The organism is Halocola ammonii, assembly GCF_049334165.1.
Classification (GTDB): domain Bacteria; phylum Bacteroidota; class Bacteroidia; order Flavobacteriales_D; family Sanyastnellaceae; genus JBEGHD01.
In genome coordinates, this window is the sequence record NZ_JBEGHD010000003.1 from 1 (window position 1) to 230,686 (window position 230,686).

The 230,686-nt window shown below is 44.3% G+C and carries 185 protein-coding genes and 1 CRISPR repeat array; of the genes, 85 read left to right on the forward strand and 100 right to left on the reverse strand.

The genetic code is table 11. From position 1 onward, the window contains the following. From ABHV44_RS03815 to rpe, 3 genes are all read right to left on the reverse strand, one after another. A partial coding sequence (locus ABHV44_RS03815) for an HYR-like domain-containing protein (RefSeq protein WP_459073330.1) occupies window positions 1-3,596 on the reverse strand: 3,596 nt, incomplete at its 3' end. 260 nt (window positions 3,597-3,856) lie between these two features. Then, the gene (locus ABHV44_RS03820) at window positions 3,857-11,251 is read right to left on the reverse strand and encodes an HYR-like domain-containing protein (protein ID WP_459073331.1); all 7,395 of its coding nucleotides are present in this window, start codon (window positions 11,249-11,251) and stop codon (window positions 3,857-3,859) included. A gap of 138 nt (window positions 11,252-11,389) precedes the next feature. Then, the gene (rpe, locus tag ABHV44_RS03825; protein ID WP_459073332.1) at window positions 11,390-12,040 is read right to left on the reverse strand and encodes a ribulose-phosphate 3-epimerase; all 651 of its coding nucleotides are present in this window, start codon (window positions 12,038-12,040) and stop codon (window positions 11,390-11,392) included. Window positions 12,041-12,155: 115 nt separating this feature from the next. Between rpe and coaE the strand changes: the two genes are divergently transcribed. Then, on the forward strand, window positions 12,156-12,734 hold the full coding sequence (gene coaE, locus ABHV44_RS03830; RefSeq protein ID WP_459073333.1) for a dephospho-CoA kinase: 579 nt from the start codon (window positions 12,156-12,158) through the stop codon (window positions 12,732-12,734). On the opposite strand, the gene ABHV44_RS03835 is transcribed toward coaE, so the two are convergent. The 7 genes from ABHV44_RS03835 to ABHV44_RS03865 all read right to left on the reverse strand — a co-directional run bounded on the left by ABHV44_RS03835 (window position 12,724) and on the right by ABHV44_RS03865 (window position 20,514). Then, on the reverse strand, window positions 12,724-14,730 hold the full coding sequence (locus tag ABHV44_RS03835; RefSeq protein ID WP_459073334.1) for an ATP-binding protein: 2,007 nt from the start codon (window positions 14,728-14,730) through the stop codon (window positions 12,724-12,726). The genes coaE and ABHV44_RS03835 overlap by 11 nt on opposite strands. Before the next feature lie 92 nt (window positions 14,731-14,822). Continuing rightward, window positions 14,823-16,160, reverse strand: coding sequence for a CsgG/HfaB family protein (locus ABHV44_RS03840; RefSeq protein WP_459073335.1), 1,338 nt, complete (start codon window positions 16,158-16,160; stop codon window positions 14,823-14,825). Window positions 16,161-16,243: 83 nt separating this feature from the next. Continuing rightward, window positions 16,244-17,098, reverse strand: coding sequence for a metal ABC transporter permease (locus ABHV44_RS03845; RefSeq protein ID WP_459073336.1), 855 nt, complete (start codon window positions 17,096-17,098; stop codon window positions 16,244-16,246). Further along, window positions 17,098-18,411: a metal ABC transporter permease gene (locus ABHV44_RS03850; protein ID WP_459073337.1), complete on the reverse strand. Its 1,314-nt coding sequence runs from the start codon at window positions 18,409-18,411 to the stop codon at window positions 17,098-17,100. Before ABHV44_RS03850 ends, ABHV44_RS03845 begins: the two co-directional genes overlap by 1 nt. Further along, window positions 18,408-19,211: a metal ABC transporter ATP-binding protein gene (locus ABHV44_RS03855; RefSeq protein ID WP_459073338.1), complete on the reverse strand. Its 804-nt coding sequence runs from the start codon at window positions 19,209-19,211 to the stop codon at window positions 18,408-18,410. The genes ABHV44_RS03850 and ABHV44_RS03855 overlap by 4 nt, the downstream gene beginning before the upstream one ends. Then, window positions 19,208-20,128, reverse strand: a complete 921-nt coding sequence (locus ABHV44_RS03860) for a metal ABC transporter solute-binding protein, Zn/Mn family (RefSeq protein WP_459073339.1) — start codon at window positions 20,126-20,128, stop codon at window positions 19,208-19,210. The genes ABHV44_RS03855 and ABHV44_RS03860 overlap by 4 nt, the downstream gene beginning before the upstream one ends. Window positions 20,129-20,232: 104 nt before the next feature. Next, the gene (locus ABHV44_RS03865) at window positions 20,233-20,514 is read right to left on the reverse strand and encodes a DUF427 domain-containing protein (protein WP_459073340.1); all 282 of its coding nucleotides are present in this window, start codon (window positions 20,512-20,514) and stop codon (window positions 20,233-20,235) included. Between the two features lie 145 nt (window positions 20,515-20,659). Here ABHV44_RS03865 and ABHV44_RS03870 point away from each other — a divergent pair, with 145 nt between their 5' ends. Then, a complete protein-coding gene (locus tag ABHV44_RS03870) occupies window positions 20,660-21,127 on the forward strand; it encodes a DUF4199 domain-containing protein (RefSeq protein WP_459073341.1) in 468 nt (155 codons plus the stop codon). Between the two features lie 85 nt (window positions 21,128-21,212). On the opposite strand, the gene ABHV44_RS03875 is transcribed toward ABHV44_RS03870, so the two are convergent. The 6 genes from ABHV44_RS03875 to ABHV44_RS03900 form a co-directional block, all read right to left on the reverse strand. Continuing rightward, window positions 21,213-24,545, reverse strand: coding sequence for a CotH kinase family protein (locus ABHV44_RS03875; RefSeq protein WP_459073342.1), 3,333 nt, complete (start codon window positions 24,543-24,545; stop codon window positions 21,213-21,215). Window positions 24,546-25,243: 698 nt separating this feature from the next. Next, window positions 25,244-27,436: a S46 family peptidase gene (locus ABHV44_RS03880; RefSeq protein WP_459073343.1), complete on the reverse strand. Its 2,193-nt coding sequence runs from the start codon at window positions 27,434-27,436 to the stop codon at window positions 25,244-25,246. Window positions 27,437-27,517: 81 nt separating this feature from the next. After that, entirely contained in the window at window positions 27,518-28,117 is a 600-nt protein-coding gene (locus ABHV44_RS03885) for a J domain-containing protein (RefSeq protein ID WP_459073344.1), read from the reverse strand. Window positions 28,118-28,120: 3 nt separating this feature from the next. Then, window positions 28,121-28,660: a hypothetical protein gene (locus ABHV44_RS03890; protein WP_459073345.1), complete on the reverse strand. Its 540-nt coding sequence runs from the start codon at window positions 28,658-28,660 to the stop codon at window positions 28,121-28,123. A gap of 1 nt (window position 28,661) precedes the next feature. Continuing rightward, on the reverse strand, window positions 28,662-29,084 hold the full coding sequence (locus ABHV44_RS03895; RefSeq protein ID WP_459073346.1) for a hypothetical protein: 423 nt from the start codon (window positions 29,082-29,084) through the stop codon (window positions 28,662-28,664). Between the two features lie 311 nt (window positions 29,085-29,395). Continuing rightward, a complete protein-coding gene (locus tag ABHV44_RS03900) occupies window positions 29,396-31,009 on the reverse strand; it encodes a S8 family serine peptidase (RefSeq protein WP_459073347.1) in 1,614 nt (537 codons plus the stop codon). A gap of 52 nt (window positions 31,010-31,061) precedes the next feature. Here ABHV44_RS03900 and ABHV44_RS03905 point away from each other — a divergent pair, with 52 nt between their 5' ends. Next, window positions 31,062-32,072, forward strand: coding sequence for a threonine aldolase family protein (locus ABHV44_RS03905; RefSeq protein WP_459073348.1), 1,011 nt, complete (start codon window positions 31,062-31,064; stop codon window positions 32,070-32,072). Between the two features lie 38 nt (window positions 32,073-32,110). Here ABHV44_RS03905 and ABHV44_RS03910 read toward each other — a convergent pair whose 3' ends face one another. Then, window positions 32,111-33,988 carry a T9SS type A sorting domain-containing protein gene (locus tag ABHV44_RS03910; protein WP_459073349.1) on the reverse strand — a complete coding sequence of 626 codons (1,878 nt, stop codon included), beginning with the start codon at window positions 33,986-33,988 and terminating at the stop codon, window positions 32,111-32,113. Window positions 33,989-34,111: 123 nt separating this feature from the next. Here ABHV44_RS03910 and ABHV44_RS03915 point away from each other — a divergent pair, with 123 nt between their 5' ends. The 5 genes from ABHV44_RS03915 to ABHV44_RS03935 all read left to right on the forward strand — a co-directional run bounded on the left by ABHV44_RS03915 (window position 34,112) and on the right by ABHV44_RS03935 (window position 40,864). Continuing rightward, the gene (locus ABHV44_RS03915; RefSeq protein WP_459073350.1) at window positions 34,112-34,945 is read left to right on the forward strand and encodes a S1-like domain-containing RNA-binding protein; all 834 of its coding nucleotides are present in this window, start codon (window positions 34,112-34,114) and stop codon (window positions 34,943-34,945) included. 6 nt (window positions 34,946-34,951) lie between these two features. Continuing rightward, window positions 34,952-35,653 carry an SDR family oxidoreductase gene (locus ABHV44_RS03920; protein ID WP_459073351.1) on the forward strand — a complete coding sequence of 234 codons (702 nt, stop codon included), beginning with the start codon at window positions 34,952-34,954 and terminating at the stop codon, window positions 35,651-35,653. Window positions 35,654-35,662: 9 nt separating this feature from the next. Beyond that, complete coding sequence (gene yaaA / locus ABHV44_RS03925; protein ID WP_459073352.1) at window positions 35,663-36,424, forward strand: peroxide stress protein YaaA; 762 nt, start codon at window positions 35,663-35,665, stop codon at window positions 36,422-36,424. Window positions 36,425-36,493: 69 nt separating this feature from the next. Further along, on the forward strand, window positions 36,494-37,231 hold the full coding sequence (locus tag ABHV44_RS03930) for an FKBP-type peptidyl-prolyl cis-trans isomerase (protein ID WP_459073353.1): 738 nt from the start codon (window positions 36,494-36,496) through the stop codon (window positions 37,229-37,231). Between the two features lie 186 nt (window positions 37,232-37,417). After that, on the forward strand, window positions 37,418-40,864 hold the full coding sequence (locus ABHV44_RS03935) for a M43 family zinc metalloprotease (protein WP_459073354.1): 3,447 nt from the start codon (window positions 37,418-37,420) through the stop codon (window positions 40,862-40,864). Window positions 40,865-40,961: 97 nt separating this feature from the next. Here the strand turns inward: ABHV44_RS03935 and ABHV44_RS03940 are convergent, their stop codons facing one another. After that, window positions 40,962-41,972 (reverse strand): SRPBCC family protein, encoded by a 1,011-nt coding sequence (locus ABHV44_RS03940; RefSeq protein ID WP_459073355.1) that lies wholly within the window; start codon window positions 41,970-41,972, stop codon window positions 40,962-40,964. Between the two features lie 116 nt (window positions 41,973-42,088). Here ABHV44_RS03940 and ABHV44_RS03945 point away from each other — a divergent pair, with 116 nt between their 5' ends. After that, window positions 42,089-43,537 (forward strand): DUF819 family protein, encoded by a 1,449-nt coding sequence (locus tag ABHV44_RS03945; RefSeq protein WP_459073356.1) that lies wholly within the window; start codon window positions 42,089-42,091, stop codon window positions 43,535-43,537. Window positions 43,538-43,601: 64 nt separating this feature from the next. After that, on the forward strand, window positions 43,602-44,504 hold the full coding sequence (locus ABHV44_RS03950) for a histone deacetylase family protein (protein WP_459073357.1): 903 nt from the start codon (window positions 43,602-43,604) through the stop codon (window positions 44,502-44,504). 3 nt (window positions 44,505-44,507) lie between these two features. Here ABHV44_RS03950 and ABHV44_RS03955 read toward each other — a convergent pair whose 3' ends face one another. The 3 genes from ABHV44_RS03955 to ABHV44_RS03965 all read right to left on the reverse strand — a co-directional run bounded on the left by ABHV44_RS03955 (window position 44,508) and on the right by ABHV44_RS03965 (window position 47,936). Continuing rightward, the gene (locus tag ABHV44_RS03955) at window positions 44,508-45,920 is read right to left on the reverse strand and encodes a sugar transferase (protein WP_459073358.1); all 1,413 of its coding nucleotides are present in this window, start codon (window positions 45,918-45,920) and stop codon (window positions 44,508-44,510) included. 3 nt (window positions 45,921-45,923) lie between these two features. Continuing rightward, window positions 45,924-46,790, reverse strand: coding sequence for a hypothetical protein (locus ABHV44_RS03960; RefSeq protein WP_459073359.1), 867 nt, complete (start codon window positions 46,788-46,790; stop codon window positions 45,924-45,926). A 150-nt stretch (window positions 46,791-46,940) separates the two neighbouring features. After that, window positions 46,941-47,936, reverse strand: coding sequence for a Gfo/Idh/MocA family protein (locus ABHV44_RS03965; protein WP_459073360.1), 996 nt, complete (start codon window positions 47,934-47,936; stop codon window positions 46,941-46,943). A 143-nt stretch (window positions 47,937-48,079) separates the two neighbouring features. Between ABHV44_RS03965 and ABHV44_RS03970 the strand changes: the two genes are divergently transcribed. Both ABHV44_RS03970 and ABHV44_RS03975 read left to right on the forward strand, forming a co-directional pair. Beyond that, the gene (locus ABHV44_RS03970; RefSeq protein WP_459073576.1) at window positions 48,080-48,742 is read left to right on the forward strand and encodes a protein-L-isoaspartate(D-aspartate) O-methyltransferase; all 663 of its coding nucleotides are present in this window, start codon (window positions 48,080-48,082) and stop codon (window positions 48,740-48,742) included. 46 nt (window positions 48,743-48,788) lie between these two features. Further along, window positions 48,789-50,291: an NAD(P)H-hydrate dehydratase gene (locus ABHV44_RS03975; RefSeq protein WP_459073361.1), complete on the forward strand. Its 1,503-nt coding sequence runs from the start codon at window positions 48,789-48,791 to the stop codon at window positions 50,289-50,291. Here ABHV44_RS03975 and ABHV44_RS03980 read toward each other — a convergent pair. Both ABHV44_RS03980 and fsa read right to left on the reverse strand, forming a co-directional pair. Next, entirely contained in the window at window positions 50,288-50,908 is a 621-nt protein-coding gene (locus ABHV44_RS03980; RefSeq protein WP_459073362.1) for an L-threonylcarbamoyladenylate synthase, read from the reverse strand. The two genes, ABHV44_RS03975 and ABHV44_RS03980, sit on opposite strands and share 4 nt — an antisense overlap. A gap of 101 nt (window positions 50,909-51,009) precedes the next feature. Continuing rightward, a complete protein-coding gene (gene fsa / locus ABHV44_RS03985) occupies window positions 51,010-51,678 on the reverse strand; it encodes a fructose-6-phosphate aldolase (protein WP_459073363.1) in 669 nt (222 codons plus the stop codon). Window positions 51,679-51,827: 149 nt separating this feature from the next. On the opposite strand from fsa, the gene ABHV44_RS03990 reads away from it, so the two are divergent. Together ABHV44_RS03990 and ABHV44_RS03995 are read left to right on the forward strand one after the other, a co-directional pair. Continuing rightward, on the forward strand, window positions 51,828-52,163 hold the full coding sequence (locus ABHV44_RS03990; RefSeq protein WP_459073364.1) for a TraR/DksA family transcriptional regulator: 336 nt from the start codon (window positions 51,828-51,830) through the stop codon (window positions 52,161-52,163). Between the two features lie 27 nt (window positions 52,164-52,190). Further along, the gene (locus tag ABHV44_RS03995) at window positions 52,191-52,550 is read left to right on the forward strand and encodes a phage holin family protein (RefSeq protein WP_459073365.1); all 360 of its coding nucleotides are present in this window, start codon (window positions 52,191-52,193) and stop codon (window positions 52,548-52,550) included. An 8-nt stretch (window positions 52,551-52,558) separates the two neighbouring features. Here ABHV44_RS03995 and ABHV44_RS04000 read toward each other — a convergent pair whose 3' ends face one another. Further along, window positions 52,559-52,783 (reverse strand): DUF3820 family protein, encoded by a 225-nt coding sequence (locus tag ABHV44_RS04000; RefSeq protein WP_459073366.1) that lies wholly within the window; start codon window positions 52,781-52,783, stop codon window positions 52,559-52,561. Window positions 52,784-52,923: 140 nt separating this feature from the next. Here ABHV44_RS04000 and ABHV44_RS04005 point away from each other — a divergent pair, with 140 nt between their 5' ends. The 3 genes from ABHV44_RS04005 (at window position 52,924) to ABHV44_RS04015 (ending at window position 55,937) form a co-directional block, all read left to right on the forward strand. After that, window positions 52,924-53,574, forward strand: coding sequence for a DUF4494 domain-containing protein (locus ABHV44_RS04005; RefSeq protein WP_459073367.1), 651 nt, complete (start codon window positions 52,924-52,926; stop codon window positions 53,572-53,574). Between the two features lie 417 nt (window positions 53,575-53,991). After that, window positions 53,992-55,302 carry an OmpA family protein gene (locus ABHV44_RS04010; protein ID WP_459073368.1) on the forward strand — a complete coding sequence of 437 codons (1,311 nt, stop codon included), beginning with the start codon at window positions 53,992-53,994 and terminating at the stop codon, window positions 55,300-55,302. A gap of 20 nt (window positions 55,303-55,322) precedes the next feature. Continuing rightward, entirely contained in the window at window positions 55,323-55,937 is a 615-nt protein-coding gene (locus ABHV44_RS04015) for a fumarylacetoacetate hydrolase family protein (RefSeq protein WP_459073369.1), read from the forward strand. Here ABHV44_RS04015 and ABHV44_RS04020 read toward each other — a convergent pair. From ABHV44_RS04020 to ABHV44_RS04040, 5 genes are all read right to left on the reverse strand, one after another. Further along, the gene (locus ABHV44_RS04020; protein ID WP_459073370.1) at window positions 55,934-56,575 is read right to left on the reverse strand and encodes a chromophore lyase CpcT/CpeT; all 642 of its coding nucleotides are present in this window, start codon (window positions 56,573-56,575) and stop codon (window positions 55,934-55,936) included. The genes ABHV44_RS04015 and ABHV44_RS04020 overlap by 4 nt on opposite strands. Beyond that, window positions 56,565-57,977 carry a sugar MFS transporter gene (locus ABHV44_RS04025; RefSeq protein WP_459073371.1) on the reverse strand — a complete coding sequence of 471 codons (1,413 nt, stop codon included), beginning with the start codon at window positions 57,975-57,977 and terminating at the stop codon, window positions 56,565-56,567. The genes ABHV44_RS04020 and ABHV44_RS04025 overlap by 11 nt, the downstream gene beginning before the upstream one ends. A gap of 68 nt (window positions 57,978-58,045) precedes the next feature. Then, window positions 58,046-60,697, reverse strand: a complete 2,652-nt coding sequence (locus ABHV44_RS04030) for a choice-of-anchor L domain-containing protein (protein WP_459073372.1) — start codon at window positions 60,695-60,697, stop codon at window positions 58,046-58,048. 265 nt (window positions 60,698-60,962) lie between these two features. Beyond that, window positions 60,963-61,469, reverse strand: coding sequence for an RNA polymerase sigma factor (locus tag ABHV44_RS04035; RefSeq protein WP_459073373.1), 507 nt, complete (start codon window positions 61,467-61,469; stop codon window positions 60,963-60,965). 194 nt (window positions 61,470-61,663) lie between these two features. Then, complete coding sequence (locus ABHV44_RS04040) at window positions 61,664-62,545, reverse strand: MerR family transcriptional regulator (protein WP_459073374.1); 882 nt, start codon at window positions 62,543-62,545, stop codon at window positions 61,664-61,666. A 157-nt stretch (window positions 62,546-62,702) separates the two neighbouring features. Between ABHV44_RS04040 and ABHV44_RS04045 the strand changes: the two genes are divergently transcribed. The 7 genes from ABHV44_RS04045 (at window position 62,703) to ABHV44_RS04075 (ending at window position 73,346) form a co-directional block, all read left to right on the forward strand. After that, on the forward strand, window positions 62,703-63,908 hold the full coding sequence (locus ABHV44_RS04045) for a GlmU family protein (RefSeq protein ID WP_459073375.1): 1,206 nt from the start codon (window positions 62,703-62,705) through the stop codon (window positions 63,906-63,908). A gap of 133 nt (window positions 63,909-64,041) precedes the next feature. Next, window positions 64,042-66,477, forward strand: coding sequence for an endopeptidase La (lon, locus tag ABHV44_RS04050; RefSeq protein ID WP_459073376.1), 2,436 nt, complete (start codon window positions 64,042-64,044; stop codon window positions 66,475-66,477). A gap of 148 nt (window positions 66,478-66,625) precedes the next feature. Then, a complete protein-coding gene (gene porQ / locus ABHV44_RS04055) occupies window positions 66,626-67,657 on the forward strand; it encodes a type IX secretion system protein PorQ (protein WP_459073377.1) in 1,032 nt (343 codons plus the stop codon). A gap of 95 nt (window positions 67,658-67,752) precedes the next feature. Then, window positions 67,753-68,481 (forward strand): (d)CMP kinase, encoded by a 729-nt coding sequence (gene cmk / locus ABHV44_RS04060; RefSeq protein WP_459073378.1) that lies wholly within the window; start codon window positions 67,753-67,755, stop codon window positions 68,479-68,481. A 152-nt stretch (window positions 68,482-68,633) separates the two neighbouring features. After that, window positions 68,634-71,603, forward strand: coding sequence for a glycoside hydrolase family 3 N-terminal domain-containing protein (locus ABHV44_RS04065; RefSeq protein ID WP_459073379.1), 2,970 nt, complete (start codon window positions 68,634-68,636; stop codon window positions 71,601-71,603). Beyond that, entirely contained in the window at window positions 71,600-72,742 is a 1,143-nt protein-coding gene (gene bshA, locus ABHV44_RS04070; RefSeq protein WP_459073380.1) for an N-acetyl-alpha-D-glucosaminyl L-malate synthase BshA, read from the forward strand. The genes ABHV44_RS04065 and bshA overlap by 4 nt, the downstream gene beginning before the upstream one ends. A 13-nt stretch (window positions 72,743-72,755) precedes the next feature. Further along, window positions 72,756-73,346: a hypothetical protein gene (locus ABHV44_RS04075; RefSeq protein ID WP_459073381.1), complete on the forward strand. Its 591-nt coding sequence runs from the start codon at window positions 72,756-72,758 to the stop codon at window positions 73,344-73,346. Here ABHV44_RS04075 and ABHV44_RS04080 read toward each other — a convergent pair. Continuing rightward, window positions 73,343-73,771: a type II 3-dehydroquinate dehydratase gene (locus ABHV44_RS04080; RefSeq protein WP_459073382.1), complete on the reverse strand. Its 429-nt coding sequence runs from the start codon at window positions 73,769-73,771 to the stop codon at window positions 73,343-73,345. The two genes, ABHV44_RS04075 and ABHV44_RS04080, sit on opposite strands and share 4 nt — an antisense overlap. Window positions 73,772-73,805: 34 nt before the next feature. Next, entirely contained in the window at window positions 73,806-76,766 is a 2,961-nt protein-coding gene (locus ABHV44_RS04085) for a hypothetical protein (RefSeq protein WP_459073383.1), read from the reverse strand. Between the two features lie 80 nt (window positions 76,767-76,846). Between ABHV44_RS04085 and ABHV44_RS04090 the strand changes: the two genes are divergently transcribed. Together ABHV44_RS04090 and ABHV44_RS04095 are read left to right on the forward strand one after the other, a co-directional pair. Then, window positions 76,847-77,968, forward strand: coding sequence for an NAD(P)/FAD-dependent oxidoreductase (locus ABHV44_RS04090; RefSeq protein WP_459073384.1), 1,122 nt, complete (start codon window positions 76,847-76,849; stop codon window positions 77,966-77,968). A 65-nt stretch (window positions 77,969-78,033) separates the two neighbouring features. Then, on the forward strand, window positions 78,034-80,364 hold the full coding sequence (locus ABHV44_RS04095; protein WP_459073385.1) for a hypothetical protein: 2,331 nt from the start codon (window positions 78,034-78,036) through the stop codon (window positions 80,362-80,364). A 33-nt stretch (window positions 80,365-80,397) separates the two neighbouring features. Here ABHV44_RS04095 and ABHV44_RS04100 read toward each other — a convergent pair whose 3' ends face one another. Further along, entirely contained in the window at window positions 80,398-81,957 is a 1,560-nt protein-coding gene (locus ABHV44_RS04100) for an NAD(P)/FAD-dependent oxidoreductase (protein ID WP_459073386.1), read from the reverse strand. Window positions 81,958-82,073: 116 nt separating this feature from the next. Here ABHV44_RS04100 and ABHV44_RS04105 point away from each other — a divergent pair, with 116 nt between their 5' ends. Beyond that, on the forward strand, window positions 82,074-84,083 hold the full coding sequence (locus ABHV44_RS04105) for an alpha-ketoacid dehydrogenase subunit alpha/beta (protein ID WP_459073387.1): 2,010 nt from the start codon (window positions 82,074-82,076) through the stop codon (window positions 84,081-84,083). A gap of 79 nt (window positions 84,084-84,162) precedes the next feature. On the opposite strand, the gene ABHV44_RS04110 is transcribed toward ABHV44_RS04105, so the two are convergent. Next, entirely contained in the window at window positions 84,163-84,570 is a 408-nt protein-coding gene (locus ABHV44_RS04110) for a CCC motif membrane protein (protein ID WP_459073388.1), read from the reverse strand. Window positions 84,571-84,640: 70 nt separating this feature from the next. Further along, window positions 84,641-84,946, reverse strand: a complete 306-nt coding sequence (locus ABHV44_RS04115; protein ID WP_459073389.1) for a DUF2752 domain-containing protein — start codon at window positions 84,944-84,946, stop codon at window positions 84,641-84,643. Window positions 84,947-85,092: 146 nt separating this feature from the next. Between ABHV44_RS04115 and ABHV44_RS04120 the strand changes: the two genes are divergently transcribed. After that, window positions 85,093-85,437, forward strand: coding sequence for a hypothetical protein (locus ABHV44_RS04120; protein ID WP_459073390.1), 345 nt, complete (start codon window positions 85,093-85,095; stop codon window positions 85,435-85,437). Here ABHV44_RS04120 and ABHV44_RS04125 read toward each other — a convergent pair whose 3' ends face one another. Next, a complete protein-coding gene (locus ABHV44_RS04125; RefSeq protein ID WP_459073391.1) occupies window positions 85,438-85,947 on the reverse strand; it encodes a DUF2892 domain-containing protein in 510 nt (169 codons plus the stop codon). Between the two features lie 131 nt (window positions 85,948-86,078). Here ABHV44_RS04125 and ytxJ point away from each other — a divergent pair, with 131 nt between their 5' ends. From ytxJ to ABHV44_RS04160, 7 genes are all read left to right on the forward strand, one after another. After that, complete coding sequence (ytxJ, locus tag ABHV44_RS04130; protein ID WP_459073392.1) at window positions 86,079-86,420, forward strand: bacillithiol system redox-active protein YtxJ; 342 nt, start codon at window positions 86,079-86,081, stop codon at window positions 86,418-86,420. A gap of 320 nt (window positions 86,421-86,740) precedes the next feature. After that, complete coding sequence (locus ABHV44_RS04135) at window positions 86,741-87,313, forward strand: IS1096 element passenger TnpR family protein (protein WP_459073393.1); 573 nt, start codon at window positions 86,741-86,743, stop codon at window positions 87,311-87,313. 24 nt (window positions 87,314-87,337) lie between these two features. Next, window positions 87,338-88,258, forward strand: a complete 921-nt coding sequence (miaA, locus tag ABHV44_RS04140) for a tRNA (adenosine(37)-N6)-dimethylallyltransferase MiaA (RefSeq protein WP_459073394.1) — start codon at window positions 87,338-87,340, stop codon at window positions 88,256-88,258. Continuing rightward, entirely contained in the window at window positions 88,255-90,348 is a 2,094-nt protein-coding gene (locus tag ABHV44_RS04145) for an endonuclease MutS2 (RefSeq protein WP_459073395.1), read from the forward strand. The genes miaA and ABHV44_RS04145 overlap by 4 nt, the downstream gene beginning before the upstream one ends. A gap of 321 nt (window positions 90,349-90,669) precedes the next feature. After that, the gene (proC, locus tag ABHV44_RS04150; RefSeq protein ID WP_459073396.1) at window positions 90,670-91,479 is read left to right on the forward strand and encodes a pyrroline-5-carboxylate reductase; all 810 of its coding nucleotides are present in this window, start codon (window positions 90,670-90,672) and stop codon (window positions 91,477-91,479) included. 5 nt (window positions 91,480-91,484) lie between these two features. Further along, window positions 91,485-92,297: a glutamate 5-kinase gene (gene proB, locus ABHV44_RS04155; RefSeq protein WP_459073397.1), complete on the forward strand. Its 813-nt coding sequence runs from the start codon at window positions 91,485-91,487 to the stop codon at window positions 92,295-92,297. A 69-nt stretch (window positions 92,298-92,366) separates the two neighbouring features. Next, complete coding sequence (locus ABHV44_RS04160) at window positions 92,367-93,566, forward strand: glutamate-5-semialdehyde dehydrogenase (RefSeq protein ID WP_459073398.1); 1,200 nt, start codon at window positions 92,367-92,369, stop codon at window positions 93,564-93,566. Window positions 93,567-93,648: 82 nt separating this feature from the next. Here the strand turns inward: ABHV44_RS04160 and ABHV44_RS04165 are convergent, their stop codons facing one another. From ABHV44_RS04165 to ABHV44_RS04175, 3 genes are all read right to left on the reverse strand, one after another. Further along, on the reverse strand, window positions 93,649-94,356 hold the full coding sequence (locus ABHV44_RS04165; RefSeq protein WP_459073399.1) for a DUF2490 domain-containing protein: 708 nt from the start codon (window positions 94,354-94,356) through the stop codon (window positions 93,649-93,651). A gap of 86 nt (window positions 94,357-94,442) precedes the next feature. After that, window positions 94,443-96,068 (reverse strand): SulP family inorganic anion transporter, encoded by a 1,626-nt coding sequence (locus ABHV44_RS04170; protein WP_459073400.1) that lies wholly within the window; start codon window positions 96,066-96,068, stop codon window positions 94,443-94,445. Between the two features lie 153 nt (window positions 96,069-96,221). Continuing rightward, window positions 96,222-96,539, reverse strand: a complete 318-nt coding sequence (locus tag ABHV44_RS04175) for a hypothetical protein (protein ID WP_459073401.1) — start codon at window positions 96,537-96,539, stop codon at window positions 96,222-96,224. A gap of 312 nt (window positions 96,540-96,851) precedes the next feature. On the opposite strand from ABHV44_RS04175, the gene ABHV44_RS04180 reads away from it, so the two are divergent. Continuing rightward, on the forward strand, window positions 96,852-98,672 hold the full coding sequence (locus tag ABHV44_RS04180) for a sodium:proton antiporter (RefSeq protein ID WP_459073402.1): 1,821 nt from the start codon (window positions 96,852-96,854) through the stop codon (window positions 98,670-98,672). Here ABHV44_RS04180 and ABHV44_RS04185 read toward each other — a convergent pair. Then, window positions 98,631-99,017: a DUF202 domain-containing protein gene (locus ABHV44_RS04185; protein ID WP_459073403.1), complete on the reverse strand. Its 387-nt coding sequence runs from the start codon at window positions 99,015-99,017 to the stop codon at window positions 98,631-98,633. The genes ABHV44_RS04180 and ABHV44_RS04185 overlap by 42 nt on opposite strands. 184 nt (window positions 99,018-99,201) lie before the next feature. Between ABHV44_RS04185 and ABHV44_RS04190 the strand changes: the two genes are divergently transcribed. From ABHV44_RS04190 to cas2, 4 genes are all read left to right on the forward strand, one after another. Continuing rightward, on the forward strand, window positions 99,202-100,149 hold the full coding sequence (locus tag ABHV44_RS04190; RefSeq protein WP_459073404.1) for a CHAD domain-containing protein: 948 nt from the start codon (window positions 99,202-99,204) through the stop codon (window positions 100,147-100,149). 439 nt (window positions 100,150-100,588) lie between these two features. Beyond that, complete coding sequence (cas9, locus tag ABHV44_RS04195) at window positions 100,589-104,200, forward strand: type II CRISPR RNA-guided endonuclease Cas9 (protein ID WP_459073405.1); 3,612 nt, start codon at window positions 100,589-100,591, stop codon at window positions 104,198-104,200. Further along, complete coding sequence (cas1, locus tag ABHV44_RS04200) at window positions 104,194-105,081, forward strand: type II CRISPR-associated endonuclease Cas1 (RefSeq protein WP_459073406.1); 888 nt, start codon at window positions 104,194-104,196, stop codon at window positions 105,079-105,081. The genes cas9 and cas1 overlap by 7 nt, the downstream gene beginning before the upstream one ends. A gap of 42 nt (window positions 105,082-105,123) precedes the next feature. Then, window positions 105,124-105,429: a CRISPR-associated endonuclease Cas2 gene (gene cas2 / locus ABHV44_RS04205; RefSeq protein WP_459073407.1), complete on the forward strand. Its 306-nt coding sequence runs from the start codon at window positions 105,124-105,126 to the stop codon at window positions 105,427-105,429. A gap of 100 nt (window positions 105,430-105,529) precedes the next feature. Continuing rightward, window positions 105,530-107,605: direct repeats of the CRISPR family, unit length 36 nt; unit sequence ACTGTCAAAGATCAGAGTTTGTAATCAACACACAAC. 104 nt (window positions 107,606-107,709) lie between these two features. On the opposite strand, the gene ABHV44_RS04210 is transcribed toward cas2, so the two are convergent. The 5 genes from ABHV44_RS04210 to ABHV44_RS04230 all read right to left on the reverse strand — a co-directional run bounded on the left by ABHV44_RS04210 (window position 107,710) and on the right by ABHV44_RS04230 (window position 110,258). Further along, on the reverse strand, window positions 107,710-108,621 hold the full coding sequence (locus ABHV44_RS04210) for a tryptophan 2,3-dioxygenase family protein (protein ID WP_459073408.1): 912 nt from the start codon (window positions 108,619-108,621) through the stop codon (window positions 107,710-107,712). Then, entirely contained in the window at window positions 108,602-109,051 is a 450-nt protein-coding gene (locus tag ABHV44_RS04215; protein WP_459073409.1) for a hypothetical protein, read from the reverse strand. Before ABHV44_RS04215 ends, ABHV44_RS04210 begins: the two co-directional genes overlap by 20 nt. Beyond that, window positions 109,048-109,434 carry a group III truncated hemoglobin gene (locus ABHV44_RS04220; RefSeq protein ID WP_459073410.1) on the reverse strand — a complete coding sequence of 129 codons (387 nt, stop codon included), beginning with the start codon at window positions 109,432-109,434 and terminating at the stop codon, window positions 109,048-109,050. The genes ABHV44_RS04215 and ABHV44_RS04220 overlap by 4 nt, the downstream gene beginning before the upstream one ends. Window positions 109,435-109,491: 57 nt before the next feature. Further along, window positions 109,492-109,926, reverse strand: coding sequence for an RrF2 family transcriptional regulator (locus tag ABHV44_RS04225; RefSeq protein WP_459073411.1), 435 nt, complete (start codon window positions 109,924-109,926; stop codon window positions 109,492-109,494). A gap of 140 nt (window positions 109,927-110,066) precedes the next feature. After that, window positions 110,067-110,258: a CsbD family protein gene (locus ABHV44_RS04230; protein ID WP_459073412.1), complete on the reverse strand. Its 192-nt coding sequence runs from the start codon at window positions 110,256-110,258 to the stop codon at window positions 110,067-110,069. 270 nt (window positions 110,259-110,528) lie between these two features. On the opposite strand from ABHV44_RS04230, the gene ABHV44_RS04235 reads away from it, so the two are divergent. The 6 genes from ABHV44_RS04235 (at window position 110,529) to ABHV44_RS04260 (ending at window position 118,657) form a co-directional block, all read left to right on the forward strand. Beyond that, window positions 110,529-111,368 carry a 1,4-dihydroxy-2-naphthoyl-CoA synthase gene (locus ABHV44_RS04235; protein ID WP_459073413.1) on the forward strand — a complete coding sequence of 280 codons (840 nt, stop codon included), beginning with the start codon at window positions 110,529-110,531 and terminating at the stop codon, window positions 111,366-111,368. 174 nt (window positions 111,369-111,542) lie between these two features. After that, window positions 111,543-112,028: a MarR family winged helix-turn-helix transcriptional regulator gene (locus ABHV44_RS04240; RefSeq protein WP_459073414.1), complete on the forward strand. Its 486-nt coding sequence runs from the start codon at window positions 111,543-111,545 to the stop codon at window positions 112,026-112,028. A 1-nt stretch (window position 112,029) separates the two neighbouring features. Beyond that, window positions 112,030-113,100: an efflux RND transporter periplasmic adaptor subunit gene (locus tag ABHV44_RS04245; RefSeq protein WP_459073415.1), complete on the forward strand. Its 1,071-nt coding sequence runs from the start codon at window positions 112,030-112,032 to the stop codon at window positions 113,098-113,100. Between the two features lie 3 nt (window positions 113,101-113,103). Then, window positions 113,104-116,205, forward strand: coding sequence for an efflux RND transporter permease subunit (locus ABHV44_RS04250; protein WP_459073416.1), 3,102 nt, complete (start codon window positions 113,104-113,106; stop codon window positions 116,203-116,205). Further along, the gene (locus ABHV44_RS04255; protein WP_459073417.1) at window positions 116,195-117,550 is read left to right on the forward strand and encodes a TolC family protein; all 1,356 of its coding nucleotides are present in this window, start codon (window positions 116,195-116,197) and stop codon (window positions 117,548-117,550) included. Before ABHV44_RS04250 ends, ABHV44_RS04255 begins: the two co-directional genes overlap by 11 nt. Window positions 117,551-117,835: 285 nt before the next feature. Further along, complete coding sequence (locus ABHV44_RS04260) at window positions 117,836-118,657, forward strand: hypothetical protein (RefSeq protein ID WP_459073418.1); 822 nt, start codon at window positions 117,836-117,838, stop codon at window positions 118,655-118,657. A gap of 69 nt (window positions 118,658-118,726) precedes the next feature. On the opposite strand, the gene ABHV44_RS04265 is transcribed toward ABHV44_RS04260, so the two are convergent. Beyond that, window positions 118,727-120,790 carry a M13 family metallopeptidase gene (locus ABHV44_RS04265; RefSeq protein WP_459073419.1) on the reverse strand — a complete coding sequence of 688 codons (2,064 nt, stop codon included), beginning with the start codon at window positions 120,788-120,790 and terminating at the stop codon, window positions 118,727-118,729. Between the two features lie 139 nt (window positions 120,791-120,929). Beyond that, the gene (locus ABHV44_RS04270) at window positions 120,930-121,679 is read right to left on the reverse strand and encodes a T9SS type A sorting domain-containing protein (protein ID WP_459073420.1); all 750 of its coding nucleotides are present in this window, start codon (window positions 121,677-121,679) and stop codon (window positions 120,930-120,932) included. A gap of 416 nt (window positions 121,680-122,095) precedes the next feature. Here ABHV44_RS04270 and ABHV44_RS04275 point away from each other — a divergent pair, with 416 nt between their 5' ends. Next, entirely contained in the window at window positions 122,096-124,252 is a 2,157-nt protein-coding gene (locus ABHV44_RS04275) for a DUF7619 domain-containing protein (RefSeq protein ID WP_459073421.1), read from the forward strand. Between the two features lie 36 nt (window positions 124,253-124,288). On the opposite strand, the gene ABHV44_RS04280 is transcribed toward ABHV44_RS04275, so the two are convergent. The 24 genes from ABHV44_RS04280 to dinB form a co-directional block, all read right to left on the reverse strand. Beyond that, window positions 124,289-125,353: a hypothetical protein gene (locus ABHV44_RS04280; RefSeq protein WP_459073422.1), complete on the reverse strand. Its 1,065-nt coding sequence runs from the start codon at window positions 125,351-125,353 to the stop codon at window positions 124,289-124,291. A 4-nt stretch (window positions 125,354-125,357) separates the two neighbouring features. Next, entirely contained in the window at window positions 125,358-126,125 is a 768-nt protein-coding gene (locus tag ABHV44_RS04285) for an ABC transporter permease subunit (protein ID WP_459073423.1), read from the reverse strand. Next, on the reverse strand, window positions 126,118-126,840 hold the full coding sequence (locus tag ABHV44_RS04290; protein ID WP_459073424.1) for an ABC transporter ATP-binding protein: 723 nt from the start codon (window positions 126,838-126,840) through the stop codon (window positions 126,118-126,120). Before ABHV44_RS04290 ends, ABHV44_RS04285 begins: the two co-directional genes overlap by 8 nt. Next, window positions 126,833-128,086, reverse strand: a complete 1,254-nt coding sequence (gene nosD, locus ABHV44_RS04295; RefSeq protein ID WP_459073425.1) for a nitrous oxide reductase family maturation protein NosD — start codon at window positions 128,084-128,086, stop codon at window positions 126,833-126,835. Before nosD ends, ABHV44_RS04290 begins: the two co-directional genes overlap by 8 nt. Continuing rightward, window positions 128,083-128,514, reverse strand: a complete 432-nt coding sequence (locus ABHV44_RS04300; protein WP_459073426.1) for a nitrous oxide reductase accessory protein NosL — start codon at window positions 128,512-128,514, stop codon at window positions 128,083-128,085. Before ABHV44_RS04300 ends, nosD begins: the two co-directional genes overlap by 4 nt. After that, window positions 128,511-129,101: a hypothetical protein gene (locus ABHV44_RS04305; RefSeq protein WP_459073427.1), complete on the reverse strand. Its 591-nt coding sequence runs from the start codon at window positions 129,099-129,101 to the stop codon at window positions 128,511-128,513. Before ABHV44_RS04305 ends, ABHV44_RS04300 begins: the two co-directional genes overlap by 4 nt. A gap of 102 nt (window positions 129,102-129,203) precedes the next feature. Then, a complete protein-coding gene (nosZ, locus tag ABHV44_RS04310; protein ID WP_459073428.1) occupies window positions 129,204-131,225 on the reverse strand; it encodes a Sec-dependent nitrous-oxide reductase in 2,022 nt (673 codons plus the stop codon). 27 nt (window positions 131,226-131,252) lie between these two features. Next, window positions 131,253-131,777, reverse strand: a complete 525-nt coding sequence (locus ABHV44_RS04315) for a c-type cytochrome (RefSeq protein WP_459073429.1) — start codon at window positions 131,775-131,777, stop codon at window positions 131,253-131,255. Between the two features lie 50 nt (window positions 131,778-131,827). Next, window positions 131,828-133,093, reverse strand: coding sequence for a hypothetical protein (locus tag ABHV44_RS04320; RefSeq protein ID WP_459073430.1), 1,266 nt, complete (start codon window positions 133,091-133,093; stop codon window positions 131,828-131,830). A gap of 41 nt (window positions 133,094-133,134) precedes the next feature. Then, a complete protein-coding gene (gene ric / locus ABHV44_RS04325) occupies window positions 133,135-133,854 on the reverse strand; it encodes an iron-sulfur cluster repair di-iron protein (protein ID WP_459073431.1) in 720 nt (239 codons plus the stop codon). Between the two features lie 24 nt (window positions 133,855-133,878). Continuing rightward, a complete protein-coding gene (locus tag ABHV44_RS04330; RefSeq protein ID WP_459073432.1) occupies window positions 133,879-134,322 on the reverse strand; it encodes an RrF2 family transcriptional regulator in 444 nt (147 codons plus the stop codon). A 127-nt stretch (window positions 134,323-134,449) separates the two neighbouring features. Next, window positions 134,450-134,866, reverse strand: coding sequence for a response regulator (locus tag ABHV44_RS04335; RefSeq protein WP_459073433.1), 417 nt, complete (start codon window positions 134,864-134,866; stop codon window positions 134,450-134,452). Further along, complete coding sequence (locus tag ABHV44_RS04340; RefSeq protein WP_459073434.1) at window positions 134,863-135,876, reverse strand: PAS domain S-box protein; 1,014 nt, start codon at window positions 135,874-135,876, stop codon at window positions 134,863-134,865. Before ABHV44_RS04340 ends, ABHV44_RS04335 begins: the two co-directional genes overlap by 4 nt. Window positions 135,877-136,047: 171 nt before the next feature. Next, window positions 136,048-141,525 carry a PAS domain S-box protein gene (locus ABHV44_RS04345; RefSeq protein WP_459073435.1) on the reverse strand — a complete coding sequence of 1,826 codons (5,478 nt, stop codon included), beginning with the start codon at window positions 141,523-141,525 and terminating at the stop codon, window positions 136,048-136,050. A gap of 223 nt (window positions 141,526-141,748) precedes the next feature. Then, complete coding sequence (locus ABHV44_RS04350; RefSeq protein WP_459073436.1) at window positions 141,749-142,093, reverse strand: DUF1801 domain-containing protein; 345 nt, start codon at window positions 142,091-142,093, stop codon at window positions 141,749-141,751. Further along, window positions 142,090-143,244: an alpha/beta hydrolase-fold protein gene (locus ABHV44_RS04355; RefSeq protein ID WP_459073437.1), complete on the reverse strand. Its 1,155-nt coding sequence runs from the start codon at window positions 143,242-143,244 to the stop codon at window positions 142,090-142,092. Before ABHV44_RS04355 ends, ABHV44_RS04350 begins: the two co-directional genes overlap by 4 nt. A 72-nt stretch (window positions 143,245-143,316) precedes the next feature. Then, window positions 143,317-143,613, reverse strand: coding sequence for a hypothetical protein (locus tag ABHV44_RS04360; protein ID WP_459073438.1), 297 nt, complete (start codon window positions 143,611-143,613; stop codon window positions 143,317-143,319). A 4-nt stretch (window positions 143,614-143,617) separates the two neighbouring features. Next, a complete protein-coding gene (locus ABHV44_RS04365; RefSeq protein WP_459073439.1) occupies window positions 143,618-143,935 on the reverse strand; it encodes a DUF2752 domain-containing protein in 318 nt (105 codons plus the stop codon). Continuing rightward, window positions 143,925-144,752 (reverse strand): TM2 domain-containing protein, encoded by an 828-nt coding sequence (locus ABHV44_RS04370; RefSeq protein WP_459073440.1) that lies wholly within the window; start codon window positions 144,750-144,752, stop codon window positions 143,925-143,927. Before ABHV44_RS04370 ends, ABHV44_RS04365 begins: the two co-directional genes overlap by 11 nt. Window positions 144,753-144,800: 48 nt before the next feature. After that, a complete protein-coding gene (locus tag ABHV44_RS04375) occupies window positions 144,801-145,094 on the reverse strand; it encodes a hypothetical protein (RefSeq protein ID WP_459073441.1) in 294 nt (97 codons plus the stop codon). Between the two features lie 9 nt (window positions 145,095-145,103). After that, a complete protein-coding gene (locus ABHV44_RS04380) occupies window positions 145,104-145,238 on the reverse strand; it encodes a hypothetical protein (protein ID WP_459073442.1) in 135 nt (44 codons plus the stop codon). 11 nt (window positions 145,239-145,249) lie between these two features. Continuing rightward, window positions 145,250-147,010: a hypothetical protein gene (locus tag ABHV44_RS04385; protein ID WP_459073443.1), complete on the reverse strand. Its 1,761-nt coding sequence runs from the start codon at window positions 147,008-147,010 to the stop codon at window positions 145,250-145,252. A 49-nt stretch (window positions 147,011-147,059) separates the two neighbouring features. Continuing rightward, window positions 147,060-150,158, reverse strand: coding sequence for a DNA polymerase III subunit alpha (locus ABHV44_RS04390; protein WP_459073444.1), 3,099 nt, complete (start codon window positions 150,156-150,158; stop codon window positions 147,060-147,062). 238 nt (window positions 150,159-150,396) lie between these two features. Beyond that, window positions 150,397-151,611 carry a DNA polymerase IV gene (gene dinB / locus ABHV44_RS04395; protein ID WP_459073445.1) on the reverse strand — a complete coding sequence of 405 codons (1,215 nt, stop codon included), beginning with the start codon at window positions 151,609-151,611 and terminating at the stop codon, window positions 150,397-150,399. A 233-nt stretch (window positions 151,612-151,844) separates the two neighbouring features. On the opposite strand from dinB, the gene ABHV44_RS04400 reads away from it, so the two are divergent. Together ABHV44_RS04400 and ABHV44_RS04405 are read left to right on the forward strand one after the other, a co-directional pair. Continuing rightward, on the forward strand, window positions 151,845-153,947 hold the full coding sequence (locus tag ABHV44_RS04400; RefSeq protein WP_459073446.1) for a ComEC/Rec2 family competence protein: 2,103 nt from the start codon (window positions 151,845-151,847) through the stop codon (window positions 153,945-153,947). A gap of 66 nt (window positions 153,948-154,013) precedes the next feature. Continuing rightward, complete coding sequence (locus ABHV44_RS04405) at window positions 154,014-154,838, forward strand: ion transporter (RefSeq protein ID WP_459073447.1); 825 nt, start codon at window positions 154,014-154,016, stop codon at window positions 154,836-154,838. Window positions 154,839-154,914: 76 nt separating this feature from the next. Here ABHV44_RS04405 and ABHV44_RS04410 read toward each other — a convergent pair whose 3' ends face one another. Further along, window positions 154,915-155,169 carry a hypothetical protein gene (locus tag ABHV44_RS04410; protein WP_459073448.1) on the reverse strand — a complete coding sequence of 85 codons (255 nt, stop codon included), beginning with the start codon at window positions 155,167-155,169 and terminating at the stop codon, window positions 154,915-154,917. Window positions 155,170-155,250: 81 nt separating this feature from the next. Next, window positions 155,251-155,628, reverse strand: a complete 378-nt coding sequence (locus ABHV44_RS04415) for a response regulator (RefSeq protein ID WP_459073449.1) — start codon at window positions 155,626-155,628, stop codon at window positions 155,251-155,253. Window positions 155,629-155,757: 129 nt separating this feature from the next. On the opposite strand from ABHV44_RS04415, the gene ABHV44_RS04420 reads away from it, so the two are divergent. Beyond that, window positions 155,758-156,609, forward strand: a complete 852-nt coding sequence (locus ABHV44_RS04420; protein ID WP_459073450.1) for a hydroxymethylglutaryl-CoA lyase — start codon at window positions 155,758-155,760, stop codon at window positions 156,607-156,609. A 417-nt stretch (window positions 156,610-157,026) separates the two neighbouring features. Here ABHV44_RS04420 and ABHV44_RS04425 read toward each other — a convergent pair whose 3' ends face one another. The 4 genes from ABHV44_RS04425 to ABHV44_RS04440 form a co-directional block, all read right to left on the reverse strand. Further along, window positions 157,027-157,344, reverse strand: coding sequence for a PH domain-containing protein (locus ABHV44_RS04425; protein WP_459073451.1), 318 nt, complete (start codon window positions 157,342-157,344; stop codon window positions 157,027-157,029). Between the two features lie 186 nt (window positions 157,345-157,530). Next, window positions 157,531-158,163: a redoxin domain-containing protein gene (locus ABHV44_RS04430; RefSeq protein ID WP_459073452.1), complete on the reverse strand. Its 633-nt coding sequence runs from the start codon at window positions 158,161-158,163 to the stop codon at window positions 157,531-157,533. A 91-nt stretch (window positions 158,164-158,254) separates the two neighbouring features. After that, window positions 158,255-158,878, reverse strand: coding sequence for a ZIP family metal transporter (locus ABHV44_RS04435; protein WP_459073453.1), 624 nt, complete (start codon window positions 158,876-158,878; stop codon window positions 158,255-158,257). A gap of 107 nt (window positions 158,879-158,985) precedes the next feature. Next, entirely contained in the window at window positions 158,986-159,723 is a 738-nt protein-coding gene (locus ABHV44_RS04440) for a class I SAM-dependent methyltransferase (RefSeq protein WP_459073454.1), read from the reverse strand. Between the two features lie 150 nt (window positions 159,724-159,873). On the opposite strand from ABHV44_RS04440, the gene ABHV44_RS04445 reads away from it, so the two are divergent. Together ABHV44_RS04445 and ABHV44_RS04450 are read left to right on the forward strand one after the other, a co-directional pair. Continuing rightward, window positions 159,874-160,431 carry a SiaB family protein kinase gene (locus ABHV44_RS04445; RefSeq protein WP_459073455.1) on the forward strand — a complete coding sequence of 186 codons (558 nt, stop codon included), beginning with the start codon at window positions 159,874-159,876 and terminating at the stop codon, window positions 160,429-160,431. Between the two features lies 1 nt (window position 160,432). Further along, entirely contained in the window at window positions 160,433-160,807 is a 375-nt protein-coding gene (locus ABHV44_RS04450; protein WP_459073456.1) for a DUF1987 domain-containing protein, read from the forward strand. A gap of 288 nt (window positions 160,808-161,095) precedes the next feature. Here ABHV44_RS04450 and ABHV44_RS04455 read toward each other — a convergent pair whose 3' ends face one another. The 8 genes from ABHV44_RS04455 to accD all read right to left on the reverse strand — a co-directional run bounded on the left by ABHV44_RS04455 (window position 161,096) and on the right by accD (window position 171,985). Beyond that, window positions 161,096-164,200 (reverse strand): ATP-binding cassette domain-containing protein, encoded by a 3,105-nt coding sequence (locus ABHV44_RS04455; protein WP_459073457.1) that lies wholly within the window; start codon window positions 164,198-164,200, stop codon window positions 161,096-161,098. Between the two features lie 97 nt (window positions 164,201-164,297). Then, window positions 164,298-164,717, reverse strand: coding sequence for a hypothetical protein (locus tag ABHV44_RS04460; protein ID WP_459073458.1), 420 nt, complete (start codon window positions 164,715-164,717; stop codon window positions 164,298-164,300). A 4-nt stretch (window positions 164,718-164,721) separates the two neighbouring features. Further along, the gene (locus tag ABHV44_RS04465) at window positions 164,722-165,633 is read right to left on the reverse strand and encodes a hypothetical protein (RefSeq protein WP_459073459.1); all 912 of its coding nucleotides are present in this window, start codon (window positions 165,631-165,633) and stop codon (window positions 164,722-164,724) included. Between the two features lie 173 nt (window positions 165,634-165,806). Beyond that, a complete protein-coding gene (locus tag ABHV44_RS04470; protein ID WP_459073460.1) occupies window positions 165,807-167,255 on the reverse strand; it encodes a hypothetical protein in 1,449 nt (482 codons plus the stop codon). A 150-nt stretch (window positions 167,256-167,405) separates the two neighbouring features. Next, window positions 167,406-168,275 carry a sigma-70 family RNA polymerase sigma factor gene (locus ABHV44_RS04475; protein ID WP_459073461.1) on the reverse strand — a complete coding sequence of 290 codons (870 nt, stop codon included), beginning with the start codon at window positions 168,273-168,275 and terminating at the stop codon, window positions 167,406-167,408. 160 nt (window positions 168,276-168,435) lie between these two features. Further along, entirely contained in the window at window positions 168,436-170,592 is a 2,157-nt protein-coding gene (locus ABHV44_RS04480) for a polyribonucleotide nucleotidyltransferase (protein ID WP_459073462.1), read from the reverse strand. 115 nt (window positions 170,593-170,707) lie between these two features. Further along, window positions 170,708-170,977 carry a 30S ribosomal protein S15 gene (rpsO, locus tag ABHV44_RS04485; protein ID WP_459073463.1) on the reverse strand — a complete coding sequence of 90 codons (270 nt, stop codon included), beginning with the start codon at window positions 170,975-170,977 and terminating at the stop codon, window positions 170,708-170,710. A 150-nt stretch (window positions 170,978-171,127) separates the two neighbouring features. Next, window positions 171,128-171,985, reverse strand: a complete 858-nt coding sequence (gene accD, locus ABHV44_RS04490) for an acetyl-CoA carboxylase, carboxyltransferase subunit beta (protein WP_459073464.1) — start codon at window positions 171,983-171,985, stop codon at window positions 171,128-171,130. Window positions 171,986-172,106: 121 nt separating this feature from the next. Here accD and ABHV44_RS04495 point away from each other — a divergent pair, with 121 nt between their 5' ends. Genes ABHV44_RS04495 through ABHV44_RS04505 form a run of 3 tightly spaced genes read left to right on the forward strand, consistent with a single transcriptional unit; the run spans window position 172,107 to window position 173,939 of the window. Beyond that, complete coding sequence (locus tag ABHV44_RS04495) at window positions 172,107-172,871, forward strand: hypothetical protein (protein WP_459073465.1); 765 nt, start codon at window positions 172,107-172,109, stop codon at window positions 172,869-172,871. Beyond that, a complete protein-coding gene (locus tag ABHV44_RS04500) occupies window positions 172,864-173,373 on the forward strand; it encodes a hypothetical protein (protein ID WP_459073466.1) in 510 nt (169 codons plus the stop codon). The genes ABHV44_RS04495 and ABHV44_RS04500 overlap by 8 nt, the downstream gene beginning before the upstream one ends. After that, complete coding sequence (locus ABHV44_RS04505) at window positions 173,370-173,939, forward strand: hypothetical protein (RefSeq protein WP_459073467.1); 570 nt, start codon at window positions 173,370-173,372, stop codon at window positions 173,937-173,939. Before ABHV44_RS04500 ends, ABHV44_RS04505 begins: the two co-directional genes overlap by 4 nt. Before the next feature lie 11 nt (window positions 173,940-173,950). On the opposite strand, the gene ABHV44_RS04510 is transcribed toward ABHV44_RS04505, so the two are convergent. Further along, window positions 173,951-175,489, reverse strand: coding sequence for a GH3 family acyl-acid amido synthetase (locus ABHV44_RS04510; RefSeq protein WP_459073468.1), 1,539 nt, complete (start codon window positions 175,487-175,489; stop codon window positions 173,951-173,953). 226 nt (window positions 175,490-175,715) lie between these two features. Between ABHV44_RS04510 and ABHV44_RS04515 the strand changes: the two genes are divergently transcribed. Continuing rightward, on the forward strand, window positions 175,716-176,072 hold the full coding sequence (locus ABHV44_RS04515; RefSeq protein WP_459073469.1) for a hypothetical protein: 357 nt from the start codon (window positions 175,716-175,718) through the stop codon (window positions 176,070-176,072). A gap of 7 nt (window positions 176,073-176,079) precedes the next feature. On the opposite strand, the gene ettA is transcribed toward ABHV44_RS04515, so the two are convergent. The 3 genes from ettA to ABHV44_RS04530 form a co-directional block, all read right to left on the reverse strand. Then, window positions 176,080-177,765 carry an energy-dependent translational throttle protein EttA gene (gene ettA / locus ABHV44_RS04520; RefSeq protein ID WP_459073470.1) on the reverse strand — a complete coding sequence of 562 codons (1,686 nt, stop codon included), beginning with the start codon at window positions 177,763-177,765 and terminating at the stop codon, window positions 176,080-176,082. A gap of 100 nt (window positions 177,766-177,865) precedes the next feature. Beyond that, window positions 177,866-179,545 carry a T9SS type A sorting domain-containing protein gene (locus ABHV44_RS04525; RefSeq protein WP_459073471.1) on the reverse strand — a complete coding sequence of 560 codons (1,680 nt, stop codon included), beginning with the start codon at window positions 179,543-179,545 and terminating at the stop codon, window positions 177,866-177,868. Window positions 179,546-179,687: 142 nt separating this feature from the next. Beyond that, complete coding sequence (locus ABHV44_RS04530; RefSeq protein WP_459073472.1) at window positions 179,688-180,941, reverse strand: metallophosphoesterase; 1,254 nt, start codon at window positions 180,939-180,941, stop codon at window positions 179,688-179,690. A 253-nt stretch (window positions 180,942-181,194) separates the two neighbouring features. Here ABHV44_RS04530 and ABHV44_RS04535 point away from each other — a divergent pair, with 253 nt between their 5' ends. Then, the gene (locus ABHV44_RS04535; RefSeq protein WP_459073473.1) at window positions 181,195-181,659 is read left to right on the forward strand and encodes a hypothetical protein; all 465 of its coding nucleotides are present in this window, start codon (window positions 181,195-181,197) and stop codon (window positions 181,657-181,659) included. Window positions 181,660-181,812: 153 nt separating this feature from the next. On the opposite strand, the gene ABHV44_RS04540 is transcribed toward ABHV44_RS04535, so the two are convergent. From ABHV44_RS04540 to ABHV44_RS04550, 3 genes are read right to left on the reverse strand one after another with little or no spacing between them, the layout of a single operon-like run. Beyond that, on the reverse strand, window positions 181,813-182,595 hold the full coding sequence (locus ABHV44_RS04540; protein WP_459073474.1) for an ABC transporter ATP-binding protein: 783 nt from the start codon (window positions 182,593-182,595) through the stop codon (window positions 181,813-181,815). After that, entirely contained in the window at window positions 182,592-183,617 is a 1,026-nt protein-coding gene (locus ABHV44_RS04545) for an iron chelate uptake ABC transporter family permease subunit (RefSeq protein WP_459073475.1), read from the reverse strand. The genes ABHV44_RS04540 and ABHV44_RS04545 overlap by 4 nt, the downstream gene beginning before the upstream one ends. Continuing rightward, window positions 183,614-184,756, reverse strand: coding sequence for an ABC transporter substrate-binding protein (locus tag ABHV44_RS04550; RefSeq protein ID WP_459073476.1), 1,143 nt, complete (start codon window positions 184,754-184,756; stop codon window positions 183,614-183,616). The genes ABHV44_RS04545 and ABHV44_RS04550 overlap by 4 nt, the downstream gene beginning before the upstream one ends. Before the next feature lie 162 nt (window positions 184,757-184,918). Here ABHV44_RS04550 and ABHV44_RS04555 point away from each other — a divergent pair, with 162 nt between their 5' ends. After that, a complete protein-coding gene (locus tag ABHV44_RS04555) occupies window positions 184,919-186,568 on the forward strand; it encodes an acyl-CoA carboxylase subunit beta (protein WP_459073477.1) in 1,650 nt (549 codons plus the stop codon). A gap of 60 nt (window positions 186,569-186,628) precedes the next feature. Here the strand turns inward: ABHV44_RS04555 and ABHV44_RS04560 are convergent, their stop codons facing one another. After that, entirely contained in the window at window positions 186,629-187,165 is a 537-nt protein-coding gene (locus ABHV44_RS04560) for a hypothetical protein (protein ID WP_459073478.1), read from the reverse strand. Window positions 187,166-187,816: 651 nt separating this feature from the next. After that, window positions 187,817-188,446 carry an NUDIX hydrolase gene (locus ABHV44_RS04565; RefSeq protein WP_459073479.1) on the reverse strand — a complete coding sequence of 210 codons (630 nt, stop codon included), beginning with the start codon at window positions 188,444-188,446 and terminating at the stop codon, window positions 187,817-187,819. A gap of 74 nt (window positions 188,447-188,520) precedes the next feature. Between ABHV44_RS04565 and aat the strand changes: the two genes are divergently transcribed. The 14 genes from aat to ABHV44_RS04635 all read left to right on the forward strand — a co-directional run bounded on the left by aat (window position 188,521) and on the right by ABHV44_RS04635 (window position 203,447). After that, entirely contained in the window at window positions 188,521-189,216 is a 696-nt protein-coding gene (gene aat, locus ABHV44_RS04570) for a leucyl/phenylalanyl-tRNA--protein transferase (RefSeq protein WP_459073480.1), read from the forward strand. Further along, window positions 189,209-189,784 (forward strand): lysophospholipid acyltransferase family protein, encoded by a 576-nt coding sequence (locus tag ABHV44_RS04575; protein ID WP_459073481.1) that lies wholly within the window; start codon window positions 189,209-189,211, stop codon window positions 189,782-189,784. The genes aat and ABHV44_RS04575 overlap by 8 nt, the downstream gene beginning before the upstream one ends. A gap of 191 nt (window positions 189,785-189,975) precedes the next feature. Next, window positions 189,976-190,233 (forward strand): hypothetical protein, encoded by a 258-nt coding sequence (locus tag ABHV44_RS04580; protein ID WP_459073482.1) that lies wholly within the window; start codon window positions 189,976-189,978, stop codon window positions 190,231-190,233. Between the two features lie 81 nt (window positions 190,234-190,314). Beyond that, window positions 190,315-191,010: a peptidylprolyl isomerase gene (locus tag ABHV44_RS04585; protein ID WP_459073483.1), complete on the forward strand. Its 696-nt coding sequence runs from the start codon at window positions 190,315-190,317 to the stop codon at window positions 191,008-191,010. Next, complete coding sequence (locus ABHV44_RS04590) at window positions 190,997-192,661, forward strand: dipeptidyl-peptidase 3 family protein (RefSeq protein ID WP_459073484.1); 1,665 nt, start codon at window positions 190,997-190,999, stop codon at window positions 192,659-192,661. Before ABHV44_RS04585 ends, ABHV44_RS04590 begins: the two co-directional genes overlap by 14 nt. Before the next feature lie 69 nt (window positions 192,662-192,730). Further along, window positions 192,731-193,396, forward strand: a complete 666-nt coding sequence (locus tag ABHV44_RS04595; RefSeq protein WP_459073485.1) for a hypothetical protein — start codon at window positions 192,731-192,733, stop codon at window positions 193,394-193,396. 55 nt (window positions 193,397-193,451) lie between these two features. Beyond that, window positions 193,452-193,991, forward strand: a complete 540-nt coding sequence (locus ABHV44_RS04600; RefSeq protein WP_459073486.1) for a hypothetical protein — start codon at window positions 193,452-193,454, stop codon at window positions 193,989-193,991. Between the two features lie 133 nt (window positions 193,992-194,124). Beyond that, complete coding sequence (locus tag ABHV44_RS04605; RefSeq protein ID WP_459073487.1) at window positions 194,125-197,292, forward strand: tetratricopeptide repeat protein; 3,168 nt, start codon at window positions 194,125-194,127, stop codon at window positions 197,290-197,292. Beyond that, a complete protein-coding gene (locus ABHV44_RS04610; protein WP_459073488.1) occupies window positions 197,285-199,030 on the forward strand; it encodes a TonB-dependent receptor in 1,746 nt (581 codons plus the stop codon). The genes ABHV44_RS04605 and ABHV44_RS04610 overlap by 8 nt, the downstream gene beginning before the upstream one ends. 530 nt (window positions 199,031-199,560) lie before the next feature. Then, on the forward strand, window positions 199,561-200,103 hold the full coding sequence (locus tag ABHV44_RS04615; RefSeq protein WP_459073489.1) for a hypothetical protein: 543 nt from the start codon (window positions 199,561-199,563) through the stop codon (window positions 200,101-200,103). A gap of 59 nt (window positions 200,104-200,162) precedes the next feature. After that, window positions 200,163-200,297 carry a hypothetical protein gene (locus tag ABHV44_RS04620; RefSeq protein ID WP_459073490.1) on the forward strand — a complete coding sequence of 45 codons (135 nt, stop codon included), beginning with the start codon at window positions 200,163-200,165 and terminating at the stop codon, window positions 200,295-200,297. Window positions 200,298-200,333: 36 nt separating this feature from the next. Beyond that, entirely contained in the window at window positions 200,334-201,662 is a 1,329-nt protein-coding gene (locus ABHV44_RS04625) for a serine hydrolase (RefSeq protein WP_459073491.1), read from the forward strand. A 462-nt stretch (window positions 201,663-202,124) separates the two neighbouring features. Next, window positions 202,125-202,517 (forward strand): hypothetical protein, encoded by a 393-nt coding sequence (locus ABHV44_RS04630; protein WP_459073492.1) that lies wholly within the window; start codon window positions 202,125-202,127, stop codon window positions 202,515-202,517. Window positions 202,518-202,583: 66 nt separating this feature from the next. Continuing rightward, window positions 202,584-203,447, forward strand: coding sequence for an HAEPLYID family protein (locus ABHV44_RS04635; protein WP_459073493.1), 864 nt, complete (start codon window positions 202,584-202,586; stop codon window positions 203,445-203,447). A gap of 111 nt (window positions 203,448-203,558) precedes the next feature. Here the strand turns inward: ABHV44_RS04635 and ABHV44_RS04640 are convergent, their stop codons facing one another. Next, window positions 203,559-204,866 carry a T9SS type A sorting domain-containing protein gene (locus ABHV44_RS04640; protein ID WP_459073494.1) on the reverse strand — a complete coding sequence of 436 codons (1,308 nt, stop codon included), beginning with the start codon at window positions 204,864-204,866 and terminating at the stop codon, window positions 203,559-203,561. 153 nt (window positions 204,867-205,019) lie between these two features. Further along, window positions 205,020-206,279 carry an imidazolonepropionase gene (gene hutI / locus ABHV44_RS04645; protein ID WP_459073495.1) on the reverse strand — a complete coding sequence of 420 codons (1,260 nt, stop codon included), beginning with the start codon at window positions 206,277-206,279 and terminating at the stop codon, window positions 205,020-205,022. Here hutI and ABHV44_RS04650 point away from each other — a divergent pair. The 6 genes from ABHV44_RS04650 (at window position 206,278) to ABHV44_RS04675 (ending at window position 214,755) form a co-directional block, all read left to right on the forward strand. After that, window positions 206,278-206,418, forward strand: a complete 141-nt coding sequence (locus tag ABHV44_RS04650) for a hypothetical protein (RefSeq protein WP_459073496.1) — start codon at window positions 206,278-206,280, stop codon at window positions 206,416-206,418. The two genes, hutI and ABHV44_RS04650, sit on opposite strands and share 2 nt — an antisense overlap. Before the next feature lie 32 nt (window positions 206,419-206,450). Further along, window positions 206,451-207,530: a chorismate synthase gene (aroC, locus tag ABHV44_RS04655; protein ID WP_459073497.1), complete on the forward strand. Its 1,080-nt coding sequence runs from the start codon at window positions 206,451-206,453 to the stop codon at window positions 207,528-207,530. 56 nt (window positions 207,531-207,586) lie between these two features. Continuing rightward, window positions 207,587-209,014 carry a dicarboxylate/amino acid:cation symporter gene (locus tag ABHV44_RS04660; RefSeq protein WP_459073498.1) on the forward strand — a complete coding sequence of 476 codons (1,428 nt, stop codon included), beginning with the start codon at window positions 207,587-207,589 and terminating at the stop codon, window positions 209,012-209,014. A gap of 39 nt (window positions 209,015-209,053) precedes the next feature. After that, the gene (locus tag ABHV44_RS04665; protein WP_459073499.1) at window positions 209,054-211,888 is read left to right on the forward strand and encodes an AsmA family protein; all 2,835 of its coding nucleotides are present in this window, start codon (window positions 209,054-209,056) and stop codon (window positions 211,886-211,888) included. Between the two features lie 90 nt (window positions 211,889-211,978). After that, window positions 211,979-214,003 carry an OmpA family protein gene (locus ABHV44_RS04670; protein ID WP_459073500.1) on the forward strand — a complete coding sequence of 675 codons (2,025 nt, stop codon included), beginning with the start codon at window positions 211,979-211,981 and terminating at the stop codon, window positions 214,001-214,003. Window positions 214,004-214,119: 116 nt separating this feature from the next. Then, a complete protein-coding gene (locus tag ABHV44_RS04675; protein ID WP_459073501.1) occupies window positions 214,120-214,755 on the forward strand; it encodes a DUF4920 domain-containing protein in 636 nt (211 codons plus the stop codon). A gap of 94 nt (window positions 214,756-214,849) precedes the next feature. Here the strand turns inward: ABHV44_RS04675 and ABHV44_RS04680 are convergent, their stop codons facing one another. Next, on the reverse strand, window positions 214,850-215,644 hold the full coding sequence (locus ABHV44_RS04680; protein WP_459073502.1) for a pirin family protein: 795 nt from the start codon (window positions 215,642-215,644) through the stop codon (window positions 214,850-214,852). Between the two features lie 297 nt (window positions 215,645-215,941). Between ABHV44_RS04680 and ABHV44_RS04685 the strand changes: the two genes are divergently transcribed. The 4 genes from ABHV44_RS04685 (at window position 215,942) to ABHV44_RS04700 (ending at window position 220,477) form a co-directional block, all read left to right on the forward strand. Then, window positions 215,942-216,175 (forward strand): hypothetical protein, encoded by a 234-nt coding sequence (locus tag ABHV44_RS04685; protein ID WP_459073503.1) that lies wholly within the window; start codon window positions 215,942-215,944, stop codon window positions 216,173-216,175. A 257-nt stretch (window positions 216,176-216,432) separates the two neighbouring features. Beyond that, window positions 216,433-218,670 carry an ATP-binding protein gene (locus tag ABHV44_RS04690; RefSeq protein WP_459073504.1) on the forward strand — a complete coding sequence of 746 codons (2,238 nt, stop codon included), beginning with the start codon at window positions 216,433-216,435 and terminating at the stop codon, window positions 218,668-218,670. A gap of 57 nt (window positions 218,671-218,727) precedes the next feature. Next, a complete protein-coding gene (locus tag ABHV44_RS04695; RefSeq protein WP_459073505.1) occupies window positions 218,728-219,378 on the forward strand; it encodes a hypothetical protein in 651 nt (216 codons plus the stop codon). Between the two features lie 49 nt (window positions 219,379-219,427). Then, window positions 219,428-220,477 (forward strand): J domain-containing protein, encoded by a 1,050-nt coding sequence (locus tag ABHV44_RS04700; protein WP_459073506.1) that lies wholly within the window; start codon window positions 219,428-219,430, stop codon window positions 220,475-220,477. Window positions 220,478-220,529: 52 nt separating this feature from the next. Here the strand turns inward: ABHV44_RS04700 and ABHV44_RS04705 are convergent, their stop codons facing one another. Next, complete coding sequence (locus ABHV44_RS04705; protein WP_459073507.1) at window positions 220,530-223,802, reverse strand: WD40/YVTN/BNR-like repeat-containing protein; 3,273 nt, start codon at window positions 223,800-223,802, stop codon at window positions 220,530-220,532. 183 nt (window positions 223,803-223,985) lie between these two features. Here ABHV44_RS04705 and ABHV44_RS04710 point away from each other — a divergent pair, with 183 nt between their 5' ends. From ABHV44_RS04710 to ABHV44_RS04720, 3 genes are read left to right on the forward strand one after another with little or no spacing between them, the layout of a single operon-like run. Then, entirely contained in the window at window positions 223,986-225,332 is a 1,347-nt protein-coding gene (locus tag ABHV44_RS04710) for a porin family protein (protein ID WP_459073508.1), read from the forward strand. A gap of 15 nt (window positions 225,333-225,347) precedes the next feature. After that, entirely contained in the window at window positions 225,348-226,937 is a 1,590-nt protein-coding gene (locus ABHV44_RS04715) for a BCCT family transporter (protein WP_459073509.1), read from the forward strand. Next, window positions 226,934-227,797: a universal stress protein gene (locus ABHV44_RS04720; protein ID WP_459073510.1), complete on the forward strand. Its 864-nt coding sequence runs from the start codon at window positions 226,934-226,936 to the stop codon at window positions 227,795-227,797. The genes ABHV44_RS04715 and ABHV44_RS04720 overlap by 4 nt, the downstream gene beginning before the upstream one ends. On the opposite strand, the gene ABHV44_RS04725 is transcribed toward ABHV44_RS04720, so the two are convergent. The 3 genes from ABHV44_RS04725 to ABHV44_RS04735 all read right to left on the reverse strand — a co-directional run bounded on the left by ABHV44_RS04725 (window position 227,794) and on the right by ABHV44_RS04735 (window position 230,558). Continuing rightward, complete coding sequence (locus ABHV44_RS04725) at window positions 227,794-228,462, reverse strand: DUF6962 family protein (protein WP_459073511.1); 669 nt, start codon at window positions 228,460-228,462, stop codon at window positions 227,794-227,796. The genes ABHV44_RS04720 and ABHV44_RS04725 overlap by 4 nt on opposite strands. 115 nt (window positions 228,463-228,577) lie before the next feature. Continuing rightward, the gene (locus tag ABHV44_RS04730; RefSeq protein ID WP_459073512.1) at window positions 228,578-228,952 is read right to left on the reverse strand and encodes a DUF779 domain-containing protein; all 375 of its coding nucleotides are present in this window, start codon (window positions 228,950-228,952) and stop codon (window positions 228,578-228,580) included. Between the two features lie 79 nt (window positions 228,953-229,031). Further along, a complete protein-coding gene (locus ABHV44_RS04735; protein ID WP_459073513.1) occupies window positions 229,032-230,558 on the reverse strand; it encodes an aldehyde dehydrogenase family protein in 1,527 nt (508 codons plus the stop codon). Window positions 230,559-230,686 lie beyond the last annotated feature (128 nt).

Consider the following 230,686-nt stretch of genomic DNA (forward strand, 5'->3'; position numbering starts at 1 on the left):
ACCACTGAGCTGTCGCAGTTGTCTACTGCTTCTGCTGTTGTGGCTGGGATCTCTGCGTCACACTCCAGTGTCAGCGCTGCTGGTACTGATGTGAAGACAGGGGCTTCATCATCGCTAACCGAGATGCTGTAAGAATCCGTTGCCATGTTTCCGCAATCGTCTATTGCAGTATACGTATAAGTAATGGTGTACTCACAGCCTTCACCTTCCTGAGAAGTCTCAACTGAAACCGCAACATCATCGTCACAATTGTCAGTCGCTGTAACTACAGCTGGTTCGTAAATCTCATCGCAAACTCCTGCCTGATCTTCTGGAATTCCAATAAGAACTGGCGCTTCATTGTCCTGAACAGTAATTGTGTAAGAGGCGGTTGAAATATTTTCACAATCATCCATAGCCGTATAGACATAAGTGATTGTCTGATTACATTCTTCACCTTCAATAATTTCCTCGACAGTAACTTCTGCTTCGCCACTGCAAAGGTCTGTTGCAGTTACTACAGCTGGCGTAATATCGTCATAGCATTCTACAGTTTGGTCTTCAGGAACTCCTGTAAAGACAGGTCCTTCTTCGTCCACTACGTAGAAATTGCAAACGTGATCGAGTACGTTTCCACAATCGTCTTCAGCAATAATGTGCACCTCTGTGAGGTAAGCACAAATGCTTTCATCACAGATAAAATATCCGTTGTCCATGATTCCATCAACAAAGTTTTCGTTGATTGCGGTGATCGTTTCGTGAAGGTCACCAAGACTGTAAGGAGATGCACATCCACCAATTACTGCATTTGCTTCGGCTAGTACTTCACCAGCTGTCATTCCTGCCAATGGCCCACTACCAATAACGAGGTCTGAAAGGTTTCCTCCAGACGCTCCGAAGCTCGGAACTGCACTGTCAAACCCAACACTGATAGAAAGTGCGAGAACATGTCCCGCAAAACTGTTTCCGTAATTCGTTGGGTTCACCTGGTTTCCAACTGGAAGAGGAGACGGTGAACCACCACTTGGCAAAAAGTCGGTGATAGACTGAGCCGTTGTAAATGTGAAACTGTTGTCACATCCAATTGTGATTCCGTTAGGGAAGGTAGAATTAAAATTGGCGTGAAGATATGCTCCAGGATTGTTTCCACTTGGAGAAGCTCCCCAGCCTCCAGGGGTTTGAGTTCTGTACTGACAAACGTCACCAGCAATTCCTTCTGAGTTGATTACAACTGTAACAGTTGGAGACTCGTCACAATTATCTGTGATTGCACCTTCAATTGATGATGGATCAACTCCACAGGCTTCTATCTCCAGAAGTTCGCAGTCAACCATTGGTGCTTCATCATCTCCGTTTACTTCAATATTTTGAGTGATACTAGTGCTGTTGCCACACTCGTCAGTTGCTGTCCATGTGCGAACAATTGTGTAATCATCAGCGCAATCGAATTCCTGTTCCTGGTTTTGGCAATTTGCCATTCCCATGTTAAAGTCTCCGTGGTAGCTCGAGCCATCTACATCAAACCAAAACGAAATTCCGTGTCCCACACTTTGGAGACTAGCGCGATCACCAACCTGAACACCCCAGCGAAGGTTAGAAGGTCGGTGGCTTATTGTACCTGAATATCCGGCCAGGTCACCCTCACCAATAAATTCGTTGTTTTTAGACTCGTCAATTTCATAGTAGGTCCAATCGAGGTACTCATCGGTAATGTTTACAGTGGTGCCAGCATCTAACTTTGGCTCACGGAATCCAGTAGGACTGGACGCATTCGGAATACTGGTCCATTCTGAATAAGTACTCTCATTTGTCAACCATACAGTGAATGAGAAACGTGCATTTGGATTGTTTCGATTCTCCACTGTTCCGGTCAACTTGGCCGTTCCATTAGCAAATTGCTCGAAAGTTCCGTCCTGAACGAAATCAAAATTTTGATTCAGGTTTGCTCCAACAACGTCATCGTCATTAAACCAGATAGCATGCTGATCTCCATTTTGGAGATCACAAATTTCTTCTACTCCATCTGGGCCAATGGTTACTTCCTCAAATACCACATTTAATTCTTCGTAACACTCTGAAGTAAAGGTTGGCTCATTGAAAGGAATTTCTTCACCACACGATACTTCAAGATCTTCGAGTGGCGTGCCTACTGGTGGTGTTGCACATCCAGTGTTTTCAATAGTCACATCTGGCAAATCGATAGGACAATCGTCATTTCCCCATCTCACGTAAAGATCATAAGCTCCAATAGAAAGACCCGTAACAGAGAAGGACCCGCTGTTATCTTCCACCTTATATTCGGATGGCCATGAATTTCCTCCATCGAGTGAAAACTCAATGTGAGTTCTGTTTGGATGATCAGGGAATGAGAATGTGATTGAACCACCGTCTTCGAGGCAGTCAGAGTTTGTCGAGTTAACCGTAACTTCTGGAATTTCTGTGAATGCGACATCGATGTCTGCAGAAGCTTCGCAACTATTGCAGTTTGTCACAGTCACAGAATAGTTTCCTGGCTGTGTAACTACAATAGACTCCGTAGTCTCTCCTGTCGACCAAAGCAAACCGTAAGGTTCTTCCGGATTGTCCTGGGCAACGCATTCTGGTGAAAGCATAATGTTGACATCACCTTCAGAGTAATATCCATCACCACCAGCGATATTGAACCATCCCGAACCACCAAAACCAACACCTGTGGCATTGGCATTTAGACCTACCTGCATTGCAGGGCCTCTTCTTGAAAGGTAAAGTGTACCGTGATTATCTGTAACAATTGTACCACTCATCTCAGTGTAGTAGTACCAGTCGCTATCGTCAATAGATACACAATCATTATTCTTTGGACTTCCTGAAGGGGTAGTCGAAGTTCCTCCTGAAAAAGTTATATCAACCTCAATATTATCGTGACCATTACTCGCTGTAGCAGTGAAATGAGCAGTTCCATTAGGACACTCGGTCCAGCTCAACTCTGACGCTTCGAAATGTGTTGGAGTTCCCCCGTTATTTAGCCAAATACTGTAAAAGTTATTGCTGTTGCAATGATCAGTATTGAACACTTCCCGAGTACAACATTCCGCACAATCCTCATTTCCAGAAACACTTGCAGTGAGAGTAACCTCTTCACCTTCGCACACTTCCGGCCCGGCATCAATGCTCACAGAAAGGTTTGAGTTAATACAAGGATCCTCATTGCAACCGGCTGGTACACCAATTAAAACGTCCGTATCCCAGATATCATCACAGCCAGTGTAAACACCTTCTATGGTAATGTCTTCGTAGAGACCTGGACACAAACCGGTAATCTCAATGTCACCAGACTCATCGAAGGGTCCAACTGTGTAAACATCTCCTTCGAAAGTATAATGAACTACGAAAGTTCCTGTCGCATTGTAGTTTGGATCAACAATGAGAACGCCATCACAAGCACCGCAAGTAGCATCGCTACCTAGGTTGACGTGATCGAAATGCGCATTGCAAGTTTCATCAGTAGATACCGTTGAAAGGGCATTAATATTGGTGAAACTTGTGATGAAAAATGCAAAAAGCACTAAAGGCAAGAGAGTGATTTTGCTAAGGATGCGATTAGACGCACCTAGATCATAGAGGTAATTGTCCTTCATAACTCTAAGAGGTTGATTAGTAATTCGGTTACGGTTAATAAAAAAGTATAAAGCTATGTTAGACGTGCAGAGATGCAAATATAAATAATATCTAAACTATCACCACATTCATCGAGTTTTTTTTGTTGTTCATCGAATTATTTCAAAGATTAAACGAAACTTCGGGAACCAATAAAACCGCGGTTTTGCAGAATAAAAAAGCGCCTTTCCAGAGGTCTGGAGAGGCGCTTTTAAGTTAAACATCACCCTAAAAACTACACCTACTGATTATTGACAATCAGCTTGTGATGGTGAACTTCTCCGTCCACAACCAGGTGCAAAATGTAAGTTCCGCTGTCCCAATTAGAAGTTTTATTGAATTCATAAAGCGTCCACGCATTCGCCTTTCCATCATAAAGGTCCATCATTTTCTTCCCTGTCATGTCGTGGATCGAAGCTTTCACTTGCGCATCACGTGGTATGCTGAAAGTAACTGTAAACTTGTTGTTAAACGGATTCGGATAAGCCAGGATGTCGACTTGTTGCTCCGGAACATCAACATCTACAGTGATCACCTGCTCTGTCTGAGTCATGTTTCCGCAATCATCAATCGCTGTCCAGGTTCTTGTGATGGTATAAGGACAGAACTCACCACTTACTTCCTCGTCAAAAATGACTTCTACATCGTTGCAATTGTCTTCTGCAAAAACGTCTTGTGCGACAGCCGGGATTTCATCTCCGCAATCAATTGTTACATCTTCTGGAGCGTTGAAGATTTCAGGCGCTGTGGTGTCTTCGATGTGGATCAACTGCAAATAGGTTGTGCTGTTTCCACACTGATCAGTCGCAATCCATACTCGCTCGATCGTGCCCAGGCATCCACCAGAGAACACCAATTCCGATTGAATTCCGATTTCAACTTCACCACAATTATCTATTGCTTCAACCGTAAAATCTCCTATTTCATCGCACTCGACATTCACGAGTGGTTCAATGTTCACGAAAGTAGGCGCTTCGTTGTCTTCCACGGTTATCACTTGAGTGGCAACAGAAGAATTACCGCAATCGTCAATCGCTGTCCAGGTTCTAGTGATGGTATAAGGACACCCGTCACTCACCTCTTCGCTGTACTGAATCTCTACCTCGTCATCACACACATCAGTTGCAGTAACTGTTGGAATTGGTCCATCAATTCCGCACTGTACTGTGGTGTCAGCTGGAATTTCACCAAAGACAGGTGCCGTCTGATCAGTCACAGTGATCACCCAGGTTTGGATATTTTCATTAGCGCACTCATCGACAGCGCGGAAAATTCGAATTACCTGATAACCGCAATCGAGCAGCTCTACTTCTTCAGTAATCCAGTAAATCGGATTCGGATCGCAGTTGTCGATAAACTCAACTTCAGGTGTTTCAGGAAGCTCCTCTCCACATTCAATCGTCACGTCTTCAGGAATGCCAATGATTTCAGGCTCTGTAGTATCAGCTACAAGTATCGTTTGTGTCGCCACTGCAGTGTTTCCACAGTCATCCGTCACAGTCCAGGTTCTCGTCAATTCGTATCCACATTCGACAGAAACCTGAGATTCTGAAGTTTCGATGGTCAGGTTTTCATCGCAGTTGTCTTCCACTTCGATTTGACCAAATCCTGGAACTGCAGAACACTCTACATTTAGATCTTCAGGTGAAGAAGTGATTACCGGAGCTGTCGTATCCTCAACAGTAATTACCTGAGTTGCAGAATTCGAATTTCCACAATCATCATGAACGGCCCATGTACGAATCAAAAGGTATCCACACTCCTGCTCTTCGATGGATTCTGTCACATTCACAGTCAGGTTTTCATCACAGTTGTCCTGAGCCGCAACTAAGGCCACTTCGGGAATTGCGTCACACTCAACAGTTACGTTTTCAGGAACTCCCACCAATTCAGGATTAGTGTTGTCTTCAACGGTGATTATCTGAGTTGCTTCGACAATGTTTCCGCAATCATCAGACGCAGACCATGTTCTGTTAATTATGTATCCGCATTCTAACTCTTCAATAGACTCAGTAAAGGTCACTTCTATCTGATCATCACAATTGTCATTCGCGGTTACTTCTGCAGCAGCAGGAACCTGTTCGCACTCCACAGTTGCATTTTCTGGAACTCCAATCAAGGTTGGAGCAGTCTCGTCAATCACTGTGATCAACTGAGAAACTGTAGTTTCGTTTCCGCAGTTGTCTGTCGCGGTCCACGTTTTTTCAATTTGGTAACCGCACTCTAGTTCTGAAATTGAACTCGCAGCTACGACTTCCAATTCCTCATCGCAATTATCGGTAAAGACTGGCTCATCTGTTGGTTCAGCTTCATCGCATTCAATTGTTATATCAGCTGGTGCAGAAATCACTTCTGGAGCTGTCGTGTCAATCACAGTGATCTGTTGTTCAACAGTAGTTGTGTTTCCACATTCATCTGTCGCAGTCCATACCTTATTGATAAGATAACCACAATCGAGCTGTTCGATTGATGAAGTGGTTTCGATTGAAAGATCTTCAGTGCAATTGTCTGTGAATTCCGGTGTGCTGTTTGGAACTTCCTCATCGCACTCTACCGTTGCATCTTCTGGAACTGAAAGAACTACAGGTGCTGTTTCATCAATGGCAGTCACAGTTTGAGAAACTGACGTTTGGTTTCCACAGTCATCCATAGCTGTCCAAACTCTGGTGATAATAAATCCACAATCCAGCTCTTCAACAGACTCTTCAAAGGTCACCTCAACTTCATGATCGCAATTGTCTTCAACCTCCAGCTCTGGAGCATTTGGAACTTGCGTGCATTCGAAAGAGGCATCTTCTGGTACGTTCACGAAAACCGGAGCCGTGGTGTCGATGAAAGTCACCGCTCTCGAAACAGATGTTTCGTTTCCACAGTTGTCGATGGCTGTCCAGGTTTGAATGACTTCCTGGCCACAATCTAGCTCAGCCACAATTTCGCTGTACGCCACTTCCAGCTCTTCGTCACAGTTGTCAGTAAACACGGGCGTGTCAGCTGGAAGTCCCTCAGCACATTCAAGAGTTAGATCTTCCGGTTGCGACACGATTGTAGGATTCGTTGAGTCAACAACTGTGATCGTTTGAGTTTCTATCACTTCATTTCCGCAAAGATCTTCAGCTGACCATGTTCTGACGATTACGTAGCCGCAATCCGCAGGATCGAATGATTCTGAGAAAGAGACTTCAACAGTTTCGGTACAATTATCTAAAGCAGTAACATCAGCTACCGCAGGGATCTGATCGCACTCAACTGTTGTGTCTGTGGGCACTCCATTCAACACCGGAGCTTCTTCATCAATCACAGTGATCACTTGAGACTGAGAAACGCTGTTGTCACAATCGTCAGTGGCAGTCCACGTACGTGTGATGGTGTAAGGACATCCCTCGCTGATTTCTTCTGAAAAAACCACTTCTACATTCGCAGAGCAATTGTCTTCTGCAGATACTTCCGCTGCAGCAGGCACCTGATCACAAGCTACTGTTGCATCTTGAGGAACTCCGGCTAAAACTGGAGCTTCTTCATCTATTACCGTTGTGACTTGAGTCGCTGAAGATGAATTTCCGCAATTGTCTGTAGCGGTCCATGTTCTGATCAAAATGTAACCACAAGCAAGGTACTCAGTTTCAGAATCCATCGAAACAGCAACGTCTTCATCACAATTGTCAGTTGCAGCAACTTGCGCTTCGGCAATCTCTTCATCACATTCAATTGTTTCGTTTTGAGGCACCCCAACCAGTATTGGTGCAGTATTATCTTCAACTGTGATCACCTGCGATTGTGATGCATAATTCCAGCAGTTGTCTTCCACTGTCCAGGTGCGAACGATCTGGTATCCGCATTCCGCACCAATCACTTCTTCGGTGAAAAGTACCTCCATTTCACCTTCGTAGCAGTTGTCAACTGCCATTACTTCCACAGGCTCGGGAATTTCACCACACTCTACTGTTGTGTTTTCCGGCACACCAACTAACTCAGGAGCAACAGTGTCTTCTACTTCAATTTCTTGCTGAACAGTTGTCGTGTTGCCACAAACATCGGTTGCCAACCAGGTGCGAACGATTGTGTAACCGCAAGGCTCAGCGCCTTCCATCATCGGCTCGTGAGGAATAATTTCTTCCGTGTATTCTAGTGCCGGATTAGCATCGCAGTTATCTGAAACAGTAACCTGCGGAACAGCCGGCACTGCATCACACTGTACCGTTTCGTTTTGAGGAACACCCTCGATTTGCGGTGCAGTTTCGTCATCAATTTCAATTGTTTGACTTGCAGAAACCGAATTACCACAGTTGTCGGTGGCAGTCCAGGTTCTAACAATCGTTAACGGGCAAACTTCACCGATCACTTCTTCACTAAAGACTACCTGTACGTTGTCATCGCAGTTGTCCGTAGCAGAAACATCGGCAACTTCAGGGGCCCCACCGCAATCACCTGAAATATCTTCGGGAACACCTACGAGTACTGGAGCTTCTTCATCGATCACCGTGATCACTTGCGATTGAGAAACGCTGTTGCCACAATTGTCTGCAGCGGTCCAAGTGCGGGTGATTGTGTAAGGGCAACCTTCTGAAATCACTTCGTTGAAAGTGATTGAAACATCTGCATCGCAGTTGTCAGTTGCACTCACCTCGTGAGCTGGTATTTCCTCGTCACAGTTTATCGAAAGGTCCTGTGGAACTCCAACAAAAACTGGATTTTCGTTGTCTTCGATTGTGATAGTTTGTGTGTGCTCAACTGAGTTCCCACAGTCGTCTGTAGCAGTCCACGTGCGGGTGATCATTGATCCGCAGTCGAGAGCTTGAGTTGATTCTTCAAACGTCACTTCTACTGATTCATTGCAGTTGTCCGTGGCCGTGATTTCGTAAGATGGGATTTCTTCATCGCACTCAATCGTTAGGTCCGCTGGCGTTTCGCTCAACACTGGTGCTTCGTTGTCTTCCACAGAAATGCTGTAAGAATCGGTAGCTGTGTTTCCACAGTCGTCCGTTGCAGTGTAGGTGAACGTGATGATGTAGTCACATCCTTCACCATTTGTTGTTTCTTCTACAGAAACCTCAACGTTTTCATCGCAGTAGTCGGTTGCTGTTACCTCAGCCGCTTCAAAAGTCGCATCGCAAAGTCCAGTTTGATTTTCTGGAACGCCAACCAATACCGGAGCTTCGTTGTCTTCGATCGTGATCGTTTGCGTGTGAGTTGTTGAGTTCCCACAATCGTCTGTTACAGTCCAGGTGCGGGTGATTGTTGATCCGCAGTCCAATTCTTCGATTGCTTCTTCAAACCCTACCTCCACTGATTCATCGCAGTTGTCCGAAGCTGTGATCTCATAAGTTGGAATTTCCTCACCACACTCAAGTGTGAGATCTGCTGGCGTCTCGCTCAGCTCAGGCGTAGTGTTGTCTTCTACCTCGAAAGTGAAAATTTCATTCAATTCGTTTCCACAGTCGTCAACGGCAACCACTTCAATTTCGTAAACAAAAACACACTCGTTTCCTCCGTATTCACAAGAAACATAACCGTTGTCCTGATCTCCATCAACGTAGTTTTCATTGATTGATGTAACAGTTTCGTGAAGGTCTGAAAGACTAAAGTCAGAGTCGCATCCGCCAATTACTGCATTTGCTTCAGCAAGTACTTCGCCCACGGTCATTCCAGAAAGAGGACCTCCAGAAACAATCGCATCGGAGAGATTCCCCTGGGCATCGCCAAAATTAGCAATGGCATTGTCAAACCCTACACTAATTGAAAGGGAGAGCACGTGACCGGCAAAGCTATTTCCGTAGTTTGCTGGGTTCACCTGGTTTCCAGCAGGAAGTGGTGACGGCTGCCCTCCACTGGGTAGAAAGCTGGTAATCGACTGAGCTGTGGTAAAAGTAAAACTGTTGTCGCAACCAATAGTCACTCCATTTGGAAAAGTCTCTTCGAAGTTGGCGTGAAGATAAGCTCCGGGATTGTTGCCGTTTGGCGGTGCCCCCCAACCTCCTGGAGTTTGAGTTCTAAACTGGCAGTCATCTGAAGATCCGCCAGAACCGTTCGAAACAGAAATAATCTCAACTGAAACCTCCGGGTTTTCATCACAATTATCAGATACAGCTGCTTCAACCTGACTTAGATCAATGTCACAATCGGCAAAATCAATTTGACTTTGATCCAAAGTAGGAGCTTCGTTATCACCGTTTATTTCTATCGTTTGAGCAACAGAGCTCATGTTTCCGCAGTTGTCAGTTGCTGTCCAGGTGCGCACAATAGTGTAATCATCAGTGCAATCAAACTCTTCGTCTTGCTCTTCACAGTCGGTGATGCTCATGTTGAAGTCACCGTGATAGTTGGTACCTTCAACATCGAACCAGAAAGAAATTCCATGACCGAGACTCTGAAGACTGGCGCGATCTCCCACCTGAACTCCCCAGCGGAGGTTCGAAGGGCGGTGAGTGATGGTCCCGTTGTATCCAGCAAGGTCTCCTTCTCCAACAAATTCGTTGTTCTTGGATTCGTCAATTTCGTAGTAGGTCCAGTCGAGATACTGATCATCGATGTCCACTGAAGTACCGGCATCGAGCTTTGGCTGACGAAAACCTGTTGGGCTAGCTGCATTCGGAATGCTCGTCCACTCTTCATAAGTGCTGGCATCTTTTAGCCAAACTGTGAATGAAAAACGAGCGTCATAGTCATTTCTGTTTTCAACAGTTCCTGTGAGTCTGGCTGTCCCATCCGGGAATTGCTCAAAAGTTCCGTTTTCTACAAAATCGAATCGTTGATTGAGATTATTTCCAACCACGTCATCATCACTAAACCAAATGGCGTGTTGATCACCATTTTCCAAATCGCAAACTTCTTCGGCTCCAGTTTCTGAAGCAAATTCTGAAAACTCAATTTCCAACGACTCTCCTGCATCATTTACTGCTGTTACTGCAGAAGGTACTGGAAGTTCATCTCCACAATTGAGTACAAGGTCTTGTGGAACCCCGTTAAAATTGATTCCATTTTCAGGGCATTCGCAAGTGATGTCGGCATTAATGTCTCCGTGCCCTTGAGAGTTTGGGTAATTGAACCACCAAGAGAAACCAAAATCACTGTCTTTGTCGTTAGCTCCCTGCCCAATCTGCAAACCGTAGTTTGGATCTGCATTGTAGACATTTAGTATCTCACCACTAAGACCACCCTGTCCAACCAGCTGATTGTCCTGGTTCTCGTCAAGCTCATAAAAAATCCAGCTCGTTTCATCACCAAGGTTAGCTCCCTTAGCTTGATAGCCCAGGTCAATCCACTCAGAGTAATTGAAAGCACCAGCAAAGTGCAATTCAACTTCGAATTTTTTCCACTGCTGGTTCACTTTCTCCATTGTACCGGAGATGATCGCAGTGTTGTCGTCAAAGCGGGTCAAAGTTAAACCAGGACCACTGGCCTTAAACTGGCCAAACTCCGGAATCACAAAAGACCGAGAGTTTTCGGTTTGGTAACCGAGAATTTCACAGACCTCAATTACCTGAGGATCATCGCCATTTTCTGCTGCATTAGGAGATGCAGAAACAAAAAAGGGAGTAAAGAATAAAAGTGCGAGAAAAAAGGTGAAAGCGATTGAATCAGGACGTATGTGTCCTACAGGAAGTGCCCACCCTGTTGGCAAAGAGTACTTATCTAGCATGTCAAAAAATTAGGTTATCGGATGTTTAACAGTATAGGGTGGACACCATTAAAACGGTGCAAATATACGAATTATCTTTGAACTGGTTACATTCATCGATAATATTCTGTTTTTAATCGAAACCCAATTGAGATTTAGTTACGCCTTTTTGAGGTCGGAAATGGTTTTGAGCGGATCGTCAGATTTGAACACGAAACTTCCGGCAACCAGCACGTCCGCACCGGCAGCAACAAGCTTTGGTGCGTTGTCCGCGTTTACTCCACCATCCACTTCAATCTGAGCCGAAGACTTTTCTTCGCGAATGAGTTCCTTAAGCTCGCTCACCTTTTGGTAAGTTCTTCCGATAAACTTTTGCCCACCAAAACCTGGGTTCACCGACATGATCAAAACAAGATCGAGATCAGCAATAACATCGCGAAGCAGAGATACGGGAGTATGCGGATTGAGCGAAACACCTGCTTGCATTCCAGCAGCTTTTATCGCTTGAATGGAGCGGTGAAGGTGATTGCAAGCTTCGTAGTGGACAGTTAGAATATCGGCTCCTGCGTCCTTAAAATCCTGAATGTAGCGATCTGGATCAGAAATCATCAAATGCACATCCATTGGTTTTTTGGTGTGCTCTTTCATGGACTTCATCACTGGCATTCCAAAAGAAATATTCGGCACAAAATGCCCATCCATTACATCGATGTGAAACCAGTCAGCTTTACTTTCATTGATCATTTCAATTTCGGATTGAAGGTTGGCGAAGTCGCATGCCAACATGGAAGGCGCAATCAGGTGACTCATGATTTCTAAATTGTTTGCTGCAAAGAAAACAAATGCTAAAGGTGCTTTGAAGTGATTGCAGTAAAAATGTTATCCACAGATGACTCACATCGAATATATTTTACAATTTTAGGTCATGAGAATAATTGGAGTTACAGGTGGAATTGGAAGTGGAAAGACTGTTGTGTGTAAAGTCTTTCAATCACTTGGTATTCCTGTCTACAATGCCGATGATCGGGCCAAAGCACTTTACACCGAAAGCGAGGAACTCAAGTCTAAAGTCATCAAACACTTTGGAGGGGATGTTTACAAAGATGGTGAACTCCAGCCACAGGTTCTCTCAAAGATTGTTTTTGACAACCAGGAGAAACTGGAGCTGCTCAATTCACTGGTGCATCCAGCTGTTGCGCAAGATTTCAAAAAATGGATAGAAAAACAGAATGCCTCGTTTGTGATTAGAGAAGCGGCCATACTCATTGAAAGTGGAAGCTACCGCGATTGCGATAAAATCATCACTGTAGAAGCTCCGGAAGATGTGCGAATTTCCAGAGTGATAAAGCGAAATGGAGTTACTGAAGAAGACGTGAGAAAACGAATTTCCCGACAGATGACCGACAAGGAACGAAGAGAGTTTGCCGACTTTGTAATAGACAACTCCGGTGAGAAAATGCTCATTCCTCAGGTGATGGAAATCTATAAGAAACTTAAGACTTAGCTTCGCTCGCTGCTGGGAGAACAATCCTAAACACAGTGCCGCTACCTTCGGAAGACTCTACTTCCAGATTACCATCATTTTGCTCCATGAACAAAAAGCTCATCTTTAACCCCAATCCAGATCCAATTTCTTTCTGAGTCCCTCGTGAACTCAGCAGATCCACTCCTGACTGCAAAGCTTCGAGATTCCTTTTGGGTATCCCTACTCCGGTATCGCGAACCTCTACCACAGTGTCGCTGCCTTTCTCACTTTTTGAGCAAGTGACTTCTACAGAGCCACCATGAGGTGTGAACTTGAAAGCGTTGTGAACCAAATTTCGTAGAACAAACCTCAGTTGATCGCGATCGGCAAAAACAGGCAATGACTCTTCGCAAGAATGGTTGAAATGAATTCCTTTTTGCTTCATCATGTAGTCGTATAGAGGTAAAGTGTCCTCTATAACGTCACTGAGGTCGAATACTTTTTTCTTCATCGAAGCTCCGTTCATCTCTTCCCTCGCCCAGTGAAATAAATTATCGATAGTTACACGCGTGTGGGTCACTGCTTCACTCAGGGAAGTGAGCATCATGCTCTTCTCCTCTTCAGTCATTTTTCCTGCGTTGATCAACTGAAGTGAACCGTGAAGCGATGCCAGTGGACTCCTCAGATCGTGCCCGATAATGGAGAACATTCTGTTCTTGACCTCATTCAGCTCCTCAAGCTCCTCGTTTTGATGAGCAATCTTTTCATTCAGAGATTTTAAAGTACTTAGGTACTTCTGCTTTTGCCTAAGGCTATTAAAAAGCCACACTCCAAGAATTAAAGAAACTGCAAGCAGTATCGAAATAATTGTAAGCCAGTTTGTTCTACTCTCAGCTTTTTCCTCTAAAACTCTGTTAGCGACCTGTGTTTCGAAAAGTTCTTCTCGCTGTCGAATAGAATTTTGGGTAATTTGAAGGCGGTCCTTCATTTGCTCAAAGTTCTGCTCACTAAGTGTATCATCCCATTGATTGGCCAGCTCATAGCTTTGAAGTGCATCATCTTTCAATCCCAGAGCAATTTGAATTTCGCCCTGTACATTGAACGCATGTTGCAACCTCTTAATATCATTAGTCTCTTTAAACTTTTCGATACCCGCCTGCACATATTTGAGTGCTCTTTGGTTTTCTCCTCTTTCGGAAAGAATACTTCCAATTTCAATGTTGGTCTCTCCAATTTCTCTCAGCATTCCCATTTCCTCAAAATGGTCTAATGCCATTTCGAAGTTTTCTATAGCCTTTGATGTATCACCTATTGCGAGTTGTGCTCGTCCGTAATTGAAGTAATTGAGAGACAGGTCATAGCTGGAGCTATCCTTTAGATTCACAGACATAATCGAATCAAGCAGAGGGATGGCTTTTTCAGGCTGATCGGTGAAAGTGAAAACACGTGCTCTCGCTTCCATTATTCGAGTGAGATCCACATCCTTGCCGAGGTTTTTGAAGAGAACTTCTGCTGAGTCCAGGTAGGTAAGTGCCTTGTCGTATTCCTTATACTCTTCATACAAAATAGCCAGGTTGTTGAGTACCGCGGCAGTGTACCTGTCGTTTCCACTCAACCGAAACAGGTGATTGGCATCTAAAAAGTAACGGATGGAAAAATCGAAGTTCTTCAACCTAAAGTGAATGTTACCCAGATTGATCAGTGCCAGACCTTCCCTATCATTTAAGTTGTTCTCCCGGGCAATCTCTCTGGCCCGATTCAGGTACTCAAATCCTGCGTCATAATCCGCCTGGATTTCAGAAATAACTCCGAGATATATGAGCCCCAGTGTTTCCGTTGAAGCAGAATCTGTTGCTCTGGCCTTTTTGACAGCTAACTTCGCATATTCTGCTGCCAAATCTGGATCGTTGTAAATCTTGCCCTTGGATAACTGCAGAAGGCTATCAGCAGAAAGTTCAGCAGGTTCTTGAGCGTAAGTCGGAAGAAATGCCAGAAAGGCAATGAATGATACAATTAGTTTGGTTATAGTCCTCATGTGTTATCTCATGGTAGGTTGGAAAAGTGCTCAACTTCTTCAACTAAATTACATGTTAAATGTAAAACAAATAATGCTTTTACTATCCTTACCTAAGGCCTAAAACCCTTCAATCTCTCTTTCAACCCGTTGGCAATTTTAAATAGCGCTCGCTGCTCCATTTCCGAACTTGATGGCAACTGCCTTCTCGCCTCAAAAAGTTTTTCGAGTTCGTGTTTTTCTTGAGGAGAATTGTAAATCTCGTCCATTGGAGTTATTAACACAGGGAGCTTCCACTCACCTGCATATACCTCAAGGTAATTGCCATCGTATTCCGCATAGCGAACCTCGTCTTTAAAAGTGTAACTGATGTTATCTGCGAGATAAACCTGACCGGTTTCTACGTTCATCACTTCGAATCGAAATTGAATATTTACCTCAAGCTGCTGACGAACTTCTTCATAGGTAATCTTATTACTCAATCGATTGCTACCGGCATAGCCTTTTTTAGTTTGAACTCTTTTAGGTGAAATTTCATTTTTGAAATTCACTATTTCACCAGTGATAATATACTGTGCCCCAATCAGGTTACCCGCTTCTATCGCCTGGTCTTCGCTAAATGTGGCATTCATGCTTTTCTGCTGCTCCTCAAGTAGTTGCTGCATGTTGTCTCTGTTGAGCAAAACGAGAAACGGATCATCAAGGTCCAAAATCGCTTGTTTCAAACTGGCAGCCAGCGACAATTCAAAGGCTGTTTGCACACCCTCATGATGTACGGGGATGTAAGCTAAAGTAAACTGCTCCTTCTCGAGGCAATCATTTCTCATCACAAGGGCATCCTTGAAGTCGGCATCGAGGTTTACAACCTCATCAAAAAACTCGTAAGCATCGCGAAAAAGCCCCAATTCGTAAGCTTTAACTCCCTGACGATATTTTGGATAGATTTCAGAGAGCAGGCCTAAATATTCTGCCTGCTTGTTGGTGGGGTCCAGCTTTTTGAGTTCTGCGATTTTCTTCTCAGCCAATTCATAATTTTCATCCAGCAAAAGCTGATAAGCTTCTTCTTCCAGTCGAGTTATCCAGTTAGATTTAACCTCTGATTCAAAATTTTGGTAAGCAAGTGGAATTGTTAGATTGACCTTGTAGCGCTCTGCTATTTCTATGAGGTAAACAGCCCTTTCCCAATATTCCTGGGCCTGTTCAAAATCACCACTGGTGGCAGCTGCTCTTGCCTTGCCAAGCCTGTCTAGCAAAATTTTCTCTGCGGACTGCTTGAGGCCAACGTGGGCATTTACATTGCCCGGATCCGCCACGTAGGCTTCTCTGTACTTTTGAAATGCCTGCTCTTCCATTCCCGCTTTTTCATATTCGCGGGCATCTCCAACAAGCTGTTTTGAAGCATTGCAGGCTGTCAGAACCAGGGCTAATATGTAAACGGGTAAAAGTCTCATCTCATAGATTGGTCAATCGAATTGATCGACAAAATTACAAGATTCGGACCATTGCGAAACAGCTTTTCTAAACTATTGATTTTCTATTCAATAGCCGCAACTTTCGGCTTCATCAAACTTCTTAAAAAAGCCAGTGTGAAGAGAACTCCGCTGACAATGGTCATTCCACCAGAGACTGAACCATCCCACCACAGTGCAATGTAATAACCACCTATCGCGCTGATTATTCCAATGACCACTGTTAGAATGAGCATTGACTTCAGTTTATTGGTTATAAGAAATGCAGTAGCCGGGGGAACTACAAGAAGTGCAACAACCAAAATAGCTCCTACAGATTCGAAAGAGATGACAGTAGTTATGGAAACCAGGGACATTAGTGCATAGTGCCAAAACATTGTTGAAATCCCCAAAGAACCGGCAAAGTCAGGATTGAAGGTTGTAATGTAAAGGCCTTTATAGCCTTTCCACAAAAAAATGAGAATCGCCAGCAATAAACCTGAGGCGATCCATAGGGCGCGAGGTCCCAAATTCGTTTCTCCCAATTGCAAGAGGTCTAGAGGAACGTAGGCAATTTCACCGTAGAGAACGCAATCCTGATCGAGATCTACCTGATCTGCAAAATAGCTCACCAGAATAACTCCTATAGCAAAGAGAAAGGTAAACGAAACACCAATTGAGGCATCTTCATTCAGGCCGGCTTTTTTATGGAGTAGGCCAATAAGCACAGTTACCAAAACTCCTACAGTTGAAGCTCCAATCAACATTGGAATATTATCACGACTACCCGAAACTAAAAAAGCGATGACGATTCCCGGTAGGACTGCGTGCGATATGGCATCGCCCATCATGGCCATTTTTCGCAACACTAAAAATGAACCCAACAAGCCACAAGAAGCGGCAATTACAGCACCGGTAGCGATTATGAAAATTGCTTCCATCAGTTTCTGAGTTTTATTTTTTCGTAAGGTATTTCGCTTTCGTGTGGGTCGACTTCCGGATAACCGAGTTCTTCGAGAAGCTGCTCTTCGATATCAGGAGTGATAATATGCTCGATGGTTTCGGCATTGGGGTGTATGTGATCTTCTTTGAGTCGCATTCTTTCGGTGAGATACATTTCCCAGATTCGGTGAAGTCTAACTACTCGCTTGCCTTGTCTCAACCCCTCTTCGCTCAGCTTCCACCTATCGCCATCGGGAATGATTAAATAACGCTTCTCGAGTTGTCGCAATCCGCTAGACAATTCCTGCGATATGAAATCACGTGTATCCTGAAGGTCACTCAATGCCACCAGTTTTGAGAACTCGCCTGCTCGCTCACCAATGTGATAAAAAGCCTTGAGGAGGTTCTCGCGAAGTACCTTTTTACGGTTTTTGCGCTGACGATGCCACCGTGCTACTATGCCGGTCTCTGGTGCAAACACCAAACTCAGCAGGGCCAAAACTGAAAGCACCACAACAATCCACGGACCTGTGGGCATAGATGGTGAAGCATAAGAAACGAAGGATCCAAAGAGTCCGGAAACAGCTCCCACAAAAGCCGCCAGAAGTATCATGGTCGATAACCGGTTGGTCCAACTTCTGGCCACAGCCGAAGGTGTAATCAACAAGGCAGCCATGAGCACCACTCCAACAGATTGTATCCCAACAGCAATGGCAAGCACCGTGAGCGTGTTTAACATGAACCTCAAAAACCGAACTGGCAAACCACTGGTGGCAGCAAAATCTGGATTGAAACTCAGCAGCTTGAAAGACTTGAAAAACATGATGGTCACAACCAGTAGCACGGCCCCAACAATCACGTAGGCCCACACATCTCTGGCTCGCATAGAAGCAGCCTGGCCAAATAGAAACTGGTCGAGCCCCGATTGATTGCCAGCTCCGGAATGCTGGATAATTGTCAATAGAAATATGCCAACGCCAAAAAAGACACTTAGCACGATTGCAATGGCGGTGTCTGCCTTGATCTTGGATCGATCTACAATGAGCTCAATCAAATAAATTGAAACCCATCCAGAAAGCAAAGCTCCCAGCAACAGGTAGTATGGATTCTTAGAACCAGTAAAAACAAAAGCCAGCGCTACACCGGGCAAAATAGAGTGAGCAATGGCATCACCCACCAGAGCTCGCTTTCGCAGAAAAGCGAATGAGCCTACCACAGCACTGGCCATCCCAAGAAAAATAGTTCCAAAGGTGACAAGTCTGACGTTTGGGTCAGAAAAACTCAAAAACTCGAAGAACATTTCCCAAATCATTCTTTCTCCTTAAACTCTTTTTCTCTCGCGGGAAACTGCTGCTTTTTCATTAAGTCACCAATTTTCGAAAGCACCGTCAGTCGACCTCCATAGGCTTCTTGCAGCAGCTCTGAGGTAAAAACAGTGTGTTTCTCACCTGATGCTACCAACCGAGTGTTCAGCAATATTATCCAGTCGAAATATTCGTAGGCTGTTTGTAGATCGTGGTGGACAATAACTACTGTTTTGCCTTTGTCCTTCATGCCTCTCAAGAGATTTAAAATTGACTCTTCCGTTGAAGCATCAACACCAACAAAGGGTTCATCCATCAGGTAAAGGTCGGCCTGTTGTGCCAGAGACCTGGCTATGAAAAGTCGCTGCTGCTGACCACCGCTTAGTTGGCTAATCTGCCGGTCAGCAAACTTGAGCATATTCACTTGCTCGAGTGCTTCTTTGGCAATCTGCCGGTCCTTTTTGGAAACGCGCTTAAGAAGATTGGACTTGCGGTAGCGTCCCATGAGCGCAATGTCCATGGCACTTGCTGGAAAATCCCAATCGACCGATTCGCGCTGGGGAACGTAACTGACCCGCTCCCGGACATCGTCCAGTGGCTGGTCAAAAATCTTAACGTACCCGCTGTCAGGTTGCATAAGACCCATCAGGTTTTTGAGAAGTGTGGTCTTTCCAGAGCCATTTGGCCCTACAATACCAATTAACTTTCCCTGAGGCAAGGTAAAATCAATATCCCACAAAACCGGCTTGCGGTCGTAGCTAGCAGTGAGGTTATGAACCTCTATGGCCGGTACTTTCTCGTCCTTCATTGCGCTGTTCCTTTAAGTGAGCCGACAATCGTTTCTACATTATGCCGCACCATTCCCTGATAATCTCCAGCCGAAGAATCTTCCTCACCGAGTGCATCGGAAAAGAGCTCGCCACCAATTTTGAGCTCATGGCCACGTTCAGCGCATCCTTCAACTACTGCCTGAACAGCGCGTTTTGGCACCGAGGTTTCTATGAAAATTGCATTTATTTTTTGGTTTGTGATGAAGGTGACCATTTCTGAAATATCTCGCAGACCGTACTCTGCCGCAGTAGAAATTCCCTGCAAACCTCGAACTTCGATCTGGTAGCGATGGCCAAAGTATTTAAAAGCATCGTGAGCAGTCACCAAAACTCGTTGTGAGTCTGGAATTGAAGATATTTCACGGGTACACCACTCGTCTAATTTATTTAGGTCTTCGTGCCATTGAGCGCTGTTTGCCTCTATCATTTCTTTCCATTCTGGAAATTCCTGTGCGAGCTTTTCTGCAACAAAATCTGAAGCTTCATTCCAGATTGAAATATCGAACCAAATGTGTGGGTCATATGTGCCGGGGTAATCAGACGAACTCAAGAGTTTGTCTTCAGGAACTCCGTCACTTATCTTAATAACTGATCTAGACTGAGCCATTTTTCCCAGGATGTCAGTCATTTTTCCTTCCAAGTGCAATCCGTTGTAAATGATCACATCGGCATTGCTCAACTTGCTAACATCTCCCTGGGAAGCCTTGTAGAGATGAGGATCTACTCCCGGCCCCATCAAAGCAATGACGTCCGCTGAATCGCCTATGAGGTTGTCCACTACATCTGCAATAATGCCGGTCGTACACACAATCGATTTCCTGGAGTTCTCCTCGTTCACATTCGGAGAGCTACAGGCCAAAGCCAAAAACAAGGGCAAAAACCACAATTTTTTCATGTCCAATAAACAGATTTTGGACAAAGATAAAACAGTTAGTTAGGCTTACCTAATTTTATTACTTCTGAATAACGAACTTTTTAAGTCACAATTACCGTTGATGATCACTCAGTTATTTCAACGCCCTTCCAAAAAGCCACATGATTTTTGATGTGAGTGGCTTTCTCATAAGGTTCAGGATAGTACCAGGCCGCGTCTTCGTTTTTCTTACCATCTACTTTTACTGAATAGTATGACGCATCTCCCTTCCAGGGGCAATGGGTGGTTTTATTTGACTTCTCGAAGTAGTCATCTTTAACAGAATCCATTGGAAAGTAGTGATTGCCTTCTACTACCTTAGTATTGTTGCTTTCGGCCAATACCTGACCGTTCCAAATTGCCTTCATAATTTCAAGTTTTGGTTGAGTACATTTAATAGGTCTAACTTATAAATTGTTGACATAAAATTTGAAAGCTACTCTATCAGCTCTTCAATTGAACATTTCATGGTAGCTAACAATTATCTATTTGAACACAAATAATCAATTTGCTATGAACCTCACCCAAAAACATTCTTTCAAATACGGTTTTTTAATTCTAGTGGGTTTAATTGCCTACTTTTTAATTATGAAAGCCATAGGATTGGAGGATAATCTTTACCTGCGCATTTTCAACTTTATAATTATGGCAGGTGGAGTCTGGATGGCTCAATCCACATATTTTAAAAATAAGGCAGACAGTTTCAGCTATTTTTCAGGTCTGGGCGTTGGATTTATCGCATCCGTAGTGGCTGTTATTGGTTTCGTCATTTTCATGTCGATTTACATTTATCTGATCGATCCATCATTTATCGAAGTCATGAAAAATTCAGAAATGTGGACTCAGGATGTAACTCCCGGCACAGCAGCCTTTGCTGTTGCCATTGAGGGAATAGTTAGTGGTGCAATTATTAGTTTTATCGGAATGCAGTATTTTAAGTCGACTACATTTCGGAAAAAAATGAACGACTCAGACCTCTAAGAAAATAAAGTCAAACTAAAAAGCCGGATAGATTCTGAAACAAGTTCAGCATGACATCCGGCTTTTTGTTTTCCTTAACTGTAATCTAACGGACCACCAAAATATGTCCGGTAATTTCTTTTTCTTCCGTATCGTGTACGGACTTAAGTTCAATTCTATAAAAATAGATCATGTCCTTCACGTAATAATTCCCTCTTTCATCTGATCCGTCCCAGCCTTCTGTTATATCATTCGTTTCAAAAACTTTATCACCCCATCGATTGAACACCTGCATTCTATAGCTTCCTGGTTCCACTGCAAGCCCTTCAGGCCTGAAGTAGTCATTGAGACCATCTCCATTTGGTGTGAAGGAATTGGGCACATAAAACGCGTACGGCACTTGTTCAAAGACTGCAACAACTGTGTCCGCCTGATTAAATTCAATATGGATATCTGTTGCCTCAGCGTTTGGTTCCACCTGATGATTTCCAACTCGCCATCCCTTGAAGGTGTAATAATCGTTTGCGAACGCTCGGAAGGTGTGAGTAGATCCTAACTCAATTTCTTCTGTGTACTCCGACTCTACGGTTTCTTCATTATCGTAGAATACTTTACCTCCAACTATCATAGGCTCTACCTGCACGGTTAGTGGAAAGTGCTCTATCTCATTGAAATGAGCAACGAGTGTGTCTGTAGCATTCAGCGAAAAGTTCACACTCGGAGAAATATCGCTTGGTGCCAAAGGATTGTTATTCAAGGTCCAGTGGCTAAACTCTACCCACTCTCCACCCTCGATGGCTGTGGCACTGAAAGCTTCTCCTCCAGCGTACTCATCTGTAAATGGATAACCTGCGAGCTCCGTTCCATTCAACTCAATGGTTCCAACCCCTGCCGGTTCTACGTCAACAGTGAGTGAGTAGTGCTCCAATTCGTTGAAAACCGCTACGATCGTGTCGGTAGTTGTTAGGAAAAATGAGGCTGTATCATTTGTCGCATCGGGATTCATGTTGTGATTGAGCGTTTGCCACTCCACAAACTCAAACCATTCATTTGGTGTCGCTATCAGTTCGTGATTGACAATTGCTTCAAGTGCTTCTTCGTGGGGAAGTGGATCTAGCAAGTTTCCGTTTAGCTGAACCGAACCACCTTCTGGAGGCATCGCTTCAAATCTTACCATTTGAGGATCCACATCAGTTGCAAAATTGGCGATGATCGTCACATCTCCAGTAATTTCAATCGTTTGATCTGGATTAGTTGGGTCAGCAAAAGTGAGATCACCTTCTTGCACCTCCCAGTTTAGAAACAATCCGACATCGGAAAATGCGCTCAAATCAATGGGAATTCCACCAAAGTAGAATCCTCCCCATGGCGATTCTTCCTGATTGAAAGACGTTGTATTGACCTCTACTTGTCCAATTCCCTGAATAATCACTGTTACAGTGTGTGCTTCCACATCGTAACAGTCTTCCAACCCAGAAACGATAGCATCATCTCCTGGCTCTTCACCTGGTTCTACATTGTCTTCGCATCGTGCAAGAATGAAGTCTCTAATGAGCTGCACGTTGGCTTGCCATCCTGCATAACTTCCTCCCCATCTTTCGCAATGTCGAGTCATCTCAGGATCAATACCGTCAACAAGGCTATCCAGATGCTGGATCATGAACTCACAATTAAAATAAGTATTCGAGAGATCTGCATAACGGTTGATGTACTGGGCGAAAAAATCTTCGTTTTCCATTAAGGCATTGAAAATTGGCACATGCCCCTGGCCTCCTGGGTTTCCTAGAGACTCCGGATCGCAAGGATCCGCATCGGGTCCTTCATTCGGAATACTTGTGAAGTTGACATAGTGATCAAAACAGGCGTCCATATCCCATAGGATATATCTCCATTTTTGAGCCTGACCATCCGGGTGATTTCCTTTCCACCATCCGGTATTCCAGTTTAACCAGTCAGACGAAACGATATATCCATTGAGAATAAAGTAATCGATTAGGGAAAGCGTCTCAAATTGAGAAACCACATAGTCATAATTGGCATCAACTGTCATGTCATTGGACAGAATGAAATTCTCAAGATCATCCCAATCGTCAATCGATCCATATTCCTCCCAGGTTCCTCCCCAGGTCTTTAGGAAGTCTACAAAGCCTTCAGGTTGATCGTAATAATAGTCCGTGAAATCGATATCATCTACCTTCTCGCGAATTTCATAAACACCCCAATACTCACCGTTTACGTATGTAATACACGGTTCATAAGAACGCTCGTCCAATTCGAGTCCTGCCACCTGAGACAAACTCTGTACGTAGGCATCGCGAATATGCGCTGAGTTATAAGCACCGTCAGCTTCAAAAGGATAGTTATCACTAGCTGCTGCTTTTACGATGAGTCGCTGAAAAGAACTTCTATCCGAAGTATTGAATAGTTGATTATCGATATCATCATCTATACCCACCTGATCGCGCGCGATGTAGTCGAATCCTCTTTGGGGATAAGCATTTGAATCGTTTCCGTGCTCGTTTGTTTCTCCGTCTACCTCGTCTATCAGCTCACCATTTTCATCAAACACTTCCAGGGTGGCCCTACCTTCAAACCATCCATTCACAATGTCATCACCGGCAATGGACAATACTTTCATAGTATGAGAATCATCACCGATAAAAAACGTGGTGGTCTCTACAAAACTTGGGTGAATGTTGGCGTCAGGGTGGTAGGCAATTGCTCTGATAACCGTGGTCTCGTCAATGTTAATAGGACCCGTGTATTCGATCGATGCATCAGTTGGTGTAGATCCATCAGTGGTGTAATAAATTGTCGACTCTGTTTGTTCTGCAGTCATCTCAACTACAATTGGTGCCGGATGATATCCCGGAGACATATCGAAATCGGGGTCTTCTGCATAAGAGTCAAAGCTTGCGCCAACGTTTGGACCTCCGGGAGTTGTATTAGAGAAAATCTTCCACTCGCTTCCAGCATCTGTTACTCTTCCCATCGAGTGATTGCCCTGGTTTGTGAAATCAAATGTGTAAGATTCGAGAATTGCCCCGGCAGGATCCGAGAAAACCACTGACTCGCCAGCGGTTTGATTCATTTTATAATTAGTGTGGTAATAGCCGTAGTCAAATCCATCGAGATTGGAGCAGAATACGAGTAGGTGTCCCCCGGCCGGGATGCTCGCTCCAGCGGGAAAGGCCCACTTATCTGGCTCATCAGGATCGTCACTTAGGTGATATCCAGAGATGTCGATGGCTGCAGCTGTGGGATTATGAAGTTCAACCCAGTCATCATATTCTTCTTCGAAACCGATCGTGAAGAAGACATCGTCAAAGTTTGCTGCGGAATACTCATTAACAACTACCTGAGTGGTACCCACAAAGGCCGTCAATAAAAATACGCACAGTAAAAGCAAAGATCTAGAAAGCAGGTTTAATCGTATCATTTGGTTCTCAAAATTGGTCATTATTCAGACAATTTAAGAAGGCCATTTGTTGCATCCAACAAGGGACCTTTGGAAAGCAACGAATTTGATTCTCAAATTTTTCCAGTTGTTGCATACCAACAATAAGATGAAAAAAAGATCGAAAAGGTTGTTTGGCGGGGTAGGAACAAAAAAAAGACCTCTTAATCTCTTAAGAGGCCCATTAACACTTAAAACTAAAACTAATTTATTAACGAGTGAAACCATTTGAGCAATACATCTATTGCTGTTCAAAGGTCGTAGCGAATATAGATTAAAGCTATCTTACAAAAATTAAAAAGTGTCTTAAGGATAGCTTTTGGGGTATCAGTTGCAAAATGATAGTTATGAACAGAAATTGCACACATTGTTGAAAACTTGGAATTTCGCACTTCCTTTGATTTAAGCGCTCGATCCTTATTTTTGCCTTAAAACCTAAGTAATCATGTCTGATCACCACAAAGAACCAGAGGAAAACGAAATTGCAGGACCAGTAATTTTTGCATTGATCATACTTGCACTCATCGTGCTAACGATCTACTTCTTGTAAAAACCATCGCCTGACAAGAGGCTACAGTCCTGCTTTAAGACTTTAAGAAGCCCCCATGTTTGATTGAACATGGAGGCTTTTTTTGTGTCTTAATGCACCATAAAAAAATCGCTGGTCTGTATTTTAATCCCTAATTCTTCTCGGCTTCTTCTCCGGTGTCGAGCACGAGGGTCATTTCGTCAATGAGGTGTTTTGCACCTGCATACTTGTCAATAATAAAAAGAACGTACTTGATATCGACCATGATGTTGCGGCAACGGTCGGGATCGAACATGATGTCACTCATGGTGCTTTCCCAGGAGCGGTCGAAGTTGAGCCCAATGAGCTGGCCGCGGCCGTTGAGTGCGGGACTCCCCGAGTTACCGCCAGTTGTGTGGTTGGATCCAGTAAAGCAAACTCGCAATTCGCCATCTGTAGCGTAGGCTCCAAAATCGCCTTCTTCAATCAGGTCGATCAGCTTCTGTGGCAAGTCGAAATCAGGGTGTCCTGGCTCGTACTTTTCAAGAATTCCCTCTGAAGTCGTGTAGAACTTGTAGAGCATTCCATCTCGCGGTTCGCTGCCTTCAGCTTTTCCGTATGAAAGACGCATGGTGCTATTGGCATCCGGCCAGTAGGTGTCGTCCGGGAAGAGCTCCATTATGGCCTTCACGTAGGATTTCATCTTCTCCTCAATGGCTGTGTTCAACCTGTTGTAGTCTGGGCGAATGTGCGCGTAATAGCTGTCGTAGCTCTGAGTCATCAATTCATACCCAGGGTCTTTCTTCAGCTTCTGAACGGCCTTTTTCGATGGATCTTCGAGCAGGGCCATGAGTGCCTCTTTATCGGCAAAGATTGAGTTGTTGTAAAGTTCTTTTCTAAACTTCTTCACATCACCATTGTACTTGGTCTCAATCTCCTTGAGCATCTCAGGCTGAAATTGTTCAGGTGCATTATCTGTGTAAAGTTCAGTGAGCTTGTCAAAAACGAGGCGGTCAGTCGGTTCGTGGTAATCTTTGAAGTGAGACTGCACTTTCGACTTCAAGCCATCGATCGTTTCTTCTAACTTCCCTTCCTTCTCAAGGTTTTCGAAGTCGTTAACCAGATTTCTAAAGTTGCTGGCGAAGTACATCAACTCCGGTCCGTAAAAGAAGTACTCGATGAAGTAGTCGCGACCGAGTTCGTACGGTTCAATCTCTGCATAAAGCTCTTCGAATTCGGCTATGAGCGTTGCATAATCCTTTTTGCCGGCTTTCGATGCGCGCTTCACAAATTCCTCTTCAAAGTCCTTTTTCTTTTGCAGTGCATCGAGCTTTTTAAGGCCATTGTTTTGTCCAATCCACTTTTTGTAGGAGTTGCTGATTCGCGACTGCTTGGCTGCGTACTGAATTCGCACTTTGTCACTTTCGAGCATGGCCGCATCGATAATCGAAAGGCTGGTTGAGCGCATTTCAATTCGAGCTGGGTTGGCCTCGTTCATGATGTAGTCTACAGCGTGGGAAGTGAGAAATTGCTCGGTACGTCCGGGAAATCCAAAAACCATGGTGAAGTCGCCTTCGTCCACCCCATCGAGAGAAACTGGCAAGTGATAAGCCGGCTCGAAAGGAACGTTGTTTTCGCTATACTCTGCCGGTTCGTTGTCTTCGTTTGCATAAATGCGAAAGATGGAGAAGTCGCCCGTGTGTCGTGGCCACATCCAGTTGTCGGTGTCGCCACCAAACTTACCGATTGACGAAGGTGGAGCTCCTACCAGGCGAACGTCCTTGTAAGTTTTTGTAACGATCATGAAGTATTTGTTACCGTAGAAAAAAGGCTTGATCTGCGCTTCATAAAATTTGCTTTCACCAGCCGCGCTTTGCTCTATCTTTTCTCTGTTTGCCGCTCTAATCACAGCTTTCTCTTCATCGGTCATTCCCGGCTCAATACCTTCGTTCACCATTTTTGTCACCTGCTCGATACGAACGATAAAAGTCGCTGTCAACCCAGGGTTTGCCAGTTCCTCAGATCTGTTCATCGCCCAAAACCCATCGGTGAGATAGTCGTTTTCAACTGAGCTGTGATATTGGATTTGTCCGTAACCGCAGTGGTGGTTGGTAAGGATCAATCCCTGATCCGAAATCACCTCGGCTGTGCATCCACCGCCAAAGTGAACGATGGCATCTTTGATACTCGCCTGATTGATGGAGTAAATATCTTCGGCTGTAAGCTCGAGCCCCATGGTTTGCATGTCGCTCTGATTTAAAGCTTTTAGCAAAGTCGGGATCCACATCCCCTCTTTTGCCGAAACCTGGATAACCAGTAGCAAAGAGCATGTGGCTAGAATTAGATGTTTAAGAACACTTTTCATATTTAAAAATTTTGGATTTTCTGTCGACTAACGGCAAATATAACGCAGGCATTTAATTGGCCGCATAGATTTTAGACCACACTACTTACGGGTTTTTGCAGAAGTCTCTGCAACAGGCTTGTCGGGGTTGTTCTTAAAAAGAAAATGGTAAATGCCGTAAGTGAAAAACCCTCCGATGAATACCGGAATCAGAACATCGCCAAAAGTGAGAGGATCTTTCCGGAGCTCCTCAGGCGAGGATCCAAAATATTTGAAAAGCGGTGCGCAAATAATCAGCAGACCGATCCCAAAAAAGACGTAGTTGTAGACGTTACTCAAAACCATGGCTGTCTTGTAAATCGGAGATTTGGTGAATTTATCGAAAGAGGTTTCTGCATTCCTGGCTGCTCTCTTCCTCGCTTCTTGCCGCTGTTGCTCGGCCCACTGGCGATAAAGTTGCTCTCTTCTTCGAAGCAGGTCTTCGCGATTTACCCGATTTGATAGCTGTTTTCTGTGCTGAATCCTTAGCTGTGGGTCTGACAAAAACTCGTAAGCTTCGTTCACTTGAATAAAACGCTCTTTAGCTCCACTGGATTTATTGCGATCGGGGTGGTAGCGCATGGCCAGCTTCCGATAGGCAAGCTTAATATCCCTCTCCGTTGCCGAAGTGTTCAGTCCGAGTATGAGGAAATAATTTACCATGAGCTATTTTAAACCCGAAACGAATTCAGGTACATCGTCAAACTTTAAATTTTCGGGTAGAGAGTCAATTTTAACTTCTAAATGGCGGGTGATTGGCTTTTTCTGCTGGTCCCAATTTATTAAACCCTTAGCAAAATGACGCTTTTTGAAAACAAAAAGTTCATTGTCGCTTTTCCAAATCCACACTTTTCTGCTTTGGTAAGAATTGTCACAGGTGCATTTTACCTCAGTAATTTTCGCCTCGTAAAGCGCTTCTGAAATTTCGACTCTTGCAAAAACCAACTGCCCTTCAAGGTCTGTGAGTTCAATCCTTATCCATCTTTCCTCTCCTATTGTAAACGCCTTTACCTCATCTACAGATAATTGCTTTTTCTCTCCACCAATCCGACAAACTAACTTTTCAGAGAAATATTTTTGATGGCGAATTTCCGCACGAAGTGTTTCACCGGATTCGAGTTCGATTTCTCCGTTAAGCCAACCGCCTGCCCGAGCCTGTCCCAAACAGCAAACTATAAACCCAATTAAAATCAAAACAACTCTCATATCACTCGAGCGAATAAAGTATAAAATCAACCCCAACAGTCAATGGAGCCGCATTGTAGTATTGGTTGCCGCCTTCTTCCGAGACCTTGTCTGTCTTAAAGTATGGAGTAAAACGATACTCAGAGAAAATAGAAAACCACTCGAAGCCCAGCCGAAGATGTGCACCAGCAGCGACAAGGTTCACTTCTCCGTTTACATCGCTCAATGAATTTACGGGATATCGCTTTTTCTTGTCACCACTTCCAGCTGGTGTCCAGGCATATTTTGACCAAATCAGAATATCTCCCCAAAGTCCGAATTCAAGATAGTTGCCGTGGGCATTACCTACAGAATGCAAATTGTAACGCCCTGAAAATGCCAAACCAAAGAAATGCTGGGCGATCTGCTGACTTTCAAGCTCCTCATCATCAGCGAGCTGCTTCATAAAAAAACCCGGTTTGGGACGCACCGAAACTCGTCTTAGGTGTTGTTCATTTACAAAAGACCACCGGTCATCGAATCGATGTTTTACTCGTCTTCCAAGCGTAAAAGAATTAGAACTCGCTTTGAGTCGACTTACGCTTGTTCCAATGACATCGGGCTTCAACCCAAAATTGAAAAACACATATTTGTGGATTGTATAGCCAGGACCTGAGAAGTATGCGTTTCTAAGAGGACTCACCTCACGATAAAGCAAGCGGGTTTGAGCTTTAACCGACACAGCGACACCAATAATCAAGACTATCAAAAATGCTTTCACTGTCCGCATGGCAATTCTTTTTCGATGAAATTTCCGGCCCACCAGGCTCTCACCACACATGTGTAGGCCCGAGTGCTAAATGTTACTGATTGACTTCGGTTCAGTGAATAAACTGCAAAATCAATTAACTCTCCGTCTTTGTCGGCCTGATGAAAAAACAGTTTGTCAGAAAGTAAGTCTTCTGTCAGCTTCGGAGTTATGGCGCCAACATCAATTATTACCTCCCCTTCGTTGATCTCAAGCCAATTGTGATCACTGGGGTCTTGTTGTGCATTTTCAATGAAAAAATAACTTGCGTGTGGCATGCCAAATCCGTGGGCGTAGTCGAAATAGGGATACAGTCGACCCGATTTTTCAATTTCTGAAAACAGCTTTTTGACATCCCAATCCGGAAAAGCCTGCAATACGCAAGCCGCGTATCCAGAAATTAGAGGGGCGCTAAAGGAGGTGCCGTAAACCTTCTTTTGTTTGTCTCTTTCTTCTTTGATTTCAGTGATTGCAACTCCAAAAGCACAAACATTTGGTTTGATTCTCACATCACCTGTTGGGCCAAAACTGCTGAAGTCGATGTGTACTCCATTCTCACCTAAAACTCCACCTACGGCCAGCACCCCTTCTGCATCTGCCGGGGTTACCAGATATTGCCAGTCACCTCCGGCTTCATTTCCCATGGAATTGACAACCAGAATTCCTTTTTCGAAAGCTGCATTGGCAGCCCTGGCCACGAGCGATGTTTTTCCGTCCATTTCGTCCTGAAAATACCACTTTCCAGTATAGCCTAAAGAAGAGCTGATAATATCCGCTCCGTGCTTGTCTGCCCACTCTGCAGCGGCCAGCCAGTTTTCTTCTTCACTTAACGGTTCACGGAGGTTGTACTCCGTTCGAGCCAAAAGAAAAGTAGCATCGGTGGCCAGGCCAAAAAGCGCTGAGTCGGTTTTTCCGGCCAAACAGGTGAGCACGTTGGTGCCGTGCTTAGAATGATGATACACAGAGCTATCGTTTCCACAGAAATCAATGGTGCGCTCAATCTGATTGTTCTCGAACAAATGCCTCAAGTTTTCTCTCTTTTCCGCTTTGCGAAAGCCAGCATCGAACACGGCTACCCTAATGCCTTTGCCAGAGAATCCCTTTTCCGAAAACACCTCTGCTCCAAGCGATTTTGTTTGTGGTAGAAAGAAATCCGAATCAGTTTCAAGTGCCACCTCATCAAGCGATTCGTAGCTGCAAAACACTGTCTCTATCTCGCTGCTGGGCATCCTTCGTACTGATTTCACAAAAGGAAGACCTTGAACTTTAGCAATTCCTTCATCACCAGAAAAGCAACAAGCTGCATTGAGCCACCGTGAAGTCATTTTTATTTCCACGCCAGCCTCTTCCAATTGATCAACGTATTTTTCTGAGACTGGAAAATCACTGCTATCGCAAATGGCAATTCCATTCTTTACTCTCCTCTCGATAGCCTTCGGATGAAAATACTCGAGCGGGTTGAACTGAACTCCTGCCTTGTCGGTGAAAGTCACCCAATACTTTTCCTCTTCTTGTGCAAGAAGGTTTGTAGACAGCAGCGCAACGGCTGTGAGAAGAAGAACTCGGGAAAAGCAGCTTTTCATTGGAAGACAAAAATTAAATTGCGGTCGCAAATAACCGACTAATTTAGTTTTTATGATCGATTTGAGAAGTGATACTGTCACGAGACCTACACCAGAAATGCTCGAAGCCATGATGAGCGCAAAGGTTGGCGATGACGTCTTCGGGGAGGATCCCACAGTTAATGCCCTTCAGGAAAAGGGGGCTAAAATGTTTGGCCACGAGGCGGCACTTTTTTGTCCTTCAGGAACGATGACCAATCAGATTGCCATCAACGCCCACACCAATCCCGGTGATGAAGTGATTTGTAGCGAACTGGCGCACATTTATCTCTACGAGGGTGGCGGGATTGCCAAGAACTCGGGTGCTTCTGTTCGATTGCTTCCCGGTGATCGGGGAAGATTCAAAGCTGATCAAATCGAACCGAACATCAACGCAGACGACCCTCATCACCCAGTAACCACGCTCGTTGCTGTAGAAGACACCTGCAACAAGGGTGGAGGTTCGTGCTACGACCTGGAGGAGCTCAAAAAAATTAAAGCGGTTTGCAAAAAGAACAATCTTCAGCTGCACCTCGATGGCGCCAGGGTGTTCAATTCTCTGGTGAAGACCGGTTACGACAAAATGGAGTACGGTCAGCTGTTCGACTCCATTTCGATCTGTCTTTCGAAAGGGCTGGGTAGTCCTGTCGGCTCCTTGTTGATCGGTTCTAAAGACTTTATCCGAAAAGCACACCGAATCAGAAAATCGATGGGTGGCGGCATGCGGCAGGCCGGCTACATTGCTGCCGCTGGGCTGTTTGCGTTGGAAAACAACATTGAGAGACTAGCTGAAGATCATCGAAAAGCTGTGCAACTTGCCGAGGTGCTTGAGAAGTGCCAGTACGTTTCAGGAGTTGCACCAGTAGACACCAACATTGTGGTAGCTGAGCTAGAAGGCATCGAAGCCGGATCCTTTCTCAAGAAACTCGAAGAGCAAAACATCAAAGCAGTTCCGTTTGGGCACGGCAAGGTTCGTTTTGTAGCCCACCTCGATGTTTCGCAAGAGCAGGTTGGAGAGTTTGCAAAAAAAGTGGGAAGCCTTTAAACAGACTTCCCACCTGAAAAACCTTTAGTTCGAACAAGTTACCTGACCATCAACTTCTTAACAACCTGATTGGATTCGCTAAAAAGCTTCACAAAGTAAAGTCCGGCTTCAAAATCGCTCACGTCAATCGTGAGATGATCATTTGCTGTGCCCTCTTCCTGAGAATAAACTATTCGCCCGTGGCTGTCGGTGATTTCAAGTCTTTGCAGAGCACCGTTCACTTCGAGTTCAACTTGTTCTAATGCCGGGTTTGGATACATCGAAACCTGATTTTCGTTGAGTTCCCCAACGCTGCTGATGCAATCTTCGACTGTTACCACAATCTCATCGGAATCTTCACATTCTAGATTGTCGACTCCATTCACGCTAAAAGTGTATTCACCCGGCCCCAGCTCAGATGCGTCAACCACAAAAAACTGGTTCTCGCTGCCGTCTTGCCATTCGTAAATGGCTCCTGGAGGTGCAAAGAGAAGTAACTCCTGATTAAGACAGAGGGTAGTGTCTTCTCCAAGTTCGATGTCAATTGCATCTCCTGTTTCCACCGTGACTACACCCGAAGTTTCGCATCCGTTGTCATCTTCCAGCTGGTAAGTGTATTCACCTGCCTCGAGATCCGTTAGGTTCTGTTCTTCAGAAATAATTACCTGATCGAAAAACCAGGTGAACTCATAAGGTGGTGTTGCTCCATCTATCGAAAGCACAATCTCTCCGGACATATTACAACCGGCATCCTCAGTTTGTGAAGCAATGAGAAACGGCTCGGGCTCTGAAATTTCTACTGTTTCCGTAATGTTTAACCCACAACCAGAAGAGACTGTTACCGTGTATTCCCCAGACTCAAGCCCATCCACAAAATAGCTGTCGGCTTCAAAACCATTCGGGCCAGAAATGGTAACATCGTAGTTCACACCGTAGTCAAAAACTTCTGTGATCAGGCTGCCGTTAGCCTCTCCAAAACATTGCACCTCATTACTAATCACATTGAGTGAAGGCGCAGTAGGACTTTCGCCAAGGTCGGTGACTGTCACTCTCGTTTCTCCAGAGGAACCTCCCCAGCCGTCTAGCTGAATCCAATATTCTTCACCTGGGGTAAGACAGCTTACATTCATTACTGAAGCGTAGCCTGTAGAACCGAGATCGCAACCTCCGGGTACATCGTCATTGGACGAAATCACCTGGTAAGTTTCGAAATTGGCACAGTCGCCCACTTCGTAGAGCGCCAATTCGGTATCGAAAGAATTGTCTTCGTTGCAGGTCGAAACCTCCACTCTTCCCGATTCAGGCGCTACAAACTTGAGCCAAATAGACGCATTCACACCGTTGTCTGAAGCACACCAAAACCCAGGTAAACCGCAAGATTCCAGTGGCGGGTGAATTTCACCCAGCTGAGTGAGTGCACCAGTGTTGTCAACCAGGGCACCTTCGCCATCCACTGTGATTTCTTCAGCCCCACAAGGCAACTGATTACCAGCACCTTCAGGCGCTTCACCTGCAGTAAAAGTCAGACTGACGTAATCGCCTTCTCCTTCGAGAACTGAAAAAGCTACCAGGTTGTTGAAGAGCGTGAGATCACAGCCCCCATCTCCAAATCCGTCTTTGCTGTGGAGGGTGTACTGCTCGCCATCAGTCAGGCAATAAGGACCTTCTAAAATCACATCGTTGTCGGCATAAGCACCGGCATCTCCCGCTTCGCCAGCATCTTCTGCGGTGCAAGCTACACTTTCAATATTTCCGCCATAAAAGAGAGTTCCATCGCCACATTCGTTGCCAGCCGGTGTCACTTCCCAATAGAGCTCATAGCCCCAGTTGTCTGTGTCAACCTCCACGTGAACAGGTACTTCACCGGACTCGCATTGTGCATTGGTAAAAAGAAAAGAACTGGCAAAAACCAGTGTTAGTAGAAGTTTGAATCGCATTTGCTTAAGGTTTGGTTATCTATCCCTCAAATGTAGCCTATTTCCATAAAATCGAAAGTCGACAAAATGCCTCCTTAAAAAAAAGCTGAGCTGAATGCCTATTTTTGCCCAAAATCAAAAAGTATGGCCAAACCTGGTAAATACGTCAATCTGGAAATCAAACAAATTGACCGGGACGGTTTTCACCTCGACAATGACGGTGAAACAATTTTACTCCCTTCTATCGAAACTCCTGCCGGGAAAAAAGAGGGCGAACAGATCGAAGTATTTCTTTTTGTAAACGCCAAAGGTGAAACACAAGCCACTACCGAAAAGCCTCTCATTCTCCTGAACGAAGTGCAGCCCTTGATTGCCGTGAAAAACACCGAGAAGGGCGCGTTTTTCGACATGGGTATTCAGCGCGATTTGTTCGTTCCTCCTACTGAACAAAAAATCCCGATTGAAGCCGGAAAACGCTACCTGGTTGTAATGAAGTACGACAGACAAGAGCACAAACTCTATGGCGCCACAAGACTCAAGCCCTACTTTCGCGATGAGCGCCTAAAGTTTGAGAAAAACGAAAAAGTCAACATTCTCATCGTCAAGAAAATCGAAGAAGGTTTTGAGGTTATCATCAACATGAAAGTTTTTGGCTTTCTGCACGATCAGGATGCCACCATCCCAAATATGCTTGTCGGTCAACGCTACAATGCATACATCAAAGAAAAAGACCGCGACAGATACAACGTCTCGTTGCAAAAAGACGACCCGGAGCAGCTAGAAAAAGCCGCTGAAAAGATCTACGAATTTGTGGTGAACAACAAAGGCTACGTGCGGTTGAATGATAATACCGAACCGGAAGAGATAAAGCTGCGGCTGCACATGAGCAAAAAGCTCTTCAAAAAAGCCATCGGCAAGCTCTACAAAGAAAACCGGATAGTAATTACAAAAAGAGGAATCAAACTAAGCAAAGAGTAAATTTTTATGGAATTGAAAGACAGCGTTTTTATAGTAACCGGAGGGAGCTCTGGTATCGGAAAAGCAACAGCCCAACTCTTGATTGAGAAAGGTGCGAACGTTTCAATCACAGGTCGCGATAAGTCGAAATTGAAAAAAGTCGCAGACGAAATTGGAGCCTTTGCAATTCAGGCTGATGTAGCCAAAGAAGCTGATGTAAAAAAGACTTACACAGAAACGCTTTCTAAATTCGGCAAGCTTGACGGACTGATAAATAATGCTGGAATTGGCGGCTGGTGCCCAATTGATGAATTCGATCTCGAGGAAATGAAGAAGGTTTACAGCGTAAATGTTTTTGGCGCAGCCATGATGGCCGGTGAAGCTGCCAAAATTTTCAAAGAGCAAAAGAGCGGAAACATCGTAAACATCGCTTCCACGGCTTCATTGAAAGGCTACCCAAAAGGAACGATTTACTCCTCGTCAAAATTTGCTCTTCGTAGCATGTCTCAATGCTGGCAAGGCGAATTGCGTCCTTACAACGTTCGGGTAATTCATGTAAACCCTAGCGAAGTGACAACGGCTTTCGGCCAGGAAGATCGTCAGGAACGTCCGGAAGAGTCCAATAAATTGCGTAGCGAAGAAATCGCTCATTCCATTGTTTCCGCCCTGGAAATGGATCAGAGAGGGTTTATTCCCGAAGTCACAGTTTTTGCCACTAACCCATTTTAAACAATAAATATGCTTACCGTTTTGTCTCCGGCAAAAACGCTGGATTTCGAATCAAAAGTGAAGACGAAAAAATTCACCCAGCCAGAGTTTTTGGATGAAGCTGAATACCTGGTCGGAAAACTTCGAAAAAAGTCATCCAAACAGCTACAGAATCTGATGGATATCAGTCCTGATTTGGCCGACCTGAATCACGACCGTTTTGCAAGCTGGAGTCAGCCATTCGATCTGGACAACGCACGACAGGCAATTTTTGCATTTAACGGTGATGTTTACGATGGGTTCGATGTAAGCCAATTGAAAAGTGATGATTTATCATACGCTCAGAATCACATTCGCATTTTGAGCGGCCTTTACGGAGTTTTGAGACCGCTGGACCTGATGCAGCCCTACCGATTGGAAATGGGAACATCGCTGAAGGTAACACCCAAAAAAGACAGTCTTTACAAGTTCTGGTCGGACTCAATTGCCAAACAACTCAATGAAGAAAATGATGATGAGGTTTTAGTCAACCTTGCTTCACAAGAATATTTTAAGGCGGTCGATCAAAAAGCACTCAAGGCAAAAATTGTTACTCCGGTTTTCAAGGATTACAAGAATGGCAAGTACAAGGTAATTGCCTTTTTTGCAAAGAAAGCTCGGGGTGCAATGGCTCGTTTCATTGTTCAAAACAGGATTAACGATCCTGAGCAGCTGCAGGCTTTCGATGAAATGGATTATGCTTTCAATCCTAATCAATCAACGGCTGACGAGCCTGTTTTCACAAGAAGATAAGCTGCCAATAGTTGTAAGACGGCCGCATCTTTTTATTTTCGCCTTTCAAATCAAAACGATAATCATAAGATGAACATTCGAATTAGTATTGCAATACTTTCTATTGGAGCTCTTGCACTCGCTAGCTGCACTCAGCCAAAGGGAGGAATGAAAGACGCCAATCTGGAAACCACACAAGACTCATTGGCCTACGCCTGGGGTGTAGCAATGTCAGACAACATGGCTAAAAACGACATCAAGGATCTTGATGTTGATATCATGATTGCGGGACTGCAAGACCACTGGGACGATGACTCAGCAAAAATAAGTGTAGAAGACGCGCAAAACATCATGAGAAGAGAAATGATGGCCAGACAAAAAGCAGCTGAAGAAGAAGCAAAAGCTGAAGGCAAGAGATTTCTAGACGAAAACCGTCAGAAAGAAGGGATTCAAGAGACCGAGAGCGGATTGCAGTACAAGGTTTTACAAGAGGGTGATGGTAAAAGTCCAGACGCCAGCGATCAGGTAACTGTTCACTACCACGGTACCTTGATTGACGGAACTGTATTTGACAGCTCTGTTGATCGTGGTCAGCCAGCGACTTTCCGTCTCAATCAGGTGATTCCAGGCTGGACAGAAGGTGTACAGCTCATGAAAGAAGGAGCAAAATACCGCTTCTTCATTCCTCAAAACCTCGCTTACGGACCAAGAGGTCAGGGCGACATCGAACCATTTAGCACATTGATTTTTGATGTGGAGCTCATCGAAGTAAAAGAAATGGAACAGCAAAAACAACCTCAGGGTCGACCACAAATTCGACAGAGATAAGATTTTTCTTCCACCAGAATATTGAGAAAGCCCCGGCAATTGTCGGGGCTTTTTTTGTGCCTAGGTGAAATACGCATCGGCCCGTGTAAGAATCTGCCGACTTTTAGCTCTTGAAACACTTTTCAGTAACCTAATTGATTCTCATAAAGTACACGTGAGGGATAATCAACTGATTTATTCCCTACGATGAAAACGATTTCAACAACAATTGTGACTCTACTCCTGATTCTCACAGGGCAATTCTCATTTGCTCAAAGTGAAACTGTTCCGCACGTTTGCGGCAGCCACGAAGTGCAGGAAGAGAGAAAAGCAAATGACCCTCAATACGCCCGGGCTATCGAAAATTTGAATAGCAGGGCTCTTCAAAATTTTGAACATGTTGCCGAAAGAAGTGACGAGATCTACACCATTCCGGTTGTGGTTCACGTGATACACGAAGGTGAAGAATACGGAGTAGGAAGTAATATTACCGATGAGCAAGTGCTTAGTGCAATTGTCGCTCTCAACGAGGATTTCAGAAAAATGTCCGGAACAAATGGCGATGGTGATGGTGTTGATTGCAACATTGAGTTTTGTCTTGCAACAAGAGACCCTCAGGCTAATTCAACTAACGGCATTGTGCGAGTAGACGGAAGTGTAGTTCCAAACTATGCGGAACAGGGAATTGAGGCCAGCGGTGGAGTTGGCGCTTCTGAAGAAGAAGTGAAAGCACTTTCAACCTGGCCGCGAGAAGACTACATGAACGTTTGGGTAGTTAATGAAATTGAAGACAACAACGCTCAGGGAGGCATCCAGGGATATGCCTACTTTCCTTTTAACAATCCTGTGGATGGAATCGCTATCCTACACAACGCCTTTGGAACTGTGGGTAACCTCAAGTCGAACACCGATATGAACAGGACACTCACTCACGAAGTGGGCCACTACCTCAGTTTGTACCACACTTTTCACCTCACCAACGACTGCGATCCGGAAATCAACTGCGAAACGCAAGGCGACAAGGTTTGTGACACTCCCAAAACCGTGTTGAACGGAAGCTGTAACCAACCGGCTTGTGGTGGAACTCAGCAAGTAGAAAACTACATGGATTACACTCAGGAAACATGCAGAGACATGTTTACTGAAGGACAAAAAATTAGAATGCGAAGCGCTCTTGAAACCAGTCGTGCTTCGATTCTCGAGTCGATGGGGTGCGTGCCAGCCACAGATCTTGATGCAGGAATTACAAACATCTCTTCACCATCCGGATCGCTTTGCGATAACACAGTTTCTCCGATTATCTCAATTACCAACTTTGGCTCTCAAACTCTAACTTCAGCAACGATTAACTATCGTGTAGACGCTGGTACGATTCATACTTTCGACTGGACAGGAAACGTGTCTCAGGGAGCATCAACTACAGTCGAACTTCCAGAGATCAGCTCCAACATGGGCGAGCACACTTTCATTGCCTACACAAGTTCTCCTAATGGACAAACAGATGAAAACCCTGCCAATGATCAGGGTTCTAAACCATTTGAGATTGCCAATGGAGCTTCGATGAACCTCGAAGTAAACATCGATTATTTCGGGACAGAAACATCATGGTCGATTACCGAAAATGGAAATACTCTGGCTAGTGGCGGGCCTTACATTGATTACAATCAGGGTACTATTTACAACCACGAAGTTTGCCTCACTGAAGGTTGCTACGAACTGGTGATGGAAGATGCACACGGTGACGGACAGGGATTCCAAACCGGGTATTTTGAACTCACAGACTCCGAAGGTACTGTTTACGCTTTTGGGGAAGATGATTGGGGAAGCGAAAGTGTGAATCCGTTTTGCGTAGAAGTAGAAGTTTCAGAAGATGCACCAGACGCAAATTTCAGCATTAGCGATAACAACGTTTGCTCTGGAGAATCTATTAACCTCAACGATCTTTCTTCAAACAATCCGACCTCCTGGAGCTGGAACGTTGAAAGTGTTGGAACTTTCACTACTCAGAATGTGCAAAACGTGATTTTTGACGAGGCTGGAGAATACACTATTACACTAACAGCATCTAACGAATTTGGTAGCAGCCAGTCGTCTCAAACAGTTGTGGTGAGTGACGGACCTTCTATCACTCTTTCAACACAAGATATTCTCTGTGCAGGAAATGACGATGGCTCTATTTCTGCGAGTGTGAGCGGTGGAGTTTCTCCATACGACTATAGCTGGAGTAACAGCGCTACCAGCTCATCGATTCAAAACCTAAGTGCCGGTCAGTACACACTCACCGTGACCGATAACGCAGGTTGCGAAAGCAGTGCCACAGCAGTAATTGCTGAACCAACAGCACTCAATGTGTCAGTCTTTAAAAGCGATATCTCCTGCTTTGGTTTGCAAGATGGAACAGCTACAGCATCAGCCTCTGGCGGTACTTCTCCCTACTCTTTTGAGTGGAGCAATAACGCTAGCTCAAATGCAATTGAAGACCTCGCAGAAGGATCTGTGAGCGTAACAGTAACCGATGCCAACGGATGCTCCGCAAGTGGAAGTGTAGAAATTGTTGAACCTTCAGCCCTGTCTGTAAACCCTAGCTTGACAGCGCCAGAATCGTGTGCCGGAAATGACGGTAGCGGACTGGTGAACGTAATGGGAGGAACTCCAAACTACTCTTACAACTGGTCGAATGGTAGTTCTGACCAATCTGTGAGTAACCTGGCTTCTGGTGATTATACAATTACAGTGACAGATGCCAATGGTTGCTCAAACAGTGGAATTCTCGAAGTTCCATTTGATTGCGATCAAATTATTGACGGAACACAACTCAATGCGGAACATTGCGGAGCCAGTGGGCTCACACTCGATGATGAGGTCGTGTGCGATCCCGTAGACGGAGCTGAAATGTACCAGTGGAAATTCTCCAACCTCGCTACCGGGTTCTTTGCCGAAGAATACACGATTGGAGCCAACAACACTTTCCAGCTTTCGAACCTGATGGACATGCGCTACGGACAGACTTACGAAGTGAGCGTGCGAGTTATGATTGAAGAAGTTTGGAGCGCTTATGGACAGGTTTGCACAATCGAACTTACCGACCAGATCCCACAATCCAACCTCTTGGCTGATGCTTGTGAGCAGGGAATATTCCAGCTAGAGCAAACAATCCAGTGTGAAGCTGTAACAGGAGCATCAAAATACACCTTCAGATTCGCTGAAGGCGAGAACGAAATTATTGCTGAAACAGCTCAGCCACAACTCGTAGTGACGGAAGATCTCGGAGTTGAATTTGGATTGACCTACGATGTTTCAGTGAAGGTAACTGTGGGGCAGGATGACTCTGAATACGGTAACTCTTGCCCGCTGCAGATCAATAACACGATTAGTGTTGAAAACATCGGAGATAGCAATTTGGTGATTTACCCGAATCCATCTACCGGGGAACAAATGAATTTAGAATTTTCGAATCTTTTTACAGACCAGTCCGTAATAGAATTTGGAATGTATGACATGACTGGAAAAGTTGTAGAGAGCTTTGCAGTAAAAGTAACAAAGCCAACTTCCAAAGAAGCTTATACTTTCCAATCGGAACTGGCTCCGGGAATGTATTTCCTCAAGTATGAACTGAATGGAAATGCCTACAAAAAGAAACTGATAGTTCAATGATATAGGGTGGAGACCAATTTATTTTGGTCAAATTAGAAAAGCCTGCTTCACTTAATTGTGAGCAGGCTTTTCGCTTTTATAAAAACTCTTGAAAAAATTAGTTGACCGGATAAACTATTTGCGTTACCCATTTGCTCGAGTCCGGCTGCTCTCCAGGGTCAGTAACGTAGACTTCGAAAGGATACCAACGAGGTTGGATGTTGTTCTCTGCATTGTGCTTTTCGAAAGCCGCCCAGGCATCCGACAGTCCCATGTAGTCGCCCACATGTTCGGTTCTAATGGCAGGTCCACCGGGAACCTTTCCAACGGTGAGCGAATCAGGCACAGTCAAGGAGTCGGCTGTTGGAATGGCCATTTCCATTACTACTCTATCGGCTTCTTCATCGTATTCGTGGAAAATTGCCATTGGCGCAGCTCCCATCGAAACTTCTTTCATTGACAAAAATCCGCCAACTGCAGTAAACCCACGAGAGTAGTGGTCTTTGTTGGAAACGCCAGAGATGCTGGTTTCAACTTTATAGCCCACGTACCAGGTATCCTCCAGCTGAAACTCTTCAAAAGTGTATTCAGCTTTTTCTGGCATTGAGGTGGCCACGCTGTCGAGTAGGCGAAGCCCTTCTTTGTACTGAGGCCCGAGAAACGAATCCATAAATAGTCCAAACCACTTACCTATTCCAGACATGTCTCCATCAAAAGTCCAGGTTACTTTAGTGCCACCTTCAACTGGTTCGAAAATCCAATCTGAGTGGGCTGGTTCTCCGGCATTCATAAATTCCATTTCTGTTTTAATGAGATTGTTCGGATTTGACTCAAGTATTGTAAGCTTTCCACTTCCCACCTGATCGTTTCCGTCCCACTTGTACCAGGCTCCCTTTCCAACAGGGTTATCACTTGAATATTCGAGCGACATATTTGGATCTAGCTGATGCCATGGTGACCAGGCTTCCCAGTTTTCCAAATCATTCACTTGCTCAAAAAGTAATTCGGGGGATGCATCGATAACTTGCGATCGTTGCATTTCGGATTTTGACGGTAAAAGAAAAGTGACTACGACCAGTATGAGAGCGACAATCACTATAAAAATAAGTAGACCTTTTAGAAATTTCATGACGATGTTGGTTTTGGTTATTGGGTCAAAATTAGATAAAAATCAACTTGAACGGAGCGGTCGGGGCTATTCGTCATTTCTTTGTTTATTTGCCCCTACCTCAACTTGGATAGATTATGACAGATTTTTCAGCTCCTCCAGTATTCGAAAGTGACGCCATTGTTCTGGGAATTTTAATTGTAACGCTGGCAGTTATTTTTAAAACCTCAAGCAGCAAACAACCCTTTTTCCAAAAGTTTTATAAGTACGTTCCAGCGTTGTTGCTCTGCTACTTTGTGCCTGCAATTTTCAATACTCTGGGCATTATTTCTCCAAGTTGGATCGAACTGGAAAATGTTATTCAGCACCTCACTTCGATAGGCTACGACATGAGCAATGTTTCCACTGTAGTTGAGCTCAAGAAATTTATCGATGTACAAAATGTGCCAATCGCAGAGATTGAGCCTTACATCCACAGTTCGGAACTGTACTACGTAGCCTCACGCTTCTTACTCCCTGCCAGTTTGGTTTTGCTCTGCCTCAGTATCGACCTCAAAGGAGTTGTAAACCTGGGGCCGAAAGCTTTGATCATGTTTTTTACAGCCACCATCGGAATTGTAATTGGTGGACCACTTGCACTCTGGACCGTGAGCCGATTTGCACCGGAACTTTTGCAGGGAGATCACCCCGATTCAATCTGGCGTGGACTGTCTACAGTTGCAGGTAGCTGGATTGGAGGTGGTGCCAACCAAACGGCCATGAAAGAAATTGCCGAAACCACAGACACACAGTTCTCAGCAATGATTGTAGTGGACGTTGTCGTGGCAAATCTCTGGATGGCATTTCTTCTGATTGGTGCGGGCGTGTCAGACAAACTCGACCGCATTTTGAAAGCCGACAACTCAGCCATTACTGCTTTGAAAAAGAAGGTTGAAGATTACCAGGCGAACATAAGCCGCATTGCCAGTCTGCCGGATTTGGCGATGATTGCAGCTGTGGCCTTTGGCGCTGTTGCTTTAGCTCATTGGGGTGCTGATCTCATCAGCCCGGCTGTCGGTAGTTTTATCGAAGGTAAAATTGCAGCTGCAAAAGCCGCTGGAGAATCCACCATTTGGATGTACGTGACTTCCATTTCATCAGGTTTTTTCTGGCTGGTTGTGCTTGCAACTACCATCGGAGTAGTTTTCTCTTTCACGCGTTTTAGAAAGCTCGAAGGTGCCGGGGCGTCCAAGGTTGGCTCGCTTTTCCTTTACATCCTGGTGGCCTCAATTGGTATGAAAATGGACATCCTGCAACTGGTTCGGGAGTGGGAAATTTTCAAATTCATCATCACCATCGGACTGCTTTGGATGCTCTTCCACGTGCTGCTTTTGCTGATCATGGCTTTTCTCATCCGCGCTCCATTCTTTTTCGTTGCTGTAGGAAGTCAGGCCAATGTGGGCGGAGCTGCCTCTGCTCCCATCGTTGCTTCAGCTTTTAGCCCTGCACTGGCACCTGTAGGTGTTTTGCTCGCTGTTTTTGGCTATGCCGTAGGAACTTTCGCAGCCATCATCTGCATGGAACTCATGCGCTACATTTCATTGTAAACCGGTGTGGTCAACTTTCGGCAAACACAGCTGTTGACTTCCCTCAAGGAATAAAACTCTGCTCATGATCCGCGTTGCGTGGAACGAAAAGTACGCCCATTCCCTTCCCGAAGGTCATCGCTTTCCGATGGAGAAGTACGATCTCCTTCCGCGGCAGCTTGTACACGAAGGCACACTGGAATGGGAAAACTTCTTCTCCCCCGGTGAAATTAGTGAAGAGATGATTTTGCGAGTGCACGATCAGGAATACTGGAATCGCCTAAAAAACCTGGAACTCACCAGGCGGGAACAGCGTACCTCCGGATTTCCACACAACGAAGATTTAATCACGCGAGAGCGATCTATCGCGCAAGGTACTATCGACTGCACTCATTTTGCTATGGATTGTGGAGTGGCTCTAAACATAGCTGGTGGCACTCATCACGCATTTACCAATCGAGCTGAAGGTTTTTGCCTGCTCAATGATCAGGCCCTGGCTTCGAGATATTTACTTGACAACAAGCTGGCGAAGCAAATTCTTATTGTTGACCTCGATGTACATCAGGGGAACGGCACGGCTGAGATTTTCGAGAACGAACCCAGAGTGTTCACCTTCAGCATGCACGGTGAAAAGAACTACCCACTAAAAAAGATGATCAGTGATCGCGACATCGAACTACCCGACAACACAAGCGATGAGCACTACCTGAGTTTGCTGAGGGAAAACCTGAATGAGCTTGTGGAAAAGGTAAATCCAGACTTTGTTTTCTATCAATGTGGAGTCGACATTCTGGAAGGTGACAAACTAGGAAGAATGCAAGTGAGCCTCGATGGGTGTAAGAAGCGTGATGAAATGGTGCTGGGTAAGTTTGCCGATTTGGGAATTCCGGTGGTTTGCTCGATGGGAGGAGGCTACTCAAAAGAAATCAGAAAAATCGTTGAAGCTCATGCAAACACCTTTCGAACAGCTCGCTTCCTTTTCGATTGAGAACTACTTCCCGTCTCCTTTTACCACAGTGAGAATCGTGTAAAGCAGGATTTTTAGATCCACTGCCAGACTCATATTTTCAATGTAAAGCACATCGTATTTCAGGCGATGAATCATCTGTTCTACGTTTTCAGCATAGCCATACTTCACCTGACCCCAGCTGGTAATTCCCGGTCGCACCTTCTGCAAGTGACGATAGTGTGGAGCTTCCACCATGATCTTTTGAATGAAAAACTCCCTTTCCGGGCGCGGACCCACAAGCGACATATCACCTTTGAGCACGTTGAAAAACTGAGGGATTTCGTCAAGCCTGGTTTTTCTCAAGAACTTACCTACCGAAGTAATTCTACAGTCGTTTTCTCTAGCCAGTTGCGGCCCATCGGCTTCGGCATTTTGCACCATCGTCCGAAACTTATAGATATCGAACGGTTTTCCATTTTTTCCAATTCGCTCTTGCACAAAAAACACAGGTCCCCTGGAGTTTAGCTTGACCGCAAGAGCAATGGCCAAAAATACAGGTGACAAAATCAGAATTGCCACTAGCGAAACGAAGATGTCCATAATCCGCTTGATCGAAAATTGCCAGGCCGGCATGATTTCGCGGTTAATCTGAACCAGAGGAGTACCAAAAATGCTGTTCATTTTTACCGAGCCCGAAAGTATATCGTACATGTCTGGAATGATCTTGACATTCACTCCTGTGCCTTCCAGTTCGTTCAAAATATTACCAATTTCTTTGTGGTCAGAAGATTCAATGGCAATGATCACCTCCTCTACGTTTTTCTTGCTGATTAGATCTGGCAACTGACCAAACTGCCCGAGGTATGGAATGTGCTCTTCCAATAGATTGTCTCGGCCATTCACACGCACAAAACCCAGAAACTTAAACCCAGGTGATTTTTTCATTCCGCGAATTTCATCGAACATATTGAACGCACGCTCGTTACCACCGACAATAATTGTGTTGAACCCAATTTTGCCTGCATGAATTCTTTTCACGGTGCGCGTTGTGAGCCACAGTCGAAAAAGCAAGGTCAGTCCGAAATGAGTTGCAAAGAGCACCAATAGCGACTGGTAGTAGTCCTGATAGGTGTCGATCATGTCATCCAGGATGAACACGAAGAAGATGCAGATCGTTCCAATCAGGCTTTGCAGGAAAGTATCCGCCAGCTCCTTAATTCGGTAACGTCTGTAGATTTTGTTGTACTGGCCACTCAGTACGTAGAGCGCGATCCAAAAAATCGGGATAAAAAGCAGACCGAAGTAGTAGTTCTCATCGAGCTCAATTTCCTGGAGAGTTCTGGGCACTTTTGTTTCCAGGTAGACTTTCCTAAAGACATACAAAACTGTCCAGGCAACAGAGGCACTGAAAAAGTCAGCTATAAGATATTTTAATGCTTGTAGCTTTTTATTCATGCGTTATCTGTGAAGGATCTTGATGTTATCGAAATAAACCTGTCCTGTTTCATTGTCCCCATCCAGCCCGGATTCGATGTAAAGCTCAAAACTCTGCGCGTTGGGATAAAGCGTAACAACGTATCCCAGGTCAATGTAGAGCTTTGTCCATTCCGAAGGTCCGTCATCACGGGGATTCACCTGTAGAGCAAACTGCTTGTCGATCCCGCCAGGACCCTCGGCAATCAGACCAACTACAAATGAGTTGTTCGATCGGTAATTGAGCTCTGCCATAACAACCTGATTGAACGGGAGGGCGAGGTTTTCATCAGTTTTTCCGTAGTAATATTGCTTGTCCTCAGTAAGGGTGATTTTACCCGTGCCATTGCCTTCAAAGACCAGTTCTTCATCGTTGACGATAGTCATAGAAGTGTCTGAAAACTCATCAGGATCGAACTTAATTCCCGGATCTTCAAAATCTTCATGGAAGAAATCCAATCCTTCGATGTAAGAAAACTGAGGTATGAGCGTGTCGGTTTCGAACGGTTGAAGGTTCACTATTTCTTCGTGGACCGTGTAAAAAGGATAAATAATCCGGGTTTCAGAGCTACCGTTGTTTTTAATTCCCGCTCCAATTTGGATTTCTGTATCGCCTTGTTCCAATATAGGAATGTCTGCCGGAAGATCGTAAACGCCAACATTTTTGCCATTAGCATAAACCCATAGCTCGGTGATGTTTTGGCTGTCGGAGCCTTCACCTGCAGAAGTTTCGAACTCGAAAGTTTCGATGTGAATGTAAGCTGGCTCCTCTTCGGTGGGATTAATCACTTCGCAGGAAAACAACGTTCCACAAAAAATAGCAGCTAAAAGTGTGTATAGTTTTCTATTCATTTCCCCAAAGTTCCCCCTGATTATCGGCTGGCGAAATTAAAAATTTAGATCTTATCTGTCTTAATTAAAGGTGTATCACCTCACGGCAACAACCCTAACCTAACGAAGGCATTCAGAAAATTATTTCCGCGGAGAGTTCAAAAGTGACCTTTAACTTTCTTCAATAGTTGGAGTTCCAAACTTCATTTTCTGTAAAATTTGGTGAGCAACATCCAGAGCTTTAGCGCCATCTTCCGCTGTCACTATTGGCTCCGTATTGTCTTTGATTGCATCTGCCAGTGCTTCAAGTTCATCCCTTATGGGATTGGTTTCGGCAATTTCCGGGCGATCAAAAATTATTTCTTTTTGACCTTTACCTTCCGGCAAATCGATGACCATGGCAAAAGGGTCTGCTTCGCCATCTACGGATTTCATTCTCACGATCTCTGTTTTCTTCTCGAGAAAATCTACCGAGATGTAAGCGTCACGTTGGAAGAATCGCGACTTGCGCATGTTTTTCAACGAGATTCTGCTGGCGGTTAGGTTTGCCACGCAGCCATTGTCAAATTCGATTCGGGCGTTGGCGATGTCGGGAGTATCTGAAACTACCGCTACTCCACTCGCGCTAATTCGTTTTACACCTGCTTTCACAACGCTCAATATGATATCCAAATCGTGGATCATCAAATCTAAAATCACCGAAACATCAGTACCGCGAGGGTTAAACTGGGCCAGTCGGTGAGTTTCAATGAATCGCGGCTGATCGAAATATTCGATGGCCGAACGAAACGCGGGATTGAAACGCTCTACGTGACCGACCTGCATTTTCACATCAGCCTCCTGAGCGAGGTTGATCAATGCCCTTGCCTCTTCAATGGTGTTGGTCACCGGCTTTTCGATAAAAACATGACGAGAATTCTTAAGCGCTTTGGCTGCACAATCGTAGTGCGACAAAGTGGGCGTAACAATGTCTACTACATCCACAGCTTCGATCAGATCGTCAATAGAATCGAAAGCTTTCAGTTTAAATTTCTCGGCTGCTGCCGCTGCTGCCTCTTTGCTTGGGTCGTAAAAACCAATCAATTCGTATTTTTCAGGTAACTGCAAAATGCAGTTCAAATGAATTTTACCGAGGTGTCCGGCACCTAAAACGCCAATTTTCAACATGCTTTATTCCTTTTAATCCCGGCCAAAACTACAGGTTAAAAGTTTTGGACATTGCAGATTTGATATAAATTATCAACATCAAAAGTGTAGCTTTCAATACATGCGTAACTTTGGAATTCAAGAATGGAGCTATGGTAGAAAAGATTGAGGACAATTATCGACACAAGGGAATGAGAAGGCGCCTGATGGATAACATCAAGGAGAAAGGAATCACCGATCAGAAGGTGCTCGATGCAATGATGAATGTGCCACGCCATGTCTTTCTCTCTTCCGCTTTTTTGGAATATGCCTACGATGACAAACCATTTCAAATTGGCGCTGGGCAAACCATCAGCCAACCTTTCACTGTAGGTTTTCAAACTCAGCTTCTCGATATTTCTCCCAGAGAAAAAGTACTGGAAATCGGAACTGGCTCTGGCTATCAGGCTGCCGTGCTTTGCGAGCTTGGCGCTAAAGTTTACACGATAGAACGCCAAAAAGTACTCTTTGACAAAGCGAAAAAAATGCTCGCCAGGTTGAACTACACTGCCAAAGTTTTCTTCGGAGATGGCTACAAGGGAAAGCCTCAGTTTGGACCTTACGACAAAATCCTGGTGACTTGTGGTGCCCCGCGCATCCCCGAAAAGCTACTGGAGCAGTTAAAAGTTGGTGGGAAAATGGTGATCCCGTTGGGCTCTGGAAGAGTTCAGGAAATGACGGAAATTATCAAGGTAGACGAAAATGAATACAAGCGCAAAAAACACGGATCGTTTTCATTTGTTCCTATGCTTGAAAAGAAACAAATGACCGATCCCGACAAGCAATAAGATCTGTGAGGGATTTTCGGTCTTAGAAACAAAATCTGAAATCAACATGAAAATTCTCACTGCCGGGCAAATTGGCCAACTCGATGCTCACACGATAGAACACGAACCCATCCCTTCCATCCACCTCATGGAGCGCGCTGCCGAGAGCTGTGTGGAATGGCTCTGGAAAGAATTTGGAGAGCAGCAGTATTCCTTTTTTTGCGGAACCGGCAACAACGGAGGCGATGGTCTGGCCATGGCCCGACATTTCAGCCTGAGAAAATATGACTGTGAAGTCTACATTCTTGGCGATGCTCAAAAAGGCAGTGACGATTTCAAAACCAACCTTGACAGACTCGAGGAAACGGACTGCCGGATTTACTACCTCAACTCCGAAAATCACCTCTTTACCCTTCCGAAAAAAAGCTTCATTGTCGATTGCATTTTTGGCTCGGGACTCAACAGGCCCGTTGAAGGCTGGCGTGCCGAGATTATAGAAAGACTAAACAAAAGTGGTCACAAAAAAGTCGCCATCGACATACCGTCAGGGCTTTTTGCAGATCCTCTCGAACAGCAAGACGACTGCTGTTTGGAAGCGGATATTACGCTCACTTTTCAGGTTCCAAAGCGCGCTTTTCTCTTTAGGGAAAACGAGAAGAAAGTTGGGCGCGTGGTCGTTCGCGACATCGGTCTCGACCGGAAATTTCACGATAGCCTCGACTCCAACCTCGAGTTTACAGATCTCGAATGGGCCAAGTCCGTTCATCGCGACCGGAGTCACTTTTCGCACAAAGGAACTTTTGGTCACCTGGTAATCTGCGGGGGAAGCAAAGGAAAGATTGGTGCTGTTACGCTTGCCGCAAGATCGGCATTGCGAAGTGGTGTGGGGTTGGTCACGGCTCTCATTCCCGAAATTGGCTACACGGCATTTCAACAATCTGTGCCGTCTGCCATGTGCCTCACCTCTGGCGGCAAATACATAGTCGATTTCAACACCGAGATTGACGCAGATGTAATTGCTGTAGGACCGGGACTCGGAACTGACCAGGACACGGCTAAGGCATTTGGTGAATTCCTGGAAAAAAACAGAGTACCGCTGGTTGTAGACGCAGATGGGCTCAACCTCCTGGCAGAAAATTCTGAGCTACTTCGAAAGCTTCCGGAAAATTCAATTCTCACTCCTCACCCAAAAGAATTTGACCGCTTGTTTGGCGAACATCAAAACGGTTTTGACAGGTTCAAGACACTGCAGGAAAAAGCGAAGGAGCTCAAGTTGGTGATCATTTTGAAAGGAGCTTTTACCCGAATAGCGCTCCCAAATGGAAAAGTCTTCTTCAACTCCACCGGAAACCCGGGAATGGCCACTGGCGGAATGGGCGATGCGCTCACTGGAATAGCGGCTTCTCTCATGGCTCAGGGCTATCCTGCTGATGAGGCCGCTGTATTTGGTGTTTTTGTCCACGGTAAAGCTGCCGACCTGGCGTTGGAAAAAGAATCTCAGGAAAGCTTGCTGGCAGAAGACCTGCCTCAGTTTTTAGGACAGGTATTCAAGTTGATTGCAAAAGTTTAGAGCACGCTGTCTACCGGCCCAATTCCTTCGCGCACGAGTACAGGCTCACCAGAAGTGCAGTCGAAAATGGTCGAAGCTTCGTTGTTTCCAAATCCTCCGTTGATCACAATGTCCACATCGTTCTGGTACTTCTCGTGAATCAGCTCAGGATCGGTTGTGTACTCGAGAACTTCATCGTCATCATGCACAGAAGTAGCAATAATCGGATGGCCCAACCTCCGCACAATTTCCAGAGCGATGTTGTTGTCGGGAATTCGAATCCCGATTGTTTTCTTCTTCGCTTTGAAGATCTTAGGCACGTTGGTGTTGGCGTTCAACAAAAACGTGTATGGCCCAGGCAAAGCGCGTTTCATCAACTTGTAGATGTGATTTTCTACTGGCTTGCAAAAGTTTGAAAGCTGGCTGAGGTCGTGGCAAATGATGGAGAAATTGGCTTTCTCTGGTTTCACCTCTTTCAGTCGGGCTACTCGCTCGTAAGCTTTTTGATTTCCCATGTCGCAACCGATGCTATAAACCGTATCGGTTGGATAAATAATCAATCCGCCATCTTTCAGGCAGTCGACTACCTGCTGCATTCTGCGGTCATCAGGATTCTCTGGGTGGATGTTGAGTAGCATAACTTCAGCTTTTGATGTTGTTGATTGATTGAAGAAAAGATAACGAAAGGTAGCCTCCAAAGTTCAAAGAAGCTACCTCTCGTTGAAAAATCTTTATTTGACTAGCCGGCTACCTTCTCGCTGGCTTTTTTGTGATCCGCCAAAAACTTCTCGAGTCCAATGTCAGTCAGTGGGTGGTTGAGTAGTCCTGTGATTGAGCTTAGAGGCCCGGTCATCACATCGGCACCAATTTCAGCACATTCGATTACGTGCATTGTGTGGCGAACGCTGGCAGCCAAAATTTGAGTCTGGAAACCGTAGTTGTCGTAGATGTGGCGAATCTGCCCAATGAGCTGCACACCACTTGTAGAAATGTCATCGAGTCGACCCATAAAAGGTGAAACGTAAGTCGCACCTGCTTTGGCAGCCAACAGGGCCTGACCTGCTGAAAAGACCAATGTGCAGTTCGTCTTGATCCCTTTGTCTGAAAAGTATTTCAAGGCTTTCACACCTTCTTTGATCATCGGTACTTTCACCACGATGTTGTCGTGAAGTTTTGCCAGCTCCTCGCCTTCTCGCACTATCCCTTCAAAATCGGTTGAGATCACTTCGGCACTCACGTCACCGTCTACAATCTCGCAGATTTTTTTGTAGTGATTAATTACGTTCTCCTGGCCGGTAATTCCCTCTTTTGCCATTAGCGATGGATTGGTGGTCACACCGTCCAAAATCCCCATGTCCTGGGCTTCTTTAATTTGGTCGAGATTTGCTGTGTCGATGAAAAACTTCATGAGTTGGTGATTTATTTGATTCTTAGACTGAGTACTCAGGCAAAAGTACGCAGCCCGCAGCCATTAATCAAAAGAAATGGTTCGAACGAAGCGCTTCGTTGAAAAGTTTTGTGGAAATGGTATTTTCGTTTGGACAAAGAATTTTGCATATGCTGAGTAAAGATGAAAAGAAAGAAATCGCTGAGGCCATTGAAAAAAGCATTGGCGAAATGCAAAAGAAGATAGAGGAGTACAAAGAACTCACTAAGCCAATTTCGCCCGAAAATGCAATTGGCCGCGTGAGTAGAATGGATGCAATTAATAACAAAAGCGTAAACGAAGCTGCACTGAGACAAGCTGAAATGAAGCTTCGGAAAATGCAGCAGTCGCTCGAAAAAATTGACCAGTCACACTTTGGCACCTGCACGGGCTGTGGCGAACAAATTCCCCTTGGGAGAATTATGCTCATGCCCGAAAGCACAAAATGTGTACGTTGTGCTCAGTAATTTTTTTGAAACACAAATCGGAAACCAATGATAACAGTTATCGGACGAATTTTAATGGTAAGTATCGCTGTCATCCTCAGCGCATTCTTACTACCCGGAGTTACGGTTGATAATTTTCTCTATGCCATTTTAGTAGCCGTAGTTTTATCCATTTTGAACACCATTGTAAAACCCATTCTGGTTATTTTCACCATTCCGATCACGGTGCTGACACTTGGTCTGTTTCTGCTAGTGATCAACGCCATCATTATCATTTTGACAGATTCGCTGATAGCGGGTTTTCACGTGGAAAATTTTTGGTGGGCTCTTCTTTTCAGTCTGGTTTTATCGGTCATCGTTTCCATTTTCGAGAGCTTCGACAGAAAGAAAAAAGACACCGACCGCTAGTCAGAAAATTACTCTTTCAGTTTTCTAAAAATGTGCTCGAGACCATTTAGCTTGATCTCGTACATGAGCTGTAAGCGTTTGCCCAGCTTGCCAGCCGGAAACCCTTGCTGCTTAAACCAAACCAGATAAGGCTCGGGTAAATCGACCAGGCAGCGCCCTTTGAATTTTCCAAAAGGCATTTTCATGTTCACTGTTTCCACCATTTCGCGGTGCTGCTCGGGAGAGTTTTTCATCGGCTGCATTAGGCAAAAGTAACACAAGTGGTCACCTCTCATTGGAGAAAATGTTCATAATAATCTCCTCAAAGATTTAGCTCTCCAAAAAGCAAAATTATCTTTGCGCTCCTTTTTAAAAAGAAAAACTCCGAGAAGCGATGACGAATAAAAATTGGTTTACCTGCCGAATCCGATACCAAAAACTCGATGAAAGCGGAAAAGAAGTGAAGGCTACGGAGTCTTACCTTCTCGATGCCTACTCATTCACAGAAGCCGAAACGCGGATCATCGACATCATGACAGAAATGATTCGCGGCAATTTTCAGGTGGTCAACATCACCAAATCTAACCTCTCGGAAATAATCCCGGATGAAGAAGCCGAAAAATGGTTTAAGGTGAAAGTGGCTCTCATCATTTACGATGAGGAGAGCGGTAAGGAGAAGCAAAGCACACAGTACGTTTTGACCGCAGCCAATGACGTAAAAGAAGCCTACGACAAAACTCAGGAAGCCATGAAGGGGTCAGTAAGCAGCTACGTGATTCCATCGATTACTTACACCAAAATTGTTGAAGTTTTCGCTTACACCGAAGATGAGGAGCTTCGTCACAAGATGGAGGAAAAAGGAATGAAGCCGCTCAACGATGTTTTGGAAACAGCAGAAAACATGAATGCGGCAATGAATGAAGCAGCCTCAACTATGTCTGCTCATGATAGTTTTGAAAATGAGAGCAACTCGCAATCTGATGCGCAAAGCAAAAATGAAGAGTACAGCGAGAGCGAAGAGGAAGAAGAAAACTCAAACCACTAAAAACCCGAAGAGGCCGATTTCCAGTGATTGGGGAAATGCGACCTCTGCGTGGCTTCACTCGTAATATTGTTAGGCCAGTTGTTGAATTCTAGTTCAGCAAAATTGCTGCGAGTTCTACACTGTCTTCCGACAGCTTAAAACTACGAACGGCCATTAGTAAGAGTCCTCTTCGAACTGCTTCTAAGGCCGTTTTCAAAAATTAGTTTCTGGAAGTGATAAGTGTTACGAATTAAAGTATTTGACTGGCAAAAGTTGTAATCCTAAAATCTATTCCTTTGTCGGTCGATTCCTACATAAATTTAATTCACGACCTTTTAGTTCTCCCCAGATTCTTAATTTCTTGTTGAAAAATCGCTGAATTCATCAGGGCTTTCAACCCTCCAAAGCGCCCTATTCTCAATACCTTTGAGAGAACCGATGCGCAGCGCAACTCTCATATTTTTTATTTCGCTCCTCCTCTGCTCTACAGCTACAGCTCAGGATATTACCATCATTAATCAATACCCAGACAGCACCGGACCGGGTAATCCCGAAAACTTTGTTTTAGAGAAATCTACTCGCCACGTTCTGGTAATCAATTATTATCAGCCTGCCGACACGGACCAAAGCGCCCGACTTCAGAAACTGATTGGTGACGCTCTCAACTTTTACCTCGATCAGTGTGTGGCTTACGAAGATGACGAAATTGTCCTACGGAAAAACAGAAAAACGATTTTGCGAGAACTGGATCAAATTGTGGCTGACGCTGTAAAATACTACCAGTTTAAAATCAACGGCAGTTTTGAAGGCTTCTCTAAAGAGGTTGAAGAAAAGGTGAAATCACTCGATGGGAAAGAGTTTGAGAAGTCGGCCTTTTACAATAAAAACCTGAGTGATAAAAAACTGGCTTACAAATCGAGTCAGTTTTTTAATGAGGAGATAAACTCGCTTAAAAGGCTAGTAAACAAAGAAGTTGGCAACCTGCAGAACGAGCAGTTGATGGTTTTGTCGGGGTCAAAATCCGAGCCGGTAGATCAGGAAGAGCTCATTGCTGAGATCGACAGCTTTCGAAAAAACGATCCGCTCACACCATTGGAAATGGAGTTTAGCGATGCTACTGTAACGCTGCTGGCCGCGGAAGACGAGTGGACACTGCCCGGAAGTGAGCCGGATTCTGGAGATCAACCTGCTGATGAAGACTTTGCCGAGCGCGTGTTTAGGCTGCTTGAAAAAAATGAAAAACAACTCGATCAATTGCAAAGGGAAATCGATCAACTCAAGCTTCAACAAGAACTCGAAAAGCCCGAGCCAACAGCTGCGAGGCCAGACCTGCAACAGCAAGTTGACGAATTGAGAAACCTGGTTGTGAAAGTTCTCAACAACGAACAACCTCCGGCAGATGAAATCAAAAAAGTGGCTACTTACAATCTGCCTGACGCTGTCAATATTTACTTCGGCATGGGGAGTACCAACCTCGATATTGCCTCGCAGTACAAGCTCAATGAAATCGTAGAGTTGCTGGGACACAACCCAACCTTCAAACTAGTGATTACGGGATATGCGGATAAAACTGGCAACGTTTCTTCGAATCTCAAGCTGTCGCAGGCACGGTCAAAAGCTGTGAAAAAGTACATCGCAGCCAGTGGAATCGACTCCTCCAGGCTCATCGTCAATTTCTTTGGTGACCAAAACTCAACCTCAACCAATCCGCAAGACAGAAAAGTTGTAGTGGAATTCGTACCCTTGTAATCCAAAAAGTTTCAATTGAGATGAAGATCATTTGCATTGGCAGAAATTACAGCGAACACGCCAAGGAGTTGGGCAACGAGCTTCCTTCGGAACCGGTTTATTTCCTCAAACCAGACTCTTCGATTTTGCCCAATAAAAACGCTTTTTACATCCCGCACTTCTCAGAAGATGTACACTACGAAGTGGAATTGATTGTGAAAATCAACCGACTGGGGAAAAACATCGACAAAAAATTTGCACATCGCTACTACAACGAGATCGGTCTCGGAATCGACTTCACAGCGCGTGATGTGCAGCAGAAATGCAAAGAAAAAGGACTTCCCTGGGAGAAGGCAAAGGCTTTTGACGGTTCGGCTGTGGTCAGCAAAAAGTTTATTCCACTTTCGGAGTTTGATGATTTCGAAAACATAAAATTTTCGCTCACCAAAAACGATGAGCTGGTGCAAGACGGCCAGTCTAAGCATATGATCTTCGGCATCGATGAAATCATCAGCTATGTCAGCCAGTTTATGACGCTAAAAATTGGCGACCTGATTTTCACTGGGACTCCCAAAGGCGTAGGCCCGGTAAGCATCGGTGACGAGCTGGTTGGCAAGCTCGAGGGAAAGGAAATGTTTAAAGTAAAAGTGCGCTAGTTCTTAATCCTTTTAAAAACGTATCCGCCTTTCTCGGCTCCCCACACCTGGCTTCCATCAGAATCAAAACCACGATCCCAGGAATAGATTTCATTTTTCTTAATCACAACTTCAGAAGTTGCGTAAGAAGCACCTTGCAGCTCACTCGGGCAGCTTTTTTCGTCAGTGGACCCACGAAAAGCTTTATCGGAAAAACTCAGTAAAACGGCACAGCCATCCTTTTTTTCGAGTTCTTGGGGCTTTAATCCCTCCAGAGGATCCGAACTTCTAAAAGCTCCAATGTAATTTTCATTGTTGGGTATGAGGAAAATCTCGCTTTTAAATTGGTTTTCATCTGTTTTGAAGACCTTGTAAACGCGTTGTCTGTAAGGCTCATCTTGCTTAAAAGTCACGGCCTGCTCCACGTAGAGATAAAAAATGCTGTCGTTGCTAAACCTCGGCCAAATCGGATACATGTGAAGCGTGATGTCAAAAAATGATTCGTCTTGCTCGTGTTGTTCCGAGCTCGCAAAAGATCCTGTCATCCACTGCTTCAGTTTCTCGAAATCACCACCAGTGCTGACCGATGTACTGGTACGATTGGAGCACGATGCCAGAAGAATGACTGCTAAAAGGGCACAAAATGATCTAAACTTCATCGATGCTTGATTTATGTTTCCTGGACTTCGACAGATCGGTAATTTTACTACCGCGCCAACCGTAATAGAATAAATAAATGTACAGCAAAATTAAGAGTCCGAATGATTGCTGAAGTCCGAAGTGATCGGCAAGCCCTCCCTGAATCATAGGGATTATGGCTCCGCCAACGACCATCATCACCAGCAGCGAGGAGCCCTGGGCTGTGTATTTTCCCAATCCGCGAATTGCTAAAGTGAAAATATTTGACCACATGATAGAATTGAACAAACCGATTGCTGTAACTGCCCACAATGCCCAATAACTTTCTGTAACAAGAGCGACCAGCAGCAAGGCTGCGGAAATCACAGAAAAGATCGAAAGTGTTTTATCGGCTTTAAACTTTCCTAGAAAAAATGCTCCAAAGTTCAGTAGCAAGAAAATCACGAAATAGAAAATCTGCTCGAACGCCAATCCACTTACTTCGAAAACCAGATAGGTTGCCCCAAACCCGGCAGCCAACACAGCGCCCAGTTTTTTGACCAGTGACAATCTGCTTAGAAAAATTGCTCCCGCAAATCGCCCAATCATTGCACCTCCCCAATAAAAAGCCAGATAGCGAGTACCGATTTTCTCGGGAATCCCCAGAAGTTCATCGTAGTAGCTTATGAGCGAGCTGCCGATGGCCACTTCAGCACCTACATAAACGAATATTGCGAGCATGCCCAGTCTCAGGTGGCGAAACTTAAAGGCCCCGAGTGATGAAGGAATTGAATCTTCTTCGCTCATCTTTGGAAGTGTAATGAACCAAAGAATTATGGCCATGAGTACGAAAACACCACCAAGTACGATGTAGGGTATTTTCACCGAAGCACCAGCCGATTGAGTGCTGTCGAAAAAATATTGGAAAATGAAATAACCGCCAATCAACGGAGCCAGGGTGGTTCCCAGTGAGTTGAACGCCTGTGCCGTGTTCAGCCTGCTCGCTGCCGACTCTTCAGGACCTAAAATGGACACGTATGGATTGCAGCAGATTTGAAGAAGTGTCAGCCCCAGCCCAAGGACGAAAAGCGCACCTAGAAAGAGTTCATAGCTCGAGTTAGCCGCTGCTGGGATAAACAAAAAGCAACCTGCTCCAGAAATCAACAGCCCAGTCAGCATGCCGTTCTTGTAACCGATTCTAGCAATGGGATCACCCGTCCTTATCGAAATCAGAAAGTAAATCACAGAGCCCACAAAATAGGCCCCGAAAAAAGCAGTCTGAACAAGGAAGGACTGAAAGTAAGTCAGGTTAAAATCACCCTTAAACTCAGGGATCAGGATATCGTTCATGCTGGTGATAAAGCCCCACATGAAGAATAGTGTGGTGACAGCAATGAGTGCAATGGTCCGCTGAATGCGGGAGGTTGAGTTAGGTGTTGTCATTTGGCGATCGGTTTCGCCTCAAAAATAACCGAATTCTTTAATGATTAAGTTGCGAGAAAAAAGCTGACTTATCTAATTATGGTAATCGTACCCGTGCGTGTTTCTTCAACCTCATTTACTCCTTCATAGGTAATTACGTAGGTGTAAATGTTATTAAGCGCATAGTGATCTCCGTCATTCACCTCACCTAGCCATCTGTCTTTAGGATTTCCTGTCTGGAATACTACATCACCCCAACGGTTGAAAATGTACATTTCAAATTTTTTGACCCCCTGGGATTCAACCTGAAAGTACTCGTTTATACCGTCTCCATTAGGAGAGAATGCATTCGGAATGTAAATCGAAACCGGTGGATCGATATTTATAGTAGTAGAGCTGACACATCCGATTTCGGTTGTCACCGTTAATTCTGTAACGTATTCCTGCAACCCGTCAAACTCGTGAATCGGATCTTGTGACAAACTCGATCCACCATCGCCAAAATTCCACTCGTAAGTGCAGTTCTCGCATTCTGGAACGGTTCCACCTGCAAACTGAATTTCTGTATCCGTGAGAAGTTGACGGTCGATCGTAGCTTGCACGTAGTCGATGTCTACTTCCACTTCAGCAGAAATAGAATCTTCGCAGATGTCCACTGCGGTAACCTCATAGATAGTTGGTCCGTCAGGCCACACTTCCACTTGTTGTCCCACAAGACCTGAAGGCGACCAGAAATACTCAAACCCACCTTCACCGCCTTCGGCAATTGCACTTAGAGTTGCTGGTGTTCCTTCGCAAATTAGCGTGTCCTCAACTGGAGTGATATCCATCGGATTGTCAGGAATATTAATAATCATACTGTCCTGAGCCGTGTACCCGCAGGCCTCTTCCATAAATAGAGTGACCTGAACGGTTTCATAAGACTGAACGGTAATCTGAGCCGTTGAATCATAAACCAGAGTATCAACATGCCACAGATATGAATAAGGTACTTCTCCTCCTTCAATGTCTGGGAAAAGCACAGTTTGATCAACGCAGGATGCATCCACATCTTCTCCAATATCAATATTGATGGGCGTTGGCTGGTATTCGAGCACAGTTGTAACCGTATCCGCAGCATTACACTCATCAGTTACAATCAAAGTAATGTTAGTAGTATCACTTACATTAATGGTAAAAGTGGTATCTGAACTTTGCTCAGCGCCATCCACTAGCCATGAATAAGTGTATTCGCCAAGTCCTCCACTCACCTCAGGAAAGAATGAGGTTGTATCGACACATGTGACGTCTACTGTATTTGGCATATTATCTATAACTGGAAGATCTCCGGGAGTAACCGTTACTTCATCAACAACTTCCGTGTCGCACTGATCCGATAAGGTGAGTGTATAGGTTGTTTCCTGATCCAATTGTGTCGTTAGAGTTGGATCCGTGCTCAGGACATTTCCATTATCATCTACCCATTCGTAAAGGATTTCCGGTCTGCCGGCATAAACATCGCTGGTAAGAGTAAAAGTTTCACTGCACGATCCCAGAATAAAGTCATCCTCCACAATTTCACCTTCAAGTTCATCCTGAATAAAAATTGTAAAGTTCGTCTCAATGAAGTCGTCTGTACATTCGACATAATTTAAAACAGACATGGTTAGTGAGTCTAGTCCTTCCACTACATCGTCTTCAAAAATCTCAAGGTCAAGAATAATTTCGTTGGTGCCTTCAGCAAAAAACAAGCTGTCAGGCAATTCTGCATAATCCACGCCCGCTTCAGCATTTCCGCCATAAACTATTTCTACCCAGTCATCTCCTCCGCCTTCAGCACGTGAAAAAATTAATTCACTTGGTGGACAGGTTTCGTACACAGTGTTATCTCCATCTACACCTGTTCCAAGAACTACATTGATAATCTCGGGACTGGTAAAGCTGTTGTTTTCAAGGAATATTGCAGAGTCAAACCCGGTGTCTATCGCATCGGCAATTGCAAGCTTAATGTGATAAGTTTCTCCGCACTGCACCTCGGCAGAGGCTTGCAAAGGAACCGTGAAGCCGTCAAACTGAATATTATATGGAGTTGGGCCTCCACCAAAGTCATAGTTATTATCGACATAATACTCACAATTCACACACGGGCCGGAAACACCATCGTTTCCATTGTTGATGTTGTTAATCGAAACAGGAAGATTTGTACCGGGTACAATTGCAATATTCTCAGCATTATTAGAATAAGGGCCATTTATACCAGGTCCACTTAGAAAAAATCCAAAAATGTCGTTGTAGCTATTTACAAATTCGGGATACTCCTCTGATGCCCACACGTAGTTGAACTTAATCGAGTCACCTTGCGGAACAAAATCAAATTCAACAACTGCCTCATCATTCAGGTTTGTAGAATTTGCAGCTTGCTCCAAATCGCTATCGTTGTAGTTAGTTGTTCCCGGACCACTAGATGACCCAGACTCGTTTGGTCCTAAAGCCACAGTAACCCCTCCAGAGGCCATGATCATTCCTTCCTCAAGTGTTATTTCATCGCTGGCATTTTGGAAAGAACCGACATAGACTGAGACCTGATCTCCAGGCATTCCATTAAATGTAATATTGGAAACCTCCACTCCTTCACCAATCAAAAACTGAGTAACGTACTCTTCGACAGTCAGAGTGTTGTCGACATCAATCTGTGCAGATGATGTGAGAAATGAGAAAATGGCCAAGGAGGCCACAATAAATTTTATAGTGGTCGATCTCATAATTTCAAGATGGCTTTCTTAAGGTCTATTGAATTTTTCAGTGTCTATGTCAATGACCAGCGACACCTCCAAATGGTTGCCCATTTGTTGAATTCAAAAGTAGTTTTTTTGGCAAAACTGGTAAAACAAGAAAGCCCTCTGACCTAATTTTTGTTATAGGTGAGGGCTTTCTATAATCTTGTATTTTGATAATCAGAAGTCTGCTCTGGCAATCATTAATGAATCCAGATTTTAAAGCCCGAGATCCGGGAAATGTCAAACTTCTTTAGAATCTAAAATCCTTTAACTTTCTAGTCAATTTCTTTCTGGCGTGGAAAATTCTCGATTTCACTGTACCCATCGGAATTTGAAGAGTATCAGCAATTTCATCGTAGTGATAACCCTCCAAAAACATTGAGAATGGAATTCTGTAATCATCACTCAAATCATTAATCTCTTTCCAAATATCTTTCTCACTGATTTGTGATGAAATACTATCAAATGAGAAGTTCAATGAAGAGTTGATGTAGTAGTTGTTATCCGTTGAGTCGGTAATCGTGTTTTGAAACACCTTTCTTTTGTAATTATTGATGAAGATATTTCTCATGATGGTATATAACCAACCTTTAATATTGGTCCCCTCCTGAAAATTGTCTTTATAACGAAATGCTTTAAGGAAAGTATCTTGCAGCAAATCGTCTGCTGCCTGCCCATCTCTTGTAAATTTAAGAGCAAAACCTCTTAAGTACTGTGCGTTGCTTGTGAGAAGATCTCCGAATTCTAATGTTGACATGACTTCTGGTTTTTGTTTAACAATTCAAAGCAAATATTAAACATAAATGGATACGAACCAAATTTTTGTTGAACTTTTTTTGATTAACACTTAAACAACGTGTTCTTATTATTCCACAACAAAACACATTGATCAAATCAATGTTACGGGCTCTAATCCGACAGATTAATATCAAAAACCGGGGGAATAATTTTTTATACGAGAGAAGACAAAATAGACTCCGCGCTGTCGTGTATGCGTATCAGTTCTTTACGTGGGCTTGTCTTACCGACAGTTGCAGCACCTGTAAAGTGAAATGTGCAATTCGTATCAGCAAAAGACTCCACAAGGTGTGTAAAATATTTCTCAATATCACCCTGAACATGACAACTTGTAAGGAATGAGACAAATGTAACAGGACCCAGTCGATCAACAACCTGATCGAGATCACTCAGAGGTACATTTTGTCCAAGAAAAATACTGCGATGACCTGCAAACCGGAAAACGTAGTGCAACATGAGAAGACCCAGGTCGTGCATTTCTTCCTCTGGCAGATACAACACGTAGATCTTTTGGTCATCCCTTACCTCAACAGGAAGGGCATCTACATAAGTATACACCTTTTGCCTGATAAGATTAGAAACAAAATGTTCCTGGGCCGGACAAATAGCGCTGGTTTGCCAAAGCACTCCGATCTGGCTGAGGAAAGGAATAAAAATCGATTTGAAAGCTTGCTCCACATCGTGGTCTGCAAGAAAGCGATCCATCACATTATTGAATAGCAACTCATCGTAGTTGAGCATAGCCAATTTCATGATGTTGAGAAGGTGACTTTCTTCGGAATCCACCGAAGCACTTTCGGCTATAATCTTGCTCATCTCTTCTTCGCTCATCTTAGCCACCTTGGAAATTCGGTAACCCATTTGACAGAGCAGCGAAACATTAAGAAGGAGCTTTAAGTCCTCATCGCGATAGAAACGAATATTTGTATCTGTTCGTCCGGGATTGAGCAGGTCATAACGCTGCTCCCACATGCGAATAGTATGCGCTTTGATTCCGGATAGACTCTCCAGATCTTTGATGGAAAACTCTGCCATTTTAATTTAGTTGCAATTTTACAGCGGCTGACTTACACAAGATACTTGAACAAGAAGTGCTGTCGATAAGTTCACCGAATATCTCTTAAATACCGTAAAATTGTAGAATTGTTTTACCCATACGGAGAAATATTTAACCAAAAACACAGATTGCTCCATGAATAATTACCTTCTTTTCGAAGACAATAGAGAAATTAAGTTTCGACCGCTCTCGCTCACGAGGCACTTATCCAACTTGCGGTTTGGCATTTCTACACTCAAAGAAAAATGGGAGTTGATGCTTAAAAGTTCCACTTCTTGTCATCTGATTGAGGAAAGAAGATATCTGGGGAAAAAATACCACGGTGTTTACACAGACAATAATATTCTGATCAACTCCCGAATAATTCCTGACAGTGAGTTGATTGCGCACATTCACAACCTGGAGCTCAACACCTGCCTCACAAGTGGCAACACCATTTTGGCCTGCCGACTTGGTAAGAAAAGTGCCGAATCCTTTGATCCTGAATCAGAAAGCGAAAACACCCAAAGAAGAGAATACACACCTAAAAACACTCTTTTCTCGGTTAAACAGATTACCGACATTTTCTCTAAAAACAGAGAAGCCATCAGTTTCGATTTTAAATTGCTCACCAAAGGACGAACTTCTCTCAAGCTCTCCGATTCTGTTCATCACATTGGCAAACCTGAAGACTTGTTTCTCGAAGAAGGCGCCAAGGTTCCACTCTGCTCTATCAACACCAGTTCAGGACCAGTTTACATTGGTAAAAACGTGGAAGTAATGGAGGGAGCAATGCTTCGCGGACCACTCGCCCTTTGCGATCATTCGGTAGTGAAAATGGGAGCCAAAGTTTATGGAGCGTCCACCGTGGGGCCCTGGAGCAAAATTGGAGGCGAAGTAAACAATTGCGTTTTTCAGGGCTACTCCAACAAAGCTCACGATGGATTTTTGGGAAACTCTGTAATTGGTGAGTGGTGCAACCTCGGAGCTGACACAAACTGCTCCAACCTCAAAAACAACTACGGAAGTGTCAGAATCTGGGATTTTCAAAAAGAAGACTACGCTAGCTCCGGGCTCATTTTTTGCGGACTTCTCATGGGTGATCACAGCAAATGCGGAATCAACACCATGTTTAATACCGGCACTACGGTAGGAGTGAATGCCAATATTTTTGGAGGAGGCTTTCCTCCAAAATACATCCCTTCATTTTCGTGGGGTGGCGAAAACACCTGGGAAGAATACAATCTGGATAAAGCTCTGGACGTGGCCGAAACGGTTTATGCCAGAAGAAATCTCGAACTGGAAGAAACCGATCGTGAAATTCTGAAATACATTTTCGAAAACACACGCCATTCATTCTAAAATCCCGCTGAATCCAATTTTTTTTGCGCCACATTTTCTGGCTTTCTCACAACTTCTACGACAGAATTGCAGTACTTGCTGGTTGGCATATCAATTGACCACATCCGACTGCCAAAAAACAACGACAACAAATATGAATTTTGACGATATAATTTTGAAAATGGGAGATGGGAAAGACAACGACTTTATCCCATTGATCACGGCAGAGGATGAAGAGGAGATGAACCGGGAAGACACTCCTGCAGAACTACCGATTTTGCCCCTGCGCAATACGGTACTTTTCCCGGGTGTTGTTATTCCAATTACCGTAGGAAGAGACAAATCCATCAAATTGATTCAGGACGCCAATAAAGGTGACAAGACTATTGGGGCTGTCTCGCAAAAAGACGAAAGTGTTGAAGAGCCGGAATTTGATGACCTGAACAAAATCGGAACAGTAGCAACCATCATCAAAACACTCAAAATGCCTGATGGAAACACGACTGTGATCATTCAGGGAAAAAAGAGGTTTGAGCTGGAAGAGATTGTGCACGAAGATCCTTACCTCAAGGCAAAGGTGAAATCACATCCCGATTTGAAGGTTGAGAAATCGGACAACTTAGACGCTCTCCAACAAGCCCTGAAAGAGCTCTCGCAGAAAATCATCAACCTCTCGCCAAATATTCCTTCTGAAGCGAGTTTTGCTATTCAGAATATCGAGAGCCTTTCTTTCCTCGCTAACTTCATTTCGAGCAACATGAATGCATCGGTGAAGGAGAAGCAAAAACTGCTGGAGCTCACAAATCTCGAAGAGCGTGCTCAGCAAGTTTTGAAGCACCTCAACAAGGAAATTCAAATGCTCGAGCTCAAAACCGATATCCAGTCGAAGGTAAAGACCGATATCGACAAACAGCAACGCGAGTACTATCTGCACCAGCAGATGAAAACTATTCAGGAAGAACTAGGGAACAATCCAATTCAGGAAGAAATAAAAGAGAAGCGCGAAAAAGCCAAAAAGAAAAAATGGCCAGAACACGTGGCCAAGGCTTTTGAAAAAGAGATTTCGCGCCTCGAGCGGACCAATCCACAAGGCGCAGAATTTTCCGTTCAGGCAAACTACGTGGATATGCTGCTGGATTTGCCCTGGGAAGAATACTCCGAAGACAACTTCGACCTAAAGCACGCTCAGGAAGTTTTGGACAGAGACCACTACGGCCTTGAAAAAGTGAAGGAACGAATTCTGGAGCACCTCGCTGTTTTGAAGTTGAAAGGCGACATGAAAGCGCCAATCATCTGTTTGCACGGACCTCCGGGAGTTGGTAAAACCTCGCTTGGTAAATCTATTGCCGAAGCTCTGGGAAGGAAGTACCTAAGAATGTCTCTTGGTGGAGTGCGTGACGAAGCCGAAATCCGCGGTCACAGAAAAACTTACATCGGTGCATTGCCAGGACGAATCATGCAAAACCTCAAAAAAGCCGGAACTTCAAACCCACTTTTTGTTTTGGATGAAATCGACAAACTGGGTAAGAGTCACCAGGGCGATCCATCTTCTGCCCTACTCGAGGTACTTGACCCCGAACAGAACACCACGTTTTACGACAACTATGTGGAGCTGGAATACGACCTGTCAAAAGTGATGTTCCTGGCCACCTGTAACTCTTTGAATACGATTCAGCCGGCACTTCGCGACAGAATGGAAATTATTGACGTCACAGGCTACACGGTGGAAGAGAAAATCGAAATCGCCAAAAGGCATCTCATCCCAAAACAATTGCGTGAAAACGGCCTGAAAGAGGATCAGATAAAAATTAACCCTGACACGCTTGAAACCATCATCGAAACGTATACAAATGAGTCGGGCGTGCGAGGGTTGGAAAAAAGAATATCGAAACTGGTTAGGAATCGAGCCAAACAAATTGCCCTGGAAGAAAAGTTCAAGGTTGAGATTAAACCAGACGAACTGCCAGCAATTCTCGGTCCTTCACACGAAAAAGATAAATATCAGAACAACGATGTGGCGGGCGTAGTAACTGGTCTTGCCTGGACGCCAACCGGTGGTGACATTCTGTTTATTGAAACGAGTCTCACTAAAGGAAAAGGCAAGTTGACCCTAACCGGTAACCTGGGTGATGTGATGAAAGAATCGGCCATGATCGCACTCGAATACTTAAAAGGTCACAGCGACCGATTAAATCTCGATCAGGACATTTTCGACAAGTGGAATGTGCACGTTCACGTCCCACAGGGAGCCATTCCAAAAGATGGCCCATCAGCCGGGATTACAATTCTCACAGCACTCGCCTCAGCATTTACTCAACGAAAAGTAAAGAAATTCCTGGCCATGACTGGTGAGATCACACTTCGTGGAAAAGTGCTTCCTGTTGGTGGTGTGAAAGAAAAGATACTCGCAGCCAAGCGCGCTGGAATTAAAGAGATTGTGCTTTCCGAGAGAAACAGAATGGACGTAGAAGAGATAAATGATCGATACCTCAAAGGCCTCGAATTTCACTACGTTGAAGAAATGATCGATGTGATCGAACACTCGCTATTGAAAGAGAAAGTTACCAATCCCGTAAAAGTGATGGGATAAAAATCATTTGCAGACTTGCTCTAATCCCCGGAGATTTTAGATCTTCGGGGATTAATTTTTTAAAAGCGGCCATAGCTGCAAAATATTGATTCAAACCTCGCGTTCCTTTGCTGTTCAACAACCGAGATTAATACCAAAACTAAAGTTAGTGCGGACTATATTTCTTTCAACCGTTTTAGCTCTCTGTTCGATTGTCGCTCAGGCTCAACTGGGTGGACAAACAATCTTTCAGTCTTTGAATGTTCCCAGCTCGGCTCGTGTTGCAGCCCTTGGAGGAAACAACATCGCGGTAAAAGACAGCGACCTCAACCTGGCGATTTACAATCCTGCACTTCTCGATAGCGCTACGTCAAATCAAGTAGCTCTCAGCTACGTCAACTATTTCTCGGACGTAAATTTTGGATTTGCCAGCTACGCAAAAAATATTGATTCGGCTCTCACCATGGCCGCCACTATCCAATACGCCAATTTTGGCGATTTCACAGAAACGAATTTTATCGGTGAAGAAACGGGTTCTTTCACTGCTGGCGATTATGCTTTTATCGTTGGTGCGGGTTATAAAATTGATACGAATTTTACAATCGGAGCAAACGCCAAAGTGATCTACTCCACTCTGGTTGACTACTCAGCCTTAGGCGGTGCTGTAGATCTTGCCGGTGTTTATCATTCCAAAAAACGAAGGTTCACTGCCGCGCTGGTCATGAAAAATATTGGCTACCAGTTCAACAACTACACAAGCGACAATGTCGAGGAGATGCCCTTTGAAATTCAGGTTGGAATTTCGAAAAAACTTAAACACGCACCATTCCGCTTCACTGTGATTGCGGAAAACCTCCAGCAGTGGGATCTCACTTACGACAATCCAAATGATCAGCCCGAAGTAGATCCGGTTTCCGGGGAAGTAGTAGAAGACAATTCCTTCGAATTTGGCGACAAGCTCATGAGACACATCGTGCTCGGTGCAGAAGTTTTGATCACAGAGAACATCAACGTTCGGTTGGGCTACAATTACCGCAGAAGGCAAGAGCTGAAAATCAACGACAGACCCGGCACAGCAGGGCTGAGCTGGGGCGTTGGATTTAAAATCTCAAGGTTCGAGATTAGCTACGGAAGAGCAAGCTATCACCTGGCAGGGCCTTCGAATCACTTCACGCTGACTACCAACCTCAGCAGTTGGTAATGTGCGGATTACGTTTTTCCGATCCAATTGATAACCGATTCCTTTTGACCTGAGCCATCAATTCAGGTATATTTACCTTCCAAAACGCGGTTCCGGTGAAAAAGAAGATCAACATTGCTATTGACGGCTATTCGAGCTGTGGTAAAAGCACACTTGCAAAGGCACTCGCCAAAGCACTCAACTACATTTACATCGACTCAGGTGCAATGTACAGAGCCATGACGCTCTACGCCCTCCAAAACAATTTGATCAAAAACAACGAGGTTGACACCGAAGGTCTGATTCGCGCTCTGGACAACGTCTACATCACCTTTAAGTACAACACAGACACCATGCAGAGTGAAACTTACCTGAACGCCAAGAATGTGGAAAAAGCCATTCGCAGCATGCAGGTTTCGCGCAGCGTAAGTCTTGTGAGCAATATTCGCGAAGTTCGTTCAAAGCTAGTGAGACTTCAAAAGCGCATGGCAGAGTCAAAAGGAGTTGTGATGGACGGTAGAGATATAGGCACAGTAGTTTTGCCACATGCCGAGGTAAAGTTTTTTATGAATGCCGCTCCTGAAGTTCGTGCTCAGCGAAGATTTGAAGAATTGAAGCAAAAAGGAGTTGACGTGACTTTTGACGAAGTCATGGAAAACATCACAACGCGAGATCACACAGACTCTAACCGCTCTGCCGATCCACTCAGGCAAGCCGATGACGCCATCGTTTTGGACAACACTGATCTCACTATCGAAGAACAGTTCAACTTCATGATGAAACAAATAGTGGAACTAGTGGAAAGCAACTCGACCAAAGCTGAGACGACTGCTAACCCAAACTAGAAGCACTAGCCGCAAGAATCCAATTACTTCTCACCTTCAGGTGTTCACATTTCAATAAATTCCTACAGAACACCGTTTTGATTATCCATAAATTTGACGCTTGACTTTAGGACAAAATCCTATCTGAAAACAATAGAAAACTAGGTGAGCACATGAGCAAAGTTTTTTTAACCTGGCTTGGATTACTGATTTTGGGAAGCTCTATGCTCAATGCAGACTGCAACGAGTTTAAGCCTTCCACACCACCGCCATTTCTGGAAAATAAAAACAATAGCTGGGCCGACAGCGTGCTCCAAAGTATGACTCTTCGTCAAAAAATCGGACAGCTATTTATGGTAGCCGCCTGGAGCGATCACCGCGAAAACAAAGAAGAACTCGACAGCCTCATTAAAAACCACCATATTGGCGGACTCATTTTTTTCCAGGGTGGCCCGGTTAGGCAAGCCCAGCTCACCAATCACTATCAATCGATCTCAGAAACTCCGCTATTCGTAGCCATGGATGCCGAATGGGGACTCGGAATGCGCCTCGACAGTGTGATCACTTACCCGCGCCAAATGACACTTGGAGCGCTTGAAGACAATGGGTTGATATACCAGTTTGGTGCCGACATGGCCGACCAGCTTAAACGTCTTGGTGTTCACATTAGCTTCTCTCCGGTAATCGATGTCAACAACAATCCGGAAAATCCGGTGATCAACAATCGCTCTTTTGGCGAAAACAAATACGAAGTAGCCGAAAAAGGGCTGGCTTATATGCGTGGATTACAGGATAATTTCATTCTGGCCAATGGCAAGCATTTTCCTGGCCACGGTGACACCGACACGGACAGCCACAAGGATTTGCCGGTAATCGATCACGACATCTTAAGACTCGACAGCCTGGAGATGTATCCTTTTAAAAAGCTGATGGACGAAGGTCTTGCCAGCATAATGGTCGCTCACCTCAACATTCCTGCGCTGGATTCTACTGAGGAACTCGCCTCTACCCTTTCAAAGAAAATTGTTACTGATCTGCTTCGCAAACAGATGCAGTACGAAGGACTCGTTTTCACCGATGCGCTAAACATGAAGGGTGTGTCGAAATATTTTGAACCGGGAGAGCTCGATCTAAAAGCTCTAATGGCCGGAAACGATGTTCTGCTTTTCCCGGAAGATGTACCCGTTGCGATCGACAAAATTGAGGAAGCAGTGAAAGACGGAAAGTTGACTGAAAAGGAAATTGACGAACACTGCATGCGGATTTTGAAAGCCAAAAAGTGGTGTGGGCTGGATAGCATTGCTCCTATAAAAACAGAAAATCTCTATCAGGATCTCAACCACTCGGAGTTTTTAGCAAACCGCAGAAAAATGATTGAGCAGTCCATCACTGTTCTCACGAATAAAAACGACTTAATTCCGATCACTGATCATTTCAAAAAAGACATGGCAGTGGTCAACATTGGCACCGATCAATCTGAAGATTTTAGCGAGATGTTCTCGCGGAACTTTCAGTTTGACGAATATTTCGTTGAAAGAACTCCTGATTTTGCCACAATCAAATCGATGACCAGCGATCTTGGAAAGTACGATCTGGTTGTTTTTAATTTTCTCAATACCAGCAACCGCACATCTATCAATTTTGGAATCACCGAGCAGGCCATGCGCATTGTGCAGTCGGTAAATGGCAAAACGAAGGTGATTACTAATCTGTTCGCCAATCCTTATGCCCTCAGAGACTTCAAGGGGTTGCAGAAAATTGATGCCCTGGTTATTGCCTATCAGGACGATTCCACTACACAACATTCTGTAGCTAACCTGATAGCTGGCGCCATCGGAGCAAAGGGCAAGTTACCTGTCTCGATTTCTGATCGCTTTGAAGCTGGTTACGGACTGGAGACTCAGGGCAATTTGAGGCTGATGCACTCCGAGCCCGAAATTGTCGGAATTCCATACGACTCTCTCTTGGCCATTGACACGATTGCGATGGAAGGAATCACCGAACAGGCTTATCCAGGCTGCAGGGTTCTCATTGCCAAAAGCGGCCGCATTATCTGGGATAAATCCTATGGTCATCAGACTTACGAAGAGAAGCTTCCGGTGAATGAAAATACGGTTTACGACCTGGCGAGTGTTACCAAAATTTTTGCATCGACAGCTTCTGTGATGAAATTGCAGGATGAGGAAGAGCTAAGCGTAGATTACAACCTTTGCGACTACCTCGACATTTCAGATACCACGGCTTGCTACAACATCAACCTCAAGGAAATGATGTCGCATTTTGCTCGACTGAAACCCTGGATTCCGTTTTACCTGGAAACACTCGACAAGGGAAGGCTCGATCCGAAACTCTACAGAAATGCTCCTGAAGAAGGCTTTTCAACCCAGGTGACCGAAAACCTGTACATCAACAACACCTACGCAGACTCAATATTTAACAATATTGCGAACTCCGCACTGAGGCCCACCCAGGAATATCGTTACAGCGATTTGGGTTTCTATTTTATTAAGCGAATCATTGAAGACATCTCTGAACAGCCACTTGAAGAGTTTGTTGCCGAAAAATTCTACAGCCCTCTTAAACTAGAGACAATGGGCTATTTGCCTCTCGAGCGCCTCGACCTTGAACGCATTGCACCTACGGAGTACGACATGCTCTTTAGAAAAGAATTAGTTCACGGTTATGTCCATGATCCAGGAGCTGCGATGATCGGTGGAGTTGCAGGCCATGCCGGACTTTTCTCCAATGCACAAGATGCTGCAGTGATGATGCAAATGTTTATGAACAAAGGAAGCTACGGTGGAGTGAACTACATCAAGCCGGAGACGGTTGAGTACTTTACCACTTGTCACTACTGCGATCAGGACAATCGCAGAGGAGTTGGATTTGACAAACCTTCTATCGAAGGCCCGGGACCATCGGCTAAAAGTGCGAGTAAATCGAGTTTTGGTCACTCGGGCTTCACTGGAGTGGTTGTATGGGCAGATCCCGAATACGAGTTGGTCTATATTTTTCTGTCGAACAGGGTTTACCCAAATGCCGAAAACCGCAAGCTGATCGACATGGACATCAGAACAAGAATTCACCAGGTGGTTTACGATGCGTTAGACGCACCTGTAAGAAAAGAATTGGCGAAAAAATGAAAATAGGAATTGTGTGTTACCCCACATTTGGGGGAAGTGGTGTTGTCGCCACCGAGCTTGGAAAAGCGTTGGCTAAAAAGGGCCACGAAATACATTTCATCACTTACAACCAACCTGTCAGGTTAGGTTCATTCAGAAAAAACATTTACTACCACGAGGTAAATGTTTCTGACTACCCTTTGTTCGACTACCCGCCTTACGAACTGGTTTTGGCCAGTAAGATGGTCGATGTGGTTAAGTACGAAGAACTGGATCTACTGCACGTTCATTACGCCATTCCTCACGCCTCTGCAGCGTACACTGCGAAGAAAATTTTAGAATCTCAGGGCATTTCTCTGCCGGTGATTACAACACTCCACGGAACGGATATCACACTTCTCGGAAAAGACGCTTCGTTTGAGCCGGTGATTAGCTTTGCCATTAATCAGAGCGATGCCGTGACAGCAGTTTCTAACAGTCTGAAGAACGATACCTACAAACTTTTTGGAGTCGATAAAGACATTTCGGTGATTCCAAACTTCGTGAAGATGGAAAGTCTGCAGTTCGAAAATAATGAAGACCTCAGGCAGCTCCATGCACCGAATGGAGAAAAATTGATAGTACACATTTCAAATTTCAGGAAGGTGAAACGCATCGAAGATATCGTGAAGGTGTTTTCGAAAGTGAGAGAAAAATTACCAGCTAGGCTTCTTCTGGTTGGTGACGGACCAGAACGAAATAGAATTGAGCATCTGTGCCGAGAAATGGGCACTTGCAGCGATGTGATTATGCTCGGTAAATTGAAAAACCCTACCGAAGTGCTGAGCATTGCAGATCTTTTTATTCTGCCGTCCGAGTCAGAGAGCTTTGGTCTTGCCGCACTCGAAGCCATGGCAGCGCACGTCCCTGTAATTTCGACCAACACTGGTGGTTTGCCAGAAGTAAACCGCCACGGAATTTCTGGAATGATGAGCGATGTCGGTGACATTGAAGATATGGCCAAGAACACGATTTATATTCTCGAAGACGAAAAAAGACTTCAAACATTTAAAGAGAACGCGTACAAACGAGCTAAGGAATTCGACATCGAGAAGATTTTGCCGATGTATGAAAAAGTCTACGCTTCTGTGTTGAACTCAAAAACAGTTGCCAGCTCTTAAGGTACTCCAGTTTATGAAACAACCCTCACCTAAGTTTATTGGAGAGCGCATTAGTTTTGTGAAGACAAAGGAACAGCTCTCGATTATTATCACTCAGGAAGTGCCAAGATGGAAAGAAACCCTGCTTCTCACCTGGCTCATGGCCTGGGTTTTCGTAGGAGTATTTTTCATTTTCGAATTAACTCAACGGACAGATCAGCAAGAGCGCATGTTTTTCACAATCGTGATTGCGTTTTGGGCCTTTTTCTTAGTGCGGATTGGAAAAGCCTACCTCTGGCGAAAAGGCGGACGAGAAATGATCTGGATCTCGCCCGGAGAGCTCACTATCAAAAATGGCTGGTGGAACTACGGAAAGGCGAAAACCTACTTCTTAGACAATGTGAAAGGAGTATCCTTAATTCCCGTAGAACCCAAAAATTTCATGCAATCACTCGATCGGTCCTTTTGGGTTGTTGGCGGTGAAAATGTTGCGATCAAGTACATGAAAAAGGAACTGCGAGTTGGAAAGCAGCTCGAGGAGCGCGAAGCTCGTCAACTGGTGATGCTCATCGATAAGAGCATTTCAGAGTTTCGCAGAAAGTCACAAAAGAAAAGCGTGGATTAGTCTTTTTTCAGAAGAAAGTCTGCCGCTGCCCGATAGCCGTAAAGCCCCATTCCAGAAATTGTAGCAGCACAAGCGGGTGCAATCATCGAATTATGTCTAAAAGACTCCCGGGCAAAAACGTTAGAAATATGTACTTCTACCACGGGCACTTCGATTGCTGCAATGGCATCGGCTATTGCAACTGAAGTGTGACTGTAGCCAGCCGCATTGAGAATGATTCCAGAGTCTTTTTCAAAACCTACTTCGTGTAATTTATTGATGATCTGTCCCTCGACATTGCTTTGAAAGTAATCGAAACCCACGTTGGGAAGTTCCTTTTTAAGTCGATCTAGAAAGCCTTCAAAAGGCTCACTTCCGTAAATTTCTGGCTCACGTTTTCCCAGCAAATTTAGATTGGGACCGTTGATAATGTGAATTTTATTCATAAAACCGGCAGAGGTAATTTAAGACCTTCGATCTTTACTGAAGTGTGTTTTGACGCCAGGTTGATTCCGTAATGCTCCTGTCGTTTTTGAAGTAGTAGGTTGAATACTTGGAGATCACTTTTTTGTAGACATCCACTCTATTACCGATACGAACCTTACGCTCGATCACCGTCATCTTACCTCCCATCATATCGTATGATGTTTCAGTAACACCTTCGGCCAGGTCTTCTGCTCCTTCAGGGAGGTTGTAGTCTTCGTAATCTGGAGCCTCGGCACCTTCTTTTTGATGCTGCTCGTTGTAGTTCACGCTTCTACGCAACTCCGACTCCTTTTGGCTGGTTTGCTTTTGATTTTGATCGCGCTCTTTGATGCGCTTAATCTCATCGTAATTGTCGTTCGAAATTCGTTCTGCACCTTTCTTTGTCTCTCGATCGCTTTCTTCTCGCTTTTGCTGAAGCTCTTCGTATTTCTGCTGTCGTCTATCCTCGGCTAGTTGAGCATAGCTTTTCTGTTGTTGACTGTAGCGCTGCTCACGCTCATCAGCTTCAGAAATGTTTTCCTGACGTACGTCCTCGCCCTTAGTCTCCATGTTTTGCTGACGCTGTCGGTACTCCTCTACGACCTGTTCATTTGACTGGCGTTGCTCTTCACCGCGCTCACTTCTCTCCCTTTCTTGTTCTCTGTAGGTTTCTTGTCGTTCCCTTTCCTGGGCGATTCTTTCCTGACGTCTTTCGTCATTATTCGCAAGCGCCTGATACTGGTCAGCCTTGCGCTGTGCCTCACCAAGATTGTAGCTTCTGCTTCGCTCAGAAATATCAGCATACTGCTCCTGATTTTGACGATCCATTTCTTTCAGGTCGCGATTGTCTGAACGGTTTTCCTCCAGCACTTCTCCTCCCTGGCGATGAATTTCCTCCATCCTTCCTTTTTTCTCATCAATGCTTTCGCGCTCCTGCTGGATATTCGATTCAGCTGCTTCACTGTACGAAGCAGTGTTTTCACGATGCTCTTGCTTTTTGCGCTCTACCTCACGATCCTTTTTTTCAAGGTCGCTTTTACGGGCTTCGCTGAAAAACTTCTCTACCTGATCCTCTTTGGACGCGTCCACATTGCTCAACAGCTCTCTCTCGCGATCTCTTTCTTCCTGCTCCTGACGTCTCCTTTCTTCAGCCAGACGCTCTTGCTCGCGCTTTTCTTCTTCGAGTTTTGCCAGACGCTGTTCCTCGGCAAGACGTTCTTGCGCCATCTGCTCCCTTTTTCTCTTCTCTTCCTCTGCTTTTCTTGCCGCCTCTTCTTCAGCGCGCTGCTCAGCCAATCGCTCGGCTTCGGCAGCATCTTGCTTTTCAGCAATTTTCTCAGTTATCCTGTCCAATCGGGAATTTGGGTACTTCTCGTTAGGCTTGATTTCGAGAGCTGCCTGATAATCTTCACGAGCACTTTCAAAATTTCCTTCATCGAATTTATCATCCGCCTGTTTGATGAGATCATCGTACTGAGCATTGAGCTCCGCCTGACGCTCAGCACGTTCTTCTGCGGCCATCTCAGATACTTTAGCAGCTATTGCCTCATCAACCTCTGTCAACTTTTGCTTTGGAAGGTTTTTATCGGGCATTAAGTCTGCTGCTTCCTGAAACTTCGCTCTGGCAGATTCAAACTCCTCATTCGCAAGCAGGCTCTCACCTTCATCGATCAATTGATTGAATTGCTCAAGCTTAGCCTGTCGCTCGGCCTCAGCTTCTTTGTCGGCAAGTCTGGCATCTCTCGCGGCAATGGCATCTTCTGCCTCGCCAATTCTATTCTTAGGATAATTTTCCTTTGGCTTTAGAGAAGCGGCCTCCTGATATTTGGCAATAGCGTCTTCGAATTCTTCCGAGTCGTAAAGTTCATCGGCACTGGCAATGAGTGATTCATACTGCTCATTCAATTCACGAGCCTCTTCGCGTTCTGCCTTAAGCCTTTCGGCCTCCTCTTTTCTATTGTTAGGGTAGCTCTCACCCGGTTTCACGGAAAGTGCTTCAGCATACTTGTCAATCGCCAGTTCGAAATCTTCACTGTCGAACGCTTCGTCAGCCTCGGCAATAATTGCTTCGTACTCTTCATTTTTCTGCTGTTTGGCAATCAGCTCTTCAATCTCTGCAATCTTGTCTTTTGGTAATTGCTCTTTTGGCTTCAGATCTGAAGCATCCTGATAATTTTGCTTCGCCTCCTCGAGTTTCCCAACGCTCATATTTTCTTCTCCGAGAGACAGAAGATTTTGATAATTTTCTTCGAGCTGTTCGGCATTTTCCAGGGCTTCTAGTGCCGCCTGAGCATCGGCTAACTTGGTTGTTGCAGTTTCGTTGTCGGGGAAAATGCCAAGTGCATCCTGAAAATCTTTTATGGCCTTCTCGTACTTCTCGTCTGCCATGTTCTCATCTCCAGAAGCAATCAACTCATCAAATTCAGCTTGCTTGGCCGCCATCTCTGCATCCAGGTTTTCAACTCGCTCAAGCTCTGCATCCAGCTCCTTTTGTCGGTTGGCTGTGTAAGCGTAGTCAAACTCAATCGAGTTCTTTTGCTCATCAAAACTGGCAATTCCAAGCGGCTCTTCAGTTACAGAGTCGTCAAAGCCCTCTGGCTTTTCAATCATACTCATATCAAGATCGGCCCGAAAGCCTCCAAATTGGTCTTCTTCGGGAATACCTTTAGTATCAAAGCGGATGATCTTCGAGATGTAGCCTTCTTTGTCGAACTCAATGTCGTAGACGTGATTCAGCGGTAAAGTAAATTCATATTTCCCATTTCCCGATGTTTCAATCTGATCGAAACTATTGCCATCGCGAAGAACGGTGATCTCTACATCACCTAGTTTTTTACCAGTTTCGTCATCTTTGACACTACCGATAATAAAAATATCTCCATTTTGCGCGACAGCACTGACTGGTGCAAGAGCAAAAGTCAGCAACAGCACTAAAAGAGGGAAAAAAGAAAAATATCTGGATATCTCTTTATTCATTATTTTCCTTGCGCAAGTTTGAATTCTGTAGAGCACAATGTAAAAGAAAACTCTACAATACAAGTCCAAAACGTAAAAATATGAATTTTAGTTATTGGGAGCGGGAATCTTTTCTTGGCGACATCGACTTTGCCATCGTGGGAAGTGGCATTGTTGGTTTGTCCACAGCCATTTACATCAAAGACAAGCATCCACGAGCAAATGTTGTGATCTTCGAAAGAGAAATGCTCCCTACCGGTGCAAGTACGAGAAATGCTGGTTTTGCTTGCTTTGGTAGTGTTAGTGAATTGCTCGATGATCTCGACAACATGAGTGAAGAGGAGCTATTGAATCTGGTTTCAATGCGATACCGGGGTTTGAAGAACTTGGAGAGCTTACTCAGTGCAGATGCTATTGACCTCAAGATGACCGGAGGAACTGAGTTTTTCTCTCCGGAACAAGAAGATCTTTTTGAGAGGTGCGAGCAAAAAATCAATTACTTCAATGCACTGCTCGAAAGTGAAATTGGCAAGGACGTCTTTTCTGTGATTAAACCCAAGAGGTTTCCATTTCGCGGTTTTCAACAAGCGATTTACAATCCGTACGAAGGCCAGATCGACACTGGAAAAATGATGTCCGCCCTATTAAAATGCGCTAATGGCAGAGGAATAAAGGTTTACAATGGAGCGAAGATTGCAAGTTTTGAAGATTGCAAGTCAAAAGTAAAGTTGGAAGTCTCTGATCGCAATTTCGAAGCCAGGCGCCTCATTGTCACTACCAATGGTTTTGCAAGTCAACTTCTTGAGGAAGTTGACGTTCAACCGGTACGGAATCAAGTGCTCATTACCGAACCAATAGAAAACCTTAGCTGGAAGGGGATATTCCACATTGAAAGAGGCTACTTCTACTTTAGAAATGTTGGCAATCGAGTATTAATAGGTGGTGGCCGCCATCTGCAAGAAGAGCAAGAAGCTACAGACAAATTTGGGCTGACAGATAATATTCAATCCGAACTCGAAAAGATACTCTACAAGCAAATTCTGCCTGACGGAAGTGAAACAAAAGTTGACATGCGCTGGAGTGGGATACTCGGAGTGGGGAGCTCGCGCAAAGTAATTATCGAACGAATATCTCCAAGGGTACTTTGCGGTGTGCGACTGGGAGGAATGGGAATTGCCATCGGCTCACTCATTGGTAAGCAGCTGGCTAACCATTTCAATTAAAGCTCTGGCTAACCTTTTAAACCTTTCTGCGTAAAGAAACCTGTGACGGACAATTAAACGCAGACATGAATTGGTTTAAGCTAAACAAAGTAATCTTTCTGCTTGCACTGCTACCTATGGGAACCAGCGCGCAGGCCTATGAAAATATCTCGAGGAACAAGGACATCGTTTTGGAAACGGTAGAACCACGAAAATTTCAATCGTGGGAACTGACTTCAAATTCCGAACTTCTTGCACATCCTCAGGACAACATGCGTACGGCTCTGGCTAATGCCACAGCACAACGCGATCATCAACTTGCATCAAATCAGCCACTTTCCGGCAACGATTCCATAGCGGTTTCTGACACCACCATTATGGAAATTCCGGCATTTCGATCATCGAGCTTGACTCTCAAACCAAGAGTTGGACTGGGTTTTGGAACACTTACTTTCTTTGGAGATGTCGGCAGTAATGAAGATGGATATAGTATTGCAAATAGTAACCTGGCCTACACCATCAGTGTTACAAACGAATTCAATCCTTATTTCGACCTTAGGCTTTATGCCATGTTCGGTCAAATTGCTGTTAATGAAAGAAGCACTGAAAGAAGACTGAATTTCAACTCGGAGGTTAGAGCTGGTGGTGCAGCCATTTCCTACAATTTTTCTCACTGGCTACCGCAAAGATCCTTTCTTGAGCCTTTCGTATCTGTAGGAATAGAAACTTTCGAATACAACTCAAAAACCGACCTCAAAGATGCCGATGGCAACTACTACCATTACTGGTCGGATGGTACAATCAGAAACATGCCGGAGGGCGCGCCAACTGCTGGTGAAGCAGACATTATTCAGCGAGATTACACCTATGAAACAGATCTACGGGAAATGGACCTGGACGGAATGGGCAAATACCCACTCAGAAACTGGTCAGTGCCGGTAGGTCTTGGAGTCAACCTCAACGTCACCGAGAGATTCGAAGTTCGCCTCGCCTCCACTTATCATTTCACATTTACCGACATGATCGACAATGTGAGTGATGCCGGTGAAGGACAGAGAAAAGGAAATGCAAGAAATGATCAGTTTTTCTACAACTCGATCTCTTTGAATTACGACCTCAACATCACTCCAACCAAAAAAGAAATTCCGAAGGTATTTGAGGAGTTTGGAGTAGAAACCGGACCAGTTGCTCAAGTAGACATGGATGGCGATAAAGACGGAATTCACGACTTTGAAGATCTGTGTCTGAACACTCCGCTTGGAGCCGCAGTAGATAACAACGGTTGTGCAATTGACACTGATGAGGATGGGGTGCCTGACTATATGGATATGGAAGCCGAAACGGCACTAAACGCACCAGTCGATAAAGATGGTGTGACTGTTACTGATGAAGAATTCTATCAGCGTTACCTCTTCTGGCATGACTCACTTTCAGTTAAAGAAAACTTCGCAAGAATTCACGCAGACAAAAAGGACATTCCTGAGTACTACGCACTCAAAGTTGGTAGTGATGGCGAAGGATTGAGCCAAACTGAAATCAATCAGGTACTGGCAATGAATGACGCCCGTTCGTTCAAGTACGATGGTGAGACCATGTATTTGGTAGGAGACTACAAGAACCTATCTGATGCGATCTCTAGAAAGCTAGCTCTGGAGTCCACTGGACTAAAGGCTGAAGTGATGCGTGGTTCCAAAGCTGGAATTGCAAGCATTCAGGAAACTGCTGATCGAGCAGAATCTCAGCTGGCCGAAAGCATGAAAACTGACAGTGTACTGAACTCTCTGGAAAACGAAAATGCCAGCATCAACACAGAACAGGTTATCTACCGTGTTCAAATTGGTGCCTATAAAAATGGAATTTCTGGCGATGTCTTCGCCAACGTGCCAGAACTATTTGAAGTAAAAGGTCAGGATGGAATTGTACGCTACTCTTCGGGAACGTTTACCAACGTGAAGGATGCTGCTGAGCGTAAAGTCGACCTCCTTGTTGACGGATTTGATGGGGCATTCATTGCAGCCTACAAAAACGGAGAGCGCGTTACTCTGGCAAGTACGGGTGTTAACGTAAGTGAGGGAGCAAAAGACGAGATCGTAGATAGAGCCGTAAATGCTGTGAATCCTGAAAACGTTTACTTCAGAGTTCAACTTGGCGCCTACGAAGAAGACATACCGACAAAAGTTCTCGACCAGTTCTTTAAAATTGGAAACGTGAAACCGATGAATTTTGGTGACGGAATTATCCGCTACATGACCACCCAATTTGACACATGGCCTGAGGCCAAGGCGATCTTGAAAAAGGCTATTGCTGCTGGAATTGATGATGCCTTCATCGTAGGTGATTTCAATGGAAAGTTCATCTCTGAAGAGGATGCGAGACTTCTCGAGAGCGGTGAAATCAGCACAGTAGATAACAACTAAACTTAAGCTTTCAGCTTTTATTTTTGTGATTGATCAGCGGACAAGAGCCTCAGCGCACTTGTCCGCTGTTTTTTGTCCGTCCATGGCTGCAGAGACAATTCCTCCTGCAAAGCCAGCTCCCTCCCCCGAAGGATAAAGCCCGGCAGCTGACGGGTTTTGAAATGTCTCTCGGTCTCTCAAAATTCGTACAGGAGAAGAAGTTCGAGACTCCGGAGCTACCACAATCGCATCCGGGTGAATAAAGCCTTTCATCTTTTTGTCGTACTCGCGAAACGCCCGCTGCAGGTCACGCACGATTCTTTCTGGAAGAATTTCATCAACTCTGGCAGAAACAATTCCCGGCAAATAAGAACACTCGGGCAGCGATGCTGAAAGTTTTCCCTCGACAAAATCCTTCAATCGCTGAGCCGGCACTCGTTGAGTTTCGCCTCCAGCTTCCCAGCACTTTTGCTCGACTTCTCTTTGAAAAGCGACTCCTGCCAACGAACCTAAATGCTCGTAAGCTTTCCAATCTTCGGGGCCAACAGGTACTACAATCCCGGAGTTAGCAAACGGATTATTTCGCTTCGAAGGCGACCATCCATTGGTGACTACTTCACCCGGAGACGTTGCACACGGAGCAATAATTCCACCCGGGCACATGCAAAAGGAATAAACTCCGTAACCCTCAAGCTGGGCAACCAAAGAATATGACGCAGGAGGCAAGAGCTCGCCCCTTTCTTCGGTGTGATACTGACAAGCATCAACAAATTTTTGCGGATGCTCAACGCGAACTCCGAGCGCAAAAGGTTTTGCTTCCATTGCTACTCCCCTCTTGTTGAGCAACTCAAAAATATCTCGGGCAGAATGACCGGTAGCCAGAACTAATGCATCTACAGTTTCCCATTTCTCGCCATTCAATTCGATTGCTGCGATCTTGCCGTTTTTCACTATGAGGTCTGTCAATTTTGTCTCAAAACGGACCTGCCCTCCACAGTTTAAAATTGTGGAGCGCATGCTTTCGATTATGGCCGGAAGTCGATTCGTGCCGATGTGCGGATGGGCATCCACAAGAATATTTCTGTCGGCTCCGTGCGCGACCAGGATTTTTAAAACGCGCTCAATGTCTCCGCGCTTCTTCGACCTGGTGTAAAGTTTTCCATCTGAATAAGTGCCAGCTCCTCCTTCTCCAAAACAGTAATTTGACTCCGGGTTCACCAAATGCTCGCGGTTGAGTTTAGCTAAGTCGCGTCTTCTGGACTTCACATCTTTTCCCCTTTCAATCAAAATTGGCTTTATGCCTTTTTCAATCAATTCCAGGGCTGCAAAGAGTCCGGCCGGACCTGCTCCGACAATGTGAACTGCCTTTTCTTTTGAAACATCTTTTGAAGGAAGCTCAAACTTTTCTGGTTCGTAGGTCTCCCCATCGATATAAACTTCGAGCTTCAAATTGAACTTCACTTTCTTTTGCCTGGCGTCAATCGATTTTTTCAACAACTCTACATGCGCTATTCTTTCTTTAGCAATGCCCAGGTGAGATGCTGATTTTTGTTTTACGACTGTCGGATTTTCGGCCTCTGCTGGAAACAGCGCCAGTTGAATTGTCTGTGGCATGTAGAAAGCGTAATATCTGCTGCAAAAGTAGCAATTATCAAAGCACAGCTGTTAGCATAAATTAGGTGTGAGGGGCACATGAATTCTTAACTTAGCAGCCAATTTTTAAATCGGATATGGAGACCCTCGAGAAACCTCAAATAAAATACAAGAAGAACAAAATCGATAAAGAAAAGCTCGTTGAGCTTTACCGTGCTTTGCTCAAACCACGGATGATCGAAGAGAAAATGCTCAATCAATTGAGGTTGGGAAAAATCTCAAAATGGTTTAGTGGAATCGGACAGGAAGCCATTTCTGTAGGCGTTACAAAAGCCATGGATCGCGAAGAATACATCCTGCCAATGCACCGCAACTTGGGAGTTTTCACCACGCGTGAAATTCCTCTCGACCGACTTTTCTCCCAGTTTCAGGGAAAGGAAAACGGCTTTACCAAAGGTCGCGACCGTTCTTTCCACTTCGGCACTCAGGAATATAAAATCGTTGGGATGATTTCTCATCTCGGACCACAGCTGGGAATTGCGGACGGAATTGCACTGGCCAACAAGCTCGGTGAAGAAAAGAAAGCCACCTTCGTTTTTACCGGAGATGGCGGTGCGAGCGAAGGAGATTTTCACGAAGCAGTGAATGTCGCGGCAGTGTGGCAATTGCCCGTTATTATCGGCATCGAAAACAATCAGTGGGGCCTATCCACTCCCTCAAGTGAACAGTTCCGCTGTGAAAAGTTTGTGGACAAAGCCATTGGCTACGGAATTCCTCAGGAAGATGCCATCCAGGTAGACGGAAACAATATCCTTGAGGTTTACGAAGCGGTGGCGAAAGCGGCTGAATCGATTCGTCAAAACCCACGGCCAATTCTCATGGAGTTCATGACCTTCAGAAGACGCGGACACGAAGAAGCTTCGGGCACCAAATATTATCCTGAAGGTCTTATCGAAGAGTGGGAAAAGAAGGACCCAGTAGAAAATTTCGAACGTTTTTTGCTGAAAGAAAAACACATCACCAAAGAGCAAATTGAAGAGTTCAGATCCAAAATAAAATCAGAGATCGATAAAGGGTTAAAAGCCGCTCAGAAAGAACCTGAGATCGAGGCCAATCCAGAAAAAGAAGTTGCTGACCTCTTCGCAACATTTGACGAAGCCCCTGTTTCTGCTGGTTCTGAAACATCTGAAAAGCGATTTATCGATGCCGTGAGCGATGGCTTGCGCGAAGCAATGAGAAAGCACGACAAGCTCGTTTTGATGGGACAGGACATCGCTAAGTATGGTGGTGTGTTCAAAGTGACTGAAGGATTTCTCGAAGAGTTTGGACCGGGAAGAGTCAGAAACACGCCTCTTTGCGAATCAGCAATTATCGGCTCGGCCCTCGGTTTGAGCATTTCTGGCTGGAAGGGAATGGTAGAAATGCAATTCGCAGATTTTGTCACCTGCGGATTCAATCAGATCGTTAATAACCTGGCCAAAATTCACTACCGCTGGGAACAGAATGCAGATGTCGTTGTGCGAATGCCAACAGGTGCCGGAGTGGGTGCGGGTCCTTTCCACAGCCAGTCGAACGAGGCGTGGTTTTTCCACACTCCGGGATTGAAAATTGCCTACCCGGCCTTTCCCGAAGATGCCAAAGGATTGCTCACACGAGCTTTCGAAGATCCAAATCCGGTGATGTTTTTTGAGCACAAGGCACTCTACAGAAGTGTTAAAGGCGAAGTTCCTGAAGGTTACTACTCACTTGAATTTGGAAAAGCGAATTTGCTTAAAGAAGGAAATGACGTCACCATCGTTTCTTATGGAATGGGCGTTCACTGGGCACTTGCCGAACTCGGAAACGACTCCTCCATTTCTGCCGATCTCATCGACCTGAGAACTCTGGCTCCGCTCGACATGGAAACTATTTACAAGTCGGTGAAGAAAACGGGAAAAGTACTCGTGCTTCACGAAGATTGCGAAACTGGTGGAATTGGCGGTGAGCTAGCCACCAGAATTCAGGAAGAGTGTTTCGAACACCTCGATGCACCAGTTAAGCGACTGGGCAGCATGGACACTCCAGTGCCGTTTGCAGGAAACCTGGAAAAGGAGTTTTTGGCCTCTTCGAAATTTGCAGATGTGCTTCGCAAGTTGTTGGATTACTAGAAAAAGAAATAAAATAAACCGAAAACGCCCACAGAGTTGATCTCTCGTGGGCGTTTTTTTATTTTATTGAAGTCCTCAATTACTCCAGTTCTTCGAACTTTTTCATGATTTCTTCCAGATCTTCTGTATTCGTTGAAAAGGTAAACTCCGAAATAACGCCAGTAATAAACAGAACTATAACGGACAGTAGCGCGAGAGCCCCGAGTATCAAGCCTATGATCGCGCAAACCCTTCCGGCATTGAGATTTTTATAAGAACCTCTGTCGTAAACCTCTGGATTCTCGAAATATTTCTTTCTGTCTTTGGCTGAAATGGCCAAAGCAACTATTGCAGCTACCATTCCAAAAATACCGTTAAAGCAGCAGCAAAGTGGAATTGATACAATTCCCAAGATAAGCGTTGCTGTAGCATTGGGCAACGGACGCTTTGAGGATAACTCCTGATCTAGCGGCTTGCCTGAATCTGATTGAGGTTTGTTTTCTTCCATGGCTGAGGTGTTAAATATGGTTTTGGATTCCGTAAAAGTAAAAGAATCTACAAAAGGAACACGCTAATACTTACCACCACCCAATATTTTTTGCGAGCGCATTGACTACCATCAGGACAGCATTGATGATAAAAAGCACCTTGATGGTGAGTGCTCCGTGCTTCAACTTTAGCCATAGGTGCAAAGGCACAAAAAGAATGAGAAGAATAAACGGAATCAAAGCCGGATACATGGTGAAACTGGCCACTAGATCGCCTTTCAGTAACAACACAAACGAGCGCTGTAGCCCACAACCGAAGCAGCTCAACCCCGTCAGCGACTTAGTACTACAGGTAGCCATGTGTTCTTCAAGCCATTGGATGAGTTGCTCTCGCATTTTTTTTCGATTAAAACGTGTTTTTGAGCGATCAAACTAGTCTACTGTGGGACTAAATTGACCGCTGGATTTTTCACTGGTTTAGTAGCCTAAAACTACGTGATTTTTACTTAAATTACTGACGCTTTTAAACTTTCTAATACGCTATGCCGGTAGATCATACTGAAATAAAACAGGCAGTTCATGCCATTTTGAATGATGTTGTGGAGCAGTGTTTCCAGTACATGGTTCATTGTCCTGAGCATAGTGAAGAGTTGAACAAAATCATCACAGAAGCATCGGCTGATATTCGCAGTTTTTCCGGTCGGATCGACCAGTTTGTGGATCGCTGCGATGAAATGGAGCTAAAACAACAACTCAGCTTTGTTTCGAAAGAACTTCACAAGAAAAGCCTCATTCACCTTTCGCGGCTTCAGAGAATCCAGCAGAGTGTAGTTTCCAACGGAGACAGTGAACGCAACAATCAGTTTTTTGACGAAGAGGACGAATAATTAAATCCGCTTCATTGCTTGCTGAGCCATCTTAATTTGCTCTTTCAACATTTTCCTTTTGTCAAGTTTCTTAACGTCAGCAATCAGGTTCATGGCCTCGCGCTTTCTGCGTTTGCTCGCTGCAATCATCGCCAGTTGGAGTTTAGCAACGGCCTTGTCGTAGGTTTGCTTTAAGCCGAGTTTCAACGCTCTTCTGAAATATTTTTCAGCCTGTGCCACATTAGTCTGCGATTCCGAAAGTCCGCGCAGGTAGTAGTAGTAGGCTTCCTGTCTCTGAAAAAGATGGTCGGGATTCACACGATCCAGCCATTGTTTTGCACTGTCGAATTTTTGTCTTCTCAGTTGGACAAAAGCCACGAGGACACGAATGCTACGGAAAACAAAGAAAATGATTAACGCGGCAAGTAGGGTGATAAAAATGCCACTCGTAATATTTCCGTCAATAAACTCAAACACCGCCCATGCAAGTGTCGCCAGCCCTAAAATTCCTTTAATAATTCTTGTGTCCATCGGTGAGAAAAATTTGTGCAAATCTATTGAATTCCCTTCACCAACGAAACGTTTTTAATAACTCACTCAGTCAACTATTGATTACACCTTTTGTCGTGCATACATTTACCCTCAACAACAAAGCACAGCTCATGAATTGGCATTTCATACAAGACACTGAAGATCTGCAAAACGCAATGGACCTCTCCTATCAGCAACCGGTGATGATTTTTAAGCACAGTACGCGATGCCCGGTGAGCTTTATGGCCAAGCGGAAGGTAGAAAGCTCCTGGTCTTTCGATGACGATGCAGTAATTCCCTTCTTTTTAGATCTGATTTCATTTCGGCAGCTGTCGCAAGAAATTGCCACTACGCTGAAAGTCGAGCATCAGTCGCCTCAGATCATTTTGTTGAAAGACGGTCAGGCATCTTTCCACGCGTCCCACCACTCTATAGACACTGATGATCTGAAACCGTTTTTGCAGGCAAGTTAAGGTAACTAACAAAGTGACCAAAATTCAAAAAGCCCCACAACCTTATCTCTACCTTCTCTCCACTTTATCTCCAGAAAACCTCAAGCACCAGGTCCCAAATTCCAAACTCCAAAACTCAACAGGCAAAGGAAACAGTTCATGCAAAACCCCACGACCTTACGTCAACCTTATCTCTCAAGAACTCAAGCACCAAATTCCAAACTCCAATAGCTCCAGCGCTCAACTGACAATTCACAAGAACCAGCTTTGCCACGGTCTCAGCTCCACCTTCCTCCACAATTTTGTACCTTTGCCGACCTAAAAAAACAGCACACGACTTTATGAAGGTTTATAAGTTCAGGGTAGTTATCGACCTCGAAGAAGACATTTTTAGAGATATCGAAATAAAAACCGATAGCACCTTTCTGGAACTGCATGATGCCATCAAAAGTGCCTTTGATTTCGAAGGCCAGGAAATGGCGTCTTTCTACATGAGCAACGAAAATTGGGATCGCGGACAGGAAATCCCACTGGAGAACATGGACGTGAAGACTGACAGCGGAAAAACTGTCACTATGAAAAACGCGGTGCTCAACGAGTTCATCACTTCGCCTGAAGAGAAAATCGTTTACGTTTATGACTTCTTGCGAATGTGGTGTTTTTACATTGAGTTGCTGGCTATCAAAAAAGCAGCGCCTTCTACTCTCTATCCCAAGCTGACCATGGTTTTTGGGGATGCTCCAAACGAGGAAGACAAAGAAATGGACCTCTTCATGGACGTGGTGAAAGATGACAGTGCAAAAAATTCGGGTTCTACTGGAGATCCCGAGCTGGACGCTTACCTCGATGATGACAACGAGGACGAAGATCACGATGACTACGAAAGCCTTGACGACCTCGATCAATACATGTAAGAACATGTGCAATCGGTCTAATCGATGAAAAAAAACCGACCTCTTCTCGTTGTAATTTCTGGCCCTACAGCCGTTGGGAAAACTAAAATGGCCATCGATGTCGCCAATCATTTCGACACCGAAATCGTTTCAGCAGATTCCCGTCAGTTTTTTAAAGAAATGAGCATTGGCACAGCGAAGCCAACCGAGGAAGAGCGCGAACAGGCTCCTCACCATTTTGTGGACTTTCTCCCTGTGGATGATGACTATTCGGCTGGTGATTTCGAACGAGACGCTTTACAAAAGCTCGAAAAAATCTTTTCAAAAAAATCGATAGCCGTGCTGACAGGCGGTTCTGGACTTTACGTGGATGCCGTTTGCCGGGGATTGGATGATCTGCCAAAAAGTGACGAAGAAAGGAAAAACCTCAATAATCAGCTCAAAACGGAAGGTATTGAAGTACTTCAGGAAGAGCTCAAAATGAGAGACCCCGCATTTTATCAAAAAATTGATCTGCAAAATCCTCAACGGTTAGTGCGAGCGCTGGAAGTTTGCAGAGCTTCTGGAAAACCATTCTCGAGTTTTCGCGCCAACACGGCCAAAGAAAGACCTTTCGACATTCTGAAAGTGGCACTTTACACAGATCGGAAACTGCTCTACGAAAGAATTAACATGCGTGTGGATCAGATGATTGAGGACGGTTTGATCGATGAAGCTGAATCACTTTTTCCAAAAAGAAATCTGAACGCGCTGAACACAGTGGGTTACAAAGAACTTTTTAGTTGGTTGAATGGTGAGTTGAGTCGCGAAGAGGCCATCGAAGAAATAAAAAAGAACACGCGCAGGTTTGCAAAGCGACAACTCACCTGGCTCAGAAAAGACGAAACCTATCACTGGATTCACACCGGAGATACGGATGGTGTTCTGGAATTGATAAACAAAAAACTGAAGAAGAACGGTAGATGAAAAATTTCGACCAACGTGTGAGCAACGACCTTGAGTTTGACGTCATCCGTCTGATGCTGCACGACTTCTGCATTGGCGAAACTGCTCGCTTGCGAATGGTCGACCTCTCTCCAATCGATTCTTTCAGAGCACTCGATAAAGAACTTCAGCGAAGCAAGGAGTTTCATCGAATCCGCATCGAGGGGGAAACTTTTCCAGCTCTCGATTTCGAAGAATTGAAAGACGAAATCAGGCTTTTGGAAGTGCGCGACTCAGCACTTTCAGAAGAGTCTTTTCTAAACATTTTGCGCGCGTCCCTACTCGGAAATGACATTGTGCAGTTTTTCAAGGGTCGGCAGGAAGATTTTCCGCTCCTCTGTGAGCTTGCTGGACGCATCCGCTACACCAAAGATCTGACTGTGCCGATTGAGAAAGTCTTTGACAAAAGAGGCAAAATCAAAGACACTGCCTCGCCTAAACTCAATGAAATCAGAAAGGATATTGGGAATGTCAAAAGGCAGATCAATCAGAATTTCGACAAGGAAGTCAAAAAGCTCCAGCGACAGGGATTTCTTTCGGATATGAAAGAAGCCTACCTCAGCAACAGAAGAGTGCTTTCAGTGGAGTCTTCTCACAAGAGGAAAATCAGCGGAAACGTACTCGGCTCTTCGAAAACTGGGTCGCTCACTTACATTGAGCCACAGTCGAACATCGGCCCCAACAACGAGCTCGAAATGCTCTACGATGATGAGCGCAAAGAAATTTTCAGAATTCTCAAGGAGCTGACAGCCGAGATGAGCCAGCACCTCGATCTGATCATTGGCTATCAGGAAGTGCTCACAGAGCTGGATTTTACGAACGCAAAAATAAAACTTGCACTAGAGCTGGATGCCGACCTACCTGCCATTGGCGACCAGCCGCACATTGAGCTGATCGATGCTTTTCACCCTGTGCTGCTTTTGAACAACAGGAAGTCGGGCCTTAAAACCGAACCTCAGTCACTCAAAATGGACAAGTTCAGCAGAATGCTCGTCATCTCGGGGCCCAATGCCGGGGGAAAGTCGATCACTCTGAAAACAGTAGGCTTGCTACAGGTGATGCTGCAAAGCGGATTGCTGGTTCCAGTAAACTCCAACAGCAAGATGAGCTTCTTTCAGCAAGTGCTCACAGATATTGGTGACAATCAGTCGATAGAAAACCAGCTCAGCACTTACTCCTATCGCCTAAAGCGGATGAAGCACTTTTTGGAAGTTTCCAACAGACGGACACTCTTGCTTCTGGATGAATTTGGAACCGGATCCGATCCTGAACTTGGAGGTGCACTGGCGGAGGTATTCTTCGAAGCGCTTTACAACAAAAAGAGCTTTGGTGTGATCACCACCCACTACTCCAACATCAAGCTGAAAGCGGCCAACCTCAAAAATGCGATGAACGGCTGCATGCTTTTCGACCGAGAATCGCTAGAGCCCACCTACAAACTCTCAGTGGGCCAGCCCGGAAGTTCTTTCACTTTTGAAGTTGCTCAAATCAACGGCATCCCGATGGAACTCATCGAGAAGGCAAAAGAAAACCTCAAAGACAGCACGGTGCTGATGGACAAGCTGCTTAGTGATTTGCAAAAAGACAAATCGCGGATGCAAAGCCTCAAAACAGAACTGGAAGAGGCGAAAGCAGCTGCTCGAGAAGCAAAGTCGAGTTTCGAAAAGCGAAAAAAACGACTCGATGAAAAGCACGAGGTGCAGCAGAAAATGATTGAGCGCAACAACAAGTATCTGCACAAAGGCAAAAAGATGGATCAGTTCATTCAGGAGTACACAAAGCCAGGAAACACAAAGCAGACGCTCACTGAAGTGAAAAAATTTCTGGCTATGGAAAAGGCAAAGATTGAGGAAGAGAAGAAAAAGGCCAGACTGAAAAAGCAAACTACGAAGCCCAAAAAGGCAAAGAAACGCGAAAAGAATATCGCCAAAATTGTAGTCGGTTCACTCGTTAAGCTTCGCGACAGCAAGCAAACTGGCGAAGTCATTCAGTTAGATGGGAAATCGGCAACGGTGGCCTTTGGAAACTTCAAAACAAAAGTAGAAACCCAAAAACTGATTTTCGTGAAATGATCGAGAGCGACATTTTTAAAGAAATATCAGACCATTCAAAATATTCTATTTGGCCCGAGGTGCCTTATTTGCAGGAAACCCGACTATCTGTCGGGAATGTGGGGCGTTTTTTCTACAACCTGTCAGTTGGTAGCAAGCGGGCCAATTTTAGCAATTGTCAGGAAAACGTTGCGAACCGTACAAATCACGGGGATTTGAGCCCGAACAACTACACTTCCACCCTTCCTTCTGCACAAAGATTGCACTTCAGGAAATCGAAATTAACTAGTAATCAACCGCGACTTTGCGGAAATTTAATTTTCATAAAAACCAACAAACGTAATGAGAGTACTTGTCATTGGAGCAGGTAATATGGGTCTTGCCTATGCGCAGGCCATTTCAAAATCGGAATACTTGAGGAAAGACGACCTCATGATTCTGGACAAATCAGCCGACAAAACAACAGAGCTGAAAAAAGTTAGCAACTTCGATGTTTACGAAGATGTGAAAGACTGTGTTCCTCAAGCGGACATAATCTTTGTAGCAGTGAAACCTTATCACTGCGATGATCTCTTTGAAGAGATGAAACCATACACAGGTAAAGAACAAATCATTGTTTCTATCATGGCAGGTGTTACGATTGCTCACGTGAAAGAAGGCCTGGGCGTTACCAAGGTGGTTCGAGCAATGCCTAATTTGCCAGCACAAATCGGAAAAGGTTTGACATCATTCACAGCCTCAGATGAAGTAACTCGTCTGGAGCTTTTGACTGTTGAAAATCTCATCGATACAACCGGACGATCAGTAAAACTCGACAGTGAAAATGACGTGGATGCTTCAACTGGAATTTCGGGTAGTGGTCCGGCTTATATTTTCTACTTTATGCACTCAATGCTCGAAGCAGCCTTGAAAATGGGCTTCACTGAGCACGACTCAAAAGTATTGGTAGGACAGACTTTTGCCGGTGCAGTTGAACTCTTCAACAACTCTGACCTCAGTCCCGAAAAATGGATGGATCGAGTAGCATCAAAAGGTGGTACTACCCGTGCTGCGTTAGATTCTATGGAAGATAATAATGTGAAAGATCTTATTGAGGAAGCCGCTTATGCTGCATTCAACAGAGCGGTAGAACTCGGTAAAGAAAACGCCTAATGACCATGAATTCTGAACAACATACAAGACCAAAACGAATTGTCGTAAAAGTCGGCACTAATGTGATGACCAATCGAGACAATCGAATTTTAGGACCAGTACTTCGAAATCTTGCTGCGCAAATTGCAGAGCTCTACGAAGAGGACGTGATGACCATTCTCGTTTCTTCGGGTTCAGTAATTGCCGGGAAAGAGGTTCTCGATGAAAACACAATCGAGGACATTGAAGACCCGACAGTGCGCAGACAGGTTTATTCGGCTGTTGGCCAACCGCGCATGATGCGCCACTACTACAGCATCTTCCACGATTTTGGAATGCGATGCGGACAGGTGTTGGCCACCAAACGGGACTTCGCTCCTGGCAAGCACAGAGAAAACCTGGTGAACTGTTTCGAAGGACTGCTGTCTAAAGGGATTGTTCCTATCGCCAACGAGGATGATGCAGTTTCGCTGAGCATGTCAATGTTTACGGACAATGACGAATTGGCAAGTCTGGTAGCTGAGCTGCTGAGTGCAGATATGCTCATTTTGCTCACCGACATAGATGGACTATACACCGGGCATCCTGATGATGCCGGATCTAGACTTTTGAACCATGTGACACCTGACCAACCTGTTGAAAAGTATATTCAGGAAAATGAAAAGGCAGATGGTGAAGGTCGCGGTGGAATGGAATCGAAGCTCGGAGTGGCCAAAAGCACAGCTGCCAAGAACATTCCGACCTTTATTGCTAACGGCAAGCAAGACCGTGTGATTCTGGATATTGTCGATGGCAAAGAAGTGGGCACGAAGTTCACTGATGACAGTGATATGGAATAATTAAATGGAAGTGATGTCCGCAAGTCGGGCAAACAAATATTGTAGAATTAAAAAAACAGATAAATAGATATGGAGCTTTTAAGCACCGAAAAGAAAAATAGCGTTTTGAAATCCATGATGAATATTCTGGATAAAAAGCGCCACGAAATTATTAAAGCCAATAAGCAAGACTTGGATGAGTTCGACAGGGACGACCAGGCGATGTACGATCGACTCATTGTTGACGAGAAAAAAGTTGACGGAATGATCCAGGCCGTAAAAGAGGTGATGGATCAGGAAGACCCTGTGGGCAAAGTGATCAGCGACAGAACGTTGGACAACGGCTTGAAGATCACCAATAAAACTGCCCCTTTCGGAACGATCATGATCATTTATGAGTCTCGTCCGGATGTTACTATCGAGGCAGCTGTTTTGGCATTTAAAGCCAACAGTAAGATCTTCCTGAAAGGTGGTAAAGAAGCCAAGCACAGCAATAAAAAATTGGTAGAATGCTGGCACGAAGCACTTGAAGAAAACGGTCTTGGTAAGCACTGGATCGAAATGCTTCAAATGAACCGCACCGAAACCCAGGAGTTCCTCAAGAACCCATCAGAGCACATCGACCTGATTGTGCCAAGAGGAGGAGAAAAACTTATTGCTTTTGTGAAAGAGCATGCCACGGGAGCTGTATTGGTAAGCGGTCGCGGAAACAACTTCGCTTTTGTCGAGAAGGATGCCGACTGGGAAAAGGCAAAAAAAGTGATGATCAACGCCAAGACCGACAAGATCTCTGGATGCAACGCCCTCGATAAAATTTTGATTGATAAAAACATCGAAGATTTTGAAGGAAAGGTGAAAGATCTTCGCGACACACTGAAAAACCTCGATGTGGAAATCCTGGCGAGCTCAGATGTGAAAGGAATTATTTCTGAAGAAGAAGAAGTGCCTGCAGAGGATACCTGGTACGAAGAGTTTTTGGCGATGAAAGCTGTAATTGGAGCTGCTGACAGCCTCGAAGACGCCATCCAGAAAATCAACAAGTACTCTGGAGGTCACTCATCGATTATCCTTACAGAGGACACTGACAAAGCAGTGAAATTTATGGAGCAAATTGACAGTGCTGCTGTTTATCAAAATGCTTCAAGTAGATTTACAGACGGTGGTCAAATGGGCGTTGGAGCCGAGCTGGCCATCAGTACCGACAAGCTTCACCACCGCGGTCCGCTCGGACTTGAGCAGTTGGTGACCAACAAATATTACGTGCTCGGTACAGGACAAGTAAGAGGATAATCTCTAATAAATAGATCAAACAAAAAAGCCTTCAACTTTATCGGTTGAAGGCTTTTTTTATGTTTTTGATACTCGCTTAAATTCAATCTCTTCTAAAATCCGGATTGTAAACCAGTGTGAATTGGAGATACCGTTTTCCGAAGTTTGATTGTTGTTGATGCAGCAAGCCGGCCTGCACCTGAGTAGCCGCATTTATCTGGTACCCCAGAGCTGCATAGGCTCTGTTTCGGTCGAAGAACACCTGTTCCCCATTCACAAATATTTCATCGTAAAGCCCAATGAAAATCGCCTTAGGTCCCATCTGCTTTTTGTTGAGTGGGATAAAAGCCATGAGCCTGTAGCGAAACCTGTTGCGGTAGTCGTCATCTACCCAGCGCTGTTCTACCCGGTAGCGGTGTTCAAATTTCACTCTACCGAGATAGTTGTTCATGATCAACTGCTGCCAGATTCTGTGCTCTTCCTGCTCCGGAGCAGACTGCTCAGAATCGTAAACGTATGACGGAATGTAGGCGTAGCCTGCAGTTACAAAAGCATTTTCATTCAGGTGATAATTCAATCCGGTTCGAATCATGAGTTGCTCGACATTCACCGGCAGTGCCGTGTGATTTCGGTATTGAAATTCGGTATGAACACTGAGCTTTTCAGAGATTCGATTTTGACCAAAATACATCAGCCAGTTGCCGATTTCTGACGGTGGTTGCTGGGCAAGTGACGACAGGCTACAAACTGCAAAAATCAGCAGCATGAAAAGTCCTCGCCTTCTTTTGGAAAGTAATATTCTTTGTTTCATTAAAATGGGCATTTGAGACAAAAAGAAGCCGGGAGAAATGATTTCAAATCTCCCGGTTCACTTTGTAACACACAGTGGACAAAAAGCTAGTTGTCCCCCGGTTCGATTACTTCTTTTTGAATTTTTTGATTCTGGTCGTTGACCGTAACTGTGATGTGATCAGGAGCCTGCTTCTCTCTTTCTTTGTAGAGATCAACAAGAGTAAGAGTGATATTCCTATTAGTAGCACTTTTCTTAAAGTTCTCAATCACCTCGAGCACATCCTGATCGATGTACTGTGTTTCTGACATGTCTAGCTCCACTTTGCTGTCGTTTGGAATTTCATCGAGAGTCTTCAGAATTGTTGCTTTATTGAGGAAAGTCACCTCCTGAGCGAGTTTAATTTTAAACTCTTTTCCACTTCCATTATCTTGTTTGTTGAGCGCATACGCCACTCGATAATTGTTGTAAAGCAAGAAAATCACAGCGACCACCAAACCTATTGCAAGACCAGTGAGTAGGTCAGTAAATACAATTCCAAGAACAGTTACAACAAACGGTACAAATGCGCGCATACCGTTGGCAAACTGCTTCTTCCAAACTGACGGGCGAGCAAGCTTAAATCCGACTACCATCAGGATAGCAGCGAGAGTGGCCAATGGAATCATGTTTAGTAAGTGCGGAATGGCAATGATACTTCCCAGGATAAGGAAACCGTGAATCACTGCCGCAGCTTTTGTTTTACCACCCGTTTGAATGTTGGCCGAGCTACGAACAATCACCTGAGTAATCGGCAGTCCACCGATCAAACCGGAAACAACATTACCAATTCCCTGAGCTCTCAGCTCTCTGTTGGTCGGTGTCACACGATTGTGTGGATCAATTTTGTCGGTAGCTTCCACGCAAAGTAGCGTTTCGAGACTTGCCACTACAGCAATGATTACTGCAGTCACGTAGATTTCGGTGTTTGCCAGTGCGCTCCAATCAGGAAAAGTAAAGTTATTGAAGAACCCATCAATACTTTCAGATTCAGGGATCTGAACCATGAGTTCATTCGGCAATTTAAGACCACCTTTCATCCCAAAGTAGTAAGCCAACAAAGAACCCACAATCACAGCTACCAGCGGCCCAGGGACAATTTTCATCCCTTTTATGTTTTTGATGAATTTCGTTTCCCACAAGAGGAGAATTCCAAGTGAAACTGCGGTGATGATTAACCCTGCAGGGCGAATGAGCTCCGCCAGATAAGGTATTCCTCCGATTATACCGTGTTCATCGAAAACAGCTCCGGATTCAGCATCTGCGATTCCGAAGGCCAGAGTGATTTGCTTCAAAAAGATGATGGCTCCAATACCGGCCAACATCCCAACGATGACAGATGATGGAAAATAGTAGGCAATAATTCCACCTCGAACCAGGCCGAGAATGAATTGAATGATTCCGGCAAGAACCACCGCTACAAGAAAAATCTCGAATGCTCCAAGATCCTGGATGGCGTTGAGTACGATTACTGCCAGTCCGGCAGCAGGTCCGCTCACACCGAGCGAAGAACCACTTAAAGCTCCGACTACAATTCCACCGATCATCCCGGCAATCAAGCCCGAGAAGAGAGGCGCTCCCGATGCGAGAGCAATTCCTAAACAAAGTGGTACGGCCACCAGAAAGACCACAATACTCGCAGGTATGTCGTCTTTAAAATTCTTAAATGGACTGAATTTATTATCTGAACTCATATTATTCTTATTGAAGTTACAAAGTGAAGCACCTGTGAAACAGGCTTGTAAACTGATTATTTGATTTAAAAACTAGATAAAGTGAAAGACATCGCTTCAAGAAAAGCGATGAAAGAAAAAAGGCACTCGGCCATCTGCTCTATTCAGAGCTATTTAAAGCCGTTCGGGAGGGGAATAGGGAATTTCGTAAAACCCATTTTCTAGATTAGTAGAAATCTGATCCAGAGATGTCTCTTCTGAAAAATAAAAGAAAGAAAGCTCGAGCAGCTCTTCCGGCACCTGATGTACCTGAAACTCGCCATCACTCGAAGAAGAACCGGACTCCTCCTGACATTCTTCAGGAAGTATGGTCATATTTTCAACCTCACAGCCAGCATTGATAAACTTGAGATACAGCGAGAAGTCGACCGCGATTCCGGCCATAAACCCTGTAAAAACAAGCAACATCATATATGCGTAGATCTTCTTCAAGTCTGCAAAATTAAATTTCTCAGTCAAGACCACCTAAACGTACTAAGTTAAAAAAACTAAGTCAACCAGATAACTTACTGATCAACAATACTTCACACCCACGACTAATCTTTGCCAAATTCTTCATGATGAAAATTCCAAAGCATGCACTACTCTGGAAAAGCTTGCACGATAGTACCGCCATGATTACTTTTCTGTATTTAATCCGCAGAATATATAACTGAAACGATCAAAAATGTTACTTTGAAATTTACCGCATTAGTCCTTATGGACCAGTCTAACTAAGCTGTTGATTTTAGATCTTGATATTATATGGACCTTCACGCTATCATCACCCTTGTCATAATCGTGATATCCTTTGTGCTCTTTGCCACTGAGTATTTTTCCGTAGATCACATTGCTGTAGGAATCATGGTGGCATTCGTACTAACTGGAGTTTTGGAGCCTTCAGAAAGCCTCGAAGGCTTTTCAAATACTGCAACGCTCACCGTGGCTGCCATGTTTGTGTTGGGCGACTCTCTCATAAAGACTGGAATCATAGAGAGTGTAGGTCCGTTTTTTAGAAGACTGCTGTCGAAAGGATACAAACGCTCGATCCTAAGTTTGAGCTCTTTTGTAGGAATCATTTCGGGCTTTATTAACAACACACCCGTAGTGGCCACTTTTATCCCAATCGTTTCTGATTCCGCCAGGAAAAACAATAAACACGCCTCCAAGTATTTAATTCCGCTTTCATTCGGAGCTATCTTCGGAGGCACCTGCACGCTGATCGGTACTTCAACAAATCTACTGGTTGACGGTATCGCCAGAAACAATGGCCTCGAAGGTTTCTCTATGTTTCTGTTCGCACCTCTGGGACTGATCTTTTTCGCTGTAGGTGTAATTTATCTGATTTTCTTCTCTAATAAACTCCTTCCCAAAAGGGAAAACCTTGAAGAGTTTGAGGAAGATAGCAGCGTGAAAGACTACCTGTCAGAGATCAAGGTGATCAAAAGAATCAATGAATATCAGGAGGGTGAGGAAAAGGAAGAGGAGAAAATCACCATCAATCAAATTTTTGACACTGATGAGGAAGAAAAAATCGAAGTGAAACGAGTTATGCGCGATGGTGAGGTGCACAAGAAACCCCAACCCGATTTTGAGTTGAAAAAGAACGATACTCTGCTGGTGAGTGGCGACCTGAAGCACATCAAAAACATCATGAAAAACGAGTTGCTGGAAATGTCAGAAACCCTGAGCGACCGGCAATTTCCCGAAGAGGCTACCAAGGTGCTCGAAATCGTGATCATGCCCAATTCCGAATTGGTGGACAAAAAACTGGATGACCTCGATTTCTTCGATCGGTACCAGGCGCGTGTATTGGGAATTCGACAAAGGGGACGACAAAAATTCGAAGACCTCGGAGACGTTGTTCTTCGTCCGGGTGATGTGCTCTTGCTCCAGACCAACAGGGAAGGAAATAAAATGCTTTACAAGGCTGAGAGAAAGCGAACTGCTCCATTTTTATCGCTTAGTGAAAGTGGAATTGAAAATGTGAATAAGGGAAATCTACTGAAAGTGGGAGCTGTCATTTTGGCCATTATTCTATTGGCAACATTCGAAATTGTGCCCATCGTTATTGGCTCATTTGCCGGCATTTTTGTGCTGGTTCTCATGGGGATCATTAAAATGGAGCGAGCCTATCGGGCCATCGACTGGAAAGTCATCTTCCTCCTGGCAGGCGCCCTGAGCCTGGGAGCAGCCATGAATAAAACTGGTCTGAGTGAGATGGTTGCTGCATTCATTGAAAATCAAATCGCTGCTCAATACGGTCCTGTGGTCGTGATTTCCGTGCTCTACCTCGTCACTTCTGTTTTCACTGAAACCATGTCTAACAATGCTGCAGCCGCACTTTTGGCTCCAATTGCAATTTCACTTGCGCAATCCTCCGACCTCGACCCACTGCCATTTTTGATGGCCATCACCTTTGCCGGCAGTGCGAGTTTTATGACTCCCATCGGCTACCAAACCAACACGATGGTTTACAGTGTGGGTAAATATGAGTTCAGGGATTTTCTCAAAATCGGATTGCCTCTCAATCTCATTTTCTGGCTACTCGCCACTTTCCTGATTCCTGTTATTTATCCGTTCTAGCTGCTCCTCGTTGAGACCAATAGAATCGTAAAACTTCTTTAGTTTAACTCTCAAAACGATGTACCGGACAATGCCGTAGATCAAAAGAAAGACACTGATTCCCAGAGCCACGTAGCCTGCCCAGCGCAGATTTTCGAACTGTTCTACCTCCAGCAATCCAATACCACCCAAAACCAGATATAGACTTGTTCTGATGTACGAAAAAAGTGTCCGTTCATTGGCAAGCGTAGTCCGCTGCATGGCGAGGTAGTCGCGCAAGATAATCTCGTCTTTGGTATCAAAAGTCTTTACAATTTTCGAAGACATTTTATTCGCAATCTTTTTTCTGCTCCACTTATCATTCATGAGTTTCGCTGTGTTAGTCATCTGAGTAGAATGAAGGTCAAGATAGATAAAGATATTTTCATATAAAACTCTCAGTCTCTTGCTCACTGAGATTCAAAGGAAGTCATCTGTTGAAACTCCACGCATCACCCAAAAACTTAACACGGCCCTCTGAACCCTCCTCATAACTCTTTGTTTTCCAGATATGAGCATTCAATTAAAATACACTGAAGATTTCTCCGATGGTCTCAAAAGATTGATGATTGACCAATGTGAAAAAGCATTGAAATTTATCGATGCAGCGAAAAACTATGAAGAGAAACATAAAGCAGTGCATGAATCTCGAAAGGCCTTCAAAAAAGTTCGCGCTTGTCTTCGTCTGGTAAGAGATTCAATCGACTTTTACGATGAAGAGAACAAGTTTTTCCGCGATCTCGGCCGGACCATTTCTGATGTTCGTGACAGCGTGTCCAATCTCGAAACGCTGGAATTGATAAAAGAACAGTACGATGAAAACCTTTATCAGAACTCATTCCTGGAGTTGGAAAAGGATCTAAAAAACTATCGCGATGAACTAGCTGAGAAAACTTTTGAAGTGCAAAAGTGCCTCACCAATATTGAAGAGAAACTGGTGGAGAAACTAGAAGAGATTCCTGGCTGGAGAATAGAAATCGCTGGTTTTGACGATATCAAATCTGGCATTAAGAGAACCTATAAACGCGGCAGAAAAGGCAAGAAAAGAGCCGAAGAAAATGGCGCTGCCGAAGAAATTCACGAATGGCGAAAAAGAGCCAAATACCTGCGATACCAGGTAGATGTGATCAACCGGGTATGGCCACAGGCAATTGAAGCTTACGAAGATGAACTTCACGACATCACCGATTTGCTGGGGCTTCATCACGATTTGGAGGTCTTGAAAAAGACTATCGAAGAGCGCAAAGGTTCATTTTCCGATCCACAGGAAAAAATTCTCTTCTTCTCACTCATTGAGAAACAACAGGACTTTATGAAACGGCATGGTACGCTCAAGGGTCACCGGTGCTACTTTGATTCACCTTCCGACTTTGTTGATAGACTGGAAGTTTGCTGGAAAGCTCACCGCTCTGAGGTAGAGGATTCCCTACTGCCTGGCTCTGAAAGTTTAGAGTATTGAAAAGATAAAAATCAGTCTTAATCCCCACTCTGCTTGAACAATACTCAGGAAGAGCAAGAAAACTAAGCCTGCTGATCGATCATTACCCAGTTTGTGAATCTCCTATGGCATGACTGCTCTCATTCTCTATTTTTTCGCCCCAGTTCTCAATCTCTTTCTCGCTCCACATGGTATAATTATAAAACCTGAAAGAAACAAGCCAATCCTCATGATGGAGATCCTTATACATTTTGCTAAATTGAGCAACTTGAAATAATGCTTTCAACTCACAAATCTCACGGAATAGTTTATTGAAAACTCTCAAATACTCGAAGTTCTTTATAATGAGATTTGACCAAACAAAAAGAGTTCCACCAGAAGCGGAACTCATAGGTTAAAAACCTTCGGCATATAGCCTTATTGTGTGAAGATTACGAAGCAAATATAACAAAATACTACTATGAAAAAACTTGGTTTTGATCTCGGTTCAAATTCAATCGGTTGGGCACTGGTTAATGAGAAAGATGAAAAAATATTGGGAATGGGATCTGTGGTTTTCCCGATGGGAGTAAATCTAGAGAAAGGCACAAAAGAAGTTTCTAAAAATGCTACTAGACGAGAAAAGCGTCAGTCACGAAGACAAAATTTCAGAAGAAAAATGCGAAAGGAAATCCTTGTCAAGGAGTTAATGGCAAACGGAATGTTTCCTGATATTAACGACTTGCACAAAAAGTACTTTCCCGGAAATCAAAACAAAAGTTTCAGACAAAAGTGGCAAGACTTAATTCGACAAGTTGTGCTTTGCGAAGAATTGAGAAGCTTTTTCATGCCTGACCCTTATACATTGCGGCACAAAGCGTTCGAAGGAGCGAAACTATCGCTCTTTGAACTTGGAAGAGTTTTGTACCATTTTGCTCAGAGAAGAGGTTATAGAGAAACTTTGCAAGATCAAGATGAAGGAAAGATCTATGAAGGAAAGCCTGAAGAAGGTAAAATCGGAATAAATCAAACTAAAGAAGGTGTTGAATCTTTCAAGACATTGGGGAATTACCTTTACTTCCAAAACCCTCATGAAGAGCGAAGAAGAAATCGATACACTCTTAGGTCAATGTATCAGGATGAGTTTGACCTTATTTGGAAAGAGCAAAGTCAATTCTACCTTGATATATTGACAACCGACCTTTATGAAAAACTGGGCGGCAGACACAAAAGCAAAACAGATAAAAATGGTATTCTTTTCTATCAACGACCCTTGCGCTCATCGAAACATTTACTTGGGAATTGTTCCTTTGAGACGGACAAATCAGTTTCTCCACTTTCTACACTAGATTTCGAAGAGTATCGTGCCTTTCAAAATGCGAACAACATCAAATTCGAAAACAGACCGCTGAATGATGAGGAGCGGAGTATTGTTACAGAACTACTTCTGAGCTCTGATAAAAAAGTTGATTTCAAAAAAATCACTGGAAAGCTTGGGAAAAAAGCTGAATCGAAGTTATTTAACTTCAAAGAGGAAGACAAATTCCCAGGTTCACCTACTACAGCAAATTTCAGGAAGATCTTTAAAGACAAGTGGAACAAATTCAGTCAGAAAGAGCAGGAAGATATATGGCATGTGAAATACACTGCGGAAGATCCAGAATGGCTAGACAATTATTTGCTGAAGTTTGAATTATCCGATAAGGATAAATCAAAGTTCAAAGCATTCAAGTTAGCCGATGGTTACAGCAACCTAAGCAGAAAGGCCACCAGAAAAATCATAGAGTTTCTCAAGAAAGGATATCAATATGACGAAGCTGTTTTGCTAGCAGGAGCAAAAGCAGCAATGAATAGCAAGTTTGAGAGACTTTCTGAAAAAGAAATCTCATTTTTTGAGGATAATGTGATTAGTGCTGCCAAGAATGGCGAAAAAGGAAAGTCCACTACGAGAATAGAGAACTTCCTCAGAGATGAATACGCAATAGATGAAAAAGGACTAAAGAAGCTATACCATCACAGCGTTCGAGAAACAGGGGATGGATCTTTGAGTTTTCTTCCTGAACCTGAGAATGTCAAAAATCCGATAGTGATGAAAGCTCTTTATGAGCTAAGGAAACTTTATAATGCAATCGTCAAAGAGTATGGAAAACCTGACCAGGTAAACATCGAACTTGCCCGGGATTTGAAAGCTAGTAAAAGCGAAAGGGACAAAATCCGAAAACAACAGCAAGAAAGGGAGACTGAAAATGACGAGATCAAAGCTAAACTAGACGAGTTTGATTTACCTCATACTGTTGAGAACATTACTAAGCTGAAGCTTTTCAAGGAGATTGAAGTGTCTGATGGTGTGGCTGTTAACCCTTTCAACCCAGAAGAGACCTTTAGTCTCTCTCAACTCTTTTCAAATGATGGTTATATTCAGATAGAACACATCATTCCTTACAGTATTTCACTCAATAACAGCTTGGCTAATAAGACCTTGTGTGATGCAGATACAAACCGTTTGAAAGGAAACAAAACACCATTTCAATATTTTGAAAAAACTGGTGGAGACTGGGAGTCATTGAAAAGTCGAATCTTCAAAATCCTCCCCTACCATAAAGCAAAAAGGTTTATTTCTGAAAGAAATCCGGACGCAGATAGTTTTATTGAAAGACAGCTTAACGATACCAGGTATATTTCCAAGGTTTCGGCTCAATATCTACAACAAGCCTGTAAAAAAGTAGACGTCATTCAGGGAGGAGCCACTTCCCTACTCCGTTATTTCTGGGGTCTCGATGGAATTCTTGGCGAAACCTACCCCCTTGAATTACCAGATGGTGAATACCAGGCAGCCATCGATAAAGAAGGTAACGTGACTGAGGCTAGAGCATGGTCGTTTAAGTCCGGGAAAAAAGATGCAGATGCATTAGCTAAAAAGGGAAAACTAGTTAGAGGGAATGTAAAAGATGAAATTCTATATCCTATTAAAGAAAGAGACGATCATCGTCATCATGCTATAGATGCTCTTGTTGCTGCAACTGCGAAAAAAGGGTATTTGCAAAAACTCTCGACTCTTTTAGGAGAAGGATATGAGAGGAAAAACATAAAGTATCGTAAGGAAAACCAACTTGAACGACCGTGGGAAAACTTTTGGATGGATGCAAAGGTCGCAACGGACAGTGTCTTGGTTTATCACGATAAACGAGATCGTGTAGTTTCTAAAGTGAAGAAGAAGCTTTTCCTTCCTAATGGATCTCCTTTCACAATTGATGGAAAGCAAATTTATGGAATGGGAATGTCTGCAAGAGGAGAACTTCATAAGGAAACCGTTTATGGAGAACATCTCGATGAATATGGCAATAAAAAGTACCACGTCCGCAAGCCAATCGATACGATTCAAAATGACAAGCATTTAAAAAAGGTTGTTAGTCAAAGAGTTAGAGAAGCTATCGAAAACAGGATTAAAGAGCTGTACCCAGCAGAAAAACTTGAGAATGGTGACTTGCCGAATGGCTGGAAGCTCACCGACCTATCAACTGAAGACAAAAAAAATGTCTACTTCACGACTAATGAGCAAAACCAGAGAATACCTCAAATCTATTTGAAGAATAAAAATGGGGATCCTATTCCAGTTCGAAAAGTAAGGATGCGTGAAACAATTGGAAACGCTGTGAAGCTCAAGGAAGGTGTAAATCAATTTGTCAACCCTCAAAATAATTATATGACAATAATTTACGAAGACCACGATGGAAAATGGACCGATGAAGTAATTTCCCTTTGGAGTGCAGTTGAAAAGAAAGTTCAAGGGTTGCAAATTGACAAGCTGAATCAGGCTGAAAGGATAATAGCAAAGCTTCAAATTAATGACCTGTTCATTATTGGCTTAACAGATGATCAATTTGAAGAAATGAAATCTGATAGCGCAACACTTTGCGATTACCTGTATCGAGTTCAAAAACTTTCCTTGGGAGATTATAGCTTTAGACATCATGTTGCTACATCACTGACTAATCCCAATGAAGAGTTGAGAATTGCCAGTTTTAAAAAATGGAAGACTCTCAATCCAATTAAAGTACAGCTTTTGCGCTTAGGGAGGATTGAGAAATGCTAAAGAAAAGTCTCTTTTTTGGAAATGCCTATCACCTAAGCGTATCAAATAATCAATTGACTATTAAGTCAAAAGATGATGCTTCGGTAAGAACTGTCCCCTCAGAAGATATTGGGTTGGTAATTTTAGAGCATCCGCAAATCACTTTCTCACAAGCCTTCGTTCAGGAGATGTCTGAACAAAATGTGGCGGTAGTCTTCTGCAATAGAAATTATTTACCTGTTTCGATGCTTTGGAATCTGGATTCGAACACTATTCAAACAGAGCGATTTAGAAACCAAATTAATGCCAGCTCTCCTCGAAAAAAGCAGTTATGGAAGCAAACAGTTAAAGCCAAGATCCGCAATCAGGCTAACGCTTTAAAATTGACACAGAAAAATGCGGAACCACTACTTCATCTCAGCAAAAAAGTACGCTCAGGTGATCCCGACAATATTGAAGGTCAAGCTGCATCGAGGTACTGGACTAGTTTTTTAGGTTCGGATTTTCAAAGAAGAAGAGATGGGGATTCTCCAAATCCAGCTTTGAATTACGGATATATCGTTTTGAGAGCTGCAGTCGCAAGGGCTCTGTCTGGCAGCGGATTATTAGTAAGCCAGGGAATTCATCACAGAAATCGATATAACTCGTTTTGCCTTGCAGATGATATAATGGAGCCTTACCGACCCTACGTGGATTTAATTGTTCTGTCTATGCTCGAAAGTGGTTTAGACTGCGAGAACTTAGGCAAAGAAGAGAAAGCTGAACTAATAAAAGTGTTAACAGTGGATTGCCAAATTGGTAAAAAGAAGCGTCCACTAATGGTTGCCTTAAGTGAGACTAGTTCATCATTAGTAAAATGCTTTGAAAATGAAACAAATAAGATAGTCTTCCCCGTATTGTAGCACATGTCAATAAGGCACTCACGACTTAATGCCTACCGAGTTATGTGGTTATTTGTCTTTTTCGATCTACCCACGGATACTAAGAAGGACCGTAAAGCCTATGCAACTTTCAGGAAACGATTAATGGGTGACGGTTTCACAATGATGCAGTTCAGTGTCTATACTCGCCACTGTGCTAGTCGAGAAAGTGCAATGGTTCACATAAAAAGAGTAAAAAACATTATTCCTGCCAAGGGGACAATTAGTGTCATGATGATCACCGATAAGCAATATGGAGATATTGTGAACTTCATTGGAAAAGATGTAAAACTACTTTCCGCTCCACCTCAACAATTAGAGATGTTCTGAAAAATGAAATGTCCCAACTGAATTTAATCAGTCAGGACTTAATTTCTTTGACAAGATATTGATCTAAACAACAGTATAACAGTCACATTTGGGACTTGATACTGTCAAAGATCAGAGTTTGTAATCAACACACAACAGCGTACGGGTGTCACCCTGCGGAGATATAACTGTCAAAGATCAGAGTTTGTAATCAACACACAACTGAACGCATGAAACTGTCCCTCGAGGCGCTACTGTCAAAGATCAGAGTTTGTAATCAACACACAACAACTAGAAAAAACAGGAATGAACCAAAGTGACTGTCAAAGATCAGAGTTTGTAATCAACACACAACCAGAGTGGACAACTAGCGATTATCCTAGTTACTGTCAAAGATCAGAGTTTGTAATCAACACACAACCATTCACGGTAAGGAATGGTAAAGTTTACGACTGTCAAAGATCAGAGTTTGTAATCAACACACAACTGTTGGCACGCTGTCAGTGGTTGTAACTTGACTGTCAAAGATCAGAGTTTGTAATCAACACACAACAGACGCGGCTTTGGAACACATAGCAAAAGACTGTCAAAGATCAGAGTTTGTAATCAACACACAACTCACTCTCAGTACGAATTTATCGGGAACGAACTGTCAAAGATCAGAGTTTGTAATCAACACACAACGTATTAAACCGCAATTTGATAACACGGTTAACTGTCAAAGATCAGAGTTTGTAATCAACACACAACTAAATATTGATGCTAGCCATCACCTCGTTCACTGTCAAAGATCAGAGTTTGTAATCAACACACAACACCAGAAGATGCGACAGGCGTTACCGTATCACTGTCAAAGATCAGAGTTTGTAATCAACACACAACCGAATGGAGCTGATGAATTAGCTCCACCAACTGTCAAAGATCAGAGTTTGTAATCAACACACAACTCCGTCATCTGTTCTGTTTTGTCTGCCATTACTGTCAAAGATCAGAGTTTGTAATCAACACACAACACCGTGCTAATAGTATCAATCATTCAAGTACTGTCAAAGATCAGAGTTTGTAATCAACACACAACTATACCTGAAGGTAGTACAGAGAGCTGGACACTGTCAAAGATCAGAGTTTGTAATCAACACACAACTTACCGAGTCTACATCGACATCTGTCTGGTACTGTCAAAGATCAGAGTTTGTAATCAACACACAACAATACAAGTGGCTTAACATTCTCATGGAAGACTGTCAAAGATCAGAGTTTGTAATCAACACACAACTGAAACTGAAGGAGCTGAAATTGCGGGGGACTGTCAAAGATCAGAGTTTGTAATCAACACACAACTAGCCATCGTATAGTGACGTACCCTTTAATACTGTCAAAGATCAGAGTTTGTAATCAACACACAACTAGCCTGCTCGTCTGTCATCTGCTCGCTGACTGTCAAAGATCAGAGTTTGTAATCAACACACAACAAAATGGACACGTGAGAAATTGCGCGAAGAACTGTCAAAGATCAGAGTTTGTAATCAACACACAACTCAAATTCGACAACGCCTGTAGAGTTGATACTGTCAAAGATCAGAGTTTGTAATCAACACACAACCAATCGTTTGTGCGTAGTACTCCTTTCCGCAACTGTCAAAGATCAGAGTTTGTAATCAACACACAACAGCAAAGTTACCGGGGTGAATAGCAATGTATACTGTCAAAGATGAGAGTTTGTAATCAACACACAACTGTAGCTACCATGGAGCCTTTCGGAGTGGAACTGTCAAAGATCAGAGTTTGTAATCAACACACAACGTGTCAAGAGTAGTAGCAGCATTGCGCCCAACTGTCAAAGATCAGAGTTTGTAATCAACACACAACTTAATCTCAACCGTCTGGTTGTTGGCGATCACTGTCAAAGATCAGAGTTTGTAATCAACACACAACAATGGACTACATACAGCGTCCGGCAAAGGAACTGTCAAAGATCAGAGTTTGTAATCAACACACAACTTACTCACTGAGCAAGAAAAATCAAATTCAACTGTCAAAGATCAGAGTTTGTAATCAACACACAACTTGTTTTAAGCAATTGCACAAATGCGAGAACTGTCAAAGATCAGAGCTTGTAATCAACACACAACGCAATTTGGGATCACCAAAATTTATGACTACTGTCAAAGATCAGAGTTTGTATTCAACACACCAAGCGCAATACCGCCTAAAAACAAAAACCGAAACTCAAATTTACAAATGAAATAACAGCAGCTTTGTGTCGTGTCCGACAAAAATTTAAATCATTTACAGGTTTAGCTATTTCCTGACTCCATCGCCCCAGTTCTCAATCTCCTCTTCGCTCCAAAGCGATGGGAAAAATTTTCGTTGCTGATATTTTGGATGCAAGTATTTCTTCCACTCCGAACCGCCAGTAGCTGCTTTGTTCTCGCCTTTTTTATCGAGGTAGTGCTGGGCAGTTTCGAGGTGAACCATTGGCCACTCCACGTTGTAGAGGTAATCGAATTCACGAAAAGCTGCTGATAATTTTTCCGAAGGGTCAGTGATTTGAAGTAGCTTTTCTTCGATAGAATTTCCACTAACAGACCTGGCCAGCGATTTCAATTCCTTCTCGTACTTCTCCTCAAACAGTCTGAGAGTCATTGTCTTTTCACCTGTTTTTCGATCGCGACCTGCATCTTTCCAGTAAATATTTTCAAAAATCTGGTCGATGGAAGGATTATTCGGAAGGTGCTTTTGACCCGCTTCATTCACCAGATTTTGAAGTCGTGTACAGTAGATTTCGATAAAACGAAATTGCGCGCTTTGGAAACCACTGGCAGGAGTCAGCGTGTATCGAAACTGGTTGTAGTCATCGTAATCCATGCCGTATTTCATGATGTCAAACGAAGTAATCAGCATGCTCGTGTAACGATTTAGCCTGTCCACCTTGCTGAGCAGAAAGTCTTCATCGGGTTTCTCCTCATCCACAACTTGCTCCATTTCGTGAAGCATCATCTGCAGCATTAGCTCGGTAACCTGATGATACATGATGAAAATCTTTTCGTCTTTGAATTCTGTGCGCGGTCGCTGAAGCGAAATCAGCGTTTCCACCTCTACATAATCCCAGTATGTAACCGGTTTAGCGTGATACAATCCCTTCAGGTAATTCTCGGGATTCTCTCCCAGTTGGGAATACTTTTGCGAGATTTTATCTAGTATTTCTGACATGATGATTTTGTTTTAATAATTGAACTCCAAAAATGACGAGACTCACGACTTTGATCAATTCTACAATCACATAGAAAATGTGTAGACCAGATTCAGGAACGGCCTCATCCTGTAGGATTAACTCTGCTCTGGAGTCGAGCTCAGGCAAGAGCCAAAAGGTTTGAATCAGTAGAATTGTCACAGCCAGGGCTGGAAAGAGGTTTCTTGATTTTAACATCCTCGATTTGGCCAGAAGCACATCGGCAACAATCGCGAGGGCCAAAACCCACTCTACCTTATTCAGTGCTCCAAAAACCAGCCTTCCAATTCCAAGTCCGAGTTTCAGATCAATTCCAGGTGCTTTGAATTTGAGCCACGCATCCATAAAGCTGATGGCACAGACGAAGCCAATCCACAGAAAAACTGAAGCTGTGGCAATTCGTAGCTTCATAAAATTGCATCTTTTGGATTGTCTCTGAAGTAGTCGATTTTGTACATAAACATGGTGGCCATCTTCCCCGCTCGCTCTACCGCCTCATCGGCTTTTGGTCCTTCGAAGTATCGGTAGACCGTTTCTCTGAACAGTTCCATCCATCGGTCAAAATGCTTTTGTTCTACCGGTAGTTTGGCATGAGGCTTAAAAGGACTTCCCGAATAGACGTGATTATTGAGCAAAATTGTTTCCCAAAATCGGTACATCTTGTCCAGGTGCTCCGGCCACCGATCTCTTATCACTCCATTGAATATCGGTCCAAGGAGTTGGTCCTTCTGGATTTTGTCGTAAAACTCATCTACGATTTTTTCAATGTCTCCCCTACTCTCTATCTGTTTCATAAAACGAAAACACTTTATTTTAGGACAAATTTATCCTTTTTACTTGAAAATTTTTTTCTACCTCTTTAAAAAAGTTATACCGTCTTTCAAACCGGTGGCTACTTCGTAGAGTGAAGTTGTGTTGAGCAACTGGCTCAACTCATCGCGAATAGCGACAAACTGAAAGTGAACAGGGCATGGATGGTTTGCATCGCACTCATTCAGACCGAGTGCACAACCACGGTAAATAGAGTCACCATCGATAGCGTCCACAATTCTGGCCAGCTTGATTTTCTTAAGATCTGCTTTGGCGATTTCAAAGCCGCCTGAAGGACCCTTGGTGGATTTTACAATACCACTTTTAGAAACTTGCTGCATGATCTTGGCGGTGAAAGCCACTGGAGAATCTATTTCTTTGGCGATATCGCGCAAACTCACGCGTTCGTCATCCAAAGATTTGGAGGCAATGTAAAGAGTGGCCCTGATGCCGTATTCGCAAGCTTTTGAGAACATTCTACACTCGATATTAGATTTGCAAAAGTAATCAATATCAACGTTTAAAAGAAAGAACAGGATGCAGAAGTCCTGATTTCATAAATAAAAAAATCCCGGCATGAAGCCGGGATTCCTTTGCAATAAAAAAGCGCCAAAAATTAAAGCTTATCGATAAAGTCTTTGATCTGCTGTTTTGACTCTCCTGTTTTCTCTTGAATTTTTCCGATTAATTGGTCTTCCTGACCTTCTGCGTATTGCAGATCATCATCGGAAAGCTGTCCGTATTTCTCTTTGAGCTTTCCCTTTATTTGGTTCCAATTTCCTCTAATTTTGTCTTCTATAGCACTCATAATCTTGATTCTGTTTTTTTGATTCACTAGAATCTATCCCAAATTGATGCCATGCCCCTTGAATTTTCCAGCTTCTGCGCTTATTGGGCTGTTCAGCGCCAGACTCCGTAAAGAGCTAAGTTTGACCCGGGAATATTCTCTACAAAATCCTTGAGACTTATCCTCATCTCGACAAACTGCCTCTGCTTCATTTTTTGCTCTGTGCAAACTGCAAAGTCTGCGTTTCCTTTTATCTTGCGGCTCCTAATTTTCATATTAACCCCCGGAGTTATGAGCATCAAGTGGAAAACAGTAAAAGAATACGAAGACATCACCTATAAAAAAGCTGATGGTGTGGCACGAATAGCATTTAATCGCCCTGAAGTGCGCAATGCTTTTCGTCCAAAAACTGTAGCAGAGTTGTTTGAAGCACTGGTAGATGCTCGCGAGGACACTTCCATCGGAGTCGTTTTGCTCTCGGGCGAAGGACCATCTGAAAAAGACGGTGGCTGGGCTTTTTGCAGCGGGGGCGACCAAAACGCTCGTGGCCATCAAGGCTACGTGGACGATGACGGAATGCCACGACTCAACATCCTGGAAGTGCAGCGACTGATTCGCTTCATGTCCAAGGTGGTAATTGCTGTAGTGCCCGGCTGGGCAGTTGGCGGTGGGCATAGTCTGCACACCGTTTGCGATCTCACACTGGCGAGTGAAGAACACGCCATATTCAAACAAACCGATGCCGATGTGACCAGCTTTGACGGTGGCTATGGATCGGCCTACCTCGCCAAAATGGTCGGGCAAAAGCGTGCCCGGGAAATTTTCTTCCTCGGCAGAAATTACTCTGCTCAACAAGCTTTCGATATGGGCATGGTCAACGCTGTGATTCCTCACGAGGAACTCGAGAATACTGCCTTTGAATGGGCGCAGGAAATTTTGGCCAAGTCGCCAACCTCTATAAAAATGCTGAAGTTTGCCATGAACGCCACGGATGATGGCATGGTAGGTCAACAGGTTTTTGCCGGTGAAGCTACTCGCCTCGCCTACATGACCGATGAAGCGAAAGAAGGGCGAAACGCGTTTCTTGAAAAGCGCAAACCAGATTTCAAAAACATCAAACGCATTCCTTAGAAATTTCTAAAATCTCAGTTACCTGAATTCTTGATCTCAACAACTGTCTTTTGAGGTAGGGCTGTAAACAAACCCTGAGTTAACAATTTTTTTCTCCAGTTGGCGGAACAAATCAGTTTCGACACGAGTTAGAAGCAGTTATTAATAGTTAACATTGCAAATTAATTTTTGTACATGGATTCGATAGTAACCGAAACACGTGAATTGCCACTGGGTAAGCTTTTTGGTCAACTGACTAAAGAGTACGTAGGTACGTTTTCAAAGCGCCTCGAACACTTGCCTATCAAACGGCACTTTTATCCACTGATGCTTATTTCGCAAGGCAATGGTCGCCTCAGCCAAACCTGTCTAGCCGGAGAGTTGCATCTCGATAAAGTTTCTGTTTTGCGACTGGTAGACTACCTCTCCGAACACGACTGTGTTGAGCGAAGACAAAATCCGGAAGACCGCAGAGAACAGTTTTTACACTGCACTGAACTCGGTGAGTCTTACATTCCAGACATAAAAAAAGCCTTGATAGAAACCAATGAGCTTTGCCTCGAAGGCCTGGATTCTGAAGAGGTAAAATTGCTCGAAAAGTTGCTGTCAAGAGTAACCTGCAACCTCCATCATCAACCTCAAGACACCTACAGCATTGAATTTATTAAAAAGGAAAAGTAGCATGCACCACACTATACGAATTTTCATTTTTGCTTTTGCCACGGCTCTTTTAGCCTCTTGCTCTGATTCGGGAAATGGTGGAATCAACGCAAACACCAAATCGGACACACTTAAAGTGGACTACGTGGTTGTGAAACCCGAACCTCTCATCAACAATATTGAAGTGACAGGTAGTTTGCTCCCTGGAGAATCAGCCCAGCTAACGACACAAACTGCGGGGAAAGTAGAGTCAATTTTATTTGAAGAGGGCGAAGAGGTTCGCAAAGGTCAAGTGCTCTTGAGGCTGGACGATCGCGAGTGGAATGCCCAACTTCAAAGACTTAGAGCAGAACTCGAAACGGCTGAAAAAGACCTGAATCGAAAATCTCAACTTGCCGAAGTGCAAGGGATCAGCGAAGCAGAACTTGAAGCAGCTCAACTGAAGGTGCAAACACTAGAAGCCAACATAGAAGAAACTGAAGTTCGCTTGAGCTACTCTACTATCGTTGCCCCTTTTTCAGGAAGAATTGGATTGAGAAACGTCAGTCCGGGATCCTACATCTCAGCAGGTACTGCGGTGGCCATGCTGGTTCAGGACGACCCAATAAAGCTACAGTTTGAAGTTCCGGAGCGCTACGCCTCCATGGTGACTCCGGGACAGGGATTGCGGTTTAGTGCCAACAACCGACCTGAACCGTTTAAAGCCAGCGTTTACGCTGCCGAGCCGATGGTCAATACGGGATCGAGATCGCTGCGAGTGAGGGCTAAAGCTGACAATAAAAAGCGAGAGCTCATTCCGGGATCCTATGCCGATATCACTTTCACGCTCGACAGTTTGGATGAGGCCATCATGGTGCCAACGGAAGCAATCATCCCCGAGTTAAACAACCAATTGGTCTACACCTTTAAAAATGGAAAAGCAGAGAAAGTGCAAGTAAGAACGGGTGTTCGTCATCCAAAGCGAATTCAGGTAACTGAAGGCCTTCAACAAGGCGATTCGGTGGTGGTCACAGGACTACTCCAGATCAAACCTGGAATGGCCATAGCTGGCGATAAGCAATTAGAAGTTGAATCTTTTGACAAGAAAGAATAGCACATGAATTTATCTGCTCTCAGCATTAAAAGGCCGGTACTCGCTACGGTTTTCGGAATCGTGATTTTGGTTTTCGGAGTTATCGGATTCAACTACCTCGGTGTGCGCGAATACCCGAGTGTGGATCCACCGATTGTGACGGTAACCACCAACTACACCGGTGCTGCAGCCGACATCATCGAATCTCAAATCACCGAACCTCTCGAGGAGGAAATCAACAGTGTAAGCGGGATCAAAACGCTCAGCTCAATCAGTTCCGATGGAAGGAGCACCATCAAAGTAGAGTTTCAGCTCGGCATCGACATGGACAACGCAGCCAACGATGTGCGAGACAAAGTTTCTCAGGCAATTCGTGAACTTCCTCCCGATGCCGATCCGCCTGTGGTTCAAAAGTCTGATGCCGATGCGCAAACGATTTTTACGCTAACAGTCCAAAGTAAAGAGAGAAACCTCCTCGAGCTCACCGACATCGGGATTAACACTTTCAAAGAGCGATTTCAGACGATTCAGGGAGTCAGCGAGATTTACCTATGGGGAGAAAAGCTCTACTCCATGCGACTGGAGCTCGACCCGACAAAACTTTCGGCATTCAACCTCACTCCACTCGATGTGAGAAATGCTCTTCAGGCACAGAACGTAGAACTTCCTTCTGGTAGAATCGAAGGTTATCGTACCGAACTGACGATTAGAACTTTTGGTCGATTGTCTACCGAAGAGGAATTTAACGACCTGATTGTTGCCGAGAGGGACGATTACCTCATCCGACTAAAAGATATTGGAAAAGCTTACCTGGCCCCGCAAAACGAGCGATCGCTCTTGCGCGGAAATGGCGGTGTGCCGATGATTGGTGTGGCCATTCAGCCTCAGCCGGGAGCCAACTACATAGAGATCGTAGACGAAATTTATCGAAGGACTGAGCAAATCAAAAAAGACCTTCCCTCCGACCTCGAGCTCGGTGTGGCACTGGATACCACCAAAAATATTCGGCAGGCGATCACCGAAGTCCAGGAAACGGTGTTCATCGCCTTTGGGCTGGTTGTACTGGTCATCTTTTTCTTTTTGAGAAACTGGCGAACTACACTGATTCCCGTGATTGCCATTCCGATTTCCCTAATCGGTTCTTTCTTTGTAATGTATGCAGCAGGGTTCTCAATCAACATTCTCACCTTGCTTGGAATTGTACTCGCTACTGGTCTGGTGGTGGACGATGCCATCGTGGTGATGGAAAATATCTATCAGCGGATTGAGCGTGGCGAAGACCGCATCCAGGCAGCCTTTGCCGGGTCAAGGGAAATTTTCTTCGCGATTATTTCGACCACGATCACTCTTGTGGCAGTCTTCCTCCCTATCATTTTCTTGCAGGGATTGACAGGTAGACTTTTCCGGGAGTTCGGAATGGTTGTAGCCGGTTCGGTCGTCATTTCATCCTTCGTATCTCTCTCCATCACACCGATGATGAGTTCGCGCTTGCTGAAAAAATCGGAGCCAAAAAGTAGACTTGGGGACAAGATTCACCGCGGCATACAAAACATGATTGATGGATACCGTAGCTCGTTGACGAAGTTTATGAACTTCAGAGTTCTGGGCTGGTTCATCATGCTGATTTCCCTAGGGATGATTTTTGGAATAGGCTACATGCTCAATTCTGAACTCGCTCCGCTGGAAGACCGCAGCCGGGTTCGACTTTTTGCAACTGCGCCAGAGGGAACTTCTTACGAAGCCATGGACGATTATGTGGAGCAAATGATCTCCATGACAGACACTATGAAAGAGCGCGAGTCGCTGCTCGCGGTAACTTCACCGGGATTCGGATCTTCAATTTCCATCAACAAAGGATTCGTTCGCCTCACACTTGTTCCTCCAGCAGACCGCGAAAGAAGCCAAATGGAGATTGCCAACGATCTGGCTCAGAGAGTTAAGAAATACAACTTCGCTACAACCTACGTCACTCAAGAGCCAACGATCGATGTCGGTGGTGGTGGTCTTGGAGGACTTCCTGTTCAGTTTGTGGTGCAGGCGCCTACCATCGAACAACTCAAGGAAATTATTCCCGAGTTTCAGCAAATGGCCAGGGAGAGTGGAGCTTTTGACGTGGTAGACACAGATTTGAAATTCACCAAGCCCGAGTTGACTGTCACCATCGATCGAAATAAGGCGAGCGAAATGGGCGTTCAGGTAGCCGACATTGCCGAAACGCTTCAGCTCATGTTTAGCGGTCAGCGATTTGGCTACTTCATTAAAGACGGAAAACAGTACTACGTGATTGGTCAGGCAAAACGTACTGATCGTGACGAGCCTCAGGATTTGACAAAAGTCACTGTTCGAAATCAAAACGGTGAACAGGTCCAGCTTTCGAACCTCGTAAACCTCGAGTTTGAAAGTGGTCCACCGCAACTCTACCGCTACAACCGCTACGCAGCCGTTACTTTCTCTGGAGCACCTACTGCCGGCACAACGATCGGGCAGGGTATCGAAGAAATGCAAAAAGTAGCAGATGAAGTGCTTGATGCAACTTACACTACAAGCCTTGCCGGTGAATCGAAGGAATTTGCAGAAAGTGGAAACAGTTTGATTTTCGCTTTTGTACTTGCATTGGTCCTCATCTATCTGGCTCTTTCAGGTCAGTTCGAAAGTTTCCGAGATCCATTGACGATAATGCTTACCGTGCCGATGGCTCTAGCAGGGGCAGTACTTTCACTATGGCTATTAGGACACACACTCAATATTTTTAGCCAAATCGGGATGATCGTTTTAGTTGGAATCGTCACCAAAAACGGAATTCTGATTGTCGAATTTGCCAATCAAAAACGCGCTCAGGGAATGAGCATCAAGGAAGCAGCCATTGAAGCCGCAGCTCTGCGTTTCCGTCCGATCTTGATGACCAGCCTTGCAACAATTCTCGGGGCCTTACCCATTGCCCTGGCACTTGGTGGAGCGTCAACCAGTAGAATCCCGATGGGTGTGGCAATTATCGGTGGTTTGGCATTTTCGCTCATTTTAACACTTTACGTGATTCCGGTGATTTACACCTACATCACCAGCAAGGAACCGAAAAAACTCGTAGAAGATAAAACACTCGAAAACGATGATTCCAATGAAAAATAAACTTTCAATGAGTGCATTTTTGTCGTCTGTCAAAGTAATCTTCTTTACTATTATGCTGGCAGTATTCTCTACTGGAGTTTTGCAGGCACAGGAAGGGTCAATGTCGCTTAGCCAGATGGTGAGTACTGCACTGGAATCGAACTACGACATCCAGATTTACAGAAACCTGCAGCGCCAGGCCGAGAACACCAACACAGTAGGAAATGCCGGGATGCTTCCAGTTATCGACCTCACCGGAGAACAATCGATTTCGATCAACAACTCGGAACAGCAGTTTTTCACTGGCGATTCGCAACAAGCTGATGCCGCCCGGAGCGAGTCGACCTCTGCACAGGCCTCTCTACGCTGGGTAGTTTTTGACGGACTGGCCATGTTCGCTCGCAAAGATCAGCTCGAAAAGTTGGCCTTGTTGAGCAAAACCGAAACTCGCTATTACCTCGAGCAAACTGCGGCCGATTTGGCGAACGCCTACTTTCAACTCAAAAGAGAAAAGAAATTACTCGATGCGTTTCGCGAAACCATGGAGGTTTCGAAAGCTCGTCTTGCCCTTCAGGAAAAAAGCAGCGAAGTGGGTGCCGGCACGGCCCTGGATCTGCAGCGCGCGAGAGTCGATCTCAACACCGACAGCGCTCAGGTTCTCAACCAAAAGGCACTGATTAACGAACTCCAAATTCAGATCAACCAACTAATGAGCCGGGATCTGGAAAAAACGATAGATCCGAATGAAGAGTTTAATCTTCAAGAATCCTTCGACCTGTTGCAACTGATTGAAACGGCTCAAAAAGAGAACGCTCAACTGAGTCAACAGCAAATTCGCGAAATGGTGGCGAAAGAAGACGTAAAGATCAACCGCGGGATGATGTACCCGGAAGTTGAACTATTTGGCAACTACCAGTATGGAAGACAAAGCAACGAAGTCGGGTTTTTGCAATCGAGCCAGAGCTTCGGTCCTAACTTTGGAGTTCGTGTCAGGTTCAATCTTTTCAACGGAGGACAACAACGCACTGCTTTGGAGAATGCCAAAATCACGGTTGAGAATGAAGCGATTCGCGTAAACCAGGTGAACCAGGAAATAAGAGCTGCAGTGCGCGTGGCTTACATCCGCTGGCAAAATGGAATGCAGCGAGTAGAACTCGAAGAGCAAAGCGTTGCGGAAGCGGATCAAACACTAAAAATCGCGCAGAAACAGTACGAACTCGGAGCTATCAACGATGTGGAGTTTAGGACGATTCAGCTGAATGCGCTCAACGCAGAGGTCCGTTTTCTCGAAGCTCAGTTTAGCGCCAAGAGCCGCGAAATCGAGCTTCAGCAGCTCACCGGGCAACTTCTGAACGAGGTTTTGTAGGGCTGATGAAAATTTTCCTAATTATCCCTGTTAGAGTTTGGAGAATAAATAGTGCTGCTAAGACGGAATTTTATAACATTGCTTTTACTACTCTCTCTTTTTGTTTGAAACCTTTAACCATTTAGTACAATGAAAACTATTCAACCAAAGAACTTCCTTCTACTACTTGCTATTTCTCTCAGCTTTTGTTCAACAGAATCGTTTTGTCAATCAGGATCAATTTTTCCAAAGTGGCATGAGGGAGACACCAAAACAGCTACTTCGACAGCGCAAACTATCATCCTCATGGGTGGGGATACATTAACCTCCGTTGACGCAGAATCTGACTGGACCCTGGAGGTTATTGACAAATCCATAGGAACTTACGAGCTTGAGATCCAAAGTAAATCAGCATCCATTGGCGACATAAATTTTTCTGGCATAACAGAAAACGATGAACTCGCTCCTGTAGCAATATTTATTAAGGGGATGGTGGATGTGGTCAGTAAATCTCTAGAAGGGCTGGAAGTAGTTTACATTATTGATAAAGATGGAGAGGCTGTAGAGATTAAAAATTATGACGAAGTTTTTAAATCCTTTAAAGATGCTACAATTCAGAACCTCCGTCATTTTGAAAAGAAGGTTCAGGAATTGACCGGAGATACGGCCTCGATGCCATTTAATGAAGAACAACTTTACAGCCAGCTAGATGCTAAAAAACCCGAAGTGAAATTGCAGCTTCTCAATGGAGTGAATTACTTAAACCAAGCTTATTACGGTGTTGAATATAACCCCGACAAGGAGCTTCATGAAAAGGCAACTTTTAGATCTTATGATGTATTGAACTTTGAGGATGTTGAAGTTAAAGGCGCTGTCGTAACTGAGGTATTGGAAAACACTGCCAACAACTTTGAAGTCCTTATGACTTTCGAGATTGACAAGGAAGACTTGATTAGCAAGTTCAAAGAAAGAGGACTTGTTGAGGACGATGGGCCAATATCGTTCACAGAAGAGTTGAGAATCTCATTTGACCCAAAGACATTCTGGGTCAAAGAGTATCAAGAATTTCTCTCGATAGAGACTTCTGAATTTAAATTCATCCAGTCTTCTTCGACAGTAATAGAATAAAAAAAGCGAAGACCATAACGGCCTTCGCCTTTTCCTATTTCACTAAAATCAAAATACCTGGCTAGTAAACTACCAGATTTTTGCTACTGCATCTTCCACATTTCTCATGGAATCAGCTTCCTGAACGTTGAACGCCTCAAAGAAGTCAGGCATATTCAGCAACGGTCCATTCACGCGGTACATTCCCGGTGAATGTGGGTCTGTTGCAATCTGCTCCTTGAGAGCTTCATCGCGAACTTTGTATCGCCACAACTGACCGAAAGCAATAAAGAATTGCTGTGATGGGTTGTAGCCATTCATTTCTTTTCCAGCCTTGTATTCATCGGTTTTTTGGTAGGCATTGTAGGCCAAAATCAACCCACCGAGGTCGGCAATATTTTCTCCCATTGTGAGATCCGGCTGCACGCAAACACTATCGAACGGACAGAAGTGAGCGAAGGTCTTTCCGAGTTTGGCTGCGCGTTCTTCGAATTTGTCACGGTCGGTCTGTGACCACCAGTTTTTCATTGAACCTTCGGCATCAAACTGAGACCCCATGTCGTCAAATCCGTGGGTAAACTCATGCCCGATCACCATTCCAATTCGGCCGTAGTTCACGGCATCTGTCGCGTTGGCGTCAAAAAATGGTGGCTGCATAATTCCCGCAGGAAAGGCAATCTCGTTTTTGAGCGGGTGGTAGTAGGCATTCACCATGTGCGGTGGCATTCCCCATTCACTGTCATCGATTGGTTGCCCTAGCTTTTCGAGGTTTTTGTCCATCGAAAACTGGTGAACGGCAATCACGTTGCCGAGGTGGTCATCACTCGTAATTTCAAGACCAGTGTACTCTTCCCACTCATCAGGGTAACCGAGTTTTCTACCAAACGACTCAAGTTTTTTCTGAGCCATTTGTTTGGTTGAATCGCTCATCCATTCGAGTTTTTCCAGTCGCGCCCGAAAAGCTTCTTCGAGGTGATCCACCATGGTGTTCACTTTTTGCTTCCCTTCTTCACTAAAGTATACGTCTACGAAAGCGCGGCCAAGAGCTTCGCCAAGTTCGTTTCTCGTTATCTGATTTATCGCGCGTTTCCACCCTGGTTTTCTCTTCTCTACTCCACTTAGGGTCGTTTGGTAAAAATCGAAGGCAAGCATGGCTGTTTTGTCATCTAACTGGCTGGCGTACGAGTTGAGTGTTCTCCAGGTGTAGTATGCTTTCCATTCGTCAGCCGGACGATCGTTCACTGCTTTATTAAATGTCTCAATGAAACCAGGTTGCGAAACAACCACAGTATCGAAACTTTCAACTCCAATTCCTTCAAAGAACCCAGTCCAATCAAAGTTTGGATATATTTCCACAAAATCGCTCGTAGCCTGTGGATTGTACTGTGCCTGTGGATTTCTAAGCTCAATCGGACTCATTGATGCATCGGCCAAGTCTTCCTCTATCGAGTAGATAATCTGCATGTTTTCAGTAGCTTCTTCTTCTGTCTGGCCTGCGTTCATCAGCATGTCTACCATGAACTGCTTGTATTTTTCACGGATATCGACTTTCTGCTCATCAAAGTAGTAGGTCTTGTTAGGAAGTCCCAAACCGCTTTGTGAAATGTAGGCCGAATACTGATCGTTTTTCACCAGGTCTTGCTGGATGCCAAAAGAGAAGGGTCTGCCAACTCCGTTTCGGGCGAGAAAAGCTGCAAGATCTGCAGAAGATTCGCTCATTTCAATCTCATCGAGAATAAACTGAATGGGCTTTAGTCCCAATTGGTTTCTTTTCGTTGAGTCCATCACAGCCACATAAAACTTACCAACCAGATCTTTGTAACGCGGTTGGTCACCTAGCTCGCTCATCTCTTCAAGCAGTGCTTTCAGTTTCTTTTCGTTCTGTTCCTGAAGCACATTGAAACTGGACCAGCTTTTTTCTTCAGCGGGAATTTCGGTACTGTCTACCCACGATCCATTACAAAATCGAAAGAAATTCTCGCTTGGCTTCACAGAAGTATCCATGAATTCCCAGTGGATTTTTGCAGTGTCCTTCAGCGATGTCAGCTCTCCATCTGATTTTCCCTGATCAGAATTGGAGCTTTGCGAAGTGTCACCACAAGCGGCCAGTGCTGCGACTGCAGTGAGGCCCAAAAAAGTCTTGAGGTTTGTCATTTTCCTTGTTTTTTACAAACCTAAAAAAACTGCAATGCCGGTGAGTGGTAATTTGACAGGCAGGTACATAGATAGATAAACGGACATAAAAAAAGCCCGATGAGAAATTCATCGAGCTTTTTTGGATTTTTCCAAAATCTTATTTGCTCACGATCATTCTTTTAGTGGTCATCACAGCGCCATCTACTACAAGTGAGTAGAAGTAAGCACCATTCTCAAAATCAGCTGCATTCAACAGAACCACACCATTTCTTTTGTCAAGTGCAACCTCTTTCACTTTTGCTCCAACCATGTTGTAGATTACAAATGAAGCATTGGTTGGCGTTTGACCTAAATCATACTGAATAGTAGAGAGTCCTCTAACTGGGTTTGGGGAAAGCGCTCCGAGCTCGAAGGCAGGGCCGTTTTGCTCATCAACACCTACAAGTGTTGCGCAGTTGTCACCAACGCAATAGTCAATTGTGAAGCAAGCCTCGTTACTAGAGTTTCCAACTTCCTGAAAGCAGTACTTAATTGTTGTCAGACCTTCATTTCCGTTGTAGATGTAGTATCCTGAAAACCCCTGAAAACCACTGGAAACGATGACTTCACCCGGCTCCATCACTTCATCATTCAGTGATTGAGGAGTTGCATTTGGGTAGCAAATACCTCCCCAGCAAAAACGTTCGTCATAACCCGTAACGTTGTCAGTCATAATTTCACGGAGCACTGTTACCGTCAATTCCTGATCGGACAGGTTTTTCACATCAACGTGAGCGACTAATTCATCAGCTCCATCATCTTCTGGTGCAGCATACACTTCGTACTCTCCATTGAGAAAGCCGAACGTTTGTGCTTGCAAAGCCAAAGTGAATAAAGCGAGACTAGTAAAGAGTAGTAGTTTTTTCATGAGCATAAATTTTTTTCCTTGCTGTTTGCCTCAAAGATAACAAACCATCATCAATCGGTTCTTGTAAAAATCCTTAAACCTTTGACTTGAATAACACTTCTAAAGCCATGATGTTGATTCACTGAGAAGCCTACTTCATTTTGACCTACCATCCAAATCCTCCGCTCACAGCTGAGTACGCTTTGTATCCCAAACCAAGAGTTCGAATTCTACAGTCTCGGAGCTGTTCAATGATAACACCTACATTTCAATAATAATATTGGATTCCCAAGATGATCTCCCATCTAGCATGTGGGTCTAAAGTTCAATTCTGCAAAAGACTCTGATGAAAGAAAGAAGAGTCTGAACTCCTAAAACCTTAAAGAAACGTCTCAGTCTTTTTTTATACATTTAGAAAACTAACTAATACCAAGATCATGAAATACTTGCTACTAGCCACAATGCTTTTTTCGGGAAGTTTACTTTTTGCTCAATGTGAAAACCCAATTGTCAGTGACTGGTTCTCTACTGATGAAAACTCATTCACTGTAGTTTTCGAAGCTCCGACAGGTGCAAGTAGTTACACTCTATCAGTGTTTCAGGAATATGACGACAGCGCACTGAGTGTTCCTGAATTAGTGCATTCTCAAGATGGAAGCGCCTCAGAGGGAATAAACACGATTAATGTTTCTTTCTCTAATGAAGAGCACCAGTACTATGCTGCTGAGTTGACAATTGCCTGTCCCGGTGGAGACTCTGAAATAACTCACTTTTATTTGTCTCGGCACTCTATGTTAAACGATCCAGCGTTTAGTTGCTCCGAGGAGTTGTTTTATATGCCTTCCATTTATTTGGCCGATGGAGCAGGATTCATGTACGAAGCTAACATCCCGGTGAGTCCCGGTGACATTCCTCAGGAAGTTGGTGACTTATCTGTTTTTGTTGATATCGGCCATACTTACCTGGGAGATCTAAGCATTCAATTGATCAGTCCCCAGGGAACGGCAATAGATTTGATGGCTTACCCAAGTGGCCTGGGAGGAACAATGGGGCTCAGTGTTCTTTTCCAGGATGGAGCTCCAGAAATTGAATCGGGTATTTATAATGGAGCCGGTCCATCAGGAATCTTTGCACCCACCGATTCGCTCTCCACATTTGCCGGAGAATCTATGGCAGGAGTCTGGAAGATTCGAGTCACAGACAATTTGGCGTTTGATAACGGATTTATTTATGGCATCTGTCTTTCACTAAGTGGAACACCATGTGAAGCTTCACTAGCCGGTACAGCATTTCTGGATGAAAACGGCAACTCCACCTTTGACACCGAAGAGCTTCCTATGCAATACGCGGTGATTTCAAATTCCCTTGAAGGAGAAGCATTTTCTACAAACTCCTCTGGTTCATATTTGGATTGTACCATTCCAGGCTCGGGCGAACTCACTTTAGAAAATGTACCAAATTATCATACCGCAGAGCCTGTTTTATTTGATGTCGCTCAGGACGAAATGCTCATGGAACTCGATTTCCCAGTAACACCTGTACCGGGGATTGAAGACCTCTCGATCGATATCTTCCCTCTGGAGCCAGACCGGCCGGGCTTTGACAACACCTACCGCGTTTATTTCTTCAATGAAGGGACCGAATGTCTGAACAATGTTCATCTCGGTGTTAAAATGGACGATGCTACTGAAGTAACAGGGTCGAGCCTGGGAACTGTTATCGCTGAGAATGATTCTGTGAGTGTGGATCTTGGAACACTTTGTATCTACGAAGAAGGCTATTTCGATATTGAAATCGTGGTAGATGATACGGTTTCGATCGGATCGGTGCTTACTTCAAGTGCGAGCATTTCACCTCTGCTTAATGATGAAACACCTGAAAACAACTCGATAACTCACGAGAGCACTGTAGTTGGTGCCTTTGACCCCAATGACAAGCAGGTGAGTCATGAAGTAGTTGGAAGCGATTTTGTGAATGCAGAATCGCCTCTTAAATACATGGTCCGATTCCAAAACACTGGAAATTACTACGCTGAAAACGTGGTGATCATAGACACTATAGATACACATCTCGATTTGTCAACTTTTGACCTACAAACCTCCTCCCACCCAGTGGAAGTAAGTCGAGAAGGCCGGGTCTTGTTTTTCGAGTTTAATGAAATTTACTTGCCGGATAGCACGTCAGACCTGGAAGGAAGTCAGGGTTTTGTAAGGTTCGAGTTGGAAACGGTTTCTGACTTTAGTCAGGGCGAACAAATTGACAACAAGGCATACATCTACTTCGATTTCAACGCTCCAATTATTACAAATACAGCAACAACCATTTTTGACGAAGCTATCGGGTTGAAGGAAAAGCAGTTAGAAGCTGCTATCTATCCAAATCCAACTCAAAATTTTATTGTAATTGATTGGCCGACTACCACTTCAGTGAAATTTATAGAAGTCTTTGACTTAACTGGTAAGAGAGTTTTGCTCAGAAGTGGACTTAAAGGTGAGCAATCCAAAATTGATCTCTCTGGATTGGAAAAGGGAGTTTACACTGTGAAATTCAATCCATCGTCAAACCTCAAATCGAAGTTGATCGTGAAGATGTAGGCACTATCCCTAAAATCGAAAGAATTGGAAGGGCTGTCATCTGGCAGCTCTTTTTCTTTGGCGTAAACGAATAACCAGGATCAACATCATTGATGCGAGCATCAATAATAGGGCGATGCCATTTATCAACACAAGGATTTTTCGAGAGGAGGGCTCGGCCAGGAATGTCACCATGACTCTCCCTGCAAGTGTGAGCTGAAAAAGCCACCAAAAAACCCACAGCACCGGATGAAACAACTTGACCCTGAGTTTAAGCACAGCAGGTAGAATTGAAGGTGCATGCGCCCAAATCATGCTAAATGCAAATCCCAGAAAAAAGGTGTGTAAATAAAGGTCGTAGAAAAATGAATGACCAGATTTGAACATGAGGATAATACAATGAACAACGAGCCAGCCGTAAGCCACCATCATCGACAAGCCAGTATACCTAAAGATCCCCGGTTTTCTAACACTCTTTCTTGCGATGTCGTGTCTGAGAAACCACACAGTCAACAACAATATTGCGAAAGCATTGACAGATCTGCCGATGCTGTGAAATGGCAGTAAAAATGAGATTAACAACAGACAACTAAGAAACCAGAAGATTGCTTTGGCAGTCTTAGGAACAGGCACGAACCGACTCAACTCGAGTCGCTCACCAAAAATTGTAAAGAGTATGAAACCTATCCACCAACCAACAGAAGCAGGCACAAAATCGGTTTGTAATAACTTAAGATTGCCGATCAGCCAGAACAAGGCTCCAGCGAGTAGAAAATACCAGTAACTCTCACTACGCACGAGCGTTCGCTCGATACACAGAATCAATAGTCCCGCAGAAGTAAAAGTGATCAGGAGGTGCGCTGTAAGGTCAAAGTCCATCAGGAAAAATAGAATCGAAATGCCGGCCATCGCAGGAAAAGCGAGCCACCAGCGCGACTTCATTGTAGAAGCTCGTTCCAAACTGATGAGTCCTCCGAGAAAACCACCGGTCATGATAACTCCGTGATGAGAGGCTCCTTCTTCCAAATCAATCCCCCACCCCATCCTGATCCAACCTCCAAAAATGCCCACCAACAAGGACATTACAAAAAACGGTAGGACGAGGCGGGGATTGAATTTCATTTCGTCACAAATCTTTCCGGATAAACTTGCGTCTCGCCAAAGCAAAAGGAATAGCTACCCAGCTCAGCATGACGACACCAGAGATATAAACTCCGAGGTTACTGCCAAAAAAGTTTTGAAAAACAGCCCCGGAAAGGCCGAGCATAGCAGAAGCCTCAGTTTTCATTATCACCACAATTCGGGCAACATCTACTGGATTGAAAAAAGAGAGAACCAGGACTGTCTTTTCTATTGGAAACTCAGCTAACTGGTACATAAAGAGCAACAAAAGGCCATCATAAATGAAAGTGAAAAAGGCCCAAACTACCAGCGCCACTCCCATTCCCCGTGCCTTGTCGTGAAGGTGAGTACTTACCCACAACGCAATTGCTGTGAACACAAAACTCAAAAACAAACCAGTGCTGAGTAAAAAAAGGCTCTCAGCAGCAGGGTAAAAGATTAACAATGGTAAACCTATTCCAATCAGATAGGCCAGGGCAAATGCCAGAGCCAAACCCAAAAACAGTCCCCTGAATATTCTCTTTCGATGGATGGGCTGCGAAAGCAGCATTAAAATAAACTCTTGTGAGTTGTAGTAGTAAATTGTCGCAAACACGATGTTCATGAGAGGTAAAACAATGAGCGTCACTTGTAGCAAGGTGAGGATTACTTTTTGAGGCTCACTCTCGATCATGAACATCCCCCACCCGATCACAGCCAGCAGAATCAAATAGCCAACCACAACCTTGTTCTTCAGCAAGTCCTGAAAAATTATTTGACTGATTCTATGCATGGCTTTTCTCCTTTTGCAGCAATGACACAATCATTTTGTTGAGTTTCGTTTCGTCTGTTTCCTGCTTCAGTTCTTCTATCGATTTATTGAAGTGCACCCTGCCATCCTGAAGATACACCACATGATTGCTTATTTCCTCCAGGTCACTGAGTATATGCGATGTTGTGATGACCAGTCTCCCCTCGCCCATAGTCTTTCTTATTTTGGATTTCAGAATTTCATTAGAAATCGGATCAAGTGCAGCAGTGGGTTCGTCCAGGATCAAAATCTCCGGGTTAAAATAGAACGCCAACGAGGCACTCACTTGCTGTTTCATGCCGCCCGAGAGGGAACCGAGTGCCTTTCCTTTCATCTTGTCGATATCGAGTTCCTCATAAAGTGACAGGTCATAGTTATCTTTTTCTACGTCAGGTCTTAGGCCGATCATCAACTGAAAGAGTTTATCGACTTTCATCTGCTCCGGGAATCGGTTAATCTGTGGCATGTAGCCAATGTCTCTTCTATAATTTGGTCCGTGATCTATCGACTTTCCGTTTACCAGAACTGAACCCGAATCGGGAATAACCAGACCCAGGATCGATTTCATGAGGGTTGTTTTACCCGATCCATTTGGCCCAATTAAGGCGATGCTCTGTCCTTTGCTGAAATCTAAATGGATGTTTTGCAGCACTTGCTGCTTTCCATACCGCTTAGAAATGTCTTTTATCTCAATCATATTCGTACGGTTTCATGCGTGGTTTCTCGTCCACGAGTTCTTCTGGTATCATCTGCGGAAAGGTCTTTTCCCCCGCCTCCAGAAGGTTTACAAAATTGCTGTGAAGCATGATAGTTGCCGAAGGGATCTCATCGGTGATTTTGGCAAACAGGTTAACCGGGCGATAGGGAACATCGCCAAAGCCGTTTCGATCCAGGTCGTAGCCACGATAGCCACTCCAGTAGTTCGCCTCGTAAATATTTCTGTTCTGTTTAGAATTGGTGACGATCTCGAAGGTGTTCGCAATGAAGTTATTTCTCAAAATTTCATTGTCGAGCGAATTTCCCTTCATGTCTACGGCTGTTCCATTGTTCACAAACTCGTTTTCCGCAATGAGTAACCGGTTAGCTCCTTCGGCAAGTATGCCAATAGTGTTTTTCGAGAACAGATTATGAGTGATTTCACCATCGCTAATTTCTTTGAGCAAAAGACCGTAGGAGGCTCCACCCCAATTGTGATCAAAATGGTTTCGACTCATTTCAATGTTTTTAGAAAACATTACAGCAACACCGGCACCATTATCTCTAAAAAGATTCGATCGGTAGGCGTCTCTGTTCGAAAACATGAAATGGAGGCCATATCGCAAGTTGCCAATGCTCTTGTTGTTTTCTATTATGCTATCATCTACGAATTCAAAGTAGATTCCATCACGGTGTCCTCTCGACTCATTTCCACGTATCGATAACTCTTTACATTTCCAGGCGTGGATAGCGTTTCCTGCCGAAGCTTCATCATCAAATTCACTGATGATTTTGTTATTCATGATCGATGCGAGTACTGTATTCTCAAGATAAATCCCGAAAAAACAATTGACGATTCTATTATTCAATACCCGCGCTCCACTGCATTCACTGACCTTTACGGCCGCAATCTCCTTTAGAAAACTGACTCCTACATTCCGCAGCTCAAAGCCTTCGATCATTACATCATCCGCCTTAATGAGGAAAATGTTTGCTGCACTGGAGTCAGCGTCAACCACAGCGCCTTTTTCTGCGATTATTAAAATCGACTTATCCACCAAAATGGAGTGCTCCCGATAAACGCCAGAAGCAACTGAAATACGGTCGCCATCAACAGCCCTATCAACCGCCTCTGCAATGGAGGTTACGTCTTCATTTTCTCCAACCAGAATGTTTTTTGACTGAGATATTGCAGGCGCGAGAAAAAGACAAAACATGAAAATCAAAAGCTTAATCCCGACCCTCATTCCTTCAGACTTTTTCTGACTTCTTCCCAGGTCAGCAACTGACCCTGATACTCGTCTGCTATATTATCCTTCTCACTAAAGGCTGCCAGGTTGGCTCCCATAGGGCTCCTAAAATCTTTTGAAATAATGAAATGAAGTGAATCAACCGGATTCAATTCTTTTGGCTTGTTGTAGGCTATAGCATAAATCGCAGAGTATTCTATATCGCCTTCAGAAATCTGATTGACAACACACTCTGCGGCATCGTACTTATATACCCGACCCTTTTTAGTGATTAGCTCTGCACCATATTTTGGATTAGAGATCGTCATCTTGCAATAGTGACACTGATCTTTTCCGAATTGAATTGGTTCAGGGCCTGACGGACTGCATCCTATCAGAAATAAAAAGGCGATGGCCGAAATTGAGACTACCAATCTGTTTGTCATGATCTGTTCAATTTTGTTTTAAACCAGCCTGCAAGGAAGGCAAGCAAAATGGAGAGAGACATGAAGATCGTTCCCCAATGAGGATACGATTTTACATAAAAATTGAGTAGGTCTTTTTCACCGAAAAGTGGAGGCATGTAGGTCATACCTTCAACCTTAATTGGTGCTGTAGGATCCAGATTGTGACCATAGTCATACATCCAGAGATAGAAATCGTAAACTCCCAAAACTGCTAAAATCACCATGATGATGAACCAGGTCCAATAAGCCCAGGCTTTATTTAATAAAGCTGCCAGGAGGCCCAATGCCATCATTGCAAAAACCACAATCGGAAAATACTTGAGCTCAGGTATTGAATCGGGCTCAATTTTTTGCATACCGATGTAGTGATTGAGAATGTTGATGTTGCTGATAATATCTCCTCCACCCTCATCTCCAGAAAATTTATTGATCCAAATATTGAGACGAAGACCTCCGGGAAATTGCGCTGCTTCCAGCGTGATCTGCCAGAGGGGAAATAGAAAAACACCAGCGAGAAAAATGATGGCTGCGATCATGAACCATCTGGAATGCTTAATGACTCTCATGGTTTCAATTTATGTTGTTGTTCGTATGAGATATCACCTCACGAAAGCAGCAGACGCGGTGTCCACTGCTTTCGGATGTGATCATGTTTTAAGTGCGTAATTTTAACGACCTGGTTCAGCTTCACTTTTTGCCTCTTCAAGCATTTGGCGAAGCCCTTCTTCGTCCTGATTCTCATTGTTGAGACCCCACATCAGCTTCACGTCAGAGCCTTTAGGTGATACTCGAACGTAACCTGACATTTCCTGGTGGAGTGCACTACAGAAGTCAGTACAGTAAAATGCGAACACTCCTGGTTTCACCGGCTCCCATTTGAGGGTGCGAGTTTGGCCAGGCATCACCAGTAGCTCAGCGTTGTTGGCTCCCTGCACTGCAAATCCGTGAGGAACATCCCAGTCTTGCTCGAGGTTTGTGAGGTGGAAGTAAACTTCGTCTCCCATCTTAATTCCCTCGATGTTATCCGGTGCCAGGTGACTACGGATGGCGGTCATGTAAACGTGAACTTCATTGCCATCTCTTTCTACGCGAGCTTTCCCTTCACCCTTAGCTGCGTACGGGTGACTGTTGTTTTCCATCTTGTAAAACTTCTTCGTGTTTGGTTTTACCTTGCCTGCAGAAATAGCCTGCGCGTAGTGAGGCTCACCTTTAGTAGGGAAATCCAGGATCAGCTTCATTTTGTCTCCACTGATGTCGAACAGTTGAGCACTGTGAACTAACTCAGGACCTGTTGGCAGGTAACGATCTTTTGTGATTTTGTTCATTGCCACCAGGTATTTACCCTCAGGATTTTTGGTTTCACCACCTGGAATCACCAGGTGACCAGGAGAGTAGAAAGTAGACTGGCGATCCAGAATTTCAAGACTTTCAACATCCCACTTCACAACTTCAGAAGAAATAAAGAAAGTGGTGTAGGCGTTACCTTTTCCGTCAAACTCAGTGTGCAACGGCCCCAGACCCGGTTTTTTCAAAATACCGTGAAGTCCTGATTCGTAATTGATCACAGGAATTCCGTCAATTTCGCTAGCAAAGTCCTCATTCTCGATAGCTGTCATCAGTTTGTCGAATGAGTAAATCGACATGTCTGCTGATAGCTTACCGTTGCCGACAATGTATTCACCTGTTGGATCTACATCGCAACCGTGAGGCGACTTTGGCACTGGGATGAAGTAAACCATCCCCGGGCAATCATCTGGATCCAGAATTGTAGTTGTCGTTTTCTCTTCAGAAGAGGCAATTCCAGAATCGTGATCAACCTTGTTGTGATAGTAAGAAGTCTTGCGCTCCTCACCTTTGCCCTGCTCCAGGTATTCTTCAGCTTTTTTCCAATTGACAATCGCCATTAAGTCTTTGTCTTTTTGCGAAGCGTTAACCTCTAGCAGGGAGTGCGCTTGCTCGGAGTTGTACGTTGTCAGAAAGCTCCAACCGTGAGATTTACCTTTACCATTTCTGGCGAGGTCGTAATTGAAGCCGGGCATTTCAATTTGAAAATCGAGACTCATTTCTCCTGTCTCTTCATCAACTCCAACGTAGTTAATCAATCCCGTGAAGTGTTTTTTGTACTCCGAAATCGGTACATCCTCCTGAGGGATAGGCACACTAAAACGTGTTCCGGAAACCAAATACTCACTGTTTTCGGTGATAAAAGGTGCACAGTGCAAACCGGCAACATCTGGGATTTCGAGAATCTCTACTGTTTCAAAAGTTTCCAGATCTACCCTTGCAATTCGCGGTGTGTTGTTTCCATTTACAAAAAGCCAACGCCCATCAAACTCTCCGTCAGTTTGAGAAAGCTCAATGTGGTGCGAGTCATCCCACGGCACCTCACCGTAAGAAGTGTTAAACATAGCCTTGGTTTCCTCACTATACCCGTAACCATTTTCGGGGTATTTAGAGAAAACCGGGATCTCTCTCAAGAGTCTTCCTGAAGGGAGACCATAGGCTGTGATTTGTCCGCTGTAACCACCGGACATAAAGCAATAAAATTCATCGTGTTCTCCTGGTGGAACATAGGCCTGTTCGGCTGCGCTTCCTTCGACCACGTCTTTAGTGTCTTTTTGAGCACAGCCCCCCAGTACAAGTGCTGCCACTGCCAGGAAAAATGCTGATTGTCTGATTTGAGATTTCATGATATAGTTGTTTTTTGTGGTTTACAATTACGATTTAACTACGCCTTCGTCTTTAGAGCCGACTTTCTCCATGTCGTTTTTGCGCATGAACTCCAGGATATCACGGGCATCTCCGATAGATACACCCTGATTTGGCATCCTTGTAAGACATTCTTCAAGTAATTTTTGAGCTTCAGGATCTTCGGCAAGCATTACGTCCACGTTTGTAATCATATTCATGATCCATTCTGGACTGCGCTTATTGGTAATTCCCGCCCAACCGGGACCAACCACTCGTTGATCGGTGAGTTTGTGACAAGCGGAACACTTCATTTCGTAAATGGCTTTTCCGCTCTTGATCATGCTTTCCTCGAGAGGTTCGGTGAGTTCAACGTTTTTCACCTCGCCTACTCCTTTTGGATTAGCTTCCTGATCATTGCCTTCGGCAGAATCTTCCGAAGAGGCAGTTGTTTCAGTTGATTCACTTTCATTGCCTCTTTTGTAACCGCGATCTTCGCAGCTGACCAAAACGCCAAAGAGTAAGACGACTAAAAATGTGATTGTTGTTTTCATGATTCAAAAATTGATTTTGGTGATTACCTATACTAATAAAATATTTTGCATTATCTATTTGTGTTGCTAATTGAATGAACAGGGCTTTTGTTTTTCCCAATAGCTATTAATCCTATAGATATTGGAAATATAATTGTTGCGCCCAATATTATTTCATAATAGAACCTAACAAATCCGTACCTCATCCACAAAAGCAGACCTTGCCCAAACAGAATTATTTCTGTTGACACAAATGCCAGCATCAAAAGAATTGAGCCTATAAAAGCACTCCTTCGAACAGGAATCAGGCCCCTGTCTTGCAACAGCGCCATAAGACTCATTGTGATTGACCCCAGCAAGGTGAGATGTATGAATCCGATCACAAAGTTCCTGATGGTGTAAGAAATTTCTGCAACTGCGGGAACGGCCACAGCCGTCTGTGCCAGCACTTTTAGAAATAAACTAATTAGCCCAACCAGGAGTAGCCAACCAGTCAATCCAATCTTGTCGGTCGATTTGCGAAAGGCTCTCACGAGCTTCTGAATTATTGGGATGAAGACTGCCAGCTGCAGGATCACACCAGCCGAATTCAGGTAAAACAAAAATGTTTCGGGTGTGCTCCAGGTAATGCTGAGAGCATACGTCAGCAGCAATGAGAGCTGGAGAATCCAGAAAAGACCATTTCCAACTTCAATCCTCTCACCAGTCTTTTCAAAATGGTTGAATAGCAATGCCAGGATAGCGAAAGTGAACCAGCCATTAAACTGGAAGTGAAGGAAAAACTGAACAGAGGCGTAGTAAGCGGGGTGATGGCTTCCGAGAAAGGATGCCACTGGCGCGATTGCCCAAAGACCTAATGTCGATAACAACATCCAGATAACGGCCCAACGAGAGAAACGATGGACCGAATTGTTTGATCGCCTTTTCAAATCCTTCAGAAAAACCACAGCAAACAGATAAGCCGCTGCGAGATGCAATGTGCTAAACGCGATACTAAAAGGCCCATAACCTTCGTAGGTGAAGAACACAGCCATACCTACACTGGCAATGATATTTAAAATCCACACCCACCAATAAGCCTTCAGGTATCTTGTCTTTTGAATTACTAAAAATATGAGTGCACCTGAGACAGCGGTAAAAAGCCAGCCCAGCATGGCCACGTGCGAATGTGCGTGAAGTAAATGCTTGTACTCCACCAATGGTATCTCGCGAACGAAAAAATAACGCATACCAGTTCCGAGTAAAGACGCCAGCAAAAACAACAGTAGACCTGATTTTAGCCAGCGCCTTTTATGAGATAGGTCAAATTCTTTGGCATCACTTATAAAATACGCCATTTCAATTTGTCTTAATCATTTTTTCTATAACAAATATCATGCTACTTACTCACTTGTCTGTGCATATTTCTTGCTTCAGGAAAAAGTATATTGTTTTCCAGGTGTATGTGCTTGTGAAGATCCCTCTCGAACTCTTCAAGAATAGAAAAGGCCACACGGTAGGTCTGGCAACCATCTGGGGGACACATATAGTTGGAAGAGAGCTCTGCAATCTTCCTGCAGCGTTCTCCTTCCTGTGCATGTTCATCTTCCATCATTTTCACCGGATTGTCGATGTGGCCAAAATGTGGTCTGGGTAAATCTTTCCCCTTATCAATTGAGTTTTCTAATGACTTGATGTAAGGGAAGAGGATGAGCTCTTCTTTTTTCATGTGGGCAGCAAGGTCACCTGCCGACTGCTCAAATAGATCTCGAATTTTGTAGAGTTCCGGGTGTCTCGCACCATGAACACGACTCAACTTTTCGAGATAAGTTTTGATCACTGGTATCGTATTTTCCACATAATTGTGATGAGTTTGCACAATGTGATCGATTAGTTCGGATGGCGACATTTCCTTGTAGCTCACTTCTTCCGGGATGCTCAATTCCACTTCGAGTTGACTCAAAAGCTCGCTAAGATCTACCGACTTTGCCGCACAAGCCTGTTCTAGTGGAATACCGCCATTGCAGCAAAAATCAATTCCGTAGTTCGTGAAAACTTTGGCAGTCTTGAAATTTTCTGCCACGATTTTGCTCACTTTTTTACTTTTCAAATCTTCCATTTCTAATAAGATATTTAGATTCTTTTATCCTTTATTTTTATTTGCTTCTTTCAAAAATGCCCTTCCATGCGAGATTACTTCGTTCATTTCTTTTAAGGAAGTAGTGGAAAGTGTTCCTGACAGATATTCCCTAACGGGAAGAAACCGATGATGAACCGGGCACGGATAATCGTCACTACACTCCTTAAATCCCAATACACAACCTACCATTAGCCCATCACCATCCACCGCTTCTACAATTTGGTGGAGATTGACCTCTTTCTGATCGATAATTCGATAACCTCCTCCCGGGCCGCGAGCAGAATCCAGTAAACCAGCATTGGTTAACATTTGCAATACTTTAGCAGTAAACGCTCTCGGTGAATCAATTGCTTTGGAGATTTCAAACAATCCGGCTCTACCCTCACCTGCTCTTGCTGTCAGGTGAATCATGATCTTAATTGCGTATTCACAGGATTTCGAAAACATGATCTTCCTCTTTCTGCGAGTAAAGGTAGCAATTTTCCCTATTTAGGACTTATTTATCCTTATTTATTTTAGAAACCTGAAATGGGCTAAATGAAAGTGCCCTGACCTTTGGGGAAGTGGAAGCCTATTAGGTGCTCGGTTGATTGGGGAAAAACGACTGTAGCTCTGGAATCTCTTTAAGCTGGGTGAATGTTTCGGTGAGAACTGGTTTGGAAAGAAACTTCACGACCAATTCATTCTCTCCTGCTTTGGCAATATCTTCATCGTCAATCGAAGAAGTAGTCATGAAAACGTAGGTGTTACCTTTAGTGACAAAACGCTCAATCTTGTCGAGAAATTCCCAGCCATTCATGTTGGGCATGTTGATATCCAAAAACAGAATGTAAACATCCGATGTGCTGTAATTCTCTTCCATAAAGGACAGCGCAGACTCACCGCTAGCAAATGAAATGGGAGATTTATGAAAATTACTACTCTCCATCATCTTGCGAGTCATCATAATAAAAATCTCATCATCGTCAATCAAAATTGTCTTCACATTCATCCGCCCTCGCTTCTTGATTTAATATTTTTTGACTTGCCTACCACATCTTTGATGATGTTGTCTAATTCATCAGCTGAATTCAACACATGGCCGAGAAATTCCCCAATTTGATTTTCATCCAGGTCTCCTTCTTTGATAAGATTAATAAGTCCCATCATTCGGGCTACCGGGGCCCTCACTACGTGCGACTGAATCCACGCAATGTCTTTTAACTTCTCGTTTTGGCTTTCAATTGTGCGCTCATGCAAAATTCTTTCCGTGATATCGTTGGCAAGGGTTAGTTCAGCATTTTTACTCTGATAGGTTATGTAGTTTTTACTCAAATCAACGTAGAAAAGCTCACCGCTTTTTTTGCAGTGCTTTGCCTGACCCTCAAAACCCTTTTGAGTTTTATGGGTGTGCTTATTTTCCTCCTCACACTCTTCATCCTTCGCTTCAATATCGCGCACGGTCATCTGCAAAAACTCACTTTTCTCGTAACCGTACTTTTTCTCGGCCGCCTCATTTAAATCCAAAAATTTCCCACTTGAGGTCTCAGCAACCCACATTGGGATTGGACTCAGGTGGAAGAGGTCGCTGTAGCGCCTTTCTGATTCCTTAATCGTCTGAATGTAACGATACCTCTCAATGTTGTAGACAATACTTTTGTAGAGGATTGTTGGGGTAAGATCTTCTTTAATGAGGTAATCTGCCAGACCGGTGGATATGGAACGAGTAGCAAAGTTGAGGTCACTGTAGCCTGTGAGAGCAATAATCGGCACTTTATTATTAAGCGCCATCATGCTTTTTATCAAACCTTCCCCCCTTTTGTCGGGCAAGGAGAGGTCAAGCAAAATAATGTCGAAGATCTTGCTTGTGTCTTTTAATGCTTTTTCAGCCAACTGATAGCTCTCCACATGTGTAACGTGTGGTCGTAAAATGTGATCTTCGATATAATCTGATACGAGCAGAAAATCTCCGGGATTGTCCTCAATTACCAAAATTCGATATGTACCTCTGTCTTTTTCCACCTTTGCAACGCGAGCAAATTAAAAATTTTTTGATTGTAGAGCTACGCTTACAAACATCACAGAGTTTCGCATATAGCCGCTCTTTCACCTACCCTCACTAAAAAAGGCTCAAGAAAGAGCTCCATATCAATCACATGTCTTTTCAATTTTTGTTTCTCTAAATGACAAATTCTATTTTTCTCGTATGGGAATTGTAAAGAAAAAAGTAGTGCCTTTTCCCTCTTCGGACTCCAACCATATGCGCCCATCGAAGCTTTCGATAATTTTCTTGACGATGGCGAGCCCCATACCAGTGCCTTCGAACTCTCCCTTGGCATGCAGCCGTTGAAAAATAACAAAAATGTCTTCGTAAGATTCCTCAGAAATTCCAATTCCATTGTCTTTTAGTTGAAAGATCCATTCATTGCCAGACTTCTCTGCTGAGATTTCAATTTTTGGAGGCACATTCTCTCTGGAGTATTTGAGCGAATTACTGATGAGATTTTGAAAGACCTGTAGCAGTGGCGAACGCTGACCGAGTACTTCGGGCATTTGGGTTGTCATCACAACCTTGGCTCGCTTCTCCTCTATCGATTTCCGGTGAAGCGCTTTCACCTCATCAATAAGTTCTGCAATGTCGACTTTAGTGGGTGGCGCATCGTAGTGACCCACTCTGGAAAAATCCAGCAGGTCGAGAATGATTTCGCGCATTCGCTTTGCTCCGTCCACAGCGAAGAAAATGTATTTCTGTGCTTTTTCATCGAGTTTATCGCTATAGCGTTTTTCGAGTTGCGACAAAAAACTGGTGACCATACGCAAGGGTTCTTGCAAATCGTGAGAAGCCACGTAGGCAAATTGCTCGAGCTCCACATTCGAAAGTCGCAATTCTCTGGCCTGTTTTTTCAGAGAGGCATTTAGGTCTTTGAGCGACTTCTCATATTCCTTCCTTTTGGAAATGTCGGACATAACGCCTACTACTCTCGTTGCTTCGCCTTTTTCATCTCGAATAATCATTCCTCGATCTTCAACGTAAGCAAAGCCGCCACTTTGGTATCGAAAGCGATAATCCATCTTCCAGTTCTTGACATTGGCGTCTTTTACGGCAGCAGAAAAACTCTCCTCAACTTCAGCTCTGTCACTTTTGTGAATATGTTCGAGCCAGGCTTCTGTAGTTGGCGAGAATTTTTCAATCTCATATCCGAATGAACTTTGAAAACCTTTACCCCAAAAGAGTGTATCCTCTTTTACATCCCAGTCCCAAATTGCGTCACTGGTCGCTTCCGAAACCTTTTCGAAACGCTCGTTTGAGAGTTTCAGCTGTTCTTCATACTTTTTCCTCTCAGTGATATCTTTAAAGTAAACTGCCAACCCGTTTTTTGAAGGGTAGGCGCTCACCTGATACCATCTCTGCAAAGGCGCAAAGTATTCGTCAAAATTGACGGTCACTTGTTCTTCCAAAGCTCTATGGTACATCTCATAGAAGAGCATATTTTTGGCCTCTTCAAAAACATCCCATAGATTCTTGTTTAGTATTTTCTGTTTTGGTGTTTGTAGCATTTCTTCGGCCCTGGAGTTCCAGTAGGTCACTATCCAGTTTTGATCCACAGAGAAGAATCCATCTCCGATACTCTCTAAAACTTCAACCTTCTCGTTGTACATGTTCTGAAGCGCCTTTTCAGCTGCAATTCTATCTGAGATATCTACTCCCGAACATTGAATTTCTGACGGGTTTCCATCTGAATCTGGCAAGCAAACAAAATCCCATAGGGTTGTTACCACACCACCTCCTTTTCTGGGTTTGTCGATCTCTACCTGAAAAACGGTATTTGGACTGACAATACATTTCTCCACAATTTCTCCAACTTTCGGGTGGTGGTAATCCATAATCGAATCCATGCCACTAACACCGATCAGATCTTTGTTACCGTGCGTCCAGCCAAAGTCTTCGTAAAATTTCTTGTTGTAAAAACTGTATTTCCCTTCGAGATCAGTTCGGATGATATAGTGCGACTGGGAAGCCATAATTCCCTGAAGTCGGGCCTCGCTTTCGCTGAGGGCAAGCTCTGCCATTTTTCTCTCGTGGATGTCCTGGATGCTTCCGAAGATTTTTACAGTTTCGCCATTTCTTCGATCAGCTTCGCCCAGGCAGCGCACCCACTTGGGAGTTCCTTTAGCCGTGTAGATCAACAGCTCGAGATCAAATTCTTCTCCATACGTCACCAGTCGCTTAAGAGCGTTTTCAATTTTCTCTCTGCTTTTTTCTTCGTAAAATTCAAAACCTCCCGTAAGTGTTGGATCGTAACTTTCATCAACTTCGATAATCTCGCGAGTCATAGGCGACCAATACATTTCTTCATTGTCTTTGGTGAATGTATTTTCCCAAGTACCTATTTTTGCCATTTTATTGGCTCTGTCCACCAAATCCTCAAGTTCTTTTTTCTCGCTAATATCCAACAGTACTGTATCCCACACATTCGTTCCATCTGAAAGTCTCGTTGGACTACCTCTGCCTTCTATCCAAATTGTTTTGCCATCGGGTCGAGTAATTTGCCATTGATGATAAAATTGCGTTTGTGTTGCTGCCGAATGCTCTATAGCCTTTTGCAGGCCTTCTGCTTCTTCTTGATTTTTAACCTGACTCCACATGGCATCAGTGGACTGCATACACTCCTCAGGAGTCAGTTGCCAAATATTGCGCGAGCCTTCGCTCACAAATTTCAGCTCATCTCTTCCATCGGGATAGACATAATACTTGAAAATGACACCCGGAAAATTATTGGCTGTGTTGAGTAGCCTGAGTTCTGCTTCTTTGCGCTGGTGGACATCCTGGAAACTTCCAAAAATCTTAATCACTTTACCATATCTGCTTTCCGCTTTTCCAATGCACTTGATCCACTGGTCATTGCCTTTGGCGGTGACAATGGGCAATTCAAATGAAAAGTCTTTTCCGCTGGAGATGGAGTCTTCAATATATTTTTTGACGATTTCCTGCGATTCTACGCGGTAGAATTGGATTGCTTCGTCCAGGTTCGGCTGATAGCCTTCGGGCACCTCGTGGAGCTTGCATACCATTGGCGACCAATAAATGCTGTCGTTGATCACATCTACTTCCCAGAAACCAAGACTGGCGAGTTCCGTTGCGTTTTCCAAAAGGTCTTCAAGTTCCTTTTTCTCGGTGACATCTCGACCGTATGCAAAAGCATAGCCCTCTTCTTTAAACAAGTCGGATGAATTCCAGGAAATCCATTTGTAGTCCCCATCCTTGGTTCGGTACCTGTTTTCAAAGCCAATTGCTCTTCTTTCACCCTTAATCGTATCTGCGTATTCGACATTGGTGGACTCCCTGTCTTCTGGGTGAATCAGATCTACAAAAGGAATAGAAGTAATCTCTTCCTGAGAGTAGCCAAGTAGCTCGCTAAATGCGGGATTAACCCTTTTGAAATATCCATCGGGGCCAGCAATGCAGAGAATGTCTGGCGAATTACTAAACAATAGAGATAATTCTTCTTCCAGTTTTTTCCTTTGAATTTCACCTGCCAGGGCTTTCCCAACTTCTGGAAATAAACTCTTGAAAAAAGACAGCTCGTTTTCTTTCTGTTTCGAACCAAAAACGATGACCCCCACAAGCTTTTCGTTTCTAAAGAGTGGCACTCCCAGAACCTCCTTTAACCCCGCAACTCTGGCTGCTTCACGCCTTATGAATATTTCCTTTTTGTCGATTTCTTCCCACAACGTTTCGCGCATCTCTTGCCACACTGTTCCGGGAAGCCCTTCACCCTTTTCAAATTTCTTAATGTTGGCACTATCTCTATAAAAACCTTTGATCTGAGTGTCTCCAGTATACGAAGTGAGAAAGTCAAGGTGTGTTCTGTCCTCGTTCATTTCCCAAATCTCTGCCAGACTAAAACTGCCGAAATTTACCAGGTGCTTCAATACTTTTTGGACTGAGCTAACCAAATCGATATCTCTGTTGAAAATAGCACTGATTTCTGTGATCAGTTTTTTCTGTATCTCTTCGTTCTTCTGCCTGGTAACATCGCGCTGAATGGCCACAAAATGAGTGACCTCTCCCTGATTGCTTTTAACTGGATTTATTGAAATATCATTCCAGAACTCAGAACCATCCTTCCGGTAATTTACAAGGGTAGTAGAGAATGGTCGCTCTTCAACCAGGGCTGCCAGCAATCTATCTAGCTCTTTTCTGTCAGTTTTTGGTCCCTGAAGAATTCTCGGTGTTTTTCCAATCACCTCTTCTGAGGTGTAACCAGTGCTTTCTTCAAAAGCATCATTTGCATAAACTATTTTCGGACCTGGTTTTTGCACAGGGTTGGCTTCGGTAATCAGAACAGCATCACTCGTATTTGTAATTACGCTTTCAATAAGCTGAAGCCTCTTTCTTTCAGCTCGTTCTTTGGTAACGTCTTGCATGGCACCGATCGCCCGAACCGGTTGGCCATTTTTCTCTCGAATAATAATTCCGCGGTTTACTACATGTGCATAGCTCCCATCGGACTTTAAGTATCTGTGTTCCAGACTCCATTCATTCGATTCACCCTTGAGTGTTTCAGCAGCGTTTGCAATGATATCTTCTCGTTCCTCAGGGTGTAGCCTTGCAATTACCTTATCACGCTCATTGAGGTTGGGATAATCAATGAGTCCAAAAATTTCTTCGTAGCTATCGCCCCACTTCACATGGCTTTTGAGAATATCAAAGTCCCAAATCGCATCAAAAGTTGCTTTTGTTACATACTCATACCTCTCATTGGATTTTTCAATCTCGCTCTTCTTTTGATGGTTCTCCAGAATAATGCTGAAGAGTGAGGCATTTTTATCGAGTAGCTCCAGCTCTTGCTCCGAAGGGCTTCTAACAGTTTTGTAATAAATGGCAAAAGTCGCTATTACGTTTTGCTCTGAATCAAACACTGGTTGTGCCCATGAAGCCTTGTAGCCAAAAGGTGTAATCAAATCCTTGTAGTCTTGCCATTCTTCGGCTACTTCAATATTCTCAACGATCACTGTCTGCTTTAGGTAAGCTGCCGTCCCGCAAGAACCGTTTGACGGCCCGATTCCGAGGCCATCAATCGCCTTACTGTATTCCCTCGGCATTGAAGGTGCTGCGAGATGATACACTCTTCCGTTTTTCACCTGAAGCACAGTTAGGTGCATTCCATCGAACAGATTTTCAAGACCTTTCAGGTAATTCGAAAGTGTTGTGCCAAGACTCGCATCAGCCGCGATTGCTTGCTCCATAAACTGACGTTCAAGGGATTCTAGTTGATCCTTTTTGTAACTCTCAGTCACATTATTGGCGATAATCATCATGCAGTCTCTACCGGCATAAAACATCCTTCGGCCGGTGATTTCCATCTTCATTGGCTCACCCTCTTTTGTAAGATGAGTGAAAACACCAAATTGAATCGTGCCTTCTGTCAGGTTGTTGTGTGCTTCTCTAACTTTTTGGATATCCCTCTCGGGTCTGATATCGAGTATTGTCAAATCCAGAAATTCTTCTCGTGAGTAGCCGTAGAGGTTCAAGGCAGCTTTATTAACATCTAAAAAACGATACGTTTCTAAATCATAAAACCACTTGGGAAGTGGACTAAGCTCAAATAGATGACGGTACTTGTCATCCGATTCTCTTTTCAGATTTTCATCTTCTCGACTCTGCATAGTTTTGTCGTTAGTGTAGTTCATCCAATATCCTCATAAAAGAGGAGTACTGGAAAAGCTAAAAAGGGTAAATGAAAAGAATTCATTTCTGGTTTTGCTTGAGCAAGGTAATACTAAAAGTCGTTTTGAAGTCCAACTCTGGATTCATCCATGATTTATCAATCAAAGATAGTATTTCACATAAAAAAGACCTTTTAGCCCTTTTTCAGATCAAGAGTTAGCGTTAATGCAGTCGAATCGAATTGTTTAGGATTTCTATTATTACATCCTTTGGAATATCCGCCTCAGGATCTACTCTAAGTATTTTCATCCTTTTTCTATCGCCCTGCTCGAGTAGTGGATGATTGAGTTGATTTCCGTTCACAATTCCGATGTAGGGTTCACCGGATTTTTTGTCTTTCCACAGGTAGCAAAACATTTTTCCGCGATAGTAGAAAAAAGGAAGACGATACTTCCACTCTGGGGTGATATCGGGATCAACAGAAAGAATTATGTCTCTCAGTGCTTCGAAACAACTGCGCTGGGGTTCTTCGAGATTGAGGTAAAACTGATCGAGTTCCCGAATCATTCCTTTGGTTTTTCAACCTCGGCCAAAATCTCCTGCTTTTCTGCTTCAGAATAGAACTTGCTCACTTTTAGACTGGCTTTCAGGTCGCTTATGGTCTTTTGAGTATCTCTTTCCATTTCTTGCTCTGCATAGAAAATGTAGAGATAGCCTTCTGAGAAGCTTGGATAGGCTCGCAGTAGCTCTCGCCAGGCGGCAATTGCCAGATCGAATTCACCCTCGTTGTAGAAATACCAGCCTTTTCCGTTGAGCACTCCCAGTCCGAAGCTAAAGTCACTCCCATAGTGCTGGCGAATATTTGCCGACTGGATTTTCAACTGGCCCACGTCTTTATTTTCATTGGAAAAGTAGATTGCCTGTCCTTCCGCCCAGTACTCAAAAATGTCGTAAAGTGCCGGTGCGATGGTCAACCCGGGAACTGCATTGTGATCGGCCTCGAGGAAAAACCTTCCATCTGCGTCAATCATCGGATTGTCAAAATCGCTCAAAAGCGAATCGATTGCGTTGTAGTGTTCCAGGTAAGCTCCTTCCACACCGTAGCGGTAGTACTTTTTTGTGCTGAGGTCCAGATTCTCCAACTGGGCGAGAGAATCCACCAGGTTTACATTGGTCTGAGTGTAAAAAGGGCTAAGCGCAATCACCGCATTGAGCTCATCAATTCGATTGTGAAAAAGACTCGTGGTAAAGTACCCGTAGCGCGAGTGACCTACAAAAATTCTGTACTTGCTCGCCTTCCATTTTTCTTCAGCCAGTGGAATCAACTCTTCAAAGAGAAACATTTCGTTTTTTTCGAGCATCCCTCTCTCGCCAGAAATGCTATGGAGCGTTTCTGACAAACGATGTTCCTGGGTAGATTCCACACTTATCACCACCGCCAAAGGCATCTGTTCGGTACTGCTGAGGTAATCGATCGTGTTGAGAATGTAACCGTGACTCCTTTGATTCTGGCTATCAAAGACAACGATCAGCGGAAATTCAGAACCGAGGTTTTCTTGCCAGGTAAATGGCACCGTCACTTTGATGTTCTTTTCAAAACCCAAAGCCTTGGATTCGAGGGTGGTGTCCAAAAGAATTTTGTACCGCTCATAAGTTTGCGATTGGAGAACCGAAGCGCTCAGAAGCAACGCCAGGAGAAAGAGAGTTATATATTTCATGAGATGTGAAGTATGCGATAAAAGTATAGAAATTCGACAAATACCTTTCTCAATGCCGATCATGTTCACTGATCAGAGGACCGACCCCATTCGGAGAAGTATCCAGGTCATGAAAATTGCTATCAAGATGAGCAGCAAGTTATTGCTATTGGAAAGAGGCAAGTCGGTTTTCTCTTTTGGGGCATTGGGCGCCAGCCAGTCTCTGGTTTGCCCCACCACATCGCGATCGTGGTACAAAGATTCTGCCTCGGAATCAACTTCATCTTTGACCTTGTTCTTGTCTACGATAGACCTGGCCACCAAAGTGAGAATGATCAGGCAAAAAGCAATCCCAATGATTTTTTCGGTGAAGGTCCAGGGGGGTTCCATTTTCTCAAAACCATTTTAAAATCCTCACTCCAAATCCCTGGAGCACCAATTTGAGCCAGTAAAGCATTAGCAGTGGCAGCACCACAAAACCAAGCGGATTAAAATCCCAGGCCGTGGCAAAATCGAAGTGAATGAGATGCATCACTGAGCGAGTCATCCCGCAGGCGTAGCAATCCACACCAGCCATGAGATGCGAGAGGCAAATGCTTTCACCACTGTCGAAATAGTCTGCCGGCATAAGCAGTAAAACGATGGGTATAGCTATTAACACGCCTGACAATCCAACCCTCCACTTCCTCACAGTCTCAAGCTTAGATATCATCAAATGTTTCTTCATATTCAGAGTTCTTTGGCTTGAGTGTTCCCATCAGGATCCGGATAAAGTCAACCAGTGCCCAAATTCCGCAACCTCCAAGAGTTAAAATTTGAAGAATTCCGATCCCTACGTAGCCGAGATAAAAACGATGGATCGCGAGACCCCAGAGGAAAAAGCACAGCACTGCTGCAACAACCTGACTTTTGTCTCCAATCGGTAATTCTTCAGTGGCTTTGTTGATATCGTCTCCGGCCTTATTGACATCATCTTGCCAACTATTCTCCCTGGACTTATTGACCTTTTCGTTATTGAACATGTCTTTGGACCCATCTGGGTAGCGGATAAGTACGATGTTGTCACGGCTTTTTGTGTAGGTTGGCCCGTTTAGACGATCACATTTTTTATAGCGTACCTCATCTTCTGTGATTTCCAAAACACGTGCTTCAATTTCATCACCGTTGGTGAGGACTATGATGTCGCAGTCTGAGTTGAGTTCGGCAGACTTTGCCGGAACTAAAAAAACCTCAACAGGTGTAGAAGAAGAACTTAAGCTTTCCGGCTCTCGTTCGGTAGACGTTTCGAGCGAGGCAGTTTCGAGATTTCGTGCTGCCAAAACAGTGAGATCTTCATTAGCCTTCACTTCCTCAGTCTGACTCTTCTTCTCGTCTTTCTTACGCTTATTCAGAGAGGCGACAAAAAATCCTTTTCGGTATTTTCTTTTTTGAATAAGGTTTGAGGAGGTGACATCGCTCGATGTAGCGCAGCTGGCGAGAAAAAAGCTCGCAACTACAAAGGCAGTGAAAAGTTGAGTAAAGCGCTTCATGAGTTTGGTTAAGTTGGTATGGAAGACAATTATACGAAAATCGGAGGTTTATTGGAAGGTCATTCTTCGAGCCTGGCTCTTTGCTTGAGCTTCCTGAGGACCCTTGAGCATAGATAGCCACTTGCACCCAAAAATGAGGAAGGTTCCGATGGTGATAGTCGTGATCTGCCAGGTTTCTCCGTTGTCACCAACTATTTGGACGAGGAGAAATGAAAGCCCAAAACCAGGAATCCAAAAACTAGCCAGTCCAAGTAGCGCCCACTTCCACCTGCTCTGACCGTGCTCTTTAGCATGTCCAGAGAAAATGGAGATAATGGCGAGTGTGGTGATTACTGCGGACAAACTGAAAATCTAAACTTCAGATGAAGAAGTATTTCTTGCAACGTTCTTCACATATTCCCAGCTGTATTCCTTTCCTTTGCCATCTTCACTTCTTTGCAAGCGTGTATCGAGCTCGGCTTTTTGCTCTTCTGAAACTATGTGCATTCTTTAAAAAATTAATCCCACTTTACTTCGTAAGTATGTTCTTGCGGTTTAATATCTTTAAAGCTTTGAATCACATCATTGAGAGTGTTAATAACATCGCTTTCTTTTATATTCAAATTGTCATTTAACAGCCACGTTCTTAGAGATTCTAATTCAGATTTGATTAATTTGTAAATTCCTCCCTGTTCTATTAAATCAGTTCGTTCAACTTGCGATTTTAGCGCTACCAATGTATCTATTACAAATTTAAAAACACTACGTATGTTCTCATCAGAGGAATACTGATTAGAACATTGACGACCTATTGTAGCCCAAGTAGAGATCAGTGAGTGACCATCTGAAGATGACAAAAATCCTTCTGCTTGGCAAGTTAAAATAAATCGAGATACGGTAGACAGAACATTTCTGTAAATCTCACGTCTTGACTTTATTATCTTTTGAAAAAGAAACATATCTATTGGCATACACTCGTATGCAAAACTGTAAAGACCTTTCCTAAGAGCGTTTAATGCATTATTTTTTAAGTACATGTAAACTCCTATTACTATCAAGCCTTCTTTTGGTGATAACTCTTCGTTTTGATTATATCGCATAGAAATGGCAATAAAAAGCAAATTATACCTAGCCTCCTCATTTAGCTCAAGATTACCCGAAATAACCGAACTGTTCAAAATCAAACCTAGTTCCCGCAAAATTTGATTCAACTCCATCCACTGTGCATTATCTTTTGAATTATTCTCAATAGTATTATTGAAGACCAGCCTTGTCTGTAGTATTCTATTTTCGGCAGGAGAGTTTAATTGAAAATTTCTTTTAAAGGATTCTGCTATAACTGAAACACCTTTGATTAGTGCTTCGTCAAACCTTCGAGCATTGAGGGATTGTAAAAAATTCCTTTTAAAGTCTTTAAGGACTTCAAATTTTGTTAACTCTACTTGACTCACTGATGCCTTTTCATAGAAGGTCTCAATACTGATCCAAATCGCATTTAAAAAATCATTTGAGCTATTCTGATATGCCTTTTGAATTGAATGCCTCCAAATGAACACTAATGCGTGAAATAGCTTACCAGAATCTTCACGATCTAGCCCATTATCTATATAATCTACCGCTAGCGAGTTTAGTTCTTCCATAACCTGATTATAGGCATCAGAATCTTCCTTTTGGACATAATAATTGAGGTCAGTTCTGATGGCTACAATTTTATTGTTTGTTGTATGTGATATGAAGTTCTTATGTCTGGTTGTTTCGAAGCCTTCAATATCTTCCCATTCTACTGACTGTATAAGACCAATTGTTTTTTTTAGGCGATCTGCGCTCTTGAGAGTTGAACTGATGACTGGAACCAAAAGAATAATAAATACAACAAATTGAAATAAGACAAAATACCCGATTGTGAGGCGCTGTGAGCTACCAAAATCATGCACATATGAATATGCCACAAATGAAACTAGGACTAATGAAATCGAAAATGAAAAGAAAGTCATCGCTTTCCAATCGTTTAGGATACTATCTCGTTCTCTTCTATGAAAATTATTTCCGTCATATTCAAATGCTATTAGAACCACGGCCACAATGATCCCGACTATTGAAGAAACAATACTACAGATTAACCCAAATAGATCTATGGGTTTTAATCTTTGTAAGCCCGCAATATCCGGTAGAAATCCTTTCTCGATTTGAAGCAAAGTCACAAAAATGACTAGCTGTATTATTACGGTTAATACTACATATTGAGATGGAGATTTCACTTGAAGCTTTTTCTTATTCACTGGTAAATTTTTAAGTGGTTTTAAAAATAGTCAATACCTAACACATTCCTCACTCCTCCTCTCTCAACCCCTTCTGCACTTCCAAAAAACTATTCGGGCGGTGGTCTCTTTGGCCGGGTTTGGTAACGTCTTTTTCGCGCTTGTTCCACTTTTGCTCGCGGGTGATTTTGCTGGCTGTGCGGCTGTCGGCATAGCGCGGGTCTTCCATCATCGGCAACTTTTCCATGTGGGTTACTTCCAGATTGATGCAGTCGAACTCCTCCATCACTTTTCCGGTGATGCGATAAACTCCGCGTCCGCGAAAGCGAAACTCGGCAGCCACCTGCGGAAAATGCACCGAGTCGATCCACTCTCCGTTGCAGTCGATGAACGTACCAAACATCATTCGCTGTCCGTTGCTGGTGCGAGTTTCTTTCACGGTCACCAGGTAGCCCTCGGCCGTCACGATTTTGTCTTTGAGCTTCGGCAGTTCGCCAGCCGTTACCGTGTCTCTGCCCTCCACCTTTTCCCAGTCGATCAGCGAAAAAGGATTGCACAGCGGGAAGCCAATCAGCTCGATCTCGTCAAAGGCGTCTTCAAAAGCATCGGCCTGCAAATCGGGCAATTCGTAGCTCTTTGTATCAGCATCGAAAAGCAATTTTTCCGGTCGGCTCTTTCGGGTGTTTCCAAGGAGAAAATGCGCTTTCCAAAGGAGTTCCTTTTTGCTTTTGCCGGTAAACTTGAATCCGCCAATCCGCACCAAAAGCACCAGCTGATCGAGCGAAACCTGCACGCGTTTTACAAACTCCTCGATGGTTGAAAACGGTCCTTCCGTCTGTCGCTGGCGAACGATGGCGGCAATGGTTTTCACCTCCAGCTCTTTCACCAGGCCAAAGCCGAGATAAATTTTCTTTCTGCGAATCACCGCCTCGGCCGTACTGTGATTTACGCAGGGTGGCATGATTTCACCTCCGTTCATCCGCGCCTCGTGGACGTAGAGTTCCGTCCGATAAAACCCACCGAAGTTATTCACCGTGGCCACCATGTACTCCAGTGGAAAATAGGCTTTCAGGAAAAGACTCTGGTAGCTTTCCACTGCATAGCTTGCCGAGTGGCCCTTGGCAAATGCGTATCCGGCAAAGCTCTCTACCTGTCGCCAAACCTCAGCAGTGAGTTTTTCGGGATATCCCTTTTGCCGGCAGTTTTCGAGAAACTTCTGTCGGGCTTTCTCAAACTCCTCGCGCCCGCGATACTTACCGCTCATTCCGCGTCTCAGCACATCGGCCTCGCCCAGCGAAAGTCCGGCAAAGTAGTGAGCCACTTTTATCACATCTTCCTGGTAAACCATCACTCCGTAGGTTTCGGGCATCAGCTTGCGCATCACCGGGTGGGCGTCTTTTCGCTTTTCGGGAAAACGGTAGCGCAGGATGTACTCGCGCATCATTCCGCTTTTTGCCACCCCGGGGCGGATCACCGAGCTGGCCGCCACCAGCCCAAGGTAGTCGTCCACCTGAAGCTTTTTCAGCAGCATCCGCATGGCGGGAGATTCTACATAAAAACAGCCGATGGCCAGGGCGTTTCGCAACATGTCTTTTATCCGCTCGTCTCGCTTAAAGCGTTTGATGTCGTGAATGTCGAAGTCGAATTTCTCGGGCTGGTTGTATTTCACAATGTCGATGGTGTCGCGGATTTTGCCGAGCCCGCGCTGACTGAGAATGTCGAATTTGTAGAGCCCAACGTCTTCGGCAGCCACCATGTCGAACTGCACCGTGCGGTAGCCTTTGGGCGGCATAAAGGTGGCCGAGTAGTATTCGATGGGTTTTTCGCTGATCAAAATTCCTCCGGCATGGATGCTGAGGTGGTTGGGAAATCCCTGAATGTATTCGCTGTAGCGCAGCACCAATTGGTTGATCTGATCGGCTCGCTGGTAGTTGATCTGTCCCTGGCTCAACTTATCGATTTCGTGCTTTGGAAGACCAAAAACTTTTCCCAGTTCGCGCACCACGGCCTTAAATCGAAAGGTGTTGTAAGTGGCCAGCAGCGCTGTGTTGGGAAATCGCTCAAAAATAAACCGCGTGATATCTTCGCGATCGGTCCACGAAAAATCGATGTCAAAATCGGGCGGATTTTTCCGGTAGAGGTTGATAAACCGCTCGAAGTAGAGATCGAGCTCAATGGGATCCACATCGGTGATTCGAAGCAGATAGGCCACAATGCTGTTGGCTCCGCTCCCGCGCCCCACGTAGAAGTAGCCTTTGCTGCGGGCGTATTTCAGGATTTTCCAGTTGATGAGAAAGTAGCTGACAAACTCCTTTTCGCGAATCACCTCTAGTTCTTTCTCTAATCGCTTGATCACGCGCTCGCCAATTTTAGGATAGCGATAGCGCAGCCCATCGTAGGCCAGTTTTTTCATCAGCCGAAAATCCAGTTCGGTATTTCCGGTGTAGGCTTTTTGATTTTTGGGCACCACCTCATTACCCACTTCAAAGTCGATAGAGCACTGATCGAGCAACTTTTCTGCATTTTTCAGCAGGTATGGAGCTTCGTCATAAATCTCCCTGAGCTCATCGGCCGGCCGCAACCGATCGGTCTCGGGCGATTGCTGCTCTGGTGATAGCTTGCTCAGTAGTGTGTTGCAGTCGATGGCGCGCAGCAGCCGGTGGGTGTTGAAGTCTTTCTTGTTTCTGAAAGTAGCCGTAGGCAACGCCACGAGCTTTTCGGGGTTGTTTCGCAGTGGCGAAAGCCGAAGCTGCTGCAGATCTTGTGGGCGAACCCCGATGAATTCATTTTCGCGCAGCTCGAATGGCTTTTTCTGAAATGCTGCAAACGGATAGATGAAAAAGACATCCGACATTTGCGGAGCCCTCGACTCGAACGATTCCTCTGCGTGCAGGTGCTTGGAAAGATGGCGATTGAGGTTTTCAAACCCGCGGTTGTTCTTTGCCAGTCCCACATACTTTTGAGTGGCACCGTTGCGAAAATCAATTCCCAGCACTGGGCGGATGTCGAACTTTTTTGCCAGCCTCACCATGTCGAGACAAGCCGAGGTGTTGTTGACATCCGTGAGGGCAAAGCACGAATAGCCAAACTGCCGAAGCTGTTCCATCAGCGCCTTCGGAGCCATTGTCCCAAAACGAAGGGAGTAATATGTGTGAGTGTTTGTTAACATTTAATTTTCTAAAATCTTTGCGCGCTTTGCGACTTTGCGAGACGATCATTCAAAAATGTCTGGCGTGCAGCTACGGAACCTAAACCACATAGGCACAGTAGGGCTTTACAACTATGGGAAGAGGCACAGAGAATTGAAGTTTCAAGCCACCACTTCCCCCGCCCTCTAGAAGAGAGGCCCTTCCCACGAATTCGTAATTCCTCATTCGTAATTCGTAATTGAACCACTCTTAATTGACTCACTGTCTCCTATTCGCCAGCAGCAGTGGAGCCTCTCCGTTGAAAGGATTTGTTCTTCCTATCGTTCGGGCGTGGATGCCGGCAGCGCGCATCACACAGCGGTCGCCAAATCGCTCTCGCATTTTGTCCATCGCCTGGTAGAGGTTTACCTGCTCTTCGGTGTCGTCAAAAAGATTGATCTGAAAACCACCGCCCACCAAATGACTAAACCGCACACCGATCAGCCGCACGAGCATTCTGCGGTTGTAGAGCTGCTCAAACATTTCCATCACTTTTGGAATCAACACGTGATCGGCCGAGGTGTATGGGATTCGCCTCTGCAGCGAGTAGGTGTTGAAGTCGGAATAGCGCACGCGAACGGTAACACAGGCGGTGAGTTTTTTTCCTCTACGCAACTGAAACGCCAGGTTCTCGGCCATTGCCAGCAAGATTCCGCGGAGCTTGTGTATGTCGATTGTGTCGCGGTCGAAGGTTCTTTCGGTAGAAATCGACTTCCGCTCGTTGTAGGCCACTACCGGGCTGTTGTCGATCCCGTTGGCCTTTTTCCAAATCCCGATGCCGTTTTTTCCCAGTGCCCTTTCCATCAGGTCCACCGGCATTTCCTGAATGGTGTGGATTCTCTTCACTCCCAGGTTGCAGAGGCTCTGGTAGGTTTTTTCGCCCACCATCGGGATTTTCCTCACCGATAGCGGAGCTAAAAATGGCCGCTCGGTACCGTAGTCCACACGGAGTTCGTTGTTGGGCTTGGCTTCGCCTGTAGCTACTTTCGACACTGTTTTGTTTTGGGAAAGCCCAAAGGAAATCGGAAGCCCTGTTTCTTTGATGATCCGCTGGCGGAGTTCCGAAGAAAACTTCACGCAGCCAAAAAAACGATCCATTCCCGTGAGGTCGAGATAAAACTCATCGATCGAAGATTTCTCGTAAAGCGGCACGTCTTCTTTGATGATGTCGGTAACCATGTTTGAGAACTTCATGTAGTTCGATGAATTTCCGCGGATCACAATCGCCTCGGGACAGAGCTCTTTTGCCATTCGCATTGGCATGGCCGAATGCACACCAAAAGTGCGCGCTTCGTAACTGCAAGCCGCCACCACTCCCCTGTCGCTCGTGCCACCAACCAACACCGGCTTTCCCTTGAGCCGCCTGTCCAGCAGCCTTTCTACCGACACAAAAAAAGTGTCCAGATCCATGTGCATAATCGCCCTCTCGTTCATTCTTATTTCGCTTTTAGTTTGCCAATTGTTTTAGGATGCTAATTTAATGATCATTCAAATATAATGCTAACTATTTTAGCATTTCAAATGCAAAAGAATTGACACCGGTCGTAACCTATTTACGGAGCGATTAATCACATTTCGCAAAATGAACTGGGAGGAATTTGCCAGCAGGAAGTTTGCACTCTTCTGAATTTCATTAACTTCCCATCACAAACTATCTATATCTACTGATGAATTTTTGGCACCAGTCTCCATTTGTGCGGATACTGCTACCATTCGTTCTGGGAATTGTATTTGAATCGCAAGCAAGGTTACACCTACCCATTTTGCCGTGGGTCGTGCCTATTGGCTTTGTTGCCTTTTTTGTTTACAATCTTCTCTACGCGAAGAAGCAGCACTTCCGAAATCGCCACCTCAGTGGAATTTCGGCATACGTCCTATTGTTTCTATTCGGGATGATGCTCGCTCAATTACGAGTGGAGAAATATCACGACACTCATTTCTCACACACACTCAACAACGACCACACCTGGGTGATGCGAATCCAGGGCGAACCAGTGGAAAAAGATCGGTCCATAAAAGCTGTGGTAAAAGTCATAGCCACCGAAGACCACTCTGAACTAAAGCCCACAACAGGAACAATGATTGTTTACCTTGAAAAAGACAGCCGGTCGCGCAGTTTGATTGCAGGTGACAGAATCGTTTCGCAAGAAGCTCCTTCAGACATCGAGCCGCCCACAAACCCCGGACAGTTTAACTACAAGCGATACCTCTATCACCAGTTCATTTATCAGCAGGTCTACCTCCCTTCGGAAAAATGGAAAACACTTCCGAGAGATGGTGAAGCTCCATTTCTCAGTACGTTCGAAGATCTCAGGAAAAACTTACTGGTCAAACTCAGGGACAAAGGAATTGAAGGTGAAGAATACGCGGTACTCTCAGCATTGGTGCTCGGCAAAAAAGACTACCTCTCGCACGACACCCATACAGCTTATGCCAGTGCCGGGGCCATGCACGTACTGGCAGTTTCGGGACTGCATGTCGGACTGATTTACATCGTCCTCCTCTACCTCACCGGTCCACTTAAGAAGACTTCGCTAACGAGAAAGATTCAACTGTTTTTGTTGCTCGGTGGAATCTGGCTTTACGCGCTAACGACAGGAATGTCACCATCGGTAATGAGGGCTTCGGTAATGTTCTCTTTTATCGCAATCGCCAAGGTCTCGCAGTTGCGATCGAACATTTACAACACACTGGCGGCTTCGGCTCTTGCTTTGCTCATCTACAATCCTTTTATGATTATCGAGGTAGGTTTTCAACTTTCTTACCTGGCCGTGCTGGGTATCGTTTTTCTTCAACCGAAAATCTACAGTTGGCTAAGCCCAAAAAACAAGCTACTCGACAAGGCCTGGCAACTCACCGCTGTTTCCATTGCAGCTCAATTGGCTACCTTTCCGCTGGGCTTGCTCTATTTTCATCAGTTTCCTAACTACTTTTTCGTATCAAACCTTCTTGTAATTCCTGCAGCCACGCTCCTACTCTACGCCACCTTGCTCTTCTTTCTCATCTCCTGGGTTCCAGTGGTGAGCACAGTGTTTGCAAACTTGCTCAACCTCCTTACCTATCTACTCAATCAGATCATTCATCAACTCGAGTTTTTGCCTCACCCGCTGTCGCATCACATTTCAATAAATGTGCTCGAAACCTGGCTGATCTACGCGCTTATGATCAGCGGCATCATCACACTGATTTATCGCAAAGCGAAACCGGCTTTCGTTCACCTTGCAATCTGGATTGTGCTCTTCAGCATGCAGATTTTTGAAAACCATCGAAACCTGCAACAAAAAGCGATAGTCGTTCACGATGCATCAGGAAAAACTGCAATTAGCCTGGTAGAAGGTCGCAGGTGTAAGTTTTTGTACACCGAAGGACTGGCAAGCGATGATGAGGCCATGCTCTTCCATGTACACAATTTTTGGGACAGCCGCGATGTAACGGAGATTGAATACGATTCAGTTGACTCTCTGAGAATTGTCAAGTCAATTGAACCTGAAAATCACCTTTTCCAATGGCATGGAAAACGGTTGTTGTTTTTGAACAGAGGTTTAGAAGAGATTTCATTTAATCGTCAACTAAAAATCGACTATGCCTTCGTAGCCGACTACTATCTCGATGATTTAGCATCACTCTCAAAAAGCTTTGAAATTGATACGTTGATCTTCACCGGCTACCACTCTGCGCCAGCGAGGGAAAAACTTATTAGTCAGGCGCATGGGCTCGGAATCGAGATTTGGGATGTCAGTGAAAAAGGCGCTTTAGTCAGCTTTTACTGAGCTTTTAGTGAAATCACTTTATATTAGCCAAACAAGGATTAAAAGTCAAAGACCTGACCGTAGCTAATGAAAGAATCTAACGGACCGTTTGAACAAAAGTGGAAAAATACGCTTCATGAAATAATTTTTGAGGCCGATACTCCATGGGGTAAGTGGTTCGATATCGGACTCCTCATTGCGATCATTTTGAGCGTAGTTGTGGTGATGCTCGAAAGTGTTTCATTCGTCCATAAGGAATACGGTCAGTGGCTTTACATGGCAGAGTGGGCATTCACAATTCTGTTCACAATAGAATACCTGGCTCGGCTAATCATTGTAACCAAGCCATGGAGATACGCAACAAGCTTTTTCGGAATTATTGACCTGTTGTCCATTTTGCCGACTTATCTGAGTCTTTTTGTTCTGGGAGCACAGTCGTTACTGGTAATACGAAGTATTAGGCTTTTGCGAATTTTCAGAATTTTAAAACTGACTCGTTTTATTGGAGAAGCATCACTTCTGGGCGATGCATTGCGTGCCAGCCGCGAGAAGATCACAGTATTTCTTTTCACTGTCTTTACCTCTGTGATTATTCTCGGAACATTGATGTATTTGATCGAGGGCAGTGAAAACGGATTTACGAGCATTCCACGAAGTATCTACTGGGCAATAGTAACTCTCACCACTGTGGGATATGGCGACATTGCACCGCAAACAATTACCGGACAGGCTCTAGCGGCATTCATCATGATTCTGGGATATGCGATAATTGCAGTGCCAACCGGAATAGTGACTTCGGAGATCAGCCACCAGAAAAACATCAGAATGAATACTCAGAGCTGTCCGCATTGTGCAGCCTATGGCCACGACAAAGACGCGATTTATTGTAAAAAGTGTGGCGGAGCACTTTAGAAATAAAAAAGCCGGATAGATACTGAAACAAGTTCAGCATGACATCCGGCTTGGAGAATTCGTTCAATTTTTCGGGTCAACTCGGACAGCAGATATTCATGATCACTGCATCCACATAAGCCTCCCATTTCCTGAGATCGTTTATCGGTACTATCCTATCCACCTTATTATTCCTCTTGGAATAGACAGCCTCAACATAAAACGTGTCGAGAGAAAAGATGCAAACGATGTACTGATTTTTGACTAATCGTTGGTTTAGGCAAATGCCGTTGTCCCACAAATAGTTTGTCTTCTGATCGAGCGGCAGCTTGTTGAATTCACTAATTTCCATGAGAGCTAGATTGGTGTTGGTACTTTTTTTCACTAAAACCTTTGCTGAATCACTCGTTGTCAACATTCTACGCGACAACAATTATTTAGTTTCTTTTAGTGATTCGCTCAACACCTGATCTACAATATGTGGAAGGTTTACGTAGTCCACTTTCTTGCTGATCAATTTAGCTACTCCTGCATTTCGAGCCTCGCGCCTTGTTGTTTCATCATCTTTAACAGTGAGAAACACAACCGGAATTTTGATAAAGCATTTTTTCAGAAATCTAACCAGATCGAAACCATCTAATCCGGACATCAAAATCTCTGAAATAATCAGATCAAATTCCGGTGCACTCAACTCGTCCAGCGCTTGTCTGGTGCTCGAGGCGATTGTCACTTCATAGCCATAGTTTTCGAGAAACTTGCGCGTAAGCGCCAGGGTTATCTCGTCATTGTCTATGATCAAAATTCGCCTCATGAGCGAGTCACTTTTGATGGTTTCAAATTAAGTGCAGACAGATGTGAAATCTGTAAGGCGGTTTTCCCGGTAACTTGTCGGCCTCTTCTTACACTTTTTTACTTTTGGGCTGTTTCAAATCATATGCAGATGAAATTAATTGAATGCCCCCGGGATGCCATGCAAGGTATTAAAGAATTTATCCCCACTGAGAGTAAGGTGAGGTATATTAATCAACTACTCGATGTTGGTTTCCACACAATCGATGTGGGATCCTTTGTGTCGCCCAAAGCTGTTCCTCAGATGAAAGACACTGCTGAGGTGCTAGACAGCATCAATTGGCAAAATTCAGATTCAAAACTGCTCACCATCGTGGCCAACAAGCGTGGAGCGGAAGATGCTGTTCAGTTTGAACAGGTCGATTACCTGGGTTTTCCATTCAGTATTTCAGAAGAATTTCAGAAAAGAAATACGAACAGCACCATTGAGCAGTCGCTTTCGCGAGTTGAGGAAATTCAGAATCTCTGCGAGAAGTACAACAAGAAAGTGGTGATTTACATTTCTATGGCATTTGGAAACCCTTACGGTGAAAAGTGGGACCCTGAGATTGCGATCAAATGGTCTGAGCGTCTCCACCGCGAAATTGGCATCGACATCATAGCACTGAGCGATACCATCGGTGTTTCAAACAAGGAAAACATTAGTCAAATTTTTGAAGCACTGATTCCCGAGCTGCAGAACGTGGAGTTTGGTGCACACCTACACACCACTCCAGATTCATGGGAAGAAAAAGTGGCTGCCGCATACGAAAGCGGCTGCAGAAGATTTGATGGAGCTTTAAAAGGATTTGGTGGTTGCCCCATGGCCAAAGACGACCTAACGGGAAATATGGCAACCGAAAACATGATCAGTTGGTTTGATAAAAATGATGTGGAGTTGGGATTAAATAAAAAGGCGTTGGAAAAAGCGATGGCCGAAGCGGGAAGTGTCTTTCCGCTCTGAGTGAAATGAATCAATTGAGACAGTGCTCAAAATCTTTAAAGCACAACTTCTTGTTGTACAGTTTGATCGTTTCAAATTTCTTTACGTTGATACGTATTTTACACCTTTTCATATTCACTGAAATAGATTGAATTCGCGCAACACAGGGCGACTCCAGTTGGTGTGATAAATACGTCTGTCTTTTGGGGAGGGTTACGAAAGGTGTAGCCTCATTGAGATGAAATCTTAGTTGAGGTAGTGAGCGAAAATCAAAATCCGTCTGTTCGGCTTCTTCTTTATGAAAAGAAACTCAACTTTCTCACTAATCAACTTTGTCTTTAAGGTTTTCATAATCAGTTATAATTCGGTGTTAATTACAAAAGGTATTAGTATGTACATTAAAAGACTCCTAAGCCCTAACTTGGGTTGCTCGCCTTACTATGCTCTTGTCATTCTGATCTGATCGAGAATTGATCTCCTCCACGATTCTCTGTCATCAACAACAAAGTTTTCTATCGTTCCGCTTTTGAGCATCACGGTGAGCCCGTTCGGGTTGATGCTCAGCGTTTTGAACAGAGTTACGTCTGAGATGTCTTTAAGGGAGATTTCGAGATCACATTGTTTAAGAGCACTCGCATTGGTGCTAAAGCAGATCCTCTTGTTGGTCAGTTTCATGTGTCCTCCTACTCCCACAAAATCCTGAAAGTAAGTTGCTCCTTCTTCGCGAATCTCTTTCTCGTTGTTTGATAAACTCATGGTCTTGTTGTCAATTCTTTCACTGATTTATCGATGGAAAGGTAGTGAAAAATTATTTCGGGGCCTTCCCGAATTGCCTGAGACTATTGAAAACTAAAAAAGCTCCCCGGCTACTCCGGGAAGCTTTTTAAATTTTAAACACTCACTTTCAGAGTGTAAGATTCACTCTGTCGTTTTGATCATTTCTTAATTAGAAGAAAGGTAATCAGCCACACCTTCGTGTGATTCTTTCATACCTGATTTGCCTTTTGACCAATCTGCTGGGCAAACTTCACCGTTTTCTTCGAAAAACTGAAGAGCGTCAACCATACGAAGTGCTTCGTCTACGCTTCTTCCGAGTGGCATGTTATTCACCACCTGGTGTTGCACTGTTCCTTCTTTGTCGATAAGGAAAAGCCCGCGATAAGCTACCATTGGTCCGTTTGCCGCTAGGCGACCTTCTTCGTTGTATCCGTATTCTCCTGCCAACACACCAAATGCATCTGAGATAGTCTTGTCAACATCTGCTACAATTGGGTAAGTGATACCTTTGATACCACCGTTTTCTTTGGACATTTGAAGCCATCCCCAGTGAGACTCTTCTGTGTCGGTAGAGCAAGCTACTACAGCTACTCCGCGCTCTTCAAATTCAGCTAGACGCTCTTGAAAAGCGTGCAGCTCAGTTGGGCAAACAAAAGTGAAATCCTTTGGGTAGAAAAAGAACAAAACGTGTTTCTTTCCGAGGTACTGCTTGAGTGAAAAATCATTCACTACAGTTCCACCGTTCATTATTGCACCGCTTTCAAATTCTGGTGCTTTTTTACCTACTAATACTGACATTCATTCAAATTTTTAAGTGTTCGACTTAATCGATTTGCGAGTGCAAAATTACTGAATTCTAACCTTTGAGACGAATGAATTTAGGATAGTTTTATCCGATCCACCAGGCGAGGAAAACACCGAGAACGATTGAGGCAAATTTCCAGCGGTTGAAATGATGGCCATCGGAAGTTTCGAAAAGAATGGTGGTGGCGATGTGCAAAAGAATACCAACCAAAACGGCCGTAACAGCGGGCATAGCAATTTCTGCAAGTTGATGACTTGATCTTTCAAAAAGTCCGAAGCTCACCGCCCCGAGTGGAGCCATCAGCGAGAAGACCAACAAAGCAACCAGCGACTTGACTTTTGAAAATTTGGCTTGAGTGAAAAGTGTCATCAGTACAATGGCAACTGGAGCCTTGTGGAGAACAACTCCAAACAGCAAAGCATCCAAATGATCGTGACCATGGGCGTGGTTGTGGCCGAATGGCATTCCTTCTATGAAGGCGTGAAGCGATAAACTGATCATCAATACCCAGGGAATATTTCCACTGGCATCCTCATGGTGGATGTGTCCGTGCTCCAATCCGCGTGATAAATACTCCAGCAAAATCTGAATAAAAAAGCCCGCCAAAATGAATAAGCCCGGATCTTGCAATTCCGAATTGAAAATGGTTGGCAGCAGGTGCACAACGCAAAGCCCGAGCAAAAATGCACCGCTAAATGAAAGCAGCAACTTAATTTGTTTTCGCAAAACTGGCTGAAACAAAAGAGAAACTGCCCCTAGGATCATAGGAACAAAAAACAAAGTGAGAATATGAAGAATGTCGTAATCCAACTTTTTTAATGAGCTATTAGAATGAGCCTATCTGACTTTTGAGGCTCAAAAGGATTGAGATTGTAGTCGCCAAAAGTATCAATAATTTCCATGCCGCAATGCTTCAGCATCTCGCGGAAATCATCAATTGTCAAGGCCTGGACACGTTCAAAAAATTCGTAATCATTGCCCTTATCGCTGAACCGAATGCGTTTCACGACAATGCCATTTTCCAAATACTTATCAATATGAAACTCGATTCCATCCAGCGTTTTTACCTCGCTAGTTGGCAAGTTCTTCAACACCTTTTCAGCATTTAAGAAATCAACTACCAATCGACCGTCAGCCTTGAGATGTGCCTTTACACGCTTCAATACATGTAAGTTGTCTGCCTTATTATCGAAGTAGCCAAAACTGGTAAAGAGATTAAAAATTGCATCGAATTTCTTGTTCAGGCTGAAGCTTCGCATGTCTGCCACCTCAAAGTGCAGCTCTTCGTTGCTCATCTTTTTGGCCTCTTCTATGCTATTTTCGGACAAGTCGAGACCTACAACTTTTAAATTGTGCTCTGATAGGAACTTTGAGTGGCGCCCCTTACCACAGGCCAGATCGAGCGCCTCACTTCCTCGACTCAAACGAAGATAGCTCAGCAGTTTTTCAATAAAAGCTCTGGCTTCACTGTGATTTCTGTTCTGATATAGGATATGGTAATAGTGCGTATCAAACCAATCTTTGAACCACGATCTCCCTACACTGTTTTCCATTTTCTCACAATCTATTAAGAATTATCTGACAAGGGCTGAGGCGCAATATTAGAAATTGATTTTTAAATTTGACTCCAGCTTGAAAACAAATCACCCTCGTAGGCGATCGAGCTCTAAATGAACTGAAGACAACTTAAACAAATCCGCATTTTGGATAACAAAATAGACGTATTTGAATTTTATGATCGCATGGAAAGAGAAAACATCATGATCTCTTTCAAGGGTGATATGAATACCGAGCTCCTCGATGCTATTTTGCAGGTCGCAGAAAGAAAGCTTCAGCAAATCGAAGACTCTGCCAAAGTACGCAAGCGTGTTTTCAACATCCTGGTTGAGTGCTTGCAAAACCTCTATCATCATATCGAACAAATAAAATTCGACCATAAAAAAGACAGTGAAACACCTTCTGTTATCGTAATGATAGCAAGAACTGTAAGAGGTTTTTCTATTATGACAGGAAACTTCATCCTGAATGACGAAATTGATAAACTTAAAGACAAGCTTCAGGAAATCAATGAGATGGACAGGAAAGAAATAAAATCACTTTATAAGAAAGTATTGAGCTCTGGCACGCGCACCAGCAAAGGAGGTGGCGGACTTGGAATCATTGACATCGCAAGAAAGTCAGACAATAAACTCGAGTATGGATTTATTCCTTTCGACAGTGTCAGCTCATTTTTTAGTCTAAACGTAAAAGTATCTAGTTAACATGGAGGATATCAAAATCAAGGGAACACCAAAAACGCCAACTGTAAATTTCATTAAAGGTGAAGGTAAACTCGAAATCAAAGGGCGATCTATTCCCGAGAACTCAATAGAGTTTTATAAGCCGCTGATTGACTGGATCGAGCATTATTCATCGTCTCCAGCTGACAAAACCCATGTAAATATTCAATTGGAGTATTTCAACACCAGCAGTTCGAAATGCATCCTTGATGTGTTCAAAAAACTTGAAGCTGTAGATGGAGATGTAATCGTTAACTGGTACTACGAAGAAGATGATGAAGACATGCTGGAAGCCGGAGAAGACTACGAAGCTATCATCAACATACCCTTTAAGATGATTGAAGTAGAAGAGATTTGATAAAAAACTAATAGTAAATTACACGAAAGCGAGCTTTTCATAAGGCTCGCTTTTTTCTTTTCTACTATTCTCCTTTCTCCCTTCACAAGAAAACTTACAGCACGTAAGCTAGAGTCAATTCTATGTGCAGCCACGAGTCATTGAATGAGCTCAATTTTGCGCTAAACGGTCCGAAGAAATTGACTTCAAGGCTTCAACAAACATCTAATTCTCTCCAAAAAAAACCTCCTTCACAATCAGTGAAGAAGGTTAGATCTCTTATAATTTTTGAGTTAGTAAACGATTGGCTTATCCTACTTTTTCCTTTCTCTTAAATAAACTGGCGAATGCTGAGAAACAGGTAGTGATTCGATCGATGAACCAGTGTAGCCCGTTGAAGTAAAGCAGAATAGCAAAGCCTAACGTCATCAACCAAATGACGAGCAAGTTGGCTGAGAAGGTGGTTACTTGGTTACCAAACAACAATTTTGATGGTGCATAGAAGTGTGCTGAGAGCAGGTTGGAATTGTAAGGGTCAAGATAAACCGGATTACTCTTTTGAACGAGCTCCCCACCTTCTTCTACGATTTCTTCAATTTCATTCTTGTTGGTCACAAACTCTTCCAGGCTTTCGTTGCTGAAACTATCCTTGAGCTTCAAGAAATTTTCCCGGTCCTCATCGGTAGCAGTCATCTCGGCAATCTGATCCTCTTTCTTTTCAGAAACCAGGTTGTAGTTCTTTACATAATAATCAAAAAGCAGATCGAGATCTGTCAGCACCTTATCAAGAGTTTGCTCAGTGGCTTTGCCAACAGCGAGCTGATCGATAAGATCAAATTTGTAGTCATCAACTTTTTCAGATTCCTTGTTGAGCTCGTTTTTCAATACCAGAAGGTTGTACCTCAGTTGGTCCTCATCTCCACCATCTTCTAAAATTCTCTGTGCTTCCAGAGTTTTGTTCTTTAGCTCCATAACCCAGAAATCTTTTTTCCAGTTGAAGTACTTCAATTTTTTATTGAAGTTGAAGAAATGACTGTCGAATTCGTTGTTTTTAAACTGATTTACAGCGAGAGCTTCGTAAGCCCATCTCGAGGCCATCACGTTTCCGATCAGCGGTACGCTATCCTCTTTCGAAAAAATTGGATGCAGCTTATCAAATTTCACGATGATCCCGCTAAACAATAGTTGTGGGATGATCAAAATCGGAATCAAAATGTAAATCACTTTGGCCGAGTTGAAACTAGCAGAAATATTGAGTCCGAGAAGATTGGCAAAACAAGCCGTGCTAAAAAGCACCAGCCAGTAGCTGAAAGTCATCCCTTGAATTTCTAAAATCCAGTTCCCAATGGCCACAAACGAAAGCGTTTGGATAGCCGAAATGGTGAACATGATCCCGATTTTTGAAAGCAAGTAGCTGCCGCGGCTTAGATTGAGAAATTTCTCTCGGTTCAAAATCTTCTGGTCGCGGATAATTTCCTCAGCACTAACTGTGAGCCCGAGAAAAAGCGCAACAATCACAGAAATAAATAGGTACTGAGGTATGTTCTCACTTTCGCGAAAAATGTATTCTGCACTTCCGGCTTTGCCGTGCGAATAGTACTTAATAAAAAAACTCAAGACTAGGGCGAGCAATGGGGCTTCCAAAAAGTTGATCAGCATGTATTGCCTGTTACTGATCTTGCTCAAAACATCTCTCTGGAGAAAAACTTTGAATTGCTTCAGTTTATCAGGTATGCTGAATGCTGACTTGGGAGTCTCTTCAACCTGTTCTTCCGGCTCCAGTTGATTCCCGATCATCACATTGAAAAAGTTGTTCCACTCCTGCGGTGTTGTTTTCCGATGGTCAGTCAACTGCCCGTATTCGTCCACAACTTTCGATTCGATGATATTGAAAATCTGCTCGGGATTGACATTACCACAGCGAGCACATTCACTCTCTTGCAGATTTGCGTGGTTAACGAGTTTCTTGAAATAAATGATACTCTCAACTGGGTTTCCGTAGTAAATTGGATATCCACCCTGATCGAGCAAAAAGAGTTTGTCAAACATCTTAAAGATGTCGGAAGATGGCTGGTGGATCACCACAAAAATAAGCTTGCCCTTGAGTGTGAGCTCTTTGAGCAAATCCATAATATTTTCAGAATCGCGTGAGGAGAGTCCAGATGTTGGCTCGTCCACAAAAAGCACAGATGGCTCACGAATCAACTCCAGCGCAATGTTCAATCGCTTTCGCTGTCCTCCACTGATGGTTTTGTCCAATGGCGACCCTACTTTGAGGTCTTTGGCCTCAAACAGCCCCAGGCTCTGAAGCGTTTCATTGACCACGTCTGTTATTTCTTCGTCAGATTTCTTGTCGAAACAGAGCTGGGCGTTGTAATAAAGATTTTGAAAAACCGTGAGCTCTTCTATCAGCAAATCGTCCTGTGCAACGTAACCGATTACACCTTCGATCTTTTCAGACTCATTGTGGATGTCAATTCCGTTAATCGTTACCTTTCCATAAGTGGGCGTGTAGTTCCCATTAAGCACATTGAGCAAAGTAGACTTACCACTTCCCGACCCACCCATTATCCCAATGAGATTGCCCGATTCTTCGGTGATATTCAATTGGTGGAGTGCCTGGGTGTTATTCCTTTTAAAATAGTAGGAGACATTCTCAGCCCGGAAAGAAATACCCGATTCTACGCGGTCTTCCAGATAGCTGCGAATGATATCGCTGTAGTAGATGGGCGAAATCTTAGATCCTCGAATACTGGCACCCTGATTGAAAACGTGACTTCGTTCATCACTCAGCACCTGACCGTTGAGGAACAAACTATCGGGACCAAAAAATCGCAAGAAAAACATGTGCTCTTCTGCGATTCTAAAAAATACCAAACGCCCTTCAAGGCCTTCGGCATAAATGTGTTTTGCCGACTCACATCCCCATTGTTCAGAACCATCGATATACAGAAATTCCTTGTGGTCAGCGACTTCATTTGCTGTAAGCGCAATGAGTTTCTTACTGTTTTCGAAAACTTCCGGATCAATGTAGAACGAGTCAGCTACGGTGTCGACAAATTCCCATTCTTGTTCGCCCGCATCTGCTATGGCATTGATAAATTCCAGGAGTCGGATCAGTACAAAAATCTTCTCCTTGTGCGCGAGCTCTTCGTTGATTTGAGCACAGATCTTCAGCACCTTCACAGAGTTAACTGAGGTTTGCTTCTTAGAGCCTTCCTTGTTGCGCGATTTACGATGATGCTTTTCCACGAACTGATCGTAGAGCTCGAGATATTTTTTCACCAGCTCTCTGTTGAGTTGCTGACGCAAAAATATCGCGACCACATCACGGCCTGTGCTTCCCTGATTTTCGCCACCGCGGGCGATAATCGCGAAAAGTTGCATTAAAGCTCTTAGAATTCCTGCACTCATTTATTTACATAATTATCCTGGGGCATCACCTCGAGATAGTGCGAGGCTGCCTGGCAATATTGTTTTCGATTTTTGGAGAAAAAGGTTACCTAATCGGTTATTTCTTGAAGCCAATTAGTAAAACTGCACATCCCGATTCACTTTTGTTAGGATCGAGGTGCGCCTCGATGGTGACATTCACTGTTGAACTAACAGCAAAGTCCCAGTAGGGGGCATTCGAATACTCCTCGTTAGTGAAGATCAGATTTCCTTCCTGATCGTAAATGGAAAAAATTAAATTTCCGTCAGATTTTCCGCTACAGGCAGCAATTCGATAGGTGTTGCTACCAAATAGTGTAGATTCGAAAACAGCGGTTTGATCGCTGTGCAAGAGCGCACGGTATTCCTGGCCATCGCTGATGAAGGCTTCGGAGAAATGTTCATCGCAATCTTCCGCAAAACTGTCGCATTGTGCAAATGCACCGCTTGCAGCTCCTAGCAAGAAAAGCAAAAATATGGTGAGGGTGGTTGTCTTCATGGCTTTATGAAATTATAATTTCACGGATCTCGTTCGTCTTTTCTTTTATTCTTTTCAACTGCTCATCAGTAACGGTTACGCTACTCTTGCTGTTGATGTAGGTCGTTTTTTCTTTTTGATCGGTAATCGGCTTTTGATACTCATAAGTGTACTCCAACTCCTCGAAAATCGATTGCAGCTCAGTGAGCTTCTTGTTCATTTCAATCAACTCTTCTTCTTCTACGCTTTGGGTGAGCTTCACAATGCTGTTGAGTGCCGAACGCTGCTGGCCCACGCGATTTCGAAGCAGCTCACTGTTCTGAGCGGCATCGAGCGAAAGGTGAAGTGCTTCAATCCATCCACCAGTAAGAATCAGGCTCGCAAGTTTATTCCGCTCATTCTGCTTGAGATAGCGATAACCTGCTCTGTAAAACTCTCCATTGAGCGCATAAAGTGAATCGCGATTTCCAATGTTATTCGTGAACCGCTCCAAAATATCCTGGCTTACAGCACTCTGGATATTGAGGTCGCTGGAAAGACTTTCAATAGTCGTCAGATATTTCAAGCTAAGCTGATTGTTCTCGAAGTTGGCGAGATATGCCAGATCGGTTCCGTACACTCCGAGGTTGAGTGCCTTCTTATACTCCCTAATGTACTCACTTGAATTTGAAACATCATTGAGCAAATCTTCATTGTATCGAATATCTGCTTTCTTTAGCAACATCACTGATTGCACCGGAGATGGAATGCTGAAAATTTCGCCCTGGTATTTTACTACAGAACGAGTACTCGAAAGTGAATCCGATTCTTGTTCGGATTTCTCAGGCTTTTCTGTTGATGATTTTTCCTCTGAGGAGGGCTCGGCACAAGAGACAATTAGTGCGGCCGCAAAGGCAAATACAGAAACTCTTAGGGTGAAGAATTTTATACTGTTCATTGTTACAGGTATTTGGTCTGTATGCAATTAACAAAGTAATTGCTTAGTGTCAAAGGTATTACTGATATTGGATTCAACAATCTTATTCACTGATTGTCAAAACACAAGAGCTCAGGCTTTTTTACCTGTCCCTGTATACTGTAAAAATTGATAAAAGGTTTTAGCGAAGAGTGCTAGTTCACAAATTCGTAGCAGCCTTTTTCTGGTGGGAATACTCGAAATTGATTGTCGAGATCTAGTGTTGTTGGCATATCCTCTGGAGTTCCCTGCATAGCCGAAGGCGCTGAAGACAAATGAAAGTCTCCGCTTCCGGGAGAAACAAAAGTCGGGGCAATGCCATTGGTCATGTTTGAGTATCCGTCAGAATTACTGACATTCTCATCTGTATCTACCAGACAGTAGCTAAACTCAAAATCTTGCATCTCCTCGTTCTCCAGGACAACAACGAATTCATTGAAGTCATTCTGATTGGCGTTGCTGCCGTACATGATGCAGTTTCTAAATCTGGTTTCTGTAAACTGTTTTACCTGCAGATTGTCGTTTGCATCCGTGAAAAAGTTAGACATCACAAAAGTCGGATCTTGTCGACTGTCAAATGGCCAGTAGTTGGCAAAAGTGCAGTAGTCCATTTTATATTCTCCTCCAAGTGTGAATGCTCCGCAGGCTTGCCCACAATTTGTAATTAGGTTGTTATAGCCCGAAATTCGCGACCGTTTGGCGAAGAGCCCGATGGCCGACATATTTCTAATCTTGGTGTTGGTGAGCGTCAATGCATTTTCTGTGGCACTGCCAACGGTGTCTACGTGGAGTCCGATAATTCCATTTTCGATAATGGCATAGTTCACAGAGCTGGCTGTGTTTTGGAAGAGATAGATCCCGCCAATGGTTTGGCCACCGCTAGAGAAACCCCATTGACCTGGCTCATCAGAGTAGAGTGGCTCAAGTCGATCGCCCTGAAAAACGACTTCATTTCCAAACTCACCATTTACATTCAGCGATCCTTTGTAAACGTAAAGGCCGCTGTTGGCGTGCACATGCACTTGAGTGCCGGCATTGATCGTAAGCGTGTTTGCAGAATCGACTGCCACTACTCCGTAAATGACGTGGGGTTTGTCAGCATTCCACACCTCTCCATCGGGCAAAACTGTGAGTGCATTAGAAGATCCGTAGAAGTAGGCATTTTGACCCCAGGCCGCCAGGTTAACTTTTTGATCGTTGCCATTGGTATTGAAAAGTATATCCTCTTCAACAACAAACGGCAAATCAACTTTTGTCGGATCGATGGTAACTTCTACGAAGATGAACATGCTGTCGTTAGCCGCAATTTCAACATCCTCGTGAAAATCAGCTGAGATGCCATCTACATTGATCCGGTACGGAGAGTCAGAACCCTGAGCCAGTTGAATACTCGAGATCTTGATCCTGTCGTCATTGTTGTTGTAAACTTTCAGCGTTTTGGTCACAGAGCCAACAGAGGTAAAAACAGTGTCGAAGAGTACAGTGTCAGTCGAAAAAGCCAATTTAGCTGAAGAATCTGTTATGAAGGTCTCTTTGCGGCAGTTGGTCAAAAGAGCTGCCATGAGTGCCACGGTGAATAATACCCAAATCGAAGTAGCTTTCATAAGGCCCAAAGATGCGAAGAAATAATTGTTTTAAATCGAGTTGATAAGATTACGGAAGAAGCCTTCTGATATTGTCCGGTTTGCTTCAATAAAAAAGCCCCAGAGCTTTTGGCCCGGGGCTTTCAAAAATTTATGAATCTGGGATTCTTTCTAACCGAGGTAAGATTTCAGAATTCTGCTTCTCGAGGTGTGTTTCAACCTTCGAATTGCTTTTTCTTTAATCTGTCTTACTCTTTCTCGGGTAAGGTCAAAGCGCTCACCAATTTCTTCAAGTGTCATTGGATGTTCTCCATTGAGTCCGAAGTAAAGGCGGATAACGTCTGCTTCTCGAGTGGTAAGTGTGCGGAGCGATCTTTCAATCTCTCTGCGCAGCGATTCGTTCATCAAGTCCAAATCTGGAGAAGGCGACTCACCTGTTTGCAACACATCGTACATGTTGCTTGAGCTATCGTCACCATCTTTCAGTGGCGCATCCATAGAAACGTGCCTTCCGGCATTTCTCAGTGACTGCTTCACTTCATCGAGTGTCATCTCCAAAACTTCAGCAAGTTCTGCTGCAGAAGGAGGACGCTCGTACTCTTGCTCCAAACGGGCAAAAGCTTTATTGATCTTGTTGATCGAACCAATTTTATTGAGTGGGAGTCGCACAATTCGGGACTGCTCGGCAAGAGCCTGCAAAATCGACTGGCGAATCCACCATACGGCATAAGAAATAAACTTGAACCCCCGGGTTTCGTCAAAACGCTGTGCGGCTTTGATCAACCCCAGGTTACCTTCATTAATCAAATCCGGAAGCGAAAGCCCCTGGTTTTGATATTGCTTAGACACAGAAACTACGAATCGCAAATTTGCTTTTGTGAGTTTTTCGAGTGCTACCTGATCTCCCTGCTTAATTCGTCTTGCTAGTTCAACTTCTTCTTCAGCAGTGATGAGGTCTACCCGACCGATTTCTTGCAAATATTTATCCAGCGATGCTGTCTCCCTGTTGGTAACCTGTTTGGTGATTTTTAACTGTCTCATATATTAAGTTACATCAGGATTTTAAAGAATTATTCACTTCGTTAACATTAAGCTTAACGTAAGCTTATGCAAAATGTGACATTCTAAATTAAAATAAACCTTAATCAAAAATGTTCAGTCCTCACAATGAGTGAGAACCGAACAGTTTTTTAAATCTCAATTAATTGTTTTCTGGACGTTTGTCTTTTCTCTCAGGACGTTCGAGCAAAACTTTTCTCGAAAGCTTCACTTTTCCAGTCTTTGGATCGCGGCCAGTTACCTTGAACTTCACCATCTCTCCTTCTTTCAGAACGTCAGTTACGTTCTCCACTCGGTGCCACTCAAGCTCCGAAACGTGAAGAAGTCCTTCTGTTCCAGGAAGAATTTCTACGAAGGCTCCGTAAGGCATTATCGACTTCACTTTTCCTTCGTAAACCTCTCCGATTTCTACTGTTGGAGGGAATGCGATGTTTTTGATGCGCTTCACTGCTGCATCCAAAGACTCTTTGTCTGAGCTTGAAACCTCTACCAATCCGTGGTTGTCCTGATCTTCGAGGGTGATAACAGTTCCGGTTTCCGACTGAATTTCCTGAATGATTTTTCCTCCAGGGCCAATCACCGGTCCGATCATTTCTGAAGGGATAGTGAAAGAAACCATGCGTGGTGCATGCGGTTTGTAATCTTCGCGAGGTTCTGGAAGTGGCTTCAGCATTTCCTTGCGGATGTGGTGACGACCATCTCTGGCTTGCATCAACGCTTCGCGAAGCAAGTCTGCTGAAAGTCCGTCAATCTTAATGTCCATCTGGCATGCAGTGATTCCGTTTTCAGTTCCGGTCACTTTAAAGTCCATATCTCCGAGGTGATCCTCATCTCCAAGGATGTCTGAAAGAACAGCGTACTTACCAGTCTCAGGGTCTGAAATCAATCCCATGGCAATTCCAGAAACAGGAGCTTTGATCTGGATACCACCGTCCATCATGGCGAGGGTACCTGCGCAAACAGTTGCCATTGATGACGAACCGTTGGACTCCAAAATTTCTGAAACCAAACGAACTGTGTAAGGACATTCGTCTTTTGGTGGAATCATTCTCTTAAGTGCTCTTTGAGCGAGGTTTCCGTGACCAACTTCTCTTCGACTGACTCCTCTAATTGGGTAAGCTTCTCCAGTAGAAAATGGAGGGAAGTTGTAGTGCAACAAGAAACGCTCAGATGTAGAGCTCAATGCTGTATCGATTGTTTGCTGATCGAGTTTAGAACCGAGTGTCAAGGTAGTCAGCGATTGTGTTTCACCACGGGTGAAAATTGCTGAACCGTGAGTTCCCGGAAGGTAGTCGACTTCTGTCCAAATTGGACGAATGTCTTTTGGTCCACGACCATCCAAACGAACGCCTTCGTTCAAAACGAGATCGCGAATGGCTTTTTTCTGAGCCTGACCAAAGTATTTTTTGATGAGTTTACCTTTTTCTTCGATCTCCTCTTCTGAGTAGCTCTCTAGCAACTCGTCTTTAAGAGCTGAAAAAGCTTCTTTTCTATCTGATTTCGAAGCGCCTTTCTTGGCTGCATCGTAAATCTTTTGGTAGTACTCATCCATGATTTTTTTCTGAAGATCTTCATCGCGATCTTCGTGATCGTACTCGCGTTTTGGCTGAGACGTTCCTACCATGGCGGCAAGTTCTTTTTGAACTTTGCAGTGTACTTTGATAGCTGAGTGTGCGATTTCGATGGCTTCAATCATGTCTTCCTCAGACACTTCGGCCATCTCACCTTCTACCATTACTACGTTTTCTTCAGTTCCGGCAACGATCATTTCCATGTCGGCAGTTTCAACCTCCTCGAAAGTAGGGTTGATAACAAATTTGCCATCGATGCGCGCTACGCGAACTTCGGATACCGGCCCTCCAAAAGGAATGTCACTTACAGCAATTGCCGAAGATGCCGCGAGGCAGGCAAGTGCATCTGGCATGTTTTCGTGATCCGAAGACATCAGCTGGATCATCACCTGAGTTTCAGAGTGATAATCGTCTGGAAAAAGTGGGCGCAAGGCTCTGTCGACCAGGCGCATGATTAATATTTCTGAGTCCGAAGGACGTGCTTCTCTCTTAAAGAATCCACCCGGGAACCTTCCCGCAGCGGCAAATTTTTCGCGGTAGTCTACCGTGAGCGGCAGAAAATCTACATTGGCAGCTTCGCGGTTGGAAACTGCAGTGGCGAGCAACATCGTGTCGCCCATTCTCACTACAACAGATCCGTGGGCTTGCTTCGCCAATTTACCGGTTTCAATAGTGATTTGTTTGCCATCTCCAATGTCGATGGTCTTTGATTTCAATTCGTAATTCATCTTCTTGTTCGTCTATATTTATTCGTCTATGTGTCGTACTGCTAAAAACCAAAAAAGGCAATTGTAATCAATTGCCCCTTTTGCTCAATATTTTGAAACCGATTTGCTCAATCGCTTATTTTCTCAATTTCAATTCTTTCACGATGCTACGATATCTGTTGATATCCTTTTTCATCAGGTAGTTGAGGAGATCTCTCCTTTTACCAACCAGTCTAACTAGCGAACGCTGTGTGTTTGCGTCTTTCCTGTTTTTCTTCAGGTGCTCAGTAAGGTGACTGATGCGGTGAGTAAAAAGAGCAATTTGCCCTTCTGCAGATCCCGTGTCGGTTTCTGACTTGCCGTGCTTGGCGAAGATTTCTTTTTTCTTTTCTGTACTTAGATACATGCCAATATTGTTAAAATGATTTTTATGTATGCTGCTCTAAATTTCTAACGATCAGGTGGTGAGGCATTTCTCGAGCTTACTACCTGAAAACTAGTATGGCGGCAACACTTTGCCTCCTTCAAAACAGCGCTGCAAATGTAATACATTTTTTCAGACTGCTCGATCTACTTTCAACATTTTCAGGGAAAGAGCCAACTTCTTTTTAAGCTCCTTTCTGTGAACGATATAATCGAGGAAACCGTGCTCAAGGACAAACTCTGATCGCTGAAAACCTTCTGGTAAATCGCGACCTATGGTCTCGCGCACAACACGCGGACCAGCAAAACCAATGAGCGCGTGAGGTTCGGCAATATTCAAATCTCCGAGCATTGCAAATGAAGCCGTGACTCCGCCTGTAGTCGGATCAGTCAACAAACTGATGTATGGCAACTTTGCATCAGCCAACTGGGTGAGCTTTGCTGATGTCTTTGCCATTTGCATTAACGAAAATCCAGCCTCCATCATGCGAGCACCACCAGATTTTGAAATGCAAATAAAAGGACAGTTCTCGCGAATGGCGTAATCAATTGCCTTTGCAATTTTCTCACCTACCACGGAGCCCATCGATCCACCAATGAATTTAAAATCCATCGCTGAGATGACAATTTTTTCTCCATCGAGCTCTCCAAAGCCCGACCGTATGGCATCTTTGAGACCGGTTTTTTCTTGTGTTGCTTTTAGTCGCTGGCGATAGGGCTTTGTGTCTTCAAATTCGAGTGGATCTGCCGATGCGTAGTTCGCGTGTAGCTCCTTGAACTTTCCATTGTCGAACAACAGTTTGAAGTACTCTTTGGAGCCAATCCGCTCGTGGTGATCGCAGTGATCGCAAACCCACAAGTTTTTACCGTGATCTTCGGAAGTCATCAATCTTTTGCAAGACGGACACTTGTACCAAAGTCCTTCTGGTATTTCTTTTTTATCACTTGTCTTGGTAGTGATACCAGACTTAATTCTTTTAAACCAACCCATAGATTTTTTCTAATTGTGTTGAAGGGCAAAGATAGAATTTATTGCTGTGGGCAAAAGATTGATTGAACACGATTCCATCTCATTGTTTATAAACTTAATACATCAACAAGCTCACAAAAGAATGAAGAAGTTTTTAAAGTTTCTCGGTATCATTTTGTTGCTAATCGTTGCGGTTGGTTTCATCCTGTTCTTGATTTACGATGAAGAACTGCCGGAGGGAGATCAAGGTCAGGAAGCTACTGAGCTCGCAACAGAAATGGCATCTGCAATAAATTTTGATGCCTGGGAAAAAACCCGATTCGTTCACTGGAAGTTTGAAGATGTGCACGAATACTGGTGGGATAAAAAGACGCAGATCGTGAAAGCACAGTGGGGCGAGACAACGGTTTTTCTGCATACTCCTTCTCAAACCGGAAGTGCATTGCGCTCTGGAAAGCATCTTGAGGGTAATGAAAAAGAAGAAGCCATTCAAAAGGCTATCGGCTACTTCAACAACGATTCATTTTGGCTGAACGGTCCGGCAAAATCGATTTCTGCAGCAGATAGATTTGCGGTGGTAGAAGTTGAGGAAGGTCGAGGGCTGCTTACCACTTTTAAATCTGGTGGATCCACTCCAGGTGATTCCTACTTGTGGATTTTGAATGAAGATGGTTTACCGACATCCTGTAAACTGTGGGTAAGTGTAATTCCTGTTGGAGGTATAAAAAACAAGATTGTGGAATGGGAAACACTCGAAACCGGAGCAAAAATTCCTGTAAGGCAAAAACTCGGGCCAATGGAAGTCAACATTACCGATCTCAGCAGTGCTCCGTTGGAGATGTCTCCAGAAATTAGAAATAACGATATCTTTGAGGGTCTAAACCTCAACGAATCAAACTATGAATAGAGACACTTTGCTGGACGAAAACCAGCAGTCGATCCAACCAGGTTCCAGTTCCGACCTAAGAGTAAAAGCCCGACAACAGAAACTGGAAAAAGTCAACAAGAAACTCAATCGGGCGAGGATCGTGCTTTACGTTTTGGCAGCACTTTTTGGAATTGTCACAATTTACGAAGGGTATCAGTTTGCTGGTCAGGATCCGCTTCTTTTCTGGATTGTGGTGGGACTGGACATATTCATAGCAGTTTCTTTCTTAGTATCCGCCATCATGTTTTACAGGAATCCCTTCGGTTGGATTTTATTTTCCCTGATACTTTACGGAACCTTACAGCTAGGAATTATTTTGTCAGACCCTTCCAGTGCCTACAAAGGAATTTTGATCAAAGTGCTCGTTATTGTGTTTTTAGTGAAAGGTCTTCAAAACACGAAAGAAAAGAAAGACCTGGAGAAAGAAATTGAATTGTTAGAACTAGAAGAGATTAGCAGCGAAGAGGCTGGCACAGTATGACTAAAAACAAGACTGAGAGAATTTTAAATAACAAAATCATTCCATCCCAAATCGAGGATGCATGCATCGAAGCATTGCAGCATTACCCGGAACTAGACCACAAGAAGATTGTATTCAAGTTTCAAAAAACAGTGGGTTCCACAATGTTTGCACAACCCTTGCCTAACTTTCTTTTTCGATCAGTTAGGAAGCGCGGCTACACCATCAAAATCTCCAACAACGTAGATCTTGAAAATGGAATTCGTATAGCGGACATGCCTCACGAAGTCTTAGTTGGGTGGATTGGACACGAACTTGGCCACGTGATGGACTACGAACAAAAGTCCAATTGGCAGTTAGTGAAATTTGGCATTGGATACCTGTTTTCTGCTCGCTACAGAGTCGGAAGTGAAAAGGTTGCCGATCTTTTCGCGATTGAACACGGGCTTGGAAATTTCATCCTAGAAACCAAAAACTACATTCTCGACCACAGTAGTATTTCAGAAAAATACAAGAACAAAATCAAGAACATCTACCTCTCACCGGAGGAGACACTGGCTATGATCCATCAAATGGAAGCTAACTGATGGAATGCAAATCAGACAGGAGCTTTTGGTGAAACAATTTCCAGAAACTCCTCAAATTGATCTTGCTTCATCATTTTTGGAATTTTCACCTGCCCTCCTTTTTTCTTGGTGGCACCGGCCCAATCGTAAATCTTCGAGACAGGAACAGAGTCGACTTTTACTTCAGAAAGGGCCTTGGTTCGGGCAACCTTGTAGTTGTTATTCTTCTTCTTTAAGATTTTATCCAGAACTCGATCGGCACCTTCGGCTTCAGCGAGATCGCCTTCAAGGCCAAGCACCCAGTGATGAGTGAAAGTACCGTCATCATTTTTTACAGCGGCCAAAACGTATTCTGTAACGTCAATGTCGAGCTTAGTTTCTAGCTCAGAAATGGCCTCATCGGTTTTTTCAACTGATAACTGCGAACCTGCTACATTCATAAAGAACTTCGTGCGACCGGTGATGTCAATTTCGAAGTGTTCGAGACTGGAAAAACGAATGGTATCACCAATAAGATAGCGCCAGGTGCCTGCACAAGTAGAAACAACGAGGGCGTAATCCTCACCTTCCTCTACCTCATCAAGTCCCAAAACCACAGGTTGGTCTTTTACATTTCCCAACTCGTCAAACCCACGCTCGTCAAACGGAATAAACTCAAAGTAAATCCCTGCATTAGTCGCCAGTTTCATGCTTTTGGTTTCTGGCCTGTTTTGGTATGCGAAAAACCCTTCAGAAGCCAGGTAAGTGTCGAGCACAGCAAGTGGTTTTGTTGTGATTGCTTCGAACTCTTCGCGATAGGGATCGAATGCCACACCACCTGATGCGAAAAGCGACAAATTGGGCCAAATCTCGTGAATGGATTTTAGGTTGTGCTCTTTGATGACTTCCTTAAGCATCAGTAGAATCCAGGCAGGGATTCCCGAAAGCGCGCCCACATCCCATTCCGGTGCTCGTTTGGCAATCTCCTTCACTCTTTCATCCCAGTCTTCGATGGCAGCAATTTCTTTTCCCGGCTTGTAGTAAGGCTCGAACCAAAATGGAATGTTACCAGCTGAGATCCCGCTGATTTCGCCTTCCTTCCAATGTTCCGTTTCAGTCAGGTCCGTGCTGCTTCCGAGCATCAGAATATCTTTTTCGAACATCTCCGCAGGCAAGTCATAATTTGAAAGTCCAGTCACCTGCTCTACTCCCACCTTTCTGATGGACTCTATCATGTCCTGTGTCACAGGAATTCTCTTGCTTTCGCTTCCCGTTGTTCCGCTGGTTCGTGCAAAAAAATCCACTGATCCAGGCCAGGTCACATTTTCTTCATTATTTTCAATTCGGTACCACCATTCATCGTGGATTTTGCGATAATCGTGCAGAGGAACACTTATCCGAAAAGATTCTTCTAAGTCTTTTGACTCCAGAATTTCAGAGAATTTGTAGTGCCTGCCGAACTGTGTGTTTTCTGCTTTTTGCAACAGTTCTCTCAACTGTTCTTTTTGGTCTTCAATGGGGTTTTCATTACCCGTATCAAATTGTTTCTTTAGGGAAATTGCGCTCTTAATAAGATGGCCTAAAATGGTCATTGCTGTTTTTGTTTTCTTTTACCTTACCGAAAATTATACCGAATGAATTACCGACAAAAGCGCCCAGGGCAACTCTGATCAATGTGACTGACCACCACCCAGCTGTGCAATTTCCTCTACAACTTTCACTCTGTGATTAGTCAGATATAAAGCACGCTCGGCAATCCACCACTCGGAATACTCTTTGCCGCACTAATTACGACTTAATAACCAAATCAGATTTTACATGGAAGCCAAACCACTCGAAAAACATCACAGATTAGAAAGGAGAGTTTTGCCAATTAGCGGAATAATTATGTTCGCACTCGGGTTCTTCACCGTGCTATTCGAAAGTTACCCAATTTGGGGAATCTTGTTGGTTTCATTCGGAGCTGCAACTTTGCTCACTCAGTTTTTTGTGCGAATCAGCCCATTTTCAATGAGTGGAGTGATGAATATTGCCAATGCAATTCTGTTGGCAGCAATGTCCTACTCCATCAATGGATCAGAACTCGGCTCTGCGTATCTCGCGCTGGCTCTGATGTCAGTCATCTTTTTAATTTCCGCATTTGTGATGTGGCGGAAATGGAGTGCTGCAAAATAGATCGATTCTATTTCACCAGTTTCTTGTACTTAATTCGTTTTGGACCTTCATCACCAAGGCGTTTCCTGCGATTTTCTTCGTATTCTGAATACGTTCCCTCAAAGTAATAAACCTGAGAATCGCCCTCAAAAGCCAGAATGTGCGTACAAATTCTGTCGAGGAACCAACGGTCGTGAGAAACCACCACAGCACATCCGGCAAAGTCCATAATCCCTTCTTCGAGTGCACGTAGCGTGTTCACATCGATATCGTTGGTAGGCTCATCGAGCATCAGCACGTTGGCCTCGGTTTTCAACGTCATCGCCAGGTGAAGTCGATTTCGTTCACCACCACTCAAAACTCCAACTTTCTTTTGCTGATCCGATCCGTTAAAATTGAATTTGCTGACGTAGGCACGGGAATTAATTTTTCTCCCACCGATTTCTACAATCTCATTTCCTCCGGATACCACTTCCCAGATCGATTTCTCGGGATCGAGGTCCTTGTGAGCCTGGTCGACATAACCGATTTCCACCGTTTCGCCAATTACGAAATCCCCACTGTCGGGCTGCTCTTCTCCCATAATCATTTTGAAGAGTGTAGTTTTTCCGGCACCGTTTGGTCCGATAACTCCAACTATTCCGGCTGGTGGTAGAGAAAAATTCAAGTCGTCAAAAAGTAGCTTGTCTCCAAAAGCTTTGGAAACGTGGTTGGCTTCGATCACTTTGTCGCCCAGACGCGGTCCGTTTGGAATCGGAATTTCGAGTCGTGCTTCTTTTTCCTTGCCTTCCTCGCTGAGCATTTTCTCGTAGTTCGCCAATCGGGCCTTATTCTTAGCATGCCTACCTTTCGGATTCATTTTCACCCACTCGAGCTCGCGGTTGAGTTCTTTTCTGCGCTTGCTTTCCTGCTTCTCTTCCTGAGCCAGACGGGTAGACTTTTGCTCCAGCCAGGAGCTGTAGTTTCCTTTCCACGGAATTCCTTCTCCGCGGTCGAGCTCTAGAATCCACCCGGCTACATTGTCTAGGAAGTAACGGTCGTGAGTTACACAAAGTACGGTTCCTTTGTACTGCTCGAGGTGCTGTTCAAGCCATTGTACCGATTCTGCATCGAGGTGGTTGGTAGGCTCATCGAGAAGAAGAACATCTGGCTGCTGAAGCAGAAGTCTGCAAAGTGCCACTCGCCTTCTTTCCCCTCCAGAGAGTTCGGCAACCTTTTGATCTTCTGGCGGACAGCGCAACGCATCCATGGCGATGGCCAGTTTTGTATCGAGCTCCCATGCATCAAGCGCATCAATTTTATCCTGCACTTCCGCCTGGCGATCCATCAGCTTTTGCATTTTATCAGGGTCGTTCATGATTTCTTCATCCATGAACTTTTCATTGATCTGCTCATATTCTTTGAGCACCTGCACCGTTTCAGCTGTGCCTTCTTCCACTACTTCGCGGACCGTTTTTTCGGGATCGAGTTTTGGCTCCTGGGGTAAAAAGCCAACTGAATAACCATCAGACCAGGCCACATCTCCCTGATAGCTTTCATCAAGACCAGCAATGATCCTGAGGACTGTTGACTTACCAGATCCGTTGAGACCGATGATTCCGATTTTGGCTCCATAAAAGAAGCTGAGGTAAATATCCTTTAGAATATGTTTTCCTTGCGGTGTGGTCTTGTTGACCTTCACCATAGAAAAAATGATCTTCTTATCGTCTGACATGGGTGTTTGATTTTGATATTATGGCTCACGTTTTTGCAAAACGTATAGCTGACAAATATCGTAATCAAAAAAGAAAGTCCAACGCCATGATCTGAGCATTTTATTGTACAACCAATTTGAGGGATTCAATATTCCCTTCTTCGTCATGCCATTTGAGAAAGTAAAGGCCCGAATTTAAAGTCGACACATCCAGTTTTACCGGAGTAGAAGAGTCAACATCGGTGAACTCTCGACTGAGAACTTCTTTCCCACGGCTACTATACATGCTCAATTCTCCTCTAACTCCAGCTGAATTTTCTTGACTAGTCAGGTTAAAAACTATGTTAACCTCCTTGTTTGTTGGGTTGGGAAATGCAGTAAGAACCCTTCCTTTCTCCCTGTCAAATTCATTCACAGCTGTGGTCCTGCATCCTGGATAACTGCAGCCCTGAGCATCAACCCTCATCATCCAAAGAGATTGATGACTTGAAGAATTTGTGGAAGTCACATTTAGATAACTGGTTACATCGCCAGCTACCAAAAAGCCACCTTCATCAATAGGAATAAGAGCGCGAATACTGCTACGTGAGAAATCATTTACCGAAATTGAAGGTGAGCCAGCGTAGTTATCTATCCAATCGATATTAAAATCTTGATCAAACTTGATAATTATGCCCGACATGTCTGACTCACCTGCCAGGTAATAGGAATCTTCAAACTTGTACAAATTAGACTTGTCGAACCATTCACTACTTGGTTCAGGATAGTAAATACCGTCAAAGTCATCTGGTACATTTCCGTCAAGGACATACATTTCTTGTTCTTCAAAACCATCTTCTGTTTCCTGGAAACGAGAAATAAAAAACCGCTGCTCAAAACTTAAGCCGTTGCCGATTGGAGGCGCTTGAACTGATGTCACTCCTCCGACAACTACGCTGTTGTCTTCCAAAATTATTCTGGCATTTCCATCTTCGGCAATTCCCCCAAATTCGTGTGATTTGAGAAGCTCTCCATCACTATTTAATTTCATTATAACGAACTTGATATTCTCAAAACTAGATTCATTCGGAATGTCATAGTTTGCAATGCCAAGAGCCCATATATTTCCCTCATCATCCAATTGAAGAGATTGAACCTTCGCTACAGAAGGATACTCTTGTATCCAAATCTCCTCACCTGTCTCTTCATCTATTTTCGTGAGCATTCCAATTGGTTCGCCATAAACTGGTTGATTATTTTCGATAACGCGACCTGAATACAGATAACCATCTTCCATTTCACAAGCACCATATACACCATATAAATTCTCCGAAGAATAATTTAATGATGGCACATCTATAAGCTCTATTGGTGAATCAGAATTATCATCCCATTTAGCTAGTCTATACTCCACTTCATACCAACCATCTTCATTATCTCCAAGGGGCACGTATTTGAGGAGTGTAACTACTTCGTCTTCTGAGTTGACGAAAGATGTTATTTGCGTGTACTTATGATTCCCCACAAGAAGAGTTTCGGAAATTCCCGGATCTGGATATTTTGCAGAGCTGATTAAACTACCGTCATAGCCAATTTTAAAAATCGCAAGTTGACTTTGAACAAATGTTTTACTCCCTTGACATATGGCCAAAATGTGATCTTCACGAGGAACAATCATGGTCGGATGGATTTTCACATCAGTCTCATCATTATGGTATTCATTTTCGAATAACTCGTTCCAATAATTTTGAGACTGGCTGTTGAAAGGAGATAAAAGAACACATACTATTAAAATCAGAAAAAACTTATAGGGAAGACGCATGATCATATTTTTAGTTCTAACAAGTTAAAATACATAACACTTAATATTGTTTAAAGTACCCCATTTATTCTGCCTTGTCAAATCAATCAGGTCGAGGATTGACCAATTCTTACAAGTCTATCCTGGCTCGCAATTCTATTTATTAAGCTTTGCGAAAAATGTCGAACACCGTCACTTCCGGTGGCATCCCTACTCTACCCGGGAAGCCGAGATAGCCGAAGCCACGGTTGACGTAGATGTGCTGTCCGTTTTCCTTGTAGAGTCCACCCCAGTGTTTGTAGCGCAGCCGGGCGGGACTGATCTTTATTCCCAGAGTTGGAATTTCCAGCCCGAACTGCATGCCATGAGTGTGGCCGCTGAGCGTGAGATCAATTTTTTCTTTGCCTACAACTCGCTCTTCCCAGTGCGTGGGATCGTGGCTCATTAGGATCTTAAAAGAGTTTTCAGCAACACCCAATTTGGCTTTTTGCAAATCACCATAGCGGTGAAAGCCCACTCCCCAATTTTCAACTCCCAACAGAGAAATTCGCTGGCCATCCCTTTCGATGGACACATTCTCGTTGAGAAGTAATTTGAATCCCATTTTCGAGATATTCCTTTTCAGGTTGTTGAGATTTTTGCTACGAGCTTCTTTGTCGGGCCAGTTTACGTAATCGCCATAGTCGTGATTGCCGAGAATCGCGTACTTCCCTTCGCTTGCCTTTAGTTTTGAAAATAGCTCAACCCACTCATCCGACTCGGAGGCATAGTTGTTAATCATATCTCCGGTAAATAAAATCAGGTCGGGATTTAGTCGGTTGATTTTCTCAAAGACTTTGGCCACTTCCTCTTTCCCCTTTCCCAAAAAACTACCGAGGTGTGCATCGCTGATTTGGACTATTCGCATTCCGTCAAAGACTGAAGGTAGGTTGACAAAACTCAGCTTTTGTTTAATAAACCGAAAAGCAAATCGCCCACTGGTCACTCCGTAAAACATCCCCGCAAAAACCACTGCAGACACCGCCAATCCTGCCTGATTTATAAACTGAAGACGGTTTATTTTTACCCCATCGCCTGTCGCCTGAGGTTGGAATTTAGCTACAACCCAACGTCCAAGGTGGACTAAATCATCAACAATGTGGAAGGCAGAAAAGAAAAGCTTGGGTACGAAAAAAACCATCGTGAAAGCCACCAGCCAATAGGCGAAACCGAATTCTCGCTTCTCGGCCATTTCGCTAAAATTGAAAAAGATGTAGGTCATTCCGGAAACTGTCACCAGGGTCGGGATCCAGTAACCCCAGCGCCACACCGACTTCCATACTGATGAGGCATTGCGGCTCAAATTCCAAACTCCCTTGAAGGCGTATAGATCGACAAGGAGTAAAATGATCGTCAGTGTTATAAAAAATACCTGCACGCGAGACATTGCAAATTTTTCTGCTTTTGGTTTAAACCTTAGATAACAACTGGTAATGTACATTGGTTTGGAAATTAATCCCTGAATGCTCAGAGGAAGACTTTAACCAAATAAATTGGCGTTCAATTCACTACATATTAAACTGTTTACCAGTTATTTAATTCAATTTTCGGTAAATCCAAAAAAATGGTTAAAAATGACCAGACTAATTCTTTTACGCAGATCTTTACACTCAAATTCAATAACATAAAAGATGAAAAATCTACTCTTGGCTATTTTGTGCTTGTCAGCATTCACAATCCAATCTCAGGCTCAATCTTCTGAAAATAGAACTAAAGAAGTTAAAGTAATCACTGTGGTGGAATCTATCGTTCCCATGGGAATTGGTCGCTCTAGAATCATCGACTCAAAACAAGAGGTTGATACCGAGCAATTCACTACGGAGCGTACCGAAGGCAAAGATTCAGATCAGGGAAAAGTCCGCAGAAAGGACCTCAAGATCGACAATTTCGAAGAGACTAAACTGCTCAACTTTTACAGTGGCGTAGGGATCAATTTCCAAAACATCGCTTCAAACGATGCCATGATTTCATCGAAACTCACTTCGATGTTGGCTGAAGGCTGGGAACTGATACACGTAGTTGGTGGAGTGGAAAGTGAAGCTGGAAAAGATGATGGTAACGGTATTTTCATCACCAGGTATATTTTTATGAGATAGGCAAAACTTTGCGGTCCTGGCGACTTTGCGCGGGCTATTCCGTCTTGCGAAGTGTTGTTTCTCGCATAAGACGCATAAGGCGCAAAGCGCTCAGCTAAGCATAGTTTAACCATGAAGGAATTAAGGCTTAATTCAGCTTAATCTCTCAATATTTCAACTCTCTCCCCTCAAAAAGAATCTCTTTTTCTCAGGGTCGTAGTTCACTTTCTCACTGCCGAAAATTCGCTCGAGGTTTCCAGATTGGGAAAGCTTGTCTGGCGTGTTGTCGATCAGCTTTTTGCTGTGATGGTCCACCAGCCAAATTCTGGTAGCAATTTGTAAAGAAAGGTCGAGTTCGTGAGAGGAAAAGAGAATCGTCTTACCTGTTTCCTCAACAAGTTGTCGCAGAAGCAAGAGGATTTCTGCACGGCTCGTGAAATCGAGAAAAGCTGTCGGTTCGTCCATGATCACGAGTGGCGTGTCCTGAGCTAAAGCCCGCGAGATAGCAACTTTCTGACGTTCCCCATCGCTGAGCTGATCGAGGCGCTTTTCTGCCATGTGCTGGATTCCCGTGCGCTCCATGGCACTGGTCACCTTTCCTTTATCCTCGTCAGAAAGCCTATCCAACCAATTCGTGTAAGGCTGTCGACCTAGAGACACTGCTGTAAAAACATCCAGATTTCCAGGTGCAGTCCGCGAAGTAAAAACAGCCGAAACATTCCTCGCCATCGTTCTGGCAGAAATCGAGCTCATCGATTTTTCATTGAGGGTTACCTCTCCGCCCAAAGTACTGATCAGTCCCAAAGCGGACTTGAGAAAGGTCGTTTTCCCGGCACCGTTTTTCCCCACCAGCCCGATGAGTTCTCCATGGGAAACTTCAGCGGAGAAGTCGTTGATCAACCTGGCATTTTCTGAAAAGCCGACCGTCAAATCCTTTATTTCGAGAAACTTCTTCACAGCGCGCTCCTCCTTCTGTTTCGCATGAAAATAATCCATATCACCACTGGCGCTCCTACCAGCGAAGTCACCGCATTGAGCGGCAAGCTACTTTCAGACCACGGCATTCGGCTGATCCAGTCGCAGCCGAGACCTAAAACCATCCCGGTCAAAATCACTCCGGGAATTAAAATTTTGTGATCAGCTGAATGAAAAAGTCCCCGAACGAGGTGCGGAACGGCCAGCCCGAGAAAAGCGATTGGGCCACAAAAGGCAGTGGTGACACCTGTGAGAATCCCGGTGGCGACCAAAATTAATATGCGCGTTTTTCTCACCGACACGCCAAGAGTTTCCGCGTAATCCTCTCCGAGCATCCAGGCGTTGAGCGATTTCAACAAGGTCAAAACCAACAGCAATCCCAGCAAAACACAAATGGCGAAAAATCCTATTTCGCTCCACGAGGTGGTCGAGAAAGTACCGAATCCCCAGTGGACAAAAACCTGCAGTGCTTCCTTGGTTGTGCGCGATTGCAAAACTGTGACGATAGCCGAAGTCAGGTAACCAGCCATCAATCCGAAAATCAGCAACGATACGTTATCACGAAGTTTCTGTGCCACGAGCATCACTCCAATCAAAATCAAAAAAGCTCCGGCAATAGCAGCAAGGGCGATGGAAAGATGATAGGAAAACCCAAAAAGTGCTCCACCTCCGGCAAGTACCAGAAGTGCCACTCCAAGACTCGATCCGGAAGTGATTCCCAAAACCGAAGGACCAGCAAGCGGATTGGAGAAAAACGTCTGCATCAGCAAACCGCTCACCGCCAGTGAACTTCCAGCCAGAGCTGCTGTGCAAACACGGGTCATCCTCGAATCAAAGATGATGACCTGCCAGCGTTGATCGACAGACTCAGAGCCAAAAAGTGTTTCAAAAACCGTTTCGAGTGGAATGTGAACCGAGCCGGCTACGAGTTCGAGCACAGCAAAAACTACTACCGAAAAGATCAGCAGCGAAAAAAGCAGCACACGTTTGCCACCGGTTTTCATTCTTCAATCAGTTGGAAATATTTTGGAATGTGGTCTTCCACATAATTCGGGTGAAAGATAGCAATCAGATCTTCAAGAATCAGCTCCGGCTCCACCACTCCATCGCCAAAGTAGTCGGCCTCAGCGGTGTTGCAGTAAAAAATTTGCTTTTCCTCAAACGCTTTAATCGTGGTGAGTCGGGGATCGTTTTCGCGGACTTTCTCCAGTGTCAGGTCGCCTTCCTCGTGCACCACTTTTCCCCAGAAATCTGTTTCGTAAGCCTTGTTGTAAAGCGTTTCGAAATCGAGCGTCAGGTTGTCTCGACCTTCAGCTTCGCGAAAAATGTAGTTTGCTCCGGCATCTCGCAAGAAGACGGCAATGAAACTGTCACCGGTTGGTGCGTACCAGTTTCCATTGGAGTAGCTTCCGGTGAAAACACTCGGGATGGTGGAAGACGAAGCTACTTTACTCTTTAGTGATTCGTAGCGTTTTTTGATAGCCAAAAAAACTGAATCCGCTTCCTGTTCTTTACCCAGCAATTTGCCAAAAACCTTAAGCCACTCGGCACGACCAAGTGGATGACCTTCCTGGTATTCGGCAATATCGACACACGGAATCCCCGCTGACTCTAGCTTTTCGGTGTTCATCCTTTCGTAAGGATAAATGAAAAAAGCATCCGGATCGAGAGCGATCAATTGTTCCTGATCAATGCCATTAGCTCCAGAAAGTGACTTGATCTTTTCCTGTTCCAAATGAGTTTTTACTTCTGGATTCAAAACGTAATCCGCGTAAGCCATCCCACCGATTTGATCGAGCGCATTGAGTTTCGCAATCATGGAAGTGTGGGTAGTGCTGAGGCAGGCGATATTTTGCAATGGAGTTCTCAAAACACGCTCGTCTTTCAGCGAATCGGGCAATTCACCATCTTTGGGAAAAAGTATCCACCGCTGCTCGGTAGTATCTCCAGTGAGGTCTAGCAAAACAAGCTCTTCGTAGCTTCCGTGATTTTGGAAATAAAACCCTTCGGCAATTTCCGGGCGAATGGTTTTCAACCCGGCAGCATCCGGATTTTCAATTTCGTTGCTGTCCGCATTTTCCGTGCAGGAAAACAGCAAAAAGCCAACTACAAAGAAGAGCAGAAGATTAGATTTTGTCGTCATAGAGCGGGTAAAGCTAAGGCTTTTGAGATTTCGAGAACAACCCTTTTTACTACAAGTCTTTCTGTGAAGCCCTGAATTTCTTTTCAAAAACCAAACTCCGTGCGAACCCTTCCTCCACTTCCTTGTTTTTTATAATTTCGAGCGCACGAAAAAAAATGCACAATGGCAGACTACGGAAAACAAGACCTAGAATTCAACAAGAACGAGGATAAGATGCGTTTGCTTCTTTCCGATTTGCACAAGAAACTCGAAAAAGTCTACCTCGGTGGTGGACAAAAGAAAATCGACAAGGAGCACAGCAAAGGCAAAATGACTGCCCGCGAGCGAATTGATTTCCTGCTCGACAAAGACGCTGAGCAAATCGAAATTGGAGCTTTCACCGGAGATGGAATGTACCAGGAATATGGCGGTTGCCCTTCAGGAGGAGTGGTTGTAGTGATCGGCTACATCAACGGCAAGCAAACTATCGTTGTGGCCAACGATGCCACAGTGAAAGCCGGGGCGTGGTTCCCGATCACAGGAAAGAAAAACCTACGCGCTCAGGAAATAGCTATCGAAAACCACCTTCCAATCGTTTACCTCGTTGACAGTGCCGGAGTTTTTCTGCCAATGCAAGACGAAATCTTCCCTGACAAAGAAAACTTCGGTCGCATCTTCCGGAACAATGCGGTGATGAGTTCGATGGGAATTCCACAGATCGCTGCCGTGATGGGATCTTGTGTGGCCGGAGGTGCCTATCTCCCAATCATGAGCGATGAAGCGCTGATCGTGAAAGACACCGGAACAATTTTCCTTGCAGGGTCTTACCTCGTGAAGGCTGCAATTGGTGAGGACATCGACAATGAAACGCTGGGTGGAGCTACCACTCACTCCGAGATTTCCGGAGTTACAGACTACAAGGCCGAAAACGATCAGGACGCTTTGAAAACCATTCGCGACCTCATGGACAAGGTTGGCGATGTGCAGCAAACTGCGGGCTTCAACAAGAAAGAGGCAGTTGCTCCAAAACGCGAACAAACAGACCTCTACGGCCTCATGCCTGCAGAGCGAAACAAACCTTACGACACCAAAGAAATTGTAAAAACACTTCTCGATGACGGTGATTTCACCGAGTACAAATCGGGCTACGGTAAAACAATCGTTTGTGGTTACGGCCGCATCGATGGCTGGTCGGTAGGCGTTGTTGCCAACCAGCGCAGCACAGTGAAATCGAAAAAAGAAGGGATGCAGTTTGGCGGTGTGATCTACAGCGACAGTGCCGATAAAGCATCGCGTTTTATCATGAACTGCAATCAGAAAAATATTCCGTTGGTTTTCCTTCAGGACGTAACCGGATTTATGGTCGGCTCGCGCTCCGAGCACGGAGGAATCATTAAAGACGGAGCAAAAATGGTGAATGCGCAGAGTAACTCCACCGTTCCGAAGTTTACCGTGATCATGGGTAATTCCTACGGAGCCGGAAACTACGCCATGTGCGGAAAAGCTTACGATCCTCGTCTGATCGTTGCCTGGCCAACTGCCGAGCTTGCCGTAATGGGTGGTTCACAAGCAGCCAAAGTTCTGCTTCAAATTGAAGTAGCCAGCCTGAAAGCAAAAGGTGAAAAGATCACGAAAGAAAAAGAGCAGGAGCTTTTCGACAAGATCAAGAACCGCTATGACGAGCAAACATCGCCATACTACGCTGCGGCTAGACTTTGGGTAGATGCCATCATCGATCCGAAAGACACAAGAAAATGGATTTCGATGGGAATTGAAGCGGCAAACAATGCCCCGGCTGAGAAGAAATACAACGTAGGCGTTTTGCAAACCTAAATCAATTATGAATTACGAGTGATACCATTCGTAATTCGTAATTCTCATCTCGTAATTTCTCTATTGGTAGTGCTCGAAATTAGTCAGCACCTCGTGTAGGCTTTTGATGAGCTCGATTTTTTCGTCTTCGGGATTAGCAACAATAAATTCTTTGACGATAACCAGTGCTTCCATGAGCTCTGCTTCGGGAAATGGCCCTTCCATGTTTTCGATGACTGTCAGGCTCTCAACGGCATCCATAAAACTCCCTTCCACAGCTATTTCTGTGATTGTGTCGATATGATCGATCGGATTCACTCCGGCATTCCACATGAAATTCATGATTGAACCGCGAATCTGTTTGAACTCGGGATTCTTAAGTGCCTTACCCAATTCGAGGTCAGCACCAGTAACCTTTATGGTGCTCAGCATGGTAGAAATTTCATTGCGAACGTCCTTGCTTTCGTTTTCCTTGTAAACCGTCAGCAAAGGCACGATGATAGAAGTATCGCCAATGTCTTTCACCTTTTTAAGAGCAGACATCACCAATACATCCTGACTGGCAAAGAGATCTTTCTCTACTTCGCGCAACTTTTTCTCTCGTTCTTTTTCCGTCATCCTTGAGGTATTTTTTGCAAAATTAGTTTTTTCAATTATGAATGAGTCAATTGAGAATTATGAATTTCTCGCAGCTATGGGAACTTTCAGCTATGTTGGTTCTCGCAGAGAGCGCAGAGACTTGCGCAGAGATCGCTGAGCGTGAAGTGGTGAATCATTTACGAATTATCATAGTGAGCATTGTTTCTGGTTCGCGCGTAGGCAACTCCCCTTTAGGGGTCGGGGGAAGCGGTGGCCAAGAATTAGGTACGTGAGTAGACTATGGTTATTCAGGACGAAGATGACCAACGAAACCTTCTCAATACTCAAACTCACACTCAAACTGATTTCTGCACATTGAGTCCTCCCTCCCCCTGCGGGTACTCCCTCCAAAGGGAGATAGCGCGCAGCTACGGGAACTTTCAGCTACGTTGGTTCTCGCAGAGAGCTCAGAGACTTGCGCAGAGATCGCAGAGCGTGCAGCTACGGGAACTCTCAGCTACGGTGGTTCTTGTAGAGGGAATGAACTATCTCGTTAATTGAAAATGAATGGTACACTGTAGAAAAATTGCTCTGCGATCTCTGCGCTTTCACTCTGCGATCTCTGCGAGAAACTCCCGTAGCTGGACGCCTTGCGACTTGCGTTTGAATCGATCAAACTTACCTGCCACATCACTCCAAAACCAAATCCTTGAACTCGGCCAGGATCATGGCGGTGGCGCCCCAGATGGTGTGACCCTGAATTTGAAATGTTGGTGCTACGATGTGGCGATTGTAGTTTTTGATAAAAATCTCCCGCTCCTCAATGGTCTCTTCGCTGATGATTGTTTGAAGACTGCTCTCTATGATTTGATCGACTTCCCGCTCTTCTGGGACAAACTGCGGTTCGTAATCGATCATTCCCACTGAAGGGTAAACCAAAAAGTTGGAAGGTGGTATGTAGAGCTCGCTGAGCTGACCAATGATTTTAATGTCTGAGCGTTTCACGCCTACCTCCTCTTCGGCTTCCCTCAACGCAGTTTCTTTGAGGTCGGAATCTCCCGGCTCGTGGCGTCCTCCGGGAAAACTAATTTGAGCACTGTGCACACCTTCATAACTCGGCCTCTTGATGAATACCGTGTGCATTTCACCAGCTTTGGGATAGAGCAACAAAAGCACTCCGCTTTGTCTTGGTGGAACTTTGTGTTTGAATGCTTCAGCTGCAGTCGGTCGACTATAGGACATCATTTTTTGATGCGAAGTTTCTCCCGGCAAATCCTTTCCCAGCTTGCTTTCCAACACTTTTACGAGGTCGTGATTCATGGTCGACAAAGATACATTAAATTTGACGGCCAAAGAGTGCTTTTGAAACCCTGATAACCTGATCGCTGAAGCCAATGCCCGTCTTTTTGCTCAATGAAGACCTTTACTTCCCCGACCCAAAAGAAGCTGTGGGTGACGGACTGCTGGCTGTTGGTGGCGACCTTTCTCCCGATCGACTCCTTTTGGCATACGAGCAGGGGATTTTCCCGTGGTACAATCCAAGGGATCCGATTCTCTGGTGGTCGCCAGATCCGCGCTGCGTGCTCTTTCCCGAAAAGCTGCACATCTCCAAAAGCATGAGAAACATTCTCAATCGCGACCTTTTTCAGGTAAAAGCTGACACTGCTTTCGAGCAGGTCCTTCGAAAATGTAAAAACGCACCGCGTAATGAAGAAGGCACCTGGATCAGCGAAGACATCGTTCAGGCCTACTGCAAACTACACGAATTGGGTATGGCCCACTCGGTAGAAACCTGGAAAGACGGAGAGCTCGTTGGCGGACTCTACGGAGTTTCTATCGGCCGCATGTTTTTTGGAGAATCGATGTTTACAGAAGCCAACAACGCTTCGAAAGTGGCATTTATCAGGCTGGTGAGAACTCTCCAACGGCTTGACTTCGAGGTTATCGATTGTCAGATTTACAACGACCACCTCGGATCCCTGGGAGCAGAAAACATCAGCCGAAAGGAGTTTTTAAAACTTCTGAAAGACCAACTCCGTTTTAAAACAAGAAGAGGAAACTGGACCAAGCTATTTGCAGGACATGAATAAAATGGCAGTGAAATGGATATCGCGCTGGTTTCAGAAAACAGGCTGGAAGTTTGTCGGCAAGCTTCCCAAGAGGCTCTATAAGAGCATCATCGTCACTGGGCCACACACCAGCTACACCGATTACATGCTTTGGATTGCGGTAAAAAAACTCGCCAGGATTGATGCTGATATTTTTGTACCTCATCACGAATTCAAATTTCCTTTCACCCTATTGCTAAAGGTTGCAAAAGCAAAAAAATATCAGGCCGGTGAGGAACAAAAACTGGGTGAGCTACTCTCTAAAAAGTTTGAAGAGAGCAGTCGGTACACAGCCATCGTGTTTGCCGAAAAAAGCATGGAGCGAAACGATGATCTGAATGACTTCTTTTTCGATTGTGCTCAAAAATCAAAGGTGCCGTTGGTTTATGTGGCTCTAGACTATGAAAGGAAAAACGTAAAGTTCCATACCCACTTTTTCCCTACTGAAAACAAGAAAGAAGCCCTCGGATTCTTGAGGCGATTCTTAAGCACCTACCGTGGAAAACATCCGGAAAAAGGAGTCTTCCGAACTCCCGGTGGCCGCATCTGACGCATGATTAGCAAATCGTTAACAAATTGTCAATAAGTCGTTGTTCATTACTCTGCAATTGCATTATTGAATTTCTAAATTAGCAAGCATCGAAGTCGAAACCCCTCGCGGTATTTTTAAACCTTAACCTCGTTGTCAGACTTCTCACAACTAGCTTACTGTATTTTTTAACCAATAAATTGCTGTGCCCTATGGATAAATACGATTATCTCCTTCTCGACATTATCAACGATCACAAAGATTCGAAAAACGACCTCATCGACCTTACCTCTCTGGAGCGCACATTTTGGCAGACAATTGAAAATGACGACAACCTAAACATTGGTCAGTCGCGCGTTGGCGAGAGAATAACCAACCTCTACCTCGACAATCTCATTCAAAACAGAAATGGCTACATGCTCACCAAAAAAGGAAAGCAAGTCCTTTCATACCAGACTGCCGATATTTGATTTTAAAAGAGCCTTTCAAGGCTCTTTAGTTTTTATTTAAATTCACGGCCGATTCGATATTCATCAAACGGTCTCCAGATTATGCAAAAGTGGTTTTTGTTGTTCTCAATTGTCGGTTGTTCGCTGCTCATCAGTTGTAATCCTAACGGAACGGAAAACTCAAATAAAGACCCTAAACAATCGCAAGAAAATCTACCTGAAAAGGAAGAAAAAAACCCAGGCGAGGAAGAAAAAAGAGATGGTCTGCAGGCGAAGATTGTCACAGACAAGGGCACAATTATAATTGACCTTTTCTACAATAAAGTTCCTCTAACAGTTGCCAATTTTGTGGCACTGGCAGAAGGAGAAATGCCGAACTCTCACCGCGAAACCGGAAAACCTTACTACGATGATCTTACCTTTCACCGGGTTGTGAAGGGGTTCATTATTCAGGGTGGTGATCCTCTCGGCAACGGTACCGGAAACCCGGGCTATAAATTCCAGGACGAATTTTCTCCTACTCTCAATCACAATAAAGAAGGAATGGTTTCCATGGCCAATAGCGGCCCGAACACCAACGGAAGTCAGTTTTTTATCACCCTCAAACCTATACCACACCTCAATGCGAAGCACAGTGTTTTTGGAGAAGTCTCTGAGGGAATGGAAGTAGTGAAAGCCATTGAGCAAGGCGATAAAATGAAAAGCGTAGAGATCATCCGAAAGTCGGAAGAAGCAAAGAATTTCAATGCGAAAGAAATATTTTATAAACGATCATTCGATACTTATGAAACACCTTAATTATTTACTCGCAATTGCCTTTGTGGCAATAATAGCTACCGGTTGTGGTGGTGACGATAAAAAGTCGGACAAAGACGCTGACAAAAAACTACAAAGCACGCTGGAAGAAGGTCGCGCAGACATCTATAAAAAAGTGCAACTCACAACTGACGTTGGCCAGCTATCGGATGAAGACAAAAAACTCATACCAATTCTGATAGAAGCTGCCAGACAGATGGACGAGATTTTTTGGTTGGAGAGCTACGGTGACAAAGACACTCTCCTGCCGAGAATCGAAGACGAAAAAGCAAGACGTTTTGCGGAAATCAACTATGGACCGTGGGACAGATTGAACAACAACGAGCCTTTTATTGAAGGTGTTGGTGAAAAACCGGCAGGTGCCAATTTCTATCCTCACGACATGACCAAAGAGGAGTTTGAGTCGTGGAACAATCCTTCGAAAGACTACCAGTACACAGTTATTAGAAGAAATGAAGACGGTTCACTGAAATCGATTCCTTACCACAAGTTTTTCGAAGAGCGCACAAATCGCGCAGCTGCTCTACTCGACTCTGCTTCTGCTATCGCCTCAAATAAAAGTTTGAGCTACTACCTAAAGCTCCGAGCTGAAGCACTGAGAACCGACAAGTTTGAAACGAGCGACATTGCCTGGCTCAACCTCAAAGGCAACAATCTCGACATCATTATCGGGCCAATTGAAAACTACGAGGATCAGCTTTACGGTTACAAAACCGCCCACGAGTCTTACGTGCTAGTGAAAGATAAAATGTGGAGTCAGCGACTAAATCGCTACGCGCAATTTCTACCAGAGCTCCAGTCGAACCTGCCGGTGGGTGACAAATACAAGCAAGACAAAATTGGCTCAAACGCTCAGCTAAATGCTTACGATGTGATTTATTACGCAGGTGATTGCAATGCCGGTAGCAAAACTATCGCTGTAAATCTTCCTAATGACGAATCGCTTCAGCAAAATCACGGCACCAGAAGATCTCAACTGAAAAACGCTATGCGAGCCAAGTACGATGAGATTTTGGTTCCCATCTCAAAAGTGCTTATCGATGACGAGCAGCAGAAGCACATCACTTTTGAAGCATTCTTTGGCAACACCATGTTTCACGAGGTGGCTCACGGTCTTGGAATCAAAAACACCATCAACGGAAAAGGAACTGTTCGCGAAGCACTCAAAGAGCAGCACTCTGCTTTGGAAGAGGGCAAAGCAGACATCCTTGGGCTTTATATGGTAACAGAACTTTTTGATAAAGGAGAAATTGACGAGGGCGTGATCATGGACAACTACGTCACTTTTATGGCGAGTATATTTAGATCAGTAAGATTTGGAGCTTCCAGTGCTCACGGAAAGGCCAACATGCTCCGATTTAATTACTTTAACGAAAAAGGCGCTTTCACAAAAAATGCTAAAACGGGAAAATACAAGATTGATTTCGAAAAAATGAAAATGGCCATGAATGACTTATCGGAATTAATCATCCAACTTCAGGGAGATGGTGATTATGAGGCCGTTAAATCACTGATGGCCGAAAAAGGTCAAATTGGTCCTGAATTGGAAAAAGATCTCGAAAAACTGAAAGAAAATAATATTCCAGTCGATGTGACCTTCGAACAAGGGGTCAATGTTTTGGGTTTGAACTAATAAGTGAAAAAATAGTTCTTAATTTTATCACACTATTTAGATTCACAAATTAGATATAATCAAATCGATATGGCAAATAAACAGACAGAAGGAAAGCGACTGAAGGAGGTAATGGGCATTTTAAATATAAAAGCCCCTCAACTGGCTTCAGCCCTGGGGTACAAGACTCCTATTACAATTTATAACATTGTGAAGGGGAAACAAGGCATGACCAAAAGGTTTTTGGAGTCAGTATCCAAAGCTTTTCCCGGGATTGATATCAACTGGCTCAAAACCGGCATGGGTAAACCTATCCGCGATGCCGTCCCCTCTCAAACCGAGCGCAAGACAAGTTCTGTGAGAACAGGTTTTTTTGATTTGCTCGCTCAGGATGACGCGCATGAATTTTTAATGTCATGGGATGAAAAGCGCACAACTACATATTATTCTACGCCCAACATCAAAAACTGCGATCTCGCCATTTCAATGGTAGGTGATTATTTTTATCCGAAAATTAACGGTGGAGATATTCTTTTCCTGAAGGAGTTGGATAATAAAAATTTGCTTCCGGGAAGTGAAATGTATGTTGTGGTTACCAAAAAACAAGTGCTTTTTAGAAACTTGAGAGAAGGAAACACAGACGATACTTTCCTTGCCTTTGACGAACGTCCTGACTGGGAAGAATTTGAGTTGAAAAAATCAGATATTGAAAAACTGTTTCAAATAAAAGGCGTGCTTTCACGTATTACTCTGTAATCGAAATCGGCAGAGAAAGCCTCAGAATTTATAGAAAGTCAAGAAATAGTTTTATATGAAGAAGTTCATTCTGGCCTGCTTGTTTTTGCAAGCAGGCCTTTTCCTTTTCGCACAAGACGGTAAGCAATTCCCAAACCTTCCTGGAGAAACTCTCGAGGGCGAAAACATTGAATTGCCGGAAGACACCAAAGGCAAAGTCACGTTGGTAGGAATGGCCTACAGCAAAAAAGCCGAAAGCGCACTAAAGTCGTGGTACCAGCCCATGTACGATAAGTTTGTGCTTAAGCGCGGAATGTTCGATCAGAACTACGATGTGAATCTTTATTTCGTACCGATGTTTACCGGCCTCAAAAGGGCTGCTTTTGGCGCCTCCATGAACAAATTGAAAAAGAGCCACCGCAAGGATCTTTTCCCGTACATCCTTTTCTACAAAGGCGAACTCGACATCTACGAAGACGAGCTAAAGATGACCGAGAAAAATCAGCCCTACTTCTTTGTGCTGGATGAAGAAGGGAAAATCGTGTACAGCACTTACGGTCTGTACAGCCAGGAAAAAATGGCGGAGATCGAAAAGATTTTAGACAAGCGTTGGTAAGCTCCAAATCTTCGCAGAGTTATCTCAGAATATATTGCACACTCTGGCGTTGAAAAAATTAACTAACCCAAAGCCTGCAAGCCTCAGTTAGTTTTACTTTTATTTCTCAGTAGACAAGGGATTCCGAAAAGCCATGAAGAAAGTTTTGAAACCGCTTCTGGCGGGAGTGTTCGTGATATTTGCATTGACCGTTTCCGCCCAGAAAACAGCCACGTATTACCATCCTACCAGTGTGTATCAGGAGGCGCTCGACCTTTTTGAAAAGGAAAAGTACGCTGCCGCACTCCGAAAATTTCAGGAATACGAAAGAATTGCAGACGAACCGCAGGAAGAACTGAGTGTGAATGCACGCTACTACGCAGGCATCTCTGCACTTTATCTCTTCCACAAGGATGCCGAGTACAACCTCGAGCAGTTCATTCTGGAATATCCTGAAAGTCCGTGGGTCCAAAAAATTTATTTCGAACTTGCCACATACAATTACAAGAGGCGCGACTATGACGATGCGCTCGAGTGGTTTGAATCGGTAGATCGTTTTAACCTCGATGAAGAACAACTGGTTGAATTCTACTACAAGCGCGGTCACAGCTATTTTGAGGAGGAGCAGTTTTCAGAAGCGCGTACCGATTTTTACGAAGTAAAAGACAAGGAAACCGAGTATCGTGCTCCGGCAACTTACTACTACTCGCATATTGCCTATCGCGATGGCGACTGGGAAACGGCTCTTCAAGGTTTTCAGTGGCTCAGTAACGACCCTAACTTCGCTCCTGTAGTTCCTTACTACATCACTCAGATTTATTACTTGCAAGGTCGCTATGACAAAGTGCTCGAATACGCACCACCTTTGCTCGACTCTGCAAAAATTGATGTGACCGAAAGAGTTCCGGAAATCGCGCAATTGATTGGTGACTCTTACTACCGAAATGATGAGTTTCAGCAGGCGCTGCCTTACTTTAGGCTTTATCATGATGAAACACGCAAAAGTGAAATCTCACGAAAAGACTATTATCAGCTGGGCTACAGCTTTTACCAAACTGGCAACTTCCGCGAGGCACTGGATGAATTTAGCGAAGTAACCAGAGATGAGGAAGACGTGCTCACCCAGAGCGCCATTTACCACATGGCTGATTGCTACCTAAAGCTGGACGAAAAGCCTTATGCCCGATCAGCTTTCAAAGAAGCTAGCGAGATGAACTTCGACATGAAGATTAAGGAAGATGCTCTTTTCAACTACGCCAAGTTGGCTTTCGAGCTTTCCTACAACCCGTTTCACGAAGCCATTACCGCTTTTGAAAACTATCTCGAAGAGTATCCCGACAGCCCACGAAGAGACGAGGCTTATGAGTTTTTGCTCAATGTTTATATGAAAACAAAAAGCTACGATGCCGCTTTGCGCTCACTCGATAAAATTCAGAACAAAGATTCCAGAACGAAGGAAGCTTATCAGGTAGTTTCCTTCAATCGCGGAGTGCAACTATACCAGAGCAAAAAATTCGCGGAAGCAAAACCCTACTTCGAGCAGGTGAGCACCTACCCTGTCAACCAATCTTTGGTAGCAAAATCTGCCTACTGGCTGGGAGAAATTGCTTACAACAGAGAAAAATACACCGAGGCGATTTCACAGTACAAAAGATTTCAGTCGCTGCCTGGCTCGTTCAGCACCGAGATGTACGATGAGGCAAGCTACAACACCGGCTACGCACTCTTTAAGCAAGAAAAATATATTGACGCCTCTTCGGCCTTCCGCAGGTTTGCCGATAGCTACAAAGGCACTGACAAGAGAAAACTCAATGACGCATACCTGAGAATTGGCGACTGTTTTTACGTTTCGAAAAACTACGACCAGGCCATCGAAAACTACGACCGCGCTATCAACATGCCGAACATGCCAATGAAAGACTACGCCATGTTCCAGAAGGGTATTTGCTACGGTCTGAATGGCCAAACGGATAAAAAACTGTGGATTCTCAAAAACCTGGTCAGCGACAATCCTGATTCGAAATACGTGGTGGATGCCAAGTTTCAACTCGGTCAATCTTACCTGGAAGAAAACAGACTCGATGAAGCCCTCACATACTACAATCAAATTTTGGATGAGCACCCAACGAGCCCTTACGTGAAAGAGTCCCTCACTGATCTCGCTCTGATTTACGCCAAGCGAGACAACAATCAAAAGGTACTGGAGATTTGGGATCGAATTCGCGAAGATTATCCCAATGACATTGTAATGAAAAACGTTTACCCAATTGTAGAAAACGTTTTGCTTGAAGAACGCGGAGCCGGAGCCCTCGAAGAACTTGAAAACTTTGCAGTACTCGATATTTCCAAAGAAGAAATCGACAATTCAACTTTTAACAAGGCGAGCGACTACTACTTCGATGAAAACTGCCCTGAGGCAATCGAGCGACTTAGCGATTACCTCACCAGATTTCAGCCGGCAATTCACGCTGTGGAAGCTCACTTCTACTTAGCCGAATGCTACTTTAAAAGCGGTCAGACCGAAAAAGCACTCAACGCCTACAACTTTGTGATTTCGGAGCCGGTGAGCGATTACACCGAACCTGCTCTGGTTGCTGCTGCCACAATCAACTACAATAAGAAGAATTATCAGCAAGCCCTCAACCACTACCAGGACCTCGAGGGAATGGCTATTCAGAAAGATAATATTCTCGAAGCGGAAATTGGGCAGATGCGTTGTTACTATCACCTGGGACAATTTGAGTACGTGAAAGAGTATGCCGACAAGGTGATTAACAACTCGAGTACACCGGATCAGATTAAAAACGATGCGCTGATGATGCGCGCCAAAACGCTTTACGCTGAGAACAAGCTCGATGACGCGTACTACGATTTTCAAGAACTGGCCAAGAAACAAAATAGCAAAGGTGCAGAGGCCAAGTATCACATGGCTCTGATTGCTTTTCAAAAAGACGAATTCAAGGCTGCCGAAAAAGAAGTCTTTGAGTTGGTTCAAAATTTCGCAGCCTACAATGAATTCAAGTTCAAAGGATTCTTGCTCCTGGCAGATGTTTACATCGGACTCGAAGACTACTTCCAGGCGAAGACTACGCTGAACACCATTCTGGAAAATGTATCTGAAACCTGGGTGGTTCAGGAAGCTCAAAAGAAACTGAAACGAGTGAAAGAACTCGAAGAAGGACAGGGTGAAAATGGAGAAAATGATGAACGAGGCGAGCTGGAAATTATGATGAACGACAGTTTGCAAAACGGACAGCAAAACCGTCCTGAAGAAAATATTGATGAACAAAACGAAAACGAAAACGAATCCGAAGATGAATAAGAAAGCAATCGTTTCTAGCGTCATTCGCAAATCGCTCCTCTTCGCTTTTTTGATCAGCGGAACTCTTGGCCTCGCTCAAACCGAGGACAATGAGGAAGACCTGCAGGAGTCAATAAAAAAGGACTTCGTTTTCGTTGGAGAACGTAAGCTATTTTTGCAAGACGCCAACAAAATTGGATCTAACCCCGATATTTTCGAATCGGTGGTCGAGATGCCGTCTATCCGATACACACTCATCCCTGCCAAGCAAAATGCCGAGGTTGAAGTTGAGCCAATCCCACCTGCAAAAGTCAATGTAGAGGATCGATTGAGAAAACTCTACAAAGGATACGCCCGTGCCGGATTCGGTGTCTACACCACTCCGCTTGCCGAACTGTACTTTATGGACGGCCGTTCGCGAAAAGGATCTTACAGTCTTCACGCAAAACACCTCTCGAGTGCCGGTGGTGTGGCCGCTGACGATAGCATTCCAGATGGATTTAGCGACAACGAGGTTCACCTGTGGGGGAAGACATTTTTGAAAAAACACGCTCTGGAAGGAAACTTCGATTACGAGCGAAACGTGCTTCACTACTACGGTTTTGATCCTGAACTCTACCCACAGACCGACATCAGTGACGACAACATCGAGCAGCGTTACCAATTCATTACCGGTGGTGCAAAGTTAAAGAGCTACCACCGCGATTCTGCAGATGTTAACTACAACATGCAGCTCGATTACTACAACTTTACGGATGCCTATGACGGTAGCGAAAACAACTTCGACCTGAAAGCACACGCACGGAGGTACGTAAACACAGAGCTCTACAGTGCAGACTTCAATTTCATTTATGACAAGTTCAGCTTTTACGATCTCGATCAGCGAGTGAACACATCGGAAACCAACAACATCATCAGCCTGGTTCCGAAGGCAAGCACCATCCACAACAACTGGAAAATCACTGTTGGAATGGGGCTTTGGGTAGAAACCAACGGAGATCAGCCATTCCACTTCTACCCTCACGGAGAAGCTCAGTACAGCTTGTTCAACGATCTGTTTATTCCTTACCTCGGGGTTACTGGAGGTTTGCAACAAAACACCTACAGAAACATCACCAACGAAAACCCATTTGTGCTTACTTCTCCTGAGATGACCAACACCAACCGCAAGCTGGAGCTCTACGGTGGTATCCGAGGAACGATCTCAAAGAACACATCTTTTAACGCACGAATAGCGCAGTACAACTACGAGGATTTCCTCTACTTTGTAAACGACACGACTTTCTCGAACACCAACAAGTTTCAGGTGCTTTATGACGACTTGAAGGTGACAAACCTGAGCGCTGAGCTCAGCATCAACAGTGGCGAAAAATGGCGACTATTCGCTCGCGGAGATTACTTCATCTACAGCACCGATCAGGAGCAGGAAGCCTGGAATCAGCCGAACTTAAAGATCACGTTCTCCGGGATGTACAACCTCAACGACAAGCTGGTTGTGAAAGCCGACCTCTTCACGATGGACAAGCGTTTTGGGAAATCGCTCGGAAACACAGGAGACGCAGAATTGCAGGATGGCGGTTACTACAAAGTAGAGCTCGATCCTTTTATCGATGCCAATATCGGAGTGGAGTATCGTTACACCAAGCGACTATCAGCTTTTGTAAGGCTCAACAACTTCCTGGCGGCTCGCTACGCAAAATGGAACAACTACAACCTACAGCGCTTCAACGCGATGATGGGCGTGACTTATTCGTTTTAAATAGTGACAATAATCATCATGTCGTCCCTTCAGGACTTTTCTTACAGGTACGTTATTCATCCCCGGGTTAAAGCCCGGGGCTAAAATTTCGGTCGTGGCACATGCCACTTTAAAAACTCAAATGCCAAGCACGGAGTTTTATAAACGTAAATTCCATCAAAGGGACGCTGATTCCGAATGACCAGGATACCTGCTTTAGAATGTAGGTTCCCAAGTGCCATCGGCACGGCTCACACTGTAGCCAATGGTTTCAACCATTGGGCTCTTAATCACCCAATGAAAGAGAGTGTCGTAGACACGGCCGACACAGAAAAAATCTAGCTCCTCTGGAGGATGTCTGCCGCAGCTGCAAGTTGATGCCGGAGGCATCAAATATTTGTAGTTCAAGATTAAACACTCAACGATCAATCGACCCCAGCGGGGTCGCACCATTCCTGTGCTCAAAGCTTCGCATTCAATGCCACGAGTTGAAAACTGGGGCTTAAGGAATTCTTTTTCTACCTTTACTCAAACCTTTTAAAAACCATACTATGAAAAGATTTACCATTTTTCTACTCACAGCCATTTTGTTTTCTGCCTGCTCGTGGGACGGAAAATTCAAGCGCGTTAAAGTCGATAGCGAATATTCACTCGATATTCCAAACTTCCTTTCGGAGTCGAATATATTGAACGAAGTTGCTTCGCTGCAATACCAGGACATTATCCGGGATTTCTACGTTATTGTAATCGATGAGAGAAAGAGCGAATTAAGGTCTGCTCTAAATCTCGGTGGATTTTCGAAATCAGATTATTCTCACGATCTGGACGGATACACAAGTATAATGCTTGATAGCTACAGCTTCCAAATGAACATGAAAAAAGAACCGACCATCGTTGAAGGAACTGTGGACAACAAGCCGGCAAGATTTGTGACTGTGGAAGGCGAGGTTGAAAACGAGGATGTTTTCTGGAAGGTGGCCTTTATCGAAGGAACGTACAAGTTCTATCAGGTTTATACCTGGACCGCAGCCGACAAAAAAGACGAGTATAAAATTACCATGAATCAGGTACTGAAATCGTTCAGAGAATTGTAAGCAATTATTATGAGCATTTATGCGAGAAGCTTTAGTTTGATTACTAATTCTCGCTCATCATGATTGTACGGAAAATCATCCTCTATTCCGGACTGGCTGGCATCACTGTATTTATTGGCGTGTTGTTTTCTCATCTCTTCAATCATCACGTAAAAGACAGTCCCTTAAAGTTGGACTCATTGGGAAGAAAGTGATTTAGGTTTACTTTTGAATCGATTAATGCAATGAGTATGAGGATCATTTTCGCGATATTAATTAGCCTTTCGATAAGTTTCATCGGCCGAACACAAAAGGAATTCGCTTCACAAGTTGAAGAATTAATTGAGCAGTATCAGGAGGTTTACGGCTTTTCCGGCACCGTGAAAATTGTAGCGAATAACTCTCCTCTACTCGATAAAAGCTACGGGTTGGCCAGCAGGAGCTTTCAAGTCCATAACACTCCCGAGACACGTTTTTCGATCAATTCCATTTCTAAGACATTCACAGCAGTAGCTATTCTTCAGCTGGCTGAGCAAAACCTAATCGATCTGCACAAACCCATTGGAGAATACCTGCCAAACCTGGAAACGAGCTGGAAAGATTCTGTAACCACTCACCACTTACTCACCCACTCTTCTGGTTTGCCCAGAGAATCGGGAATTCAGTGGTACGATGAGAAATCGCTTTGGGAACAGGCAAAAATGGTAGAGAAACAAGAACTGCTTTTCAATCCAGGTTCGCGTTACGAGTATTCCAACTCCGGCATCATTTTGCTCGGTGCAATTCTCGAAGAAGTTTCCGGAGAAGAATATCACGACTACATCGATGAACACATCATTTCTCCATTAAAACTGCCAAACACCGGAGTTTACCAGGGAAGAAGAGTTGTGGAAAATCAGGCAACGCCTTATCGATTTACACCAAACGGAATGGAAGAAGCACAGCGCTCCAAACACCTGGGTGAGAATGCAGGTGGCGGACTCTACTCCACTCCTTCCGATTTGTACGATTTCGTCATTGCCCTCGAAGAGCACAAGCTACTTTCTGAATCATCTACCGACCTTCTTTTCGATTGCCACATCAAAACTTCTGACGGAGAATGCGAGGGCTATTGCTGGAGCATAAAATCTTTTGGCGCAGATAAAATTCGATTCGCAGCAGGGAGCGGCTACGGAACAAAAAGTGTGATCATTCGATCTCCGGAGAGCGGACTCTTTATCGGCATTGTCTCGAACCTCGGGACGTTTCCCATTTTAAATTTACTCCGCGATTTGTACCTCACCGTAAAGGGTGAACAGGTTGAACCTCCGTCATCAAAGAATCTCGCCAAACCAAATGATTACCGAGCAAGGCTCGGAGTTTACCACTTCGATCCGGAAGTTTTGAAAAAGCACCTGATGATTGACAAATCTCAAATTAAACTTCACAGTTTCGAAGGAAAGCTATTTTTGGATGACGAACTACTCGTTCAACAACCGTCCGGCAAGCTCACACTCACTTACACCAATGAGTTAACCATCGATTTTGAAGACGACAAAATGGTTATTGAGATCAACGGAAATCGAATTGTGTCAGAATAGAATTTATCTATTCACGACCTGTCCTCTCTTGGCAGTTGGTTTCAAGGGTTATAGCCAAAGAGTTGGAAATGCCAACAGACTGGTTTCAGCCTGCTCCTGAGCGGAATAGTTCAAGCCAGTCAAAAAAGTTGAGTAGAGTTTTCCCTCGACATTCCCCGTTTCTCGATAAAGCCAAGGTGCACAACAACATGGCAATACTAAAGTACCAGAACACAATCTGTTAATTTTTTTTTTCGTAGTGCTCGATGAAAAAAGGAAGAGCCAGAGCATACTGTGACTTTAACATGGATCAAATCTTGAAGTCGTTTAAGGAGCTGTGGAATTCTTATAGCAGGAACTGATTAGATATTATCGCATGCAAGGCATTTTATTTCTCTAGAGTTATCCGACCAAGTTCGGAAATTCCAAATTTTTCAAAAGAGGCTTATCTTTTAGATCAACTGTGTTAAGTTTGCCTTCGTGATGAACTCATTTCGAAATAAAACTTTTACCCGCTTTTTTTGCGCTCTACTAGGCTTGTACTTCCTCAACATTAGCGTAGATTCAGCAGATTTCACACCCGAGTTTATCGCTGAAGATTTGACAATAAACGACCAGGAAAGCATTGTGGAAATCATTTTGGAAAAAGTGATAGGCATAGAAGATGCAATCCCAGAATACGATGATCACGACCCCGAAGATCATAACAAAACGAAAACTGCTACGATTGATGTGGTCATCTTCATAAGCTCAGTAGCATCTTTCATTCAACTTGAAAATGGTAAGTTAAAAGATAAGTTCCCTGAGACGTCCTACAGTCTCACAGACGGATATCTCAACAATTTCACTCCACCTCCCGAAAGTTTGATTTGCTAAAACTGAACCACTTCAGCCTTTCTGCTGAAGAGGATATCAATTAGTCGAATTAAATCAAACAAAAAAATGATAAACAAATCCATAATTGGGATAGCCCTTTTGCTATCCTCATACCTTTGTGCTGTGGCTCAGGTAGAAGACGCCACACTAGACAGCCTATATATACAAACTATAGAAGCCAAAAAAGAACCTGGAAAAGTCCTTCATGCCGAGCCGCTTTATATCGACTTGATCAGAGACCTCGGTGCTCGAAAAGGTGAAAAAGAATGGAACATCGGTCTTGGGCTGACAGACAATTTAAAGTTCGATTCCTATGAAGCTTTGATAGAATATGAGTGGGCACCCATCGACCGGCTCGGTTTGGAAGTTGAAGTTCCATTTGAGTTTTATTCTCCACTGAACGGCACGCCAGAAGACTCAATTCCAGCAGACAGAGCCGAAAGCCTGAAACTAGCAGTCCAATGGACATTTTTGGTAGACGTTAAGCGAGCTACTTCTATGGCTTTAGGCTACATCAATGAATTTGAAATGTCCGACTTCAGCCGGTTTGGAGAACCCATTATTCGAGGAAACGTTTATAATCCCTTTTTGGTGATTGCCAAAAGGTGGGGAAACAATTTCCATACATTACTCTACACCGGTCCGAAAATAGTGCAGCATTTCAATAGCGATCACTTTCAGACATCAATAGAAGTCAACTCGAACTTTCACTACATGATTTCAGGTACACGGAACTTCATCGGAGTGGAATTCAATAAATCGATTGAATCAGAAGACTTTGACATGACCGTCCGTCCACAGATGAGGTTAGGTATTGCCGATGACTTGCTAATAGGCATTGTGATGGGAATACCAGTCGAAAGAGAAAATGAAAGATTCAGTTCTTTTGTCAGGTTGATATGGGAACCTGGGCACAGAAAATCTTCGTAAAGTCATAATCAGTAACTTCTAAAAAAAGGTGCGAGCTCAAAGCTTGCACCTTCTATTCGTTTCCGCACTCCAGAATAGCTTTTCGATTCTCTGTATGCCTAAATGGAAAGACTATCTCCTGATAATCTGTCCTCTTTTGGCTTTGTCACCAATGCTTAGCACGTAAGAGTAAACTCCAGCCGGCAAGTTTCTATTGATGTTCCATCTGATTTCGCCACTGCCTTGTAGCGTTTTTACAAGCTGGCCATTTAGATTGTAGATTTCGACTACCATGCGCTCAGATTTATTGTCGTTTCTGAAAGTCACATATTCCGCTGCCGGGTTAGGAAATACTTTTACACTCAGATCATCGATGGATTCGACTCCGATCGTGCCGTCATCGTATTCTTCGTAATAGTAATCCGCTTTATCCAATACTTGCCAAATGGTACCATCCCAGTTGCTGTAGACAGCGGACTCAACCCGGTTGAACTCTGTGAAGGTGAAAACAGATCTAAAGCCATTTTCCCAGCTCGAACTCACGTAGTTTTGATCAATAATTTCACTGTAATAAACCACTCCAGTTTCGTGTGTATAAATAGTTCGAGAGTCATTTTCCCAGTCACTTCCATTCCACTCCTGGTCAGTTTCTGTAGTTAGCCAATTGTCAGCATCATATTGCATCACAGTTCGAGAAGTCAATATCCATGATGAACCACCCCAATAATCGTAGACATCTTCGATCATGTTTCCATTACCATCATAAGTATAAACGTGGCGATTATTGTCTTCCCATGAAGAACCATCCCAGCTCTGACTAAGCTCTGTAGCAAGATATCCGCTACCATTGTAGGTGTACACAACACGATAATCATTCTCCCAGGAGCTGCCCGACCAGTTTTGTCTGGTTTCTGAAATCATTTGTCCCTGATCGTAGATAAAGACGAATCTGTGATCATCCTCCCATGCTCCTCCATTGTAAATCTGAACAGTTCGGTTGGCCAAAAGATCTTCGTCATTGTAGGTGAACAAATCTCTGTCGTCATTTTGCCAGTCACCCGTGATGTAATCCTGATAGATATGCTCTTCTACAAGGCCATTTTCACCGTAAGACCGAACATCTCTTGTGTCAGGTGTATAAATCAATCCATCCCACTCATAATAAATATTCTCATCAAAATTGATTTCACCTGTCACAAGATTGCTACCGTTTGTTCCGCTATAAGTTAGGGCAACTGAATCGCCTTCAACCCAAACACCGGCATCCATCAGGGACACATTGAGTCCAATCACTCTATAATTCAGTTCAGCGACATTCGATTGAGAGCTCTCCGGGGTCAATCCATTATCGAGAGAAAGTGAGTTTCTCTCAGTTTGACCTATCGCAACGGTCGTCATGAAAATTGAAATCAGCAAAAGAGATGTAAGCCTAAAATTCATTGTTAGTGTGTTTTTTGATTAGTCTAAGTATATTAAAACAAGCGAAAAAACCAAGTTTCCAAAAGGTTCTTTAAGTATTTTTGAACACTTCTCTCGTAAGATTCTTCCGCTCCGAAACGCCTTACGAAAAACAATTCCAAAAGTTGATGATACCTAGGAAGAATATATCTCCCCATTCAAAATCACCTGGTCGATCGAGTCGGTGCCAAAGGCGTAGGGAATAAAGCCGACAGATGGGATTTCTTTTGTCACAATCAGGTTGGCGACTTTACCCCTTGCGATGGAACCGTGCGTTTCTCCGAGGTTCATGGCATAGGCTGTGTTTTTGGTCACCGCGTTAATCGCCTCATTTGGTGTAATTTTCATTTTGATGCAAGCCAATGAAAGCACAAAAGGAATTTTACCTGAAGGAGTTGACCCTGGATTGTAGTCGGTGGCCAGCGCAAGTGGAAGTCCGGAGTCAATCACTTTCCTCGCATTTCCGTAAGGAATTCCAATGAAGAAAGAACAACTCGGCAGCATCGTGGGCATGGTTTCAGATCCTTTCAGTGCTTCGAGGTCTTCGTCTCCCAACTCTTCCAGATGATCTACTGAAAGCGCGTTGTTGTCCACACAGGTTTTAATTCCTCCTGAAACAGTGAACTGATTCACGTGAACTTTTGGTCGCAGTCCGAACTTCGCTCCAGCCTTGAGGATTCTGTCGGTCTCTTCGTTAGTGAAGTAATTTCTTTCACAGAAAACATCGATGTAGTCCGCCAGGCCTTCATCGGCTACCTTGGGCAGCATTTCCTCGCAAATCAAATCGATGTAATCCGTGCGATTTTCTTTGTATTCTTTAGGAATGGCATGAGCTCCGAGGAAAGTAGCTTTAATCGTCAGCGGACTTTCTTCTTTCAAACGCTTAATCACCCGCAGCATCTTAAGCTCTGCATCTACGGTGAGTCCATAACCACTCTTAATCTCCACTGCTCCGGTTCCAAATCGGGCAATCTCATCCAGTCGTTGGCGAGTGCTCTCCATCAGGTCATCTTCAGAAGTTTGCTGAAGTTTGGTAGCCGAATTCAAAATCCCACCTCCACGGGCGGCAATTTCTTCGTATGAAAGTCCCTTAATTCTGTCTACAAACTCCGACTCTCTTGGAGCTGCGTAAACGAGATGGGTGTGCGAGTCGCACCACGATGGCAAAACGTATTTCCCCTCTACATCAATCACCTCGAGGTCTCTCCAGTCAGTTATTCCCGGCCAGTCGCTCATTTTCCCAAAGTCGGCAATCTTACCGTTGTCGATGGCGATCCAGGCATTTTCGATAACTGGCAAGCGATCCATTTCGCTTCCGGCCACCCACTTTCGGTTTTCACCATCTTCTTCAACCTGGCAGAGTCCTTTGATATTTTTGATAAAAAGCTTCGACATGATCGGATCGTTTTGTTCGTGTGATGCCGCAAAGATAGAAGTTCAGGGAGAGCGTGAAAATGATCTGCTGACTTCGCTGGTAACTGCCGATTCTTTACTTTCGGGGAATCGAAGTCAGTGGGAAGAAATTAAATTCTGAAAAGACTGGCGACAAATTTTGACCAACAGAGAATGGCTGGAAACACGACAGGAGAAATTTTTAAGCTCACCACATTTGGAGAGTCTCACGGAGTAGCAATTGGAGGCGTGATAGACGGTTGCCCTGCTGGCCTCGACCTCGATATAGCAGAAATTCAAAAAGAGCTCGACCGCAGAAAACCCGGCCAGAGTGAAATCGTAACTCAGCGCAAAGAATCCGACACCGTGGAAATTCTCTCGGGCATTTTCGAAGGAAAAACCACGGGCACTCCGATTGGTTTTATCATCCGCAACGAAAATCAAAAGTCGAAGGATTACTCCCACATCAAAGACAAATTTCGACCGTCACATGCCGATTTCACTTTCGTGGAGAAGTACGGCATTCGCGACTACCGCGGTGGAGGAAGAAGCTCAGCAAGAGAAACTGCTTGCAGGGTTGTTGCCGGTGCTATCGCAAAAATGATGTTGAGCCAGATCGGTGTGACCATCGATGCTTTTGTGAGCCGGATTGAAAACCTCACTGTCGACAAACCCTGGTCAGAACTCGACCTGACACAAACAGATTCAAACATCGTTCGCTGTCCTGACCCCAAAGTTGCTGAAGAGATGATCGACCTGCTGAAAGCCGTTCGCAAAGATGGCGACACCGTGGGCGGAGCCATCACTTGCGTGGCGCAGCGAGTTCCTGCGGGCTGGGGCGAGCCGGTTTTCGATAAACTCCATGCAGATTTGGCAAAAGCTATGATGAGCATTAACGCTGCCAAAAGCTTTGAGCTGGGCAGTGGTTTTGAAGGCACGCGGATGCGCGGCTCGGAGCACAACGACCCTTTCGTGAAAACCGATGGAGGAACTTCTACTTCTACCAACCACTCCGGAGGTATTCAGGGCGGAATCAGCAACGGACAACCGATTTATTTCAATGTTGGTTTTAAACCCATTGCAACGCTCATGCGCGACCAGCAAAGCGTAGACGAAAAAGGAGAGCCGACAACAGTGAAAGGTAAGGGCCGCCACGACCCTTGTGTTTTGCCACGAGCTGTACCCATCGTAGAAGCCATGACAGCTTTGGTTCTGGCCGATCACTACCTTCGCCAACGATCAGCCAGGTTCTGATTCTATCTGAGATCAAAATTTTATTTTAGCCCCTTTACACAAAACCTGACGAAGCAATGAGAAAGCTCGCACTGCACTGGCAAATTATTATTGGATTGGGATTCGGAGTCGTTTGGGCACTTTTGGCCAGCGAGCTCGGGTGGACGCAATTCACCATCGACTGGATCGATCCGTTTGGAACAATCTTCCTCCGCCTGCTCAAGTTCATTGCTGTGCCGCTGGTTTTGTTTTCCATCATTGCAGGAATTGCCGGCCTTAGTGAAATCAACAAACTAGGCCGAATGGGAGCAAAAACACTCCTTGCCTACCTCACCACCACTGTGGTTGCTGTTTCTCTCGGATTGCTTTTGGTGAATACTTTCCAACCGGGAAAAACTGTTGACGAAAGTCAGCGAGCCAAGAATCGAATCAGCTACGAGCTATGGGTCGCAGAAACTCCTGGGGTGGAAATCCTCGATGGCAAGAGTTATCTCACAGATGAGAAATACAGTTCACTTGTCGACAGTGTGAGGCAAAGTTCGGATATGAAAGTGCCCACCGCCAAAGACCTCGACATGGAAGAGCTACAGCAAACGGCAGCCGCTCAAAAAGATAAGTCGCCATTGAGTTTCATCGTAGAAATGGTTCCCGAAAACATCTTCGGGTCGCTTTCGAGTAACTCCATGATGCTTCAAATTATCTTCTTTGGAATTTTCTTCGGGATCACATTGAAATTCATCCCTGAGGAGCAGGCTAAACCGGTTGTCGCTTTCGTCAATGGAGCCAACGAGGTCTTTCTCAAAATGGTTGACATCGTGATGAAGGCCGCTCCGTTTTTCGTCTTTGCCCTTATGGCTGGGGTGATGGTGAAGATGGGAGACAGCACAATGGAAATCCTCCAGATATTTAAAGGACTTGGATTCTACTCGCTAGCCGTAGCAGGTGGTCTGGCATTTCTGGTTTTTGTTTTTTACCCGGTATTGCTGAGCTTGCTAGTGAAAAAACTCGGCTACAGACAATTTTTAAGAAACATCAGTCCTGCACAGTTTCTTGCCTTCAGCACGAGCAGTAGTGCAGCCACGCTTCCCGTTACTATGGACTGCGTAGAAGAACGACTCGGGGTATCTCGAAACGTGACAAGTTTTGTTTTACCGATCGGAGCCACTGTAAACATGGACGGGACGAGTCTCTACCAGGCGATTGCCGTAATCTTTTTGGCGCAAATCCACGAAGTCGATCTCAACCTGGTGCAGCAGCTGACAATTGTACTAACAGCTACTTTGGCGTCTATCGGTTCAGCTGCCGTTCCCAGTGCCGGACTCATCATGCTGATTATTGTTTTGCAAAGTGTTGGCCTCAATCCAGCCTGGATCGCCATTATTTTCCCCGTTGACCGAATTTTGGATATGTGCCGAACCGTAGTGAACGTTACCGGGGACGCCACGGTTTCTACTGTAATTGCAAATTCTGAAGGTGAATTGCACCCACCGGTAGAATCTGATTAAATTTATCCGTGAAAAACTAAAAACATCAAATCGACACTCATGAAGAAGTTCCTCAAAATCTTAGGTATTACTATCGTAGTAATTTTTCTCTTGCTGCTCATTCTGCCTTTTGCCTTCAAAGGAAAAATTGTAGAAGGAATAAAATCTGCAGCTAATGAAAATCTGAACGCCAAAGTCAATTTTGAGGATGTTTCCCTCTCGCTGATCAGCAACTTTCCTAACCTTTCAGTAGACATCGAAGCATTCACTGTGGATGGAGTTGAAAAGTTTGAAGGCGTGAGAATGGCCGATATTAAGACATTTTCTGCCACAGTAGATGTCTGGAGTCTGATGGGCGATCAGATCGAAATCATTGAGATTGGAATCGTGGAGCCAAAGATTAAAATTCACGTGCTCGAAGACGGCAGTGCCAACTACGACATTGTGAAAGCCAGCGAAGAATCAGAAGAGGAGGTTGTGGAAGAAACTGAAGAAGGAGGTGGATTTAAAATGGCGCTTCAAAATTATTTCATCGAAGGTGGCTACGTGCTTTACGATGACAAGTCGATGCCTTTTATGCTTGAGATTGAGAACCTAAACCACAACGGTTCGGGCGACCTCACCGCTACAACAACTACGCTTTCAACGAAAACAACTGCAGATGCGGTCAACATGTCGTATGACAACATTTACTACATCAACAAAGCAAAGGCCGACATCGATGCCGATCTGGCGATCGATTTTGAGCAATTCAAGTTTACTTTCAATGAAAATGTGATTCGTCTCAACGAACTGGAAGTTGGAGCAGACGGATGGCTCGCCATGCCAGCCGATGACATCGACATGGACATCACTTTCGATGCTACAAAAACAGAATTTAGAACGCTGCTTTCGATGGTGCCAGCAGAATTTGCAAGCGACCTCGAGGGTGTTGACGTTTCAGGAAGTATGGCGTTTGACGGCTACGTGAAAGGAACTTACAACGACAACTCAATGCCAGGATTTGGAATGAACCTCATGGTGGAAAATGGAAGATTCCAGTACCCTGATTTGCCAAAATCAGCCGACAACATTCAGGTTGAAGCCCACATTGACGCTCCAGACGGAAACGACTTCGACAAGATGAAAGTGGATGTGCCTACTTTCCACATGGAGCTCGGAGGAAATCCAATCGATGCATTTTTGAAATTGAGAACTCCGATGTCAGATCCGCAGATCGACACGGAAGTGAAAGCAAAAATTGTTTTGTCCACGCTGAAGGATGTTGTGCCTCTCGATGCTTCCGATCAACTGGCGGGAACAATCAATGCAGACCTGAGTGTTCACGGTCGCATGTCGACAATCGAGCAGGAACGCTACGAAGATTTTGATGCTCAGGGTCAGATCATCATGCAGGAAATTATGTACTCCTCAGCAAGTATGCCTTACGATGTGAATCTGGATATCGCTTACTTTAATTTCTCTCCGAAATTTATTGAGCTTTCTCAATTCAAAAGCCGTATTGCAGACAGCGACATCAACGCCAGTGGAAAAATCAACAACTACCTGGCGTTCGCTCTTCGCGATTCTGCGTTGCTAGAAGGTCAGTTTAACTTGCAGTCGAACAACCTGAATCTTAATCCCTTCATGGCAGACAGCGGTGAAGAAGCGCCAGCAGAAACGGAAACAGCTGAAGACAGCGTGGCGCTTAGTGTGATCGAAGTTCCCGGGAACATTGATTTTGTGCTAAATGCGGACCTGAAAAAACTCACTTACGACAACGTAAATATCGCCAACGTGAAAGGGAAGATCGCAGTAAGAGACAAAAAGGCGATGCTTACCAATCTAGGAATGGACGTTCTTGGAGGTCAGGTGAAAATGTCTGGAACGTACGACACACAAAACCCGGAGAGACCAGAAGTCGACTTCGACTTTGGAATTACCAATCTAGATATCAAGTCAACGGCTACGACATTCAATACTGTCGAGAAGCTCGCTCCGATTGCAAAAAACTGCACCGGTAAGTTTTCTACGCAGATGAAATTTATGGCATCGCTAGACACCACCATGACTCCGATCAACGAAACGATTGAAGGTGGAGGAACGCTGAGTACTAAAGATGTTTACATCGAAGGATTTGAGCCACTGAACAAACTGGCTGAGCAGTTGAAAATTGACAGACTGTCGAAGCAAAATATTGAAGACATCAGCATCCGATACAAATTTGAAAACGGCCGCGTGACCACTGAACCATTTGAGGTGAAGCTCGATGGCATTCCGGCTACAGTTGATGGCTACACCACTTTTGAACAGGAAATCAATTACAACGTGGCGATGGACATTCCATTCGAAAAACTCGGAAGTACCGTCAATCAACAAGCAACAAATCTTCTCGGGCAGATCAACGACAAGTTCGGAACGAATCTATCTGCCGGGAAAACTATTCCTGTGAGAATTAAGGTTGTGGGAACTGTTACAGATCCAAAACTTCAAACCAACTTTGGAGAGCTTGGCGGAAGCAGCCAGGACATCAAAGAGCAGGTGAAGGAAGAAGTGAAAGAGAAGGTGGAAGAGAAGATAGAGGAAGTGAAGGACGATGCGCTTGAGAAAGCTCAGGAAAAGGCCGACCAGATTATGGCCGAAGCGCGACAAAAGGCAGACAAAGTTGTAAGCGAAGCTAAAAAGGCAGCCGACAAAGTTCGCGAAGAAGCGGAGAAAAAAGCCAAGCAAATTGAGGATGAGGCCAAAAACCCCCTTCAGCAAGCTGCCGCCAAAGCCGCGGCCAACAAGGTCCGCAGTGAAGCAGATAAAAAAGCAGATCAATTAGAAGCGGAGGCACAGAAACAAGCCGACAACATTATAGCCGAAGCTCAACAAAGAGCCGATAACCTCATCGAAGAGGCGAAGAATAAGTAATCCAGAGGATAAGTGTTGCGGGCCGGCTTTGCCGTCCCGCTCACATCTGCCACAAGACACTTGTGGCAGATAACTCGCGTTACAGGAGATATGAAAGCAATTTGGTTTATCGCACTTTTTCTAATGCCTGTTCTGGCACAAACCCAGGACGGCTGCGATTATGAACCTTCCAGAAAGGTGGAAAAGCTCCTCGAAAAAGCCAACGACAAAAGAAAGTATCAATCCGAAGAACGGAGAGAGTTTTTGATTGAGGCTGTCGAGGAAGATGAAGGCTGTCTCGAATGCAGGTTAATGCTCGGAGAACTGGAATTTTTAATTGCTAAAATTAAAAACAGATCTTTCGACAAAGCCAAAAACGCGTACGAACAGCTGATAGAACGATGCCCTAATTACCATTCAGAACCCTACTACTACCTGGGGGCGATCAACTACGCCATGCGCAATTATGACGAAGCAGTGGAGTATTTCGACTACTTTCTGAAATTTCCTGAAGACGGAGAAGAGAAGTTTGCCCGCGACTACGACAGAAAATACAAGGAGGTCATGGAGTCGCTTCCGAATGTGAAGTTCTACCGCGATTTCTACAAAAATGAATATGACATTGAGCCGCAACGCGTTGAAGGAGTTTCATCTCAAGGTGATGACTACCTTCCAATGCTCAGTCCTGACAATGAACTGATTTTTTTCACCCGCGTGCAAAACAAAAAAGCAAAAGGGGATCTATACAGCCGCAGAGTCGAAGAGTTTACTTTGAGCGAACGCGAAAATATCAACACCAACTTTAGCGATGGCGAACCACTTCCCCGCCCTTTCAATCTCGGTGACAACTACGGTGGAGCCACCATCTCCGTGGACAACAAAGAAATGTTTGTCGCCAAGAAAAATCCGGTAAAAGACAACCCCCAAAATATCGACCTGTACGTCACGAGTTACGAGCGCTACCAGGACAAAAAAGGAGATTATCACTACAAATGGGACGAGCTGCAAAATCTCGGGTCCAACATCAATGGAGACATGAGCTGGGAAGCCCAACCTTCACTTTCTGCCGATGGAAATACGCTCTATTTCGCAACAGTACGCGAGGAGTGCAAGCGCAAACCGGATGGTGACCCTAGTACCGATATTTTCTACAGCGAAAGACAAGAGGACGGCACCTGGGGCAAAGCCAAACCTTTGAGCGAGACCATCAACACTTCTGGAGATGACAAGGCTCCATTTATGCACTCCGACAGCAAAACCCTGTACTTCGCGAGCAATGGACATCGGGGAATCGGTGGTTACGATCTTTTCTTTTCAAAACAAAAAGAAGATGGAAGCTGGACGGAGCCTGAAAACCTTGGTCACCCGATCAACACACCAGAAGACGAGCACGGAATGATAGTGAGTTCAGACGGTGAACTTGCCTACTTCGCCACTCGCAACATCAGCGGCTCGCGAGGATTTGACATCTACTCATTCCAACTGCCAAAAGAACTGAGACCCGAGCGAGTGGTAATCCTCAAAGGAGAAATCACAAATGAAGACGGCTCTCCAAAGCAAGATGCTACAGTTGAACTCACTTATGCACAGAGTAAAAAGGTGGAAGAAATTGAAGTCAGTAATGATGATGGAAAGTACGCAGCCGTGGTGAATGTGGAAAAAGGTGAAGATGTTTTGATGTCTGTCAAAGACAAAGGTCTCGCATTCAACTCGCGGGTTGTGATAAATAAAGACAAGGAGAAAGACGAACAGCCATCGGTGGTGAAGCTGAGTGTGAAAACCGAAGAGGAGAAAAAGGGAAAGCCATTTAGAATCAACGACATTACTTATGCTACAAACTCTGCCGAAATCGATCGGGTTTCAAAAGTCATCCTTGATGAGTTTGCCGAATATCTAAAAGAGAACCCCAATATCGATGTAGAAATTCGCGGTCACACAGACAATGTAGGTTCGGACAAAGACAATCTCGCCCTTTCTATGGACCGGGCTTTTGAAGTGAAAGGCTACCTCGAACAGCAAGGCATTGATGGACGCAGAGTCACGGCCAAAGGCTATGGCGAATCGGACCCTGTAGAAAGCAATGAAACCGCTGAAGGCCGTGCTCAAAATCGCAGAACTGAATTTGTTATCAAGTAAGTCTTGCAATATTAGAATTTGCTACTTTTGCCTCAAATTCAAATCAATCGGAGTTGAGAGAAGCTAACGTAGTTTCACTTTCATCTCCAACCAAAATCAAAAAAGTTAATCTAGAGATGAAAAAATTACTCTACTTACTATTCGGTGCTGCTGTTTTGGTGGCTTGTCAAAACAACGACAATGCAACAGCCGACAAAGAGAACAAAGAAGAAGAAACTTCAATGGAAACGCCAATGGCGCACTACGGTGAAGAATTTGAAATTGACGGTGCTATTTCTGTTGCCGATCTCGAAAAAGAGATGGAAGGAAAAGATTCAATGATGACTGTCGTGAAAGCGCCAATCTACGAGACTTGCACTAAAATGGGCTGCTGGATGAGAGTCGATATGGGAGAAGAAGAGCAGATGATGGTTTACATGAACGACCACTCATTCTTTGTTCCTAAATCTGGAGTAGATGGTAAAATGGCTTACATGACCGGGAAAGCTTTCCGCGATACTGTAACTGTTGACATGCTTAAGCACTACGCAGAAGATGCCGGCAAGCCGCAAGAAGAAATTGATGCCATCACTGAGCCTGAGTACGCTCTTGCTTTCAACGCGATGGGTGTAGTTATCGAAGATCACGAAGACATGCCTGAGGAAGAAGCGAAAGAAGAAGAAATGCATGAAGGACACGACCACGAAGGTCACGATCACGAAGGTGAAGAGCACATGCACGAAGAAGAGAAAGAAGTAGAGAAAAAGATGTAATTCGATTTCTCCCGAAAGAATTAAAGGCCGCTCAAATTGAGCGGCTTTTTTTTTGTATCGTTTACAAACTCAAACCTCGATTCTCAAGTCTTTTCTAGTGTTCTTCAATCGGTCCACCAAACTTACCTGCCCGATAATCGCGAATAGCTTGTCTGATTTCTTCTTTGGTGTTCATCACAAACGGACCTTCGGAAACCACCGGATCACCTGTTGGCTCTGCATGTCCAAATAGAATTACTCCCTTTTTGCTGGCCTTAACATTTATCTGGCTGCCATCTTTACCAAATTCTACCAGTGTCTTATCTACTACTTGCTTTCCATTCACAGTAAAATCTCCACTTACTGTGTAGAAAAACACCTCTCTCGAAGGATCAACGGACACTTCAAAGCTTTCACCTGCATTAAATTCCACCCAACTCATCGTTACATCAGTATTGGATTTGATTGGCCCATTTTCACCTTCCAGATCACCCGAGATAAGATGAACTGTTGCGCCTCCACTACTTTGAAATTTCGGAATAGCCTGGCTCTGCAAGCCAGTATATGCCGGCTCAAGATTCTTTTTCTCCTTCGGCAGATTCACCCAAAGTTGCAGTATTTCAATTGGCCCTCCATTCTTCTTAAATTCTTCGGACGACATTTCAGAGTGAACTATTCCTTTTCCTGCAGTCATCCATTGCACACCTCCAGCAGTAATTTCGCTTGTGTGTCCGCTGTTGTCGCTGTGGACCAAACTGCCTTCGAGAATGAAGGTCACTGTCTCAAAGCCTTTGTGCGGATGTGGTTCAAATGGCAATCCCGAATTTCCGGGTTCGTAAACCTGAGGACCGTGATGGTTGAGAAAAAGAAATGGATCCAACTGATCAATGGAAACGCTTCTGGTGGGCATTGCCCTATAGGTTACGAGATCGCCAATGTCGCTCCTAACCGTGCTATGAAGTTTGAGAATAGAGCGTTGGTTTAAAGACTGAAATGCAAATGTTAACCCCATCAACGCCAAGGCAACAGCAAAAACTAAAGACTTTTTCATCATTCAAATTTTCTCGAAAGTTAGCTGCCTTTTGGTTATCAACACCTTGAACTAGTTTAAGACTTTCGTGTGCAAAATTCCTTTAGCAAAAACGAGATTCGGATTCGCATATCCAGATTTCACTGCTTAAATTGCCTCAAACAAAATCGCGTTTTAATGGCAATCCCCATAGCACTGGATGTGAGCTCCTATCGCATTATTCCCCAGTCGGACAATTCGTTCGTCATTGTGCTCAGGTTTGCTGATGGCGACAAGTTGGGTGAGCATACTTACCATGCAAAAGAGGTAAAGCGCTCGGCTATTCCAAAAAAAGTCCTGGGAATGTGGCAATATCAAGATGAAGCTGACTCCTACCAGTTCGTTTGTATAGACCCAAAGTACAGACGCTGAATCCAGTAGCTGAAATGCCTGGTTGTCCAGGTTATTTGTCCACCAAAATTTGTTAGATTCATTTTCTAAACTTAGTAACGAGATTTACGTACTTCTTTCGGAGTACCTTTTATTAACGCTAAAAACTATTTTCACCCGTTTAATCAAACCTCTCAGGTCCCAGTAAATCTTTACCAGGCAAATTTTTGCTTTAAATCCTCGGATGAGTTCTCTTGCCAGGTTGGGTTTTTGATGTTTGTTAAGCCGCCCTTCACAAAATGAGCATCGGCAAATTAAATAACGATCAGTTGAACATACTTCATGAGCTTTTGCACGAGTATGGCCGTGGCAATTTTGATGCTCGAATTTCTTACCAGCCTGAGGACGAGTCAGTCAAATCCATTGTGGCAAGTCTCAACACTCTAGGCAGGGAACTCGCAAGGGAAAGCGAAAGAAAGGAGCAAAAAACAGCTCTCTTGCATGAAATCTACGAGCAAATAGATGAGATTATTTACGCTCTCAAGGTTGATTATAACCCAAAGCCCACGATTGAATTCAACTTCATCTCCAAGCAGATTTCAGAGTTGCTCGGCTATCCGGAAGATGCGTACATCAACGATATCGCACTTCGTAAAAAAATCATTCACCCAGACGACCGTAAGAACTACAAATCGCACCTTACAAAAGCTTTAGAAGGGGAAAGGTCGCGATTCGACTATCGACTGAAGATCAACAACTCTGACAGCTACATGTGGCTCGAAGATCAGCTGATTCCAAAAATAGATCACAGTGGAAAAGTCATCGCAATCCTGGGGTGTGCCAGAGACATCACCTCTCGCAAAACCCAGGAGATGGATGTAAAGTATGCATTCAGAGAGATCAAGCTGATTGACCAGATAAACAGTGCCGCTCTACGAGGTAAGTCCGTAAAACATATTTCTGATTTACTTCTCGATTCCCTGAGGAAAATCACGGGTGTAATGTCGAGCAGATTTTACATTTTCGATACTGAAGAAACTACGCTAAAACTGAATTCGGAAAATATCGCAAAGCACCTCAGAACGACTTTCCAAAAAGCCACAGGTTACGACATGGAAGTTGATTCCTTTCCAGTTGACCACAACCACTTGCTCAATGAATTAATAGGCAAAAGAACCCATCTGATCACCAGCGACCCCTCGGAGATAGAACAGATCATTCACAGTCACTATAAAAAAGACACCGATAAAACTATTGATGCTCCGAAAATCAGAAGATCACTTAAAATCAAAACCATGGGATTGCTGCCTATGGTTGTGGAAGATGAGCTCTTAGGAGTAGCGACTTTCACAGCGCCAAAGGTTATTTCTGCTTTCGAAAAAGAATCCATTTCACGGTTCATCAACCATGTGAGCTTCGCACTGGCAAAGCAACGATCCGAAGAGAAAGTGCACGAACAAAAGAAATTCTTCGAGTCTATTCTTCACAACGCACCCGGGCAGATAGCTGTAATTAGTGACAAGGGAAAGTTCAGCTTCATCAACAAACAAGCAGTAAAGAACGATGAATTGAGAAACTGGCTCATTGGAAAAGATGATTTTGACTACTGCAAGGAAAAAAACATGAATAATGACCTGGCCCATGTCAGACAGGAGATGTACCAAAAGGCAATAACAAGTAAAACTGTTACTGAGTGGGTAGATGAACACACGGACAAGAATGGCGAGAAGATTTATATTCTCAGAAAATATATTCCTCTATTCGAAAATGGTGAGTTTCAGTACATCGTTGGGAATGGTATCAACATCACCGCCATCAAAGAAGCCGAGCACGAAAAGGAAAAACTGATCAAAGATCTCAACGACCGAATCAACGAGTTGATGCAATTCAACTACATCGTTTCTCACAACTTGCGATCTCCTGTTGCAAACATGCTCGGTTTGAGCAAGCTCATTGGTATGGACCTGCCCAGAGAAAAGAAAGATTTGATAGCAGAAAAAATGAAGGAGTCGGCAGAATCGCTTGACAACATTATTCGCGACCTTTCTCAAGTGCTCTCTGCCAGAACTCCGATCAACAAAAAGGTAGCCACCTTTAGTCTCATCGAAGTTTTGGAGGAAATAAAAAACAACCTCGAAAATCAGATAGCTGATTCAGGATCGATCATTCGAATGGACATCTGCCCTGATGCCGACAAGATGAAAACCATCAAGAGTTATGTCCAAAGCATCATGTTCAACCTGATTTCAAACGCTATAAAATATCGCCATCCCGATAAAAAATGCGTAATAGAAGTATCAGCCGAGCGAAAAGGCCAGTTTGTGATAATTGAAGTCTCTGACAACGGTCTTGGAATTGACATTGAAAAATATGGTGAAGAGGTCTTCAAACTTTACAAGCGTTTCCACGACCATGTGAAAGGAACAGGAATCGGGCTTCATCTCACAAAGATTCAAACTGAAGTGCTGGGAGGACAAATTGAGATAGATAGCAAAGTAGACATGGGCACCCGCTTTAGGTTAACAATTCCGTCTTAGACAAGATCTAAATTGTAGAGCAACAATTTTCCAGCTTTCTTGTCATTACTATACAAGATGAAAAAGTTTCTCATTTCCATTCTGGTTATTTTAGTCATTGGATTCTTCTACTTCGATTTTTCAAACGATAATTTCGAAGGAAAGAAAATAATACCCGAACGTATTTCGTCCCCTGTAAAAGAAGCACTCACCTACTATCCCCAACTCGATAGTGTCCACATCAGGTTTGAGTTTAAAGATGAAATTGGAAACAACTTTATGCAAGCCATGCCTGATGTTTCTACCGTTTTTAAAGATCCCAGCAAACGCACCTACCTTATCAAAATGACTCGCGAAATGGAAGTGAATGGTGAGGATATTCCAATTGAGAAAATTCCCCGTGATGTTCTGCTTGGCTGGTTTGCTCACGAGCTGGGACACGTGATGGACTATCTCGACCGTGGAAGCGGCAACATGATTTGGTTTGGTGCCAACTACTGGCTCAGCGAAGAATTCAAAATCAAAGCCGAACGCAGAGCCGACATATTTGCGATTGAGCACGACTGCGCAGACGAAATCATTGCTACAAAAGAATATATCCTCAACAACTCATCTCTGCCCAAATCTTACCTCAACAAAATAGAATCCTTCTATCTTTCTCCTGAGCGGGTCTTGGAAATTGTGGAAGAGATCAAAGAGGACCGCGAAGAGATTTCCGACTCTTTTTAAAATTTTTCTTCGATATTCGGGAGCTGACCAAAACCTTTAAGCTCTCTCATTGAACTCCTTCGACAAATACTTTCGTATCCTCGGTGTTAAATCCACCGCCAACAAAGCGACCATTAAGAAAGCCTTTCGCGCTAAGGCCAAGAAATTGCACCCGGATGTGAATCCTTCTTCCGAAGCTCGACAGCAATTTATTGAGCTGGATGAAGCCTACGACTTTTTGATGGACAACTACGATCGCCTTGAGCACCTGAGAAAACCGAAGCAAAGAAAAGCTAGAACAAATCAGAGAGAACACAAGAAAACAAAACAAGCCTGGGATGCGCAATCGAGAGCCAAATCCAGAGCTAAAGCCGAGCGCTACGCCAACATGAACTTCGAGGAGTTCAGCAAGACAGATCAGTTTAAATCTGCCGACAAGCTGCAAGATTTTTGGGACTACCTGCAGGTGAGCATCATGGTGATCGTGGTTTTGGTGATCCCCGTTTTTGCCACCTTGTTTGTCGGACTTCAAGGCCTTATATTAAGTGCAGTTTTTGCTATGGCTACGGTTCCTCTCTGGGCGAAAGCCGTCACTCGCAGAGAGATCTACACTTTCAAACGGTTCTTCACCACAGTCAAATACATTTTCAAGTCGAAGTATTTCATTCAAACCATTTTTCTCGGCATCAATGTAATACTCGCCATGTGGCTCTGGATGGTGACAGCCATCGATCCGTGGACCTATTTAATTCCATTCGAAATCGCCATAATATTGGCTATTATTCTCCATCACTTTGTGCTTCCAAAACAAAAGAGTAAAGTGGTAGAGTTGCTCTCAGTTACAGGGCCGGTTTTTCTGGTAAATCTTTTTTTCGTCCTCAATTTTGCTTTTAGCACTGGGCCGCAAATGGAGTACTACAGATACATTCAGCGATTCGAAGGAAGGCGCAGCACCTCGTTTCTCTACCTCGAAAACAATGCGTACAGCGAGGCTCCGGGAATTCGGTTTTTCTTCTTTGAAACCAGGAGCATGCAGTCTGGAAACCACATTGCCATGGAAATGGATCTGGGGCTTTTCGGAATACCAGTTCTGAAAGACTATCACTTCTTTCGAGAATAAAAAAAGGGAAGCATCAGTCTCCCCTTTTTCGATTATTTCTTTTTCTTCCGTGCTATTCTTTCTTCCACTTTTCAATAATTCCTCTGCCCGGAGTGAATGGTGCATCTTTTTCTTCTAGCTTTTGCTCAAGCGCTTCGATTCTGGCCACAGCAGTTTCGAGATCTGTTTTCAACTTCTCAAAGCCATTTCCAGCGTCTTCGTAAAGCTCGCGACTGGTTTGTGTTGGTGCTGAGCGCGATCTCCAAATGCTCCAAACAATAATCCCGACTCTTGAAGAGATACTTTCAGGAGTTTCAAATTCCCGCTTCGCCAAAGTCTTGTCGCCATTGAGTCGAATCTCAATATCGCGCAGAAGCGCATCGGTCGAATCCACTTCAGCCAACATCTGCAGCTCAATCCCCGGATAGCTTTCCACCGCCTTGCGGATGTACTGAATGCGTTCATCCAAATCGTTCTTCACTTTCTGTGCGGCATCCACAGCTCTTCTGAGCTTTTCTACTTTCTCCTGAAAAGCAAGTCGTTCAGCGTTGTCTTCAGCAGGCAAAGTGACATTGTTTAGCCATTTGCATTCGAATGGAGTTTTATCCACCAAAAGCTCCGGCTCACCTTTTTCCACTTTGTGAAGCGAAACAAAATAATTTCCAGGTAGTGCAAGTGGCCCCATATCCGGCTGGCCATAGCGACCAGCTTCTCGCTCCTTGAGTCTCAGCGCAGTTCTCGGAGTGTGACGAAAATCCCAAACTACACGATTTATACCTGGAGATGGTTTCTGGCGAATCTTGCGAATTTCCTCTCCGGATTCGTTGTAAACCGTGAAAAGCAAATAAGGCTCCTGCTCGTTGTCTTCAGCACGTAGCTCCTCTTCATTGGGATAAGCTACATCCAGTTTTTTGTCGATCAACTTCGCTTCGTTGGCTTTGCGTTCCTGTTCCAGCGTTTTCATTTCCTCATTGAGGTAGTAAGTGAAAACAGCGCCTACTGGCGGATTTGGAGCTGTAAAGTGATTTTCACCCTGAGAACCCTTTCCGCGAAGCCCGAGAGGATTTGCCTCCACGTACATCAGAGCTTCTTTGATGGGGAAAATGTGAGCGTCTTTTTCAGCAATTTCATCGTTCATCTTTCTAAGTGGTGTGTAATCATCGAGAATGAAGAAGCCTCTGCCAAAGGAAGCCAAAACAAGATCATTTTCTCGCTCCTGAATTTCGATGTCGCGGATGGCGATGGTTGGCAAACCAGCTTTAAACTGCTTCCAATTTCCTCCTCCATCCATGCTGAAGAACGCACCAAACTCGGTTCCCGCAAAAAGCAGGTTTTTATTCTCGTGGTCCTGAGCGATGTCGTAAACGGAACCACGCTCAGGCAAGTTACCGCTGATAGATTTCCACGACTTTCCTTTGTCCGTACTCTTCAAAATGTACGGTTTGAAGTCACCATTTTTGTGGTTATTGAAAACTGCAAAAACCGTTGAAGCATCGTGCTTTGAAGCCACAAGTGCATTCACGTAAGTTCGCTCTGGCACTCCTGGAAAACTCGATACTTCCCTCCAGTTTTCGCCAGCATCTTCGGAAACCTGAACCAGTCCGTCATCGGTTCCCACGTAAATCAGATCTTCCTGTAGAGGAGATTCATCGAGCGCCACGATGTTTCCGTAAATGGAAGTTGACTTATTCTTCATTACCGCATCAACGCTCTGCACGCGCCCCATCACCTTTAGGTCATTTCTGTCGAGTTCTCTTGTTAGATCTGGACTAATTGTTTTCCATGAATTTCCTCTGTCGTCACTTCTGAAGAGTTTATTGGCTGCGAAGTACAACCTTTTGTGATCGTGTGGACTGATGATCAGTGGCGCATCCCAGTTCCAGCGGAGTGCTTCTTCACCCTCGCGAGCCACTGGTTTGATGCCGATAGTTTCGCCACTTTGCTTGTCGTAGCGCACAAGCCATCCGTACTGGGACTGGGCGTAAACAGTATTTGGATCTACCGGATCGATGGCAGCTTCAAAACCATCTCCACCATTTGTGATAAACCAGTCTGAATTCATAATTCCGTGGTTGTTGACTGTGCGCGAAGGTCCGCCAATGGTGTTGTTGTCTTGCGTTCCACCGTACACGTAGTAAAATGGTTCTTCGTTGTCAACCGCAACTTTGTAGAATTGCGTCACCGGCAAGTTTGATTTGTAGTTCCAGGTATTAGCGTGATCCCAGGTTTCATAAACTCCACCATCGCAGCCGAGGATCCAATGGTTGGTGTCATTTGGATCGATCCACATGCAATGGTTATCCACGTGCTTGCTCTTTTCTCCGGTCTGTACAAAATCTTTCCCTCCATTTTCGGTGTGGTGCAGCCAGGTGTCCATGGCAAAAACCTTGTCCTTGTCGTAAAGATCGCAAACCAGCTCCTGGTAGTAGTTTCCGCTAGTTCGGTAGCTACTCATCTTGCTCCAGCTTTCTCCCTGGTCAGTCGATCTGTAAAATCCTGATTCGTCAGCTTCCTCCGCTTCTACTATCGCGTAGATGTAATCGGTATCGGCAGGTGAAATATCCATCCCGATGCGGCCCATGTTTGAAGAAGGCAAACCAGATTTCAGCTCGCGCCAGTTTTTTCCTCCATCGGTTGATTTGTAAATCGCAGATCCCGGGCCACCACCAACGTAAGTAAATACGTGGCGTCTGCGCTGGTGAGCTGCAGCAAACATCACATCAGGATTGTCCGGGTGCAGATGCACCTCATTGATTCCGGTGTGCTCATCTACTTCCAGGATCTTCTCCCACGTTTCGCCTCCATCGGTTGATTTATAAAGCCCCCGGTCTCCTCCTTTATTCCAAAGTGGCCCATAGGCCGAAGCGTAAACTACATCGGAGTTTTGCGGGTGAACCACGATGTTCCCGATGTGCTCAGAGTTTTTCAAGCCCATGTTTTTCCAGGATTTTCCGCCATCGGTGCTTTTATAGATTCCGTCTCCGTAGGCTACACTGCGCTGATTGTTGTTTTCACCTGTTCCCACCCACACCACGTTCGAGTTGTTTGGGTCGAGCGTGACACAGCCAATGGAGTACGAACCTTCTGCATCGAATATCGGCTCGAAGGTGGTAGCGGAATTAGTTGTTTTCCAAACCCCACCGGAAGCTATGGCGAGGTAGTACTCAGCGTGATTCTGAGGATTAACTGCTATGTCGGCCACCCTGCCCGATGTAAGAGCTGGGCCAATGTTTCTAAAAGAGAGTCCACTGTAAGAGATGTCTTCAACGGATTCTGAATCGTTCTTCTGACCGAAAGAAACGAGAGCAGTCAGAGCGAAAATGATTAGAAGAGTATAATTTTTCATGAATCTGAGATCGGTTAGTTTTCTATTTCGAAAGTACAAGCTTCTAAATTTATGAGTTGGGATCAAGGTTTTTTATTTTAATGGATTCATTGTAGGTTGAGTGGAAATCGATGAACATTCCTGATGACCGAAAAGTCTAATGGGTTTTGAACAGCGGCCCAATTAAAATTGTATCCCCACAGTATGCTTCGACCAATTTACTTATTCATTTTTGTTCTTAATCCCTTTCTCGGGTTTTCATACTTGCAAACAGATACCATTCATGATGAAGAGTCTGAAAAGACTAAGGTTGAAATTTTACTGGATAAAGATCTGGGAACTTCGAAAGCAGAAATCGAAGGCGAAAACGATGCGGCAAAAGAGCTAAATCCCGACACTACCTGGCTCAAGGTCGGAGGTGCTTTTCGCCTCAACGCCATTTGGACACACTACGAAGGCGAGACTTTTCCTCTTGGAACTTTTTTGAGAAATGAATTTACCTGGGATACCTGGCGCGTGAATTTTGACGGCTATTCTAATGGAATTCAGTTCTCTTTCGAGTATCGCTTCTACCCGACTTTCAACACCAACTTCATTAAGTACGGATGGCTCGGCTATCGATTTACTGAAAAATCGAACCTAAAACTTGGGATCACGCAAGTGCCTTTCGGGAACCTTACTTATGTTTCTCACAGCTGGTGGTTTCAGCTGCCTTACTATGCGGGGCTGGAAGACGACCATCAAATGGGGTTGCACTATCGGTACCAGACTGATGACTGGACCATCGATGCTGCGTACTTCGTGATGGCCGAACCGCGAGGAACAAACGAAGCTTCTTTCGGGGCATTTTCGACAGCGCGCTACAGCTACGATGTAGTACCCATTGAAGGCAACAGCAACATCGAGCGAAATCAGGGAAACATTCGAGTCGTCAAGCACTGGGAAAACTCCGAGCTGGGACTTTCCCTCCAGGGAATGGAGATTTACAATCAGCAAACGCAACACTCCGGAGGACAGGTAGCAGGAGCTCTGCACTACGAGTGGAGCCCTGGGAAGTGGAACCTCAAAGCCGAAGGAATTTACTACAACTACTTCGAAGTGCGAGACGATGAGAACAATGAATTGAATGCAGTCCAAATGGGTGCCTATGGCTTCGGGACTTACGATGTGGCATCTGAAGCGGCCATGTACGTGATCGGACTTGCCAGAGATTTCCCTGTAGACTGGGGACCGATTTCGAACATCCAGCTGTACAACGATTACACTTTCATGCACAAGTTTAATCGCTACACGATTGATGGCGAAACCAGATATTTTGTACCAACTCAACACAACGTGCTCGGAGCTCTGGTGACAGCCGGAAACCTCTACACCTACTTCGATTTGGCTTTTGGCTACAACCACTCGTGGATTTCAGACAGTTTTGGAGGAAGCGCACTGGGAATAGGGCGCGGAGAGAACCCATCAGAGGAGGTTGATTACCTCAACCCACCCGATCAATCGCCTGGCTGGAACCTGAGAGCGAACATCAATTTTGGATACTACTTTTAAAAAACATCGAGGAATATGAGCAAGAAGTACTTCGACATTCACAAACCAGTTTTTTGGCCAGCCGTCATTCTCATCGTGATTTTTATTGCGGTGACGCTGATCGTGGGCGAACCGATGGAAAAGATTTTCGAAAATACGCAAAGTGCTATCAGTGAAAATGCAGGCTGGATATTCATTGTCGCCATTAACATCTTCATCATTTTCTGCTTTTACATAGGCTTTAGCAAATTTGGAAATATCCGGCTGGGCGGAAAAGACGCCAAACCGGAGTTCTCCACACTCGCCTGGTTCTCGATGTTGTTCAGTGCCGGTATGGGAATCGGACTGCTCTTTTGGGGAGTTGCAGAGCCCATTCAGCATTATTCAAATGCACCCAAGGGAGAAAGCTATACTGTAGAAGCAGCCGAAAGCGCAATGAACCTCACTTTCTTACACTGGGGATTTCACGCCTGGGCAATCTACGCACTAGTGGCTCTGGCACTGGCCTTCTTTGCCTACAACAGAAAAAAGCCACTGACCATTCGATCGGTTTTTTATCCAATTTTAGGTGATAGAATCTACGGCTGGATTGGAGACATGATCGATGTGCTGGCTGTGCTCGCCACCCTTTTTGGATTGGCTACCTCCCTGGGAATTGGCGTACAGCAAATCGGTGGAGGGATTTCTTACCTCACAGGAATAGCCAACAACGAATGGCTCCAGGTCGGCCTTATCGGAGGAATTACCCTCATCGCTACCATCTCGGTAGTCTCCGGAATCGACAAAGGAGTCAAGTTTCTCAGTGAATGGAATGTGCGAATAGCCGGGATTCTTTTGCTCTTTGTGATAATTGCTGGCCCGAGTCTTTTCATCTTCAAATCGCTGGTTCAGAACATCGGAAATTACATGAACGATGTGCTCGCAGTGGCCACGTGGACAGAAGCATACGAAGGCACCAACTGGCAGGGAAGCTGGACGGTTTTCTACTGGGCCTGGTGGGTCTCGTGGTCGCCTTTTGTAGGGATGTTCATTGCTCGTGTATCGCGCGGAAGAACCATTCGCCAGTTTGTTTTTGGAGTTTTGCTTGTGCCCACCCTCCTCACCTTTTTGTGGCTAACCACTTTTGGCGGATCGGCCATCTGGCTCGATTTGCAGGCTGGTGACAACGTTCTCGCCAATACCATAAACGAGGACAATGCCAAGGCCCTTTTTGTCTTTCTCGAAGAGTTCCCGGTGAGCATTGTCGGTATTGTGGTAGCTGTGCTGCTCGTAATGAGCTTTTTTGTAACCTCCTCCGACTCAGGTTCACTAGTCATCGACAGCATTACAGCTGGTGGCAAACTCGATGCTCCTGTCGGTCAGCGAGTATTCTGGGCACTGTCTGAAGGTTTAGTCGCTGCAGTGCTTTTGTGGGGAGGTGGACTTACAGCCCTACAAACTGCGGCAATCATCACTGGATTGCCTTTTTTAGCTGTCCTAATAATAATGTGTTTCAGTCTCGTACAGGGACTTAGGAAAGAATATGCCCGCGAGAAAGAGCTGGACAAAGAAAAAGACCGCGAAGGCTACGAAAAGCGACTGGCTCAAGTCATAACTAAAAACATCGAAAAAAATCGCAAATCATGAAAAAGCTAGAACACATCGCTCTGCTGTGCGACCTTTCCGAAATGGACGAGATCATGCTATCGTATCTTGAAAAGCTCGACACAAAACAGGATTTTCAGTCGCTGACGTTGGTACACTTTGTTGAAGTAGATGAGCTTACTGAAGAAATAAAAGCGCTGATTCCAGACTCGGATAAGAGCATCGAAAAAATTATTGAAGAAGAACTGCGGGAAACCTGTGACAGGATTTTCCAAAGAAAACACGATCAGGTAAACATTCATGTGCACCAAGGGGGAAACGTTGACGACCTCAGTGAATGGGTGGACAGCCAAAATTTCGATGCACTGGTAGTTGGTAAGAAGTCATCTTATCATGGTTCTGGGATTTTTGCGAGCCAGTTGGTTCGATTGACGACTACTTCAATCATGATTATTCCCGAATCAGCCAGATCTGACATCAGAAAAATTGTTTTGCCCATCGACTTTTCGAAGTATACCAGAGCTGTGCTAGAAATCGGAAGCATTCTCGGGAAAAGCTCTGACTCACACCTACTTCCGATCCACATTATCCGCCTGAGCCCACATTACTTTCCTCTTTTAAAAGAAGACGACAGCATCAAGAAAGAAATGGAAAAGAGTGCCATAAAGAAATACGAGAAGGAAGCTAACCGACTGAATATTTCTGCACCGCTGAACATCGCTCACGAAACCGACCAGCACACGAGCAAGGTAATTTACCGGTACGCTATGAAAGAAAATGCAGACCTAATCATTGTAGGTAAAAAAGGTCGTCACCACAGCGAAGAGCTACTTATCGGAGGAGTTACCGAACAACTCATCTCCAGTGACAAACACATCCCAGTTTTGATCATGCACTCTTAATTCTCTTTGGCGGCTCGTGCATCGCTCATGTCAATTTTTGTAACTCCGCGGAAGAAAAACCACGTAGCTGCAAGCATAAACATGTGACTCAGTGCCATGTGGTTGAACCACGGGTGTGGTGAAAGATCGAAGGTGAAAATTACAGCGGCTATGGCTGCCAGCCCCACTCCCCAGAGCATCAACTTGCTGGCTTCGTTTTTCTTCTTGTAGTAAAGGATGGCCTCGAGCGTCATCACTACAACCATCAGTCCATAGGCGGAGTGAGCTTCTACGAATGAGAAGTTGAGATAGTACATAGCAAGAAAGAGAAAGATGAGGAACTCGATGACGTTCACCACACGCAAAACGTTGATGATCTTTTTGCTCAGCAACACGCGGTTGTGCTCTATGGCCACTCGCTCCATTAGCATGATTGAAAGCATAGATATCACCCAGCCGGGAACTTTCCACGCCTTGCCATCTTCGAAAACATAGAGAAACATATGGCCGATGATACCGCCCCATGTAGTGGCGATTCCCATCAACAGGAAAAAATATTTAGCGTAGTAGATGACCTTTTCACTACTTCCCATTTTGTGTAGTCGATAAAAAAACACGAAGCAGGCAGCTGCTACAAAAAGATCTGTGATCGTGACAATGGGTTCGTCAAGTCGAACGCCCCACAAATGGATGGTGATAATATCTTCGATGGCTGACAGAGTTTAAAATCAGGCGAAAATCTACGGATAAATTCATGAGCAATCAAAGACCTCGTCAGATAAGATCGATGTCAAATTTTGGCTAGTCCTCAACCCTGGTGAGCTCCACCAGATCATTCTCTTCCTCTGGCGTGTACATTCTCGATTTTATGATGAATCGCTTTCCCTTTGGGATTTCCAGGGAAAAGCTTGAGCCGCGGCCATTGGTCACATCTACAGTCAGCTGTGTGTGTTTGCAGTATTCAAACTGATCTTCGCTCATCCAAAACGGAACTCCATAAACCTGGCCCAGACACACATCGCTGGAGCCGACTTTAAACTCATTTTCGGCAAAACACATCGGCTGGGAACCATCGCAACAGCCGCCACTTTGGTGAAACATCAGCGGTCCGTTCTCTGACTTAAGCTCATCCAGCAATTCTTTTGTCGCTTCTGTTGCTACTACTCTTGGTGTCATTTGTTATCGATTTTAGAATTAAGCAAAAAAGAAGCGACCCTGTTCACAAGATCGCTTCTCCCTTTTTAATCACAATTAACTAGAAAAAGCCCAATTTCTCTTTCGTGTATGAAATGAGCATGTTCTTCGTTTGGCGGTAGTGATTGAGCATCATCTTGTGGTTTTCTCTACCGAAACCAGATTTTTTGTATCCGCCAAATGGCGCGTGAGCTGGATATGCGTGATAGTTGTTCACCCACACTCTACCGGCTTTTATCGCTCTCGGCACCTGATAAATTTCGTGTGCATCGCGCGTCCAAACTCCGGCACCGAGTCCATAGAGCGTGTCGTTTGCGATCTCAATGGCTTCCTCAGTGGTCTTGAAAGTGGTCACTGAAGTTACCGGACCAAAAATCTCTTCCTGGAAAACACGCATTTTGTTGTGTCCTTTGAAGATGGTGGGTTGGATGTAGTACCCGTTTTCGAGTCCGTTGTTGAGCTCTTGCTTGCCTCCACCGCAAAGCACTTCTGCACCTTCGTCTTTACCGATTTGCAGATAGTTCATGATTTTCTCGAACTGGTCGCTAGAAGCCTGCGCTCCCATCATTGTGTTTGGGTCGAGCGGATTTCCCATTTTGATGGCTTTGGTTCTTTCCACCACTTTACTCATAAACTTGTCGTAGATGTCTTCGTGAACCAAAATCCTCGATGGACAGGTACACACCTCACCCTGGTTGAGTGCGAACATCACAGCGCCTTCCACAGCTTTGTCGAAATAGCCATCGTCAGCATCGGCCACAGACTTAAAGAAAATGTTTGGTGATTTCCCACCGAGCTCCATAGTCACCGGAACCAAATTTTCCGAAGCGTACTGCATGATGAGTCTACCTGTTGTGGTTTCACCCGTGAATGCCACTTTGGCGACTCTAGGAGACTGCGCCAGTGGTTTCCCGGTTTCAGGTCCAAATCCGGTCACAATGTTGAGCACTCCCGGAGGTAGCACATCCTGAATCAGCTCCATCAAAACCATGAGGCTCGTTGGAGTTTGTTCGGCAGGTTTCACTACCGTGCAGTTGCCGGCAGCCAGGGCAGGTGCAATTTTCCAGGTCGCCATCAACAGCGGGAAGTTCCACGGAATGATTTGCCCCACCACACCGATAGGTTCTTGAAGATTGATGCTCACCGTATTTTCATCGTGCTCAGAAATGGTACTTTCATCGGCACGAATTGCTCCGGCAAAGTAGCGGAAGTGATCAACGCAAAGTGGTAAATCTGCTGCCTTGGTTTCGCGAATTGCTTTTCCATTGTCGATGGTTTCCACTGTTGCCAAATAATCCAGATTGTCTTCGATGATCTGTGCAATTTTCAAAAGCAAATTTGATCGCGTGGCGGCCGAAGTTTTGCTCCATGAAGGGAATGCCTTGTGTGCTGCATCCAGCGCCAGTTCTACGTCCTCCTTGGTAGATCGTGCTGCTTTAGTAAAAGCCTGCCCGTTGAGGGGCGAAATATTATCGAAGTATTGGCCTTGAGTTGGCTCTTTCCATTCTCCGCCAATAAAGTTGTCGTAGTGAGACTTGAAGCTCACTTTCTCTTCCACAAATGGGAATGTTTCTGCTAGTTGTTCCATAATTCGTTTGATTTATTCTCCCAAGTCTCCGCATTATTTTCCCATTGTTTATGGAGTTTATTTTCAATCACTAGCATTATTTTCCCAAGGTCTTTTTAGCAACTGGTTTCGAAGAGATAAATCACTAT

What these genes read in the sequence shown, in the direction of transcription:
- ABHV44_RS03820 (WP_459073331.1), bottom strand. Translation starts at nt 11,251, where the DNA reads ATGCTAGATAAGTACTCTTTGCCAACAGGGTGGGCACTTCCTGTAGGA.
- rpe (WP_459073332.1), bottom strand. Translation starts at nt 12,040, where the DNA reads ATGAGTCACCTGATTGCGCCTTCCATGTTGGCATGCGACTTCGCCAAC.
- coaE (WP_459073333.1), top strand. Translation starts at nt 12,156, where the DNA reads ATGAGAATAATTGGAGTTACAGGTGGAATTGGAAGTGGAAAGACTGTT.
- ABHV44_RS03835 (WP_459073334.1), bottom strand. Translation starts at nt 14,730, where the DNA reads ATGAGGACTATAACCAAACTAATTGTATCATTCATTGCCTTTCTGGCA.
- ABHV44_RS03840 (WP_459073335.1), bottom strand. Translation starts at nt 16,160, where the DNA reads ATGAGACTTTTACCCGTTTACATATTAGCCCTGGTTCTGACAGCCTGC.
- ABHV44_RS03845 (WP_459073336.1), bottom strand. Translation starts at nt 17,098, where the DNA reads ATGGAAGCAATTTTCATAATCGCTACCGGTGCTGTAATTGCCGCTTCT.
- ABHV44_RS03850 (WP_459073337.1), bottom strand. Translation starts at nt 18,411, where the DNA reads ATGATTTGGGAAATGTTCTTCGAGTTTTTGAGTTTTTCTGACCCAAAC.
- ABHV44_RS03855 (WP_459073338.1), bottom strand. Translation starts at nt 19,211, where the DNA reads ATGAAGGACGAGAAAGTACCGGCCATAGAGGTTCATAACCTCACTGCT.
- ABHV44_RS03860 (WP_459073339.1), bottom strand. Translation starts at nt 20,128, where the DNA reads ATGAAAAAATTGTGGTTTTTGCCCTTGTTTTTGGCTTTGGCCTGTAGC.
- ABHV44_RS03865 (WP_459073340.1), bottom strand. Translation starts at nt 20,514, where the DNA reads ATGAAGGCAATTTGGAACGGTCAGGTATTGGCCGAAAGCAACAATACT.
- ABHV44_RS03870 (WP_459073341.1), top strand. Translation starts at nt 20,660, where the DNA reads ATGAACCTCACCCAAAAACATTCTTTCAAATACGGTTTTTTAATTCTA.
- ABHV44_RS03875 (WP_459073342.1), bottom strand. Translation starts at nt 24,545, where the DNA reads ATGATACGATTAAACCTGCTTTCTAGATCTTTGCTTTTACTGTGCGTA.
- ABHV44_RS03880 (WP_459073343.1), bottom strand. Translation starts at nt 27,436, where the DNA reads ATGAAAAGTGTTCTTAAACATCTAATTCTAGCCACATGCTCTTTGCTA.
- ABHV44_RS03885 (WP_459073344.1), bottom strand. Translation starts at nt 28,117, where the DNA reads ATGGTAAATTATTTCCTCATACTCGGACTGAACACTTCGGCAACGGAG.
- ABHV44_RS03890 (WP_459073345.1), bottom strand. Translation starts at nt 28,660, where the DNA reads ATGAGAGTTGTTTTGATTTTAATTGGGTTTATAGTTTGCTGTTTGGGA.
- ABHV44_RS03895 (WP_459073346.1), bottom strand. Translation starts at nt 29,084, where the DNA reads ATGAAGCAGCTCGCTGATGATGAGGAGCTTGAAAGTCAGCAGATCGCC.
- ABHV44_RS03900 (WP_459073347.1), bottom strand. Translation starts at nt 31,009, where the DNA reads ATGAAAAGCTGCTTTTCCCGAGTTCTTCTTCTCACAGCCGTTGCGCTG.
- ABHV44_RS03905 (WP_459073348.1), top strand. Translation starts at nt 31,062, where the DNA reads ATGATCGATTTGAGAAGTGATACTGTCACGAGACCTACACCAGAAATG.
- ABHV44_RS03910 (WP_459073349.1), bottom strand. Translation starts at nt 33,988, where the DNA reads ATGCGATTCAAACTTCTACTAACACTGGTTTTTGCCAGTTCTTTTCTT.
- ABHV44_RS03915 (WP_459073350.1), top strand. Translation starts at nt 34,112, where the DNA reads ATGGCCAAACCTGGTAAATACGTCAATCTGGAAATCAAACAAATTGAC.
- ABHV44_RS03920 (WP_459073351.1), top strand. Translation starts at nt 34,952, where the DNA reads ATGGAATTGAAAGACAGCGTTTTTATAGTAACCGGAGGGAGCTCTGGT.
- yaaA (WP_459073352.1), top strand. Translation starts at nt 35,663, where the DNA reads ATGCTTACCGTTTTGTCTCCGGCAAAAACGCTGGATTTCGAATCAAAA.
- ABHV44_RS03930 (WP_459073353.1), top strand. Translation starts at nt 36,494, where the DNA reads ATGAACATTCGAATTAGTATTGCAATACTTTCTATTGGAGCTCTTGCA.
- ABHV44_RS03935 (WP_459073354.1), top strand. Translation starts at nt 37,418, where the DNA reads ATGAAAACGATTTCAACAACAATTGTGACTCTACTCCTGATTCTCACA.
- ABHV44_RS03940 (WP_459073355.1), bottom strand. Translation starts at nt 41,972, where the DNA reads ATGAAATTTCTAAAAGGTCTACTTATTTTTATAGTGATTGTCGCTCTC.
- ABHV44_RS03945 (WP_459073356.1), top strand. Translation starts at nt 42,089, where the DNA reads ATGACAGATTTTTCAGCTCCTCCAGTATTCGAAAGTGACGCCATTGTT.
- ABHV44_RS03950 (WP_459073357.1), top strand. Translation starts at nt 43,602, where the DNA reads ATGATCCGCGTTGCGTGGAACGAAAAGTACGCCCATTCCCTTCCCGAA.
- ABHV44_RS03955 (WP_459073358.1), bottom strand. Translation starts at nt 45,920, where the DNA reads ATGAATAAAAAGCTACAAGCATTAAAATATCTTATAGCTGACTTTTTC.
- ABHV44_RS03960 (WP_459073359.1), bottom strand. Translation starts at nt 46,790, where the DNA reads ATGAATAGAAAACTATACACACTTTTAGCTGCTATTTTTTGTGGAACG.
- ABHV44_RS03965 (WP_459073360.1), bottom strand. Translation starts at nt 47,936, where the DNA reads ATGTTGAAAATTGGCGTTTTAGGTGCCGGACACCTCGGTAAAATTCAT.
- ABHV44_RS03975 (WP_459073361.1), top strand. Translation starts at nt 48,789, where the DNA reads ATGAAAATTCTCACTGCCGGGCAAATTGGCCAACTCGATGCTCACACG.
- ABHV44_RS03980 (WP_459073362.1), bottom strand. Translation starts at nt 50,908, where the DNA reads ATGCTACTCAACATCCACCCAGAGAATCCTGATGACCGCAGAATGCAG.
- fsa (WP_459073363.1), bottom strand. Translation starts at nt 51,678, where the DNA reads ATGAAGTTTTTCATCGACACAGCAAATCTCGACCAAATTAAAGAAGCC.
- ABHV44_RS03990 (WP_459073364.1), top strand. Translation starts at nt 51,828, where the DNA reads ATGCTGAGTAAAGATGAAAAGAAAGAAATCGCTGAGGCCATTGAAAAA.
- ABHV44_RS03995 (WP_459073365.1), top strand. Translation starts at nt 52,191, where the DNA reads ATGATAACAGTTATCGGACGAATTTTAATGGTAAGTATCGCTGTCATC.
- ABHV44_RS04000 (WP_459073366.1), bottom strand. Translation starts at nt 52,783, where the DNA reads ATGAAAAACTCTCCCGAGCAGCACCGCGAAATGGTGGAAACAGTGAAC.
- ABHV44_RS04005 (WP_459073367.1), top strand. Translation starts at nt 52,924, where the DNA reads ATGACGAATAAAAATTGGTTTACCTGCCGAATCCGATACCAAAAACTC.
- ABHV44_RS04010 (WP_459073368.1), top strand. Translation starts at nt 53,992, where the DNA reads ATGCGCAGCGCAACTCTCATATTTTTTATTTCGCTCCTCCTCTGCTCT.
- ABHV44_RS04015 (WP_459073369.1), top strand. Translation starts at nt 55,323, where the DNA reads ATGAAGATCATTTGCATTGGCAGAAATTACAGCGAACACGCCAAGGAG.
- ABHV44_RS04020 (WP_459073370.1), bottom strand. Translation starts at nt 56,575, where the DNA reads ATGAAGTTTAGATCATTTTGTGCCCTTTTAGCAGTCATTCTTCTGGCA.
- ABHV44_RS04025 (WP_459073371.1), bottom strand. Translation starts at nt 57,977, where the DNA reads ATGACAACACCTAACTCAACCTCCCGCATTCAGCGGACCATTGCACTC.
- ABHV44_RS04030 (WP_459073372.1), bottom strand. Translation starts at nt 60,697, where the DNA reads ATGAGATCGACCACTATAAAATTTATTGTGGCCTCCTTGGCCATTTTC.
- ABHV44_RS04035 (WP_459073373.1), bottom strand. Translation starts at nt 61,469, where the DNA reads ATGTCAACATTAGAATTCGGAGATCTTCTCACAAGCAACGCACAGTAC.
- ABHV44_RS04040 (WP_459073374.1), bottom strand. Translation starts at nt 62,545, where the DNA reads ATGGCAGAGTTTTCCATCAAAGATCTGGAGAGTCTATCCGGAATCAAA.
- ABHV44_RS04045 (WP_459073375.1), top strand. Translation starts at nt 62,703, where the DNA reads ATGAATAATTACCTTCTTTTCGAAGACAATAGAGAAATTAAGTTTCGA.
- lon (WP_459073376.1), top strand. Translation starts at nt 64,042, where the DNA reads ATGAATTTTGACGATATAATTTTGAAAATGGGAGATGGGAAAGACAAC.
- ABHV44_RS04065 (WP_459073379.1), top strand. Translation starts at nt 68,634, where the DNA reads ATGAGCAAAGTTTTTTTAACCTGGCTTGGATTACTGATTTTGGGAAGC.
- bshA (WP_459073380.1), top strand. Translation starts at nt 71,600, where the DNA reads ATGAAAATAGGAATTGTGTGTTACCCCACATTTGGGGGAAGTGGTGTT.
- ABHV44_RS04075 (WP_459073381.1), top strand. Translation starts at nt 72,756, where the DNA reads ATGAAACAACCCTCACCTAAGTTTATTGGAGAGCGCATTAGTTTTGTG.
- ABHV44_RS04080 (WP_459073382.1), bottom strand. Translation starts at nt 73,771, where the DNA reads ATGAATAAAATTCACATTATCAACGGTCCCAATCTAAATTTGCTGGGA.
- ABHV44_RS04085 (WP_459073383.1), bottom strand. Translation starts at nt 76,766, where the DNA reads ATGAATAAAGAGATATCCAGATATTTTTCTTTTTTCCCTCTTTTAGTG.
- ABHV44_RS04090 (WP_459073384.1), top strand. Translation starts at nt 76,847, where the DNA reads ATGAATTTTAGTTATTGGGAGCGGGAATCTTTTCTTGGCGACATCGAC.
- ABHV44_RS04095 (WP_459073385.1), top strand. Translation starts at nt 78,034, where the DNA reads ATGAATTGGTTTAAGCTAAACAAAGTAATCTTTCTGCTTGCACTGCTA.
- ABHV44_RS04100 (WP_459073386.1), bottom strand. Translation starts at nt 81,957, where the DNA reads ATGCCACAGACAATTCAACTGGCGCTGTTTCCAGCAGAGGCCGAAAAT.
- ABHV44_RS04105 (WP_459073387.1), top strand. Translation starts at nt 82,074, where the DNA reads ATGGAGACCCTCGAGAAACCTCAAATAAAATACAAGAAGAACAAAATC.
- ABHV44_RS04110 (WP_459073388.1), bottom strand. Translation starts at nt 84,570, where the DNA reads ATGGAAGAAAACAAACCTCAATCAGATTCAGGCAAGCCGCTAGATCAG.
- ABHV44_RS04115 (WP_459073389.1), bottom strand. Translation starts at nt 84,946, where the DNA reads ATGCGAGAGCAACTCATCCAATGGCTTGAAGAACACATGGCTACCTGT.
- ABHV44_RS04120 (WP_459073390.1), top strand. Translation starts at nt 85,093, where the DNA reads ATGCCGGTAGATCATACTGAAATAAAACAGGCAGTTCATGCCATTTTG.
- ABHV44_RS04125 (WP_459073391.1), bottom strand. Translation starts at nt 85,947, where the DNA reads ATGGACACAAGAATTATTAAAGGAATTTTAGGGCTGGCGACACTTGCA.
- ytxJ (WP_459073392.1), top strand. Translation starts at nt 86,079, where the DNA reads ATGAATTGGCATTTCATACAAGACACTGAAGATCTGCAAAACGCAATG.
- ABHV44_RS04135 (WP_459073393.1), top strand. Translation starts at nt 86,741, where the DNA reads ATGAAGGTTTATAAGTTCAGGGTAGTTATCGACCTCGAAGAAGACATT.
- miaA (WP_459073394.1), top strand. Translation starts at nt 87,338, where the DNA reads ATGAAAAAAAACCGACCTCTTCTCGTTGTAATTTCTGGCCCTACAGCC.
- ABHV44_RS04145 (WP_459073395.1), top strand. Translation starts at nt 88,255, where the DNA reads ATGAAAAATTTCGACCAACGTGTGAGCAACGACCTTGAGTTTGACGTC.
- proC (WP_459073396.1), top strand. Translation starts at nt 90,670, where the DNA reads ATGAGAGTACTTGTCATTGGAGCAGGTAATATGGGTCTTGCCTATGCG.
- proB (WP_459073397.1), top strand. Translation starts at nt 91,485, where the DNA reads ATGAATTCTGAACAACATACAAGACCAAAACGAATTGTCGTAAAAGTC.
- ABHV44_RS04160 (WP_459073398.1), top strand. Translation starts at nt 92,367, where the DNA reads ATGGAGCTTTTAAGCACCGAAAAGAAAAATAGCGTTTTGAAATCCATG.
- ABHV44_RS04165 (WP_459073399.1), bottom strand. Translation starts at nt 94,356, where the DNA reads ATGAAACAAAGAATATTACTTTCCAAAAGAAGGCGAGGACTTTTCATG.
- ABHV44_RS04170 (WP_459073400.1), bottom strand. Translation starts at nt 96,068, where the DNA reads ATGAGTTCAGATAATAAATTCAGTCCATTTAAGAATTTTAAAGACGAC.
- ABHV44_RS04180 (WP_459073402.1), top strand. Translation starts at nt 96,852, where the DNA reads ATGGACCTTCACGCTATCATCACCCTTGTCATAATCGTGATATCCTTT.
- ABHV44_RS04185 (WP_459073403.1), bottom strand. Translation starts at nt 99,017, where the DNA reads ATGAATGATAAGTGGAGCAGAAAAAAGATTGCGAATAAAATGTCTTCG.
- ABHV44_RS04190 (WP_459073404.1), top strand. Translation starts at nt 99,202, where the DNA reads ATGAGCATTCAATTAAAATACACTGAAGATTTCTCCGATGGTCTCAAA.
- cas9 (WP_459073405.1), top strand. Translation starts at nt 100,589, where the DNA reads ATGAAAAAACTTGGTTTTGATCTCGGTTCAAATTCAATCGGTTGGGCA.
- cas1 (WP_459073406.1), top strand. Translation starts at nt 104,194, where the DNA reads ATGCTAAAGAAAAGTCTCTTTTTTGGAAATGCCTATCACCTAAGCGTA.
- cas2 (WP_459073407.1), top strand. Translation starts at nt 105,124, where the DNA reads ATGTGGTTATTTGTCTTTTTCGATCTACCCACGGATACTAAGAAGGAC.
- ABHV44_RS04210 (WP_459073408.1), bottom strand. Translation starts at nt 108,621, where the DNA reads ATGTCAGAAATACTAGATAAAATCTCGCAAAAGTATTCCCAACTGGGA.
- ABHV44_RS04215 (WP_459073409.1), bottom strand. Translation starts at nt 109,051, where the DNA reads ATGAAGCTACGAATTGCCACAGCTTCAGTTTTTCTGTGGATTGGCTTC.
- ABHV44_RS04220 (WP_459073410.1), bottom strand. Translation starts at nt 109,434, where the DNA reads ATGAAACAGATAGAGAGTAGGGGAGACATTGAAAAAATCGTAGATGAG.
- ABHV44_RS04225 (WP_459073411.1), bottom strand. Translation starts at nt 109,926, where the DNA reads ATGTTCTCAAAAGCTTGCGAATACGGCATCAGGGCCACTCTTTACATT.
- ABHV44_RS04230 (WP_459073412.1), bottom strand. Translation starts at nt 110,258, where the DNA reads ATGAGTGCTATAGAAGACAAAATTAGAGGAAATTGGAACCAAATAAAG.
- ABHV44_RS04235 (WP_459073413.1), top strand. Translation starts at nt 110,529, where the DNA reads ATGAGCATCAAGTGGAAAACAGTAAAAGAATACGAAGACATCACCTAT.
- ABHV44_RS04240 (WP_459073414.1), top strand. Translation starts at nt 111,543, where the DNA reads ATGGATTCGATAGTAACCGAAACACGTGAATTGCCACTGGGTAAGCTT.
- ABHV44_RS04245 (WP_459073415.1), top strand. Translation starts at nt 112,030, where the DNA reads ATGCACCACACTATACGAATTTTCATTTTTGCTTTTGCCACGGCTCTT.
- ABHV44_RS04250 (WP_459073416.1), top strand. Translation starts at nt 113,104, where the DNA reads ATGAATTTATCTGCTCTCAGCATTAAAAGGCCGGTACTCGCTACGGTT.
- ABHV44_RS04255 (WP_459073417.1), top strand. Translation starts at nt 116,195, where the DNA reads ATGAAAAATAAACTTTCAATGAGTGCATTTTTGTCGTCTGTCAAAGTA.
- ABHV44_RS04260 (WP_459073418.1), top strand. Translation starts at nt 117,836, where the DNA reads ATGGGTGGGGATACATTAACCTCCGTTGACGCAGAATCTGACTGGACC.
- ABHV44_RS04265 (WP_459073419.1), bottom strand. Translation starts at nt 120,790, where the DNA reads ATGACAAACCTCAAGACTTTTTTGGGCCTCACTGCAGTCGCAGCACTG.
- ABHV44_RS04270 (WP_459073420.1), bottom strand. Translation starts at nt 121,679, where the DNA reads ATGAAAAAACTACTACTCTTTACTAGTCTCGCTTTATTCACTTTGGCT.
- ABHV44_RS04275 (WP_459073421.1), top strand. Translation starts at nt 122,096, where the DNA reads ATGAAATACTTGCTACTAGCCACAATGCTTTTTTCGGGAAGTTTACTT.
- ABHV44_RS04280 (WP_459073422.1), bottom strand. Translation starts at nt 125,353, where the DNA reads ATGAAATTCAATCCCCGCCTCGTCCTACCGTTTTTTGTAATGTCCTTG.
- ABHV44_RS04285 (WP_459073423.1), bottom strand. Translation starts at nt 126,125, where the DNA reads ATGCATAGAATCAGTCAAATAATTTTTCAGGACTTGCTGAAGAACAAG.
- ABHV44_RS04290 (WP_459073424.1), bottom strand. Translation starts at nt 126,840, where the DNA reads ATGATTGAGATAAAAGACATTTCTAAGCGGTATGGAAAGCAGCAAGTG.
- nosD (WP_459073425.1), bottom strand. Translation starts at nt 128,086, where the DNA reads ATGAGGGTCGGGATTAAGCTTTTGATTTTCATGTTTTGTCTTTTTCTC.
- ABHV44_RS04300 (WP_459073426.1), bottom strand. Translation starts at nt 128,514, where the DNA reads ATGACAAACAGATTGGTAGTCTCAATTTCGGCCATCGCCTTTTTATTT.
- ABHV44_RS04305 (WP_459073427.1), bottom strand. Translation starts at nt 129,101, where the DNA reads ATGAGAGTCATTAAGCATTCCAGATGGTTCATGATCGCAGCCATCATT.
- nosZ (WP_459073428.1), bottom strand. Translation starts at nt 131,225, where the DNA reads ATGAAATCTCAAATCAGACAATCAGCATTTTTCCTGGCAGTGGCAGCA.
- ABHV44_RS04315 (WP_459073429.1), bottom strand. Translation starts at nt 131,777, where the DNA reads ATGAAAACAACAATCACATTTTTAGTCGTCTTACTCTTTGGCGTTTTG.
- ABHV44_RS04320 (WP_459073430.1), bottom strand. Translation starts at nt 133,093, where the DNA reads ATGGCGTATTTTATAAGTGATGCCAAAGAATTTGACCTATCTCATAAA.
- ric (WP_459073431.1), bottom strand. Translation starts at nt 133,854, where the DNA reads ATGGAAGATTTGAAAAGTAAAAAAGTGAGCAAAATCGTGGCAGAAAAT.
- ABHV44_RS04330 (WP_459073432.1), bottom strand. Translation starts at nt 134,322, where the DNA reads ATGTTTTCGAAATCCTGTGAATACGCAATTAAGATCATGATTCACCTG.
- ABHV44_RS04335 (WP_459073433.1), bottom strand. Translation starts at nt 134,866, where the DNA reads ATGAATGTGAAGACAATTTTGATTGACGATGATGAGATTTTTATTATG.
- ABHV44_RS04345 (WP_459073435.1), bottom strand. Translation starts at nt 141,525, where the DNA reads ATGCAGAGTCGAGAAGATGAAAATCTGAAAAGAGAATCGGATGACAAG.
- ABHV44_RS04350 (WP_459073436.1), bottom strand. Translation starts at nt 142,093, where the DNA reads ATGATTCGGGAACTCGATCAGTTTTACCTCAATCTCGAAGAACCCCAG.
- ABHV44_RS04355 (WP_459073437.1), bottom strand. Translation starts at nt 143,244, where the DNA reads ATGAAATATATAACTCTCTTTCTCCTGGCGTTGCTTCTGAGCGCTTCG.
- ABHV44_RS04360 (WP_459073438.1), bottom strand. Translation starts at nt 143,613, where the DNA reads ATGGAACCCCCCTGGACCTTCACCGAAAAAATCATTGGGATTGCTTTT.
- ABHV44_RS04365 (WP_459073439.1), bottom strand. Translation starts at nt 143,935, where the DNA reads ATGATATCTAAGCTTGAGACTGTGAGGAAGTGGAGGGTTGGATTGTCA.
- ABHV44_RS04370 (WP_459073440.1), bottom strand. Translation starts at nt 144,752, where the DNA reads ATGAAGCGCTTTACTCAACTTTTCACTGCCTTTGTAGTTGCGAGCTTT.
- ABHV44_RS04380 (WP_459073442.1), bottom strand. Translation starts at nt 145,238, where the DNA reads ATGCACATAGTTTCAGAAGAGCAAAAAGCCGAGCTCGATACACGCTTG.
- ABHV44_RS04390 (WP_459073444.1), bottom strand. Translation starts at nt 150,158, where the DNA reads ATGTTAACAAACACTCACACATATTACTCCCTTCGTTTTGGGACAATG.
- dinB (WP_459073445.1), bottom strand. Translation starts at nt 151,611, where the DNA reads ATGAACGAGAGGGCGATTATGCACATGGATCTGGACACTTTTTTTGTG.
- ABHV44_RS04400 (WP_459073446.1), top strand. Translation starts at nt 151,845, where the DNA reads ATGAATTTTTGGCACCAGTCTCCATTTGTGCGGATACTGCTACCATTC.
- ABHV44_RS04405 (WP_459073447.1), top strand. Translation starts at nt 154,014, where the DNA reads ATGAAAGAATCTAACGGACCGTTTGAACAAAAGTGGAAAAATACGCTT.
- ABHV44_RS04410 (WP_459073448.1), bottom strand. Translation starts at nt 155,169, where the DNA reads ATGGAAATTAGTGAATTCAACAAGCTGCCGCTCGATCAGAAGACAAAC.
- ABHV44_RS04415 (WP_459073449.1), bottom strand. Translation starts at nt 155,628, where the DNA reads ATGAGGCGAATTTTGATCATAGACAATGACGAGATAACCCTGGCGCTT.
- ABHV44_RS04420 (WP_459073450.1), top strand. Translation starts at nt 155,758, where the DNA reads ATGAAATTAATTGAATGCCCCCGGGATGCCATGCAAGGTATTAAAGAA.
- ABHV44_RS04425 (WP_459073451.1), bottom strand. Translation starts at nt 157,344, where the DNA reads ATGAGTTTATCAAACAACGAGAAAGAGATTCGCGAAGAAGGAGCAACT.
- ABHV44_RS04430 (WP_459073452.1), bottom strand. Translation starts at nt 158,163, where the DNA reads ATGTCAGTATTAGTAGGTAAAAAAGCACCAGAATTTGAAAGCGGTGCA.
- ABHV44_RS04440 (WP_459073454.1), bottom strand. Translation starts at nt 159,723, where the DNA reads ATGGAAAACAGTGTAGGGAGATCGTGGTTCAAAGATTGGTTTGATACG.
- ABHV44_RS04450 (WP_459073456.1), top strand. Translation starts at nt 160,433, where the DNA reads ATGGAGGATATCAAAATCAAGGGAACACCAAAAACGCCAACTGTAAAT.
- ABHV44_RS04455 (WP_459073457.1), bottom strand. Translation starts at nt 164,200, where the DNA reads ATGAGTGCAGGAATTCTAAGAGCTTTAATGCAACTTTTCGCGATTATC.
- ABHV44_RS04460 (WP_459073458.1), bottom strand. Translation starts at nt 164,717, where the DNA reads ATGAAGACAACCACCCTCACCATATTTTTGCTTTTCTTGCTAGGAGCT.
- ABHV44_RS04465 (WP_459073459.1), bottom strand. Translation starts at nt 165,633, where the DNA reads ATGAACAGTATAAAATTCTTCACCCTAAGAGTTTCTGTATTTGCCTTT.
- ABHV44_RS04470 (WP_459073460.1), bottom strand. Translation starts at nt 167,255, where the DNA reads ATGAAAGCTACTTCGATTTGGGTATTATTCACCGTGGCACTCATGGCA.
- ABHV44_RS04475 (WP_459073461.1), bottom strand. Translation starts at nt 168,275, where the DNA reads ATGAGACAGTTAAAAATCACCAAACAGGTTACCAACAGGGAGACAGCA.
- ABHV44_RS04480 (WP_459073462.1), bottom strand. Translation starts at nt 170,592, where the DNA reads ATGAATTACGAATTGAAATCAAAGACCATCGACATTGGAGATGGCAAA.
- rpsO (WP_459073463.1), bottom strand. Translation starts at nt 170,977, where the DNA reads ATGTATCTAAGTACAGAAAAGAAAAAAGAAATCTTCGCCAAGCACGGC.
- accD (WP_459073464.1), bottom strand. Translation starts at nt 171,985, where the DNA reads ATGGGTTGGTTTAAAAGAATTAAGTCTGGTATCACTACCAAGACAAGT.
- ABHV44_RS04495 (WP_459073465.1), top strand. Translation starts at nt 172,107, where the DNA reads ATGAAGAAGTTTTTAAAGTTTCTCGGTATCATTTTGTTGCTAATCGTT.
- ABHV44_RS04500 (WP_459073466.1), top strand. Translation starts at nt 172,864, where the DNA reads ATGAATAGAGACACTTTGCTGGACGAAAACCAGCAGTCGATCCAACCA.
- ABHV44_RS04505 (WP_459073467.1), top strand. Translation starts at nt 173,370, where the DNA reads ATGACTAAAAACAAGACTGAGAGAATTTTAAATAACAAAATCATTCCA.
- ABHV44_RS04510 (WP_459073468.1), bottom strand. Translation starts at nt 175,489, where the DNA reads ATGACCATTTTAGGCCATCTTATTAAGAGCGCAATTTCCCTAAAGAAA.
- ABHV44_RS04515 (WP_459073469.1), top strand. Translation starts at nt 175,716, where the DNA reads ATGGAAGCCAAACCACTCGAAAAACATCACAGATTAGAAAGGAGAGTT.
- ettA (WP_459073470.1), bottom strand. Translation starts at nt 177,765, where the DNA reads ATGTCAGACGATAAGAAGATCATTTTTTCTATGGTGAAGGTCAACAAG.
- ABHV44_RS04525 (WP_459073471.1), bottom strand. Translation starts at nt 179,545, where the DNA reads ATGCGTCTTCCCTATAAGTTTTTTCTGATTTTAATAGTATGTGTTCTT.
- ABHV44_RS04535 (WP_459073473.1), top strand. Translation starts at nt 181,195, where the DNA reads ATGAAAAATCTACTCTTGGCTATTTTGTGCTTGTCAGCATTCACAATC.
- ABHV44_RS04545 (WP_459073475.1), bottom strand. Translation starts at nt 183,617, where the DNA reads ATGAAAACCGGTGGCAAACGTGTGCTGCTTTTTTCGCTGCTGATCTTT.
- ABHV44_RS04550 (WP_459073476.1), bottom strand. Translation starts at nt 184,756, where the DNA reads ATGACGACAAAATCTAATCTTCTGCTCTTCTTTGTAGTTGGCTTTTTG.
- ABHV44_RS04555 (WP_459073477.1), top strand. Translation starts at nt 184,919, where the DNA reads ATGGCAGACTACGGAAAACAAGACCTAGAATTCAACAAGAACGAGGAT.
- ABHV44_RS04560 (WP_459073478.1), bottom strand. Translation starts at nt 187,165, where the DNA reads ATGACGGAAAAAGAACGAGAGAAAAAGTTGCGCGAAGTAGAGAAAGAT.
- ABHV44_RS04565 (WP_459073479.1), bottom strand. Translation starts at nt 188,446, where the DNA reads ATGAATCACGACCTCGTAAAAGTGTTGGAAAGCAAGCTGGGAAAGGAT.
- aat (WP_459073480.1), top strand. Translation starts at nt 188,521, where the DNA reads ATGCCCGTCTTTTTGCTCAATGAAGACCTTTACTTCCCCGACCCAAAA.
- ABHV44_RS04575 (WP_459073481.1), top strand. Translation starts at nt 189,209, where the DNA reads ATGAATAAAATGGCAGTGAAATGGATATCGCGCTGGTTTCAGAAAACA.
- ABHV44_RS04580 (WP_459073482.1), top strand. Translation starts at nt 189,976, where the DNA reads ATGGATAAATACGATTATCTCCTTCTCGACATTATCAACGATCACAAA.
- ABHV44_RS04585 (WP_459073483.1), top strand. Translation starts at nt 190,315, where the DNA reads ATGCAAAAGTGGTTTTTGTTGTTCTCAATTGTCGGTTGTTCGCTGCTC.
- ABHV44_RS04590 (WP_459073484.1), top strand. Translation starts at nt 190,997, where the DNA reads ATGAAACACCTTAATTATTTACTCGCAATTGCCTTTGTGGCAATAATA.
- ABHV44_RS04595 (WP_459073485.1), top strand. Translation starts at nt 192,731, where the DNA reads ATGGCAAATAAACAGACAGAAGGAAAGCGACTGAAGGAGGTAATGGGC.
- ABHV44_RS04600 (WP_459073486.1), top strand. Translation starts at nt 193,452, where the DNA reads ATGAAGAAGTTCATTCTGGCCTGCTTGTTTTTGCAAGCAGGCCTTTTC.
- ABHV44_RS04605 (WP_459073487.1), top strand. Translation starts at nt 194,125, where the DNA reads ATGAAGAAAGTTTTGAAACCGCTTCTGGCGGGAGTGTTCGTGATATTT.
- ABHV44_RS04610 (WP_459073488.1), top strand. Translation starts at nt 197,285, where the DNA reads ATGAATAAGAAAGCAATCGTTTCTAGCGTCATTCGCAAATCGCTCCTC.
- ABHV44_RS04615 (WP_459073489.1), top strand. Translation starts at nt 199,561, where the DNA reads ATGAAAAGATTTACCATTTTTCTACTCACAGCCATTTTGTTTTCTGCC.
- ABHV44_RS04620 (WP_459073490.1), top strand. Translation starts at nt 200,163, where the DNA reads ATGATTGTACGGAAAATCATCCTCTATTCCGGACTGGCTGGCATCACT.
- ABHV44_RS04625 (WP_459073491.1), top strand. Translation starts at nt 200,334, where the DNA reads ATGAGGATCATTTTCGCGATATTAATTAGCCTTTCGATAAGTTTCATC.
- ABHV44_RS04630 (WP_459073492.1), top strand. Translation starts at nt 202,125, where the DNA reads ATGAACTCATTTCGAAATAAAACTTTTACCCGCTTTTTTTGCGCTCTA.
- ABHV44_RS04635 (WP_459073493.1), top strand. Translation starts at nt 202,584, where the DNA reads ATGATAAACAAATCCATAATTGGGATAGCCCTTTTGCTATCCTCATAC.
- ABHV44_RS04640 (WP_459073494.1), bottom strand. Translation starts at nt 204,866, where the DNA reads ATGAATTTTAGGCTTACATCTCTTTTGCTGATTTCAATTTTCATGACG.
- ABHV44_RS04650 (WP_459073496.1), top strand. Translation starts at nt 206,278, where the DNA reads ATGATCGGATCGTTTTGTTCGTGTGATGCCGCAAAGATAGAAGTTCAG.
- hutI (WP_459073495.1), bottom strand. Translation starts at nt 206,279, where the DNA reads ATGTCGAAGCTTTTTATCAAAAATATCAAAGGACTCTGCCAGGTTGAA.
- aroC (WP_459073497.1), top strand. Translation starts at nt 206,451, where the DNA reads ATGGCTGGAAACACGACAGGAGAAATTTTTAAGCTCACCACATTTGGA.
- ABHV44_RS04660 (WP_459073498.1), top strand. Translation starts at nt 207,587, where the DNA reads ATGAGAAAGCTCGCACTGCACTGGCAAATTATTATTGGATTGGGATTC.
- ABHV44_RS04665 (WP_459073499.1), top strand. Translation starts at nt 209,054, where the DNA reads ATGAAGAAGTTCCTCAAAATCTTAGGTATTACTATCGTAGTAATTTTT.
- ABHV44_RS04670 (WP_459073500.1), top strand. Translation starts at nt 211,979, where the DNA reads ATGAAAGCAATTTGGTTTATCGCACTTTTTCTAATGCCTGTTCTGGCA.
- ABHV44_RS04675 (WP_459073501.1), top strand. Translation starts at nt 214,120, where the DNA reads ATGAAAAAATTACTCTACTTACTATTCGGTGCTGCTGTTTTGGTGGCT.
- ABHV44_RS04680 (WP_459073502.1), bottom strand. Translation starts at nt 215,644, where the DNA reads ATGCCCACCAGAAGCGTTTCCATTGATCAGTTGGATCCATTTCTTTTT.
- ABHV44_RS04685 (WP_459073503.1), top strand. Translation starts at nt 215,942, where the DNA reads ATGGCAATCCCCATAGCACTGGATGTGAGCTCCTATCGCATTATTCCC.
- ABHV44_RS04690 (WP_459073504.1), top strand. Translation starts at nt 216,433, where the DNA reads ATGAGCATCGGCAAATTAAATAACGATCAGTTGAACATACTTCATGAG.
- ABHV44_RS04695 (WP_459073505.1), top strand. Translation starts at nt 218,728, where the DNA reads ATGAAAAAGTTTCTCATTTCCATTCTGGTTATTTTAGTCATTGGATTC.
- ABHV44_RS04705 (WP_459073507.1), bottom strand. Translation starts at nt 223,802, where the DNA reads ATGAAAAATTATACTCTTCTAATCATTTTCGCTCTGACTGCTCTCGTT.
- ABHV44_RS04710 (WP_459073508.1), top strand. Translation starts at nt 223,986, where the DNA reads ATGCTTCGACCAATTTACTTATTCATTTTTGTTCTTAATCCCTTTCTC.
- ABHV44_RS04715 (WP_459073509.1), top strand. Translation starts at nt 225,348, where the DNA reads ATGAGCAAGAAGTACTTCGACATTCACAAACCAGTTTTTTGGCCAGCC.
- ABHV44_RS04720 (WP_459073510.1), top strand. Translation starts at nt 226,934, where the DNA reads ATGAAAAAGCTAGAACACATCGCTCTGCTGTGCGACCTTTCCGAAATG.
- ABHV44_RS04730 (WP_459073512.1), bottom strand. Translation starts at nt 228,952, where the DNA reads ATGACACCAAGAGTAGTAGCAACAGAAGCGACAAAAGAATTGCTGGAT.
- ABHV44_RS04735 (WP_459073513.1), bottom strand. Translation starts at nt 230,558, where the DNA reads ATGGAACAACTAGCAGAAACATTCCCATTTGTGGAAGAGAAAGTGAGC.